Genomic DNA, 227,177 nt, shown 5'->3' with positions numbered 1-227,177 from the left:
GGCGGGCGCCGCCAGCAGCAGCGCCGCGACCACGGCGGCGCGGGCGGTGGACGGGGACGTGCGCTCGGGGTCGAGGCCTGGCACCGACGGAACGTGCCACGGCCGCAGCCCAGCGTCGGCACCATGAACCGGGGGTACGTTTCCTGCCCAGTCCCACCCGCCCGGGTGTGATCGTCCGGCTAGGCCTTGGTCGCCCCGTCCAGCCACACCTCGAGCCCCTGCGCGTTCAGCTCGAGGTCGTTGTCGAACCAGGCCAGCGCCTCGGCCTGACCGACGGGCGCGCCGTGGTCGGCCAGCCCGGAGAGCAGGAGCCCGGTGAGCCCGACCTTCACGGCGGCGTGGCGCCCAGGCCCGGCCGGCGCGGCCCGGGCGATGCGGACGAAGGCGTCGATGCCCCGGTGCAGCGTGGCGGCGTGGGCCGCCAGGCCACCCGTGACGCAGCCGTAGTGGGTCAGGTAGAGCCGCTCCGGGGCGAGCCCCATGAGCCGGTCGAGGGTGGCGTGCAGCGCCTCGGGGTCGAACTGCACCGGGGTGGTGGTGGGGAAGAAGAAGGGCCCGCGCGCCGTGTCCAGCTGGCGGTAGGAGAGGCCGAAGGTGTCGCCGGTGAAGAGGCCGCGCGTCACCTCGTCGTGGACCACGAAGTGGTGCCTGGCGTGGCCGGGGGCGTCGAGGAAGCAGAGCGGGCGCGCCCCCAGGTCGAGCGTGAAGCCGTCGGGCGCCTCGACCACCCGGGCCGCCGGGATGGCCACCGGGTCGCCGTACAGCTGCTGGGTGGCCTCGGCGCCGTAGACGCCCACCGTGCCGGCCCAGAGCTTGGCCGGGTCGACGAGGTGGCGCGCCCCGCGCGGGTGGGCCACCAGGGTGGCCTGCGGCAGGGCGGCCATGAGCGCGCCTGCGCCGCCGGCGTGGTCGAGGTGGACGTGGGTGACGATGACGTGGCTCACCGAGGCGCGCGGCAGGCCGGCGGCGTCGAGGGCAGCCAGCACGCGGGGCACGGTGCCGGCGTTGCCGGTCTCGACCACCGCCACCGAGTCGCGGCCGCGCAGCAGGTAGCAGGCGGCCAGGTGTGACTTCACGTAGCCGGTGTCCACGAGGTGGACGCCGGGGGCGACCTGGGTGGCGGGCTCGAAGGGCATGGCGGCTCCGGGGGCGGGCACGGGGGGAGCCGTGGAAGGTAACGCACCGCGGGCGGGCGGGCGAGCCCCGTCACCCGCCCAGCCGGAGCCCCAGCAGCCACTCCCGGTTGCCGGCCGGGCCCTGGATCGGGCTCTCGGCGTGGCCCAGCACCTCGAAGCCGAGCTGCCGGGCCGCCTCGGCCACCGCCTCCAGCGCGGCCAGCCGCTTCGAGTCCTCGCGCACCACCCCGCCCTTGCCCACCTCGCCCTTGCCCACCTCGAACTGGGGCTTCACCAGCAGCAGGGCGTGGCCGCCGGGCTTCAGGATGGCCTTCACCGCCGGCAGCACCAGCCGGAGCGAGATGAAGGAGAGGTCGCCGGTCACCAGGTCGACCCGCTCGCCCAGCGCCTCGGCGGTGAGGGCGCGGGCGTTCTCGCGCTCGCGGACCACCACCCGCGGGTCGCCGCGCAGCTTGGGGTGGAGCTGCCCGTAGCCCACGTCCACCGCGTAGACCCGGGCGGCGCCGCGCTGCAGCAGGAGGTCGGTGAAGCCCCCGGTGGAGGCGCCCAGGTCGGCGCAGGTGAGGCCGGCCGGGGTGACCGGGAAGACCTCCAGCGCCTTCTCCAGCTTGAGGGCGCCGCGCGAGGCGTACCGCTGCGGGGCGGCGTCCTCCTTGAGCCGCACCGGCAGCGCCGGGTCGACCAGCTGCCCGGGCTTGTCGATGCGCGTCTCCCCCACCACCACGGCGCCGGCCATGACCAGCGCCTGGGCCCGGGTGCGCGACTCCGCCAGGCCCAGCTCCACCAGGAGCAGGTCGATGCGCTGGCGCGGCGCGGCCATGGCGGGGCGGCGGAGGGGCCGGCCGGGGCGGGGCGGGGTGGATCCCGCCGGCGGCCCGGCTCAGGCCACGCCGCGCGCCTGCTTCTGCCCGGCCAGCTCGCGGCAGGCGGCGGCCACGTGGGCCTGGTCGATGCCGGCGTCGAGGCGCTGGCGCGGCTGCTCCGCGTGGGTGATGAAGCGGTCGGGGATGCCGAGGCGCCGCACCATCAGCCCGCCGGCCAGCAGCCCGTGGGCCTCGAAGGCCTCCAGGCAGGCCGAGCCGAAGCCGCCCTGCAGGGCGTTCTCCTCCAGCGTGACCACCCGCCGGATTCGCCCGGCCTCGCCGCAGATGAGGGCCTCGTCGAGCGGCTTGACGAAGCGCGGGTCCACGACCCGCACGTCGATGCCCTCCCTCCCCACCTCCTCGGCGGCGGCCAGCGCCACCTTGAGGGTGGTGCCGCAGGCCACCAGCAGCACGTCCGGGCTGGCGCCGCCGGCCCGCACCACCCGCCCCACGCCGATGGGCAAGGCCTGTGGCTCTCCCTCCTGCGCCACCCCCTCGCCGGCGCCGCGCGGGAAGCGGAAGGCGGCCGGGCCGTCGTGCTGGAGCGCGGTGCGCAGCATGTTGCGCAGCTCGCCCTCGTCGGAGGGGGCCATGACCACGAAGCGCGGGATGGCGCGCAGGTAGGAGAGGTCCATCACCCCCTGGTGGGTCTTGCCGTCGGCGCCCACCAGGCCGCCGCGGTCGAGCGCGAAGGTGACCGGCAGGTTCTGCAGGGCCACGTCGTGGATCAGCTGGTCGTAGGCCCGCTGCAGGAAGGTGGAGTAGATGGCCACCACCGGGCGCATCCCCTCGCAGGCCAGGCCGGCCGCGAAGGTGACGGCGTGCTGCTCGGCGATGCCCACGTCGAAGGTCCGCTCCGGGAACTCCTTCTTGCACCGGATCAGGCCGGTCCCCTCCAGCATGGCGGCGGTGATGGCCACCACCCTGGGGTCGCGGCGCATCTCGGCGCAGAGCGCCTCGGCGAAGAGGTCGGTGTAGGCCTTGGCGGCCGGCTTCTTGTTCGACTTGCCGGTGGCCACGTCGAAGAAGGAGAGGCCGTGGCCGCGGGTGGCCGGGTCCGACTCGGCCGGGTGGTAGCCCTTGCCCTTGGTGGTGATGACGTGGAAGACCACCGGGTCGCCGAAGGCGGCCAGCTTCTGGAAGGTCTCCACCAGCCCGACCACGTCGTGGCCGTCGGCCGGGCCGACGTAGTGGAAGCCCAGCCCCTCGAAGAGCACCCCCGGGGTGACCAGCGCCTTGGCCGCGGTGATGCCGTGGCGGATGGCGTCGATGGCCTCGTGCCCCTTGGGCAGCTTCTCCAGGAACTCCTTCACGCCCTTGCGCCAGCGGTTGTAGGTGCGGCTGGTGAACTTCTTGGAGAGCCACTCGCTCATGGCGCCGACGTTGGGCGAGATGGACATCTCGTTGTCGTTCAGCACCACGATCAGGTCGCGCTTCAGGTAGCCGGCCTGGTTGAGCCCCTCGAAGGCCACGCCGCCGGTCATCGAGCCGTCGCCGATGATGGCCACCACCTTGCCGGGCAGGCCCTGCTGCTTCTTGGCCTCCAGCATGCCGAGCGCGGCGGAGATGGAGGTGGAGGCGTGCCCCACCCCGAAGGCGTCGTGCGGCGACTCCTCCCGCTCCGGGAAGCCGGCCAGCCCACCCTCGGTGCGGATGGTGTCGAAGCGGTCGCGCCGGCCGGTCAGCAGCTTGTGGCCGTAGGCCTGGTGCCCCACGTCCCAGACCAGCTTGTCCTCCGGGGTGGAGAAGACGTAGTGCAGCGCCACGTTGAGCTCCACCGCGCCCAGCGACGAGCCCAGGTGGCCCCCGGTGCGGGCGCAGGTGGTGATGATCTGGTCGCGCAGCTCCTGGCAGAGGCGCGGCAGGTCCGCCAGCGGGAGCCGCTTCAGGTCGTCGGGCGAGTCGATCCGGTCGAGCAGGCGTGGCATGTCGGTCTCCTTCTCCCTCACTTCTTCCTGGTGAGGACGTAGCGCGCCAGGGCCCCGAGCGCCTCGGCCTTCGGGCCGAGGGGGGCCAGGGCGGCCAGCGCCTCGTCGAGCAGCCCCTCGGCGCGGCGGCGCGCCTCGGCCTGCCCCACGAGCGACGGCAGCGTGGACTTGCCGGCCCGGGCGTCCTTGCCGGCGCGCTTGCCCAGGGTGGCGGTGTCGGCGGTGAGGTCCAGCAGGTCGTCGGCGATCTGGAAGGCCAGGCCGAGCCGCTGGCCGGTGGGGTAGACGGCCGCCGCGTCGGCGCCGGCGCAGAGCGCGCCGCCCGCCACGCTGGCGGCCAGCAGCGCGCCGGTCTTGCAGCGCATCAGCTCCAGCACCTCGGCCTCGCCGAGCCGTCGGTGCTCCCCGTCCATGTCGCGCTGCTGCCCCTCCACCATGAGGGCGGCGTTGTCGGCCAGCAGCCGGCCCAGGGCCAGCGCCTTCGGGTCGGGGGACGCCAGCAGGTGCCGGAAGGCCAGCGACTGCAGGCCGTCGCCCACCAGCACGGCGGTGGCCTCGTCGAAGGCCTTGTGCACGGTGGGGCGGCCGCGCCGCAGGTCGTCGTCGTCCATGGCGGGCAGGTCGTCGTGCACCAGGGAGTAGGTGTGGACGCACTCCATGGCCAGGGCGAAGCGCATGGCCAGCGAGCCGTCCGAGGCCTCGCCGCCGTGGGCCTCGGCCGAGGCCAGCACCAGCGCCGGCCGCAGCCGCTTTCCGCCGGCCAGCAGGGCGTACTTCATGGCGTCCACCAGCCGGTCCGGCCCGTGGCCCCGCCGCTCCTCGGCCAGGGCCGACAGGCCGGCCTCGACGCGCGCGGAGACGTCCTTCAGGTAGGGCTCGATGGCGAACGGCACGGTGCCGGCTATCTAGCACGGGAGGGGGGGCGCGCTCACCTGGGACGGGGGACCGCGGGGGGCGCCGCGCCGGACGTCCCGCCCCGGCCAGGACCGGCCGCCGCCGCCAGGGCCACCGCCCCGCCAGGGCGGCGCCCTCCGGTCACGACGCCTCCACCCGCCGCACGTAGATCACCTTCTCCACGCTCACGTGCACCACGCCGCCCCGGTCCACCAGCTCCACCGTGTAGGTCCGGTCGGTCGAGCGCTCGTGCTCCAGCGCGCCGTGGACGGCCGCCTCCTCGCCGGGCGGCAGCCGGAAGGTGGCGAAGAGGCGGGTGCGCCCCGGCTTCTTGAAGCGGATGGTGGCCGCCCGGTCCCAGACCAGGAAGCCCGGACCGAGCCGCTTCATGAGCATGATCATGAAGAAGGGATCGACCGCCGCGTACATCGAGCCGCCGAAGATGGTCCCGACGTAGTTGCGGGTGCGGAGCGACATCGGCAGCGTGACGCGCACCTCCGACCAGTCGGCGGCGATGAAGGTCACCCGGGCGCCCGTGCCCCAGTAGCAGGGCCAGAGGTTGAAGGCCTGCCGTTCGGCCCAGGTGCGGAGCGACTCGCGCATCGGGCGGATGGGAGCGCGAGGGGGGGGCTGCCGCGCCGCCCCCTACGCCGGCGCCCCGACCTCGCCGGCGCGGGCACCCAGCAGCGCGCGGATGCGCGCCACCAGGCCGTCCATGTCGATGGGCTTGGAGAAGTAGGCCGCCGCGCCGGCCGCCAGGCCGGTCTTCTCGTCCTCGGCGCTCTTGCGGGCCGAGATGAAGATGACCGGGATGTCGGCGAAGGTCGGGTTCTTCTTGATGGCCCGGCACAGCTCGAAGCCGTCGATCCAGCTCATCATGACGTCGAGCAGGATCACGTCCGGCCGGTCCACGTGCATGGCCGAGATGAGCCGCAGCCCGTTGGCGGCCTGCCCCACCAGGAACCCCTCCAGCTCGAGCGCCAGCGTGAGCATCTCCCGCGTGTCGCGGTCGTCGTCCACGATGATGATGCGCGGGGTGGCGGTGTGCTCGTCGGCCATGGGGGTCAGCCGCGCTCCGGCTCGAACGGCGCAGCCTCCTCGCCGCCGTCCGCGCCCCGCACCAGCTGCTCCACCCGGGCCTCGGCCTCGTCGAGCCGCCTGGCCGCGTCGCGGGCCAGCTGGATGCCCTCGGCGAACTTCTCCACCGAGCCCTCCAGCGGCAGGTCGCCCGCCTCCAGCGCGGCCACCACCTGCTCCAGGCGCGACACCAGGGCGTCGTAGCTCGCCGCCGGGGCCGCCGCGGCCTGGGCCGCCTTCTCGCTCGCTCGCGCCACCATGACCTCCGTTCGTTTAGCCCCGCCGGCCCGGGGAAGCAACCGCGTCCCGGACGGGCCCGCCCGGGCTCGGCGCGTGCCCCCGGCCCGGCACCGGATCGTCACCGGCGTCGCGGGCCGTCACCCGGGCGTCCAGCCAGCCCTCGCCGAGCGCCACCCGCAGCTCGTCGCCCGGGGCCACCTCGCCGCTGCGCGCCACCAGCCGCCCCCGGTGCAGCGCCAGGGCGAAGCCGCGCGACAGGAGCTTGGCCACGTTGGCAGGCTCCAGCCGGGCCGCCAGCCGCTCCACCCGCAGCTGCTCGCGCCGGAAGGTGGCGGCGCGCCAGCCCTCCAGGCCGCGGCGGGCCAGCTCCACCCGCGCCCGCAGGGCCCGCAGCCTGGCCCTGGGCTCGCCCCTGGCCAGGCGCACCCGCAGCGCCTCCAGCCTGGCCCGACCGGCCACGGCGGGGCGCAGCGCGGCCGCCTCGGCCCGCCGCACCAGGTCCTCCAGCCGGTGGCGCTGCGCCGACACGGCGTGGGCCGGGTCGGCCAGCTCGGCCGAGAGGGCCCGCAGGGTGGCTCGCCGCCCCTCCACCGCCGCCCCCATCGCCCGGCGCAGCCGCCCCCGCAGCGCCGCCAGCCCGGCCACCAGGTCATCGCGCACCGGGGCCAGCAGCTGGGCCGCGTGGGTGGGCGTGGCGGCGCGCACGTCGGCCACCAGGTCGGCCACCGAGACGTCGGTCTCGTGGCCCACCGCCGAGACCACCGGCACCGGCGAGGCGGCGATGGCGCGGGCCAGCCGCTCGTCGTTGAAGGCCCACAGGTCCTCCACCGAGCCGCCGCCGCGGGTCACCACGATCACGTCGACCCCCTGCCGCGCCAGCGCCTGGATGGCGGCGATCACGGTGGCGGCGGCCCCCTCGCCCTGCACGCGGCAGGGGGCCAGCAGGACCGGCAGCCCGGGGAAGCGGCCGTGCAGCACCCTGAGGAAGTCGCGCAGCGCGGCGGTGGTGGGGCTGGTGGCCAGGCCGATGCGCCGCGCCAGGAAGGGGAGCGGTCGCTTGCGGGCCGGGTCGAGGAGGCCGTCGGCGGCCAGGCGGGCCTTCACCTGCTCGAGCTGCAGGGCCAGCGCGCCGGCGCCGCGCGGCTCGAGGGCGTCCACGATGAGCTGGTACTTGCCGTGCGGCGGGTAGAGCTCGACGCGGCCGCGCGCCACCACCTCCAGCCCCTCGGCGGGCGCGAACCGGAGGCGGCGCGCCTGGCCGGCCCACATGGCGCAGGGGAGCGTGGCCCCCTCGTCCTTGAGCGAGAAGTAGAGGTGGCCGCTGGCCTGGGCGCGGTAGTTGGAGATCTCGCCGGCCACCCAGACGTCGCGGAAGCGCGGCTCGAGGCAGCCCTTGAGCGCCTGCGTGAGGGCCAGCACGGTGAGCGGGCCAGCGGGCTCGGTGGGCTCGGTGGGCTCGGCGGCGAGGGAGGTCGCGGTCGCGGTCGCGGTCGGGGTCGGGGTCGGGGTCGGGGTCGCGGTCGGGGTCGCACCCTCCCCTCCCTCCTTCCGCTCCTTCACCGCCCGGCGCGCCGCGAACAGGTCGTAGGTCTCCCCCAGCGGCAGCTGGGCGGGCGCCTTCTTCTTCTTCGGGCTCACCGCCGTTCCCCTGCCCTCGCCCGGGGGCGGCGGGGAGGCGCCGCCCGGCCGGCTGGCTGGCGCAGCGCCACCAGCACCTCGAGCAGCTCGTCCACCTGCGCCTGCCCGGCCAGGCGCCACGGCGCCAGCGAGGGCCCTGGCCCCACGTGCACGCCCATGAGGAGCGGCGGTCCGAGCTTGAAGGCGTCCTCGTCGGTGACGTCGTCGCCCAGGTAGAGCGCCGCCGCCAGGCCGAGCCGGGCCAGCAGCGAGCGCAGCGCGTCCCCCTTGTTGGGGAAGTCGTGCGGCAGCACGTTCAGCACCTTCTTGCCGGGCACCAGCCGGGTCCCGCTGAGCCGGTTGGCGGCCGCGTAGACCGCCGCCTCCGAGCCCCGCCAGGCCCGCGACAGGCCGTAGTGGATGGCCAGCGTGGAGCGCTTGTCCTCGAAGTGCAGCCCGGGCACCCCGCTGAGCTCGGCCTCCAGCTGCCGCCGCCAGCCGCGCACCGCCGCCAGCACCTGGGCCGGCACCGGCAGGGGCCTGAGGAGCTCGAAGCCGTGGTTCCCCACCACGTGCGGCACCACCCCCTCCGACATCCGGCGGGTGTCCTTCCAGGCCCGGCCGGAGACCACCGCCACCGGGTAGAGCCGGGCCAGCCGCACCAGCAGGGCGCGGGTGCGCCGCCGCATGCGCGCGCCGCCGGGCCGCTTCACCAGCGGCGCCAGCACCCCGTCGTAGTCGAACGCCAGCAGCACCGGCGCCTGGCCCGCCACGCCGGCGAAGCGGCGCAGGGTGGCCCGGTGGCGTGGGAGGAGGAGGTCCTGCATGGCGATGGAGGCGGGCAGCATACACCGGCCCCGCCCTCCTCCGCCGGCCCCGAAGGTGCGTTCCGCCGCCGCCGGCGTAGAATCCCCGGGTGCCACGCATCCTGCTGGTCGAGCCCCACGACGCCACCCGCGCGGCGATCGGCGAGCACCTCGCCGCCATGGGGCTCGACGTGGTGCTGGGCGGGGCGCCCCAGGAGCTGGCGGATCAGCACGCCGCCACCCGCCCGGACGCGGTGGTGCTGGCCGCCGACCTGCCCGACGCCGAGGGGGTCACCCGCCGCCTGCGCCAGATCGACCCGCTGGCCTTGCTGGTGGTGGCCGACCGGCAGCACCTCGGCCAGGCGCGCGGCATCCAGGCCCTGCTGCCCCTGCGGGCCAACGCCTACGTGGCCGACCCCACCAGCGCCGAGCTCGGCGAGAAGCTCACCCTGCTGCTCTCGCAGCAGGCGGCGGCCCGGGCCCGGCTGCGCGGCGTGCCCCTGCTCCTCTCCCGCGCCGCGGTGGCCCAGGGCGAGGTGAAGGCCGGCGTGGTGGCCCGCCTGGTCCACCAGGTGTGGCGCTCGCTCTCCGACGGGGCCCTGGTGCTGGCCGGCGACGGGCCGGAGCGCCGCCTCTACTTCCAGCGCGGCGTGCCGGTGGCGGCCGAGTCGGACGACCCGGACGAGGCGCTGGCCGGCTGGCTGGGCCCGGGGCTGGCCCTCGAGGCGGTGGCGCACCAGCGCGCCCGGGCGGCCCTGGCCTCCGGCCTCAGCCCGGGCGCAGCCCTCGTCTCGGCGGGGGCGCTGGTTCCGGGCGAGTCCCTGCGCGCCGGGCTGGCGGCCCACCTGCGCGGGCGGCTGCTGGCCAGCATGGGGACCTCGCGGGGGAGCTGGCGCTTCCACGCCGGCGACGACTTCGCCGCCCAGCTCCAGCTGGTGGAGGTGGCGCCGCTGCCGGCCCTGCTGGAGGGGGCCCGGGGCCACCTGCCGGTGAAGCACTTCGCCGACGCCTTGAAGGCCGTGCTGGCCGCCTACCCGGTCCGCACCGCCGAGTACGACCGGCTGGTGCCGGAGGTGGGGCTGGCGGCGGGCGACGCCGCGGTGGCCGCCTCGCTCGACGGCCGCACCTCCACCCGCGCCGTGCTGGAGGCCCACAAGGCCGACCTGAAGGAGGCCCTCTCGCTGCTCTGGTTCCTCTCGATGACCGGCGCGGTGGCCTTCCACGGCACGCCGGGGAACGGCGCGGCGCGCCCCGCGGGGGCCGAGGGGCCGGCCCTGCCGCCGCTGCCGGCCGACCGGGCCGAGGCCATCCGCCAGGCCGCGCTGCGCATCCTGCCCGGCACCTACTTCCACGCCCTCGGCGTGGACATCGCCGCCGACTCGACCGAGGTGGAGCGGGCCTGGCGCGAGGTGATGGCGCGCTTCGATCCGGCCTCCTTCGCCGAGTACGAGGTGGGCGACCTGGCCGACCTGCTGCGCTCGGTGCAGGACAAGGTGACCGCGGCCCACCGCGTGCTGGTCAACGACGAGAAGCGGCGCCACTACCTCTCCTTCCTGCTGCTCAAGTCGGAGCTGTCGGGCGCGCGCAGCCCGGGCATCGTGCTGGAGGCCGAGGTGGCCATGAAGCGCGGCGAGCGGGCGCTCCGGGCTCGCCGCAACGCCGAGGCGGTGTCGGCCCTGGGCGAGGCGGTGGAGCGCAACCCGCGCGAGCCGGAGTACCTGGCCCTGCTGGCCTTCGCCCAGCTGCACGACCCGGTGCTGCCGCCGCGGCTGCGCGCCCAGGAGGCCAAGGCCCACGCCGAGGCGGCGCTGCAGCTCGACCAGGGGCACCTCCGGGCGCGGGTGGTGCTGGCGCTGGCCGAGGCGCTGGCCGGCGACCACCCGGCGGCCCGGGCCGCCATCGACCAGGCGCTGCGGCTCCACCCGCACAGCGAGCTGGCGCGGCGGGTCCACCTGCGGCTCCTGCGGCCGGCGCGCGCCTGACCGCCTGACCGCCGGGCCGCCACCTGGCGGCCCCCGGGCTACGGCGCCAGCCCCTGGCCGGCCAGGCCGCGCCGGGCCACGTCGGCCAGCGCGGTGATGAAGTCGGGCCGCGTACCCAGCGCGGGCACCCGCAGGAAGGCCAGGGCGCCGGCGGCGGTGGCGGCCTGCCTGGCCAGGATGTCCATGTCGTAGAGCGTCTCCAGGTGCTCGGAGACGAAGGCGATGGGCACCGCCACCACCACCCGGCCGCGGGCGTTGGCGGCCAGGTAGTCCACGGTGTCGGGTCCGAGCCACCTGGTGGGGCCGACGCGGCTCTGGTAGGTGATCTGCCAGGTGGGCACGCCGGCCCGGCGGGCCGTCTCGCGCGCCGAGTGCTCCACGTACACCGGGTAGGGATCGCCGGCGCGCACCTGGCTCAGCGGCAGGCCGTGGGCGCTGAAGATCACCAGCACCTGGTCGCGCAGCGCCGGATCCACGGTGGCCAGGGTCTCGGTGAGGGCCGCGGCCGAGGCGTTCAGGTAGCCCTCGTGGTCGTGGAAGGTGCAGACCTCGGCCAGCGGCCGGTCCCTGGGCCAGAGCCGCCGCAGCTCGAGGAGCGAGCTCTTGGTGGTGGCGTTGGCCCACTGCGGGTAGAGCGGCAGCGCCAGGGCCCGCTCGGCGCCGGCGGCCAGGGCCTGGCGCACCCCGCTGGCGGTGTCGGGCTGGCCGCAGCGCATGGCCAGGTGGCAGGAGTAGTCCGGGCCGAGCTCGATCGCCAGGGCGCGGGCCTGGGCCTCGGTGCCCTCCACCAGCGGCGACTTGCCGCCGATGAGGGCGTACTTCTCGGCCGACGAGGGGGCCCGCAGCTTGGCGATGAGGCGGGCCACCAGCGGCCGGAAGGGGCCGAAGGGGGCCGAGATCAGGAGCGGATCCGAGAAGAGCTCGAAGAGGTAGCGCTCCACCTCGGCGAGGCTCCTGGGCCCCCCCAGGTTCATCAGGAAGACGGCGGTCTTCGGCATGGGTGTCCCTCCGGGAGGGGCGCAGCATAGCCCCGGCCCGACGGGGCCGCGCTGGATTTCGCCTGGCCCGGCCGGCCCCGACCTACACCGTCCGTGAGAACTTCTTGGCGCCGTCCGGCTTCTTCAGGTAGGCGTCGAAGAGCATGGCCACGTTGCGGACCAGCAGCTGGCCCAGCGGCGTGACCTGCAGCACCTGCCCGTCGAAGGTGACCAGCCCATCGGCGGTGAGCTCGTCGAGGCCGCCCCGCAGGTTGGCCTCGATGTCGGCGCGGGCCGCCGGCCCGAAGCGGGCCTCCACCTCGCCGAGGTCGAGCCGGAGGAGGCACATGACCCGGTTGATGACGAAGCGCCGCAGCACGTCGTCGTCGCTCATGGCGGCGCCGCGGTCCACCGGGATGCGGCCAGCCTCCACCGCCTCGGCCCAGTCCTTCAGCTTGTGCGAGTTCTGCGCGTAGGCCCCGCCGATGTCCGAGATGGAGCTCATGCCGAAGGCCACCGTGTCGGCGGCCGGGCGGATGGTGTACCCCTGGAAGTTGCGGAACATGGTGCCGGCCGCCTGGGCCCGCGCCAGCTCGTCGGTCTCCAGGGCGAAGTGGTCCAGGCCGATGAGCCGGTAGCCGTTCTTGGCGAAGGTGTCGACGGCCTGCAGGAAGAGCGCGACCCGCTCCTCCGGCTTGGGCAGCGCCTCCTGCGGCAGCAGCCTCTGGTGCGGCTTCGACCAGGGGACGTAGGCGAAGCCGAAGACCGCCAGCCGGTCCGGGTGGATGCCGATGATGCGCCGGAGGGTGTCGGCCCAGGTGGCGGGGGTCTGGTAGGGCAGGCCGTAGATCAGGTCCAGGTTGACGCCGTGGAACCCGGCGGCGCGGGCCGCCTTGACGAGCTCGTCGGTCTCCTTCTCGCCCTGGATGCGGGCCACCGTCTCCTGCACCTTGGGGTCGAAGTCCTGCACGCCCATGGAGATGCGGTTGAAGCCCAGCCCGCCGAGGACGTCGATCTGGCTCCTGGTGGTGATGGCCGGATCGATCTCGACGGCCAGCTCGGCGTCCTTCTGGAACTGGAAGTGGCGCGCGATGATGCCGTGGCAGCGGGTCAGCTGCTTCTCGTCCAGGAAGGTGGGCGTGCCGCCGCCCCAGTGGAGCTGGCTGACCTGGCGGCGGGTGGGCAGGTGGGCGGCCACCAGCGCCACCTCCTTCTCCAGCACGTCGAGGTAGTGGTCGGCGCGGCTGCGGTCGTGGGTGGCGATGACGTTGCAGCCGCAGAAGCGGCACATCTCCCGGCAGAACGGCAGGTGCACGTAGATGGAGAGCGGGCCGCCGGCCTGCTCGGCGCGCGCCAGGTGGTCCACGTACTGGGGGGTCCGGAAGGCCTCGGTCCACTCCGGCGCGGTCGGGTAGCTGGTGTAGCGGGGCCCGGGGCGGTCGTACTTCTGGATGAGCTCCCAGGGCGGGATCTGCAGCATGGTGCGCCTCACTTCCAGGTGAAGGCCTGCACGGCCTCCACCACGGCCTTCACGTTGGCCTCGGGCGTCCCCACCTGGATGCCGTGGCCCAGGTTGAAGATGTAGCCGGGCGCCGGCCCGGCCGCCTGGCAGATGCCCAGGGCCTTCTGCACCCCGGCCTCCCTGGGGCCCAGCAGCACGGTCGAGTCGAGGTTGCCCTGGATGGCCACGCCCGGGGCGCGCCGGCGGGCGTCGTCGATGGGGATGCGCCAGTCCACCGACACCACGTCGAAGCCCAGCTGGGCGATGCGCTCCAGGTGCGCCGAGGTGCCGGTGGCGAAGAAGATGGACGGCACCCCGGTCTTCTTGACCGCCTCGGCGAGGCGCACCAGGTAGGGGAAGGAGAACCGCTCCAGGTCCTCCCGGTCGAGCTCGCCGAGCCAGCTCTCGAAGATCTGGGCGGCGTGGCAGCCCTCGGCGATCTGGGCCTGGATCTGCACGATGGCCGCCTGGGTCAGCTTCTCGAAGAGGGCGTGGGCCGCGGCCGGGTCGGCGTAGAGCAGGGTCTTGAGGCGGGTGAAGCCCTGGCTGCCACCCTCCACCGCGTAGCTGGCCACCGTGAAGGGGCCGCCCACGAAGCCGATGAGCGGCACCCGCCCGCGCAGGCCGGCGTTGATGGCCCGGACGCCGTCGAGCACGTAGCCCAGGTCGCGGCGCGGCTCCGGCACCGTCAGCAGGTCGATGTCGGCGCGGGTGCGGACCGGGTTGGCGATCTTGGGGCCGCCGTCGCCCTTGCCCTTCTCGCCCTTCTCGAAGGTGAGCTGCAGGCCCATGGCCGGCAGGTGCACCAGGATGTCCGAGAAGAGGATGGCGGCGTCGAAGCCGAACTCGTCGATGGGGGCGCAGGTGACCCTGGCGATGAGCTCCGGCGAGCGGCACAGCTCGAGGAAGCCCACCTCGCCGCGGACGGCGCGGTAGCTGGCCTGGTAGCGGCCGGCCTGGCGCATCATCCAGACGGGCAGGCGGTCCACGGGGCGGCGGAGGCAGGCGTCGAGGAAGCGGGTGTTTTCGAGGCGCATGGGGAGGCGCATCTTAGTCGATGATCGGCCGAAGGAAACCCCCGGCGACGCCCCGGTCCGGCCGGGGGTGGGTGAACGTCCGCTTGCCGCGGGTGACGCCCGCCGCCCCCGCGCGCTAGGGTGCGCCGCCATGCCGCTCGACCCCGCCCGCCGCAACGCCGCGCTCACCGTCTTCCTGGCCGTGGCCTACGCCCTCGGCTGGTTCGTGCAGGTGCAGGTGGCGCAGGCGGCCGGGGCGGGCCAGGCCGCGCCGGAGCTCCTGCCGCTGCTGGCGGCCTCGGCCCCGGCCCTGGCGGTGCCGCTGGCGGTGGCCACCTGGCTGGCGCGCAGCGCCGTGGAGCACCAGGGCTTCGGCGACGCGGGCCTCAGGCTCCCGGCGACGCGCTGGCTGGCGGCCGGCTGGCTCACGGCGCCGCTGCTGGTGGCCCTCACCATGGCCGCCTCGCTGCCGCTCAACGCCCCCGACCTGGGCCTGGCCCAGCTGCGCGCCACGCTGGCCGCCGGGGGCGCCGCCACCACCCCCTCCCCGGCCGCCGCGCTCGGCGTGCAGGGCCTGGCCATGCTGGCGCTCTACCCCGTCTTCGCCTTCGGCCAGGAGCTGGGCTGGCGTGGCTACCTGCTGCCCCGGCTGGTGCAGGCCCTGGGGCCGCGGCGCGGCGTCCTGCTGCACGGCCTGGCCTGGGGCGCCTGGTACGCGCCGCTCATCGCCTTCGGCGGCTTCGGCTACCCGGGCCACCCGGCCCTGGGCATCCTGCTCTTCACCCTCTTCGGCGGGCTCATGGGGGTGGTGCTGGCCTGGCTCACCTTCGCCTCCGGCAGCATCCTGCCCGCCACCCTGGCGCACGGCGGGCTGATGGCCGCCGGCGGCCTGGCGCCGGCCCTGCTGGAGGGCGTGGACCCGGCGGTCTCGGGCCAGCCCTGGAGCCCGGTGGGGCTGGGGGTGCTGGCGCTGCTGGTGGCCGGGCTCTGGGCCAGCGGGGCGCTCGGGCGGGCGCTGGCCCGCGGGCCGGCCTCGCTTCAGGGCGCGCCGGCGGCCAGCGCGCCCTCGACCTGAGCGGCGGTCGTCCCCGCCACCCGCACCGTCTTCCTCCGCCCGGTCTCGCCGCGGGTGATGGTCACGTCGGCCCTGCGGACGCCGAGGGCCCCGGCCAGGAACGCCACCAGCGCGGCGTTGGCCTCGCCGTCCACCGGCGGCGCCGCCAGCTGCACCTTGAGCCGGCCGTCGTGAACGCCGACCACCCGGGTGCGCGAGGCGCGCGGCTGCACCAGCACCTCCAGGGCCACCCCGGCGGCCTCCTGGCGCAGCCAGGCCGGCACGTCAGGCCAGCCCGAGGACCACGATGCCGGCCCTGTCGGCCAGGCGCACCAGCTCCTCGCGGTCCATCACCAGCGTGCCCCCGGCCTCCACCACCAGCACCCGGCAGCCGGCCTCCTTCATGGTGGCGATGGTGCGCGGGCCGATGGCCGGCAGGTCGAGGCGGCGGTCCTGCTGCGGCTTGACGGCCTTGGCCACCACCGTGCCCTTGCCGCCCAGCTCGCCGCCGCGCCGGATGCAGGCGTCGGTGCCCTCCAGCGCCTCCACCGCCACGGCGCAGCGCTCCTTCACCACCACGGTCTGCCCCAGGTCGAGCCGGCCGATGGCGCGCGCCAGCTCCAGGCCGTAGGCGGCGTCGGCCTGCTCGGCCTCGGTGGGCTGCTGGCGCCCCATGACGCCCAGGGGCGCCAGCGCGTCGGAGAGGAAGGGCGTGGGGTCGACCACCGGCAGCCCGTGCTCCTCCAGGATGGCGGCCCCGGCCCGCAGCAGGCTGTCGTCGGTGCGGACGGCGGCCCGGGCCATCATCTGCAGCCCCACGGCGTCGGGCAGCACGTCGATGAAGAAGCGCTTCTTGGTGACCCCGCCCAGCATCACCGAGCTGGTGGCGCCGCCGGCCTTGAGGGCCTCGATGACCCGCCCGAACTGGCCCAGCTTCACCCAGGTGAAGGCGTCCACGGCCCGCTCCAGCGCCGGGTCGGTGGAGTTGACGAAGCCGGTGGCCACCACCCGGTGGCCGGCCCGGCGCGCGCCCGCCGCGAAGAGCAGCGGGAAGCCGCCCGCCCCGGCGATGAGCCCGATGGTGGCCATGCCTAGCGGGTGACGCCGCGCTTGGAGGCCTTCACGAAGGCGATGAAGTGGGCCACCTCGGGGTGGGCTCCCAGCTCGCCCTCCAGCCGGGCCAGCGCCTCCTCGGCCTGCAGGTTGGAGCGGAAGAAGGTCTTGAAGGCCGCCTTCACCCGGGCCACCTGCGCCTCGGTCATGCCGGCGCGCTGCATCCCGACGGTGTTGAGGCCCACCACCTCGGCGCGGCTGCCGTTGACGATGGTGTAGGGCGCCACGTCCATGACCACGCCGCACATGCCGCCCACGAAGGCCAGCCGCCCCACCTTGACGAACTGGTGGGCCCCGGCCAGGCCGCCGAAGTGGATGTCCTCCTCCAGCACCACGTGGCCGGCCAGGCCGACGCAGTTGGCGATGATGGCCCGGTCGCCGATGACGCAGTCGTGGGCCACGTGGGCGGTGGCCATGAAGAGGCAGCGGTTGCCGATGCGGGTCTCGCCGCGGTCCTGCACCGTGCCGGCGTGCACCGTGGCGCACTCGCGGAAGACGTTGTCGTCGCCGATGACGGTGCGGGTCGGCTCGCCGGCGTACTTCAGGTCCTGCGGGATCTCCCCGATGGTGGCGTGGGAGAAGACCTGGTTGCGGGCCCCCAGGGTGGTGTGGCCGGTGACCACCCCGTGCGGGCGCACCTGGCAGCCGGGCCCCATGACCACGTGGGGGCCGACGTAGGCGAACGGGCCGATCTCGCAGGAGGGGTCGACCTGCGCGCCGGGCTCGACGACGGCGGTGGGGTGGATGGCCATCGGCTGGCTCCTCTCTCTGCCGCTAGACGGGCGCGGCGCCCTTGTCCTTGTCGGCCAGCATGGCCATGAAGTCGGCCTCGGCCACCACCTGGCCGTCCACCAGCGCGGTGCCGGTCTGCTTCCAGACCATGCCCTTCTGCCTGGTGCACACCACCTTGAGCTCCAGCCGATCGCCCGGCACCACCGGCCGGCGGAAGCGGGCGCCGTCGATGCCCATCAGGTAGGTGACGGTGTTGCCGAGCTTCTCGGGGGGCAGCGACAGGCAGGCCAGCAGCGCCGCCGCCTGGGCCAGCGCCTCCAGGATGAGCACGCCCGGCATGACCGGGTGCCCGGGGAAGTGGCCGGCGAAGAACGGCTCGTTCATGGTCACGCCCTTCAGGGCGGTCAGCGAGGTGTCCTTCTCGAAGGCCACCACCCGGTCCACCAGCAGGAAGGGCGGTCGGTGCGGCAGCAGGCGCTGGATGCCCTCGATGTCGAGGACGTGCTTCGGATCGGTGCTCATGGGGTCTGCTCCTTCTGGAGGGCGGCGACCTGCTTCTGGAGCGCCTTGAGCTCCCGGCGCATCTCGGTGAGGCGATCGAAGACCGCCGAGTTGCGGGCCCAGGCCACGTCGCTCCTGGCGGGCGAGCCGGCCACCCGCTCGCCCGGGCCGACGTCGCCCGCCACCCCGGCCTGGGCCGCGATGTTGGCGCGGTCGCCGATGCTGAGGTGGCCGATCAGGCCGGCCTGGCCCCAGCACACCACCCCCATGCCGAGCTTGGTGGAGCCGGAGATGCCCACCTGCGAGGCCAGGATGGAGAGCGGCCCCACCACCACGTTGTGGGCCACCTGCACCAGGTTGTCGATCTTGGCGCCGCGGCAGATCCGGGTGACGCCCAGGGTGGCGCGGTCGACGCAGGCGTTGGCCCCGATCTCGACGTCGTCCTCGATGACCACGATGCCCGCCTGCGGCACCTTGAAGTGGCGCGGGCCGCGCCCCTCGCCCTCCAGGTCGAGCGCGTAGCCGAAGCCGTCCGAGCCGATGACGCAGCCGGGCTGCAGCGCCACCCGGTCGCCCAGCACGCAGCGCTCGCGCACCACCACGTTCTGGTAGAGCAGGCAGTCGGCGCCCACCCGCGCGCCGGCGCCCAGCTGGACGCCGGGGTGCAGCACGCTGCGGGGGCCCACCACCGCGCCGGGGCCGATGGAGACCAGCGGCCCGACCTGGGCGGTGGGGTCCACCGCGGCGGTGGGGTCGACGGCGGCCTGCGGCGAGATCCCGGCCAGCGGCGGCGCCGGCGGGTGGAAGAGGCTGGAGAGGCGGGCGAAGGCCAGGTAGGCCGACGGGGCGCGCAGCACGGTGCGGCCTGGCGGCACCACCTCGGCCGCCTCCACCACCACCGCGCCGGCCCGCGAGGCCTCGAAGGCGGCCCGGTACTTCTTGTTGGCGAAGAAGGAGAGCTGCCCGGGGCCGGCCTCCTCCAGCGGCGCCACGCCGGCCAGGGCCAGCCCGGCGTCCCCCTCCACCTGCCCGCCGACCAGGGCCGCGAGCTCGCCCAGCGTCCGGGTGGTCATGGCGGCCCTACTTCTTGGGGGCGTCGGCCTTGGGGGCGTCGGCCTTCTTGGCGGCGCCGTCGGCCTTCTTGGCGGCGCCGGCCGGGTACTTGGCGTTGTACTTGCGGATCAGCTCGTTGGTCAGGTCGAGCGAGGTGGGCGCCCAGATCAGGCCGGCCGAGTCGCGGTCGAAGACCATGGTGAAGCCCTCGGCCTCGGCGATCTCGCGGACGATGGCCGTCATCTTGTCGGCCAGCGGGCGCATGGCCTCGCGCTCCTTGCCGGAGAGGTCCTGCTGGAGCTTCACGTAGAACTCCTGCGTCTCCATCATCTTGCGCTCGATCTCGGCGCCCTTGGCGGCCTTGGCCTCGGGGGTCAGCAGGGCGGCCTGCTTCTGGAACTCCTCCTGCAGCCGCTTGACCTCCTCCGACTTGCCGTTGAGCTGCTTCTGCTTCTCGTCGAAGTCGCGCTTGAGGGCGGCGCCGGCGGCCTTGCCCTCCTCCACCTCCTTGATGGCGCGCTGGAAGTCGACGTAGCCGAGCTTCTGCTCGGCGCGGGCGGCGGGGGCCAGGGCGAGGGCCAGGGTCAGGACGGCGAGGCGGGTGACGGTGCGCATGTGCTCTCCTGCGGGCGGCTAGAAGAAGTTGCCGATGGTGAACTGGAAGTCGAGCGGCTGGTCGATGTAGGCGCCGGTGTTCTTGTCCTTGCGCCGGTCGATGGGGATGCCCCACTCGAACCGCAGCGGGCCGATGGGGCTGAACCAGCGGAAGCCGAAGCCCACCGACCGGTAGAGCGAGAAGCGCACCGCCGGGTCGCTCCACGCGCCGGCCGGGAAGGAGTTGCCGGCGTCGGCGAAGACCACGCCCTTGATGCCGGCGCCGCCGGACAGGGGGAACTCCAGCTCCAGGTTGAGGATGGCCTGCTTGTTCCCGCCCACCGCCACCTCGCAGGTCCCGGAGGCCGGGTCGGCCGGGTTGCAGGGCGCCAGGGTGGTGGGGGAGATGGAGAGGAAGCGGTAGCCGCGCACCGAGTTGATGCCGCCCAGGTAGAAGAGCTCGGAGATGGGCAGCTTCTCGGTGGAGTCCCAGCTGCGGATCAGCCCCAGGGTCAGCTTGGCGCGCGCCACCAGGCCCCAGATGACCGGGCGGTAGAGCCGGACGTCCACGTTGTAGCGGGTGAAGAGGTTGACCTGGTCGCCGAAGAGGCCGCTGGGGGCCAGCGCCGGCGGGGCCAGCTCCGCCGAGGCCGAGGCGAAGAAGCCGGAGGTGGGGAAGATGCGGTTGTCGCGCCGGTCCCACTGCCAGGCCAGGGTCAGCGAGCTGGTGGTGCCGGAGCGGATGGAGTCGGCCAGGCCGGTGGCCAGCGCCGTGCCGGCCACCGCCACGTACTCGTTCTTGTAGGTGCCGAAGACCCGCATGTCCTCGAGGTGGCGGGCGAAGGGCCAGTAGCGCGCCAGGCCGTTCAGCTCGTAGCCCCAGGTGACGTTGCCGCCCACCGCCCGGCGCGTGAAGGTCGTGTAGAAGCTCTCGGTGGCGTAGACGTCGAAGGCGAAGGTCCACTTGGTGTCGAGGAAGTAGGGCTCGACGAACTGCAGCTGCCCGAGCTGGCGCAGCGAGGACCACTGGATCTGCAGCGACAGGGTCTGGCCCCAGCCCAGGAAGTTCTGCTGGGAGATCTGCCCGGTCAGGATGAAGTTCTCGTAGGAGGAGTAGCCGGCCCCCAGCTGGAAGGAGCCGGTGGCCTTCTCCTTGATCTCCACCGTGGCCACGATCAGGTCCTCGGCGCTGCCCCTGGCGGTGGTGATCTCCACCGTCTCGAAGAAGCCCAGGGCGGTGACGCGCGCCTTGGAGATCTTGAGGGCCGTGCCGCCGAAGGTCTCGCCCTCGTAGATGCGCAGCTCGCGGCGCACCACCTTGTCGCGGGTCTTGTCGTTGCCGATGACGTCGATGCGCTCGAAGCGGCACTTCAGGCCGGGCGCCACCTCGAAGGTGATGTCGACGATGCGGCGCGCCGGGTCCAGGGCGGTGAGCGGGGTGACGTTGGCGTAGGCGTAGCCCAGGTCCTTGAAGACGTCGCCCACCGCGAAGAGGTCGGCGCCGATGCGGCTGCGGGCGAAGAGCTCGCCGGAGCGCGACTGCAGCAGCAGCCGCAGCTTGCCCTCCTGGCCCATCAGGTCGCCGGCGAACTCCAGCTTGCCCACCGTGAACTGCTCGCCCTCCTCCACCGGGATGCTGACGAAGAGGCCGCGCTTGTCGGGCGAGAGGGCCACCGCCGGCTTGCCGATCTTGGCGTTGATGTAGCCCAGGTCCAGGTAGACGCCGGAGAGGACCGCCAGGTCGCGCTGGAACATGTCCTCGCGGTAGGTGCCGCCGGAGGAGAGCAGCGCCATCAGGCTGCCCTCCTGGGTCAGCATCGAGGCCTTGAGGGTGGCGCTGGTCACCTTGCGGTTGCCCACGAAGCGGATCTCCCGCACCTCCACCTTGGCCTTCTCGTCCACCAGGTAGCGCACCGCCACCTGGTCGTCGGGCAGCGGCTCCACCCGGGAGGTCACCTCGGCCAGGAAGTACCCCTTCTCGACGTACTTCTCCTGGATCTTCTTCACGTCCTTGCGGATGGCCACCGGGTCCAGCATCGAGAAGGGCTTCACCTCGACGGTGTCCTTGAGGTCCTCGCTGGAGAGGGCCTCGTTGCCGACGATGGTGGCCTCCTTGACGGTGCGCCGCTCCACCACCCGGTAGACCAGCACCGGGCGCTCGGGCGGACCGGCCAGCTCCACCACCACGTCCTCGAAGAAGCCGAGCTTCATGAGGGCGCGCAGGTCGTTGTCGAGGCGGGCCATCTCCACCGGGCTGCCCTTGCGGGTCACCAGGGCGCGCACCGCGTCGCCCTCGACGCGGCGGTTCCCCTCCACCACCACCTCGGCGACGCGCGGCGCGTCCTCGGCCAGGGCCACCGGCGCCAGCAGGGCGAGGGCCAGGGCGGCGGCCAGCGGCCGGACGCGGCGGGGTCGGGGCTCCACGGAACGGCGGAATCTAGTGCAAAGGTCGCGGAGGCTCAAAGGGTTTCTCACTCCAGGCGCCCCGCCGCCAGGCGCAGGCGGCGCGGCAGCGCGTCGGCCAGCCGCTCGTTGTGGGTGACCACCACGGCGGTGACCCCGAGGCGGGCGTTCAGGTCGTAGAGCAGGGCGTGGATGCCCTCGGCGGTGCGCGGGTCGAGGTTGCCGGTGGGCTCGTCGGCCAGCAGCAGGCGGGGCGAGAGGCAGAGGGCCCGGGCCAGCGCCACCCGCTGCTGCTCCCCGCCGGAGAGCTCGCCGGGCCGGTGGCCCTGCCGGTCGGCCAGGCCCACCAGCGCCAGCACCTCGGCCGCCCGCGTCGCCGCCTCGGCGCGCGGCACCCGGCGGATGAGCGCCGGCATCATGGCGTTCTCCAGCGCGGTGAACTCGGGCAGCAGGTGGTGGCTCTGGAAGACGAAGCCCACCGTGCCGTTGCGGAAGGTGGCCAGGTCCTCCTCGCCGCGGGCGAAGACGTCCACCCCGTCGAAGAGCACCCGGCCGGCGCTGGGCGCGTCGAGGGTGCCGAGCACGTGCAGGAAGGTGCTCTTGCCGGCCCCGGAGGGCCCGGTCAGCGCCACCAGCTCGCCGGCCTCGATGGTGAGGTCGATGCCGCGCAGCACCTCCAGGCGGCGGCCGCCCATCAGGTAGGTCTTGCCGAGCCCCTGCACGCTGACGAAGGGGGCGCCCATCACTCGCTCCGCAGGCCGTCGACCGGCCTGAGCCGGGCGGCCTTGGTGGCCGGGTAGATGGTGGCCAGGAACGCCAGCGCCACGCTCATGAGCGCCACCAGGCCGAACTGCCCGGGGTCCATGAGCACCGGCAGGTTGGAGATGTAGTAGACCTCCGGGTCGAGCGGGATGCCCACCCGGTCCACCAGCAGGCAGGTGCCGAGCCCCAGCACCAGGCCGAAGAAGGTGCCCACCGCGCCGATGGTCAGCCCCTCGGCCACGAAGATCTTCATGATGCCCGGCACCCCGGCGCCCATCGACTTGAGCACCGCGATCTCGCGGGTCTTCTCCAGCACCAGCATGATCAGGGTGGCCACGATGATGAAGCTGGCCACCAGCACGATGAAGCCCAGGATCACCGCCATCACCAGCTTCTCCATCTGCAGGGCGGAGAAGAGGTTGCGGTTGAGCTCGCCCCAGTCCTTGGTGCGGTAGGGGTAGCCGCCCAGCGCGGCCTGGACCCGCGCCAGCACGCCGCGCGCCGCGTCGACGTCCTTCACCTTGAGCTCCAGGCCGGTGACGGCGTCGCCGGTGGCGAAGAAGCGCTGCGCCTCGGCCAGCTCCAGGTAGGCGAACTTGGCGTCGTACTCGTACATGCCGCTGTAGAAGAGGGCGGCCACCCGGAAGAGGCGGCTCTTGGGCTGCGGGCCGGCCGGCCCGAGGTCGCCGAAGGGCGAGACCACGCTGACCTGGTCGCCCACGAAGACCCGCAGGCTGCGGGCCAGCTCGCGCCCGATGACGATGGCCGGCAGCGGGCCGGCCGGGGGCGGCGCCGCGGCGTCGCGCACCGGCGAGATGGGCACCCGGGTGGGCTCGGAGAGCCAGGCCAGCTCGCCCTCCTCCACCGCGGCCGGCAGGTCGGTGACGGTGCCGATGGTGGCCGGGTCGATGCCCTTGACCACCGCGCCGGTCAGGTTCTGGCCGGCCGCGATCATCACCTCGTTGTAGAGGAAGGGGGTGGCCCCCACCACGCCCGGGACGCCGCGCACCTTCTCGCGCGCCTCGCGCCAGTCGGTGAAGTCGTTCTGGCCGTACTTCATCACCATGCCGTGGGCGTTGTGGCCCAGGATCTTGTGCTTCAGGTCGGCCTCGAAGCCGCTCATGACCGACAGCACCACGGTGAGCGCCCACACCCCGATGGCCACCCCGCCGATGGAGATGAGGGTCATGAGCAGCGTGGCCGGCAGGCGGGCCCGGGCGTGCAGCAGCCCGCGCCGCTCGGCGCGCCGCTCGGCGGCGTCGGCCACCAGGGAGCGGACCAGCAGGATCAGCAGGCCGGGCAGCACCCCGGTGACGCACAGCAGGAAGAGCCCGAGCAGGGTGCGCGGGGACAGGCGCAGGTGGCTGCGCGCCACGTAGAGCTCGAAGGAGAGCGAGGCGTCGAGGCGGCCCGAGCCGGCCAGCAGGTAGGCCAGGGTGGCGCCGATGAAGACCGCCACCGCCGCCAGCACCCCCGCCGAGAGCAGCCCCAGCACCACCACCAGGGTGCCCTGCGCCTCCAGCCCCTCCAGGCCCGCCGGGCCGCCGCGCGACAGCGGCAGCACCGCCACCCGCAGCGCCACCGTGGCGGTCCAGAGCAGGCCGGCCGCCGTCACCTCGTAGAAGGCCAGGCGCCGCCCCACCAGCGCCGCCGCGGCGCCGAAGGCCGCGCCGACCAGCCCCGCGCCCCCCGCGGCCAGGCCGGTGGCCAGCCCGGCCGGCAGGCCACCCCGGGCGGCCAGCGCCGCGTGCAGCACCGGGGCGCCGGCGCCCGCCACCACCACCCCCACCAGCACCAGCAGGAAGGCGCGGGTGGAGAAGACCGGGGCGACCGGGTGGTCGGCGTGGAGGTCGTCGGCGCCCGGGCGCCCCTGCGGTCCGGCCCCTCCGCTCACTCGCGGGTCTTGAGCAGCGGGAAGAGGATGACGTCGCGGATGGACGCCGAGTCGGTCAGCAGCATGGTGAGGCGGTCGATGCCGATGCCCTCGCCGGCGGTGGGCGGCATGCCGTGCTCCAGGGCCCGCACGAAGTCCTCGTCGAAGGGCATGGCCTCGTCGTCGCCGGCCGCCTTGGCCCGGGCCTGGGCCTCGAAGCGGGCCCGCTGGTCGGCCGGGTCGTTGAGCTCGGAGAAGGCGTTGGCCAGCTCCATGCCGGCCACGAAGAGCTCGAAGCGGTCCACCAGGCGGGGGTCGGCGTCGCGCCGGCGCGACAGCGGCGAGGTCTCCAGCGGGAAGTCCACCACGAAGGCCGGGCGGTCCTTCGGCAGCTGGCGCTCGCAGAAGACCTCGAAGGCCACCGCGATGATCTCGCCGGGGGTCCGCTTGGCCGCCTGCTCCAGCTTCCAGGCGTCCGCCGAGTCGTTCTCGCGGGCGGCGGCGCGGCCCAGCGCCTCGGCCAGGCCGCGGCCGGCCAGGGCGTCCTCCGGCGAGAGCCCCAGGGCGCGCGCCCCCTCCGCCAGCATGGAGACGCGCGGGAACGGCGGGGTGAGGTCGATGGCCTGCCCCTGGAAGGTGATGGTCGGCGCCCCGGCCACCTGCACCGCCAGCTCGTGGAAGAGCTGCTCGGTGAGGGCCATCAGGTCCTCGTGGGTGGCGAAGGCCTGGTAGAACTCGATGGAGGTGAACTCCGGGTTGTGGCGCCGGTCGATCCCCTCGTTGCGCCAGATGCGGCCGATCTCGTAGACGCGGTCCAGCCCGCCCACCACCAGCCGCTTGAGGTGCAGCTCGGTGGCGATGCGCAGCTTGAGGTCGAGGTCGAGCGCGTTGTGGTGGGTCTGGAAGGGCCGGGCCGCCGCGCCGCCGGCCTCCTCCGGCTTGTGCAGGGTGGGGGTCTCCACCTCCAGGTAGCCGCGCCCGTCCAGGAAGCGCCGGATGGTGGAGACGATGCGGGCGCGCTTGACGAAGGTCTCGCGCACGCCGGGCGTGACCACCAGGTCCACGTAGCGCTGCCGGTAGCGCTGCTCCACGTCGGTGAGGCCGTGCCACTTCTCCGGCAGCGGGCGGGTGGCCTTGGTGAGGATGGTGAAGGTGGCCGCCTCCACGGTGAGCTCGCCGGTCTTGGTGCGGGTGGCGGGCCCCTCGGCCGCCACGATGTCGCCCACGTCCAGGAGCTTGAAGACCTCGAAGCCGCGCTCCCCGACCTTGTCCTTCTTCACCCATACCTGGATGGTGCCGGTGCGGTCCTGGACCTTGAGGAAGGCCGCCTTGCCGAAGCTGCGGACCGCCAGCACCCGGCCGGCCACCGACCAGGCGCCGGGGTCCCTGGCGATCTCGTCGGCCGGCTGCTCGCCGTAGCGGGCGTGCAGGTCGGCGGCCAGGTGGGCCGGGGACACCCCGTTGCCGAAGGGGTTCACCCCCAGCGCCCGGAGGGCCTCGGCCTTCTCCCGGCGGGTGGCGATGATCTCGCGCTCGGTCGCGCCGAGGTCGTCTGCGGTGGGGGTCTTTTGGTCCATCTCTTGAATTCCACGGGGGAAAGGGCTGGCGGAGGGTATGCGGGTGGCCCCTCCCCCGTCAACGCGAGAACGCCCGGGTCGGCGCGTCGCTTCCCCGCCGGGCCGGGAGGCTGGCAAACTCCCTGCCGCAGCAGCCGCGCGCGGCGGGCCGGGGGGGCTCGCGGACGGGCGGCGCCGTGGCCCCGGGGGGGCTCGCAGGGGGGATGACCATGGGTCTGACCTGGTCCGATGGCTTCGCCACCGGGGTGGCGGAGATCGACGCGCAGCACAAGGAGCTGATCATCCAGGTGGACCGGCTGCTCGGGGCCCTCGCCTCCGACCCCTCGGCCGTCGGGCGGCTCCTCGACTTCCTCGGCGACTACGCCGTCAGCCACTTCGACACCGAGGAGCGGATGATGGAGGCGGCCGCCTACCCGGGGGCCGAGCGCCACCGCGAGGCCCACGCCGGCTTCGTGCGCGCCTTCGGCCGGCTGCGCTTCGACTACGACCTCGACGGGCTGACCGAGGGGATGAGCGAGCTCATCGGCGGCTGGATGATCCAGTGGCTGACCAGCCACATCCTCGACCTGGACAAGCAGCTGGCGCGCTGGCTGCTGGAGCGGGGCGCCGCCGACGTCGTCCTGCAGGCGCGGGGCGGCACCTGGGTGGTGCCGAGCGGGGCGCTGCTGCGGGTGCTGTCGGTGACCCCCGGGCGCGGCCTGCACCGCGCCGGCGTGGCGGCCGGGGATCTGGTGGTGGCGCTGGGGGGCAAGCGGGTGGCCGAGCTGGGGCTGCAGAAGGCCATCGCGGCGCTGGCCTCGCCTGGCCCCTCCGGCCTGACGCTGACCCTGCACCCGGGCGGCGACCGCGGGCGCATCGAGACCCGCTTCCTGGCCAAGCAGGTCGCCGCGGCGGCGGGCAGGGGGTAGTCAGCGGCGGCGCCGCGAGGCAGGCGGCCTGCGGGCGGAGGCCCCCTTGGCGACCCTGGGCTTCTTGGCGGCCCTGGGCTTCTTGGCAGCCCTGGGCTTCTTGGCAGCCCTGGCCGCCTTGGCCGCGGCGGCGCGACCGGCCGCCTCGAGCGCCAGCCGGGCCCACGGCAGCATCGCCTCCGGGTCCTCGAGCGCCGCGTCGGGCGGCGTGAGGTAGGCCATGGTCGCGACCGCCTGGCCGGGCATCGTGTAGGTGAACGGCTGCCCGCCCGCGGCCTCGAAGGCAGGCCGGGTGAGGTCGTCCACCTTGAGGTAGAGCCGCCCCTCGTCCTGGTCGCCCACCGCGAAGAAGCGGCCGGCGGCGTAGAAGCCGAGCCCGCCGAACATGCGCCGCGCCGTGACGCCCGGACCGAGCGGGGCGAAGAGGTCGAGGGCGTGGGCAGCGAAGCGGTCGGCGCTGGTCTGGGCCATGCCCGAGGCTAGCGCACGCCCGCGGCGGCGGCCGCGCCCCGGTGGGGCCCCGGGGCGGGCGGCCGCGGCCTACCGCGGCTGGTAGACGCGGTAGTCGAGCTCCGGGAAGAGGTTGTCCTTCCCCTCCACGTGGGCCAGCCAGGTCTCGTCGACCTGGCCGGCGCGCAGCTGGTCGTGCAGCCGGGTGAAGCGCAGCACGTGCTCCTTGGTGCGCCGGATGGCGTACTCCACCATGGTGCCGGTCTTCATGATGAAGGCCCAGTCGGAGGACTGCGCCAGCAGCAGCTCGCGGGCCGCCTGGTTGAGGGCGCGCTGCTCCAGCGGGCCCGGCTGCCGGTAGTCGCGGGCCAGGGCGATCATCCGCTCGGCCGCCTTGTGCAGGTGCCGGTAGATCCAGTCGTTGGAGCCGTCGAGCCACACCCCGGCGTAGCCGCCGGCGCCCCAGGAGCAGAGCGGCGGGGTGGCCAGCTGCTGCTCCGGGTTCTCCCGCAGGTAGTCGCCCGGGGTGGCCAGCTTGAAGACCTTCTGGTCGAAGGCCACCTTGCGGATGAGGTAGTCGATGAACTGCGGCCCCTCGTACCACCAGTGGCCGTAGAGCTCGGCGTCGTAGGGCGAGACCACGATGGGCCGGACCCCGCCCATGGAGGCGGCCAGGTGCTCCACCTGCCGCTCGCGGTTGTACATGAAGTTGCCGGCGTGGGCCGCGGCCCGCTCGGCCGCCCGCTGCGGCGAGTAGGGCTCCTTGTGGGCGGTCTTGCCGGTGATGCGGAAGTACTTGATGCCCACGTTCTTGCGGGCGCCGGTCGGCTGCACGTAGTCCTTGACGTGCTCGAAGTCGAGGTCCCAGCCGACGTCCCGGTAGAACTCTCGGTAGTCCGGGTCGCCCGGGTAGCCCGACTCCGCGCTCCAGACCTGCATCGACGACTCGGGGTCGCGCGCGAAGGCGGCCGGCCCGGAGGGCGTGTAGATGGGGGCGTAGACCCCGTAGCGCGGCCGGGGCGTGGCGTCGGTGACCCCGTGGGTGTCCACGAAGAAGTAGCGGATGTTCTGCTCGGCCAGCACGGCCTCGACGCCGGGGAAGTAGCCGCACTCGGGCAGCCAGATGCCCACCGGGTCCTTGCCGAAGTGGCGCCGGTGGTGGGTGGCGGCCACGGCGATCTGGGCCCGCACCGCCTCCGGGTACTGCTGCATGAGCGGCAGGAAGCCGTGGGTGGCGCCGCAGGTGAGCAGCTCCAGCCGCCCGGCCTCCTCCAGCCGCCGGAAGGCCGCCACCAGGTCGCGGTGGTAGCGGTCGTGGAAGAGCGTGCGCAGCTCGCCGAACTCGTGCTGGTAGTGGCGGGCCAGCCCGTTGAAGGTCGGGTCGTTGCGGGTGCGGTGGGCCTCCTTGGCGGCCAGCTCGCAGAGCTTGTCGAGGCGCCGGGCGTACCGGCTCATCAGCAGCTCGTCGCGCAGCATGGCCACCAGCGGCGGTGACATGGTCAGCGAGATGCGGAACGGGATCCCCTCGTCGGCCGCCCGGTCGAAGACCCGCAGCAGCGGCAGGTAGGTCTCGCTGATGGCCTCGTAGAGCCAGTCCTCCTCGAGGAAGTCCTCGTGCTCCGGGTGCCGGACGAACGGCAGGTGGGCGTGCAGGTGCAGGGCGACGTAGCCCCTCGGCTCGGTGGCCATCTAGCGCCCCCCGCCGTCGAACGGGCCGAACGGCGACGACGGCGAGCTGGGCCGGGCCCCCTGCCCGCCTCCTCCCGGCGGCGACGTGGGCCGCCCGCCCACCCCGCCCGCGCCGCGGCCCGCCCCGCCCACCTGGAAGCGGCCCCAGTCCGACAGCCGGGCCAGCAGCGCCCGCAGCGACTCGGGGAACGGCCCGCCGGGCGCGCCGGCGCCCACGAGCGTGGGCAGCGGCAGGTCCCACGGGATGGCGACGAAGCGGTCGTCCACCACCGGCGACGGTCCCACCGCCGGCAGCGCGGTCGGGTTCGAGCCCTGGGTCAGCAGGCGCTCCTGCCCGCGCCGGTCCACCAGGTGGATCTCGGCCCGGTAGGTCCGCCCCGGCTCGAGGTCGTGGACGTAGTAGCCGCGGGCCTCGAGGGCGAATTCGATGACCCGCACCCGCTCCCAGCCGGCGCCCAGGACGAAGAGCCAGACCTGGGCGCGCGGGTGGTCCAGCCCGTCGAAGCCGCCTGCCAGCGTGGCGTGGGCGTGGTCCCAGTAGAGGAAGAGCGTCTGCGGATCGCGGGGCAGCGCCACCAGCGTGTCGTCGCCGTAGGTCCAGGGCAGGTCGCCGAGCCCCTCGTCGTCGGGCGCCTCGGGGACGGCCTCCTCCTCGAAGGCCCCCTCCAGCATCGGGCGCGGCGCGTCGCGGACCGCGTCCTCGCCGGCGACCCGGGCCACGAAGAAGCCCTCGGAGGCGGTGCCGGCCGGCGGAGCGGCAGCCCGCTCCGCGGACGGGGCCTTCCTGGTCCGTGGCGCGGCCTTGGTCGGGGCGGCCTTCGTCGGGGCGGCCTTCGTCGGGGCGGCCTTCGTCGGGGCGGCCTTCGTCGGGGCGGCCTTCGTCGGAGCGGCCTTCGTCGGAGCGGCCTTCGTCGGAGCGGCCTTCGTCGGGGCGACCTTCGTCGGGGCGGCCTTGGTCGGCGCGACCTTCGTCGGGGCGGCCTTCGTCGGTTCGGCCTTGATCGGAGCGGCCTTGGTCGGTGCGGCCTTCTTCGGAGCGGCCTTCGTGGGGGCGGCCTTGGTCGGGGCGGCCTTCGTCGGCGCGGCCTTCTTCGGAGCGGCCTGCTTCGGGGCAGCCTTCCTCGGCGCGGCCTTCGTCGGCGCTGGCGTCTTCGGTGCGGCCTTCTTCTTGCCGGTCGCCTTCTGCGCAGCCTTCTTCGCCGCAGCGGTCTTCAGCCCGGCCACGGAGGCCTTGCGCGCGACCGACGCCTTCTTGATCTTCTTGTCTGGCATGGTGGTTCGCTGGGTAGAAGCAGCCTTCTGCGGCAGGCGTCAAGCGGATTCGGCCGAGGTGCCCTTCTCTGCTACGCTCTCATTTTTTCAGCTCCGGAGCGAACGTGGATGGACCGGGCGCCCCCGGCGATGGGGGCGACATCACCTGCCCCCTGTGCGGGGGAGCGCATGGCGCAGGTTCCTCCTGCCCCAGGCTCGCTCGGACCGTGGTGATGGAGCGCCCCGCGGCGCCCCAGATCGTCGACCCGCCGGCGGACCAGCCGCTGGTCCCCGGCGACGACCCGTTCGCCAGCCCCCGCACCCTCCTCCTCGGCTCGGACGGCGCGCCGCCGGCCGCGGCGGCCGGGCCGGCCCCCGACCTCCTGGTGGGCTCGCAGGTCGGCTCGTTCAAGGTGGTCCGGCTGCTCGGCCGGGGCGGCATGGGCACCGTCTACCTGGCCGAGCACCCGGTCATCGGCAGCAAGGTGGCGGTCAAGTTCCTCCACGAGTCCCTCGCCGAGAACCCGCAGGTGGTCTCCCGCTTCTACGACGAGGCGCGGGCGGTCAACCTCATCGGCCACGAGAACATCGTGGCCATCTACGACCTCAGCCTGCTCCCGCCCAACCGGTACTACTTCGTCATGGAGTACCTGGACGGCGTCACCTTGACGGCGCGCGCCCGCCAGGGCCGCCTGGAGCCGCGCGCCGCGCTCGACGTCCTGCAGCAGCTCTGCGACGCCCTGCAGTGCGCCCACGAGCGGGGCGTGGTCCACCGCGACCTGAAGCCGGACAACGTCTTCCTGGTGGCGCGCGCCGGCAAGAAGGACTTCGTCAAGCTGGTGGACTTCGGCATCGCCAAGCTGCGCAACGCGGCCGGCGGCGCCGCCGCCGCCGATACGCAGTCCGGCCTCATCGTCGGCACGCCCGAGTACATGGCCCCGGAGCAGTGCGACGACGGCACCATCGACGCCCGCACCGACGTCTACGCGCTCGGGGTGATCGCCTACGAGCTCTTCACCGGCCGCCTGCCCTTCCAGGGGCGCACCGTCACCCAGCTCCTGCTGGCCCACCTGCAGCAGCGGCCGCCGGCGCCCTCCGAGGTGGCGGCCGGCGTGGATCCGGAGCTGGAGCGGCTGGTGCTGAGCATGCTGGAGAAGGCCCCGGCGGCCCGCCCCGCCGACATGGCCTCGGTCGGCGCGGCGCTGCGCGCCATCCAGGACCGGCTGGAGGCGACCGCGCTCGAGCCGGCCTCCGTCCGCCCGGTTCCCGGCCCCGCCGCGGCCGCCGTGGTGTCCCCCCCCGCCCCGCCCATCCCGGCGGCCAGTCCTCCCCTCGTCCCGGCCCCACCTCCGCCCGTCGCCGCGCCCGCGGTCCGGGCGGATCCTCCGTCCCCCGGCCCGGCCGCCGCCGCCGCGCCCGCCCCACCCGGACCCGCCCACCCGGCGGCGCCCGCCGCTGCGCCACCGCCGGCGCCGGCGCTGCCCGAGGTGCAGGTGGAGCTGCTCGGCGGCGCCGCCCCGCGGCTGCTGTCGGCCGCCGAGGTGACGCGCGCCGGCCTCTTCGTCAGGGCCGAGGGCGACCTCCCGCCGCTGCTCGGGCGGGTCCAGCTCACCGTGGCCCACCCGGCGCTGCGGGCCAAGGTGGCCCTGGTCGGCGAGGTGGTGCGCCACGTCACTCCGGCCGACGCGGCGCAGTGGAAGATGGCGCCGGGCTTCGCCGTGCAGCTGGTCGACCTGACGCCGGAGCAGCGGGCCGCGCTGACCGACCTGGCCGACGCCACCCGGGCCGGCCCGCGGCCGCAGGCGCCGGCCCCCACCCTTCCCGCCGAGCGGCTGCGCCAGCTGGAGGCGCGGCCGGTGGCCTCCCACTACGGCCTGCTGGGCCTGGCCGACGACGCCGAGTTCTCCGAGGTGCGGCGCGCCGCCCGCGAGCTGCGCGCCGCGCTCGAGGCCATCCGCGCCCGGCCCGAGGGGCCCGACCAGCACGCCCGGGCCACCGCGCTGCTGGCCCGGCTCGACCTGGCCCAGCAGAACCTCTCCACGCCGGCCGAGCGGCTCCGCTACGACGCCCCGCGCGGCAACTTCCGCGGCGTGGCCCGCTGCGTGGCCGCCGGCCTGCCGCACGCGGTCATCGAGGCGCGCCGGCGCGCCTACCTGGCCGACCACCCCGGCAAGGAGCGGGAGGCCCAGGCCCACCTGGCCCGGGCGCAGGTGGCCCGCAAGCTGAAGAACGACCCGGCGGCGCTGGCCTCCTACGAGGCGGCCCTGGCGGCCGACCCGCTCGACCTGGAGGCGCTCCAGGCCTACGTGACGCTGCGGCGGCTGGGGTGACCCTCCTGGGCCCGCCCACCTGGGGCGGGCGGCCAGTCCGGTCCGAGGGTCCTCACGGGGCACCCTTCCCACCGGAGGCCACATGTCCCGCCCCTCGCTGCACGCCACCCGCCCGATCCTCGCCGCCTTCGCCTTGCTCCTCGGCGCCTGCGGCGGTGGCTCGGACGCGCCCGTCGACCAGCCCACCAGCGGCGCCACCTGTCCGTCCGGCGGGTCCACGCTGCGCTACACGGGCGGCGGCGACGGCGGCGCCGAGCCGGCCAGCTTCGGCGCCACCTTCTTCTCCACCCACTGCACCACCTGCCACGCCTCCGCCCTGACCGGCGCGGCCCGGCAGGGCGCCCCGCAACACGCCAACTTCGACCTGATCGCCGTCATCCGCGAGCACGCGGCCCTCATCGATCAGCTCGCCGCCAAGGGGCCGGCCGGGACCAACTCCGCCATGCCGCCGGCGCCGATCCCGGGCCCCACCGAGGCGGAGCGGGCGCTGCTGGGGACCTGGCTGGCCTGCGGCGCGCTCTAGCCGTCCCCCCGCCGCGCTCCTTCACCGGAGGGCGAATGGCAGGCACCTCCGGGCGCGACCGGGGCTAGAATCACGCCATGCGCCCGCTCGCCGCCGCCCTCGCCGCGCTCCTGCTCGCCGCCGCCCCTGGCCGGCCCGGCGCCATCGAGCCCGCGGCCGTCGGAGGCGCGCCGCCGCCTGGCGCCGCCCTCCCGGCGACCCCGGCGCCCGGGGAGGGCGCGGCCGGTGCCGATCCGGACCCGGGCTCGGCCGGCGCGGGTGACCCGGCCGAGGACGAGTCCGCCGCGGGCGCAGCGCCCACCGCCATCCCGGCCCGCGCCTACCTGGTGGAGCGCGTCCGCTTCACCGGGCTCGGGCGGGTCGAGGAGTGGGCGGCGCGCCGCCACCTGGTGGTGCAGGAGGGCCAGACCCTGGACGAGCAGCGGGTGCTGGTCTCCAGGCTGCGGCTCCTGCAGCTCGGCTGGTTCACGGCGGTGGAGACGCGCCTGGAGCGTGGCAGCGCCCGGGGCCAGGTGGTGCTGGTCTTCGAGGTGGTGGAGCGCAACACCCTGCTGGTCTCCGAGCTGGCGCTGGGCTCCACCGCGCCCCAGCCGCTCTACGGCGCGCTCGGCCTGACGCAGCAGAACTTCCTGGGAGAGGGGCTGTCCCTGGGCGGCGCCTTCGCCTACGGCGGCGCCCCCTCCGGCCGCCCCTCCGACCCGGCCCGCTTCGCCCTGCGCGGCGCCTTCTACGCACCGGACGTCGGCCTGCTGGGCCACCGCTTCGTGGCCGGGGTGAACGCCCTGTGGCTGCGCGGCGAGGAGCTGGCCTGTCCCGACGCCGCCTGCGACGCCTACCACGGGCGCATCGGGCAGGCGCCGCGGCTGCGCTACCAGCGCGCCGGCGGCGAGGTGCTGGCCGGCCTGCGCCCCGGCCCCTTCGAGCGCATCACCGCCGGGTGGCGCTACGAGCAGCTCTCCGCCACCGAGCTGCCCGGCGTGGCCGGTCCGGCGGGCCCGCCGCCCTTCCTCCTGCCGGGCCGCTCCGACCTCTCGGCGCTGACCCTGGCCTGGGAGTACGACGACCGCGACGACCTCTTCCTGCCCAGGGAGGGGCTCTTCTCGCTGGCGCAGCTCACCTTCTCCTCGAGGCTGTTCGGCTCGGACTACGAGTACAGCCGCTACGCCCTCCAGCTGGAGTCCGGCTTCAACCTGCTGGGGCGGCCGCTCCGGCTGCAGGCCTTCCTGGGCGCCACCCAGGGTGAGGCGCCCTTCTTCGAGCGGTTCTTCCCGGCCGACCTCTCCTACTTCGCGGTGGGCCCGGCGCTGGGCCGGGCCCTGGAGCTCAACTTCTCCAGCGACTCCCGCTACGACGCCTTCGCCGCCATGGGCGGGCTGGAGTACGCCGTGCCGCTCTGGAGCCGCGGCCGCTTCTTCCGGCGCGGCTACCTGGCGCTGGGCGCGCGGGCCGTCTGGTCCTCGGCCACCTTGGGCGGCCAGCGCACCCCCTTCTCGCGCTGGCCGGTCTCGCTGGACGCGGCGCTGCGGCTCGACACCCCCATCGGCACCTTCAACGCCTCGCTCGGCGCGGCCATCGACAACCTCCTGTGAGCGCCCGCCTCGCCGCCGCCGCGCTCTGCGCGGCCCTCCTCGCCGGGCCGGGCGCGGCCCGGGCAGGGCCCACGCCGCTGGAGGCCTCGGTGGCCGTGTCGCAGGGCCGGCTCTCCGTCACGCTCGACCTCTCGCCGGCCTTCGGGCCCGAGCAGGAGCGGCGGCTCGGCAACGGCCTCACCAACGTGGTGGCGGTGGTGGTGGCGGTGGTGCCGGAGCAGGGCGGCGAGCCGGTCAGCGTCACCGGCCGGGTGGTGGAGGTGCTGTTCGACGTCTGGGACGAGGCCTACGCGGTGGTGGTGCGCGACGCCCGCCTGCCGCGCCCGGTCCGGCGCAGCGCGCCCGACTTCGCGGCGCTGCGCCGCCTCCTCTCGGAGGCGCGCGAGCTCGACCTCGGGCCGGTGGCGCTGCTGCCACCGGGCCGGTTCCGCATCGAGGTGAGCGTGGAGGTGAACCCGGTGTCGCGCGAGCTGATGCAGCGCACCCGGGAGCTGCTGGCCAAGCCGACCACCGGGCGCCCCGGGGCGGGCTCCCGCTCGGTGCTCGGCTCCATGGCGGGCTACTTCCTGCGCGACCCCACCCCCGGCGCCGACGCGCTGCTGCTCCGCTCGCGCACCTTCGGGCGCGACGAGGTGGCCGCCCCGTGACCGGCGCGGTCGAGCCAGGTGCCCCGCCGCCGCGCCTCTCGCCGTTCGCGGCGAAGCTCATGGCGGCGCTGGTGCTGGCGGCGGTGCTGCCGCTGGTGCCGGCGCTGCTGGCCGCCGCCTGGCTGGCCGACAACAACGCCGGCGTCTGGCTGGCGCCGCGGGTGGCGGAGCGGCTGGCGGCCGTGCCCGGCACCTACCAGGAGCTCTTCCGGGCCCGCAAGCAGCTCTACGGCGAGCAGGCCCGCGGCCTGGCCCGGGCCCTGCCGGTCGAGACCGCGGCGCTGCGCCCGGCCCTGGAGCGGGCGCTGGCCAGGCTGCCGCTCCTGCGCCACGCCCAGGTGCTCGGGCCGGACGGCGCCGTGCTGGCGGAGGCCGATGGGCCGGGCGAGCCCGACGAGGCCGCCGGCTGGCGCGCCGCCCCGGTGGAGGTGTCGCTGCCGGACGGCCGGACGCTGCGCGCCACCTTCGCGGTGGAGGCCTCGCTCTTCGCCGAGCTCGACGAGACCCGCGAGCTGGCCGAGACGGCCCGCGACATGGAGAAGACCCGCGCCGAGGTGCGGCGCAGCATCGTGCTGGTCTTCGGCGCCACCGTGGCGACGGCGGCCCTGCTGGCGGCGGCGCTCGGCTACCTGATGGCGCGGCGCACCGTGCGGCGGCTGGCGCGGCTGGCCGAGGCGCACCGCCGGGTGGCAGCGGGCGACCTGTCGGTGCGGGTGGCCCCGGAGCGCGGCGGCGACGAGGTGGCGGCGCTGGCGCGCGGCTTCAACGTCATGGTCGGCGAGGTGCGCCAGGCCCGGGACCGGATCGTCTACCTGGAGAAGATCTCCGGCTGGCAGGAGGTGGCGCGCCGGCTGGCCCACGAGATCAAGAACCCGCTCACCCCCATCCAGCTGGCCTTCCAGCAGCTGGAGGCGCGCTGGCGCCAGCAGCCGGGCGGCGACCCGGCCTTCGGCCGGCTGCTCGGCGACGCCGGCGAGATCGTGCGCCAGGAGGTGGCCACGCTGCAGCGGCTGGTGGAGGAGTTCTCGGCCTTCGCCCGCCTGCCCGACGTGCGGCCCGAGCCCGCCGACCTGGGCGCCTTCGTGGCCGCCTTCCTGGAGACCAGCCCGCAGCTGGCCGAGGCCGCCGACGTGGAGCTGGTGCGGACGGGCGGCCTGGTGCCGGTGGCGCTCGACCCCACCATGATGCGGCGGGTGCTGGCCAACCTCACCGAGAACGCGGTGCAGGCGGCCGCGCCGGCCCGGGCCCGGCTCCACCTGGGCGTGGCCCGCGGCCGCGACCGGGCCGTCCTGACCGTGGCCGACGAGGGGCCGGGCATCGAGCAGGGGCTGCGGGCGCGCGTCTTCGACCCCTACGTCACCACCAAGGCCAGCGGCACCGGCCTGGGGCTGGCGGTGGTGAAGAAGATCGTGCTGCAGCACGGCGGCGAGATCGAGGTGGGCGAGCGGCCAGGCGGCGGCGCCGCCTTCACCCTGGCCCTCCCGCTGGCGGAGCCCCCGGAGGCCGGAGGCTAGGAGGCCGCGGGAGCCGTGGCCCCCGCCGGCCCCGCGGCCGCCCCGCCACTCGCCCCGGCCCGCCCGCGGCGCTACCATGCCGCCCATGCCCACCTCCCTCCCCGACACCACCGCCCTCGTCACCGGCGCCACCTCCGGCATCGGCGAGGCCTGCGCCGAGCGGCTGGTGCGCGACGGCGCCCGCGTCGTCGCCATCGGCCGCCGCGCCGACCGCCTGGCCGCCCTGGCCGAGCGGCTCGGCCCCCGCCTCCACCCCCTGGCGCTCGACGTCACCGACCGCCCGGCCGTGCAGGCCGCCCTGGGGGCGCTGCCCGAACCCTTCCTGGCGCCCGACGTGCTCATCAACTCGGCCGGCATGGCCCTGGGGCTCGAGCCGGTGCACCGCACCTCGCTGGAGGACTGGGATCGGATGATCGAGACCAACTGCCGCGCCCTGGTCTCCATGTGCCGCCTGGTGCTGCCGGGCATGGTGGCGCGGTCGCGCGGCCACGTCGTCAACATCGGCTCGGTGGCGGGCAACTGGCCGTACCCCGGCGGCAACGTCTACGGCGCCACCAAGGCCTTCGTGCGGCAGTTCTCGCTGGCCATCCGCTCCGACCTGCTGGGCACGCCGGTGCGGGTCACCAACGTGGAGCCCGGCATGGTGGAGACCGAGTTCTCGGTGGTCCGTTTCCAGGGCGATGAGGGGCGCGCCGCCGGCGTCTACGCCGGGATGAAGCCGCTGGCCGCCGCCGACATCGCCGACGTGGTGGCCTGGTGCCTGTCGCGCCCGCCCCATGTCAACGTCAACAGCATCGAGGTGATGCCGGTGCAGCAGGCCTTCGGCCCGTTCGCGGTCCACCGCGAGAAGTAGGGGGGCCCCGCCCGGGCCTGTCGGCGGGCCCCGGCGGCCCTTAGCTTCCCTGCTCCTTCCCGGGAGGCCCCATGCACACGTCCGCCGCCGCGCCGCTCACGCTCCTCGCCGCCACCCTCGCCCTGGCCGCCCCCGCCGCCAGCGCCGCCAGCCCGAAGGGCGCGACCGAGGTGACCTGGTACGGGCACGCCGCCTTCGTGGTGAAGACCCCCGGCGGCACCGTCCTGGCCATCGACCCCTTCTTCGCCAACGGCAAGTCGCCGGCCAAGGACCTGGCCCAGACCATCGAGAAGGTGGACTACGTGCTGGTCACCCACGGCCACTTCGACCACGTGGGCGAGGCGGTGGCGCTGGGCAAGCGGACCGGCGCCAAGCTCATCACCAACTTCGATCTGGGCCAGGCGCTCAAGGGCGCCGGCTACCCGGAGGCCCAGGCTGGCTTCGACACCCTGGGCAACGTCGGCGGCGCCATCCAGGCCGGCGACGCCACCGTCATCATGGTGCCGGCCATCCACTCCTCCGGCTTCGCCGACGAGAAGGGCGAGCACGGGGGCGGCAGCCCCATGGGCTTCGTCATCCAGGTGCGGGGCGGCCCGGTCCTGTACCACACGGGCGACACCGACGTGACCATGGACATGAAGCAGATCCCGGAGCGCTACGGCCGGGTGGACGTGCTGCTGGCCTGCATCGGCGGCCACTTCACCATGGACCCGAAGGGCGCCGCCCTGGCCGCCTCCTACGTCAAGGCCCGGACCGTGGTCCCCATGCACTACCAGACCTTCCCCGTCATCCCCGGCTCGCCGGCCGAGCTGCAGGCGGCGCTCAAGGGGCGGTCGGCCATGCGGGTGCTGGAGCCGGGCGTGGCCGCCACGTTCTAGGCAGGGCCGGCCAGGCCGCTCGGCCCGGGCGCGGTGTATCATCCGCGCCCATGGCCACCGGCACCATCCTCCTGGTCGACGACGAGCCCAACATCCGCCGCGCCCTGCGCCTGGTGCTCGAGCCGGAGGGCTTCACCCTGCTCGACGCCGAGAGCGGGGAGGCGGCCCTCAAGGTGCTGGAGGCCGAGCCGGTGGATCTCGGGCTCTTCGACATCCGGCTGGGAGGGCTGAGCGGCCTCGACCTGCTCTCCCGGGCGCGCGAGCTGTGGCGCGACCTGCCGGTGATCGTCATCTCGGGCCACGCCGAGGCGCCGGACATCGTCACCGCCATGCGGCGCGGCGCCGTCGACTTCCTGCAGAAGCCGCTCGACCGCGAGCGGGTGCTGGTCTCGGTGCGCAACGCCCTGGAGCGCAAGAGCCTGGGCGAGCGGGTGCAGGCGCTGGCGGCCCGCGGCCCGCGCTTCCAGGACGAGATGGTGGGCGACAGCCCGGCCATGGCCAGCCTGCGGGAGGCCATCGCCAAGGTGGCCCCCACCAACGGGCGGGTGCTGGTGCTGGGCGAGTCGGGCACCGGCAAGGAGCTCATCGCCCAGGAGATCCACCGCCGCTCCAAGCGGGCCGGCGGCCCCTTCGTCAAGGTGAACTGCGCCGCCATCCCGGCCGAGCTCATCGAGTCGGAGCTCTTCGGGCACGAGAAGGGCTCCTTCACCGGCGCCGGGTCGCGGCGCCGCGGCCAGTTCGAGGTGGCCGACGGCGGCACCCTCTTCCTCGACGAGATCGGCGACATGAGCCCCCCGGCCCAGGCCAAGGTGCTGCGGGCGCTGCAGACCGGCGAGGTGGTGCGCGTCGGCAGCGAGAAGGCCTTCACCGTGGACGTGCGGGTGGTGGCCGCCACCCACCAGGACCTGGCCACCATGGTGCGGGAGGGGACCTTCCGCGAGGACCTCTACTTCCGCCTCAACGTGGTGCCGCTGCGGTGCCCGGCGCTGCGCGAGCGGCTCGACGACGTGCCCGGGCTGGCCGAGCGCTTCGTCACCCTGGCCTGCCGCGAGAACGGCCTGGCGCCCAAGCGGGTGGCCCCCGAGGTCTACCAGCGGCTCAAGGCCTACCGCTGGCCCGGCAACGTGCGCGAGCTGCGCAACGTCTGCGAGCGGATGGCCATCATGAGCGGGGACCAGATCACCGCCGCCGACGTGCCGGCCGACGTGGGCCCGCGCGCCGCCGGCGGTCCGCTGGCCGGGCCCGACCGCCTGCCGGACGACGCCGGCCTGACGCTCAACGACCGGCTCGACCGGCGCGAGCGCGAGTACATCCAGCTGGCGCTGGAGAGCCACGACTGGAACATCACCCAGGCGGCCCAGTCGCTGGGGCTGGACCGGACCCACCTGCACAAGAAGCTGAAGCAGCACGGGCTGTCGCGGGCCCACCGCGGCGCGTCCCCGGAGGGCGCCGAGGCCGAGGCCGAGGGGTGAGCGGGGCGCGGCGCGGTACACTGTGCCGCCCATGATCGCCAGCCACGGCATCCCCGGCCTGCCCCCGGCCGAGCCGCACTCCCCCGCCAGCGCCGAGCGGCTGGCCCGCCTGGCCCGCCGCTGCGGCGGGCGGGTCGACGAGGTGCTCGAGCTGGCCCGCCTGGCCCCCGACCCCGACCTGGCGCTGGCCGGCGTGGAGCGCTACCTGGACGCGACCGGGGCGCTGCCCCCGGAGCGCGACCTGCTCGAGGCGCTCACCCTGCTGTGCGGCGCCTCCACCATGCTGCCGGCCCTGCTGGCCCGCTGGCCCACCCTGCTCCGGCGCGCCGCCCGCTCGCCCTGGCTGCTCCAGCCGCGCACCGAGGCCGCCCTGCGGCGGGTGCTGGCGCGCGCGGCGCGGCGGCTGGCGGTGGACGACGTGGCCGGCTTCCACCGGCTGCTGCGGCTGCTCAGGGCCCGCGAGGTGGTGCGCATCTCGCTGCGCGACCTGCGGCGCGCCCGGGTCAAGGAGATCACCGCCGAGCTCTCGTCGCTGGCCTGCGCCTGCATCGACGCCGCCATCCGCTTCCACGACCGGCGCCTGCGGGGCCGCCACGGGGCGCCGGCCGGGCTGGCCGAGGCCGAGCCCGGGGCCGGGTTCTGCGCCCTGGCCATGGGCAAGCTGGGGGCCCGCGAGCTCAACTTCAGCTCGGACGTGGACCTGATCTACGTCTACGGCGTGGACGGCCAGACCGAGGGGGCGCGGGGCACCACCCACTTCGCCTACTACGCCAAGCTCGCCGAGCAGGTCACCGAGGCCATCGCCGGCCAGACCGAGGACGGCTTCGTCTTCCGGGTGGATCTCAACCTGCGCCCCGACGGCCGCAGCGGCCCCATCATCAACAGCCAGCGGGCGGCCGAGTACTACTACCAGACGTTCGGGCGCAGCTGGGAGCGCAACGCCCTGGTCAAGGCGCGCGCCGCCGCCGGCGACGTGGCGGTGGGCGAGGGGCTGCTCCTGGCGCTGGAGCCGTTCGTGTGGCGGCGCAGCCTGGACCTGGAGGTGGTGTCGGAGATCCAGGCCATGAAGGCCCGCATCGACGCCCGCGCCGGCGCCGAGGGGCGCGACGACCTCAAGCTCGGCCGCGGCGGCATCCGCGAGGCCGAGTTCTTCGTCTCGGCGCTGCAGCTGCTGCACGGCGGGCGGCCCGAGGCCAGGGCGCTGCGCGAGCGGGCCGTCCTGCCGGCCCTGGACCGGCTGCTCTTCGCCGGCATCGTGCCCTCCAAGGACCGCGACGAGCTGGCCGACGGCTACCTCTTCCTGCGGCGCGCCGAGCACCGCGTCCAGATGGTGGCGGGGGCGCAGACCCACCGGCTCCCGCCGCCCGAGGAGCGTCCGGCCCTGGCCCGCGCCATGGGCTACGCCACCCCGGAGGCCTTCGAGGCGGCGCTGGCCGGCCACCGCGACCGGGTGGCCCGGCTCTTCGCCGGCCTGCTGGGGGCCTCGGCCGAGGCGGCCCCGCTCGACCCGGAGCTGTCGCTGCTGGCCGACGCCCAGGTGGAGCCGGCGCGGCGCCTCGACATCGCGCAGCGGCGCGGGCTGCAGGACGCCGAGCGGGCGGTGGCGGCCCTCGACTCCCTGGCGCGGCGGCGCACCCCCTTCTCCCCCATGGGCGATCCGGCGGTGGCGGTGGCGCTGCTGGCCGACGCGCTCGGCACCCCGGACCCCGACCAGGCGCTCACCCACCTGGCGGGCTTCGCCGCCGCCCTGCGCAACCCCGAGCCGTACTTCAAGCTGCTGGCCGAGCGCCGCCGCGCCGCCCGCCTGCTGCTCTCGCTCTTCGGCACCTCCGACTTCCTCTCGCAGCGCTTCCTGCGCCACCCGGAGCTGGTGGACGCGCTGTTCCGGGCCGACCAGGTGCCGCCCGAGAAGCCCGCCGGCGAGATGGCCGCCGAGCTCGACGAGCGGCTGGCGGCCGCCGGCGGCGAGGGCCTGGACGACCGCCTGGAGCGGCGCCTCGGCGAGCTGCGCCGCTACAAGGACGAGGAGGTGCTGCGCATCGCGGTGCACGACATCGCCGGCACGGTGGACCTGCCGCAGGTCTCCTCCCAGCTCACCGCCCTGGCCGAGGCCTGCCTGGTGCGCTGCCTGGCGCTGGCCGAGGAGGAGGCGGCCGCCAAGGGCTACGCCCCGGCCGGGCGGCTCTGCGTGGTGGGCATGGGCAAGCTGGGCGGCCGCGAGCTCGGCTACCACTCCGACCTCGACCTCGTCTTCCTCTACCCCGGCGGCGTGGAGGCCGGCTTCGAGCGCTACGCCCGGCTGGCCCAGCGGTTCATGGCCTACCTGCAGATGCCGCTGCGCGAGGGGCGCCTCTACCAGATCGACACCCGGCTGCGCCCCTCCGGCAACCAGGGGGCGCTGGTCATCGGCGCCGAGGCCTTCACCCGCTACCACGTGGGGCAGGCGCTGCCCGGCGGCGCCGGCGGCGCGGACGGCGGGCCGGTGCGCTCGCAGCTGTGGGAGCGGCAGGCCCTGCTGCGGGCCCGCTTCGTGGCGGGCGACGCCGCGCTGTGGGACCAGGTGCACAGCCAGGTCATCGAGCCGGTGGTCTTCGGCAGGCCCGAGGACCCGGCGGCGCTGGCGGCCGAGGTCCGGCGCATGCGCGAGCGGATGGAGAGCCAGCTGGGGCAGGAGGCGGCGCGCGGCAAGAACCCCAAGACCGGGCGCGGCGGCCTGGTGGACGTGGAGTTCGCCGCCCAGTTCCTGCAGCTGCTGCACGGCCACGCCCACCCGGCCATCCGCACCACCTCCACCCCGGAGGCGCTGCGCCGGCTGCGCGCCGCCGGCCTGCTGCGCGAGGCCGACTTCGACGCCTTCTCCACGGGCTACGAGTTCCTGCGCCGGGTCGAGCTCAGGCTGCGCATCGTGCACGACTACGGGGTGGACCACCTGCCGGACCGCGGCGCCCCGCTGGCCCAGCTGGCGCGCCGGCTCGGCTACTTCGGCGACGATCCCGGGGCGCGCTTCCAGGGCGAGTACGCCCGGGTCACCGCGGCGGTGCGCCAGAGCTTCGACCGCGTGGTGAGCTGAGCGCCCTCGGAGGGGCGCCCGGACACCCTCGAAGGTCCCGGAAACCAACGGGATCCCACCCCAGCCCACCTGGCCAGGGACGCCGGCGAATAACCCTCACCCGGCCGGGAAGATCCCGAGCGCCTGCGAGGTTCTCCGATGGCGCCGGGGAACTCGACGGGGCAAATAGGTTGACCTTTCGAGTCCGATTCGGCTAGATTCCCGACCCCTCGCGTCAGTTCCTTAAAAGTACTTAGATATCGAAGGCTTACGCAGGTCGCCGGCTGCAGGTGGGGATGCCAGGCGGACCGCCGAGCCAAGTGAGGCCCTTATGCGGACCCGTTACGTCGACATCGACGATCGTCACGAAGACCTGGCCGTGCGCATGCGCGCCGTGCCGGAGCAGGCCGAGGACTTCATGCGGAAGTGGGAGCTCTCGTGGCTGTATCACGAGAACGCCCTGGAGGGTGTCGTCTACACCAGCCAGGAGCTGGCCCTCGGCCTGGAGAACCAGCCGGTGGCCGACGCGACCTTCGTGGGGGCGCTCCGCGAGATCCGCAACCACAAGTCCGCCATCGACCTGGTGCGCGCCGAGGCCAAGGCCAAGAAGCTCAAGCTCAACCTCTCGATGGTGAAGAAGCTCTACGAGACCCTGGGCGCGGGCATCGAGGGGCGCAGCGTCGCCGAGTACCGCAAGGACATGCCGCTGCACCGCAGCTACTTCCACGAGATCGCCCAGCCGCCCAAGATCCAGCCGGCGCTGCAGAAGCTCTTCGACCTGTGCGACTCGGTGGACTTCAAGAACGCCCACCCCATGCAGCAGGCCGTCAAGCTGCACCACGGCTTCATGGTGATCTTCCCGTTCACCGAGAACTCCGGCCGGGTGGCGCGCCTGCTGGTCAACCTGATCCTGTTCCAGGCGGGGTACCTGCCGGTCATCATCCACGCCACCGACCGGCAGCGGTACTACGACTCCTTCCGCCAGCCCGAGGGCACCCTGCGCGAGCTGACCATGGACGCCATCGAGAACGGCCTGGCGCACGCCGAGAAGTTCTTCTCGGGCGCCACGGCGGAGAAGGCCGGGGCCAAGAAGCTGGTCCGGTAGGCAGGCCCCGCCGGGCCGTCGCGCAGCGCCCCCAAGGCCCCCGAGCGAGGGGGCCGGCGGGGCGCTCGCCGTTCAAGCTGCCGTCTTCACGACGGAAAAGCCCGTTCGGCTCGACGCCCCCCGCGACCGTGGCGGGCCAGGGCCCGCTCATTGTATAGGTCCGCCCCCATGCTCCTCGGAGCTCACGAAGGCATCGCAGGCGGTGTCTCCACGGCGTTCGCACGCGCCGAGGAGGACGGGGCCGAGTGCCTGCAGATCTTCACGCGCAACGCCCGCGGCTGGGCGGCCAAGCCCTTCGAGCCCGAGGAGGTGGCCCGCTTCCACGCCGAGGCCAGGCGCACCGGCAAGCCGGTGGCGGCCCACTCGAGCTACCTCATCAACGCCGGCGCCCCGGATCCGGAGATCCGCCGGAAGTCCTGGGCGGCCCTGGCCGACGAGCTGGGGCGCTGCGAGGCGCTGGGCATCCCGGCGCTGGTGTTCCACCCCGGCTCCAACCCGGACCAGGCCCAGGGGCTGGCGCTGTGCGCCGAGGGCATGGCCCAGGCCCTGGCGGCGGTGCCGGGCCGGGTGCGCCTGCTCACCGAGACCACCGCCGGGCAGGGCTCGTCGCTCGGCCACACCTTCGAGCAGCTGGCCGCCATCCGCGACGGCATCCCCGCGGCGCTGCGCCGCCGCGCCGCGGTCTGCGTGGACACCTGCCACCTGTTCGCCGCCGGCTACGACCTGACCACCGACCAGGGCTACCAGGCCACCTTCGCGGCCTTCGACCGGACCCTCGGGCTCGGGCTCATCGAGGCCTTCCACCTCAACGACTCCAAGAAGCCGCTCGGCTGCCGGGTCGACCGCCACGAGCACATCGGGGAGGGCGCCATGGGGCTCTCGCCCTTCCGCCGCCTGGTGAACGACCCCCGCTTCGCCACCACCCCCGCGTTCCTCGAGACCGAGCTGCGCTACCGGGAGAACCTCTCGGTGCTGCGCTCCCTGCTCGCATGAAGGCCTCCGTGCCCCACCCAGCCACCTCCCCCTCCGACGAGCAGCCCCGCGGCCGCGGTCGCCCGGTGCGCACGCACCACCTGCCGCTCAGGGCCCGCACCCCGGCCGCGCAGAAGGAGAAGCTCGACAAGCTGGTGGCCTTCGCCCGCGGCCACCGGCGCGCCCTGGTCCTGACCCACGACAACCCGGACCCCGACTCCATGGCGGCCGGCGTGGCCCTGGCCTGGCTGCTGGGCGAGCTGGCCGGGGTGGAGGCCAAGGTGGCCTACGGCGGCATCATCGGGCGCGCCGAGAACAAGGCCCTCATCAAGATCCTCAAGCTGCCGGTGGTGCCCATCTCGCGGGTGGTCTTCGACGACTACGACCTGATCTGCATGGTGGACACCCAGCCCGAGCAGGGGAACCACTCGCTGCCGCGGCGCCACTTCCCGGACGTGGTCATCGACCACCACCCCATGCGCCCCGAGTCGAACCTGGCGGCCATCGCCGACGTGGGCGGGCCCATCGGCGCCACCTCCACGGTGGTGGTGGAGTACGTGCGGGCCAGCAAGCTGGTGATCCCCGAGGCCATCGCCACCGCGCTCTTCTACGGCATCAAGGCCGACACCCGCGACCTGGGCCGGCAGACCACGCCGCAGGACGTGGAGGCCTACCTGTGGCTCTTCCCGCGCGTCGACAAGGACGCCATGGGGGCCATCGAGCACCCGCCCCTGCCGCTCGACTACTTCGCCCTGTCGCACACCGCGGTGGAGCACGCCCAGCTCTACGACACCGCGGTGGTGCTGCCGCTGGGCCGGCTCTACGCGCCCGACATGGTGGCCGAGGTGGCGGAGCGCTTCCTCTACCTGGAGGGGATGCGCTGGTCGCTGGCCTGGGGCGAGTACCAGGGCGACCTCTACTACTCCATCCGCACCACCGATCGGCGCACCAACGCCGGCCGGCTCATCCGCGAGGTCATCGAGGGGCGCGGCGGCTCGGCGGGCGGCCACGGCACCATGGCCGGAGCCCGGCTGCCGCAGAAGGGGCGCACCGCCGCGGAGCGCCGCGCCTTCGCCGCCGAGGTGGTGGACGCCTTCCTGGACGCCTTCGGGGTGAAGGGGCGCGCGCCGCGCCGCATCGTGGGCGGCCCGGCGCCCCGCCGGCGGGCCCGCAAGGCCTGACCGCGCGCCGGCGCCCGCCTCAGCCGGTGGCGCCGAACAGCCCGCGCACCACCGCCGCGATGGCCAGCGGCGTGCCGACGGCCGGGTCGTAGCGGGTCGCGAGCTCCGCGGCGAAGTCCGCCGCGCTCCCCCAGCGGTCCTCCGGCCGCGCCGCCAGGCACCGCAGCGTGAGGGCGTCGAGGTCGAACGGCACCTCCTGGCGCAGCTCCGAGGGCGCCCGCAGCTGGCCGCGCAGGATGCGCTGCCCCACCTCGTCCACCGTGGCGCCCGGGAAGGCGCGCTGGTTGGTGAGCAGCTCGAAGAGCACCGCGCCCAGGGCGAAGAGGTCGGTGCGCGGCGTGACGGCCTGGCCGCGCAGCTGCTCCGGCGCCAGGTAGTGGATCTTGCCGAGCGCCCCGGCGCGACCCTTGGCGGCGCCGGGCGTCAGCGCCACCCCGAAGTCGCCCAGCTTCACCTCGCCCAGGCGGGAGATGAAGACGTTGGACGGCGAGACGTCGCAGTGGACGATGCCGAGCGGCGCGCCGGCCCGGTCCAGCCCGGCGTGGGCGTGGTCCAGCGCCTGGGCCAGCACGTGGGCCAGGTAGGCGCCGAAGTCGAGCGGCAGCAGGATGCCGCGGCGGGCGCACTGGGCCAGCACCTCGCGCAGGTTGCGGCCGTCCACGTAGTCCATCACCAGGTAGGGCGCGCCGTCGGCCACGCCGGCGTCCAGCACCTCCACCACCGCCGGGTGGTGCAGCCGCCGGGTCACCGCCGCCTCGCGCCGGAACAGCTCGACGTACTCGGGATCGGCCGCCAGCGCCGGCAGCAGCCGCTTGAGGGCCACCACCTGGCCGGCCCGCGGCCCCTCCAGCGCCGTGGCGCGCCACACCTCGGCCATCCCGCCGGCGCCCGCCAGCGAGAGGAGCTGGTAGCCGGCCAGCCGCCCGGGCGCCCCGCTCACAGGCGGGCCTTCACCAGCGCCCGGTAGGCCGGGGTGCCGCGCAGCGAGGAGAGGTCGGCGTCCTCGTCGATGCCCTCGGCGGTGGCGTAGCCGTTGACCGCCGCGATCTGCAGGTAGCGCAGCGCCAGCTCGGTCTGGCCCTGCAGGGCGTAGACGCAGGCCATGTTGTAGTAGGCGTCGCCGAAGTCCGGGTCGACCGCCAGCGAGCGCTTGTACCAGGCCAGCGCCACCGGCAGGTCGTCGCGCATGCGGTAGGTGACGCCCACCCCGTTGAAGGCCTCCGGCAGCGTGGGGTCCACGTCGATGGCCTCCAGGAAGCGGCGCCGGGCGCGCTCGAAGTTGCCCTCCTGCAGCCAGGCCGCGCCGTCCCGCAGCAGGGCGCGGGCCTGCTCGCGCCTGGCCTGGCTGGGCGGCGCGCTGGCCGCCGCGGCGACGGGGGGAGGACCACCCGGCAGCGGCGGCGGCGGCCGGGCGCGGGGCGCGGCCTTCGGGCCGGCGGCCCGGGTCACCCGGCCGAAGGTGAGCCCGCCGCTCCGACCCAGCGGGGCGCTGCACCCGGTGGCCACGTGGGCCGCGCCGGCCAGGCCGCCCGGCGCCACCAGCAGCACGGTGCGGGCCCAGGCCTCGGGCTGGCAGCCCGGCCCGGTGAGGCAGAGGCGCACCTGGCCCGCCAGCGAGTCGTCGAGCAGGGTGCCCTTCAGGACCTCCTCGCCCGCGGCGAAGCGGCACGGGCCGGCCGGCGCGACCAGCCGGCCGGTGAAGGAGGTGCCATCGCCCCGCACCTCCACGCGCCCCAGCGGTGAGTCGTAGCTGCCGCTCACCACGGGTGCGGCTGGCGCCCGGACGCGCGGCGGGGCCGCGTGCGCCGCCGGGGCGAGGGCGCAGGCGGCGAGGGCGGCGAGGAGGGCGAGCGGGTGAGCCATCCGGTCGATTCTACCCTCCCGGAGCTTGCTGCCTCGCTTGACAGCGACCGGCTGGAGGCCTAGGATCTGAAGCATAGAAACACCGCCTGATTTCGCGGGTTTGCGCTCTTTCTGCACCCACCATCCGCCTGCCCCCTGCCGGGTTCGTGATTGGCTCCGAGTCGTTTGGGCCGACTTGAAAAAAGAGGAGTTCCCGGCCGCCTCCATGTGCACGCTCCCAGCTGCGAGGGAGAAGCCTACGGAAGACGGTCACCTACGGGAACCCCACCTGTGAAAACAGGTCCAAGCAACCGGAACACACGGCCCACGCGGGGGGCTTTTTTTCGTTCGCATCCGGTATGGTGCGCCCCCGATGACGGTCGAGACCAAGGCGCAGAAGCGCGAGCTCCGCTCGGAGCTGATCGCGGCGCGGGCCCGGCTCTCGCAGGAGGAGCGGCTGGTCCGATCCCAGCTGGTGGCGGCCCGGCTCGAGGCGCTGCCGCTGCTGGCGCCGGCCCGGCTGGTCGCCCTCTACGCCCCGCTCGGCACCGAGGTGGACTCCTTCGTGGTGGCCCGCCTCCTGGGGACGCGCGGGGTGCGGGTCACCTACCCGCGCACCGTGCCCGGGGAGCGCCGCCTGGTCTTCTGCGCCTGCGAGCCCTTCGAGCTGGCGCGCGGGCCCCTGGGCGCCGCCGAGCCGCCGGCCAGCGCCCGCGTGGTGGACCTGGCCGACCTGGACGCCTTCCTCGTCCCCGGCGTCGGCTTCTCCGAGGACGGCCTCAGGCTGGGCCGCGGCGGCGGCTACTACGACGTGACGCTGAAGCTGGCCCCGCGCGCCGTGCGCGTGGGCGTGGCCTTCGACCTGCAGGTGCGGCCCAGCCTGCCGCGCGACCCACACGACGCGCCGCTCGACGCGGTGGTGACCGAGTCGCGCACCCTCCTCTTTCCCCGCGGTGATCCAGCGTGAAGGTCCTCTTCCTGGGCGACGTCTTCGCCAAGCCCGGCCGCCAGGCGGTGCAGCGCCTGGTGCCGCGCCTCATCACCACCCACGGGCTCGACCTGGTGGTGGCCAACGCCGAGAACGCGGTCAACGGCTCGGGCGTCACGCCCGACGCCGCCGACGAGCTGCTGGCCTGCGAGGTGAACCTGCTCACCAGCGGCAACCACATCTGGTCGAAGCGCGAGATCGTGCCCTACCTGGAGCGGCCGGGCAGCCGCCTGCTGCGGCCCGCCAACTACCCCAAGGGCGCGCCCGGGCGCGGCCACGGCGTGGCCAGCACCCCGGACGGCCGCAGGCTGGGCGTCATCAACCTGGAGGGCCGGGTCTTCATGAAGGACCTGGACGACCCGTTCCAGGTGGTGCTGGTGGAGCTGGAGGCGCTGCGGCGCGAGGGCTGCACCTGCATCCTGGTGGACATGCACTGCGACGCCACCAGCGAGAAGGCCGCCATGGGCTGGTTCCTCGACGGCAAGGTCTCGGCGGTGGTCGGCACCCACACCCACGTGCAGACCGCCGACGAGCGGCTGCTGCCCGGCGGCACCGCCTTCATCACCGACGTGGGCATGTGCGGGCCGATGGACTCCATCATCGGCATGCGCAAGGAGATCGTGCTGGAGCGCTTCACCACCCAGCGGCCGGCCGCCTTCGAGCCGGCCAAGCGCGACGTCTGGCTGCAGGGGGTGGTGCTGGACCTCGACGAGGCCACCGGCAAGGCCCGCAGCATCGTGCGGGTGCAGGAGCGGATCCCGGACTAGCCCTCCAGCACCAGCAGGGCGTAGTTGCGCTTCCCCTTCTGCAGCACCACGTAGCGGCCGGCCAGCAGGTCATCGGCAGAGAGCGCCCGGTCGGCCGCCTCGAGCGCGGCGCCGTTCAGGGAGAAGCCCTTGCCCTGCAGGCCGCGGCGGGCGTCGCCCCGCGACGAGGCCAGCCCCACCTTGACCAGCGCGTCGGCCACGCCGAGCCCGGCCAGCTCGGCCGCCGGCAGCGTCACCGCCGGGATCTCGCCGGCCAGCACCTGCAGCAGGTCGCCCCCCACGGCCCGCCAGTCGGCCCCGCCGAAGAGCAGGCGGCTGGCCTCCACCACGCCGCGGCAGGTGGCCTCGCCGTGGATGCGGGTGGTCATCTCCTCGGCCAGGCGGCGCTGCGCCACCCGCTTGCCCGGGTCGCGGGCCTGCTCGGCCATGAGGGCCTCGATCTCCTCCACCGGGAAGAAGGTGAAGAAGCGCAGCCAGCGCGCCACGTCGGCGTCCTCGCTGTTGAGCCAGAACTGGAAGAACTTGTAGGGGGAGGTCTTCTTCGGGTCGAGGTAGATGGCGCCCTGCTCGCTCTTGCCGAACTTGGCGCCCGAGGCGGTGGTGAGGAGCGGCAGGGTGAGGCCGTGGGCCGGGGCCCCCTCCTTGCGCGAGATGAGCTCGGTGCCGGCGGTGATGTTGCCCCACTGGTCGGAGCCGCCCATCTGCAGCTCGCAGCGCTCCGTCTTCCAGAGGTGCCAGAAGTCGTAGGCCTGGATCAGCATGTAGGTGAACTCGGTGTAGGAGATGCCGGTCTCCATCCGGTTCTTCACCGAGTCCTTGGCCAGCATGTAGTTCACGGTGAAGTGCTTGCCGGCGTCGCGCAGGAACTCCATCAGCCCGAGCGGGCGCAGCCAGTCGGCGTTGTTGCAGACCGTGGCGGCGCCCGGGCCGTCGAAGCGCAGGAAGCGGGTGAGCTGGGCCTTCTGGCAGGCCACGTTGTGGTCGATCTGCGCCAGCGACAGCACCGGCCGCTCGGTGCGCTTGCCGGAGGGGTCGCCCACCATGCCGGTGCCGCCGCCCACCAGGACGATGGGCCTGCCGCCGCAGCGCTGCAGCCAGGCCAGCGCCATCACCGGCACCAGGTTGCCCACGTGCAGCGAGTCGGCGGTGGGGTCGAAGCCCACGTAGCCGGTGATGGACCCCTGCTGGAGGCGCTCGGCCAGCCCGGGGGTGACGTCCTGCAGGAAGTCGCGCTTCGTCAGCTCTTCGAGGAGGGTCGGCATGCGGCCGGCTACTCTACTTGAAGCCGGTGCCGACGACGTAGCACTCGTAGCTGTGCTCGCGGGTGGCCTTGGGCCGGACCACGTGCACCTTCTCGAAGTGCGCCGCCACCTCCTTCTTGAAGGCCGGGAAGTCGCCGCCCATGAAGACCTTGGTGACGAAGCCGCCGCGCTTCTTCAGGGTGACCAGGGCCACGCCCAGGGCCATGCGGCACAGCTCCAGCGAGCGGGCCTCGTCGGTGAACTTCACCCCGATGGTCTTGGGGGCCATGTCGCTGGTGACCAGGTCGAAGCGGCCGGGGTGCAGCGCCTGGATCTGCTGGAGCGCGTCGGGCGCCAGCAGGTCCACCACCGCGGTCTTGACCCAGGGCTTGCCGATGCGCCGGATCTCCACCAGGTCCACCCCCACCGCCACGCCCTTCTCGCCCACCACGTCGGCCAGGATCTGCAGGAAGCCGCCCGGCGCCGCGCCCAGGTCGAGCACCGCCCCGCTCTTGGGCAGCAGGTCGTGCTTCTTGAGGATCTCGTCGATCTTGAAGGCCGAGCGGGCCCGCAGCCCGGCCTTCTTGGCCTGGCGGTAGTAGAAGTCCTTCGGGTCGTAGGGCTTGGCCATGGGTCTCCGCCGCGGGACGCGGCCGTGCCGGATCGCCTGGGCCGCGGGGCCCATTTGCCGCCGGGGTGGGGCGCGCCTATCCTGCGCGGGCGCCTCCCCAGTCTAGCCGACATGTCGATCCGCCTCATCACCATCCTCGGCCTCGCGGGCCTCGGGCTCGGCCTGGGCCTGGTGGTCCACGGGTCCGTCCGCGTCCGCGCGCTCGACGCCGAGTCCGCCCAGCTGGCCGAGACCAGCCGGGCCGCCGGCGCCTCCTACGTGGAGACGCTGCGGGGAGAGCACGCCACCCGCCAGATGCAGGCGCTGGACCGGCGCCGCGAGGTGGCCGTGGCCCGCGCGGCGGCGCGCCGCAACCGACTGCTGGGCCTCCTGCTGGGCGTGGCCGGGGGGCTCGGCCTGGCCACCGCGACCGCCTTCCGGCGCATGGCCGGCGAGCTCCAGGAGGCCGGACACGGCCCCCCGGGCCAGCCGGGCGCGGCCACCCGCCGCGAGGACTGAGACCGTCGGCCAGCGTCCGGTTACCTGGACCGGATGTGTCCGATACTCCAGGCGAAAGCGGGGCCGCCGCGCGGCTTGACTCGGGCCAGGCCCCATCGCATATACCGCTCGCTTCCCTACCAAGGACTCCACCCCGGGGCGGCAGGAGACAAAACGCCATGGCCACCAAGATCACCGAGGAGTGCATCAACTGCGGCGCCTGCGAGCCCGAGTGCCCGAACGGCGCCATCACCCAGGGTGACGACATCTACATCATCGACCCCAAGCTCTGCACCGAGTGCGTCGGCTTCCACGACGAGGAGGCCTGCGCCACGGTGTGCCCGGTCGACTGCTGCGTCCAGGACCCGGACAACGTCGAGACCGAGGAGGCCCTCTACGGCCGCCTCGCCACCGTGCACGCCGGCAAGGCCTTCCCGGCCCTGGCCGAGCTGCCGGCCAACCTGTCCCGCTTCCGCAAGTAGCCGAAGCCCGCCACCCCGGCGTCCGAGGAGCCCCGCGTGCCCACCGGCGCGCGGGGCTTCTTCACGCCCGGAGGGCGGTAGAGTGCCGGGCCGGAGGTCCACATGTCCGAGGTGCTCACCGGCGGCCAGCTCGTGGCGCGGATGCTCAAGCGGGAGGGGGTCGGCACGGTCTTCACGCTCTCCGGCCTGCACGTGGCGCCCATCTACGCCGGCTGCGTCGAGGAGGGGATCCGGCTGGTGGACACCCGCCACGAGCAGGCGGCCGCCCACGCCGCCGACGCCTGGGCCAGGCTGACCCGCGGGGTCGGGGTGGCGGTGGTGACCGCCGGCCCCGGGGTGACCGACGCCGTCACCGGGGTGGCCAACGCCATGTCGGCGGCGGTGCCGCTGGTGCTGCTGGGCGGCGCCGCGCCCACCTTCAACCAGGGGCGCGGGGCGCTGCAGGAGATGGCGCAGGTGCCGCTCTTCACGCCCATCACCAAGTGGGCCGACCGGGTGCCCTCGGCCGAGCTGGTGCCGTCCTTCCTGGCCAGGGCCTTCCGGGTGGCGCGGGCCGGGCGGCCCGGGCCGGTGTTCCTCGAGCTGCCCTGGGACGTGCTCTCCAACGGCGCCGACTCGGCGCTGCTCGACGCCCAGCTCGGCTACCGCACCGCGGCGCGCAGCCCGGGCGACCCGGCGCAGGTGGCGGCCGCGCTGGCGCTGCTCGGCCGGGCCGAGCGGCCGGTGGTGCTGGCCGGCTCGTCGGTCTGGTGGGACGGCGCCTGGGAGACCCTGCGGGCGCTGGCCGACGTCACCGGGGCGCCGGTCTACCTGAACGGCATGGCGCGCGGCTGCCTGCCGGCCGACCACCCGTCGTTCCTGCAGCTCTCGCGCAAGGAGGCGCTGGGCCAGGCCGACGTGGTGCTGGTGGTCGGCACCCCGCTCGACTTCCGGGTGGGCTACGGCGCCGAGCCCACCTTCGCGGCCGGCGCGCAGGTGGTGCAGGTGGACGTGGACGGCGGGGAGATCGGGCGCAACCGGCCCATCGCGGTGGGCATCGTGGGCGACTCGGCCTCGGTGCTGGGGCAGCTGCTGGCCGGCGCCGGGGCCTGGGGCCCGCCCGCCTGGCTGGCCACGCTCAGGGCCGCCGAGCGGCGGCGGCGCGAGGCGCAGCGGGTCTACGAGGAGAGCGACCAGGCTCCCCTGCACCACTTCCGGCTGGCGGCCGCGCTGGACCAGGTGGCGCGGCGGGCCGGCGACGTGACCTTCGTGGGCGACGGCGGCAACGTGGTGGCGGTGGCGGCCAAGGTGCTCACCGTGGGCGGCCCCGGCCGCTGGCTCGATCCCGGCCCGCTCGGCTGCCTGGGGGTGGGGGCGCCGTTCGCCATCGCCGCCAAGCTGCTCGCGCCCGAGCGGCACGTCTGCGTGGTGCAGGGCGACGGGTCCTTCGGCCTGAACGGCATGGACTACGAGACCGCGGTGCGCTTCGGGCTGCCTCTGGTGGTGGTGGTGGGGAACGACGCCGCCTGGGGGCAGATCCGCGTGCCGCAGCGGGCCATGTACGGCGACGACAAGGCGGTGGCCACCGCGCTGGCGCCCACCCGCTACGACCTGGTGGTGCGGGCGCTGGGCGGCGACGGCGAGCACGTCGACCACCCGGACGACCTGGTGCCGGCGCTGGAGCGCGCCTTCGCCAGCGGCACCGTCTACTGCGTGGACGTGGCGCTGGACCCCGAGGCGGCCGCCTCGAGCGGCGCGGCGGGCTACGCGGTGTAGGATCGGTGCCTCACCGAGCCGCACGACCTTTCCGGGTGCCGCGGGCGCCCCTTCACCGGAGGTACCAGATGCGCTTCGCCGTGAACGCCGTCCTCGCAGTCCTCTTCGCCGCCTCGCTGGCCGGGTGCGGCATCTCCAAGGAGCAGTTCGCCGCCAAGGAGGCGGAGGCCAGCAAGTACCGCAAGGCCTTCGACGGCGAGACCGATCGGGCGCTGTCGCTCACCAGGAAGGTGGACGAGCTCAACGCGCTCAACGTGGACCTGGAGTCCAGGCTGGAGCTGGCGCGGGCCGAGATCACCCGGCTCGGCGGCGACAAGGCCATGCTGGAGCAGACCGCGGCCACCGCCGAGGCGCGGGCCGCCGCGGCGCAGGCCAAGGCGGCGGCGGCGGAGGCGCGGGCCACCACCCTGGAGGCCAAGAGCGCCCAGTACGCCCAGCTGGCCGGGTCGCTGCAGAGCCAGATCCAGGCCGGGCAGGTGGAGATCTCCGAGCTGCGCGGCAAGATGACCGTGAAGCTGAAGGACAAGATCCTCTTCGCCTCCGGCTCGGCCAGGCTCGGCAAGGACGGGCGGGTGGCGCTGGACGCCGTGGCCGAGGCCTTCAAGTCGCTCGAGGGCAAGAACGTGCTGGTGGCCGGGTTCACCGACGACGTGCCGGTGTCCAAGGCCGGCGCCTTCGCCGACAACTGGGACCTCTCGACGGCCCGCGCCGCCTCGGTGGTGCGCTACCTCCAGGCCAAGGGCGTGCCCCCCGAGATGCTGGGCGCCGGCGGCTTCTCGCAGTACCGCCCGGTGGCGGCCAACGACTCGGCCGCCAACCGCAGCCTGAACCGCCGCATCGAGATCGCGCTCACCGCCGCCGACTACGTGCCGCCGGTGGTGGACGCGCCCAGGTAGCGCGGCCGTCCGCCCGCCTGGCCTCGCGCGCGGCGCGGCCCCGGGTGGCCGTTTCGCGGGGCGCTCGGGAACCGGTTGACCCAGGGAATCCGCGGTGCTACCACCTCGCTTCCCTGCAGCAACCCGGGGCGTAGCGCAGCCTGGTAGCGCACTTGCTTGGGGTGCAAGTGGTCGCTGGTTCAAATCCAGTCGCCCCGACAGTTCGAAGGCCCCGAGGTTCTTCGCGAAAGCGAAAGCCTCGGGGCCTTCACTTTTCGCCGATTCGCCGCCTTGCATTGCCGGTGCATTAACTCGCGCCGGCTCGCCGAAGGTGAGCGCCCGGTCCACGTCCGCCCGGAAGTCCTCCAAGTCGCTGTGGTCGTACACGGCGGCCGTGATCTCGGGCGAGGAGTGGCCGAGGTTGCGCTGCACGGCGCCCAGGTCCACGCCGGCCTTCCGGAGCAGCGTCGCGTGGGTGTGGCGCAGATCGTAGAACCGGAGCTTCCGAGGGATGGGCGACACCCAGAGTCGCATGTTGCACTTGGGGCAGCGCGCCTCGTCGGCCGCCGGCCGAAGCTCCTCGAACCCGCAGCCCTTCCGCCGGCAAGTGTGCCGGTAGCCCTCGACCACGCCGGCCCGCCCAAGTGCCCGGCGCAGGTGGTCCACCAGGTGGAATCGGACGTCGGGGGCATAGGGCTTGCCGTCGGCCTGGACGAAGACCCACTCGGACGGCGAGGCCTGCATGGCCGCCTCGAGGAGCGGCCGCAGCTCGCTCACGATGGTCACGTCGCGGGCGTCGCCGTCCTTGGGGAGCGGCGCCAGCCAGGAGTGGCGCACGGCGAGCGTCCAGGTCCTGGTGTCCACGTCTTCCTTGCGAAGCCCGAAGGCCTCGCCGGGCCGCAGGCCGGCGTAGACGCACGTCGCGGCGAGCCAGCGCCAGGGCGTGTCGCGCGTCGGTGAGGGGAAGCTCGCCAGCGTTGGCAGGACTTCGCCGCGCCTGAGCACGCATCGCGCCGACTGGCTGGGCTTGGGAATCCTTCGCCGCTTCACCCAGCGGACCGGGTTCTCGGTGGTCCAGGTGCGGTGCTTTGGGTCGCGCGCCCGCTCGAACATGTTGAAGGCGGCGCTCCGCAGGTGGTTGAGGCTCTGGGGCGAGAGGTCCTGCTCCTTCCGCGTGAGCAACTGGTCGAGCCGGTCGGCGAAGAGGCCGGCGGTCCCGGGTTTGAGCTCCTGGTCGCGCAGCTCGCCGAGGTGCTTCTCAAGGAAGGGGAGGAACTTGTCGTTCGAGTAGCCGCGGCGCTGCGAGCCGTAGCGGTCCCACCACCAGTCCATCAGCTCGCCGAACGTCATCGCCTCGCCCGGATCGGCCTCCAGGCCTTCCCGCTGACGCCAGGCCTGACGCTCCTTGTCCTGGGCGAAGGCCATCGCCTCGGCCTTGGCGCGTGCCGCCGTGACCTTCTGGACGAGACGGCCGTCGGCGCCGCGCCACATCGCGTACCACTTCGACCCTCGCTTCGTGACCGACGGCATGCTCAGCCTCGCAACCCCTCCCCGATGGAAGTCTAGCGACCCGACCGACGCGCGCCGCCCGACCCGACCCAGGCGCGAAGTTCACCGGGTATAAACCTGAGGCCCCAGCCTGCGAGCCGCTTGACCGGGAGCGAGCCGTCCTCGGCCCGATGGTAGACCCAGCTCACGCTTCGCTTCAGGAAACGCGCGACCGCGTGGACGTCCCAGAGCTCGTCGTCTGGAGGGAGGGCGGTGGGGCCTGCCGCATCGCTCCGCTGCACGGCCGACGTCCTGTCCATCCTGGGCCTGGCGCGTCCTGGAGCTTGCCTGGCGGGCGCGCCGGGGGCCTTCGCAACGCTCGGGCGCGCCTGGCCGCTACCTGGCTCGGCGGCCGTCGCTGCCTCCGCTCGGGGCGCGCTATCGGCGCCGCCCTGCCCGGCCCACTCAAACGTCACCTGGTCACCCCGCGTCTCGGCCATGACTCGCTCCTTCGGCTGCTCCATCGTGCTCACCGATTCCCCCACGGGGGCGCGGGAGGTCTCGGGCCCGGCGTGGCAAGGGCCTTCGCCGGCGCCTCCTCCGGGGCGAACCCCGCGTCCTGGACCAGCTTCACGAAGGTCCGAAGCGCCCGAATGGCGGCGCTCGGGACGACCGGAAGCGGCAGCTGCGGACCGCCGCGCTGGTTGTGGTCGTTGATGACCTGGTGGTGGGCGTTGAGCGAATCGGCCAGCGCGTTGTAGCCGGCACGAACCTGGTCGAGCAGGGCCTCTTCGACCTTCACGACCCGCTCGCGGCGTGGCCTGGCCGGCTCGGCCACGCCCTCGCGGACGTAGCGCGCGAGCACCTGCGGCGCCTCCGCGAAAGTCAAGATGATCACGCGGAACTGGCTCGGCGGCAGCGTGCCGAGCCGTTCGGTGATCGCCCGCTGCACCTTGCGCCGTCGCTCGTCCGAGTGGACCAGGAAGGTGAGCCTCGGCTCCAGGTCGTCCGGGAAGGCCGAGCGGTACCAGGTCCCGAAGCCGTCGTCGGCTGGCATGGTGAAGTAGACCCGGTAGCGGTCCAGCTTGGAGATGACCGCGCCCGTCTTGTCCGGATGGGCCGTGGCGATCGACTGGCTGCCGGTCTCGGCCTCGATGAAGAGCCGCCGGCGGCGGGCCGGGATGGTCATGATGGCGTCCGGCTTCAGGACTGAATGAAGCCACACGCCCGTGCGGTGCAGCAGACGGAAGCCGAGCGAGTCGTCGTCCTCGCTGAGCCATCTGAAGGGCAGGTCGAAGAGCGGCGCCGAGTGGCTGGACCGCAGCGAGGCAACGAGGCCCGCCAGGACGTCGTTGAGGACCAGCGTGTGCTCCAGGAAGCGGGCGCCGATGTCGGCGGCGGCCGGCGGTCGCAGCCAGGGCACCTGGTTCGACGCGATGGACCGGCCGTACGGCGCGAGCGCCCAGACCGGCACCTCCAGCCCGTCGCGGCGCCGGTAGGCGAGCCGGCGCAGGCAGGGCCCCTCCCCCGGCTTTCCGCCCGGCTCGCAGAGCTTGGCGAGCCGGCGGTACGTCTGTTTCTTGCTCGCGCCGTCGAAGTGGAGCCGGTGCAGCTGGTCGGCCGAGGCGTAGCGGGCGACGCCGACGTAGGCGAGGAGCCGGCTGTCCCGAAGCGTCCGGACGTAGCCTGCAGGGCTCGGCATGCGACCGACTCGCGCCGCTACCGGCGGCGCGGCTCCCTCGGGCTGGGCGCGTCGAAGCCCGGCTCCTTGTCACGGAGCTCCAGGCTGCGCTGGAAGAGCAGGTGCAGCAGGTACTCGTACCGGCCGAGGCCGAGCGCCTTCCGGTCGGCCTCCAGGAGCGCCGTCGCCGCGGCCGGCAGGCCGAACCAGGTACGCACGCCGTCGAGGTGACGGATGACGTGCCCGGTCAGGTCCGAGCCCCGCGCGGCCGCCTCGTCCTTCAGAAAGATGACGAGCTCCCGCGGCATGCGGAAGGTCTGCATGAGCTTCTCGGTGGTCGAGAACGGGTCGGTGGCGGGGGCCTTGGACTTGGTAGGCATAGGGCTTCCCTATGTCTTACGTTCGCTGTGCGGCGTTTCAAGGTTGCCTGCCGGTCCCGATGGGTACCCTGCCCAACCGCTCCGCCGCCGTCGCCCCCGCCCTGACCGACCACCCCCTCGGCAACCTCGCCAGCCCTGACGCGCCGCTCCAAGCGCTCCCGGCCAACGACTCTGGCCCGCCCGTCCCGGCCTCGCTGCCCAGACCGTCCGCCGACCGAGACCGCCGACCTCTAGCCAGCCTTCTCCGACCGCATGCCCGCTCCGTACTTTGCAGCCTCTCGCCCCGCCACCCGACTCCCCTGCATCTCTCTTTGACATCTATGACTATGACTTCCAGTGAACAAGATCTTGTCTGTCCCTGACCAGCCCCGCCCCGCCGCCTTCTGCCTCCTTGAACATTCCTTGGTGACAGAAACCCGATCCCACAATCCATGCTGGTTGGGAGTGTGGGATCGGGCTTCTGTCACCCGCTTCACGCCGACCTGACGACCTTGAGGGCGGCGGGGCGGGGCCGGTGCGATCGCAGGGTTACGAGTTGGACCCCTGATGCCATCGCCGCTCCGACGCATGAGCCAAGTCTGGCGCCCCCGCTCATCGGGGCCCGCCATCGTGCTTCGGGAGACCAATTCAAGCGGCGCTAGCTGCTGGTTCAAGTTCGGCCAGGACTCGGGGTATGATGCGTCCATGTCCACTCCTCGCGCCGCTTTGCTTGCGCTCCTCGCGCTGCTCGCCCTCTCTGGCTGCGACCCCGGCACAACGCCCCCGAGTGGGCTCAGCTACCCGGCCAACCCAGCCCTCTACGTCGTCGGGACGGCCATCGCCCCCAACGTCCCCTCGGTGAGCGGGGGCGCGGTGACCTCCTGGTCAGTGGCACCGCCGCTCCCTGGCGGCCTCACCCTTGACCCTTCGACCGGCGTCATCACGGGGACGCCGACGCGGAGCGGTGCGATCTACCTCCACAGCGTGACCGCCGCCAATGCCGGGGGAAACACGAGCGCCACCTTGACCCTCACGGTGCTGGCCCGGCCGGCATTCACCCCCACCGGGAGCCTGGCGGGGGCGCGTGGCTATCACACGGCGACGCTGCTGCCCGGCGGGGAGGTGCTCGTGGCGGGCGGGTGGAGCGCCGACCTGATCTACCTGGGGAGCGCGGAGCGGTACCAGCCGGCCGACCTCGTCAGCGGGGCGTTTACCGCCACCGGGTCCCTGGCTACGGTCCGATACACGCACACGGCTACGCTGCTGGCGGGAGGGAAGGTTCTTTTCGCGGGCGGGAGAAACGCGCCGCCCTACCTCACGAGCGCGGAGCTCTACGACCCGGCCAGCGGTGCATTCGCGCCGACGGGGGATCTGATCATCGGCCGGGGCAGCCACACGGCGACGCTCCTGCCCGATGGCCAGGTGCTGCTCGTGGACGGGGGCGGGGACGGGCTGTACGCGGCGAGCGCCGAGCGGTACGATCCAGCCACAGGGAGATTCACGGCGACGGTCGGCAAGCCCGCCGTTCCGCGGGCCGGCCACACGGCGACGCTCCTGCCCAGCGGCCAGGTGCTCATCGCCGGTGGTGTCTCCTTGCCGGAAGCGGAGCTCTACGATCCGGTCGCCGACACCTTCACCCAGACCGGGAGCCTGGCGACCCCCCGGGGCGGCCACACCGCCACGCTTCTCCCGGGCGGCCAGGTGCTCATCGCCGGCGGCCACGAGGAGTGCTTCCCCGGCCCCTGCAGCGCTCTTCGCAGCGCCGAGCTCTACGACCCGGGCGCGGGGACCTTCGCGGCGACCGGCGACCTCCGGGCGGCCCGGAGCATGCATACGGCAACCCTGCTGCCCAACGGCAAAGTGCTCTTCGTCGGCGGGGCCGGGGAGGCGAGCGACCTCAGGGAGGTCTACGACCAGGCGGCCGGCTCCTTCACCGCCACCGGAAGCGCGGCCGCCCCGCGGAGCGGCCACTCGGCGACGCTCCTGCCGGACGGCGACGTCCTCATCGCGGGCGGGTACGACCCTGCCATGGGGACGCTCGTCGCAGCCGAGCTCTATCTCCCCTGAGCCGGTGCGGGCCGCTTCCACCAGCGTCCGAGGCCTGGCCGAGAGCAATCTTCGAGGAAGCGCTTACCCGCAGCCGAGCTGGTCGAGCCGGTCCAGGTCCGTGCGTGAAGTCCGGCCCGTCGGGATTCCGAGCCGGATTGGGCTCCTGAATATGGCGCGCGGTCCTTGCGATCGGGGGCCCGCGATCGCCCGTGATCGCCTCCACGATGGGGATCAGCCTACCGGCGGGCCCGCGGGGGATTCAGTATCGGAGTGCCCCTTATGGGAATACGCCCTTGCGTCTCCCAATAGGAGTATTACACTAATTTAGTGAATTTTGCCTGGGATCCGCGCAAGGCCGCCTCCAACGCGAAGAAGCACGGGGTGACCTTCGAGGAGGCCGCGACTGTCTTCGCGGACCCGTTGGCGCTGGCCATCCAGGACGAGGTCCACGAGGAGCGCACCCTGCTGCTCGGGCTGTCCGAGCGGGTGCGGGTGCTCCTGGTGGTCCACGTCGAGTTGGACGACGACACCATCCGGCTCATCAGCGCACGCCGCGCCACGTCCCATGAGAGAAGACGCTATGAAGAAGGTCGGTAACCCCAGGGAGCCGTCGAAGGCGTCCCTCCGCGAGATCCCAGAGGTCGACTTCGCCTCGGCCAAGGTCCGGCGCAACCCCTACGCCGCCCGCGTGGCCGCGGAGGGCATCGTCCACGTCCGCCGGGGCCGGCCGAAGAAGGGCACCGAGACCGGCCCGACCGAGCCAAGGTCAATCAGGTTCCCTGCCCCGGTCTGGGAACTGCTCGAGAAGCGGGCCAAGGCCCAGGGGCTCACCCTGCACTCGGCGCTGCGCGCGGCCATCATCGACTGGGTCCGGCACGCTTCGTAGGCGTGTTCTGGAGGCGCAGCCGCCCAGGTAGGCAGCCAGGTCCGTCTCCGCGATCCGGATGGCGTGCGTCGAGATCCGAGCGAAGGCGAGCCTTCCTGACTCGCAGAGGGCATAGACCGTGGCCGTGGACACCTTGAGCCGCTCCGCAGTCTCCTTCACCGTCAACAGCGGACCCCCGGCCACGTCGCCCCCACCCTGCATTACCGGTGCATTAAACGATCGGCGAAACTCGCCTGAACCCGGCGAAGGCCTGGAAGATGCTTCCTCCGGAACCAGCCCTGATTGCGAATCCTTGCGAGCCCCTGCATCGCTTGACTGATCGTCCTGGCGGACTTGGGGTGCAAGTGGTCGCACGTTCAAATCGTGTCGCCCCGACACTTCAAAGGCCCGTCACCACAGAGAAATCTTGGTGACGGGCCTTTGTCTTTGTGGCGGCAAGGTGCGTTTCAAGGTGCGTTTTGGGCCGGGGGTGAGCCCGCTCCCCGGAGGGCCCTTCGGCCGGGCAAGCGCTGGACCTCCCCGTCCGCGGCGTGCCGCTCTCCACAGCCGCAGTCCGCCCCGTGCATGTGCGCCTCGCGCTGGACCGGGCCGGCGTCCTCGCGCAGGGCGGAGGCCGGCGCTCCGGGACGTTCGGTCGGACCACTCACGCCGGCACCAGCGCCAGGAGGTGAACGGTCCCGTCCGCATCGGCGACCACCACCTGCCCCGCCGCCGGGGAGCAGGCCAGCCGCTCCGGTGCGGCTCCCGGCGCCGTCCAGCTGCCGACACGGGCGCCCCACGCCTTGACCGTCCCGTCCTTCGCCGCCGTCAGCAGCACCGGTGCGTCGGGCTCGTGCCGGGTCCAGCACAGGTCCTCCACCTGGTCGGCGTGGCCCTCGAGGACGATGGGCCGACGCCCGCCCGGGCCCTTCCCGGTGAAGTCCCAGAGCGTCACGTCGGCGCCGGCGTCGTTGGCCAGGAGCAGGGCCCCGGGCGCGAACGCCAGGCGCCTGATCTTGACCGGGAAGCCGGTCATCTCCTTCTCCTCGCCGAACGGGAGCGGCCAGACGTGGAGCGAGGCGTCCTGGCCGGCGCTCACCAGCCACCGCTGGTCGGGGCTCAAGGCGAGCGCGAGGACCGAGCCCTTCCACTGGAGGTGGCGGGGCGGCGCCGCGCTCGCGGGCCGGAGCGCGCGCACGCCGCCGTAGCAGCCCGCGTAGAGGGTGCCGTCCGGGGCCCAGCAGAGGTCGGTCACGGTGCTCTCGAACTCGTCGCAGGCCAGCACCTCCCGGCGGTCCCCGTCGTGGACGCGCACCCGGCGCCCACAGGCGGAGGCCAGGAGACGGCCGTCGACCGAGAAGGCGACCCGCTCGGCCCAGCCGCGCTCGGCCCGGCCGAGCGCCTGGGTCGCCCCGGAGGGCACCTCCGACACGCGGACCGCCCCATCCTGCCCGCAGGTGGCCAGGCGCCGGCCATCGGGTGAGAAGGCCGCGTCGAGGGCCCCGCCGGCATGGCCGTCGAGGCGGCGACGCACCTCCCCGGTCGGCGCGTCCAGGAGCAGCACCGGCCCGGCCAACGTCGCCGCGGCCACCAGGGCGCCGTCGGGCGAGAACCGGAGGGCCCCCAGCCGGTCCGGCGCCGGGGTGGACCAGCGGGCCTCGAGGCGGACGGGCGAGGGCTCGGGCTCCCGCCGCCTCACGCGCGGCTCCGGGCCAGGCAGGCGCGCAGCCCGGCCTCGAGGTCGGCGCGGTCGAGGTTGCGGCCGATGAAGACCATCTTGCTGGCGCGCGGTCCGTCGCCCCAGGGCCGCCCCTCCTCTGAGTCGAGCAGCATGTGGACCCCCTGGAAGACGAACTGGCGCGCCTGGCCCGCCAGCGCCACGATCCCCTTGGAGCGGAACAGGTCGTTCCCGCGCTCGCCCAGCAGCTTCCGCAGCCAACCCTCGAACTTCTTCCGGTCGAGCTCCCCCGCGATCTCCAGGCCGACGGAGCCGATGGTGGCGTCATGCTCGTGGGGGTTCTCGCCGAGCAGCCCCGGCTCGACCGAGAGGGCCCGCTGGAGATCGAAGGCCCGCAGGCCGAGCAGCTCCGGCACCCCCACGTCGCAGCGGACGGTCCGCCGGATGGCCGCGAAGCGGTTGAGCGCCCGGATCCGCCCCTCCAGCGCCGCCAGCTCGGGCTCGCCGACCAGATCGGCCTTGTTGAGGAGCAGCACGTCGGCGAAGGCGATCTGCTCCCGGCACTCCTCGGCGTCGTCCAGGTGGAGGGCCACGTGGTGGGCGTCCACCACCGTCACCAGGGCGTTCAGCTCGGTCTGGGCCTTCACCTCGTCGTCCACGAAGAAGGTCTGCAGCACCGGCGCCGGGTCCGCGAGGCCGGTGGTCTCGACCAGGATGTGGTCGAACCGGTCGCGGCGGCGCAGGAGCGTGCCGAGGATGCGGATGAGGTCGCCCCGCACCGTGCAGCAGATGCAGCCGTTGTTCATCTCGAAGATCTCCTCCTCGGCCCCGACCACCAGGTCGTTGTCGATGCCCACCTCGCCGAACTCGTTCTCGATCACGGCGATGCGGCGGCCGTGCTGCTCGGTGAGGATGCGGTTGAGGAGCGTGGTCTTCCCGGACCCCAGGTAGCCGGTGAGGATGGTGACGGGGACTCGAACTGGTTGGGTCATGTGGACACCTCGTGCGTGGCGGTGAGACCGGCGGCGGCGAGCCGTCCGGGTGAGAGCGCCTCGGCCGGCGGGCCGTCGAAGGCGACATGGCCGTCGCGGAGCAGCAGCACGCGGCGGCAGGCGGCTGGCAGGTGGGCCGGCTCGTGCGTCACCCAGAGGACGGCCATCCCCCGGGCCGCGGCGGCCCGCCCGATCAGCCAGGTCACGCCCGCCGCGCTCCGTGGGTCGAGCGCCGCGGTGGGCTCGTCGCACAGCAGCAGGTGCGGCTCGGCCGCCAGCGCGCCAGCCAGGGCCAACCGACGCTTCTCCCCCCCGGAGAGGCCGGGGATGGGCGTCTCGGCCGCGTGGCGCAGGCCCACCTCGCCGAGCAGCGCCTCGGCCGCGGCGGCGGCCGCCGGCCCCTCGAGGCCGCGCTGCGCCAGCCCCCAGAGCAGGTCTTCGCGCGGCGTGGAGCCGAGGATGGCGTCATCGGGATCCTGCGGCACCAGCGCCACCGCGCCCCCGCGTCGGCCGGCGGTCGCCTCGTGGCCGAACCGCTCCACCGCACCCTCCGTGGGGGCGTCGAGGCCCGCCGCCAGCCGGAGCAGGGTCGTCTTGCCCGAGCCGCTGGGCCCGAGCACCGCCACCACCTCGCCGGCGGCCACCGCGAGGTGGAGGATCCGGAGGAGCAGGCGGCCGTCCGGGGCGCGGCGGCTCGCGCCCAGGAGCCGGAGCGCCGGGGCGGCCGCCGGCCCGCGCTCCAGCCCACCAGGCGGTGGCGCGCCTCGCCAGGTCGTCGCCTCGGCACGGCCGAACGATCTCGCATAGGCCCCGTCGAGACCGGCCGCGAGGACCCGCCCGGCCGTGGCCACGCTCACGCCGGCGCCGCGCACCCCGGCCAGCTCCCGCCGCGCCAGCAGCTCGGCCGCCAGGGCCATCCCCGACCGCGCCGGGTGGTCGACCCAGGCGAGGGCTGAGGCTCGGACTCCGGAGGCCCGCAGCGCCCGGGCGAGGCGGAGCCACCCCACCGCGCCGCTCCACCAGCCGCAGCAGGCCGCTCCGGCCAGGCAGCGCAGCATCAGCGTCCCCGCCTGGCCGGGCTGCAGGCCGAAGCCGGCCGCCACGGCGCCGCCCACCAGCGCCTGAGCCGACCCCACGCCGGCGATCCAGGCGCCGCGCCGAGAGGGGCGATCGAGCGCGAGCAGGGCCAGCGAGAGGCCCGCGAGGGCCCCCGCGGCCGGCGGCGCCGCGCTTGTCGCCGCCGCCATCAGGATGGCCACGAGGCAAGCGGTCCGGGCGAGCGAGCCGACCTCGTCGCGGGTCATGGCGCAGGCCTGCCGAGCCGGTCCCACCCGCGCCCCAGGCTGAACCCGGCCACCAGCCCGCCGGCCGAGAAGAAGAAGAGCGGCAGGTCGCCCTGCGCGACCGGGAGCACCGGCCCCGTGCCAGGCCGGCCCGCCTCCTCGGCCGCCGCGCCCATCACGAGGTCGTCCACCCCCCGGTAGTCCTCTGCGGCCGCCACGCCCCCGCCGAGGAGTGCCAGCACCACCGCGGTGGCGGCGGCCGCCCGGCCCCAGGTGGGCAGGGCCTCCGGCCGGCGCCGGAGGAGGGCCCGCCAGATGGCGGCGCCCAGCAGGGCCTCCACGACCAGGAGCGGGGCCTGGATGGGCGCGAAGCCAAGTCCGATGCGGGTGAACCAGTGGAGGAAGCCCTGCGAGCCCGGCAAGGCCAGGGCCAGGATGGCGGCGTCGGCGGCGTAGACCGCGGCGCTCCCCGCCGCGCAGGCGAGGCCGACCACGGCGCCCCTCGGGAGCCGGGCAGCGGTGGCGGCCCGCGCCACCGAGACGGCGATCCAGGGCGCGACGACCCCCATGGTCAGGAGGTTGGCGCCGATGGGCGTGAGCCCCCCGTGGCCGAGCAGCAGCGCCTGCGCCAGGAGGGCCGCGGCCGCCGGCAGCACGGCCAGCCGCGGCCCGAGGATCAGCGCCACCAGCGGCGTGGCGCACAGGTGCGACGACGCCCCCACCACCGGCACGGGGAGCGGGAAGGCCGACGCGGCGAAGGTGAAGGCGAAGGACATGCCCAGCAGGGCGAGGCGCGGCGAAGGGCCGGCGGCGCGGAGCCGGCGAGCCTCCCGGACCCCCAGGGCGAGGAACGGCGCCGCGGCGGCGCCCCAGGCGGCCGCGTGGCCGAGCGGGAGGATGCCTTCGGAGATGTGCATCGGGGCCATGTAGCAGTGGTGCAATTCGATTGCAACAGCATCCCGGAGGCAACAGCAAGGCCGTGCGTTCTCGGCCCAGGCCGTCTACAGTGCCGGGCATGCGGAGGAAGCCATCCGAAGAGGCCGCGCTGCGGACCCGCCTGCGCGCCGCGGGGCTCCGGGCCACCGGCCCCCGGGTCGAGGTGCTGGGCGCGCTGGACCAGGCCAGCGGTCCCGTCTCGCACGGGGAGCTGGCGGAGCAGCTGAGCCGGCGCGGGCTCGACCGGGTGACGGTGTACCGCAACCTCCAGGACCTGGCGGAGGCCGGCCTGGTCGAGCGGACCCTGGTGGGGGACACGACCTGGCGCTTCGAGCTGAAGGGGGCGGGCCAGCACGGCGCCCAGCGGCACCCCCACTTCACCTGCACGTCGTGCGGCGAGGTCATCTGCCTCCCCGACGGCGCCCTCAAGGTGGCCGGCCAGGCGGGGCTCCCCCGGGCGCTTGGGCGCGGTGAGGCCGAGGTGAGCATCCGGGGCGTCTGCGACGGCTGCGAGCCCTGAAGCCACCTGGGTCCGCGCCCGACCCGGCGCGGCCGATCCATCTTGCAACTGCATTGCACCTGCGCTACACCCGGCCCGTGCCCATCCACGCCCCCAGCTGGCCCTCGATCGAGCGGCGCCGCCCTGGCGTGCTGCGGGCGGGCGCTTCCGGAGTTCGCCGTGCGACCGGGCCCTGCCCGCGTTAGGCTGGCCCGATCCAATGCGCATCCGCCGGCCACAGGCGCTGTCCACCGCTCGGCTCTCCAGGGTCCTGCTGGTCCTGGCCCTGCTGACGGCCCAGTTCGGCGCCGCCGCCCACTTCGCCGTGGCGCGCCACGCGGTCTGCGCGGACCACGGCGAGGTCATCCACCCTGGAGAGGGAGCCGAGCCGGGCCACGCCTCGGCCACGGCGCCGAGAGCGGAAGGCCCCGCCCTGGCGGAGGCCTCCGACCACGGCGGCCACGGCCATGGCCTCGATCACTGCGGCCTGGCCTCCCATCGCCGGGCGGCCGTCGTCGAGGTCGGGCCGTCGCTGCCGCAGCGGCCCGAGCACGCGCAGCGCCGCGATGAGGCCGTGCCGGAGCGCGCCATCGCGTCCTCCGGCCTCTACCGGCGCGCGCCCAAGCAGTCCCCACCGGCCTAGCACGCCGACCAGCCCGAGCTCCGGACGGCCACCCCTGGCCGACGGGAGCCCGTGGCCATGCCCCTCTCCGCCAACTCCCGCTGACCCGGTGCGCCTCGGCGCGCCGGGGGAAGGACGCCTTGGTTCACGCCATCGCGGTCGCGGCCTCCATGGCCGTGGCCCTCGCCGCCACACCGCCCCCCGCCGGGCCGGAGCCGGTCGTCAGGCCGCCGGTCCTGGATCGAGCCGTCGAGGCCCGCTATCCGCCGGGGGCGCTCGCCGCCGGCCGGGAGGGCGAGGTCGCCCTCGAACTCACCGTCGGGCTCGACGGCCTCGCCTCGGACGTGACGGTGGTGCGGTCCGCCGGGCCGGAGTTCGACGCGGCCGCCATCGAGGCGGTCACCCAGTGGCGGTTCACCCCGGCGCGGCAGGGCGACGAGCCGGTGGTCGTCCGAATCACCGTTCCCTTCGCCTTCCGCCGCCCGGCCGAGCCACCGCCGGCCCCGGCCACTCCGCCCGCCGAGGGGCCCGCCGCCCCGCCTCCGGCCCCGCTCGCCACCTCCCCGTCCGCCCCCGGCGCGACCGCCGCCGAATCGCCGGCCCCAGAAGAGGAGCAGGTCCTCGACGCGACCGTGCGCGGCCGGGCGCGCCCGCCCAGCCGCGGCTCGGCCGACTACCAAGTGCAGGTCGGGCAGCTCGCGCTGGTGCCCCGCAAGAACGCCGCCGAGCTGCTCAAGCTGGCGCCCGGCATCCTCCTCACCAACGAGGGCGGCGAGGGGCACGCCCAGCAGATCTTCCTGCGCGGCTTCGACGCCCGCCAGGGCCAGGACGTCGAGATCACGGTGGCCGGGGTCCCCGTCAACGAGGTCGGCAACCTCCACGGCAACGGCTACGCCGACGTCCACTTCGTCATCCCGGAGGTGGTCGCGTCGCTGCGGGTGCTCGAGGGCCCCTTCGACCCGCACCAGGGCAACTTCGCCGTGGCCGGCAGCGCCGAGTACGAGCTCGGCCTCGACCAGCGCGGCCTCACCTTCTCCCTGGGCGCCGGCACCTCCGGGACCCGCCGGGTGCTGGCCACCTGGGGGCCGCAGGACGCCCCGCGCGCCACCTTCGGAGCGGTCGAGCTCTACGACACCGCCGGCTTCGGCCGTGCCCGCGCGGCCCAGCGCGGCTCGGTGATCGCCCAGCACGAGTCGCGCCTCGGCGGCGACACGCTGCGGCTCACCTTCCAGGGCTACACGGCGCGGTTCCAGTCGGCCGGGTTGCTGCGGGAGGACGACTTCCGCAGCGGGCGGGTCGGCTTCTTCGACGCCTACGACCTCGGCCAGGGCGGCGACGCCTCCCGGTTCTCGGCCAGCGCGGAGATCGACGGCCGCGCGGGCGGCCTCGCCTACCGCCACCAGGCCTTCTACGTCCGCGGCAGCTCGCGCCTCCGCGAGAACTTCACCGGCTTCCTCCTCGACGTGCAGGAGCCCCAGCAGACGCTCCACCCGCAGCGCGGCGACCTCATCGACCGGCACACCGAGGCGTCCACCGTCGGCCTGAGGAGCGAGGGCCGGACCCGCTTCGGGCTGCTGGGGCGGCAGCACGAGGCCGCCGCGGGCGCCCTGGTGCGCCTCGACTGGACCGATGGGCAGCAGTACCGCGTCCAGGCCTCGAACGGCGCCCCCTATGCCCTGGAGATCGATCTCGGGAGCCGCCTGGCCGACGTGGGCGCCTTCGCCGACCTGTCCCTCTCCGTGGCGCCCTGGCTCACGCTGCGCGGGGGCCTCCGGGCCGACCTCTTCACCTTCGACGTGCTCGACCGGTGCGCGGTCCAGAGCGTCGACCGCCCGAACCCGGGCGATCCGCCCCTCGATCGCAGCTGCCTCTCGCAGCAGAACCTCGGGCGCTACCGCGAGCCGGTCCAGCGCAACTCCACCTCCAGCCTCGCCGTGATGCCGCGGGTGACGGCGGTGTTCACGCCCCTGCCCGGGCTCGGCCTCTCCGCCGCCTACGGCCAGGGGGTCCGGTCCATCGACCCGCAGTACGTCGGCCAGGACCTGAAGACGCCCTTCGCGAGCGCCCGCTCCGCGGAGGTCGGCGCCACCTGGACGACCTCCGGCGCCGCCCTGGCCACCGTGGTCCGCGGCGCAGGCTTCCAGACCAGGGTGGACAAGGACCTGATCTTCAGCGAGAGCGCCGGCCGGAACGTCCTCGGCGGCGGGAGCACCCGCACCGGCGCCCTGCTGGCCGGCCGGGCCACCGGCCGGACCTTCGACCTCAACGCCCACGCCACGCTGGTCCGCGCCACCTTCGACGACACGGGGGCCCTCATCCCCTACGTGCCCGACCTGGTGAGCCGCCTGGACGGCTCGGTCTTCTCCGACCTCCCCTGGCCCCTCGCCGGCGCGCCGGTGCGGGGCACGCTGGCGACCGGCGTCACCTACGTGGGGAGGCGCCCCATCCCGTTCGGCCAGCGCGCCGCCGCGGTGCTCACGGTGGACGCCTCGGCCAGCCTGGGGTGGCGCGCCGTCCGCCTGGCCCTGGAGGTCACCAACCTGCTCGACGCCCGGTACCGGGTCGGCGAGTTCAACTTCGCCTCGGACTGGAACACGCAGCCCCAGCCGACCCTGGTCCCGGTGCGCCACTTCAGCGCCGGGCCGCCACGCCAGTTCCTCTTCACCCTCGAGCTCCGCCCTGGAGGTGCGCCGTGAGCGCCGCCCGCCGACTCCCGCTGCTCGCCGCGCTCGCGCTGGCCGCCTGCGGCTCCACCGAGGGCGACCTCATCACCTTCACCGCCTCCGGCGCCGGGCCGGCCGATGCCGTGGCCGGGCAGCCCCTGACCTTCACCAACCAGCAGGGCTGGACCGTCACGCTCGACCGGGCGCGCCTCCGCGTCGGCGCGCTCTACCTGAACAAGGCCCCGCCCACCGTCGGCCAGCAGACCTCGAACTGCGTCAGCCCCGGGCTCTACACCGCCCAGGTCACGACCGGTCGGATCGTCGACGCGCTCGATCCGGCACCCCAGCCCTTCCCGGTCCCCGGCGAGGGGACGAGCGAGCCGGCGCAGTCCGGCGAGGTCTGGCTGACGGGTGGCCCGGTCGACGCGACGGACGACCGGACCACCATCGCCGACTTCGCGGGGACCGCGGTCCGCGGCGCCGAGGCGGTGACCTTCGAGGGCCAGGTCACCATCGGCCAGAACCGGGCCGTCCCGCCCGACCCGGTGCGCCCCGGCGCCAGCCCGCTCTGCAAGCAGCGGATCGTCACGCCCATCCCCGCCTCGCTGCGCCTCGCACCGGGGACCGGGCTGCTGGTCCGCGTCGACCCCCGCGTCTGGTTCACCGGCGTCGACTTCGGCCAGCTGCCGGTCGATCCGCTCGCCCCCGCGCTGCGCCGCTTCCCGGACCGGACCGACGGCCAGCCGTCCATCAACCTCTACAACGGCCTGCGCTCCCGCCTCGGGACGTACGCCTTCGAGCCGGTGGCGCCGTAGGGCCACCTTTACCCAGGGAGAAGAACCATGCGTGCCTCATCGAAGCTGCTCCTCGTCCCGGCGCTCGTCGCCGGGCTCTCGCTCTCCGGCTGCGGCAATGACAGCAAGAAGACCGCGCGGCCGGTCGCCCTCGGGCCGGCCACCCCGGCGCTCCGCGGCGGCGTCCTCAAGGCCTTCCAGCCGCCGCTCGCCGACCAGGGCGGTGGCGCCTTCGTCATCACGGCGTCCGGTGAGGCGCTCGCCTCGTCGGGCTACGACTTCCCCCCGGCCATCGCCGGCGAGCCCTTCGTCATCGACGGGTGGACCGTCCGCTTCGGCCACGTCCTGGTGGCCTTCGACGACATTCGGCTCAATGCCGACCCCGAGCGCGGCCTGCCCTCCGGCGACTTCTCGCAGCTGGGGCCGGTGGTGGCGGAGGCCAAGGGCCCCTGGGCCGCCGACCTCGCCAACCCCGGCGGCATCGACGGCAAGGGCGGCCCCGACGAGCGGGCCTTCCCCATTGCCGCCTTCACCGCCCAGACCTCCAACGGCAACAACGCCTTCGACCCGGCCTCGCGCTACGCCTTCAGCTTCAAGTCGGTCAAGGCCACGGCCGGCGCATACAACGTCAACCTGACCGCCGCCGAGCTGCCCCTCTACGAGGAGATGGTCGCCAACGGCTGGACCATCCTCGTCACCGGCACCGCCACCTTCACCGCCAACCCGGCCGACTGCCAGAGCAACGGCACCTTCGACTTCTCCACCTTGCCGACCACCGTCGAGTTCAAGGTCGGCTACGACGCCACCGCCGCCTACGGCAACTGCATCAACGCCGATCCCGACGTGCCGGCCGACACCCGCGGCATCCAGGTGAAGCCCGGGCAGTCGGTCATCGCCCAGGCCACCTTCCACACCGACCACCCGTTCTGGAACACCACCGATCACGAGGCCGCCGTCATGTTCTTCGACCAGCTCGCGGCCCTGGCCACCCCGGGCGTCGGTGGCGCGCCCGCCTCGCTCCTGGTCACGGACAAGCCGGGCTCGGACCTGGTCGGCCACGACATCGCCCCGCTCACCACCAGGGCGGGCGGTCACGCTCGGCTGGCGCACCTGCGACCCGGCCGCCTTCCCGCTGCCGTCCTCGACCGAGCGCACCTTCGCGAACCTGGACTTCCCGATCGAGACCAGCTACCAGCAGTACTTCCGGCGCGCGCTCGCCACCTTCGGCCACCTCAACGCCGACGGCCTCTGCGTCGTGACCCAGTAGCACCTGCAGCCTGTCGGGAGCGCCCTGCCCCGCCGCGCGGGGCGGGGCGCTCCGAGGGAGTGGAACCATGGACGTCGTCGAGGCCGTCAAGCAGCTCCTCCTGGTCTCCGGGGCAGGCTGGGTCCTCTGGCTGCTCGGGGCGCTCTCCGTCGCGACGGTGGCGGTGGCGGTGGAGCGGTGGCTCTCCTACCGGGGCCAGGCCACCGACGTCCCCGTCCTGGCCCGCCGCCTCGACGCCCTGCTGGCCCGGGGGGCGCGGGAGGCCGCGGCTGAGGAGCTGGCCGGCTCGCCGGCCCTGGCGGCCAGGGTGGCGTCCGCCGGCCTCCGCCTCGCGCACCTCGGGCCGGTGGCCGCCGAGCGCGCCATGGACAGCGCCGTGTCCCTGGAGCGCCAGGCGCTGGAGCGGCGGCTCGCCTTCCTCGGCACCGTCGGGAACAACGCCCCCTTCATCGGCCTCTTCGGCACCGTGGTGGGCGTGGTCCACGCCTTCGAGGAGCTGGGGCGGGGCGGGAGCGGCCACGCCAGCACGGGCGCCGCCGCGGCGGCCGGCGCCTCGCAGGCCGTCATGACGGCGCTCGCCGAAGCGCTCGTCGCCACCGCGGTCGGCATCGCCGTGGCGCTCCCCGCCATAGCGCTCTACAACGCGCTCCAGCGCCGCGTCGCCACGCTCCTGCAGGAGACCGACGCCATCTCCAACCTCACGCTGGCCTACCTGTCGGCGGAGGCCTCGCCGCACCCCGGCGGCGCCCCGCACCCGGCCGCGACCGTCTCGCCGCTGCGCCCTCCCGAGGTGCGGTGATGGCCGGCCATGGCCCGCCCGACTCGTCCGGGATCGTGACCGGCATCAACGTCACACCGCTCGTCGACATCACGCTGGTGCTGCTCATCATCTTCATCGTCACCGCCAAGATCGTGGTCGCCCCGGCGGTGCCGCTCGACCTCCCCAGGGCCTCCACCAGCGAGGAGCTGCAGGTGGTCCTCTCCGTCGTCGTCCCGGCCTCCGGCCCGGTCCTGGTCGACGGCGTGGCCATGCCGGACCGGGCGGCGCTCCGGGCCCGTGCCAGCGTGGCGCTGGCGCGTGACGCCGACGTGCGGGCGGTCATCAACGCCGACGGGGCCACGCCCCACCGGCGCGTCGTCGAGGCGCTCGACCTCCTGCGCGAGGTCGGCATCGCCCGGGTGGCCTTCGGCGCGCTGCCACTCGAGGAGCCGGCGCGGTGAGCGTGCCGGCGGCGCGGGATGGAGGACCGGGCATCGCCGAGTCGGTGCTCGGCGTGGTGCGGCCCGCCGGCCGTCCACGCCGCAGCGCCCTCGCGCTCGGCGTGGCCCTGGCCATCCACCTCGCGGTCCTGGCTGCCGCGCTCGGCAGCCGCCCGTCCGCCGCCGCCTGGGCCGATGCGCTGGCCGCCCGGCTCCACCGGGAGCTCGGCCGCGAGACGGTCGTGGACCCGGCACCCGCCCCGCCCATCGAGCCGCCCCGGCCCCCACCCGAGCCCCCGGCGCAGCCACGGGCGGTGGCCACCGCACGGCCACCAGGGCCGCCCGCGCCCGCCCAGGCCGGTCGGGTGATCACGCGGCTGCCCGGCCCTTCCGCGCCGCTCGATCTGACGGGCGAGGCCTTCGTGACCGGCGCGGCGACCACCTACGCCGGTGGGGTCACGGCGGCCGCCGGCACCAGCACCGCCCCGGTCTACGCGGACGCGGTGGACCGGCAGGCGCCTCCGGCCACGACCCCGAGCCTGGCTCGACCCGTGTCGCTGGCCGAGGGTGACTGGAGCTGCCCGTGGCCCCAGACCGCCGAGACGGCGGAGCTCGACGAGGCCATTGCCGTGGTCAGGGTCCGGGTCCGCCCGGACGGCTCCGCGGCCGGCGCCACGCTGTTGCGCGATCCCGGCACCGGCTTCGGCCCAGCTGCGGTGGACTGCGCGCTCCGCGCCCGCTACACGCCCGCGGCGGGTCCGGACGGCCGCCCCGTCGAGTCGGAGTCGCCCCCCATCCGCGTGAGGTTCACCCGGTGACGCTCCGCCCCTTCCTGCTCGCCTTGCTGCTGGGGATGGCCGCCTGCGCCGGACGGCCGGCCACCCAGGCCGACTGTGCCGCGCTACTCGACCGGCTGGTGGAGCTGGAGCTGGCCGAGCGGGGGCTGCATGATGCCGTGCTCGCCGAGCGCTGGAAGGCCGACGCGCGGCGCCGGTTCGCAGCCGAGTTGGCGGCGTGCCCCGGCCTGTCGCTCCCGGCCGACGCGCTCTCGTGCGCCGCGACGGTCGAGCGCAGCGGGCAGCTGATCCAGCGCTGCCTGCGGTGAGGTCGCGGCCGAGAGGCGCCGGCGCCGAGCCTGCTCCCCTCGGCACCAGCGATCGCGTGCTCGATCCGGACCGCCTCCTTCCCGGTCGTCTGCCCGGTGTGCCTCATGGATGGGGATCGCGCCATCGCGTCGACCCCTGGCCGGGGGAGCGTCGGCCATCCAGGAAGGCCGCCAGATCCGCCTCCGCGATCCGGATGGCGTGTGTCGAGACCCGGGTGAAGACGAGCCTCTTCGCCTCGCAGAGCGCGTAGACGGTGGCGGTGGACACCGTGAGACGCTCCGCCGCCTCCTTGACCGTCAGCAGCGGACCCACGACCTCATCGCCGCCGGCTTGCATTGCCGGTGCATGAAACGATCGGCGAAACTCGGCTGAACCCGGCGAAGGCATGGAAGGTGCCTCCTCCGGAACACGTCCTGATTGCGAATCCTTGCGAGCCCCTGCATCGCTTGACTGACCGTCCTGGCGGACTTGGGGTGCAAGTGGTCGCTGGTTCAAATCCAGTCGCCCCGACAGTTCGAAGGCCCCGAGATCGGAAACGGTCTCGGGGCCTTCGCCTTCGAGGGCCCACCGGAGGACCACATGCACAACCCCGTCGAGCTCGAGCTGCTGGTCCGCCACATCGGCAAGGCCAAGGGCATCGAGCTGGTCCGCCTGTCGAGGGTCCCCTCCGCGCCGGGCATCGCCCAGGCCGCCATCGACGCCCTGGCCGCGGCCACCGCGGCGTTCGACGGCCTGTACGGCGAGCCGTCGGAGGCCCGGCGTGCCCTCGAGGATCTGCGAGAGCGGTTTCCGAACTAGCGGCCCTCGCCCGTCCGCGACGTCGCGCCGCGTTTCGAAGTCCCCCCTGGTCTGGAAGGCGGGGAAGGCGTGCCGGAAGGGGGAAGGCGTGCCGGACATCGATCGCCAGGAAGGCGTGCCGGACATCGATCGCCAGGGAAGGCGGAAGGCGGAAGGCGTGCCGGACATCGATCGCCAGGGGTTTCAGCGCCCTGAGTCCGCGAGCCTACCCGTCGACCCCTCAGAGAACCGCATCGAGCGCGACGGAGAGCCCCGCTTCTCCCTCAGGACTGAGCCCAGGCTGCCATTGAGACCCGTCACCCACGGTCTACCGGCACTGTTTGCCGAGTTGGGCCGTGCGGTAACGCACCAAGGCCGCCGCGTCGAGGCGGGTCTGGGTCTGTCGACCTGCCAACCGCTTCAGTCCGGCGGGGAGAGGCCGCACGCCTCGAGGCGCACGGTCACCCAGTCGCGGTCCCCGATGAAGGGGCCGTAGACGAGGTCGGGGCGCCGCGAGCGCAGCTCCTCGACGAGCGGCCTGGCGAAGAGGTGCAGGTACGCGGTGCGCCGCACCGGCCGGGTGCGGCCGAGCGCCAGGTACTCCGGCGCATCGGTGATGAGGTCGTCGGGCTCGCCGTAGGCGTAGTGGCGGAAGCTCGACCAGCGCCACCTGCTCGGGGCCCGGACCAGGCCGGCGCGGACGGGGTTGAGGTCGCCGTAGCGCATAACCACGAGCTGGTGGCGGCCGTCCTGGATGCGGGGAGACCTGAGCCGCTCCATGACGACCTGTCCGCGGCCCTGGGTCCGTCGATTGTACCAAACCGCAAAGCCCCAGTTGACCAGCTTCCAGAAGTCGCTGAAGGCCTGCTGCCCCTTGGTGGCCCGGCACATGAGGTGTGGATGGGTGCCCATCAGGCAGTAGGAGTGGATCTCGATTCCGAACTTCTGCTTGTACTTCCGCAGCAGTGCCAGGAAGTGGAGCCGGGCTTCGTCGGAGTCGAGGACCAGGCCATGACCGTGGCTACGCCAGGTGCAGTGGTTGGTCGAGCCTTCCTCGACGAGGTGGCTGCGGGCGAGCCGGGCCATGCTCCGGCTGGCAACAGCAAGCTCCGCGCCAGCGGGTCCCACCGGGCCAAGGGTGTCCGGCACCAGGGCAGCCAGGGCAGGGGCGGGCCAAGGGTGTCCGGCACCAGGGCACAGGGGCCCAGGGGCGGGCCAAGGGTGTCCGGCACCAGGGGCCCCCAGGGGCCCCAGGGGCCCGCGGCGTTCGACGGCCTGTACGGCGATCCGTCGGAGGCCCGGCGCGCCCTCGAGGATCTGCGCGAGCGGTTTCCGAACTAGCGGCCCTCGCCCGTCGGCGACGTCGCGCCGCGTTTCGAAGTCCGCCCTGGTCTCGCTTGACTGGGCGTCCTGGCACCGCACGAGTGGGCTTGGTAGGGTTCCGGGCAGGCCCTCAGCCCCTTCGTCGAACCTCCCGCCATCGAGGAACCACATGTCCAGGTCTCGCCGTGATCCACTGTCCGCCCTGCTCGGGCTGCTCCTGCTGAGCGGCTGCGCCCTGCCGGCCTACGCCATCACCAGGGAGCCGTACGTCCAGCCGACCGCCATCGAGGCGCCGGAGCTGACCTTCTTCCCCGCGGCCAACGCCCAGACCGAGGTGCGGTCCTACCAGGACACCAAGAACTGCCTGTGGATCGTCCCGCTCGGCGGGCCGCTCCAGCTCAAGGAGCCCCGCACCATCAAGATCGAGCCCGGCCAGGAGTTCTCCTTCCGGACCGACTTCTTCTACTTCACGAACCGCCGCTGCCAGCTGATGACCACCTTCCTCCCGGAGATCTTCACCAGGTATCGGGCCCGAGCCGTCACCGACGGAGATCGCTGCGGGGTCCAGCTCTCGCGGGTCGTCGACGGGGTCGAGGTGCCCGAGCCCACCGTCACGCACCGGCCGGTCCGCGCCCGCGGCAGCTGCGCCGAGTACGTCGACTTCAACGGGATGCCCGCCGCGGCCCCGGCGCCGGCCGGGCCGTCGCGCGAGTAACCGGGGACCGGGGACCGGGGACCGGGGACCGGGCGCCGGATCTCGGTCCTGCCCTCGCCGAGCGTCGCGGCGTGGCCTCCTGGCCCCCCGCCATGCGTCGCGGCGTGGCCTCCTCCTCGGAGCCGGCCATCGCCAGCCCGCTCCCCGGGCGCCGGTGGATGCAGCCGCCCGGGACGACGACGTTTGCGACAACCTGCCACATCGGACCCGCGCGCTCAGGTCACTCCAGTCGACTAGATTCCGGCGGGCAGTCGATCAATCGAGCGCCCCCCACTCCCCAGGCGCCGGCTCGATCCCTATCCTCCTTCGACCACGCCTCGCGGCCCGCTCGACGGAGCGCCCCTCGAGGTCACCACCTCGCACCCCAGGCAGCGCGCCACCAACCCATGACAAGACCACTCCCGACCTGCGCCGCTGCGCTGCTGCTCCTGGTGCCGTCGCTCGCCCGGGGCGGCGACGAGCCGGAGCTGGTCGTGACCATGGACGAGCTGGTGGTCCAGGCCCAGAAGGTCCAGTCCAGGGACGCGAAGCTCGGGGCGTCGAGGCCCGGGAAGGCCGACATGGTGGCCCGGCAGGCCACCACCGCGGACGCCACCGAGCTGCTCCGCGGCGTCCCCGGCGTCAGCCTGAGCGGCGCCGGCGGCATCTCGAGCCTGCCGGCCATCCACGGGTTGGCCGACGACCGGCTGCGCATCCAGGTGGACGGCACCGACCTCATGCCCGCCTGTCCCAACCACATGAACTCGCCGCTCTCCTACGCCGATCCGACCCGCATCGAGAGCGTGACCGTCTTCTCCGGGATCACCCCGGTCAGCGTGGGGGGAGACAGCATCGGGGGCTCGATCCAGGTCAAGTCGACGCCGCCGGAGTTCGCGCTCCGCGACGGGCCGCTCCTCCTCGGCGGAAGGATCGGCTCCTACTACCGCTCCAACGGCGACGCCCTGGGCTACACCCTGGGGGCGACCGTGGCCGGCGAGTGGCTGAACCTGACGTTCGGGCAGTCCGACTCGCGCTCCGAGAACCTGAAGGCCGGAGGGGCCTTCAAGCCCGCCGCGGCCGGCACCGAGGGTGGCGCCCTCATCCCGGGCGACGTGATCGCGTCCTCGGCGTACCGGGGCACCGTCAAGCGGTCGCTCGGGCTGGCGCTGAAGCGGTCGGGGCACCTCCTCCAGCTCGAGGCGAGCCAGCAGCAGGTGGGCTTCGAGGGGTTCCCCAACCAGCGCATGGACATGACCGCCAACGACAACCGCCTGGTCACCGGGCGCTACTCGGGGGCCTTCGCCTGGGGCGACCTCGAGGCGCGCCTCAGCTACCAGGACACCCGGCACGAGATGGACATGGGCCCGGACCGGTACTCCTACGGCAACGGCATGCCGATGGACACCGAGGCCAAGACCTCCGGGGCGCTCGTGAAGGCGAACGTGACCCTGTCCGACGTCCACCTGCTCCGAGTGGGGGTCGAGTACCAGCGCCACGTGCTGTACGATTTCTGGCCCCCGGTCGGCGGCACGATGGGGCCGAACACCTTCTGGAACGTCGACTACGGCCTCCGGGAGCGGGGCGACCTCTTCGCCGAGTGGGAGGCGCGCTGGTCGCGCGCCTGGCTCAGCCAGGTCGGCGTCCGCAGCGACACGGTCAGGACCGACGCCGGCCCGGTCCAGGGCTACGACGACGCCCTCCCCGCCTGGGGCGACGACGCGGCCGCGTTCAACGCCTCGCCGCGGCGGCGCACCGACTTCAACTGGGACCTGGCGGCGCTGGCGCGGTACACCCCCGCGCCCACCCAGACCTACGAGGGAGGGTACGCGCGCAAGTCGCGCTCGCCGAACCTCTACCAGCGCTACCCCTGGTCCACCAACGCGATGGCCGCGCTGATGAACAACATGCTGGGGGACGGGAACGGCTACGTCGGGCTCATCGAGCTGGCCCCGGAGGTGGCCCACACCTTCAGCCTGACCGGCTACTGGCACGACGAGGTCAAGGCGAGGTGGGAGCTGAAGGCCACCGGCTACTACACCCACGTCGACGGCTACGTCGACGCCCGGCGCTGCGACTTCGGGCAGTGCAGCGCCGAGAACGAGGTCACCAGCAGCGGCTTCGTCCTGCTCCAGTACGCCAACCAGACGGCCCGGCTCTACGGGCTGGACCTGTCGGCCCGGCTGCTGCTGGGCGAGTCGGACGCCTGGGGCAGGTTCAGCGCCGACGCCGCGCTGGACTACGTCCGGGGCGACAACCTCACCACCAACGACGGCCTCTTCAACATCATGCCGCTGCACACCCGGCTCTCGCTCGTCCACCAGCGCGGGGCCTGGCGCACCAGCGCCGAGCTGGTGGCCGTGGCGGCCAAGCGCCACGTCTCCCAGGTCCGGAACGAGATCCCGACCGCCGCCTACGGCCTGGTCAACCTGCGCAGCAGCTACGAGTGGCGGATCCTCCGGCTCGACGTCGGCGTCGAGAACCTGTTCGACCACCTCTATGCCAGCCCGATGGGGGGCGCCTACGTCGGCCAGGGCCCCTCGATGAGCACCACCAGCATCCCGTGGGGGGTCGCCATCCCCGGCGCGGGGCGGTCGCTCAACGTGGCCCTCAACGTCCGCCTCTGACCAGCCGGAGCCCACGCATGCGCACTGCCACCACGCTCCCTCGCCACCTGGCCCTGGCCGCCCTCGCGCTCGGAGCGCTCGGGGGGTGCGTCGAGGGTCCCAGGATCGAGGCGCGCCCGCAGGTGATCACCTTCGCCCCGGCGCCCACGCCCGCCGTCAACCAGTCCTCCGCCGTCGTGTCGGCCACGGCGAGCTCGGGCCTGCCGGTCCTCTACGCCAGCCGGACGCCCTCCACCTGCTCGGTCGACGCCGGCGGCGTCGTGGCCGCCGCGGCGGCGGGCACCTGCACCATCGCCGCGACCCAGGCCGGCGACTCCCGCTACGCGGCGGCGCCCCAGGTCACGCAGGACGTCACCTTCACCTTCCGGGGCGTGATCGAGTTCGCGCCTGCCCCATCCATGAGCCTGTACGACCTGGCCACCGTCTCGGCGGTCGAGAGCACCGGGCTCCCGGTCGGCTTCGCCAGCGCCACGCCGTCGACCTGCGCCGTGGAGGACGCCACGGGGGTGGTGAGCGCCCTGGCGGCCGGTGACTGCACCATCGTCGCCAGCGCCGGAGATGGGCAGGCCTCCCTGACGATCGCGGTCACCGCGCCTCCAGGCGCTGCTGCTCCCGGGGCGCCGACCCGCCTCTCCGCCACGGCGGGGGAGGCGCCGGGCACCGTGACGGTCACGGTGGGCGCGGTGGTGGCGGGCGGAAGCCCGATCACCGGCTACACGGTCACCTCCTCCCCACCTGGCGTGACCGGCTCCGGCCCTTCCTCCCCGGTCACCGCCGCCTGCCCCGGCACCTGCGCCGGGTTCGCCATCACCGTGGCCGCGACCAACGACCTCGGGACGAGCCTGCCGTCCGTGCCGGTCGACGTGGTCAGCCGCTACCGGGTGCTGACCACCTTCCGCGAACCGGACACGCAGCCCAACGACTCCATCTTCGAGGGCACGTTCACCTTCAACGCCACCGCGGGCGTCGCCTCGGGCCTCCAGGGCCGCCTGAGCGAGTCGATGACCGGCGGTGCGACGCCCTACCCGGACGACTCCATGACCTGGCTGACCCTCGGGCACCAGCGCTCCTCGCTGCCCGCGGTGCTGGACGGGGCGCCGGGCCTGCTGGTCACCACCTTCCTGCTCGAGACCACCGACACGCTGGCCCAGGAGCCGAAGTTCGGCGGCACCGACGGCTGGGAGCCCGGCACCGGGATGGGGCTCCACTTCGGCTTTCCGGGCGCCAACCCCGGCAACGCCTACGTGCGGATCTGGGTGAACGCCGCGGAGCCCACCGCGGCGCCGACGCAGGGACAGCTCGACAAGCTCGCCTACGCCGACTGCGCCCCCGGCGGCATGATGGGGGCCTCCTGCATGACCGGGACGACCGAGGCCGGCTACGGGAGCATCGGGACCATGGGCGGGCGGCCGGTGTCGCAGGTGACGACGCGGCGGTGAGGCCCGCGGCCCACCGCCGCCGAGAGACCGCAGGAAAGACGACCTCGCCGGCGACCAGCCCCGTGGAAGGGGCCGATCGCCGGCGAGGTGACGAGGGCGGCGGGCTCGAAGCGAGGCGCCGCGCCTCGCCGTGCGGCGTCCGCGAGGGCGCTACGGCCCGGTGATGACCTGGGAGGACGGGTAGCCGCCCATGGTGCCGACGCGCCCGTACACGCTCGCGGTGGTCCCGGTCATGCACTGCCAGCCCGCCATCATGCCCATGGGCGTGCAGTCAGCGTAGGCGGTGCGGCTGAGCTGGGTCGCCGTGAGGGTGCCCAGCGGGGCGTCCGGATCGACGAGCACCATGGCGTAGGCGTTCTGCACGGACGTCGCGTACGGCACCGCCGGGGAGCCGAAGTAGGCCTCCCCACCCGGCCACCAGGTGGCCAGCGCCGGGTCCAGGCCCACGGGCGGCCAGGCCGGGTTGGTCGCGAGCGGGCTGAAGGTGTCCACGGTGGCGTTCTTGAAGGTGGTCACCAGCTGGCCGTTCCCGCCGAGGCCGTCGGGCAGGACGGACAGCTGGTTGCCCAGCTGGACCGTGGTCATCGGCACCATGGTCATGGACTGGGTCAGGGTGCCCTGCAGCCCGCTGACGACCCTGGTGGTGGAGTCGAGCGTGAAGGTGCCGGTGAAGATGGAGTTCTTGGGCTGCGTCATGGGCTCGAACCAGGTCGCGACCACGCCGAAGCTGGTGACGACGTTGGCGGGGGTGGACGCCGGGCCGGCGCCGCTGGCGTTGTAGGCGGTGACCGCGAAGGTCTGGCCCGCGCAGGACCCGCCGCACGGCACGGTGATCGGCGAGCTGGTGCCGGTGGCCATGAAGCCGCCCGGGCTCGAGGCCACCGCGTAGTTGGTGATGGCGCTGCCGCCCGCCGGGACGACCGGGGCCGTGAAGCTCACGCTCACCGAGGTGTTGCCGGCCAGGGACGCCGCCACCGCGGTCGGCGCGTCAGGGGGCGCGATCGGCGTGGCCGACCACTTGGCGGGGATGTGGAACACGACGCTGGTCGAGCCGCCGCGCGGCGAGCCGTCCGCCAGGCCCGGCAGGCTGGCGCAGTTGCCGAGGGTGCAGAGGTCGGTGACCACCACCGTGACGTTGCAGCTGCTGGTGTCCGGGACCGTCAGCATCCGGGCGCCGTCACCCATGTCGACCCCGCCCATAACCATGCGCGCCAGGGTGCCGCCGCAGTCGTTGGACCAGGCGTAGGCCAGGGCGTCGCCGTCGGGGTCGGTGACCGTCATGAGGCGCATGTGGGCCACGGTGTTGGTCGTGAGGACGGGCGGGTTGCCGGTGACGTTGGGCTGGTCGAAGTGCACCCTGGTCCTGACGTTGGCCGGGTCGATGACCGGCCAGGTGTTGGCGTAGACGGTCACGTCCGCGTTGCCCGCGCTCCCCGACTGGACGGCGACGATCAGGTAGGCGATGGACCAGAGGTCCCCCTCCTTCACGTCGACGCGGAGCACGCAGTTGGCCGGGACGACCGCGGGCGCGGTCCAGGTCGTGGACGGGCTGCTCGACGTGGCGCCGGGGGTGGCGGGGGGAGCGGGGGGCATGGTGGGGACGGGGGGGCCGGTGAAGGTGCCGTTCTGGGCCGGGGCCTGGATCGGATAGCAGGTGGAGCTCCAGCCGTAGGCGAGCGTGCCGGGCGGGATGCGGGCGGAGTGCGCCATCACGGCCAGGTCCACGGTCCCGCCAGGCGCCACCATCGTGGCGGTGGAGGTCAGGCTGTCGATGATGGGCGGGAAGGCGTCGGTGGTCCCGCCACCGCCGACCTCCTGGGCCAGGATGTACACCTGCGCCGTCGCGTTGGCGACGATGTCGACGGTGGCCTGGCCGCGGTAGATGACGGCGTTGGTGGCGTCGAGCGCCTCGGCCAGGAACACGCGCCCGGTGCCGGCTGGGATGTTGACGACGGCGCCGGTGTACAGGCCCGCCGCCCCGCCGAGCGTCTGCACGATGGGGGTGCTGAGCGCCGGCGAGCCGCCGCTGACGGTGAGCCGGACGCTCATGACGTCGGCCACCACGGCGAACCTGACGCTCACCTGCGCGCTGCCGGTCTCGGTGCCGGTGACCTTGCCGCTCGAGCAACCCCCGATCGACGCCGCCAGTGCCGCCGCGGCCACGATCGCGAGCCCCTTCCTGATGCTTGCCGACATGTTTGCCCCTCCTTCTGGTCTTTTCGACTGGTTGACTGCGCGAGGCGCGAGCGGTCGCGCAGGCTTCTCGCGATCGCACGCACCTGAAGAGCTCCCCTGGACTGATTGCCGTCACTTTGCTGACGGAGGCCTCGGCTGGCAACGTGACCATTGGACGCAAGCCGGGCCGGATTGCGGCAGCGCGACGCACCCCGGCGGGCGTGCGGCCATCGACCGCAACGTTTCCGGACGCCACCGGCGCGTTGACGGCCCGGCCGCGGGCCAATACGCTGCCGCGCCACCGTGACCATCTCAGCCACGCCACGGCGTCCCCTCGGAGAGACCACATGAAGAGCTGGTTCGCAGCGTCTGTGCTCACGGCCATGGCCTCCCTCGTGGCCTGCGGCGGCAGCGGAGACTCCGGCGCCGTCCCCGGCGCGCCGACCGCGGTGGCGGCGGCGCTCGGCGCCACCAGCGGTGCGGTCGTGGTGACCTTCTCGCCCCCGGTGGACGCGGGCAGCGGCCCCATCACCGGCTACACGGTGACCTCGACGCCGGCCGGGGTCACGGCCAGCGGGGTCGCGGCGCCGATCACGGTGTCCTGTGGAGGGCCGTGCGCGGGCCGCGCCTTCTCCGTCTCCGCCACCAGCGCCGCCGGCACCGGCGCGGCGTCGGCCCCGGCGCACGTCGTCACCGCGTTCGACGTGGTGGAGACGTTCCTCGAGCCGATGACCCAGCCGAACGACTCCATCTTCACCGGCACCTTCACGCTCGACTCCACCACCAGGACCGTCTCGAACCTGCAGGGGTCGCTGACGCAGTCGATGACCATGCCCGGCCAGCCCATGACGACCGTGGGCCTCACCCACCAGCTCTCCGCGGTGTCCGACGGCCTCGGGGGCAACGGCCTGCTGGTGACGACCTTCCTCCTGGGCAGCGTGGACACGTTCTACCCGGGCGGCTTCGACCCCCACGACGCGAACGCCGTCTACTTCGGGTTCCCGGACCCGTGGAGCGCCGCCACGGCGAACGCCTACGCCAGGATCCTCGTCGACACGGACGACCCGACGGCCACCCTCTCGCAGGCCCAGCGCGACCTCCTGGCGTACGCCGACTGCACCGCCGGCGGCATGATGGGCTCCGTCTGCATGACGGGGACCACCGTGGCGGGCTACGGGCACGTGGGGTCGATGGCCGGCTACCCGGTCTCGCAGGTCGTGACCAGGCAGTAGCCGTCGCGGCGCCTCAGCGCGCGAACGGATTCGAGAAGCGCGGGTCGGTCAGGAACTGCTGGTCCGTCAGCGCCTCGAGGAAGGCGACGAGGTCGGCCTTCTCGCCGGCCGTCAGCGAGAAGGGCTGGACGAGCTCGCTCTGGAGCGGGCTGGGCGCGCCGGTCTCCATCCTGACCCGGCCGCCCGCCGCGAAGAGCTCCACCACCTCGCCGAGCGTGGCGACGCTGCCGTCGTGCATGAAGGGGGCGGTCACGGCCACGTTGCGCAGCGGCGGCGTGCGGAACTTCCCCATGTCCTCCGGGCGGGAGGTGAGCCCGTGGAGGCCGGTGCCGCCCGGCGGGTAGGCGCCGAGGCCGTCCACGTCGTAGAGGCCCAGGTTGTGGAAGGGGAAGGGGTTGCCCACCTCCCCCGGCGCCGCGGCGGCGTCGGAGAAGAGGAAGCCGGCGTGGCACTTCGCGCAGCCGACCCGCTCCGAGGAGAAGAGCCCCATGCCCCGCTGCGCCGAGACCGTGAGCGCCGCCTGGTCTCCGCGCTGGAAGCGGTCGTAGGGCGAGTCGCCGGAGATGAGCGTCCGCTCGAAGGCCGCGAGGGCCTTGACGATGGTCACGTAGCTCACGGCCGGCACGTCGGCCGGGAAGGCCTCCCGGAAGAGGCGTGGGTAGTGGGGGTCGCCCTCGAGCCGCGCGATCACCACCGCGTCCAGCCCGGAGATGCCGAGCTCCACCGGGTCCTGGCCGAGGATCGGGCCGAGCGCCTGGTGCTCCAGGCTGGGGATGACCGAGTTGGCCCAGGTGAAGGTGCGGAACCAGGCCAGGTTGGCGAGCTGCTGCGGGCCGCGGGGGTGCAGCTCGCCGGTGGAGCCGAGCCCGCGCGCCCGGCCGTCGGTGAAGGCCCGCGCCTGCTCGTGGCAGGAGGCGCAGGACTGGGTCTGGTTGCCCGAGAGGCGCGCGTCGTAGAAGAGCCGCCTCCCGAGCTCGACCTTCACGTCGCTCATCGGGTTGTCGGCCGGCACAGGCGGGACCGGGAAGCCGGCCGGGAGGTCCCATGCGTACGCCGCCGCGAGGTCCTGGCTGGAGCCTCCGCCGCAGGCTGCGGCGAGGACCGCGGCGAGGGCGAGGCCGAGGCGGGTGCGCATGGGGCCTCCTGGCTCCGGGGCCGGGGCTACTTGGCGACGGCGCGGAAGACGGACTGCTGCGGATCGGCCGGGAGGCCGTTGACGGTGAGTCCGAGGTGCGGGAAGGTCGGCCAGCACTCGGGATCGGTCTCTCCCGACATGCAGCCCGGGGCGCCGCCGCCGTCGGCGGAGTCCAGGTTCATGCCGGCCAGGAGCGCGGCGAGGTCGAACGCCACGGCCTGGGTCGCCGGATCGAAGGCGGCCAGGTCGACCGCCGGGGTGTTGAGCTTGGTGCAGACGGCGGTGCTGTAGTCACCCGGGGTGGTGAGCCCGCACCCGGACGAGCCGAGGTGGAAGTTGAAGGTGAACGGGGCCGCGGGCGGCGCCGCGCGCTGGATGTTCACCTCGATCTTGGTGAACTTGAAGCCGGTGGTCCAGCTCCAGGCCATCGCGCTGTTGTTGAGCGGCGGGAGCATGGAGGGCGACTGGTAGTCGAAGTGGTTGCTGGCAGCCGGGACCCCGAGGTCGAACCTCAGGCCGACGTAGGTGCCGACGGGCGCGGTGCCGGTGACGGCGGTGTTGGTCTCCGCCGAGCCGACCAGGCAGGCCCCGGTGGCGTTCTCGAAGTCGAGGAGCGCCACGCCGAAGTTCTGCCAGACGGTGGTGTCGAGGGTGACGCTGGCCTCGGCGCCGGCGGCGGTCACCAGCCGGAGGTTGGAGACGTAGAACCGGAAGTCCCGCGGCTTCAGCGGGATGGTCCCGGTGCCGACGGCGTAGCCGGCGAGGTTGGTGCAGTCGAAGGCCTGATCCCCCACCACCGCCTTGAAGTCGATGGTGACGGCCGGCTGGCACGCCTGGCTCAGCGCCGGGGTGCCCGTGCAGCCGTCGGGCGTCGCCGAGGTGACGGTGCGGGTCTGAGTCCCGGTGGGCTGGCAGGTGCCCCAGGCGGTGTAGGCGTAGGTGCAGGCAGCGGGCGGCGGATCTTCCGAGCTGCCGCCACAGGCGGCGGCGAGGGCGGCGATGGAAGCCAGGGAGAGCATGCGGAGGCGGTTCATGGTGAAATCCCTTTCATGTCAGGGGGTTGCACCTGTGGTCACCGACGAGATGCCGGCCCCGTCCGCCCCCCAAGGATCGGACGCTCGACACGGCACTCTTGTCACAGATCAATCCTGCGGCAATCTGTCAACTTGTCGCACACCACGACCGACCCGACCGGTCAGGAGCCAGGGGGAACGCACCCCCATGCGGGGACCGGTCCCGGGGAAACCTGCGGAGGGCCACCTGTCGAGTCTCGCCGGCGCTGGCGTCGTGGTCTTCGCACTCGACCTCGAGCGCCTCACCAGGTTCCACGAGGAGGTCCTCTCGCTGCGGCCCGTCGAGCGGGGGCCGCACCACGCGGTGCTCGAGGCGCCAGGGCACCAGGTGGTCCTCCACGCCATCCCCCCCGAGATCGCCTCGGGCCTCGAGGTCACCCGCCCGCCGCAGCGCCGGGAGGAGGCCGCCATCAAGCCGTTCTTCCCGGTGGCCAGCCTCGCGGCGGCCCGAGCCGTCGCGGCCAGCCTGGGCGGCGTCGTGGACCCGTCGGATCGCGAGTGGGCGGGTGGGGGCTTCAGGGCCTGCGACGGCCACGACCCGGAGGGCAACGTGATCCAGCTCCGCGAGGTGGCGAGCTGAAGCTGGCCGCCCTGGCCCGCCGGCTTGACACCCCTGGTGGAAGCGAAGGACCTTGTCCCCCGGAGACATGAGCCACCAGGGCACCGCCCCGTCCACCATGGCAGCTCGAGGCCTCCACCGCCGCCTGGGCCTGGCCATCCTGCTGGCCACCGCGTGGCCAGCGGTGGCCGCCGAGGCGCCACAAGCCCTCTCGCAGTGCATCCGGGAGCGCTGGACCTACCGCGAGGGGCTGCCGCACAACGTCGTCCACCGGCTCCTGGCGGCCCGGAGCGGATACCTCTGGATCGGGACGCAGGAGGGGCTGGTCCGCTTCGACGGCGTCAGGTTCAAGGTCTTCACCCACCTCGACACGCCTGGGCTGGCCGGCAACGAGATCACCGCCCTGCTCGAGGACCGGGACGGTCTGATCTGGATCGGGACCTCGCGTGGCCTGAGCCTGCTCCGGGACGGCGCCTTCGAGACCCTGGGGCTGGGCGCCGACGCGGCCGTGACGGCGCTGTCGCCGGACGATGAGGGCGGCCTCTGGGTGGCCACCGAGGGAGACGGCGTGCGACGGGTCCGGCCCGGGGCCACGCCGCGGGTGGAGCGACTCGAGGGGCTCGAGGACCAGCGGGTGCTCACCCTGGCGCGGCTCGGGCGAGAGCTCTGGATCGGCGGCTACGGCGGCCTGGCGCGGCTCGTCGACGGTCGCCTGGAGGTCATGGGCACGGCCGGGTTGCCTTCGGAGGTGGTGACTTCCCTCCGGGTGACGCGGGACGGCGTGCTCTGGGTGGGCACGAGCCGGGGGCTGGCCCGCCGCACGCCGGGCTCGGGGCGCCTCGAGACGGTCCCGTTCGCCGGGTCCTCCCTGGTCCTGGCGCTGCTGGAGGACCACCTGGGCGCGCTCTGGGTCGGGACGGAGGGGCGACCCCTGGTCCGGGTGTGGGGCGATCGCGCCGAGGCGGTGGTGGGGACGGTGAGCCCGCTGGATGTCCACACGCTGGCCGAGGACGGCGAGGGTGACCTCTGGGCCGGCACCGAGTCCGGTGGCCTGTACCGGCTCCGGTGGGGCCAGGTCGTCACCATGGCCCGCGAGGAGGGGCTCTCCGCCGACGTGGTCTGGTCGGTCCTCCAGCGCCGGGACGAGTCGATCTGGATCACCAGCGACGGTGGGCTGGACCGGCTGCGCGGAGGCCAGGTCCAGACGCCCCACGCCGCCGAGCTCCGGGGCGCGCGCCTGGGTGGCCTGCTGGAGGACCGCGCCGGCGACCTGTGGGTGGGCACCGGCGACGGGGTGACCCGCTTCGGGCCGCGCGGCGCGCGGCGCTACGGGAAGGAGAGCGGCCTCGCCGACCACCTCGCCCGGACCATCCACGAGGACGCCCGCGGGACCGTCTGGCTGGGCACCTCCCACGGCGTCTTCCGCCTGGTGGACGACCGCTTCCGCCGGCTCGACGCCGACCCGGCGCTGCTCGGCGACAAGGTCAACGCCCTCGCCGAGGAGTCCCCGGGACGGCTGTGGGTGGGGACGACCACCGCGCTGGCGCGCGTGGAGGGCAACCGGCTGGTCCCCGCCACGATCGGCGGGCAGCCGTTCCGCGGCGACGTGACCGCGCTGCGCGCGGAGCCAGGCGGCGGCCTCTGGATCGGGACGGTGGGCGACGGCCTGGCGCGCCTGACGGGGGATCGGCTGGAGCGGTGGACCCAGCGCGAGGGGCTGTTCGAGGACACGGTCCTCGCCATCCTGGACGACGGAGCCGGCCACCTCTGGCTCTCCGGGACCCGCGGCATCAGCCGCGTCAAGCGGTCGGACCTGGACGAGGTCGCGGCGGGGCGCCGCGGCGCGGTGGCGCCGACGGCCTTCGGGACGGCGGACGGCATGCGCGAGCGGGAGTGCAACGGGGGCGTCGAGCCGTCGGCCTGGCGGGCCAGGGACGGGCGCCTCTGGTTTGCCACCATCCGCGGGGTGGCGGTGATCGATCCCGCCCGCCTCGGTCCCAGCCAGGCGCCGCCGCCGGCGCGGGTCGAGGAGGTGACCGTGGACGGCCACCCCTGGCCCGTGGGTGGCGTGCTCCGGCTGCCGGCGGGGACCCGGCGCGTCGACGTCCGCTACACGGGCCTGGCGCTGGCCGCCGCCGAGCGGATCCGCTTCCACCACCGGCTGCTCGGCCTCGACGACGCCTTCCTGGACGCCGCCGGCGAGCGGGTGGCCCACTTCACGACCCTGGACCCGGGCCGCTACCTCTTCGAGGTGGCGGCCGCCAGCGCCGCCGGGGCCTGGGGTCCGCCCGCCACCCTGGCCTTCGAGATCGAGCCACACCCGTGGCAGACGCCGTGGTTCGCGCTGACGGTGGCCCTGGCGACGCTGGGGCTCGCGGTGGGCGTGCACCTCGCCCGCACCAGGTCGCTGCACCGCCGCGAGGCGGCCCTGGCGGCGCGGGTGGACGAGGAGATGCGCAAGGTGAAGCTCCTCACCGGGCTGCTCCCCACCTGCGCCTGGTGCAAGAAGATCCGGGACGAGGGCGGCGCCTGGCAGCAGTTCGAGGACTACGTCAGCACCCGCACCGACGCCCAGTTCACCCACGGCATGTGCCCCGAGTGCTTCGAGCGCGTCGGGCGCCAGGGTGACGACTCTTAGGGGCGTCGCGGAGCGGCAGTCGTCGAGCTGGCGGCCGCCTCGACGGCCCTCGCCTCGTTCGAGAACGTTTGCGAACGAGCCAGTGGCGACGTCGCGATCGCCTGGACCCTGGCTGGTCGGCCGGATCGGGCCGCTGTCCCGAGGTCGCAGGCCGTCCCGTGCACCCGGCCACGGGAGCACGCCTCTTGCTTCCCGCGGTGGGGGCCGGAGCCGGCCCAGCACCAGGCGGACAGGAGCCACCATGGGAACCTTCACGACCAAGAGCGGGGCGAGCCTCTCCTTCAAGGACTGGGGCGCGGGGCGGCCGGTGGTGTTCAGCCACGGCTGGCCGCTCTGCTCGGACAGCTGGGAGGCGGCCATGCTGCACCTGGCCTCCAGGGGCTTCCGCTGCGTGGCCCACGACCGCCGCGGACACGGCCGCTCGAGCCAGCCCTGGAGCGGCAACGACATGGACACCTACGCGGACGACCTCGGGGAGCTCATCGAGGCGCTCGACCTGAAGGACGCCACGCTGGTGGGCTTCTCCGCGGGCGGAGGCGAGGTGGCCCGCTACATCGGCCGGCACGGCACGGCGCGGGTGGCCAAGGCTGCGCTGATCTCCGCGGTCCCGCCCCTGATGCTGAGGACCCCGACCAACCCGGCGGGAGTGCCGCTGGAGGCCTTCGACGCCATCCGCCGCGGCGCGCTGGCGGATCGGTCACAGCTCTATCGCGACCTCGCCAGCGGCCCCTTCTTCGGGGCCAACCGTCCCGGCGCCATGGTCTCCCAGGGGGTGATGGACGCCTTCTGGCTCCAGGGCATGCTGGCCGGCCACAGGAACGCCTACGACTGCATCGAGGCCTTCTCCGAGACCGACTTCACCGCGGACCTCGAGCGCTTCGACGTGCCGACGCTGGTGGTCCACGGCGACGACGACCAGATCGTGCCCATCGCCGCGGCGGGCCTCCGCTCGGCGCAGCTCGTCAAGGGGGCCACCTTGAAGGTGTACCAGGGCGCCCCTCATGGCCTGGCGGACACGCACAAGGACCGGCTCAACGCCGACCTGCTGGCCTTCGTCGGCGCCTGAGCGCGCCACCTCATCCCGCTGGCGGCCGGCTCCCCCCGCAGGCGCAGGTCCTCGGTCAGGCCAGGGTCCGGCCGCCTGGCCCACGAGCGTGCTCGACGGGACTCGCCTGGGGCTGTGCGGTCGATGCCTGACCGCCTGCGAGCCCGGCTCCGCCCGAACGTCCACGGCCCGGCCCGAACGTCCGCGGCCTCCTCGTGGACGCAGGCCTCCGGCGCCGTCCTGGCCCGGGTGCAGCGCCGGCGGGCCGATGCGCCCTCGCACGGCGGATGCAGTGTCTTGACGGGCGGCGAACCCAAGCGCCCAGGAACACCCCACCCCACCCCACCGTCAGGAGCACTCCATGAAGAGCCACACGTTGAACCTGCTCACCCTCGCCGCCGGCCTCGCCTTCAGCCCCCTGGCCGGTGCCGAGACCATGACCAAGGACCAGTACCAGGCCGCCGAGAAGACCATCGAGGCCAACACCAAGGCGGGCCTGTCCGGCTGCAACGCGCTCGCCAAGAACGCCAAGGACATCTGCGTGGCCGAGGCGAAGGGCAAGGGGAAGGTCGCCGAGGCCGAGCTCGAGGCCGAGTACAAGCCGACCGCCAAGACCCACAACGCCGTGCGCGTGGCCAAGGCCGAGGCCGCCTACAAGGTGTCGATGGAGCGCTGTGACGACCGGGCCGGCAACGACAAGGACGTCTGCGTCAAGGAGGCCAAGGCGGCCAAGGTGCACGCCGAGTCGGACGCCGAGGCGCGGCTCACCACCACCAAGGCCAAGATGGCCGCCGACGAGAAGTCGGCCGATGCCAACGCCAAGGCCTCCGCCATCAGGACCGAGGCCCGCCAGGACGCCGCCGGCGAGAAGAACGACGCAGACTACGCCGTGGCCAAGGAGAAGTGCGACAGCCTGTCGGGCGACACCAAGGACCGCTGCGTCAACGACGCCAAGGTCCGCTTCGGCCAGCGCTGAGCCCTCACCCACCGCAGGCATGGAGGAGACCACATGAAGACCAGCACCCACGACGAGGCGAAGGGCAAGCTCGAGAAGGTCAAGGGCACCATCAAGGAGGCGACCGGCTCCCTGCTCGGCAAGCCGAGGCTGGAGGCCGAGGGGAAGGCCCAGAAGCGCGCCGGCCAGGCTCAGGAGAAGGTGGGCCAGGTCGAGAAGGTGCTCGGGAAGTAGCCAGGTCCAGCGCGGCCGGCCCAGGACAGCGGGCCGGCCGGGCCTCACCGGACCACACCAGGAGGCTCGATGAGCCCTTCGGCCCTCGGCCCCGAGATCCTCTCCGTCGGACGCGCCCTCCCGGCCCACCACGTCGACCAGGAGGCCCTCACGGCGGCCCTCACCGCGCAGTGGAGTGGGCAGCACTTCAACCCCGACCGGCTCGCCCAGATCCACCGCTCCACGCTGGTGGGCGGACGCCACCTGGCCCTGCCGCTGGCCGAGTACGCCGCCCTGGGCTGCTTCGGGCGGCGCAACGAGGCGTGGCTGCGGGTGGGCCTCGAGGTGGGGGAGGCGGCCATCCGCGACGGGCTGGCCCGCGCCGGCCTCGAGCCGCAGGACGTCGGCCACCTGCTCTTCGTCACCACCACCGGCATCGCCACCCCCTCGCTCGACGCCCGGCTCATCAACCGGCTGGGCCTCCGCCCCTCGGTGAAGCGGACCCCCATCTTCGGCCTGGGCTGCCTGGCGGGCGCCGCCGGGGTGGCCCGCGCCGCCGACGCCCTGCGCGCCTTCCCGGAGGAGGTGGCGGTGTTGCTGTCGGTGGAGCTCTGCTCGCTCACGCTCCAGCCCGACGACCTCTCCATCCCCAACGTGGTGGCCACCGGCCTCTTCGGCGACGGCGCGGCGGCCGTGGTGCTCGGCGGCGGCGCCCGGCCCCCACGCGCAGGTGCGCCGCGGATCCTGGCGACCCGCTCCGTCTTCTACCCGGACACAGAGTGGGTCATGGGGTGGGACGTCGTCGACACCGGCTTCAAGATCGTGCTCTCGGCCAAGGTGCCCGAGGTGGTGGAGGGCCGGGTCGGCGCCGACGTGGACGCCTTCCTCGGGTCGCAGGGGCTGCGCCGCGCCGACGTCCGGCACTGGATCGCGCACACCGGCGGCCCCAGGGTGCTGGAGGCGCTCCAGTCCGGGCTCCAGCTGCCCGAGGCCGCCCTGGCGCGGAGCTGGGCCTCCTTGCGGGAGGTGGGGAACCTCTCCTCGGCCTCGGTCCTCTTCGTGCTGCGCGACCACCTCGACGCCGCCGAGGCGCGCCCCGGGGACGTCGGGGTGCTGGCCGCCATGGGCCCCGGCTTCGCCTGCGAGCTGGTGCTGCTGCGCTGGTGAGCCCATGCCCGACCCCACCGGCCTCCCGGAGGACCAGACATGAGGCTGACCGGCCTGCCCGCTCCCGCGCCGCGCTCCACCACGCTGGCCCACGCGCTGGGGGCCGCCGCCCGCCACCCGAGCGGCGTCACCTTCGTGGACCTGCAGGAGCGCGAGTCGAGCCTCCGGTGGGCCGAGGTGGAGGAGCGCGCCGCCCGGGCCGGCGCCGTCATGGCGGCGCGCGGCGTGAGACCCGGCGATCGGGTGGCCATCGTGCTCCGGACCGAGGCCGCCTTCCTGGACGCCTTCTTCGGCGCCTGGCGCTGCGGCGCCGTGCCGGTCCCGCTCTACCCGCCGGTGCGCCTGGGCCGGCTCGAGGAGTGGGTGGCCGCCACGGCGCGGATGCTCGAGGTCTCCGGGGCCTGCCTGGTGGTCTCGGGAGGCGGCACCCGGGCGCTGCTGGGCCAGGTGCTGGCCCGGGTCGCGCCGCCGCTCGGGCTGCTCGACGCCGGGGAGCTCGGATCGGGCCAGGGGGCGCTGCGCCACCTGCCGGCGCCGGGGGACCTCGGCCTGGTGCAGTTCTCCTCGGGCTCCACCGTCGACCCGAAGCCGGTGGCGCTCACCCACGCGGCCCTGCAGGCCCAGGCCGACGCGCTGGTGGCGGTGGTGCGACCGACCGGGGCGGAGGTGCTCTGCTCCTGGCTGCCGCTCTATCACGACATGGGGCTGATCGGCGGGCTGCTCGGGGCCATGAGCTACCCCGGGGCGCTGGTGCTGATCGCGCCCGAGCACTTCCTGGCGCGGCCGGCGCTCTGGCTGCGCGCCATGGCCCGGCACCGCGCCACCATCTCGGTGGCCCCCAGCTTCGCCTACGCCTACTGCGCCGACCGCGTCAGCGACGCCGACCTGGCCGGCCACTCGCTGGCCGGCTGGCGGCTGGCGCTCGACGGCGCCGAGCCGATCTCGGGCGAGGCGCTGCGCCGCTTCGCGGCCCGCTTCGCCCCCCACGGCCTGGATCCGGCCGCGCTGGTCCCGGTCTACGGCCTCTCCGAGGCGGCGCTGGCGGTCTGCTTCGCCGCGCCGGGCCAGGCCCTGGTGGGCGCCCAGGTCGATCCCGTGCGCCTGGCGGCCGACGGCGTGGTGGCCCCAGGCCGGCGGGAGGTCATGAGCGTCGGCACGCCCATCCCGGGCGTGGAGATCGAGGTGCGGCGCGCGGACGGGGGGCTGTCCGGCGAGGGCCGGCTCGGCAGCATCTGGGTCCGCGGCCCCTCGCTCCTCCGCGAGTACCTGGGCGACCCGGCCGCCACCGCGATGGTCCTGGTGGACGGCTGGCTCGACACCGGCGACCTCGGCTTCGTGGTGGAGGGCGCCCTGTACATCCACGGTCGGCTCAAGGACCTGGTCATCGTGCGCGGCGCCAACCGCGCGCCCGAGGAGCTGGAGGCGGCGGTGTCCGGCCTCCCCGGGCTGCGGCCCGGCTGCACCGTGGCGCTGGGCTTCACCCCGCCCGAGGGCGGCGAGGCCCTGCTGGTGCTGGCCGAGCGGCTGCGCGGCTCGGCCTGGGCGGACGGCCCGGTCTGTGACGCCATCCGGCGGGCCCTGAGCGAGCGGACCGGCCTGACGCCGCACACGGTCAGGCTGCTGGCGCCGGGCACCTTGCCGCGGACCTCGTCCGGCAAGCTCCGGCGGCAGGAGGCGCTCCGCCGCTTCCAGGCCGGGACGCTGGCGCCGCCGCGGCGGATCGGGGCGCTGCGCCTGGCGCTCGAGGTGGCGCGCGCCACCCTGGCGCCGCTCATGGGACAGCGCCGGGGGAGCCAGCCGTGAAGACGGGCCTGCCACCCGGAGTCGACCGGTGGAAGGCCCGTCCCGACGCCTGAGGCGACGCCGCCACGGCGCCGGCTGCACGATGGTGATGCCGTCCAGGCTGACCGCGGCGATCCGGGCCGGCGGCCTTGGCGCCGTTGGCCAGGACGGCCTGGCGCCCGGCGGTGGTGGTCGCCGTGGAGGCCGCCTGGAAGATGAAGACCGCGTCGGCGTCGCCCCGGGCGTCGAGCGTGACGTCGCCGGAGGTGACGGAGAGGTCCGAGGTGGACCTGTGCGGGCCAGGGGCCAGGGCCTGCCCGCCCAGGGTGCCGGACCTGGAGACCGGATAGCGCGTCCGGCCGGCGGCGTCGTCGCAGGCGGTGGTGAGGTCGAGGATGGCCTGGGCCGCGGTCGGATCGGTGGCGCGCGCGACCCCCAACCGGCCGCGCACCTCCTGGGACCGGCGCGGCCGGGTCCGCCCGACCAGCCCGCCGGGGCTCAGCTCTTCGCGACGGCCACGTCCTTTAGCATCTTCTGCCAGTCGTAGAGCTGCTTGCCGGCCTCCTTCTTGGTGATCCCGTAGACCTCCTGGATCTGGCCAGCCAGGTGCTCGCGTCGCCCGGCGATCACGTCCAGCTGGTCGTCGGTCAGCTTGCCCCACTGCTCCTTCACGCTGCCCTTGAACTGCTTCCAGTTGCCCTCGATGCGGTTCCAGTCCATCCGTGCGCCTCGCCTTCCTGCTGCGTCCACGTCCACTGCGAGGGTCCACGCTACGCTCAATCGAGGCCCGCGCGCGGAACCCCCCGGACGAGCCGCGGCTCAGGGCGCGCCGCCGGTCACGACCTCCCACCGGTTGTCGAGCCGCTTGGTGAGGTCGAGCGGATCGCCCACCGTCACCGCGCCGCGCGCCACCTGGTAGGCCCACACCTGGAACGAGACCAGCGCCGCGCCGCCGTAGATGGTCGAGAAGGCCCCGTCCACCGAGTCGAGCCCACACGCCACCTTGATGCGGCCGATGCGCCGGGCGGCGAAGCGGGCGTCGAAGGTGTGCCAGCGTCCCCCCAGGAAGACCTCGGCGTAGGCGTGGAAGTCCATGTGATCGAGCGGGTCCGGCGCGCCGATGTCCGGCAGGTGCCCGCTCACGTAGCGCGCCGGCAGGTTGAAGGTGCGGCACAGCGCCACCAGGGTGTGGGCGAAGTCCCGGCAGACGCCGTAGCGGCGCTGCAGCACGTCGCCGGCCGACAGGTCGGGCCGGCCCGAGCCGTAGCGGTACTCCACGTTGCGGTGGAGCCAGTCGCAGATGGCGAGCACGCGCGGCAGCCCCTGCTCGAACTGCCCGAACTGCTGCCAGGCGAAGTCGGTCAGCCGGTCCGAGTCGCAGTACCGGCTCGGCAGCGTGTAGCGCAGCAGGGCCGGCGGGACCAGCTGCGGCGAGACGGGGCTGGCGTCGACGAGATCGTGCCGGTCCGGCAGCGAGGAGACGGCCACCAGCGCGTCGTGCCGGATCTCGTGGCGCCCCGGCGTCAGCGCCACGCGGTGGAGGATGTTGCCGTGCCCGTCGGCGAACTCCTCGGAGGGCAGGTCGGTCCCGAAGCCGAGCAGCTCCTGCTGCAGCGCCTGGCGTGGATCGGTGCGCGGCCGCAGGTTGAGCAGCAGGGCGCAGGTGGTCGTCGCCTGGTACACCAGGCTGCAGCCGACCCTGACGAGCAGGTCGAGCCGCGGGGCGGCGGGGGAGGTGGTCATCGGCGCGGATCGCTGGCGTGCGGTCTCATCCGGGGACCATAGCCCCCGCGGAGGTCCGGCGCGCGGGCGAGCGCCGGGCCCAGCCCACCGCCTATACGTCGAGGGTGCCCGAACAGGCGCCTTGTCCACCACAGCGAGATGACCCCATGGAGTCGAGCGATCACGGCAGCGCCCCCGGGCCGCAGCGCGTGGCCTGGGTCGACCTCTCGAAGGGGATCTGCATCGTCCTGGTGGTGATGCTGCACGCCAACCTGGACGTCCAGCAGGCGCGCGGGACGCCCGGCTGGCTGGACCACCTGGTGGCCTTCGCGCGCCCCTTCCGGATGCCCGACTTCTTCCTCATCGCCGGGCTCTTCCTCGCCAACACCATCGGGCGGCCCTGGCGCACCTTCCTCGACCGGAAGGTGCTGCACTTCGCCTACCTCTACGCGCTCTGGGCCACCCTGGGCTACGTGGCGTTCATCGGGCGCGGCGCCCTGAAGGACGGCCAGACCTGGCAGCAGGGGCCGCCGCCTACCCGATGCTCGTGCTCGAGCCTCTCGGCTCCCTCTGGTTCATCCACAGCCTCGCCCTGTACTTCCTGATCGCGAAGCTGACCCGCCGCGTCCCGTGGTGGCTGATGCTGCCGGCCGCCGCCGCGCTCCAGAGCCTGCCCATCGAGACCGGCTGGTTCTTCACCGACGAGTTCGCCAGGCGCTTCGTCTACTTCTACTCGGGCTACTGCCTGGCGCCCCAGGTGTTCCAGGCGGCCGCCTGGGCGGCGACCCACCGGGCCGGCCTGCTCGCCTACCTGCTCGCCTGGGGCCTGACGAACCAGCTGCTGGTCTCGGGCCACCTGGCCGCGCTGCCCGGGGTCTCGCTCGGCCTCGGGTTCGCCGGCGCGCTGGCCATCGTGTTCACGGGCGTCCTCCTGAGCCAGCTGCCGGGCACGGAGCCGCTCCGCTACCTGGGCGCGAACTCCATGGTCGTCTACCTCGGCTACTTCGTGAGCCTGCGGCTGGCCGCCAAGCTGACGGGGACGCTGGTCGCCGACGCCGGCGCGGCGGCGCTGCTGCTGACCCTGGCCAGCATCCTGGGAGCCCTGGCCATCCGCTGGGTCTCGATGCGGGCGGGCCTGGCCTTCCTCTACCGCCGCCCGCCGTGGGCCCACCTGGCGCCCGGCGCCGGGGGCCAGGCGTCCGGGTGAGGTCCCGGTGGCAGGCACAGGCTGGAGCGCGCTGACGGACCCGGCGCGGCCACCGACCGCTGCCTGGCCGCGCCACCGCCTCGACGCCCGGCCGCCCGGGAGTCGTCCCGCCTCCCTTCGGCCCGCACCACGGCCTCGCCGGACACCGGCAGGTCGGTCTCCCCGCCCAGCCCGGGGATCTGGCCCGTCGCGAGGTGCACCGCCCCCTCCAAGCCGAGGCGGAGCTCGAGCACCAGCCGCCGGTCGGCCACGCGCCCGCGCCCCGTCCGCACGGTCGCCACCACGGCGCCGCGGGTGCCCGGCTCGTCGAGCGCGATGGTGCACCGCTCACCGGCGGTGAAGCCGAGCGTGCCGTCGGCCGCCACCAGCGCGGTGAGCGCGCAGGCCTGGCCGCGGCTGGCGAGACGAGCCCTCACCTCGCGCCCCCCTGAGCCGGGCGCCAGAAGGACGTCGGCGCGCAGTTCCAGTTCGCGGACCAGCGGCACGCCCGCGAGCGTGGCCACCGCCCGCACGCGGTAGGTGCCCTGCACGGTCGCGGGCGACTGCGGCGGCAGCGCCGCGGCGGTGGCCGGCGCGGCGAGCACGGCGAAGCCCCAGGCGGCGTGGAGGGCGAGGTGGCGCACCCCCTGGACCTAGCGGTGCGCGCCCAGCCGAGCCGCGGCCATCCAGGGCCGGGCGCCGCCGCTCCCCAGCGCCTGACCATCCGGCCGCGCGGCCCGCCCACGGCGCCCGCGCCCTTGCCCGCCGGATTGAACCCGCCGCCGCGGGGGAATACGCTCGGCGTCGACGGGGGTGGCCATCGTGATCGAGCTCTCGACCCTGGGCTTCGGCCCGTTCTTCCAGGAGCAGCTCCAGGCCGGGGCGGGGCGCGGCGCAGCCCTTGGCCGCATCGCCGCCGAGCACCGCGGCGCCTGCCAGGTCTGGTCGCCGGACGGCGCGGGGCCGGCGCGCCTGGCCGGTCGGCTCCGCCTGGAGCTGGAGGAGGCCGCCCTGCCCGGCGTCGGCGACTGGGTGGTCCTCGACGAGGCGCCACGAGCCGACCGCACCGCCGTCATCGAGCGCGTGCTGGCGCGGCGCACCGTCTTCACCCGTGGCGCCGCCGGCCGCCAGGTGCGGGCCCAGGTGGTGGCCGCCAACGTGGACCTGGTGTTCGCCGTGTGTGGCCTCGACGCGGACTTCAGCGTCCGGCGCATCGAGCGCTACCTGGCGCGCATCTGGGCCAGCGGCGCCCGGCCCGCCGTGATCCTGAGCAAGGCCGATCTCTGCCAGGACGCCGCCGCCCGCGCCGCCGAGGTCGCGCGCCACTGCCCTGCGGTCCCGGTCCTCCTGACCAGCGTGGTGCAGGCCACCGGCCTGGCGGCGGTGCAGGCCATCATCCTCCCCGGCCTGACGGTGGCGCTGGTGGGCTCCTCCGGGGCCGGTAAGTCCACCCTGGCCAACGCCCTGCTCGGCGAGGCCCGGCTGCCCACCGGCGAGGTGCGGGCGCGCGACGGGCGCGGCCGTCACGTCACCACCCACCGCCAGCTGGTGCAGCTGCCGGGCGGCGGCCTGCTCCTCGACACGCCCGGCATGCGCGAGCTCCAGCTGGTGGACGAGCAGGGGCTCGACGCCGTCTTCGAGGACGTGGCGGCGCTCGCTGCGGGCTGCCGCTTCCCCGACTGCCGCCACGGGACCGAGCCCGGCTGCGCGGTCAGGGCGGCGGTCGAGGCGGGCGAGCTGGCGCCCGACCGCCTGGAGCACCTCCGGAAGCTCGAGCGGGAGGCCCAGGCCTTCCAGCGTCGTCACGACGTGCGGCTGCGGCGGCAGGCGGCGCGCGACTGGGGCCAGCGCTCCGACGAGGTGGCGCACCTGCGGCGCCTGAAGGGCGGAAAGGTCTAGCCGACCGGCGGCTCCGGAAGAGCCGCTGGGGCGGAGCAGCGCGGGCGCGGAGTCGAGGCGCGGCCCGTGGGGCGGGGCCTACGCCGCCCTCGAGGACGCCGCCAGGGCCGCGGCCTTCAGGTCGAGCAGCCGCGCCTCGAGCAGGTGGCGGGCGGCCTGGTCACGGTAGCCGTCGCGCGCCAGGCGCTCGGCCAGCCGGCGGTGCTCGGAGGCCTGATCGCGGTGGCTGGTCGGCTGGTGCAGGTCCCGCTCGGCGAAGGTGTTCAGCATGGCGCCTCCTTGCCAGGTACTTCGGGCCGTCCCCGTGGCCCGCTAAGTACCGCGCGGTGGTGGCGGCGCCCCCGACCCTGAGTCGCCACCACACACCCCCGGGAGAAGTCCCGAGCAGTGGCCGACAGTTGCCCCGGTGTCGGGCCAGGTGCGGTGGTCAGGGTTCACCGCGCCACCTCAGGCGTCGTAGCGGATGTCGCCGGCGCCGGCCGCGTCGTAGCCCGGGATGGCCCCCACCTCGGCCCGGAACGCCCTTCCCTGGGCCACCTCGCAGAGCCGCACCACCCGGGCGTCGCCCAGGTCGCGCGCCTTGACGATCAGGCCGTAGGCCTCGGTGGCCAGCGGCAGGAAGGCCAGGCCGGCCCGCTCGCCCCAGGCCCGCGACGCCAGCCCCGCGTCGGCCTGGCCCGACGCCACCGCCAGCACCACCTCCAGGTGCGAGCCGAGGGCCACGGCCTTCCGGTGGACCTTGGCCGGGTCGAGCCGCTCGGCGCGCAGCGCCTCGTCGAGGCAGGCGCGCACCCCGGCGCTCGGCGGGCGCGAGGCCAGCCGCCGCCTGGGCAGGTCCCTCAGCCGCAGCAGCGGCGCCGCCTTCGGGGAGACCAGGCCGATCTCGCGCTGCACCAGGTGCACCCGCGCCACCCGCTCCTCGCCCACGTGGCTGGGGAAGCCGCCGGCGTGCGCCCCGGCCGCCAGGACGGCCCGCCGGCGCAGGAGCTCGGCGGCCGCTCCCATGTCGGCCTGCACGAACCCCAGCAGCGGCGGCCCCAGGGCGCTGGCCAGGCGCAGCAGCACCTGGAGCGCCACGTCGCCGTTGCCCGCCACCAGCGCCGGCGCCCCGTCGGCCACCGGCGAGGTCGCCGCCGGGCCCGCCGCGTCGGCTGGCGGGACCGGTTTGCCGCCCGACCAGGCCAGCACGTCGTCGCGCGAGAAGCGCCACTCCGACCCCACCCGGCGCCCCGGCAGCCCCTTCTTGAGGAGCCGGTAGACGTGCTTCGGGTGGACCCGGAGGACCTCGGCCACCTCGTCGGTCGTGAGCAGGAGGTCGGACATGTGGGGCGAGTATACCCGCTGCCACTCCGGGTCGAAGGTTGCTTGACGCTGCGCAGCGCGGGTGGTTTGGTTCCTATTGTAGCTTAAACGTCCTTGAACGGAGCGATCCGGATGCGCCGTAGCCTGCTGCCCCTCGCCCTCCTCCTGGCCCTCCTGGCCCTCCCCGCCCGGGCGGACGGGCCGGGGAAGACGCTCGCCGTGGCCGCCGCCGCCAACCTGAAGAACGCCGCCGAGGAGCTGGCGCGCGCGTTCGAGGCGGGGCGGTCCGGCGTCGCGGTGACCCTGACGCTGGGCGCCTCGGGCGCCCTCTTCGCCCAGCTCCAGCACGGCGCCCCCTTCGACCTGTTCCTCTCGGCCGACCGCGAGTACCCGGCCAGGCTGGTGGCGGCCGGCCTGGCCACCGCCGCGGACGAGCGCACCTACGCCTTCGGCACGCTGGTGGCCTGGGTCCCGCCCGGCTCGACGCTGGACCTCGAGGGCCGCGGCCTCGCCGCGCTGGTCGACCCGGGCGTGAAGCGCATCGCCATCGCCAACCCGGCCGTGGCGCCCTTCGGGCGCGCCACGGTGCAGGCGCTCGAGGCGGCCGGCGTGTACCAGGCGGTGCAGGGGAAGCTGGTGCTCGGCACCAGCGCGGCGCAGGCGGCCCAGTTCGCCACCACCGGCGCCGCCGACGTGGCCTTCCTCCCCGCCTCGCTGGTCCTCGGCGAGGCGCTGGCGGCCGGCCGGGCCGTCCCCGTTCCCGCGGCGCTCTACCCCAGGATCGAGCAGTCCGGCGTGGTCCTCTCCGCCTCCAGGGAGCCGGCGCTGGCCCGGGCCTTCCTGGCGTTCGTCACCGGCGAGAAGGGGCGCGCCATCCTGGCCCGCTCCGGGTACGGGCTCCCCTAGCCCATGGATCTGGCCGCCCTCCTCCTCTCCGCCCAGCTGGCCGGCCTCACCACCCTGGTCCTGGTGGTGCTCGGCCTGCCCATCGCCTGGTGGCTGGTCACCAGCCGGTGGCGCGCCCGGTTCCTGGTGGAGGCGGTGGTGGCGCTGCCGCTGGTCCTGCCGCCCACGGTGCTCGGCTTCTACCTCCTCACCGCGCTCGGCCCGCGCGCGCCGGCCGGGCGGCTCTTCGAGCTGGCGGCCGGCCACCCCTTCCCGTTCTCCTTCGCCGGGCTGCTGGTGGCCTCGGTGCTCTACAGCCTCCCCTTCGCGGTGCAGCCCTTCGCCGGGGCGCTGGCCGGCGTGGACCGCCGGCTCATCGAGGCCTCGCACACGCTGGGCGTCTCGCCGCTGGCCACCTTCTTCCGGGTGACGCTCCCGCTGGCCTGGCCGGGCGTGCTGGCCGGCGCGGTGCTGACCTTCGCCCACACCCTGGGCGAGTTCGGCGTGGTCCTCATGGTGGGCGGCAACATCCCGGGCCGGACCCGCACCCTCTCGGTGGCCATCTTCGACCACGTGGAGGCGCTGGAGTACGGCGCGGCCCATCGCACCGCCGGGCTCCTGCTGGCCGTCTCCTTCGCCGTGCTGGCGCTGGTCTACGCCCTGCAGCGCCGCCCCTCCTTCCGCTGGAACGACCGGTGAGCCCGCCCGCCCTGGCCTTCGAGGTGGTGCGGCGCTTCCGCCGCGGCCCGGTCATCGCCGCCCGGGCGGCCTGGCCGCTCCAGGGCGCGCCGGTCACGGTCCTGTTTGGCCCCTCCGGCTCGGGCAAGACCACCGTCCTCAGGGCCCTGGCCGGCCTGGATCGCCCCGACGCCGGCGCCATCACCTTCGGCGAGGAGACCTGGTTCGACGCGGCGCGCGGCCTCCACCTGCCGCCCCAGGCCCGCGGCGTCGGGCTGCTGTTCCAGGAGTACGCCCTCTTCCCGCACCTCTCGGTGGCCGCCAACCTGACCTACGGCCTCCACCGGCTGGACCGGGCCGGACGGGCGGCGCGCCTGGCCGAGCTGGCCGAGCGCTTCGGCCTGGCCGGCCTGCTCTCGCGGCGGCCCGCCGAGCTCTCCGGCGGCCAGCGGCAGCGGGTCGCCCTGGCGCGGGCCCTGGCGCCGCGCCCCCGCCTCCTCCTGCTCGACGAGCCCCTCTCGGCCCTCGACGCCCCCACCCGCGAGGCGCTGCGCGGCGAGCTGCGCCACCTGCTCGAGCAGGCCGGCGTGCCGGCCATCGTGGTCACCCACGACCGGGTCGAGGCGCTGGCGCTGGGCGACCGGCTGGTGGTGCTGGTGGACGGCGCGGTCCGGCAGGTCGGGCCGGTCCACCAGGTCTTCTCGGATCCCGTGGACGTGGACGTGGCCCGGGTGGTGGGCACCGAGAACGTCTTCCCGGCCCGGCTGGTGCGGCGGGAGGACGGCCTGGTGGTGGTGCGCACCGCGGGCCCGCAGGGGATCGAGCTGGTGGCGCTGGACCCGGGCGGCGTGGAGGACGAGGCCTACGCCTGCGTCCGGGCCGAGGAGGTGGTGCTCGAGCCGGCCGGGGGACACGCCTCCTCGGCGCAGAACCGGCTGGGCGGCGTCGTGGCCGCGCGCCGTGAGGAGGGGCCGCTGGTCCGCCTCACGGTGGACTGCGGGGTGAAGCTGGTGGCGCTGGTCACCCGCTCCAGCGCCGATCGGCTCGGGCTGGTGGCCGGTGCCCGGGTGTCCGCCGCCGTGAAGGCGCCCAGCGTCCGCCTGGTCCCCCGGAAGGCGTGAGGCGCGGCCGGGCCTTCGTGCCCAGGATGCGCAGGTGCGGCGAGCGGCGGAAGAGGGCTGCGCCGGCCGCCTCCGTGGAGCGCGAAGCGACGTCCCCGTCCCCCCGGCGCGGCGCGGCGTCGGGGGATCCCGACAGCCTGGGACGCAACCCCCTGGAATCAGGTGGCGCCGGGTTGGCAAGGCAGGTGCAGTTGGGAGGAGTCAGGTGGCAGCGCGATGCGGCCCCACACCTCAACCTGAACTGGAGAACGCCATGACGACCACGAACTCGAAGCCCCAGAACAAGACCTTCGCCCTCGTCGGCGCCGGCATCGGCCTGGCGGCCTTCCTGGCCCTGGCCCTCCTGCCCTCCATCCTCTACGGCGGCTACGCCGGCCTGCTCCCTCGCCGGCGGCATCGTCGGCACCCCGGTCCAGGCCACCTTCCTGGTCCGCGCCCTCATCGTCTTCGGCATGGTCCTCGGCGTCACCGGCATCGCCTCCCTCTTCGCCGTCATGGGCGCCGTCGCCGGCGCCGCCGTCGGCGCGCTGACCAAGGCGGTCACCCCGGCCGAGAAGGCCGTGGCCGCCTCCAAGGTCTAGGCCGCACCGCCGCACCGCGGCCGCCCTTCCGCGGCTGCCACCTGGAACGCCCCGGCGACCGCCCTGGTCACCGGGGCGTTCGTGTCTTCCGGGGCCTGACCCTCGGCCCGCGGGTGGACCGCGGGCACAGGCGCCCCTCACCCCTGCCCTCTCCCCGGAGGGGAGAGGGAGCAGACATGGTGTGCCTCTCCCCGGAGGGGAGAGGGGGCAGACATGGTGTGCCGCTCCCCGGAGGGGAGAGGGGGCTGACGTGATTGGGCTCGTCCTGGCAGAGGTGTGAGCAGGGATGGAGGCCATGGTCTGCTCACCCTCTCCCCCAGCCTGCTGGGGGAGAGGGCCGGGGTGAGGGGGAGCCTGCGGGGCCGCTCCCCGGAGGGGAGAGGGAGCTGACGAGGTGGGCGGACTGCACGTCGATCCGGCTGGTCACACAACCAGTGCGTCGGCTAGGGTGAGGTCGTCACCGAGGAGGCGCCCATGCCCCGCATCAAGCCGAACCCCCTGGCCACGCTGGTCGTGGTCCTCTCCTGCGCCTGCGGCGGCGGCGGCGCGGCGCCCCCGTCCCCCGACCTCACCACCCAGGGCGCCTGCGACACCGTGGCGCTGCGCGGCAGCTGCGTCGCCTACTCCGACATGACGGCGGCCGACCTGGCGACGCAGCGCACCGTCTGCGAGCAGTACCAGGGCACCTTCGGCACCACCTGCCCGGGCGCCGGGCTGTTCGGCACCTGCACCATCTCGTACGAGCGCGGCCGCGCCGACCTGCGCCTCTACTTCGCGGTCAGCGAGACCATCTGCACCAACGGCGCCTGGTCGGCGCCGACCCCGCCCGTGGAGGCTGCGACGCCGGCGTCGGTGAGCTGCTCGGATCCCTGGGCGGGGACCTGCGCGGACACCACCGGCCCGATGACGCCGACGGTGAAGCGCTCGGTGGAGCGGTACTGCACCGGCAACGACCGGACGCTCCTGGCCGGACCATGCCCGGTGACGGGCCGCGTCGGCACGTGCACCACCCGGCCCGGCGCCCTCACCTGGGACACCCGGCACCACGACGCCGCCGCGGCCGCCACGCAGGCGATCCTGTGCGGTCTGACCGGCGGCACCTGGACCGACGGGTAGGCGCCCCACGCCCAGGCCTCACCGGCCCGACCAGGAGCGCGGCCGCTCCGCCGGGCGCTCCACGAACTCCACCGCGTCGAGCCCCACCTGCAGCAGGAGCGCGGTCAGCGCCTGCTCGGCCGCCAGGCGCGCCCGCCCCTGCAGCCCGCGGTCGGCCAGCACCTGGCGGTGGAAGGCCTCCCGGGCCAGCTCGAGCAGCCGCGCCGTGTCGGCCGAGTCCAGGTTGGAGCCGATCACCTCGGTCTCGCCGGGCAGCAGCTCCACCACCACCTCGAGCGGGGGCAGCACGATGGACGCGGTCCGCTCCCGCACCGTGACGTCGCCAGGCTGCAGCTTCGCCACGTCCAGGCCGAGCCGGGCGGTGGCGAAGACGATGGCCTTGCCCTGCGGCCGGGCCACGGTGTGGCGCAGCCAGCCGGCCAGGGCGCCCCACACCGAGCCGGCCTCGACCGGCTCCGGGGCGAAGGTGATCTTCCGGTAGAGCGAGACCTGCAGGACCTCCAGCCGGGCCACCTGCCGCACCTTCTCCACCACCGCCGGCACGTCGGGCGGCGCCACCCGCCCCGGGGTGAGGAGCCGCCAGCACAGCGCCGCGCCGGCGCCGATGGCCAAGCCGAGCAGGACGAGCTTCACCAGGGATCGCACGGTGCCATCCTACCGCGCGCCGGGGCCGAGGGCGGGCCGGGTGACGCCCGCGGCCGCCCCGGGTAGGCTCCGCCGGCCAGGCGGCTTTCCCCCGGGCGGCGCGATGAACCACGGCCACACCTACCAGGAGCAGATCGGCCGCGAGGGCGCCGGGCGCGCCGTGCTGGCGCACCTGGCCGCCAGCTTCGGGCACGCCGGTCCGGAGGAGTGGCGGGCGCGCATCGCCGCGGGGCAGGTGCGGCTGGACGGCGCGGCCACCACCGCCGAGACCACGCTGCGCGCCGGCCAGTGGCTGGCCTGGGACCGGCCACCCTGGATCGAGCCGCCGGCGCCCTGCGACGCCGCGGTGCTCCACGAGGACGCGCTGCTCCTGGCGGTGGCCAAGCCGCGCGGGCTGCCCACCATGCCGGGCGGCGGCCTCTACCTCGAGCACACCCTGCTGACGGTGGTGCGCCGCCGCGCCCCCGAGGCCAGCCCCATGCACCGGCTGGGGCGGGACACCTCCGGCGTGGTGCTCTTCGCGCGGACCGCGGCGGCCGCCCGGATCGTGCAGGCGGCCTTCCGGGGGCGCCAGGTGGAGAAGACCTACCTCGCCCTCTGCTCCGGCCACCCGGCCACCGGGGACTTCACCGTGGAGGCGCCCATCGGCGAGGTGGCGCACCCGCTCCTCGGCACGGTGCACGCCGCAGCGCCCGACGGCCGGCCCTCCAGGAGCCACGTGCGGGTGCTGGAGCGGCGCGGCGGCGGGGGCGCTCCGCCCGAGGCGCTGGTGGAGGTGCAGATCGAGACCGGCCGGCCGCACCAGATCCGGATCCACCTGGCCTTCGCCGGGCACCCGCTGGTGGGTGACCCGCTCTACGGCCCCGGCGGCGTGCCGCGGCCCGGCAGCCAGGCCCTGCCCGGCGATCCCGGCTACCTGCTCCACGCCGCCCGACTGGCCCTCGACCACCCGGAGGGCGGCCGGCGGCTGGTGGTCGAGTGCGCCCCGCCCCCGGCGCTGCGCCGGGGCCGTCCGTCCTGAAGGCGCCGCTCCTCCACACTGGACGACCTGGCCGCCCGGGCGCGGCGGCCGCGGGCCCAAGCGGCCGGACTTGCTGCCCTCCCGGCCCTGGCCCGGCCGGTGCTCTGTGCACCGGCCATGACCCACTCGGCCCCCCGCCCCTCCCGGTCGCCGCTGCACCCCTCCACCCGCGCCCTCCCCCGCTCCACGTTCTTCTCCGTGGTCGGCGGCAGCCTGGGCCTGGCGGCCTTCCTGGCCGTCGCCCTGCTCCCCTCGGTGGTCTACGGCAGCATGCTGGGCGGGAGCGTGGCCACCGGGCTCTTCGGCCTGCCCGAGGCACACGGCGTCGCCATCAGCGTGTTCATCGCCCTCGGCATCGTCTCCGCGGTGTCGGCGGTGGCCGTCGTCTTCTGCGGGCTCGGCGCGGCGGCCGGCGCCTCGGTGAGCGCCCTGGCGGAAGCCACCCTGCTGCGCCTCGAGGCCGGCGCGCTGGCCGGCTCGCTGGCCCAGCGCACCGAGGAGCGCGGCCCGGCGGAGGACGGGCTGGTGGCGGGGCAGGAGTGATCCCGGGCCGGGCGACGAGGCCGTTCAGGGGGCTGTCCGGCCCGAGGCGGGCGGGCGAGGCGCACCCACCGCCCGGCCCGCCCGGGCCGGCCTTCGTCGCGCCGCGGCCCACCACCAGGCCGTAGCTCTTGAGCCTGCGGTACAGCGTCACCGCGCCGATGCCGAGCTGCAGGGCGGTGTGGGTCTGGTTCCCCCCGTTCAGCGCCAGCGCCGCCAGGATGTAGTCCTTCTCGACGGCCTCCAGCGGCCGCACCTCGCCGCTGGTGGGCAGGGTCAGGGGCACCGCCTGGCGGATCTCCTCCGCCAGGTCCACCAGCTCCACCCGGCTCCCCTCGGCCAGCGCCACGGCGCGCTCCATGGCGTTCTCCAGCTCGCGCACGTTGCCGGGCCACTGGTAGCGCAGCAGCTGGTCGGCCGCGGCCGGGGCCAGCCCGGAGATGGGGCGCTTCATGCGCAGCGACGCCTCGGCCAGCAGCAGGCGGGCCAGCGGCAGGACGTCGTCGCGCCGCTCGCGCAGCGCCGGCACCCGCAGCTCCACCACCTTGAGCCGGTAGTAGAGGTCCTGGCGGAAGGCCCCGCTGGCGACGGCCTGCGCCAGGTCGCGGTTGGTGGCGGTGACGATGCGCACGTCCACCGGGCGGCTCCTGTTCTCGCCGACCCGCCGGACCTCGCGCTCCTGCAGCGCCCGCAGCAGCTTCACCTGCATGGCCGGCGAGACCTCGCCGACCTCGTCGAGCAGCAGCGTGCCGCGGTTGGCCGCCTCGAACAGGCCGGGCCGGTCCTGGGTGGCGCCGGTGAAGGCGCCCCGGGCGTGGCCGAAGAGCTCGCTCTCCAGCAGCGACTCGGTGATGGCGCCGCAGTTGACGGCGATGAACGGCCCGGCGGCCCGGGACGACTCCTGGTGGACCAGCCGCGCCACCCGCTCCTTGCCCGAGCCGCTCTCGCCGGTGATGAGCACGGTGGCGTCCACCCTGGCCACCCGGCGCGCCAGGTCCACCAGCAGCCGCATGCCGGGGCTCCGGGCCACCAGCCCCAGGGGCTCCTCCACCTCCGGCGCCTCCCGCACCAGCACCTGGCGGCGCTCCCGGAGCTTCCGCTCGGCCGCCTTCAAGGTCTCGGTGACCCGGTGCAGCGAGACGTCGAGGCACTCCTGCAGCCGGAGCGGGGCGTAGAAGCGCAGCTCCTCGGCGCGCTCCTCGCCCCACTGCTCCCGGGTCCGCCCGTAGAGGTGGCAGGCCGCGTCGCCCTTGCCCAGGCAGCGATCCTCCAGCACGTAGATCTCGGCGCCGGCGCAGCGGCTGCGGTAGCCGCTGGTGAGCCCGGCGATGGTCCAGCAGGCCGCCTCGTCGGCGCGGCCGAAGTGCAGCAGGTGCTGCTCCGCCTCGTAGGAGGCGCCCAGCACCAGCCCCTCCGCGGCCAGGGTGCCGCCGCTCCCCGCCTCGACGCGGAAGAGCCCCTCCAGCGCGTGGATGCGGGTGCCGGCGGCGGACCAGTCCGCCTCGGTGTCCCAGGTGAACTCGGACTTCATGGCCTCCGCCATGCGCCAGCCGTGGGCGAAGCCGAACTGGGTGAGCACGGTGCGGGCCGCCGTCAGCCCGAAGTTCTCGACCAGGTACTTGCGCAGGAGCCCCATGGCGACGGCGTCGAGCAGGAGCGCGCGCTGTCCGGCGAAGCGGATGGCGCCCCCGCCCGGATCGAGCTCGAGCAGCTCGTCGTGATCCAGCTCGTCGGCTCGCATCGGTGACCCTGGCTCCTTCGAAACGGAATGGGCGCTCCTTCAACCTGGCTGGGCCCTGGTGCGTCCCGGCGCGCAAGCGGCTGCCATCCCAGGGCTTACCCGGCTGGCCCGCCGGATGCTCTCCCAGTCGTCCATGGCGCGTCGATTCCAGCCTGCCGCGCCCGTTCCTCCACGCAGCACGCCCCAAGGGAGCACCTTGAACCTCGTCTCGAAGCTGTCCATCGCCGCAGCGGCCCTCCTGCTGTTCACCCTCACCGCCTGCGGGGGCTCCGACGACGACGCCCCCGTCGTCCCGCCGGGCGCGCCCACCGTCCTCTCCAGCACCCCCGCCAACGGCGCCACCGGCGTGGCCCGCGACGCCCAGGTCAGCGCCACCTTCAGCGAGGCGATGGACCCCGCCACCATCTCGGTGACCTCCTTCACCGTCACCACCGGGACCCCGGCCGTCGCGGTCGACGGCACGGTGACCTACGCCAGCTCCACGGCGGTGTTCCTCCCCGCCGCGCCGCTGGCGCTCGGCGGCGTCTTCACGGCCACCGTCACCACCGCGGCCAAGAACCCGGCCGGCGCGGCCCTGGCCGCCCAGCGCAGCTGGACCTTCGGCACCGGTGACGCCGCCCTGCCTGGCCTGGCGGTGAACCTCGGCGCGGCCGGCGGCTTCGCCATCCTGGCCAAGAGCGGCATCTCCTCGGTGCCCACCTCCGCCGTCACCGGCAACCTCGGGGTCAGCCCCGCCGCCGCCACCGCCATCACCGGCTTCTCGCTCACCGCCGACGCCACCAACGTGTTCGCGACGTCGCCCCAGGTGATCGGCCAGGTCTTCGCGGCCAACTACGCCGCGCCGACGCCCGCCACCCTGACCGCCGCCATCGGCGACATGGAGCTGGCCTTCGCCGACGCCGCCGGCCGCGCCCCGGGCGTCACCGAGCTGGGCGCCGGCAACGTCGGCGGCCTGACCCTGGCCCCCGGCGTCTACAAGTGGGGCACCGGCCTCCTCATCCCCACCGACGTCACCCTGAACGGCTCCGCCACCGACGTCTGGGTCTTCCAGATCGCCCAGGACCTCACGGTGAGCGGCGGCGCCAAGGTCCTGCTGACCGGCGGCGCCCTGGCCCGCAACGTCTTCTGGCAGGTGGCCGGCCTGGTGGACTTTGGCGTGGGCGCCCACGGCGAGGGCGTCGTGCTGACCCAGACCGCGGTCACGCTGCGCACCGGCGCCTCCTTCAACGGCCGCCTGCTGGCCCAGACGGCGGTCACCCTCGACGCCGCCACGGTGGTCGCGCCCGCCCCGTAGCCGCCGCACCCCGCGCCGGCCGGCCCGCCCCGACGACGGGGGCGGCGGCAGGCGGGCGCACCGAGGCCCCGCGGCTCATCCGAGCCCCGGGGCCTCTCTGCGTGTGCGGGCGATGCGGGCGGTGCGGCCGCGCGAGGCAGGCCCGGCGACCCGCCGCCGGCTACAGCTCGAAGTGCTGCTCGGCGGCAGGCGCGGCCCCGGCCTCGGGACCGACCGCCAGGCCGATGCGGACCTTCAGCTGGTAGCGGCTGTGCTGGTTGAACCGGTCCAGGGCCGCGAAGAGATCCAGCGCCGCCTTGGCCGCCTGGAGCGAGTGGTCCGCCACCGGCCCAGGCTGCCCCACCGCCGCCAGGTAGGCGTCGCCCAGGGTCGTGTCCCGCGGCGGGGGCGCCTCCCCCGCCAGCCCCTCGGCGCGGGCGGCCAGGTCGCCGAGGACGCCCACCAGCACCGCGGCGCTGGCCCCCTCGGCGAAGCGGGTGAACTCCACGATGTCGGCGAACAGCACCGTCACCTCCGCGTAGCTGGCGGTGACCAGGCCGGCGGCGGCCACCGAGGCGGCGTCGGCGGCCGAGGGGGGGCGCTGCAGCCGGGCCGCGATCGACTCCGGCAGCACGTTGCGGAGCAGCCGCTCCGACACCCGCTGCTCCGCCACCACCCGCTCGTAGAGGGTCCTGGTCTCCAGGTGGAACAGCCGGATCTCGAGCAGGTTGTGGACCCTGAGCAGCACCTCGGCCAGGTCGAACGGCTTGCTGACGAAGTCCCGGGCGCCGGCCTTGAGCGCGCGCAGCTTGTGGGCCGGCTGGGCCGTGATCACCAGCACCGGCAGGTAGCCGCCGGCCTCGATCTCCTTCAGGTTCTCCATCACCTGGAAGCCGTCCATGCCGGGCATCTGCAGGTCGAGCAGGATCAGGTCGTAGCGGTTGACCAGGTGCAGCTCGCACACCTTGGCGGGGTCGGTGGTGGAGCTGACGGCGTCGTACCCCGCGCCGCGCAGCATCTGCTCCAGCAGCAGGACGTTGACCGGCTGGTCGTCCACGATCAGGATCTTGCCGTGCAGGATGTCGGCGGGGTTGATCACGGCAGCCGGGCCCCCGCGGCGCCCGCGCCGGGCCCCGCCGTCGCGCCCACGAGCGCCGCGTCCATGGCCTCCAGGAACTCGGCCAGCTTGATGGGCTTGGTGAGGTAGCGCAGGAACCCCGCGTCCAGCCCCTTCTTGATGTCGGCCGGCATGGCGTTGGCGGAGATGGCCAGCACCGGGATGTGGGCCGTCACCGGGTCGTCCTGCAGGATCCGCAGCACCTGCAGCCCGCTCAGGCCGGGCAGGTTGATGTCCATCAGGATCACGTCGGGCCGGGCGGCGCGGGCCGCCTCGATGCCGCGGGTGCCGTCCAGCGCGCTCACCAGGCGCATGTCCGGGCGGCGCGCCATGAGCTGCTCCACCAGCGCCAGGTTGGCGGTGTTGTCCTCCACGTAGAGCAGCGTGCGGGGCGGCGCGGCGCCGCCGGCCAGGGCCCGGTGCGCCGGCGCCTCCGCCGGCCCGGCCTGCTCGGACGGCAGCTGCGGCCCGTCCGCCGAGGCCAGCTCGAACCAGAAGGTGCTGCCCGCCCCGCGGACGCTCTCGACGCCGATGGCGCCGCCCATCAGCTCCACCAGCAGCTTGCTCACCACCAGGCCGATGCCGGTGCCCTCCTCGGCGCTGCCCTCCTGCCCGAGCCGGTTGAAGGGCTGGAAGAGCTGCGCCAGCTTCTCGGGGTCCAGGCCCTCGCCGGTGTCGCGCACGTTGATGCGGGTGCGCCCCCCGGCGCTGCCCTGCAGGTCCAGCACCACCGCGCCCCCCGGCTGGTTGTACTTGATGGCGTTGGAGAGGAGGTTGATGAGCACCTGCTTGAGCCGGGTCCGATCGGCCAGGACGAAGCGCGGGCCGTCGGGCTCGGGGAAGTCCAGCACCAGGCCGCGCTTCTGGGCCTGCTGCTCCAGCAGGGCCTGGCACTCCAGCAGCACCTCGGCCAGCGCCACCGGCTCCACCGACAGCGAGAGCCGGCCGGACTCGATGACCGCCAGGTCGAGGATCTCGTTGATGAGCTCCAGCAGGTACCAGCCGGCGTGCAGGATCTGGTCGATGCTGCCCTGCTGGGCGGGGGTGGCCGGGGGGGTGTCGGAGCCCAGCAGCTGGGCGAAGCCCAGGATGGCGTTGAGCGGAGAGCGCAGCTCGTGGCTCATGCGCGAGAGGAACTCGGACTTGGCCAGGTTGGCCTTCTCGGCCACCACCCGGGCGTTCTCCAGCTCGGCGTTCTTGTCCTGCAGCACCACGTCCAGCCGCTTGCGCTCGGTGACGTCGCGGGCCGCCACGAAGACCCCCTGCAGCGTCCGGTCGCGGTCGTAGAAGGTGGTGGCGTTGGTGGAGACCGCCGTCTCCCGCCCGTCCCGGGCGCTGGCGGTGAGCTCGTAGTCGGTGACCGACTTCTCGCTGAGCACCAGCTTGATGCCGGCCCGGGCCCGCTCCGGGTCGGTGAAGTGGCGCGCGAAGGGGGCGCCGATCAGCTCGTCGCGGGTGCAGCCGGTGAGCGCCTCCATCTGCTTGTTGACGTCGGTGACGATGCCGGCCGGGTCGGTGGTGATGAGCGCGTCGAGGTTGGCCTCGAAGAGCGAGCGCGTGTAGAACTGGTGGTCGCGCAGGCGCTGGGCCAGCTTCTCCTGCTCGGCCTCGATCTGCTTGCGGGCGGTGTTGTCGGTGCCGATCAGCAGGTAGCCGATGATGCCGCCGGCGGCGTCGCGCAGCGCCGTGACCGACACGATGGCCGGGAAGCGGCTGCCGTCCTGGCGGATGTAGGTCAGCTCGTAGATGTCCTCGATGCCGCGCGAGGCCTTGAACACCAGGGCCTCGAAGCCCGGGGTGATGGGCGTGGAGAGCTCCACGCTGAGCGCCTTGGCGCGGGCGATGACCTCCTGTGGATCCGAGATGTCGGCCGGGGTGATCTTGTTCATCACGTCGGCGGCGGCGTAGCCGAGCATGCGCTCGGCGCCCACGTTGAAGATCTGGATGACCCCCTTGGCGTCGGTGGCGATGCTGGAGAAGTTGGCGCTGTTGAAGATGGCGCTCTGCAGGGCCCCGGCCTTGAGCAGCGCCTCCTCCGCCTGCTTGCGGGCGGTGTTGTCGGTGCCGATGAGCAGGTAGCCGATGACGGCGTCCTGGGCGTCCCGCAGGGCGGTCACCGAGACCACCGCCGGGAAGCGGCTGCCGTCCTTGCGGATGTAGGTCAGCTCGTAGATGTCCTCGATGCCGCGCGAGGCCTTGAAGACCAGGGCCTCGAAGCCCGGCGTGATGGTGGTGCCCAGCTCCAGGCTGAGGGCGCCGGCCCGGGCGATCAGCTCCTGCGGGTCCGAGATGTCGGCCGGCGTGATGCGGTTGAGGACGTCGGCCACCGTGTAGCCGAGCATGCGCTCGGCGCCGACGTTGAAGATCTGGATGACGCCCTTCTCGTCGGTGGCGATGCTGGAGAAGTTGGCGCTGTTGAGGATGGCGTCCTGCAGGGCCCCGGTCTTGAGCAGGGCCTCCTGGCGCCGCACCTCGCTGAGCCCCTCGGCCGTGCCGGCGGGGGGGACGGAGGCCGGTTCGGCGCGCCCGGGAGTCGAGGGAGGAACCATGCTCCGCGTGTAAGCCGCCGCCCGAGGCCCCGCCCGGGTCATCCGGGTGGGCCCGTCGACGGGGTGGCCGGCCTGGGCCCCCGGCCACAGGCCAGGGGGGCCGCGGCTGGCCCTCCTGTGCGCGGCGGCGCACCGGCGCGCCCTGGGGCCGCCCGCCGCGGCGGCGTATCGTGGGCGCGTGGACCTCCCCGCCCTGCTCGCCGCACCGGCCTTCCTGTGGACCCTGGAGGCCCTCTGGGTGGCCGGCGTCACGCTCTGGCTGCTGTCCGACCGCCGCTCGCCGGCGGCCACCCTGGCCTGGATCATGGTGCTGGCCTGGCTGCCCGGCGTGGGCGTGCCGGTCTACCTGCTCCTCGGGCCGCGCCGGCTGCGGCGCCGCCACGGCCGGCGGGCCCTGGCGCGCCGCCTGGCCGAGCCCCTGCGGGCCGGGCTCGAGGCGGCCGAGGCCCGGGTGGCGCCGGAGCGGCGCGGGCTCATCGCGCTGGCCCGCTCGCTCGACGCGCTGCCGCCGCAGACGGCCCGGTCCCTGGCGCTCTTCACCGACGGCGACGCCACCTTCGACGCCATGGTGGCGGACATCGGGGCGGCGCGCGACCACGTCCACCTGGAGCTCTACATCTTCGAGCCGGACGCCAGCGGCGCCCGGGTGCGAGACGCCCTGATCGAGCGGGCCCGGGCCGGCGTGGCGGTGCGCCTGCTGGTGGACGCCGCCGGCTCGGCCGGCCTGACCGATCGGTTCCTGGCCCCGCTGCGCGCCGCCGGCGGCGAGGTGGCCCGCTTCAACCCGGCCTTCGGGCGGTTCGGCGCGGCCCGCCTCTTCAACTTCCGCTCCCACCGCAAGGTGCTGGTGGTGGACGGGCAGGTGGGCTTCACCGGCGGCGTCAACGTGAGCGACGACCACAGCCGCCGCGCCCGCGGGCGGGCCGCCTGGCGCGACACCCAGCTGCGCCTGGAGGGGAACGCCGTCCACGGCCTGCAGGTCACCTTCCTGGAGGACTGGACCTTCTGCACGGGGCGCGGCGTGCCGGGCGGCGAGGCCGGGCGGGCCCGCTGGTTCCCGGTCGGCCCCCAGGGGCCCGAGACCGTGCAGATCCTGGCCTCGGGGCCGGACCAGGCCGTGCCGGCGCTCGCCCCCTTCCTGCACGCGGCGCTCGGGGCGGCCCAGCGGCGCGCCTGGCTGACCTCGCCCTACTTCGTGCCCGACGAGCCGCTCCAGGCGGCGCTGGCCGCGGCCGCCCGCCGCGGCGTCGACGTGCGCCTGCTCCTGCCCCGGCGCACCGACTCGCGCCTGGTGGACGCCGCGGCCCTCACCTACCTCGACGCGCTGGCCGACGCCGGCGTCCGCGTGGCCCACCACGGCCCCCCCATGATCCACGCCAAGACCGCGGTCTTCGACGACGACCTGGCGCTGGTGGGCACCGCCAACCTCGACGCCCGCAGCCTCAAGCTCAACTTCGAGGTGACCGCGGTGGTCTACGGCGGACCGCTCCCGGGCCGCCTGGCGGCGCTCTTCGAGGCCGACCTGGCGCACGCCACGCCTCGCCGCGACCGGGAGCGGGCCTCGCCGTGGCACCGGCGCCTGCTGGGCTCGGCGGCCAGGCTGCTGGCGTCGCAGCTGTGAGGGCCGCGGCGGGCCCGCCCTCACCCCCGCTGGCCGTCCGGCGGCGCCGCGCCCTGCAGCGCCCCCCGCACGGCCCGGCCCAGCTCGCCGGGCGTGTAGGGCTTCTGCAGGAAGGCCCCGGCGGCGGCGCTGGGCGCCTGGTCCGAGTAGCCGGAGGTGTAGAGCACGCGCAGCCCGGGGCGCGCCTCCAGCAGCCGCCGCGCCAGCTGGTGGCCGTCGAGGCGCGGCAGCACCAGGTCGGTGACCAGGAGGTCGAGGCGGCCGGCGGCGGCGGCCACCAGCAGGGCCTCCTCGCCGTCGCGGGCCACCAGCACCCGGTAGCCGAGCAGGCCGAGCGCCCGCGCCGCCACGGCGCGCACCGCCTCCTCGTCCTCGACCACCAGCAGCACCTCCGCCCCGCCGGCGGCGGGGGGCGGCCGCGCCGGCTCCTGGCCCACCGGCCCGGTGTGGCGCGGCAGCAGGAAGGTGACGGTGGCGCCGCGGCCTGGCTGGGAGTCGAGCCAGATGGCCCCGCCCGCCTGGGTGACGATGCCGTGGCAGGTGGCCAGGCCGAGGCCGGTGCCGCGGTCCGGCCCCTTGGTGGTGAAGAAGGGCTCGAAGGCCTGCGCCACCGTCGCCTCGTCCATGCCGGCGCCGGTGTCGTGCACCCGGAAGGCCAGGTAGTCCCCCGGCGGGACCAGGCGCGGCGCGGCCTCCGCCTGGCCCAGGGCCTGCGCCGCCAGCCCGACCCGCAGGGTGCCGCCGCCCGGCATGGCGTCGCGGGCGTTGACCGCCAGGTTGACCAGCACCTGCTCGAGCTGGCCGGGGTCGATGCGCACCGGCCAGGCGCCGTCCGGCAGGTCCAGCTCCAGCTGCACCTGCTCGCCCAGCAGGCGGCGCAGCAGCTTGCCGAGCTCGCGCACCAGCGCCGCGGGCTCGATCACCCGGGGTGACAGCACCTGCCGCCGGGCGAAGGAGAGGAGCTGGCGCGTCAGCCCCGAGGCGCGCTCCGCCGCCTCGCGGATGGGGGTCACCAGCTCCAGGGCCTGCGGCAGGTCCCGCAGCTCCTCCTCGGCGAGCTCGGCGTAGCTGCGGATGACGGTGAGCAGGTTGTTGAAGTCGTGGGCGATGCCGCCGGCCAGCCGCCCCACCGCGTCCAGCTTCTGCGCGTGCTGCAGGCTGGCCTCGAGCCGGCGCCGCTCGGTGACGTCCGCCAGCACGCCAGAGATGCGGGCGGCCCGGCCGTCCGGCCCGAGCGCCACCCGGCCGCGGTGCTGCAGCCAGCGCTCCCCCCCGTCCGGCGTCCTCACCCGGTACTCCAGCTCGAGGGTGTCCTTGAGCCCCTCGGCGGCGGCCGTGGCGCACTCGGCCAGGGCGGGCCGGTCCTCCGGCACCAGCGCCGCCGCCAGGGCCTCCAGCGAGCCGTCGAAGCCACCCGGCGGCAGCCCCAGCAGGCCGGCGGCCCCATCCGACCAGGCGCTCCGCCCCGCCTCGGGCTCCCAGTCGAAGGTGGCCATGCGGGCCGCGGCCAGGGCGTAGCGCAGCGTGGCCTCGCGGTCGCGCAGCCGGTCCTCGCTGCGCAGCGCCGCCAGCTCGGCGGCCGCGCGGTTGGCGAAGATGGTGAGGATGGTGCGCGGCTCGGTGGCCTCCTCGAGCGGCTGGTCGTGCAGCACCACCAGGATCCCCAGCCGCTTGCCCCCCGGCCCGAGCAGCGGGCAGCCCATGTAGGCCTGGATGCCCTTGCGGGCCAGCGCCTCGTCGCGGGGGAACAGGTCCGCCACGCCGGACGGGTAGTAGGCCAGCTCGCCGGCCGAGAGCGCCCGCTCGCACGGGGTGCCGTCGAGCAGGTAGGTGAAGGGCGCGCCCAGCACGCCGTCCCAGGCCACCGCCAGCACCCGCGAGCGGGTCGGGTCCTCGTCGCTCAGCTCGCCCACCAGGGCGTGCTTCACGCCGAGCGACCGGGTCAGGTTGACGACCAGCGCCTCCAGGAAGCCCTGGCCGGTGCCGGTGGTGGCCTCCACCAGCGAGCGCAGCGCCTCCAGCGAGCGGGAGGCCTCGGGCGGCGCGCGCGGTGAGACCGGACCGGTGGGAGGCTGGGACACCAAGGGGGCACTCTGCCAGCGCCCCGGCCGCGGTCGCAACACCCGGTCGGACGGGGGCCGTCCGGGCGCACCCCGGGCGCGGCCGGCCCTCAGCCCGGCGAGCCGAGCACCACCACCGAGTGGGCCTGCAGCACCCGGCTCGCCCCCTCCACCGGGAGGGCCTCGGCCCAGGAGCAGGCGTCGTGCGGCGATGGGAGGGCCGTGTCCACCAGCCCGTGCCAGCCGGCCCGGCTGGGCGGCAGCTCGAACCGCAGCGGCTCGGACCAGGCGTTGATGGCGCACCAGTAGCGGCCGGCCTGGGCGTGCCCGGTGAAGGTGACCGCCAGGCTGTGCGAGTCGCGGCTCCAGTCGGGCTGGTCGAGGCGGACCCCGTGCCACTCGATGCGGGCGCGGCGCAGCAGCTGCGCCAGGGTCCGCCCGTCGGCCTGCTGGGCCGGGACGCCGAGGTGGCGCAGCTCGAGCAGGCGGCGCACGAAGCGGCGCAGGTCGGCGTGGCGGTCCACCAGGTCCCAGTCGAGCCAGGAGAGCTCGCCGTCCTGGCAGTAGGCGTTGTTGTTGCCGCGCTGGGTGCGGCGCGCCTCGTCGCCCATGGCCAGCATGGGCACGCCGGAGGAGAGCAGCGTGATGGCCAGCAGGTTGCGCACCTGCCGGGCCCGCAGGGCCTCGACGGCCGGATCGTCGGTGGGCCCCTCGACGCCGCAGTTCCAGGCCCGGTTGTCGTCGGTGCCGTCGCGGTTCTCCTCGCCGTTGGCCAGGTTGTGCTTCTGCTGGTAGGTCACCAGGTCGTTGAGCGTGAAGCCGTCGTGGCAGGTGACGAAGTTCACGCTCTGCTCGGCCCGGCGCGCCGCGCCGGCGTACAGGTCGGGGCTGCCGAAGATGCGGTTGGCGAGCCGGCCCACCTCCCCGGGCTCGCCGCGCAGGAAGGCGCGGACGTCGTCGCGGAAGCGGCCGTTCCACTCGCCCCAGGAGTCGCCCACCCACTGCCCCACCTGGTACAGGCCGGCCGCGTCCCAGGCCTCGGCGATGAGCTTGGTGCCGCACAGCAGCGGGTCGCTCTCGATCTCCCAGACGATGGGCGGGTTGTGCAGCGGGTGGCCGTTCTCGTCGCGCGAGAGCACCGAGGCCAGGTCGAAGCGGAAGCCGTCCACGTGCATCTCGGACACCCAGTACCGCAGGCTGTCGAGGATGAGCCGGCGCACCACCGGGTGGTGGGCCTTGAGGGTGTTGCCGCAGCCGGTGTGGTTCTGGTAGCCGGCCCAGGTGCGGTCCAGCAGGTAGTAGGCCCGGTTGTCGAGGCCGCGCAGGCCGAGGGTCGGCCCCAGCTCGTCGCCCTCGGCGGTGTGGTTGTAGACCACGTCCAGGATCACCTCCAGGCCGGCCCGGTGCAGCGCCTTCACCAGGTCGCGGAACTCGTCGAGCACGCCCAGGGGATCGGCCGCCGCGGCGTAGGCGGCGTGCGGGGCGAAGAAGGAGACCGGCGAGTAGCCCCAGTAGTTGAGGTGGCCGGGCGGCGCGTCCTGCTGGTCGAACTGGAAGACCGGCAGCAGCTCCACCGCGGTGACGCCCAGCTCGCGCAGGTAGGGGATCTTCTCGATCAGCCCGGCGTAGGTGCCGCGCCGCCCCGCCGGCACGCCGGACGAGGGGTGGCGCGTGAAGCCGCGCACGTGCAGCTCGTAGATCACGGTGCGGGCGTAGGGGTGGCGCAGGGGCTGGTCCCCCTCCCAGTCGTAGGCCGACAGGTCGGCCACCACCGCCTTCATGGCCTGGCCGGCGTTGTCGCCGGGCCGCCGGGCCGCCGCGCGGTCGTAGCCCGCCGGGACGTCGATGGCCCGCGCGTAGGGGTCGAGGAGCAGCTTCTGCCCGTCGAAGCGCAGCCCCTGCGACGGATCGAGCGGCCCGTGGGCGCGCCAGCCGTAGCGCTGGCCGGAGCGCAGGCCGGGGACGAAGACGTGCCAGTAGTGGTAGGTGCGATTCACCCACCGCCGCAGCACGACGGTGTCGCTGGGGTGGGCGTCCTCGGCCCGGTCGAAGAGGTGCAGCTCCAGGGCGTCGGCGTCGCGCGACCAGATGCAGAAGTTGACCCCCCCGGCCTCGGGCGTGGCGCCCACCGGGAAGGGCCTGCCCGGCAAGGTGTCTGTCCGGACCATGGTTCACCTCCCCCACGCGCGGCGACGTCCAGTCTACACCGCGGCGCCGCGCCCCCGGAGCCCCACCCGGGCGGCGCCCGGCCCCGGCCGTGGTAGCTTCCCAGGCCCCGTCGCGCCTGCCGCCCGGCAGGTCCCGGACGGGAGACCTCCAGCGAAAGGGACACCGTGGCCAACGTTCACCTCATCGGCGGCGAGAAGGGCGGGGTCGGCAAGTCGGTCGTGGCCCGGCTGCTGGCGCAGTACTTCATCGACCGCGAGCTGCCCTTCCTGGGCTTCGACGCCGATCGGTCGCACGCCGCGCTGCTGCGCTTCTACGCCGGCTACGCCTCCCCGGTGGTGGTGGACCGCTACGAGAGCCTCGACGCCATCGTGGAGGCCGCTCTGGCCGAGCCGGACCGCCGCGTCCTGGTGGACCTGGCCGCCCAGACCCACGACCCGCTGACCCGCTGGATGGACGAGTCCGGGCTGCTGGAGCTGGCGCCGGAGTCCGGCCTGTCGCTGCGCTACTGGCACGTCATGGACTCGGGGCGCGACTCGGTGGACCTGCTGGCGCGGCTGCTCGACCGCCACGGCGCGCGGCTCTCCTACGTGCTGGTGCTCAACCAGCTGCGCGGCGACGACTTCGGGATCCTGGAGCGCTCCGGGGTGAAGGACCGGGCCCTGGCGCTGGGCGCCCAGGTGGTGCCGCTGCGCCGCCTGCACGACGCGGCCATGCGCAAGATCGACGCCAGCAGCGCCAGCTTCTGGGCGGCGGCCCGCTCGGCGGCGCCGGAGGCCGGCGGGCTCGGCCTGATGGACCGGCAGCGGGTCAAGGTCTGGCTGCGCCAGGCCTACCAGGACCTGGACGCGGTCGGGGCCTGAGCGGCCGGCGCCCGGGCGCCCGCGGAGCGATCGCCCGGCAGGTGTCGGGCGGCGCCCGGCCAGTGGGCGGCGCGCCTACATGGCCACCAGGGTCGCTCGCCGGACGCAGCTCGTCGGGCTTGACGGCCGGGCGCGCCCTGCCAGACTCCCCCCGATGAGCCGTGCCCAGGCAGCACCCGAGACGCGGCGCGCCGGCGGGCCTCCCCGCCGGGTCCGGACCGGCGCGCTGGCGCTGGCCGCGCTGCTCTCCGCGGCGCTCCCGGTCCCCGCCCCGGCGGCGCCCGGCGCGGCCGTCCCGGCCGTCCCCGCGGCCATCCCGTCGCACGACCTGCGCGCCGCCGACCACTGGGGCGAGGAGCAGGGCGTCCCCGGGACGGTCACCGCCCTCCAGCGCTCCACCACCGGCTACCTGTGGGTGGGCACGCGGCGCGGCCTGGTCCGCTTCGACGGCCTGCGCTTCAGCCAGGTGCCGGTGGCCGACGGGGCCGCCGAGCTCAACGTGCGGGCGCTGCTCGAGGACCCCGACGGCACCCTCTTCCTCGCCAGCGACCGCGGCCTGGGCCGGCTCTCCGGCGGCCGCTTCACCCGGCTCGCCGCAGGCGACCAGCCGGTGTTCGAGCTCCTGCGCGACCGCGGCGGCGCCCTGTGGGCCGCCACCGAGCGCGGCCTCGCCCTGGTGCTGGGCGACGACCTCACGCTGGTGGAGGGGCACGACCGCGCGGTGTTCGCGCTGGCCGAGGACGCCTCCGGCCGGCTCCTGGCGGGGGTGGAGGACGGGCTGCTGGTCCTGCGCGAGGGCCGGCTCACCCGGCTGGGCCCGGAGGAGGGCGGCACCACCCAGCGGGTCCAGGCGCTGCACACCGACCGGCGCGGGCGCACCTGGGTGGGCACCTCCGAGGGGCTGCTGCGCACCGATCCGGCCTGGCTGGCGACGCGCCGGCCCCTGGGCGCCGGGCTGGCCGCCACCAACGTCACCGCGCTGGCGGAGGACGGCGACGGCCGGCTCTGGGTCGCCACCCTGGGCGGCGGCGTGCAGCAGCTCTCGGACGACGGGGCCACGGCCTCGCCGCGCCAGCCGGGCGTGACGTCGCGGCCGGTCACGGCGCTGCTGGCCGATGAGGACGGCGCCCTCTGGGCCGGGGCCGCCTCCGGGCTGGATCGGCTCCGCCCGCGCCTCCTGCTGCCGGTCGGCCGGCGCGACGGCCTCTCCGCCGAGGTGGTCTGGTCGGTCTCCGCCGACCCCGTCGACGGGGCGGTCTGGGTCGGCCTCGACGGCGCCGGCCTGGACCGGCTGGCCGACGGCCGCATCACCCCCTACGGCGCGCGCTGGGGCCTGGGCGCCGCCACCGTGGCCGCCACGCTGCGGACCCGCGACGGCGCCACCTGGCTGTCGCTGCGCTCCGCCGGCGTGGTCCGGATCCAGGGCGGCCGCGCCGCGCCGGTGCGGGCGGCCGACGGCGCGCCCTACGTCCGGGTCCGGGGCCTCCTGCAGTCGAAGGACGGCAGCGTCTGGCTGGGCACCGAGACCGGCCTGGAGCGCCACCGCGACGGGCGCGCCACCCGGGTGGAGGTGCCGGGCGGCTGGCCCTTCCGCGTGCTGGCCGAGGACCCGCAGGGCCACCTGTGGGCCGGCGGCCTCGGGCTGGTGCGCCTGCTGGGCCCGGCCTACCAGGCCGAGACGCCGCCGGAGCTGCAGGCGGTCCGGGACGTGATGAGCCTCCTGCCCGACGGCGGGGACCTGTGGGTGGCCAGCTACTCGGCCGGGCTGCAGCTCTGGCACGCCGGCCGGCTCACCTCCTTCGGGACGCTCGACCCGCGCTTCGCCGGGCGCGGCGTGGCGGTCCTGGCCGACGACCACGACGGCCTGTGGGTGGCGCTGGAGGGCTCGCTGGTGCTGGCGCGCAAGGCCGAGCTGCTGGCCCTGGCCGAGGGGCGGGCCGGCCCGCTGCACGTCCTGTCCTTCGACGAGCGCGACGGCCTGCCGTCCACCGAGTTCACCTCCGCCGGCCAGTCCTCGGCCGCGCGCACCCCCGACGGCCGGCTCTGGTTCGGCACGGTGGCCGGCCTGGTGGTGGCCGATCCACACCGCATGCAGCTCGGGCCGCCGGCCCCCCCGCGGGTGGAGCGGGCCTTCCTGGCCGGGGCCGAGGTGCCGCTCGACCTCGGCGTGGTGCGCCTGGAGCACGGCGACGCCACCCTGGAGCTCCACTTCACCTCCCCCACGCTGGCGGCGCCGCACCGCCTGCAGTTCCGGCACCGGCTGGCCGGGCACGAGGCGGCCTGGCAGCCCTCCGGGCCGCTGCGCGCCGCGCTCTACCGCGGCCTGGGCGAGGGCGACTACCGCTTCGAGGTGGAGGCCTCGCGCGACGGGGCCGACTGGGTGGCGGCGGCGACGCCGCTGCTGGTGCAGGTGCGACCGGCGCCGCTGGAGCGCACCTGGGTGCGCCTGGCGCTGGGGCTGCTGGCGGCCGTCCTGCTGGTGGGGGCGGTGACCGGCGTGGTGCGCCTGCGGGGCAACCGCCTGCGCACCCGCGCCGAGGAGCTGGGCCGGCTGGTGGAGGAGCGGACCCGGCAGCTGGCCGCGGCCCGCGACCAGCTGGAGGCGCGGGTGGAGGAGCGCACCGGGCAGCTGCAGCGCGAGCTGGCCGAGCGCGAGCGGCTGGAGCGGCAGCTGGCCGACGCCCAGAAGCTCGACAGCATCGGCCGGCTGGCCGGCGGGGTGGCCCACGATCTCAACAACCTGCTGACGGTGGTGCTGGGCTGCTCCTCCACCGCGCAGCTGCCCGGGGCCACCGCCGCCGAGGTGCAGGAGGACCTGGGCGAGATCCAGAAGGCCGGCGAGCGGGCGGCCGCCCTGACCCGCCAGCTGCTGGCCTTCGCCCGGCGCCAGATCCTGGCCAGCAAGCGGCTCGACCTGAACGAGGTGGTGGTGGGCGTGGGCACCTTGCTGCGGCGGGTCATCGGGGCGCACATCGAGCTCGAGACCGCCCCGTCGCCGGCCCCCTGCCCCGTGCTGGCCGACCCCGGCCAGCTGGAGCAGGTGCTGGTCAACCTGGCGGTCAACGCGCGCGACGCCATGCCCAGCGGCGGCACGCTCCGGCTGGAGACGGCCCCGGTGAAGCTGGAGCAGGACCTGGGCGGGGTCCGGCCCGGGGTGGCCGCCGGCGACTGGGTGCGCCTCACCGTGAGCGACACCGGCACCGGCCTGAGCGCCGAGGCCGCCGCCCACCTCTTCGAGCCCTTCTTCACCACCAAGGCCAAGGGCAAGGGCACCGGGCTGGGCCTGGCCACCTGCTACGGCATCGTCAGGCAGATGGGTGGCCACATCTGGCTGCGCAGCCAGCCCGGGCGCGGCACCACCGTGGAGATCCACCTGCCGCGCGCCGAGGGGGCGCTCACCCGGCCCGGCCAGCCGGGGGCCGGCCCCCAGGCCCCGCCGCCCGGGGGCGGGGAGCGGGTGCTCCTGGTGGAGGACGAGCCGCAGGTGCGGGCGCTGGCGGCCCGCGCCCTCGCCGAGCGCGGCTACCAGGTGCTCACGGCCGGCGACGGCGAGGAGGCCCTGCGGGTGCTGGAGGCCGCCGGCGGCGCGGTGGACCTGCTCCTCACCGACGTGATCATGCCGCGCATGGGCGGCGTGGAGCTGGCGGCGCGGCTGGCCGACCGGACCCCCGGCCAGGCCATCCTCTTCATGTCCGGCTACGTGGACCGGGCGGCGCTGGCGCAGGGCGACCTGCCGGAGGGGGCGCCCATCCTGCTCAAGCCCTTCACGCCGGCGGCCCTGGCGGGCCGGGTGCGCCAGGTGCTGGACCGGACCGCGCCGCCCCCGGCCGGGTGAGGCCGGCGCCTCGCGCCACTTCGGGTGGCGCCGCGAGCCGGCCGCCCACAAGCTCCCGGCGTGGACACCGCCCTCCTCCTCGCCCTCTTCCTCGCCGGAGCCCCCATGACCGTGCACGACTTCCAGGTGAAGGCCAACGACGGCTCGACGGTGCCCCTGTCGCGCTACCGCGGCAAGGCGCTGCTGATCGTCAACACCGCCTCCGAGTGCGGCTACACCCCGCAGTACGCCGGGCTGGAGACGCTCTACCAGGCCTACCGGGCGCGCGGCCTGGAGGTGCTGGCCTTCCCGTCCAACGACTTCGGCCGGCAGGAGCCGGGCTCCGACGCGGACATCAAGGCCTTCTGCCAGCTGCGCTTCAAGACCACCTTCCCGCTCTTCGCCAAGGTGGCGGTGAAGGGGGCCGGCGCCGACCCGCTCTTCCAGCACCTCACCGCGGCCGGCGAGCCGCGCGGCGAGGTGAGCTGGAACTTCAACAAGTTCCTGGTGGACCCGGCCGGCCGGGTGGTGGCCCACCTGGCCTCCGACGTCGAGCCCGGCTCGGCCGAGCTCAAGCGCCGCCTCGAGGCCATCCTGCCCGGGAAGTAGGGCCGCCCGGGCAGGTGGCGGGGCCCTGGCCCGGGGCGTAGGCTGCGCGCCACATGCCCGCCGAGACCCACCTGCAGGACATCACCCACACCATCCAGCTGGCGGTGGCCCCGGTCTTCCTGCTCACCGCCCTCGGCACCACCCTGGGCGTGCTGGTCAGCCGGCTCGGCCGCATCGTGGACCGGGCCCGCCGCATCGAGCAGCGGCTGCTCGGCGAGCCCGTCGAGCGCCACCCGGCCAGCCTGGCCGAGCTGGAGCTGGTGTCGCACCGGGCCAGGCTCATCCACTGGGGGCTGACCGCCGGCACCTCGGCGGCGCTGCTGGTCTGCCTCCTCATCGCGGTGGCCTTCCTGGGCTACCTCTTCGACGCCGACTTCGGCGTGGCGGTGGCCATCCTCTTCATCCTGGCCATGCTGGCCTTCGTGGTGGCCCTGATCCTCTTCCTGCGCGAGGTCTTCCTGGCGGTGGCCTCCCTGCGGTTCGGCCTGCCGCTCGAGCCCCGCGGCGAGCCGGAGCGGCCGCCGCCTAGCGGCTGACGCCGCCGTCCAGCGCCGCCCGGACGCGGCGCGCCAGCTCCGCCCCGGTGAACGGCTTGGCCAGGAAGTGGGTCCCCACCTCGATGGGCCCGTGGTGGATGACGGCGTCGTCGGCGTACCCCGACATGTAGAGCACCCGGAGCCCGGGGCGCAGCGCCGCCAGCTGGTTGGCCAGGGTCCAGCCGTTCATCCCCGGCATGATCACGTCGGTCAGCAAGAGGTCGATCCTGCCCGGGTGGGCCGCCGCGCCGCGCAGCGCCGCCGCGCCGTCGCCGGCCACCAGCACCCGGTAGCCGGCGCCGCTCAGGGTGCGGCGCGCCACCTCGAGGAGCGCCGCCTCGTCCTCGACCACCAGGACGGTCTCGGTGCCGGTGATCCGCGGCGAGGCGGCCGGCCCCGGAGGGGCCGCCGGCGCGGCACCGGACAGGTCGCGCGGCAGGTAGACCTTGAAGGTGGTCCCCAGGCCCGGCTCGCTGTAGACCCAGATGTTGCCGCCGCTCTGCTTGACGATGCCGTAGGCGGTGGACAGGCCGAGCCCGGTGCCCCGGCCCTTCTCCTTGGTGGTGAAGAACGGCTCGTAGAGCCTGGCCTTGGTCTGCGGGTCCATGCCGCAGCCGGTGTCGGTGACCATCAGCATGACGTAGGGGCCCGGCTTCACCGCCACGTGGCGCTCGGCGTACTCCTGGTCGATCTCCACGTTGGAGGTCTCGATGGTGAGCCGGCCGCCGTCCGGCATGGCGTCGCGGGCGTTGACCACCAGGTTCATCAGCACCTGCTCCACCTGGCCGGGGTCGGCCAGCACCAGGCCGAGGTCCGGCGCCAGCTGCTGGACGAGCTCGACGTCCTCGCCGAGCAGCCGCCCCATCATGGCGCCGAGCTCCGAGGCGATCTGGTTCAGGCTGAGCGGCACCGGCTGGAGCACCTGCCTGCGGCTGAAGGCCAGGAGCTGGCGGGTCAGGGTGGCGGCCCGCTCGGCCGCCTTCTTCACCTCCAGCAGGTCCTGGCTGGCCGGGTCGGCGGGCCCGAGCCGCTCCAGGGCGAAGGCCAGGTAGCTCAGGATGACCGAGAGCAGGTTGTTGAAGTCGTGCGCCACGCCCCCGGCCAGCCGGCCGATGGCCTCCATCTTCTGCGCCAGCCGCAGCTGATCCTCCAGCCGACCGCGCTGCCGGTCGGCCTCCTTGCGCGCCGAGATGTCGCGGATGTTGCACTGGATGACGTCCTGGTCGGCCACCCGGTAGACGTTGCTGACGAACTCGACGTCGAGCCGGCGGCCGTCCTTGGCCTGCAGGGGGAGGTCGTCATAGCGGACGTACGCCTTGGCCTGCAGGTCGGCGAAGGCGGCGCGCGAGGCGGCGTGGTCCTTGAACGGGCCGATCTCCCAGAGGTGCCGGTCCAGGAAGTCCTCGTGGGAGTAGCCGGTCAGCTCCACCATGAAGGGGTTGACGTCCACGATCTTCCCGGTGGCCGCGTCCAGGATCAGGATGCCGTCCTTGGCGGCCTCGAAGAGGCGGCGGTAGCGCGTCTCCGACGCCTTCAGCTGGAGCACCGTCACCTGCAGGGCGAGGGCGTCGTTCTCCAGCCGGAGGCGATCGGTGGCGGGGTCGGCTGGGCTCATCGGGCTCCCCGCCGGCGGCGGACATGGGACTGCCCGCCATGTGGTGCACGGGGCGTGCCCCGCCGCCCGCGGAGCCGAGGCCTCCAGGGCGTGGCGCGCCGGAACCCCGCGGCGTCCGGCAGGGTCCGGCGGCGTTCGCGAACGTTCACCCGGTCGCGCCGCACCTCGGCCGGTCCGGCGACGGGAGGGGGGCCTCCGCGTCGGCTCAGCCGCCTGGGCGGCCGGTGAGCCAGCGCGCCAGCCGCCGCGCCAGCGGGACGCGCCGCAGGCCCCTGGCCAGGCCGCGCGCCCGCGCCCGGTGGACGGCCGCCGAGTCCCCCAGGTCGACCTCCAGCAGGGTCACGCCGGGGCGCGCCAGGGCCCGCCGGAAGACGGCCTCGGCGTCGCCCGCCACCACCTCGTGGTCCACCCCCACGGCCGCGGCGAAGGCGGCGAAGTCCGGGTTCTGCAGGTCCACCGCGTGGGCGTGGCCGGAGGAGGCCAGCTGCTGGAGCCGGATCCGGTTGTAGAACCCGTCCACCAGCACCACCACCACCAGCGGCAGGGCCAGGCGGACCGCGGTGAGCAGCTCCATGGCGGTCATGGCGAAGCCGCCGTCGCCGATCACCGCTACCACGCGGCGGGCGGGCGCGGCCAGCGCGGCCCCGATGGCGGCCGGCAGGCCGAACCCCATCGACTGGAAGTCGCTCGGCACGACGAGGCCGCGGGGCGACCGGATCTCGAGCCAGCGGCGCGCCAGCTCCTGGTGCTGGCCGGAGTCGGTCACCACGATGGCGTCGCGCGGCAGGGCGCGCCGCAGGGCGCCGAAGAGCGCCTGCGCCGTGGGCGGGGCCAGCCCGGGGAAGGCCACCTCCGGGAGGCGGCCGGTGGCGCCCCCGGCCAGCCGTGCCCGCCAGGCCGCCACCTCGGCGGCCGCCCAGCCGGCGTCCGGACCCGGCGCGGCCGGCCCGAGGCAGCCGGCCAGGGCGGGCAGGAAGGCCTCCACCGTGCCCAGCACCTCGACGGCCGCGGGGTACCCGGCCGCCAGCACCTCGGCGCTGGCGTCGACCCGCACCATCCGGGCCGCCGGCAGCGCCAGCCGGAAGTCCCCGGTGCTGGCCGCGCCCAGCTTGCAGCCCAGCACCAGCAGGCAGTCCGCCGCCTCCACGAGCTGGTTGAGGCCGTCGAGCCCGCCGCGCGCCAGCTCGAAGGCCAGCGAGAGCGGGTGGTCCTCCGGCAGCGCCCCACGCGCCGAGGTGGTGGTGACCACCGGCGCCCGCAGCCGCTCGGCCAGGGCGGCCAGCGCCGGGGCAGCCGCCAGGGCGCCCTGCCCGGCCAGGATGAGCGGGCGCCGCGCCGCCGCCACCAGGTCGGCCGCCCGCCGGCAGGCCCCGGCGAACCCGGCCTCCGGCGCGCCCGGGGCCCGGCCCGGCGGCGAGAGGTCGGGCGCGGCCAGGCCCGCCATGGCCTCCGGGGTCCACTGCAGCACCACCGGCCCCGGCTCGCCGGCGTACGCCAGCGCCACGGCGCGGCGCGTCTCCCGCGCCACCTCCCCGGCATGGCGCAGGTGGACGACGGCCTTGGCGATGGGTCCGGCGATGGCCGCCTGGTCGAGCCACTGGAACTGGTAGGCGCGGCTCCCTCCCGGCGGCGCGCCCACCACCAGCAGCGCCGCGGCGGAGTCGAGGCGCGCCTCGGCGAGCCCCGTCAGCGCGTGGGTGAAGCCCGGCCCGGGGATGGCGTAGATCGGGGCCAGCCGGCCGGAGGCGCGGTAGTAGCCGTTGGCCATGAAGCTGGCCGCCAGCTCGTGCGTGGTGGTGGCGAAGCGGAGCCGGCTGCGGCGAAGCGCCTCATGCACCGGCAGGTCCTGCGTCCCTGGGAGCCCGAAGGCATGGGTCACGCCCGCCGCCTCGAGCGCGTCGCACAGCAGCTGGGCGCCGGTCTTCACGGGGGTTCCCTCCAGGGCTGGTCGAGGGTGGGCGCGCCGGTGGCCGGCTCGCCGCCGCCGCCGGGCGGCGCAGCGGACGATTGCAGATCGACCCGCAGGCCGATACCCGACCCGGCGCGACGACCCGTTTGACCTGCCGACGCCGGACGCTCGGGTGGGCGCGCACGGCTATGGATCTGCCGGTGAACCCGCGACCTCCCGTCCTCCTGACGTCGGCCGACTACTGCGGCTCGCTGGCGGCGGCCAGGCTGCTGGGTGGCCTGGGCCACCCGGTGACCATGGCCCACCCCGGCCGCCTGGCGCCGGCCTCCTGGTCGCGCCACGTGGCCCACCGCGTCCGCTGCCCGCCGCTCTCCCCGCCCGCGCCCTTCGTCCGCTGGCTGGTCGAGTTCGGCCGGCAGCACCCCGGGCACCTCTACTACCCAACCAGCGACGACCTGGCCTGGGTGACCGCGGCGCACGCCGCCGAGCTGGCCCCCCACTTCCTGCTGCTGGCGCCGCCCCTGGCCGCGCTGGAGCGGCTCCTCGACAAGGCCGGGCTGCACGCCCTGTGCGCCGAGGCGGGCATCGCCACGCCGCTCGCCTGGTTCCCGCGGGATCGGGCCGAGCTGGAGCGGCTTGCACCCGGGATCACCTTCCCGGCCATCGTCAAGCAGCGCACCCAGGTGCTCTCGGCCTCGCACGCCAAGGGGCTGGTGGCCGCCGACCTCGGTGAGCTGCGCCGGGGCTTCGAGGCCTTCGGCCGGGAGAACCCGCACGACGCGGCGGTGGCCAGCGCCCGGCCCGAGGCCTGCCTGCCCATGGTGCAGGCCTACCGCCCGGAGGTGGGCGACGGCACGCTGCTGGTGGCGGGGTTCGCCGATCGGGACGGGCGGGTCCTGGCGGCCCGGGCCGGGCTCAAGCTGCTGCAGCGCCCGCGGCGGCTCGGCATCGCGCTCTGCCTGGAGGAGACGCCCCTGGACCCGGCGCTGCTGGCGTCGCTGGGGCGCCTGTGCCGCGCCGCCGGGTACTTCGGCGTCTTCCACGTCGAGCTGATCCAGGCGGAGGGGCGCCTCCTCCTCATCGACTTCAACCCGCGCTACTACCACCACATGGCCTTCGAGATCGCGCGGGGCATGCCCCTGCCGCTCTTCGTGGTCCAGGCGGCGCTGGGCGACCGGGCGGCCCTCGACCGCCTGGCGGACGACGCCGAGCGCGACGCGGCGCCGCGCGGCCGGGCCTTCACCCACTGGCTCGACCTGCGCGTCATGATCCACGGCCAGCGCCTCACCGGCGCCATGTCCGGCCCGGACGCGGCGCGCTGGCGGCGCTGGGCCCGCCTCCACCGCGCCACGCTGACCGACGCGGTCTGGGACCGCACCGACCGGTGGCCCAGCCTCTTCGACGTGGGGGCCCGGCTCGGCGACTGGCTGCGCCACCCCCGCTCCTTCGTGCGGCGGACGCTGCTCAACCGGTGAGCGGCGCCGGCGCGCGCTCGCCCGTTCAGAGGCGGATGCCGGCCCGCAGCGAGGCGCCGTACTGGACGCCGCCCAGCTCGTAGGTCGAGACCGCGCCGTTGCTCAGGGTCACCTGCACGTCCTGGCTGGTGACGTCCCAGCGGGCGAAGGCCCAGACGCCGAGCAGCAGCATGTCGTTGGGCCCGAAGTGGATGGCGAGGCCCGGGCGCAGGCCCACCGAGACCAGCCAGGCCTGGGTGTGGCTGCGCGACACCACCGCCGCGTCGGCCAGCACGTCGCCGTACTTGTGGGTGGCCAGCTCGCCCAGCAGCTCCAGGCGCAGCGGCCCTGTGCCGAACCCCAGGCCGGCCAGCAGGCCCAGGAGCGTGGTGGCGCCGTCCTGGCCGGGCCGGCCCACCTCGCCGATGGCCCCCAGCTCGCCCAGCCCCTTCCAGTAGATGAGGGTGGCGCCCAGGTGGCGGGAGCCGTCGTCGAGCAGGGCCGCGCCGCTCACCCCGCCCAGCCCGCTCTTCAGGCTGACGGCGTCGTACTGATCCCCGCCGAGGTGCAGCGAGAGGTCGACCCCGCTCTCCTCCATGGCCAGGGCGGGCGCCGCCAGCAGCGCCAGGGTGAGCATCAGGCAGGCCTTCGGGGTGGTGGACATGTGGCGCGCTCCGCTCCGCCGAGGTGGTGGGCTCGCCCCGGCCGGCTCGGCGGGTGGTCACGGGGGGCGCGTCTCGAGGCGCAGCCAGAGCACCGGCCGTGCCCGCCGCCGGGGTCGACCGCGGGCGGGCAAGCGCCCGCGGTCGCTGGCGCCTGCGCCGCCGCCGGGGCGGCCCGGGGCGTCCGAGAACGTTCGCGAACGTCGCCCGGCCGGGTCGCACCCCCGGGCTCGTTCACCCGCGGTGACTGCGACGAAACGCCCGCCTGCCTGCGAAAGCGCGCCAACATGGGTGGTGACCCGGCAGGCCGCGGCGGCGCCCCGGCGCGCCGCGCACATCACCGGTGCCCGCAGCCTGGCCGCGTCGATCGTCGGCGTGGTGGGCCTCACGATCTGGGTGCCCGAGCGGGCGCGAGAACCCAGCATCTCACTGCAAGGTAGGGTTCCAATGCTGAAGCTCCTGAGGACGATGGCTGCCGTCGCGCTGGTCGGTCCCGCGTCGTTCGCGCTGGCGGAGGACCCGGCGGCGACCGGGGCCAGGAAGGCGGGCGACGCCGCCGCCGAGGCCGGCACGCAGGCCGTCAAGGCCGGCGCCGTGGCCGAGAAGGCGGCCGACACGGCCGAGAAGGCCGGCAACGTCGCCGAGAAGGCCGGCTACGCGGCCGAGAAGGCCGGCCAGAAGGCCGAGCAGGCGGGCCAGAAGGCGCAGCAGGCCAGGGACGCCGTCGACGAGAAGTTCGCCAAGGCCGACGCGCCGGGCGTGAAGGCGGCCCGCAAGGCCATCGGTGAGCTGGAGCGGGCCGACTCGAGCCTGACGCGCTTCTTCAACGGCGCGACCGGCTACGTGGTCTTCCCCACCGTGGGCAAGGGCGCGGTCGGCGTCGGCGGCGCCCACGGCACTGGCGTGCTGTTCGAGAAGGGCCTGGCCATCGGCAAGGCCACCCTCACCCAGGTGACGCTCGGCCTGCAGCTCGGCGGGCAGACCTACAGCGAGGTCATCTTCTTCGAGACCGAGAAGTCCCTGTCGGACTTCAAGAAGGGCGAGTTCACCATGGCCGCCCAGGTGAGCGCGGTGGCGGTCACCGCCGGCGCGTCGGCCAACGCCAGGTACGAGGGCGGCGTCAGCGTCTTCACGCTGGCCAAGAAGGGCCTGATGGCCGAGGCCAGCGTGGGCGGCCAGAAGTTCACCTTCCACCCGTACCAGGTGGCCACCACCGCCAGCGCCAGGTAGGCTCCGGCGCCCGACGTCCGCACCGGGCCCGGCGCCTCTCGGCGTCCGGGCCCTTCTTCCGTTTCCCGGTCCGACGAGGAGGCCGCCCATGACCGCCATCAGCCATCCCTTCCGCGGCCTGCGCGCCCTGCTGGTGGCCGCGGCGCTGGTGATCGTCGTGCAGGGCGTCCACCAGGCCGAGGAGGTCCTGGTCTCCTTCCTGCTGGCCATCTTCCTGGCCATGCTCGGCACGCCGCCGGTGCTCTGGCTGGAGCGCAAGCGCGTCCCCACCTTCGTGGCGGTGCTGCTGGTGGTGTCCGGCATGGTCGCGACCCTGGTGGTGTCCGGGGCCATCGTGGGCGCCTCCGTCACCAGCTTCTACGACGAGCTGCCCGCCTACCAGGCCCGCTCGAAGGAGCAGGTGGCGGCGCTGCAGTCGTTCCTGTCCGCCCGGGGCATCCGCGGCATCGACAAGGTCCTGCTCGGCTACGTCAACCCCGGGGCCATCATGGGCCTGACCGCCGGGCTGCTCACCGGGCTGGGCTCGGCGGTCTCCAACGTGGTCCTGATCCTGCTGACCACCGCCTTCATCCTGTTCGAGGCCTCCAGCTTCCCGGTCAAGCTGCGCGCCGTGCTCGGCGATCCGCGGCAGGTGTTCCCGGAGTTCACCGCCTTCGTGGGGGAGATCCTGCGCTACATGCTCATCAAGACCCTGGTGAGCCTGGCCACCGGGGTGCTGGTCGGCGGCTGGCTGGCCATCCTGGGCGTGGACTTCGCCGTCCTGTGGGGCTTCCTGGCCTTCCTGCTCAACTACGTGCCGAACGTCGGCTCCACCATCGCCGCCATCCCGGCGGTCTTCCTGGCGCTGCTCCAGCTGGGGCTCGGCCCGGCCCTGCTGGCGGCCGCCGGCTACATGGTCGTCAACTTCGTCCTCGACAACGTCATCGAGGCCCGGCTGATGGGCCGCCGGCTCAACCTCTCCACCCTGGTGGTGTTCCTCTCGCTGATGGTCTGGGGCGCCCTGCTCGGGCCGGTGGGCATGGTCATCTGCATCCCGCTCACCATGACCGTCCGGTTCGCCTGCGAGCAGAACGAGGGCACCCGCTGGATCGCCCTGCTGCTCGGGCCCGAGGTGCCGGTCCGGGCCGCGCCGGCCGCTGCGGGGCCAGGGCCCACCTGAGGCGACCTCCCCCGGAGGGGCGGACGGCCGAGAACGTCCGTGGCCGCGCTCGCGCCGGGTGGCCAGGCGTCCGCCCCGCCGGATCCCGGGCACCTGGCGCGGTGCGCCACGGGCACGCGCGGTGCACTCCAATGACGCGGTGGGCCACCCGCCGTCACGCCACACCCACGAGGAGTCGACATGAACTGGGATCGGGTCGAAGGCAACTGGAAGCAGCTGCGCGGCAAGGTGAAGGTGCAGTGGGGCAAGATCACCGACGATCAGCTCGACGTCATCGCCGGCAAGCGCGAGCAGCTGGTGGGCCGGGTCCAGGAGCAGTACGGCCTGGACAAGGACGCGGCGGAGAAGCAGGTGGACAAGTTCGTCTCCTCCTTCACCGACGACGACCTGAAGCACTGAGGCGGCGGCCTGCGCGGCTGGCCGGCGACGCGGCGGGCCCCCGGGCGTCGATCCCGGGGGCGCGCGGCGCCGGTCAGGCCCCTGGCGAGAACCCGGCCGCGGGCTTGATCGCTGCGGCGGCGCCGGCCGCCCGCGGCTCCAGGCTGAACCCCAGCAGGATGAGCTCGATGGCCCCGGCGCCCCCGGAGATGCGCCGGGCGTCGAGGCGCATGGTGTGGGGCGCGCCGTCGGCGAAGGCGGCCTTCACCTCGAAGCCCTCGAAGGACTCCTGGTGCGGCAGGACCCGCTCCAGCAGCTCCCGGAGCGCCGGGAGATCCCAGCGCCGCTCGGCCAGCTCGTAGACGTGCCGGCCGGCCACGGCCGGCGGCGTGGTGCCGAAGGCCCGGTGGAAGGACGGGCTGGCGGTGACCACCCGCAGGCCGGCGTCGAGGACCAGCAGCGGCTCGCGCACCGAGGCCATCACCCGCTCGGCCAGCTCCCGCTCGACCCGGGCGGCGGCCTCGGCCGCCACCCGGCCGCTGATGTCGGTGAAGGTCAGCACCACCCCGCGGATGACGCCATCCACCGTCCGGTAGGGGACCAGCCGCGCCAGGTACCAGGCGCCGGCGGTGGTGCGCACCTCCCGCTCCACCGGCACCAGGGTGTCGAGCACCAGCTGGGCCTCGGCCAGCAGGTCGTGGTCCACCAGGTTGGACTTGAGGTCCACCAGGGGGCGGCCCACGTCGCCGGCCGCCAGGCGGTAGAGGCGGCAGGCCTCCCGCGAGAACCGCTTGACCCGCAGCCGCTCGTCCAGGAAGACCGTGGCGACGCTGATGGCCTCGAACAGGTTCTTCAGGTCGTCCTGCATCCCGGTCAGCTGCTCCACCTTGGCCTGGAGCTCGGCGTTGACGGTGGTGAGCTCCTCGTTGACCGACTGCAGCTCCTCCTTGGCGGTCTCCAGCTCCTCGTTGCTGGCCTGGACCTCCTCGTTGGTGGACTGCAGCTCCTCGTTGGAGGCCTGCAGCTCCTCCTGGGAGGTCTGCTGCTCCTCGATGGTGGCCTGCAGGCTCTCCCGGGTGGCGGCCAGGGCGCGGGCCAGCTCCTGGGAGCGGTCCTGGCCGGCGGCGCGCCGGCCGCCCTTGGCGCCGGCGGCCTTGGTGGGCGCCGCCGCCCGGGCCTCCTGGAAGGTCACCAGCAGCAGCGGCGGGGCGCCCGCCGGGGTGGCCACCGGCCGCACCGTCAGGTCCACGGTCTGGGTGGCCCCGTGCCACCGGACCGGGATGCCGGGCCGGCGCACCGCCTTGCCGGTGTTCCCGGCGCGGCGCAGGGCGGCGCGCACCTCCAGCTGCAGCCCCTCCCGCGCCATCTCGGCCACGCTCAGGGTGGGCTGGCCAGGCGCCGGCCGCAGGTAGGGGCCGGTGTCGCCGTGCACGAAGAGGATGGTGCCCTCCCGGTCGGTCAGCACCGAGGCGGGCGCGTAGCTGGCCAGCAGCAGGCGCCGGGTCATCTCGGCGAAGTCGCCGGGCTGGGTCTTGCGCATGGTCTCGCTCCCGGGGTGGCGCACCCACGCCAGCCCGCTGGTCAGGACGGCGCCGGCGGAGGCCATGCCGCGCCTGGCCCGGAAGAGCCGCCACTTCCGGTCGAGGGGGGTGAACAGGTCGGCCCGGTCGCCCAGGCCCTCGGCCGGCGAGAGGAACAGCACCCCGCCCGGCCGGAGGGCGTAGTGGAACAGGTCCAGGAGGCGGGACTGCAGCGCCGACTCCAGGTAGATGAAGACGTTGCGGCAGCTCAGCAGGTCCAGCCGGGTGAAGGGCGGGTCCTTGAGGAGGTCGTGGACCGCGAACACCACCTGCTCGCGGATCTCCTTCTTGACCCGGTACCCGGCGCCCTCCGCCACGAAGAAGCGGCGCAGCCGCTCGGGCGAGACGTCGGCCTGGATGCTGCCCGGGTAGACGCCGGCCCGCGCCGCGGCGATGGCGTCCCCGTCGAGGTCGGTGGCGTAGACCTGCACCTTCAGCTCGCGCTGCGTCCGGTCCAGCACCTCACGCAGCAGGATGGCGATGGAGTAGGCCTCCTCGCCGGAGGCGCAGCCGGCCACCCACACCCGCACCACCTCGCCGGCGGCCTTGCCCATGACCAGCTTCTCCAGGGCCTGGTCCTGCAGCGCCTGGAAGGCCTGGGGGTCGCGGAAGAAGCCGGTGACGTTGATGAGGAGGTCCTGGAAGAGGGTCTTCACCTCGGCGGGGTGCTCCCGCAGGTGGCGGGCGTAGACCTCGAGGTCGCCGATGGCGTTGGCGGCCATGCGCCGCTCGACGCGCCGGGCCACCGAGCTGCGCTTGTACCTGGAGAAGTCGCGGCCGGTGGCGGTGCGCAGGGTGGCCAGGACGCGGTCCAGGGCGCCCGCCGCGGCCGGCGGCGGGCTGGACGGCGCGGCCCGCGGCAGGCCGGACGGGCGGGTGGGCCCGCCGGGCCCGCGCAGCTCGAGGGCGCCGGCCAGGGCAGCGGGGAGCCGGTCGGCCGGGGCCACCAGGCTGGCGGGCACCGCGGCCAGGGCCGCCAGCGGCATGCCGTCGAAGCGGGCCGAGGGCGGCGCCTGCACCAGGCAGAGGCCGCCGGCCTGGTGGATCGCGAGGAGGCCGTGCGCCCCATCGGAGCCGGTGCCGGAGAGGATCACCCCCACCGCCTCGCCGCCCTGGTCCCTGGCCAGCGAGCCGAGGAAGCCGTCCACCGCCATGCGCTGCCCGCGCGGCGCGCTCGGCAGGGTCAGGGCCAGGACGCCTCCGGCGATCGCCAGCTCGCGGTTGGGCGGGATGACGTGCACCACGTCGGCCTGCGCCGTCATCCCGTCGGTGGCCTCGACGACCGGGAGCCGGGAGATCCGCTGCAGGAGCGGCACCAGGGCGCTGACGTGCTCGGGATCCAGGTGCTGCACCACCACGTAGGCCAGGCCGAGGCCGGGCGGCGTGTTGGCGAAGAACTGCTCCAGGGCGTTGAGGCCGCCGGCCGAGGCGCCCAGGCCGACGATGATGGGGCCAGGGGCCTGGCCGGACTGCGGGGCCACCGACGCCACGGCCGGCGCCACGGCCGCCGGTCGGACCGCCGGTCTGACCGCCGGCCGGATGGCCGGACGGACCGAGACCGCTGGCGCTGGCCGACGTGCGGCCTTCCCCGGGCTCCGGGCGGCTGCCTTCCTGGGCGTCCTGGGGCGAGCCTTCCTGCCTGGCATGGTGCCTCGTCACGACCGGTGCGCTGCTCGCAGCACGGCCTGGGAGCAGCCGGGGTGGAGCCCGTATCCCGCGAGTCTAGACGATCGGGCACGATTCGCGATCACCCCGCTCGCCCGTCGAGCCTCTCCTGGCCACGACCGGCGTGTTTCCGGTCCGTGCGGCCGCCGGTGGCGCGGCGCACCGGCCCTCGCCCCGGTAGGGATCTGGGGCGGCGCCGCGGCCCTCCCGGCCATCCTGTGCCCGCACGAGGCTCCATGCGCCCCATCCACTTCGACTGCTCCACCGGCCGCGGCGTCACCTTGCCGCTGTGCGGCGCCTGGGGCTCCCTCTCCTCTGGCTGGACGGATGATCCCGCCGGCGTGACCTGCGACGCCTGCCTGGCGGCCCTCGCCAGGGCCAGCGCCGGCCCGAGGCCCGCGCCGCCGCTCCGCCCGGCCTGACGGCTGCGCCCCTGCGCCGCGGCCGTTCACGCCCGGGGCGCCTCCCCGGCGGCAGCCAGTGATACCCGGGCCCGGGAGGCCCGCCGGCGATATGGTAGGGGCGGTCTCCACCTGTCGCGTCCGCCGGAGGCGATCGGTTCGGACCTGGCCTCCTTCGGCGCTCCCCCGCACCGAGGCCTCGGTCGCAGCGTCTCGCCGGAGCGTCGAGGCACCCCATGACGACGGACGACGGTGTGAACGAGCTGGCCGAGGGTACGACGGCCGAAGGTCGGTCGGTCGACGGGACGCTCGTCGAGGTGGGGACGCCGGTCGAGGGGACGCTCGTCGAGGCGGGCACGCTGGTCGAGGGGACGCTGGTCGAGGCGGCTTGGCCCGCGGCGCCGCAGGACGAGGCTCGCCCCGCGAGGGAGCTGGCCCCCGTCGGCTGGGCCAGGACCGCGGCCGGCTGGGCCAAGAACGTCGACGGCTCCGACGCCGCCAGCACCTTCTCCCTGCCCCGCCTCGAGGTGCTCGCCGGGGCGCACGGGTGGCTGAGCCGCTGCCTGCTGCCGGACGGCACCCGCCACGAGCACCTGGGCAGCGCCAGCGACTCCGTGCACGTGGCCCGCAGCGCCGCCGAGGCCACCTGGCGCAAGGTCCGCTGAGGCCGGCCGCACCACCGCACCCACCAGACCGACCAGTCCGGCACGCCCCGGGTCCCGCCCGGACGTGCGCCACGTCGCCGCGGGCCGGGCCGGCGCCCACCCGGCGCACCCCAGCGGTGCTAGCGTCCCCCCGGCGGCTCGCGAGACCTTCTGGAGGGGGCCATGGGCGCACCGAACACCCCGGACCCGAGGCCGGTCATGCCACGGCCGGCGCTGGTGCCGTGGCACCAGCGGCTCTCGACCCAGCTGGTCGGCCTGACCACCGTGGTGCTGCTGGTGGCCCTGGTGGCCTACGCGGCGGTGGAGCGCGGCGTGCGCGACGTCATGCTGGCCCAGGGCGTGGCCGGCGCCGTCCTCTTCAGCGAGACCATCGGCAGCGCCACCAGCCGGGCCATGCTGGAGGACCAGCGCCAGGACGCCTACGGCATCATGGAGGCCATCGGCCGCCAGCCCGGCATCGACCGGGTGCGCATGATCAACAAGGCCGGGCTGGTGACCTACTCCACCGTCCGCGCCGAGGTGGGCCAGGTGCTGGACCGCCAGGCGGGCACCTGCCGCACCTGCCACGCCCACGCCACCCCGCCCTCGCACCCGTCGCTGGCGGCGCGCAGCCAGGTGGTGGTGGAGCGCGGCCACCGGGCCGTGGAGCTCATCAGCCCCATCTACAACGACGCCCGCTGCGCCAGCGGCGCCTGCCACCACCACCCGCGCGGCGCCCAGGTGCTGGGGCTCATCGACGTGACCGTGTCGCTGGAGGACGCCGACCGCCGCCTGGCCACCTTCCGCACCCGCGGCCTGGGGGTGGCGGCGCTGGGGATGCTCTTCACCGGCGGCCTGCTGCTGGTCTACGCGCGCCGCCGGGTCATCCTGCCGGTGGCGGCCCTGGTGGAGGGCACCCGGCGGGTGGCCCGCGACGAGCTCGACCTCGAGATCCCGGTGCTCACCGGCGGCGAGCTGGGCGGCCTGGCCTCCTCGTTCAACGAGATGACGCGCAGCCTGCGCCGCTCGGAGGAGGACCTGCGGCGACTCAACCAGGGGCTGGAGCGGACGGTGGCGGAGCGCACCGCCGAGCTGACGCGGGCCCACGCCGCGCTGGTGCAGTCGGAGAAGCTCTCCTCGCTGGGCCAGCTCTCCGCCTCCATCGCCCACGAGATCAACAACCCGCTGGCCGGCATCCTCACCTACGCCAAGCTGGTGGCGCGCGAGGCCGAGACCGACGTGCCGGACGAGGCGCGCCGGCGCTCGATGGTGAAGCGGCTGTCCATGGTGCAGCGCGAGGCCGAGCGCTGCAGCGCCATCGTCCGGAACCTGCTCGACTTCGCGAGGGCGCGCCCCCTCCAGCTCAAGGACGTGGAGCTGGACAAGGTGGTCAGGGAGTCGCTGCAGCTCATCGGCCACCAGCTGGCGCTGCAGGGCCACACGGTGGAGACCCGGCTGGCCCGGCTGCCGCCGGTGCACGCCGACTTCGGCGAGCTGCGGCAGGCCTTCGTCAACCTGGCGCTCAACGCCATGGAGGCCATGGGCAAGGGCGGGCACCTGACCGTGCTGACCCGCGCCCTGGAGGACGGCCGCTCGGTGGAGATCGCCATCACCGACGACGGCCCGGGCATCCCGCCGGAGATCCGCTCCAAGATCTTCGACCCGTTCTTCACCACCAAGGAGATGGGCACCGGCCTGGGGCTCTCGGTGGTCTACGGCATCGTCCAGCGGCACGGCGGCACCGTGACGGTGGAGAGCGAGCCGGGGCGCGGCACCACCTTCACGCTGCGGCTGCCCGTCTCGCCGGCGGCGGCGCCTCCGCCCCCCGCGGGCGAGACGCCGCCCGCCGCCCCGCCCCCGGCCGGTGGGGCCTAGAGGGGAGCGGCGGGCGCCCGGGGCGGCCGGGGTCACTGGGCGTGGCACATGCCGCAGTCCTCGAAGCCGAAGGCGGCCTTGCCGTGGCAGGCGCCGCAGGCGCGCCCCTGCTCCATGGCGGCGTGCGTGATCTGGGGGCGCACCTCGCCCGCCGCGGCCCGCCGCAGGATGCTGAACCGGGTGGGGTGGCAGGCCAGGCAGGCCGGGTGGTCGGCGTCCACGTGGCTCTCGTGGCGGAAGGCCACCGCCCCGGGGCTGTCGGCGCCGCGCGGCAGGCTGAGCTCGCCGGGCAGGTTGGGCAGGTCGGCCAGCGCCGCCCCCGATCCCAGGAGCGCGACCAGCAGGAGCAGCCGCGGCAGCCGGGCGGTCACGGCTCGCTCCGCTCGGTGAGGAGGAAGTGGCGCGCCAGGTCGGCCCAGCGCTCACCGGCCAGCGCCCTGGCGATGCCCGGGACGGGCGTGCCGCCGTCCTGCAGGACGTGCCCCAGCGCCGGGCTCATGCGCAGGCTGAGGGCCTCGGCGGTCCGCTCCAGCCACTGGCCGGCGCGCTCGCCCGAGAAGAGCTGGCGGCGGTTCTCCTCCAGGTGGGGCGCCCGCACCTTGAAGAGCCAGCCCGCGCCGTAGGGGTCGCGCAGCGCCTCCGGCCGGTCCCGCGCCGCGGTGTTGACCGCCACCACCGTGCCGTCCACCGGCGAGAGCATGGGGACGGTCAGCACCTGATCGCCCACCGCGAAGGCCGGCCGGCCCTGCAGCACCTCGTCGCCGGCGCGCGGCAGCACCAGCCGCTCCGGGTCCACCAGCTTCTGGGCGAAGTCGTCCAGCCCCACCGTCACCAGGCCGTCGCCCTCCAGGCGGGCCCAGGCGTGGCCCGGGTGCAGCTCCACGCCGGCCGGGGCGTGGAACCAGCCGGCCGCCACCGCGGCCGGGGCCGCCAGGGCCGGGGCCAGCCCGAGCCCCAGGCCCGCGCCCACCGCGGCGCCGGCCCGCGCCTCCAGCGGGCGGCCGGCCTGCACATAGCGCCACATGGGGACGAAGAGCAGCAGGTAGCAGACCGCCAGCAGGTACTCCATGACCTTGGCGTCGTAGATGCCGAGGAACTCGTGGGTCGTCATGGCGTCTCCGTCACTCGTCGTGTGAGAAGGCCGGGTCCTCGAAGAGGATCGGCATGCGGTTGCAGATCCAGCGGAAGGCCAGGACGCCCACCGTGACCAGGGTCAGCGACACGGCCAGCTCCATCCAGCTCGGCACGTAGCGGACCGGGTGCTGCCAGTTGAAGGCGAAGATGGAGACGTTGAGCCGGTTGAGGACGATGCCCACCAGGGTGAGGGTGGCGGCCACCCGGATGTGCCCCACCTTCCCGTGGCGCGCGCCCCAGGCGAAGAGCAGCGACGGCACCAGCACCAGCCCCACCGTCTCCACCAGGAAGAGCGCGCCGTAGCCGGTCAGCAGGTAGCCCCAGGCGTGCCCGTCGATGACCCCCTGCAGCTTCAGGAAGAAGTAGGCGAAGGCCACGATGGCGCCGGCCTTGCCCAGGCCGACCGTGATGGCGGCCACGTCCACGTGCGGCTGCCCCTCCATGCGGCGGGCGAAGACCTTGTGGGAGAGGGCGCTCTCCACGATCACCATGGAGATGCCGGCCAGGATGGCGCTGATGAAGAAGAAGATGAAGATGAAGGGCGTGTACCAGAGCGGGTGGAGCTTGGTGGGCGCCAGCAGGAAGAGCGAGCCCAGCGCCGACTGGTGCATGGTGGAGAACATCACCGACAGCACCGTCAGGCCCAGCAGCGCCTTCTTCAGCACCGCGTGCAGCCGCCGCCAGCCCAGCCACTCGAAGAACGGGACCGTGAACTCCAGCAGCAGCACGGTCGTGTAGCACATGACGCACCAGGCGATCTCGAAGAGGGCCGAGGCCGCGCCGGCGTTGACCAGCGCCATGACGATGTTCCAGGGGCGGCCCAGGTCGGCCAGCAGCCCCACCACCGCCATGATGTAGCCGATGAAGGCGGTCAGGATGGCCGGCCGCTCGATGGCGTGGAACTGCTTGAGGCCGAGCAGCTGGACCGAGGCGCCGATGGTGAAGCCACCGGCGGCCAGCACCACGCCGGTCATCATGTCGAAGCCGATCCACAGGCCCCAGGGGTAGGCCTGCGAGAGGTTGGTGCTGGCGCCCAGGCCGGCGGCGAAGCGGTAGATCAGGCTGGGCACGCCCACCGCCAGGATGGCGGCGGCCACCAGGTTGAACGGGGTGATCAGCGAGCGGAGGTACTCCGGCAGGCTCATGCCCAGCAGGATCTTCTCCCGGAAGAAGGACGGCTGCCCGAGGGCGCCGGCGTGCGCGCTAGCCATGGTGATCCTCCTGGTCGTGGCCCTGCTCGCCGGCCGCGACCTCGTCGCGGCGCTTGGAGAAGGCGTACAGCCCCATCAGCAGCGGTGGCCAGAGCGTCATCACCAGCGGCGGCGCGCCCAGCGCCCCGGCCACCAGCGACGGGTAGGGCTTCTCGGGGACGCCGGCCGGCAGCGCCAGCGCCTCGAAGGGGACGTCGGAGATGTACATGAAGCTGGTGCCGCCGGCCTCGCGCTCGCCGTAGACGCGGTGCACGAAGCGCTCGGGCTCCGAGTAGATGCGCCGCTTGGCCTCCTCCAGCAGCACGTGCCGCTTGCCGAAGGTGAGCGCGCCCGACGGGCAGGCGTCGACGCAGGCCGGCGGCAGCCCCTCGGCCTGGCGCTCGGCGCAGAAGGTGCACTTGCGCACCCGCGGCGCCAGGGCCTCGTACTCGTACTTGGGCACGTCGAACGGGCAGGCCACCATGCAGTAGCGGCAGCCCATGCACTTGGAGGCGTCGTAGGTGACCGGGCCGGTGGGCTGCTTGTCGAGCGCCCGCACCGGGCAGGCCGAGGCGCAGGCCGGGGCCAGGCAGTGCAGGCACTGCTTCTTGCCGAAGCGATCGCCGCCGCCCGGGGCGTCGGCCCGGTTGACCACCGTGAAGGCGGTCTGGCTCATGTCGCGGCGGGTCTTCATCACCTCGTCGCCCTCCGGCGGCGCCGGCAGCTGGTTGGTCTCGGCGCAGGCCGCCTCGCAGGCGCGGCAGCCGACGCAGCGGGTGGTGTCCACCAGCACGCCGGGCAGCGTGTCCTCCTCGGTGGCCTGGGGGACCTTGGCCTGGGCCCGCGTGGCGGCCAGCAGGCCGGTCCCGGCGGTGACGCCGGCCATCCGGAGGAATCCTCTGCGTCCGAGCCTCATGTGTGCCTCCCCTGATCCTGCGGGTGTCGCTGGTCGGTGCCGGCCGGGCTGGCCGGCGGCTCCAGCCCGTCCTCCTCGAGGGCCGCGCCGTAGGTGCGCGCCATCGCCTCCCGGAAGAGGGGGCAGGTCTTGAACGCCTCGCCCTCGCAGCGGCTGGCGGTGGTGACGTGGTCGATGGGGACCAGCTTCTTCACGGGACAGGCCCGGCAGAACACCATCGCGACCTCTTTCAGGTACGGGCAGGTCATGTGCCGTCCTCCCATGCGGTGAGCCATGCGAGGACGGGGCCACCCCGCCGAGGCCCGTCCACGAGGCGCAACCGCCCGGAACCAGTGGAGGTCCGGCTGGGCGGTGGCGCGGCGCGACGCCGCGCCGTTGAGAATTCGCGTTGAGGTTCTCACCACCGCTCTACAGCGCGGCGTCCTGCCGCGCGGCGAAGCTCACCAGTGGTGAAGTGGTGTGGAGGGGGGCGCCGGTGCGCCGGCGCCCGGCCGCTTCAGGAGTGCTGGTGGTGCCCGGGGTCGGTGTCGTCCTCTTCGCCGTCCCGCTTGAGGCCGTACTTCCGCATCCGGCTGTAGAGGGTGACGCGGTCGATGTCGAGGACCCGGGCCGCCTGGCTGACGTTGCCGCCGGTGGAGGACAGCACCGCGGCGATGTGGCGCCGCTCCACGGCGTCCAGCGAGGGCAGCGCGCCCCCGGCGGGCGCGGCCGGCCCCGGCTCGGCCCGGGCGGGCAGGCCCAGGTCCGAGAGCTGCAGCACCGGGGTGCGCGCCACCACCGCGGCCCGCTCCAGGGCGTTGCGCAGCTCGCGCACGTTGCCGGGCCAGGCGTAGGAGAGCAGCCCCTCCATGGCCTCGGCCGAGAGCCCCTCGATGGGCTTCATCATCTCCACCGAGAGGCGCTCCAGGAAGCGCTCGGCCAGCAGCGGGATGTCCTCCTTGCGCTGGCGCAGCGGCGGCAGCGACAGCACGACGACGTCCAGCCGGTAGAAGAGGTCCTCGCGGAAGGCGCCCGACGCCACCGCCTTCTTCAGGTCGCGGTTGGTGGCGGCCACGATGCGCACGTCCACCTCGATGAGGTCGTTGCCGCCGATGCGGTGGAACTTGCGCTCCTCCAGCACCCGCAGCAGGTCGAGCTGCAGCTTGGGGCCGATGTCGCCGATCTCGTCGAGGAACAGCGTGCCGCCGTGGGCCGCCTCGAACTTCCCCTTGTGGCGGGCGTTGGCGCCGGTGAAGGCGCCGCGCTCGTGGCCGAAGAGCTCCGACTCCAGCAGGCTCTCGGTGAGGGAGGCGCAGGAGACCGCCACGAAGGCCTTGGCGGCGCGAGGGCTCTCGGCGTGGATGGCGCGGGCCAGCACCTCCTTGCCGGTGCCCGACTCGCCCAGGATCAGGACGGTGGAGCTGGTGCGCGCCGCCGAGCGCGCCATCTCGAAGACCGCCTGCATGCCCGGGCTCCTGGAGACCAGGTCGCGGAAGCCCTGGTCCTTCTTGAGCGCCTGCCGCAGCACGGCGTTCTCGCGGATGAGCGCCTGCTGGGCCGTGATCTTCTGCATCATGAGCGACAGCTCCTCCGGGTCGAAGGGCTTCATGAGGTAGTCGTAGGCGCCCAGCTTCATGGCGGAGACGGCGGTGTCCACGGTGGCGTAGGCGGTCATGATGACCACCGCCAGGTCGGGCTGGATGCGCTTGGCCTGCTCCAGCAGCTGCAGCCCGTCCATGCCCGGCATCTTCAGGTCGGCCACCAGCACGGCGCGCGGCTCGGCCTGCAGCCGGGCCAGGGCGCTCGGGCCGTCGGCGGCGACCTCCACCAGGTACCCGTCCTTCTCCAGCCAGCCCCCCAGCGACTCGCGGACGATCTCCTCGTCGTCCACCACCAGGATCTTGATGCGCTCACCGGACATGGGGCCTCCTGGCCGGCGGCTCCTCGAGGCGCCGCCGGCACGTCGTGCACAGCTGGTGTGATTTCTGGTCGACGCCGGCCACGCCGGGCGACCGGCCCATGACGCAGCCGAGGGTGTCGCAGTGGCGCAGGCCGAAGGCGTGGCCCACCTCGTGGACCGCCTCCTTGGCCAGCCGCTCCACCAGCAGGCGCGGCCCGGCCAGCGCCACGCCCTCCGCCAGCCGGGCCGTGGAGCAGACCGCCGCCCGCCCGCCCAGCTGCGCCTCGCCGAAGACGTAGGTGAGGATGGGGATGAAGAGGTCCTGGTCGGTCACCGCCAGCACCTTTCCGGCCGGTGGCCCGGCCTGCAGCAGCCAGGTGAGGATGACGGAGGTGGCGTGCTGCCCGCGGCGCGGGTCGAGGGCCCCGGCCGGGCGCTCCGGCCCGTCCCACGGCAGCGCCGGCCGCTGGAAGGCGGCCGCCAGGTGGAGCCGGACGTGCTCCAGCAGGCCGGCCTGCGCCGGGCCCTCGCCGATCCACCAGAGGAAGATGGGCTCCATGTCTCCCCGTCACCCACCGGCCGGACCACCCTCCCGGCGCGACACCGGGAGCCGCAGGATCACCCGGGTGCCCTGCCCTGGCTGGCTCACCAGCCGGACCGACCCGCCGTGGTGGGTCAGGATGCCGTGCACCACCGAGAGCCCCAGCCCCGAGGCCTTCTCCTTGGTGCTGAAGAAGGGGTCGAAGACCCGCCCCTGCTGCTCGGCCGGGATGCCCGGGCCGGTGTCGGCGACCGCGATCTCCACGGCGGCGCCGTCCTCGGCCAGCGCGGTCTCCACCGTCAGCGTCCCCTCGAACGGCATGGCCTCGGCGGCGTTCATGAGCAGGTTGACGCAGGCCTGGCGGAGCTGGGCGAAGTCGCCCCGGGTGCGGGGCAGCTCGGCCAGCCGCTTCACCACCCGGGTGCCCTGGATGGTGAACTGGCTGGCCACCAGGTGCAGCGCGTCCTCCACCACGGCGTTGACCGACAGGTCGTCCTCCAGCAGCGGCCGCTCGTGGGCGAAGTCGAGCAGGTTGCGCACGATGTCGCTGCAGCGCTCGCTCTCGCGCTGCACCAGCGCCAGGTTGCGGAGCAGGGTGCGCCGGGTGGCCTCGTCGGGGACACCGGCCTCCAGGGTCCGGCTGATGAGCCGGGCGAAGGTCATGATCCCCGAGATGGGGTTGTTGATCTCATGGGCGATGGAGGCGGCCAGCTTGCCCACCGAGGCCAGCCGCTCGGTGCGCACCAGCTCGTCGCGCGCCGCCACCAGCGCCCCGGTGCGCTCCTCCACCTGGCGCTCCAGCCCCTCGAGCAGCGCCTGCACCTCGCCGCGGGCCTGCCTGAGCGAGCGGGTCATCTCGTTGAAGGTGGCGCCCAGCAGGCCGAGCTCGCCGGCGAAGGTCTCCGGCACCTCGGCGTCCAGATCCTCGCGGGCCACCCGGTGCGCCGCGGCCACCAGCGCCCCCACCGGCTGCACCACGTGGCGCCGGGCGAAGACCCAGAAGGCCAGGCCCAGCAGCGCCGCCACCAGCGCCGACCCCACCAGCGAGCGCCAGCGGAAGGCGGAGGTGGTGGCGTCGAGCGAGGCCAGCGAGATGCCGACGTCGAGCACGCCCAGCACCGTCTGGCTGGCCGGGTGGGCGTGGCAGTCGGCGGTGGCGCAGGAGGCGTCGTTCTGGATGGCCGTCACCGTGGCCAGCACCCGGCCGGAGCGCCCCTCGAAGACCCGGCTGCGCGCGGCCAGGTCGGCCTGGCGCGGCGGGGTGCGGCCGGTGTGGCAGCCGGCGCAGGCCGGGGCGGTCCGGTCCATGACGGTGCCGATCTCGGCCGGCTCGGTGGAGAAGGTGACGCGCCCCTCGGCGTCCATGAGCCGCAGCGCCTCCATGCCCGGCTGGCGCGCCACGTCCCGCATGATCTGGTAGGCGTCGGCGCGGCGGTCGTGCAGCATGGCGCGGTGCAGCGCGCCCAGGGTGGTGCGGCTCACCAGCTCGAGCTCGGCGGCCACCTGCTCGCGCAGCTGCGCCTCCACCCGGGTCTCCGCCGCGAAGAGCGCCGCCACCGCCACCAGCACCGCCACCGCCAGGAAGGCCAGCAGGCGGGTCGAGAGCCGCTCCAGCCACGGCACCTGGTAGCCCACGCTGGCGTAGAGGCCAGGCGCCCTGGCGCCGCTCGTCGTGGTGGTGGTCTGCTTCGCGCCGTTCGCCATGGTCCCCTCCCGGAACGTGGCTCTTGGCAGCGGTGCCCGGTGTTGCGGGATTCAGCGGGGCAGTCGCGTCATGCCTCCTCAGGATAGGCGCGTTCCAGGGGCCGTCCACGGCGGCGAGTTGGCGCACCACGCCGGAGGCGACGCGGGGACCCGGTGCGCCAGCGCGCAGGTGGCGGGCGCAGCGCGCCGCGCGGCCCAGCGGCTCGAGCGAGGTACCGAGGCTCGGGACCGAGCGGCCAACCGGGAGAGGTCGCCAGGCGCCCCGGCCGGGGCAAGGGCTGCGACCAGGCGCGCGCCTCCTCGCACGCTGCGTCCGTGGAGCTTCTCCACACCGACCCGCCCGGCCACCCGGGCGCGCCGGCGAGGTGTTGAGCGGTGTTGAGGAACTCCTCGACACCCCGGCGGGACGAGGCGCCGGCGATGGGAGCCGGCGCGGGGCGACCGCCAGCACTCACGCCCACTTGCGCCCCAATGGGCGCCGCGGCCGCGGGTTGGTGCGGCTCTTGCGAAGGAGAGGTTTCGACGATTCACGGGGCCAGACCCCACAGCGGAGGGCGCCATGACGGCCATCATCCAGATCCTCGAAGCAGTCGGAACCTTCATCGTCGGCGTGGCGGCCCGTGGCGCGCTGGTCCTCGGCGTCATCCTGGTCCTCTCCCTCCCGGTCATGCTGATGGCGCTCACCATGCGCGCCGCCGAGGAGCTGAAGCGCCGCCAGCTCGGGCTGCGCGACGTGGCCGGCTTCGTGTTCCGGCCCGACCTCTGGTACGCGCCGACCCACACCTGGCTGGCCCGCCGGCAGGGCGGGACGCTGGCGGTGGGCCTCGACGACCTGGCCCTCCGGCTCATGCCGAGCGTGACCGGCCTCGAGGTGCCGCGGCCCGGCACCCGCATCGAGCGCGGCGAGCCGCTGGCCACCCTGTACGCCGGCAGCCGCAGCCTGGTCATCCCGTCGCCGGTGAGCGGCACGGTGGCGGGCGTGAACCGCGCCGCCCTGCGCGATCCGATGCTGGTGAAGCGCGAAGGCTACGGGCGCGGCTGGGTGGTGGCCATGGCCCCGTCCAACGAGGCCTACGCCGACCTGCCCCGCGGCGAGCGCGCCGAGCGGTTCATGCGCGCCGAGTCGGCCCGCTGGACCCGCTTCATGGAGGACGAGCTGGGCTTCGCCGCGGCCGACGGCGGTCACCTGGTGGCCCCGGCCCCCAGCCTGGTCGGCGAGATGGGCTGGAAGCGGCTCACCGCGGCCTTCGTCGGCGCCTGATCCCCCCGCCCTCCGCCTCCGACGTGCCACGGCCCCGAGCGCATGAGCGCCCGGGGCCGCGGTGTCTTCGGTGGGCCGCCGGCCCTGGTGGGCCGGCCGGGCCGCTACCCGGCGGAGGCGCGGACGCGCTCGGCGCCGGCCGCCGGGCGGCGGTTGGTGGCGATGACGTGCAGGAAGGCCTCCACGTCGATGAAGTCCTTGGCCCCCTCCGGCTCGAGCCGGGTCAGCATCTGGGTGGCCAGGCTGCGCAGGGCCGAGTAGCTGGCCCAGTTCGGGGTGGACTGGTAACGGATGTCGCTGCCGAGCCGGTCGGCGGCCAGGCAGGTGGCGCGCGGCCGCATCAGCACCTGGCGCTCCGGCATGGCGATGAATGGGAAGAGGGTGGCCACCAGCCACTGCTGGGCCGGCTCCACCGGCAGGCTCTGGGCCGCGATGAACAGGGTCTCGAAGCGCGCCTTGCTGGGCGACGGCACCGAGAGCAGCTCCACCAGGGCCACCAGGAAGGGACGGGCGCGCTCCTCGTCGGCCAGCGCCGCCTCGAGCGCCCCGACGTCCGCCGGGGGGTGGAGGGGCGCCACCAGCTTCTCGACGTCGAGGAGCCGCTTCACCAGGGTGGGGATGAGGTCCTCGGAGATCAGCCGGGCCGCCTCGACGGCGCCGAGCTTCTTCTCCCAGGCGTCGTGCGCGGCGCGCCAGCGGGTCGGCCGCGCCTCCTTGGCCCGGCCAGCGGCGGGCGCGGCCATGCCGGCGAACCCCTTGGGGTGGATGGAGAGGAACTGCTCCACCGCCTGGTCGTGGGTCATCCAGGTGGCCACCAGCGCGTACCGGCCGGTGGTGGCGTCGAGCGAGAAGCCCGAGAGCCCCTCCAGCCAGCCGTTGGGCTCCAGCCCCTCGGTGCGCAGCATGGCCCGCGCCGCGGGCAGCCGGAGCTTGGCGGCGAACCGCTTGTCGCTGTCGGGGAAGAAGACGTGGACGGCGTTCTCCTCGACGGCGACGACCCGGCCGATGCCGAGGGAGACGTGCTTCACCAGGGTACCGTTCTGCAGTTCGCTCATGGGACGCGCTTTCGTGACGAAGCGACCGTCCCCGGTGGGGCGAACGGACGTGGTGTGCTCATGCGGTGCGGGACTTGCTTGTTCTTACGCCCTGCGGCACGAGAAGGATAGAGACCCGACCGGTTGACTACGTTGGGACTGCAGTCCTCTGCGTCCGGGTCGTCCAGCAAAAACGGGCACTTCAGCAAAGAAGAAGCCCGACCTCGAGAGGCCGGGCTCCAACTGCATCGAACGATGCGGTGCGGCTAGATGGGGCGAACGTTCGCGGCCTGGAGCCCCTTCGGGCCCTTGTTGACCTCGAACTCGACCTTCTGGCCCTCGGCGAGGGTGCGGAACCCGTCGGCCTTGATGGCGGTGTGGTGGCAGAAGACGTCATCGCCGCCGCCGTCCTGCGTGATGAAGCCGAAGCCCTTCGCATCGTTGAACCACTTCACGGTACCGGTAGCCATTACAGTATGTCTCGTTTCTTCTCGTGTTCGCGGGCGGTGAACCCACCGCTCGGTCCCGGCCCGGAGGTGGGATGGGGAAGCGTGGTGTTACTCCCTTGCGCACGGGATGTCGAGGGGGAAGGCCCAAATGACCGGCCGAATTCCACCCTGCCCGGCCCCACCTCGTGCCTGGAGCGGGCCCCGGCGCCGCGGCTGGCCCGTCCGGCGGGCCGGCGGGGAGCGGACCGTCCGGGGACTCGACCGGGGCACGTAACCCATCTCTAAGGCAGGTTTTTTTGGCCCTCGGCCCGTCCGAGGGAGGAGCTGCCGCCGGCCCTCACGGCCGGTCGGCGGCCCACGAGCCTTCCGGCTACACTCCCCGGCGTGTCCAAGGCCTTCACCAGCGAGGAGTCGCCCGACGAGCCGCCGCTGGTGCGCGCCCTCCCGCGGCTGGCCCCGGGCGAGGTGCGCTACGTCACGCCCGAGGGGCAGGCGGCGCTGCGCGGCGAGCTCGAGGCGGCCCGCTCGAGCGCCACGCCGGAGGGAGCGGCCCGCGCCGCGCGGCTGGAGGCCACGCTCGCCACGCTCACGGTGCTCGGGCCCGATGCCGCGCCGGAGGGCGTGGCGGCCTTCGGGCGCTGGATCACCACCGAGGACGAGGCTGGCGTGCGGACCACCTGGCGGCTGGTCGGCCCCGACGAGGCCGACGCCCGCCGCGGCGCCCTGAGCGTGCACGCGCCCACCGGGCGGGCCCTGCTCGGCCACGCCGCCGGCGACGAGGTGGAGGTGCGGCTGCCGGGCGGCGTGAAGACCCTGCTGGTGGTGGCGGTGGCGCCGCGGGCGCCCGGCACGTGAGCCAGCCGGCGGGGCGCCGCGCCGGGCCGGCCGCCCGGGCGGCGCTGGCGCTCGGGCTCCTCCTGGCGCTGCCGGCGGGGCCGGCGCACGCGCAGGAGCCGCTGGCGGCCGGGCAGTCCGCGCCGCCCGCCACCAACCGCTGGCGCGCCGCCACCGAGCTCGGCCTGGTGCTGCTCGGCGGCGGCCTCTCCTACGCCGTGAACCCCTCCCCGACCGGCGGCGACAGCACCAAGCTCGACGGCATCCGCCTCGACGCCAACCCCTACCGCACCAACTTCGTGGGCCACCCGCTCTCCGGCGCCCTCTCCTACCAGCTGGCCCGCTCCAACGGCCTGGCCGCCTGGGAGGCGTCGCTCTGGTCGGTGGCCGGCTCCACGGTGTGGGAGGTCATCGAGGTGCGCGAGCCGATGTCGGCGAACGACCTCGTCACCACCCCCACCGCGGGCGTGGCCATCGGCGCGCCGCTCGGCGAGCTCTCCGACTGGCTGGCGGCGCAGGGCGGCGGCCGCTGGTCCCAGGCGGCCGCCTGGCTCACGGGCGCGCCGCAGCGGCTGCACGACCGGCTCGACCGCCGGACCGCTGGCGGCGCCGGGCCCGGCGGCGCGCTGGCCGCGGGGCTGTCGGGAGGGCTGGCGCTGGCCCGGGCCAACCGCACCTGGCGGCCCGAGCTCCGGCTGGTCGGCGGCTGGGAGCTGGTGCGCGCCGAGGGCTGGGGCAAGGCCGGCGAGGGCACCCAGGCGCTGCTCGACGCCTCGGTCTCGGGGTTCGAGGTGCGCGGCGCGCTCCGCTGGCCGGGCGGGGCCGCCGACCTGGCCATCACCAGCCACGTGCACCTGGCCGCGCTGCACGGGCGCGCCCTCGCCGACGGGCCGGCCGGGCCCGAGGGGCTGGAGTGGCTCCTCGGGACGGGGCCCGCGTTCCTGTACCGGGCCCACTCCTGGGGCTTGGGCGGCCCGCTCGATCGGCTCTCGGTGGTGGAGCTCCCCCGGCTGGCGGCCACCCTGCGGGGCTCCCGCGGCCTGGCCCACCTCGCGCTGGCCGCCTCCGCGGCGCCCACCTTCGGCGGGGTGCGCTCGCTGGCCCTGGCGCTCGAGCCCGGCGCCGCGCCGCCGGACGACCTGCCCACCGTCCACCGCGCCTACGGCTACCACTTCGCCGCCGGCGCGGCCGGCCAGGCCTCGCTGTCGGGCCGCTGGGGCCCGCTCTCCGCGTCGCTCGACGGGCGGGCCGACCTGCTCTGGGGCGTGCTGCGGCCCGACGCCCGCCTGGCGGCGAGGCCGTCGGTGGCCCTCTTCGACCGCTGGCTGGAGTGGCGCGGCGCGCTCACCGCCCGGCCGCGGCCGGGCCTGGAACTGGGCGCCGGCTACGAGCAGCGCTGGCGGCTCGGCCGCGCCGACGCGGTGACCCGCTCCGCCGGGGAGCGGGCCTTCACGCTCTCGGCGGCCTGGCTGCGCTAGGCGCCCGCAGCGCGGGCCCCTCCCGCCGCCGGACGGACGCCGACGTGCGCGCGCCGCCGACGGCCCTGGGGGCCGCGGCGGCGCGGTGGAGCGCTGGCGCGGGCCGATCAGCCGATCGACACGCCGACGCGCCCCTCGACCTGCCAGCCCTTCTCGGAGGTGGTGAGGCCGGGCGACACCGTCACCTGGTAGTTCCGCTGCATGGCGCCGGCCTCCACGAAGGCCCCCACGCCGAAGAGGCCGAAGCCCAGGCCCAGCGCGCCGCCGTAGGTCAGGTCGCTGTTGTCCTTCAGGTTGGTCAGGCCGACGATGCCGCGCAGGTAGAGCGGGAAGAGCGGCGGCGAGACCACCACCATGCCGCGCAGGTCCACGTTGAAGCCGTCGGCGCCGCTGTCGCTCACCGAGGCCTGCACGTCGCCCAGGTTGGCGAAGGCGCCGATCTCGAGCTTGAGCATGTCGGTGAAGCCGTAGCCCACCGCCACGCCCAGGTTGGTGGGGATGCGCTCCACGTCGCCGAGGCCGGCGCGGAGGCCGCTGCCCAGCGAGACCTCGGCGAGGAGGCCGCCGGCGTGGGCGGCGCCCGGCAGGGCGAGCAGGGCGAGGGAGAGCAGACCGAGCTTGAGCGTGCGCATGTGGCCTCCGGCGTGGGTGGGTCCGGCCCGAGTGGCCGGCGCGTCGGGTGAGCATACGCGAACTGCGGCGGGGCCGGCGCCCGGGCCGGGGCGCGAGGTGCGGCCATGTGGGCCCCGGTGGGCGCGCCGCCGGCCTACCCGGACGCCTGCGCCACCCTCGCCGCCAGCCACGCCACCACCTCCTGCAGCACCACCGCCCGCTCCGGCTCGTTGTGCAGCTCGTGGAAGGCGCCGGGCCAGGTGCGGAGGGTGACCAGCCCGCCGGCCCGCGCCGCGAAGCGGCGGCTGGCGTCGAGCGAGGTGATCCGGTCGGCCTCGCCGTGCATGAGCAGGAGCGGCACCCCCAGCGCGCCGGCGTGCTCCAGGGCCCACTGGCCGGCCTGCAGGACGCCGGTGAGCAGGCGCGGCGTGATGCGGCCCCGCACGTACGGGTCCGCCTGGTAGGCGCGCACCACCATCGGGTCGCGCGAGATGCCGGACGCGTCGAGGCCGGTGGGCAGCGCCAGCCCGGGCACCACCTTGGCAGCCAGACCGGCCAGCGCCAGCTGCCAGGCCGGCGGCGTCACCGCCAGCTCCAGCCACGGGCTGGTGGCCACCGCGCCGGCCAGGGTGGGCCGGCGGCGCAACAGGAAGGTGAGCACCTGGTTGCCGCCCATGCTGTGGCCGTAGAGGAAGCGCGGCAGCCCCGGGTGGCGGGTGGTGGCGGCCGCCAGGAAGGTGCCGAGGTCGTCGAGCAGCGCCTCGTAGGCCGGCACATCCACCCGCGGCCCGCCCGAGGCGCCGTGGCCCCGCACGTCGTAGGCGCTCACGGCGAACCCGGCGGCGGCCAGCGCCTGGCCCACGTGGGCGTAGCGCCCGGTGTGCTCGTCGAAGCCGTGCACCAGCACCACCAGCCCGCGCGTCGCGCCGCCGGGCGCCCAGTCGCGCCCCAGCATCTCCAGGCCGTCCTGGGTCTTCCAGCTCCACTCGCTCGTCGTCACGCTCGCCCCGGTGGTCACCCGACCTCTCTAGCCCATTCCCGGCCGACCCGCCGCCGGCGGGCGCGCCGGCGCCCCATCCTCCCCGGCGAAGTGGACCGCCCCACCTGACCCGCCCCTCCCCGGTGAGGGGGAGGCTCCGCGCCCGGCTGGCCCTTGGCCCCCGGCCCCCGGCCCCCGACCCGGCCCACCCGGCCCGCCGCTGCGCTACCATCGCGCCCCTGGCCGGCCGGCACGGCAGGGGCCGGCCACCTGTTGCGGGGGTTCACCATGCGGCATCTCGCGGTCGCGGCTCTCCTCTCCACCCTGGCCGCCTGCGGCGGCGGCGCCTCGACCCCGCCGGCCGCCATGCCGGTGGTCCTGGGCGTCTCCCCGGCCTCGCCCGCCAACCAGAACGCGCCGGTGGTGTCCGGCACCGGACCGGCCGGCGCCACCCTCGAGCTCTTCGCCGACGCCGCCTGCGCCGGGGTGGCGCTGGGCAGCGGCACGGTGGCCGCCGACGGCGCCTTCGCCGTGGTCGCCGCGGTGGCCGACGACACCAGCCTGGTCCTGCGGGCCAGGGCCACCGGCCCCGGCGGCGCCTCGCCCTGCTCCACCACCTCGGTGGCCTACCAGGAGGACTCCACCGCTCCCGGCGCGCCGACCCTGCTCGGCCCCCCCGGCCCCGGCAACGCCGACCAGGTGTCCCTCTCCGGCGCCGCCGAGCCCGGCGCCACGGTGCAGGTCTTCCAGGCCGCCGACTGCGCCGGCGCTGCGGTCGCCTCCGGCGTGGCGGTGGGCGGCGCCTGGGCTGCCGGGGTGGCCGCGCCGCCCGACGCGCTCACCACCTGGTCGGCCCGCGCTCTGGACCAGGCCGGCAACCCCGGCCCCTGCTCCGCCCCGCACGCCTTCCTGGAGGACTCGACGGCCCCGGCCGCACCCGAGGTGGCCGCGCTGCTCCCCGCCTCCCCCGCCGACGACAACGCCCCGCTCCTGGCCGGCACCGCCGAGCCCGGCGCCACGGTGCGCGTCCACACCGGCGGCGGCTGCGACGCGGCGGGCGGCGCGGCGCTGGCCGCCACCGTGGCCGCCGACCAGGGCGGCGCCTGGTCCACGCCGGTGGCCGTGCCCGACGACGCGCTCACCACCTTCGGGCTCGAGGCCGTGGACGCCGCCGGCAACCGCTCGGCCTGCGACGTGAGCCGCTCCTACCTGGAGGACTCCACCGCGCCCGCTGCGCCGTCGCTCACCGCCTCGCCCGCCTCGCCGGCCAACCAGAACGCCCCGGTCCTCTCGGGCCAGGCCGAGCCGCTGGCCCTGGTGGCGCTCTTCGCCCAGGCCGGCTGCGCCGGCGCCCCCCTGGCCACGGCGCCCGCCGGGCCCGACGGGGCCTGGTCGATCCAGGCCGCGGTGGCGGACGACGCCACCACCACCTTCTCGGCCCGCGCCAGCGACGCCGCCGGCCACCCGGGCGCCTGCTCGGCCGCCGCCACCTACGTGGAGGACTCCACCCCGCCGCCCGCCGCCACCCTGGGCGGCCCCAGCGGGCCTTCCAGCGCCAACCTGCTCGCCCTGGCCGGCCTGGCCGAGCCGTTCGCCACGGTCCACCTGCACCTCGGCGCCGCCTGCCCCGGCGCCCCGGCCGCCACGGCGACCGCCGACGCCGGCGGCGCCTGGACCGCCGCGCTGCCGGTCCCGGACGACGCCCTCACCCTCACCTCGGCGCGGGCGGTGGACGCCGCGGGCAACGCCGGCCCCTGCTCCGCCGAGCACCGCTACCTGGAGGACTCCACCGCCCCGGCGCGGCCCTCGGTGGCCGCGGTGGCGCCGTCGCCGGCCAACGACAACGCCCCGGTGCTCTCCGGCGCGGCCGAGCCCGGCGCCACCGTGCGGGTCTACACCGGCGGCGGCTGCAGCCCGCTGGCCGGCGCGGCGCTGGTGGCCACCGCGGCGGCCGACCCGGCCAGCGGCGCCTGGACCACGCCGGCGCCGGTGCCCGACGACGCGCTCACCACCTTCGGCGTCGAGGCCCTGGACGCCGCCGGCAACACCTCGCCGTGCGACACCTCGCGCTCCTACCTGGAGGACAGCACCCCGCCGGCCGCGCCCTCGCTGACGCTGGCCCCACCCTCCCCCGCCAACGACAACGCGCCGGCCCTGTCCGGCGCCGCCGAGGCCGGCGCGGCGGTGGCGCTCTTCGCCCAGGCCGGCTGCGCCGGCGCGCCGCTCGCCACCGTGACGGCCACCGGTGGCGCCTGGAGCGTCCAGGCCGCGGTGGCCGACGACTCCACCACCACCTTCTCGGCCCGCGCCAGCGACGCCGCCGGCAACGCCGGCGCCTGCTCCGCCGGCGCCACCTACCAGGAGGACTCGACCGCCCCGGCCGCCCCCACCCTGGCCGGCCCCGCCGGGCCCGCCAACCAGAACGTCCTCCCGCTCACCGGGGTGACCGAGCCGTTCGCCACCGTCCGGGTGCACCCCGCCGCCGCCTGCGCCGGCGCCCCGGCCGGCGCCGTCACCGCCGACGCCGCCGGCGCCTGGGCCTTCGACCTCACCGTCCTCGACGACCAGGCCACCACCACCTCGGTGTCCGCGCTGGACCGCGCCGGCAACGCCGGCCCCTGCTCCGCCGACCACACCTACCTGGAGGACTCCACGCCGCCGGCGCAGCCCTCGGTGCTGGAGCCGCTGCCCGCCTCGCCCGCCAACGGCACCGTCCCCCTGCTGGCGGGCGCCGCCGAGGCCGGCGCCACCGTCCGCCTCTACCGCGGCGGCTCCTGCAGCCCGGCCGCCGGGGCGGTGCTGGCCGCCACCACCCAGGCCCACCCCGCCACCGGCGCCTGGTCCACCACCGTGACCGTGCCCGCCAACACACGCACCACCTTCGGCGTGGAGGCCCTCGACGCCGCCGGCAACGCCTCGCCGTGCGACACCTCCCGCTCCTACCTGGAGGACAGCGCCGCGCCCGCCGCGCCCTCGCTGGCGGTGGCCCCGCCGTCCCCGGCCAACGACAACGCCCCGCTGGTGGCGGGCCTGGCCGAGCCGGGGTCGCAGGTGGCGGTCTTCCTCCAGGCGGCCTGCGCCGGGGGCCCGGTCGCCACCATGACGGCCACCGCCGGCACCGGGCTCTGGTCCATCCAGGTGGCGGTGCCCGACGACACCACCACCAGCTTCTCGGCCCGCGCCAGCGACGCCGCCGGCAACCTCGGCCCCTGCTCGGCCAGCGCCGCCTACGTGGAGGACTCCACGCCTCCGCCGGCGCCCACCCTGGCCGGCCCCACCGGCCCGGCCAACCAGAACCTCATCACGCTCTCCGGCCTCTCCGAGCCCGGCGCCACCGTCCGGCTGCACCTGGGCGCCGGCTGCGCCATCGACCCCACCTTCACGCTGCCGGCCGACGCCGCCGGCGCCTGGAGCCTGGAGCTCGGCGTGGACGACGACGTCACCCGCACCTTCTCGGCCAGCGCCGGGGACGCGGCCGGCAACGTGGGCGCCTGCTCGCCCCCGCTGGTCTACGTGGAGGACTCCAGCGTGGCCCGGCCGGTCATCGCCGGCAGCACCCCCCCGTCGCCGAGCGCCAGCCGCACGCCCATCTTCGGCGGCACCGCCGAGGCCGGGGCCACGGTGCGCCTGCACCTCGACGCCGCCTGCGCCGGCCCGGTGGCGGCGAGCGGCGCCGCCGGCCCGGCCGGCACCTTCTCGCTGACGGCCACCGTGCCGGCCGACGCCGCCACCAGCGTCACGGTGCGGGCCACCGATCTGGCCGGCAACCTCTCCGCCTGCTCGGCGCCCTTCACCTACGTGCACGCCGGCGTGCCGCCGGCGCTGGCGCTGGCCCTGCCGGCCGGCCCGGTGGGCGGCCTGGTGACGGTGTCGGCCACCGCCACCGCCGGGGACAGCCCGGTGGCGCGGGTCGAGTTCGAGGTGGGCGGCGCCCTCACCACCCGGCTCGCCCCCGGCCCCTACGACCTGGCGCTCGACACCCGCGCCCGCGCCGACGGGCCGCTCCTGGTGACGGCCACCGCGGTGGACCTGGCCGGCAACCGGGCCAGCCAGGGCGGGCTGCTCACGGTGGACAACACCCCACCCGCCTTCCAGGCCGCCGCCTCCTCGCCGCTGGACGGCGACCTGCTCTCGCTGGCCGAGGCGTCCGCCGCCCTCGCGCCCGCCCGCTTCGCCTTCGTCGACCGCGACCTCGACGAGGCCTCGGTGGGCGTGGCCATCACCTACCAGGGCCGGCCGCTCCTGGAGGGGCTCGACTTCACGGTGTCGCGCGCCGCGGCGGGCCAGGTGGAGGTGGCGCTGGACGTCCTGTCCCTGCGGGCCGCGCAGGACGACGTGGGGCTGCGCTCGCTGGTCTTCACGCTCGGCGGCGCCGCCGACACCACCGACACCGATCTCGCCATCCCGGGCGTGCAGCCCAACCGGGCGGCGGAGGTCGTGGTGGCGGTCGGCTTCGACGCCCTGCCGCCGGGCGCCACCGTGCTGCGCGCCGCCTCGGTGTGCGACGGCGGGGCCTGCCCCCGCACCAGCCGCGCCGTGGCCCTCTTCGACGAGCAGCTGGACCCGGCCAGCCTGGCCGGCTTCACCTTCGCCCGCACGCTGCCGGCGCCCGGGCCGGTGGCGCCGGACCCGGACGGCGGCCTCGGGCTGTCCTTCGACGGCCGGGTGGCCTGGTACGTGCCCGACCAGCTCCTCGAGCCCGGCGCCAGCTACGCCTGGGACGTGGCCGGCCTGACCGACCTGGCCGGCAACGCCGCCTTCCCCATGCCCACCCTGCTCACCGTGGCAGCCCCGCCGGCCCCGCCCGCCCTGCTGCGCGTCGAGGTGGTGGACGCCCTCGACCCGCTCCTGGTCACCGTGCTGCCGGCGGCGCCGGGGGCGCCGGGCTTCACGCTGCCGGCCGGGCTGGCCGGAACGCTCGACCAGGTGCGGCTGGTGTTCGACCAGCCGCTCACCGGCGTGGGCGGCGAGCTGCGCGAGGGCTTCGAGGTGGGCGGCTGCCGCTCCGGCGCGGCCCTGGCCTCGGTGGCGCCCGGGGTGGACAACGCCGTGTCCTTCGACCCGGCGGCGAGCGCCGCCGGCGCGGGCTGCCCGGTGGGGCCCTGGGGCGCCCGGCGCGGCTACCTGCTGCGGACCTTCGTGAGCGGCGCCGGCGGCGGCGCCTCGCTGGAGCGCGGCCTGGTGGTGGCGGGCGGCGACGAGCTCGAGCCGCCCGCGCTGGTGGCCCTGGGCGGCGGCCGGCTCGCGGGGACCGCGCGGCGCCTCCGCCCGGAGGAGCCGCTGCTCCTGGCCTTCAGCGAGCCCATCGACCCGGGCGGCCTGGCCGGCGCCAGCTTCACCCTGTCGGGAGGCCTCACCGCCGCGGCGCTGACGCCAACCTGGGACCCGCGCCGGCCGGAGCTGGTCCGCCTCCGCGCCGACCGGGCGCTGGCCGCCGGCGACTACGCGGTCGAGGTGGCCGGGCTCACCGACGTGGCGCGGCCGGCCGCCGGCCCGGCAGGAAACCCGCTGCCGCCCACCTCCGCGACCTTCACGGTGGCGGCGCTCCGGCCCGGCCAGGCGCCCTTCCTCATCTCGGCCACCACCGGCGGGATCGCGCCAGTGGCCCCGTGGGCGCCCATCACCCTCAGCTTCACCGACGCGGTGGTGCGCGCCGGCCTCTCCGACACCGGGCCGGTGCGGGGCCTCCGCGCCGAGCAGCAGGTGCTGGGCAGCTGGATCCCGCTCAAGGGGCTGGTGGTGCAGGGCGAAGGCCCGCTCGAGTCGGCCCACCTGGTGCTGACGCCCGAGCCGCTGCGGCCCTTCGATCAGCCCGGCGTCTACCGGGTGGTCCTGGCGGGCGGCGCGGCCGGCCTTCGCTCGGCCGACGGCGTGCCGCTCAGCGCCCCGCTCACCCTGCCGTTCCTGGTGGGCACCGCCGGCACGGGCCCGGCTTTCCGGGCCGCCCAGGTCGGCTTCACCCAGGTGCCGGCGCCCTTCCCGGCCAGCCTGCAGGTCTCGGCCGACCTCGCCGACGCCGACGGCGCGCCCGCCGACCAGTGGCGCCTCACGGTGGAGCGCCTCGACGGGCCGGGGGCCACCGCCTCGACGCCCTTCGGCCCCAGCCCGTTCGCGCGGCTGGAGCTGGGGCCCGCCGAGACCGGCCCGGCGCTCCCCCCCGGCCTGTTCGGCACCTTCCTGGTGGCCGGCGCCTCGAACGCCCTGCGGCTGGTGGCGGAGGACCTGGCGGGGCACTCCAGCGTGCTGTACACGGAGGTCTGGGCCTTCGACCCGGCGGTGCAGGCCGCTGTGGCGCCCACCTTCGGCGCCCTCGGCGCCGGCCGCTACGCCTTCCAGGCCTCCCTGCCCCGGCTCGACTGGCTCCTCGCCGAGGAGGGCGGGCAGCTCGACGTGTCCTTCGTGGTGATGGAGCTCGACGCCGCCATGACCCCGCTGCGGGTGGCCTACTCGGGCCTGGCTTCCACCTCGGTGGACCCGGCCACCGGGGACCTGCTGGCGAGCCACGCCATGGCGCCGGACCAGGCGCTGGCCCCCCCGGCCGCGGGCGTGACGCAGCAGCTCCTCACCTGGGTGGACGTGCACCAGCCCCGCCACCTCGGCGGCGAGGGGGTCTCGCTGATCAGCGTCCCGGTGCCGCTGGCCGCCGGGCCCTGAGGCGGGCCGCGCGGGCGGCCGGAGGCGGGCGGCCGGCGAGGCCAGGCGCCTCGCCCCGGCGCCCTCGGCGCGGCGCGCCGGGAGCCGGCGTGGTCGGAGGGCGCGTCGCAGCGCGGCTACTTGGTCACGGCCGGCGCGGCCGGCGGCGGGGTGGGCGTGCCGGTGATCTTCTCGGCCGCCTTGTCCACGCCCTTCACCACCGCGGCGTCGCCCTGCTGCTGCACCTTGGCCTGGACCGCCGCAGGCGCCTTGCCGGCGACCTTGGACACGCCCTTCTTGCCCAGGTTCTTGGCCTTGCCCTTGACCTGCTCCACCGTGCCGCCGCCCGCGGCGGCGCCCTTGGCGGCGGCGGCCTGCTTGGTGGCCACCGCCTTGGTGACCACGGCGTCGGTCTTCATGGCGGCCGACCCGGCGGCCGCGCTCGCCTTGGCCGAGGCCGCGTCCGTGGCGGCGGCGGCCTGCGTGGAGGCCGCGTCGGCCTTGGCGGCGGCGCCGGCGCCGGCCGCGTCGGCCTTGGCCTTCAGGTCGGCCGCCGAGGGCAGCTGGGCCAGCGCGGCGGGGGTGACGGCGAGTGCGAGGAGGGCGACGAGCGCGCGGACGTTCATGGGAGGCTCCTTGAAGGTGGCCGCGGTCTACCTGGAACCCGGCGTCTGGGTCCACGACCCCGGCGGGGCCTGCGGCGCCCGGGCCGTTCGCCGTCGACCGCCGCGCCGCTTCGTGCTCTCCTCGCGGCCGTGCACCCCACCTCCCGCGGCGCCGTCGCAGCGAAGCTCCTCCTGGCCGTGGCCGCCCTGGCCGGCCTGGCCGCCCTCTACACCTGGGGCACGCTGTCCTGGAGCTTCTCCGAGGGGGAGCGGGCCGGCTACGTCCAGAAGCTGTCGCGCCGCGGCTGGGTCTGCAAGACCTGGGAGGGCGAGCTCGCCATGGTGACCATGCCGGGGGCCATCCCCGAGAAGTTCTACTTCTCGGTCCCCTCCGACGCGGTGGCGGCCCAGATCAACCAGAGCCTGGGCAAGAAGGTGGCCCTGAGCTACCGGCAGCACATGGGCGTGCCCTCCAGCTGCTTCGGCGACACCAGCTACTTCGTGGCGGGCGTGGCGGTCGTCGAGTGAGAGCGGCGGGCGCCGCCCTCCTCACCAGCGCTTCAGCCGGCCCCAGGCCACGAAGGCCGCCGACGACACGGAGGCCAGCACCAGCACCACGTAGAAGGCCCAGCCCCGCTCCGAGAACGGGATGGGCACGTTCATGGAGAACGCGCTGACCACGAAGGTGGGCACCATGATGGCCACCGTGATCATGGTGAGCGTCTTCATGGTGAGGTTGAGGTTGTTGCTCACGATGGAGACCCGCGCGTCCATCATGCTGGCGAGGATGTTGGAGGCGATCTCCGCCTGGCGGAAGCACTGCTGGTTCTCGATGGCGATGTCCTCGAGGAACTCCACCTGCTCGGGCGAGAGCCCCAGGCGGCCGGCGGCGTTGCGCAGCTTGTCGATGGCCACCGTGTTCGAGCTGATGCCGCTCACGTAGTAGACCAGGCTCTTCTCCAGCTTGAAGAGGTTGAGCAGGTGGCGGTTGTCGAACGACAGGTTGATGCGCTGCTCCAGCGAGTCGGACATCATCGAGATGACCCGCAGGTGCTCCAGGAAGTGGAAGATGGTGCGGTAGAGGATGCGCAGGAAGGCGTCGGCCGCCGCGCCGGTGCCGCGGTAGGGCACGCGGGTGGCCTCCAGCACCGGCCCCTCCTCGGCCATCACGATGACCAGCTTGTCCTTGAAGAGGAACAGGCCGTTGGAGAGCACCTTGAAGAGGAAGTCGTCGTCCTTCGAGTAGCTCTTGGGCCGCTTCAGGATCACCGCGATGTGCTCGGGCTCCTGCTCGACGCGCGACAGCTCGTCCGGGTCGAGGGCCGAGTTGAGGGTGTGCTCGTCGATGGTGAAGCCCTCGACCATGAGCTTGCGCTCGGCCTCGTCGGGAGCGGCGAAGATCCAGACCACGCCCTCCTCGGCGTCGACCAGCTTGCCATCCACCAGGTTGCAGCGTCGCAGCATCGGGGGTCACCGGCCAGCGCCGCGGCGGCGGCGCACAGGGCGGCGGGAGGCTCGCCCGGTCGGGCCGGACAGTCAAGACACGAGAAGGCGAAAGCGCCGGCGGCCCAACCCGTTCGCCCCGAGCGTCGGGCCGAGGGCCCGGAGTCGAGGGGCGCCCCGCGACGACCCCGGGGCGTGCCTCGACTCCGCGCCTCGCCCGGCTAGTTGGGCGCCGTGGTGGGCCGGACCTCGGGCCTGGCGGCCTCGGCCTTGGTGGCGGCCTGCGCCTTCTCGACGGCGGCGACGGCCGGCTTGGCCTGCTGCTTGTCGGTGGTCTTCACCTTGTCGCCGCTGCACGCCAGCGCGGGGACCGCGAGGGCGAGCATGGCCAGCGCGAGGGTGATCCTGGTCACGAGCTTCATGGGTGTCTCCTTCCGGGCGGCGAAGGCGCCGCCAGGCGGCTCTCTTGCCGGCCGGGCCGGCCCCCCGCAACCTGGACCGCCGACCCCGCTCGGGCCTGGCGTGGAAAGGCCAGCGGCGCGGCAGGTATCGGGCGCTGACCCTCCGGCGGGATCACATCGTTCGCCCCGAGCGTCGCCTCGACCCGGCGAGGCGAGGTCGAGGGGCGGCCCCTGGCCGGAGGGCCTAGAGGGCCTAGAGGGCGAAGACCACCCGGGCGTCGGCGCGCAGCGCCGCGTAGATGGCCAGGCGGTGCGCCTCCGAGGTGACGGTCACCACCACCGTCACCGCCAGGTACCTGCCGCCGCCGCTGCTGCGGCAGGTGCTTGGCTCGGTGACCGCCGCGCCGACGGCCCGCTCCACCAGGGCCCGGGCGTGGTCGGCGAAGTCGTCGGCGGCCAGGCCGATGATCTTGACGGGGTACGAGACCGGGTACTCGAAGGGGCTCGGCGGCTGGCCGTCCCCGCGCGTGGGCTCCATGGGCGGGAACATAGCCGGGACCGGGGCGGGCGACCTCCCCGGGCGACCCCGCCGGACGAGACCTCGCCCACCTCGCCGCACCTTCGCCGCCGGTGGGCCCCTCCCACGCCCCGGCGGCTTGCCCCTGCTTCCCCTCGCGTGACAGGCTCGTCCCCCCGTGGCACCCCCGACCGCACCCGAGCCAGGCTCGCTCTCGGCGCTGCTGGCCGACCTGGCCCACGTGCCCGAGGCCAGGCCGGACGAGGCCTGGGTGCCGGCCCTGCGGCCCGGCGACCAGGTCGGCGGCTACCAGCTCCGCTCCGAGCTGGGCCGCGGCTCGTTCGGCGTGGTCTTCGAGGCGCGCGACGTCGCGCAGCAGCGGCCGGTGGCCTTCAAGGTGGTGCGCCCCGGCAAGATGGCGGTGGGCGAGGCGCAGCTGCAGCACGAGGCCGACACCATCGGCCGGCTCTGCCACCCGAACCTGGTGGCCCTGCACGAGGTGGGGCGCTGCCACGCCGGCCCGTACCTGGTGCTGGAGCTGCTGCGCGGCGCCACCCTGAAGGCGCGGCTGGCCGAAGGACCCATCCCGCCGGCCGACGCCCTGCGGGTGGCCCTCGACGTGGCCCGTGGCCTGGCCCACGCCCACGGCCGCGGGGTGGTGCACCGCGACCTCAAGCCCTCCAACGTCTTCCTCTGCGACGACGGCACGCTGCGGGTGCTCGACTTCGGCCTGGCCCACGCCTTCGGCCGGCGGCGCATCGACGGCGGCACCCCGGACTTCATGGCGCCGGAGCAGTGGCGCGGCGCACCCGAGGACGAGCGCACCGACGTCTTCGCCCTGGGCGTCCTGCTCTACCGGATGCTGGCCGGCGAGCTGCCCTTCCCCGACGACGGCGGCCGCTCGGCCACCAGCGCGCGCCCGGCCCCGCGGCTCGAGGTGCCCGACCTGCCGGGCCTCGGCCCGCTGGTGGCGGCCGCGCTGGAGAAGGACCCGGTGGACCGCCCGCGCGACGCCGGCGCGGTGGTCGAGGCCCTGGAGGCGCTGCGCGGGGCCGACGGCTCCACCGCCTCCTCGTCCGCCACCGGCACCTCCGGCGGGTCGGTGCGCATCCGGCGCCGGGCGCGGCGCCGCGTCACCCTGGCGGCGGCGCTGGGCGCGGGCGCGCTCCTGGCGCTGCTGCTGGTGGGGGCGACCCTGGCGGTGCGGCAGCGGCGCGAGGCGGTCCTGGCCGGGGCGGCGCCGGCCGCGGCCGACGGCCCCGCCGCCGCCGGCGAGGCCGCCCCGCCGCCCTCGGTGGCGGTCCTCCCCTTCGAGGACCTCAGCCCGGCCCACGACCAGGAGCACTTCGGCGAGGGCCTGGCCGAGGAGATCATGAACGCCCTGGCCCAGACCGAGGGGCTCAAGGTGGCCGGGCGGCTCTCCTCCTTCCGGTTCAGGGGGCGGGGCAGCGACCTGTCGGCCATCCAGCGCCAGCTGGGCGTGGGCGCGGTGCTGCAGGGCAGCGTGCGCATCGACGGCAACCACGTGCGGGTCGCGGCCCAGCTCGTCAAGACCTCCGACGGCTACCAGCTGTGGAACCAGACCTTCGACCGCGAGCTCACCGGGGTCTTCGCGGTGCAGGACCAGATCGCGGCGGCGGTGGTGGAGGCGCTCAAGGTGAAGCTGCTGGGCGGCCGCGCCCGCGCCACCCGGGAGCTGCGCACCGCCAGCCCAGCGGCCTACAGCCAGTTCCTGCTGGGGCGCTCCTACCAGCGCAAGGACACCACCCCCAACCTGGCGCTGGCGGAGCAGGCCTACCAGCGCGCCGTGGACCTCGACCCCTCCTACGCGCCCGCCTGGGCCGGGCTGGCCATCGCCACCTTCTGGGTGCGCGGCAACTCGGGCCCGACCCGGGAGGCCATGACCCGCGGCCAGGCCAGGGCCCTGGCGGCGGCGGAGCGGGCCATCGCGCTGGCCCCCGACCTGGCCGACGGCTACGCCGCGCGCGCCTTCCTGCGCTTCTCGATGCACCGCGACTGGGCGGGCGCCCAGGCCGACATGGACCGGGCGCTGGCCCTCAACCCCAGCGACGCCGACGTCCAGTGGAGCTACGGGCTGCACGTGCTGGGGCCGCTCGGCCGGGTCGGCCCGGCCCTGGCGGCGGCGCGCCGGGCCAGCGAGCTCGACCCGCTCTCGCCCTCGCCCTGGAACGCCCTGGCCTGGCTCTACCTCTCCTCCGGCCAGCTGGCCCTGGCGCGCCACACGGCGCTCCGCTCGCTGGAGCTCCTGCCGGTGCAGGAGACCGCCGTCATCGACCTGGCCTACGTGGACCTGCTGGAGGGCAAGCCGGCGGCGGCGCTCACGTCCATCGCGCGGAGCCTGGACCCCATCTTCCGCCTGCAGTTCGCGTCCATGGCGCGGCACGACCTGGGCCAGCCCCGCGAGGCGGCGGCGGCGCTGGCGGCGCTGGTGAAGGACCACGGGCACGAGGCCCCCTTCCAGATCGCCGCCGCCCACGCCTGGCGCGGCGAGGTGGACCTGGCCTTCACCTGGCTGGACCGGGCGGTGGCGGTCAACGACGGCGGGATCGGCGACCTGAAGCTCGACCCGCTGCTGCGCTCCCTGCGCGCCGACCCGCGCTACCGGGCGCTGCTGGAGCGGCTCAAGCTGCCGGTGGACTGAGCCGGACTGGCGTCAGGCGCCCGCCCCGTCGCCGCCCGGCCGGGACCGCGACGCGCCGGCCCGGCTCAGCGCGACTCGAGCGAGCGGATGACGGCCTCGAGCAGCTGCCGGGTCTCCTCCACCCGGGCCGGGGGCAGCTTCGAGATGACGTCCGTCACCGGGTGGTGGCCCGGGCCGTCGCCCACCTGGTCGAGGGTGCGCCCCTTGGGCGTGAGGTGGAGCCGGAGCTTGCGCGAGTCGCTGGGGTCGACCTCGCGCCCCAGGTAGCCGGCCTCCTCCAGCCGCTGCACCACCCGGGTGACGGTGGCCGGGGTGACGTGCAGCACCCTGGCCAGCTCCCCGGGCGAGCAGCCCGGGCGCAGCGCCAGCACCTTGAGGAGGAACCGCTGCTGCGCCGTGACCCCCAGCTCCTTGAGCATGCGACGGGAGCGCTTGTTCAAGGCGTGCTCCAGCCGCCACAGCACGCGGACGAAGTGGAGCGACTCCGGAAGGTGCTGGTCGTGCTTCATGGTCTCCCTGCGGCCGCCCCCGCGCGAGGCGGCGCCCCCCCGGCCGCCAATCCTACGCCACCCTCGTGCCCTGCCCGCCAGCCCTCCCCCGCCCTGACGGGGTGCGGCAGCGCGCGCGGCCAGCCGGCCGGGCCGCCGCCCCGCCGTGCTACAAGGCGCCCCGTGGAGGATCCAACCCCCCTCGTCATCGCCGGGCTGGCGCTGGTCGGCCTGGTGGCCGGCACCATCGACGCCATCGCCGGCGGCGGCGGCCTGCTCACCGTGCCGGCCCTGCTGGCGGCCGGCCTCCCGCCCCACCTGGCGCTCGGCACCAACAAGGGCCAGTCGGTCTTCGGCTCCTTCGCCGCCATGGTGAAGTTCGCGCGCGCCGGCCTGATCGACCCGGCCCGGGCCCGGGTCGGCTTCCTGGCCGGCCTGGTGGGCTCGCTCTGCGGCGCCGCCCTGGTGCTGAGGGTGCCCCCGGCCACCCTGCGCCCGGTGGTGCTGGCGCTGCTGGCCGCGGCCGCGCTCTTCATCGGCCTGCGCCGCGCCGCGCCCCCGGCGGCCGGCCAGCCGCCGCGCCGGCGCCACCGCGGCTCGCTGACGGCCGGCCTGGTGGCGCTGGTCATCGGCGCCTACGACGGCTTCTTCGGGCCGGGCACCGGCACCTTCCTCATCGTGGCCTCGGTGGCCCTGCTGGGCGACGGCCTGGCCGAGGCGTCGGCCGGGGCCAAGGTGGTCAACTTCGCCTCCAACCTGGCGGCGCTGGCCCTCTTCGCCGCCCGCGGCGTGGTGCTCTGGAAGGTGGCCCTGCCCATGGCGCTGGGGCAGCTGTGCGGGGGCTGGCTGGGCGCCCACCTGGCGGTGCGGCGCGGCGACGGGCTGGTGCGGCGGGTGGTGGTGGTGGTCTCGCTGGCGCTGGCGGTGAAGCTGGCCTTCGACCTCGGCGGCTGACCCCCGCCCGCCCCTTGTCTGCTATCCTCCCGGCTCCCTTCGCCGAGGAGCGCACAGGCCGATGGCTCGCACCGTCACCGCCGAGGAAGCCGTCTCCGTCGTCAAGTCCGGCGACCGCGTCTTCATCCACAGCATCGCCGCCGCCCCGCAGCGGCTCATCGCCGCCCTGACCGCCCGCGCCGCCGAGCTGCGGGTGGTGGAGGTGGTCTCCATCCACACCGAGGGGCCGGCGCCCTACGCCGCCCCGGAGCTGGCCAAGAGCTTCCGGGTCAACGCCCTCTTCGCCGGCCCCAACGTGCGCGAGGCCGTGCACGAGGGGCGGGCCGACTACATGCCGGTGTTCCTCTCCGAGGTGCCCCAGCTCTTCCGGGCCGGCGTGCTGCCGCTCGACGTGGCGCTCATCCAGGTCTCGCCGCCCGACAAGCACGGCTGCTGCTCGCTGGGCGTCTCGGTGGACGTGACCCGCGCCGCCGTGCAGGTGGCCCGCACGGTCATCGCCCAGGTCAACCCCAACATGCCGCGCACCCACGGCGACGGCATCATCCACGAGGAGGACGTCGACTTCTTCGTGCTCTCCGACGACCCGCTCCCGGAGCTGGCCGCCCGGCCCATCACCGAGCAGGTGCGCGCCATCGGCCGGCACTGCGCCGAGCTGGTGGACGACGGGGCCTGCGTGCAGGTGGGCATCGGCGGCATCCCCCAGGCCACCCTGCTGGCGCTGCGCGACCACCAGCGGCTCGGCATCCACACCGAGATGCTCTCCGACGGCGTGGTCGACCTGGTGGAGCGCGGCGTCATCACCGGCGAGCTGAAGCGCATCCACCCGGGCAAGATGGTGGCCTCCTTCGCCCTGGGCACGCGGCGCCTCTACGACTTCCTGGACGACAACCCGTCGGTGGCCATGCTCGACGTGGCCTACACCAACGACACGGCCGTCATCCGGCGCAACCCCAAGGTCACCGCCATCAACGGCGCCATCGAGGTGGACCTGACCGGCCAGGTGGTCTCCGACTCGATCGGCGACCAGATCCACTCCGGCGTGGGCGGCCAGATGGACTTCATCCGCGGCGCGGCGCTCTCCGAGGGCGGCAAGCCCATCATCGCGCTCAAGTCCACCACCTCGGGCGGCGAGTCGCGCATCGTCAGCTACCTGAAGCCGGGCGCCGGCGTGGTCACCACCCGGGCCCACGTCCACTTCGTGGTGACCGAGCACGGCATCGCCGACCTGTGGGGCAAGAACCTCAGGCAGCGGGCGGCCGCGCTGATCGCCATCGCCCACCCGGCCCACCGCGACGCGCTGGCGGCCGAGGCCAAGCGGCGCTTCGGGAGCTGGTAGCCGCGGGGGCGCGGTCCGTCGCCCCGGCCCGGCGCCCCTCCCACGGGGGCGGCCCCGCTCACCACCTCGCGGTGAGGTCCTCCGCCAGCGCCGGCAGCCCGTCCAGCGTGAGCGGCGCACCGTCCGGCCCAGGGATCCGGCCGCTCAGCGTGCCGGCCAGCTGGGTCACCTGCAGCGACGCCAGCAGGAGGTCGCGCCCCTCGCGGTGGCTGGCGGCCGGCGAGAAGGTGAGCTCCACCGCGCCGTCCAGGCTGACCACCCGCCAGGGGGCGCTGGCCGCCCGCGGGTCGGCCTCCACCACCACCGGCGGCAGCCGCACCGGCCCGGCGCCGCCGAGCAGCACCCCCTCGCCGCCGTCGTCGGGCTCCGGACCGTCCAGCCCGTCCGCCAGGTGCAGCGCCACGGCGCGGCCCCCGGGCAGGCGCCCCAGCGCGGTCACCTTGCGCCAGGCCGACTCGCGCGGGAAGACGCCGGCCCCGAAGTCCAGCACCGCCAGGCCACCCGAGAGGTCGATCGGCTGCCGGCGCACCGTCAGGCGCCCGTCCAGCGGCAGCGGCCCGGTCAGCTGGGCGGCCCGCAGGCCGGCCTCCGGCAGCGGCGCCACCAGGCAGAACGGGTCGGGGGCGCCGCGCGTCTCGAGCCGCGCCTCCAGGGTGAGCGCCTCGCCCAGGTCCACCGCCAGCTGGAAGCGATCCGAGCGGCGCTCCAGCGAGAGCGACATGCCGGGGGCCACGAAGGAGACCCGCGCCCCGGCCCCGGGCCGCTCGCCCACCTGGGCGGTCACGCCCGCCAGGCCGGCGGCCGCGTGGTCGAAGAGCACCTCGCCGCTGGCGCGGTCCACCACCCAGGCGGCGCCGCCCGCCAGCGGTCCGGCCTCGAGCACGCCCACCACCACCAGGTGGCGCTCGGTGGCCAGGAGCACCCGCTGCCAGCGCTTGACGCGGGCGGCGTGGCGCAGCGAGGCCAGCAGCCCCTGCGGCGCCAGCGGCGCCAGGTCCACCCGGCCGAGCGAGCCGGCGTAGGCGCCGTAGCGCGGGCCGGTGGGGCCGAGCGCGCTGGCGGGGGCGCGCGGGAGCGGTCGCTGGACGGAGGGCACGGCGGCAGTCTACGCGTGGGCCGGGCGGGCGGCGACGTGCGGGTGGTCGGCCGGGCCCGCCGGGGCGGGGCCGCTCAGGCCGGCTGGCGCTGCCCGGCCGGCACCGCCACCTGGACCGGGGCGCGCACCGGGGCCGGGGCCTCGGAGAGCTGCACCACGCGGTGGCAGGACGGGTCGGAGAGGACGCGCTTCACCAGCGCCTGGTTGAGGCCGTGGCCGCTCTTCACCGCGGTGAGCGCCCCCAGCACCGGCAGGCCCAGCAGGGCCAGGTCGCCGATGGCGTCGAGCACCTTGTGGCGGGCGAACTCGTCCGGGTAGCGCAGCCCCTCCGGGTTCATGATGGAGAACTCCTCCAGCACGATGGCGTTCTCCAGGCTGCCGCCCAGCGCCAGCCCCATCGACTGCATGAGCTCGACGTCCTTGCGGAAGCAGAAGGTGCGGGCCCGCGCCACCTCGCGCTCGAAGGTCCGGTCGGTCACCGAGACCGAGAAGCCCTGGTCGGTGATGAGCGGGTGCTTGAAGTCGGCGGTGAAGGAGACCGAGAAGCCATCGGCCGGCTCCAGCCTGGCCAGCTTGTCGCCGTCGCGCACCTCGACCGGGGCGGTGATCATCAGGTACCGGCGGCCGGCCTTGTGCTCCTTGACGCCGGCCTCGCGGATGAGCGCGACGAACGGGGCGGCCGAGCCGTCCAGGATGGGGATCTCGGGGCCGTCCACCTCGACGCGGCAGGCGTCGATGCCCATGCCGACCAGCGCCGACATGACGTGCTCGATGGTGGAGACGCGGGCCTTCCCCACGGCGATGGAGGTGGAGAGCTTGGTGTCGACCACCAGGTCGTGGCGGGCCGGGATCTCGACCCCCAGGTCCATGCGCACGAAGGTGATGCCGGCGTCGGCCGGGGCCGGGGCCAGCGTGAGCGTCACCGGCGCGCCCGAGTGCAGGCCGATGCCGGTGCAGCTCACCCGCTTCGCCACCGTCCGCTGGTTCCAGTAGGCCATCGTCGACTCGTCTCTCGAAGGTGTCTCCCCCACCCGACTGGCCCGGATTCGGGCGTTGTTTCACCGGGATGGGGACGCCGGCGCCCTGCGTTAGAGCAATCGACGTGCCAGCCGCCTGACCGGACCGGCCGGGGACGCCCTCCAGGCTGCCCGGGATAACCGACCGTGATCACTGACGCATCACGTCGAGGCCTGCCGCGCCGTCGGCGACCGTCGGCGCGCACCGTCGGAACCCCGAACAACCGCCCGCCGGGATCGCGACAGCGCTGTCAGGGCTGGCCCGGGCTCACCGTCCTATCGGGTGGTACAACCCCGGGGTGTTTCCCCTGCGCGACGACACCCCATGCGAGCGCCCGCCGCTCGTGACCTGGGCGCTCCTGGCCGTCAACCTGGCCGCCTACGGGTGGCAGCTCTCCGCCGGGGAGCGCTCCGTCCTGCTGGGCGGCGCCATCCCCTACGAGCTGCTCACCTTCCAGGACCTCTGGCCGCGCGCCCTGGTGCCGCCGCCCCTCACCATCTTCACCAGCATGTTCCTGCACGGCGGCCTCATGCACCTGGGCGGCAACCTGCTCTTCCTCTGGATCTTCGGGAACAACGTGGAGGACGCCCTGGGGCGGCCGCGCTTCCTGGCCTTCTACCTGGCCAGCGGGGTGGCGGCGGCGGTGGCCCAGACCCTGGCCACCTCGGTGGAGGCCGCGGGCCTGACCGGCGCGGACGCCACCGCGGTGCTCTCGGTGCCCATGGTGGGCGCCAGCGGGGCCATCGCCGGCGTGCTGGCGGCCTACCTGCTGCTCTTCCCGCGGGCCCGGGTGCAGACGCTCTTCGTGATCGTGGTGCTGGTGCGGACGGTCTACCTGCCGGCCTGGCTCTTCATCGGGGCCTGGTTCCTCTTCCAGGTGGGTGCGGTGGTGTTCGGCGGGATGGCCGGCGTGGCGGTGTTCGCCCACCTGGGCGGCTTCCTGGCCGGGCTGGGGCTGATCGCGCTCATGGGCCGGCGTCCGGGCTGGCGCCGGTCGGCGCCGCGCTGGGCCTGAGCGCCGGGGCCGGCGCCCCTCCCGTCGCCCTGGGCCTAGAGGAGCTCGCCCTGCCCGCCGCGCGGGCGGGTGCGGCCCAGGTGGGCGTAGGCGGCCGGCAGCGCGGTGCGGCCGCGCGGGGTGCGGGCCAGGTAGCCCTCCCGCACCAGGAAGGGCTCGTAGACGTCCTCGATGGTGCCGCCCTCCTCGCCCACCGCCGCGGCCACCGCGTCGATGCCCACCGGGCCGCCGCCGAAGGTGTCCAGGATGGAGGCCAGGATGCGCCGGTCCATGGCGTCGAGCCCCTTCTCGTCCACGCCCAGCCGGGTCAGGGTGCGGTCCACGATGTCGCGGGTGAGCGTGCCGTCGCCTTCCACCTGGGCGAAGTCGCGGGCCCGCTGCAGCAGGCGGATGGCGATGCGCGGCGTGCCGCGGGCGCGGGTGGCCAGGTTGCGCAGCCCGGTCGGCTCGGTGGGCAGGGCCAGCTTGGCCGCCGCGCGCCGGGCGATCTCCTCCAGCTCGTGGGCGGCGTAGTAGTCCAGCCGCTCCTGGATGGGGAAGCGGTCGCGCAGCGGGGCCGCCAGCAGGCCGGTGCGGGTGGTGGCGCCGATGAGCGTGAAGCGCTCCAGCTTCATCTCCATGGTCTGGGCGCCGATGCCGGCCCCCAGCACCACGTCGAAGCGGAAGTCCTCCATGGCCGGGTAGAGCGCCTCCTCGACGGCCGGCGCCAGCCGGTGGATCTCGTCGATGAAGAGGATGTCGCGCGGGGCCAGGGCCGTCAGCAGGCCGGCCAGGTCCCCCTTCTTCACCAGCGCCGGCCCGGAGGTGACGTGCAGCGCCACCCCCAGCTCGCGCGCCAGGATGTGGGCCATGGAGGTCTTGCCCAGGCCGGGCGGGCCGGAGAGCAGCACGTGGTCGAGCGCCTCGCCGCGCTGCCGGGCGGCGGCGGCGTAGACCTTGACGTTGTCGACGATCTTCTCCTGCCCGACGTACTCGCCGAAGGTGGCCGGCCGGAGCGACTGCTCCAGCTTCTCCTCGCCCTCCAGGGCCTTGGGGGTGACCGGTCGCACGCTCATGCCGTCAGCCCCGCATGGCCTTCAGGGCCTCGCGCAGCAGCTCGTCGAGCCCCTTGCCGTGGGCCCGGTCGCGCATCGCCTCGGCCACCTGCTCGGCCTGCGCCGGCTTGTAGCCGAGGCCGACCAGCGCGGTGGAGAGCTGCTCCACCAGGCCGCCCCTGGTCCCGGCCGGCGCGGCGGGCCCGGCGGCGCGCGCCAGCGCCACCAGCTTCTCCTTGAGCTCCACCACCAGCCGCTCGGCGGTCTTCTTGCCGACCCCCTTCACCTTGGTGAGGCGCGCCACGTCGCCCTGCGCCACCGCCTGGGCCAGGTCGCGCGGCTCGATGCCGGAGAGGATGTTCTGGGCGGCGCGCGGGCCCACGCCCTTCACGTCCACCAGGGCGCGGAAGACGTCCTCCTCCTCCTCGGTGGCGAAGCCGGAGAGCTCCAGGGCGTCCTGCCGGACCTGGGTGATGATGCGCAGCGTGGCCGGCTCGCCGCGGGCCGGCAGGGCCAGCAGGGTGGCGGCCGAGACGTGCACCAGGTAGCCCACCCCGTTGACGTCGAGGACCGCGGTGTCCTCGCCCTTCTCCACCACCAGGCCGGTCAGGCGGGCGATCACGGGCTCCTCCGGTGGTCGCGGCGCGAGGGGCGCAGGCGCGACAGGGCGCGGGCGGCGGCGGCGCGCGGGGTGGTGAGGTGGGGGGCGGCGAGGCGGGCGCCGGCGGGGGCGCGGGCCAGCGCCGCGGCGGTGCGGGCCTCGGCCAGCGGCCGGCGCGCCAGGTGGCAGACCGCCAGCGCCACCGCGTCGGCCTCGTCGGAGCAGGCGGCCAGCACGCCGAGCAGGGCGCGGGCGGTGCGCATCATCTGCTCCTTGCCGGCCCGTCCGCTGCCGGTGAAGGCCAGCTTGACGGCCGAGGGGGCGTACTCGTGCACCGGCAGGCCGGCCCGCCCGGCCGCCGCCAGCGCCACCCCCCGGGCCTGCCCCAGCACCAGCGCCGAGCGGGCCGAGGCGCCGGAGAAGACCTGCTCCACCGCCACCTCGTCGGGGCGGGCGCGGGCGATGACCACGTCGAGGCCCGCCAGGATGAGCCCCAGCCGCTCGGCCATGGGGCGCTCGCCCGGCGCCAGCACGCCGGACTCCACCACGTGGAGCCGCCCGCCCTCGCGGGCCACCACGCCGTAGCCGCAGCGGCGCGAGCCGGGGTCGATGCCGAGGACGATCACGCGCGGCACGATAGCAGACCCTGAACGGGGATCCAGTGCGGTCCGCGCCCGCCGGCCGGCGACGCCTCCGGGCGCCCAGGCCGCGGGGACCGGCCGCCTGGCCGGCGCGGCCGGGCCCGGGGGCTACAGCTGGATCTGCGCGCCCAGCTCGACCACCCGGTTGGGCGGCAGGCCGAAGAAGGCGCTGGCGGTGGCGGCGTTGCGCGACATGATGATGAAGAGCTTCTTGCGCCAGGTGGCCAGCGACGAGCCGCCGGTGGCCAGCAAGGTCTCGCGCCCCAGGTAGAAGGTGGTGTCCATCAGGTTCACCAGCAGCCGCGCCGAGGGCGGCGGCAGGGTGGCCAGCGAGTCCAGCAGCGCCGGGATGTTGGGCTGCTCCATGAAGCCGTAGTGGGCCACCACCTGGAAGAAGCCGCTGCCCAGGTCGCGCGCCACCACCCGCTCCTCGGCGGGCACCTGCGGGATCTCCTCGGTCAGCACCGAGACGAAGAGCACCCGCTCGTGCAGCACCTTGTTGTGCTTGAGGTGGTGCAGCAGCACCGGCGGCGCGGTGCCCAGGTTGGAGGTCATGAAGACCGCCGTGCCGGGCACCCGCATCGGCTTGCGCCGGGCCACGTCGTCGAGGAACAGCTCGAGGGGCAGGCCCGAGTCCTTGAGCATCTTGGCCAGCACCGAGCGGCCGCGCTTCCAGGTGGACATGAGGGTGAAGACGAAGATGGCCGCGGCGATGGGGAACCAGCCGCCCTCCTCGATCTTCACCACGTTGGCCAGGAAGAAGGAGAGGTCGGCCGCCAGGAAGACCACCGTGAGCGGCCAGGCCCGCCAGCGCGGCCAGCGCCACAGGTCGCGCATGACGCGGTGGAAGAGCAGCGTGGTGATGGACATGGTGCCGGTCACGGCGATGCCGTAGGCGGCGGCCAGGTTGGAGGAGCTCTTGAACCCCAGCACCAGCGCGATGCAGCCCACCCCGATGGCCCAGTTCACCTCGGGCACGTAGATCTGGCCGATCTCGGTGTGCGAGGTGTGCTTGACGGTGACGCGCGGCGAGTAGCCGAGCTGCACCGCCTGGTGGGTCAGCGAGAAGGCCCCGGAGATGAGGGCCTGCGAGGCCACGATGGCGGCGGCGGTGGCGATGCCCACCAGCGGGTAGAGCGCCCAGGAGGGCGAGAGCAGGTAGAAGGGGTTGGAGCGGGCCTCGGGGTCGTGCAGCAGCAGCGCGCCCTGCCCCATGTAGTTGAGCAGGAGGGCCGGCATGGCCACCCCCAGCCAGGCCAGGCGGATGGGCCGCCGCCCGAAGTGGCCCATGTCGGCGTAGAGCGCCTCGCCGCCGGTGATCACCAGCACCACCGCGCCCAGCACCAGGAAGCCGTGCAGGCCGTTCTGCTGGAAGAAGCGCACCCCGTGCAGCGGGTTGACGGCGGCCAGCACCGCCGGATCCCGCAGGATGCCGTGGACCCCCAGGGCGGCGATGCAGGCGAACCAGACCAGCATGACCGGCCCGAAGATGGCGCCCACCATGGAGGTGCCGCGCCGCTGGATGAGGAACAGCCCGGCCAGGATGGCCACCGTGACCGGCACCACGAACTTCTGCAGCGCCGGCGCGGCCACCGCCACGCCCTCCACCGCGCCCAGCACCGAGATGGCCGGGGTGATGACGCCGTCGCCGTAGAGCAGGGCGGCGCCGAAGATGCCCAGCATGAGCAGCACCTTCCGGCTCAGCTTGCCGCTGTCCTTGCGCGACACCAGGGCCTGCAGCGCCAGGATGCCGCCCTCGCCGCGGTTGTCGGCCCGCATCACGAAGGAGAGGTACTTGAAGGTGACCACGAAGGTCATGGCCCAGGCCACCAGCGAGAGCACGCCGAGCACGTTGGCCGGGGTGGGCTCCACGCCGTGCGGCCCGTTGAAGCACTCCTTGAGCGCGTAGAGCGGGCTGGTGCCGATGTCGCCGTAGACCACCCCCAGGGCGCCGAGCGAGAGGGCCGCCAGCGCCCGGCCGGTGGGCGGGTGGCGGTGGCCGGGGCCGTGTGGCTCGGGGTGGGGCGCCTGGCCGACGGCCGGCAGGGCGCTGCGGGTCTGGATGGGCCCGGTGACCTCGTGTCCCGGCTCGGCGGGCTGGCCGGCCGGGGTGCCGCCAGGCGGCGGCTCGGCGGGCGCGCCCGCGGCGGCTCCGGCTGGACCGGGCCCCGGCGAGGCGGCGGCGGCGGGGGGCTGCGAGGAGGCGGCCGGCGCTGGGCCGGCCGCGCGTTCTGGTGAGTCCGAGGAGGCCATGGGCTTTCGAAGGGGGCGAATCCAAGCACGAAGCCCTCTCCCCGTCGAGCCCCGAGGGTCCAACCCCCCGATGCAGCGGTGGGAATTCGCGATTAGACTGCGCCGCCCGTGACCCCCGAGCGCCCCCACACCCCCATCCGAGACGAGCTGCGTGCCCTCGGCCGCCTGGCCCTGCCGCTGGCCGCGGCGCAGGCCGGCCAGGCGCTCATGGGGGTGGTGGACACCGCGGTGGTGGGCCGCGCCGGCGCGGTGGCCATCGCCGGGGTGGGGCTCGGCAACGCGCTCTTCTTCTCCCTGGCCGTGCTCGGCATGGGCGTGATGATGGGGCTCGATCCCCTCATCGCCCAGGCCTTCGGCTCCGACGACCCGGGCCGCGCCCGCAAGCTCGCCTGGCAGGGCGGCTTCCTCGCCCTGCACGTGTCGGCCTGGCTGGCCGTGCCCATGGCCATCCTGCCCTGGCTGCTCGAGCCGCTCGGGGTGGGGCCGGAGGTGGCCCGCGAGGCCACCCGGTACATCCTCTGGCGCATCCCGGGGCTCCCCTTCCTCCTCCTCTACGTGGCCGGGCGCGCCTACCTGCAGGCCGCCGGGCTGGTGCGCCCCATGGTGGTGGCCACGGTGGTGGCCAACCTGGTCAACGTGCCGCTCGACGTCCTGCTGGTCTTCGGCGGCCAGGGGCTGCCGGCCTGGAGCGGGCCGCTGCGGCTGGTGCCGGCGCTGGGCGGCGCCGGCGCCGCCGTCGCCAGCAGCCTGTGCCTGGCGCTGCAGGGCGCCATCCTGCTGGCCGCCATCCTGCGGGTGCCGGCCCTGCCGCTGGCGGCGGAGGCGCGACGGCAGGACCGCGCCGAGCTGGCGCGCGCCGCCCGGGTCGGCTTCCCCACCGGCCTGCACATGGTGGCCGAGGTGGCCTTCTTCTCGCTGGCCGGCTTCCTGGCGGCGCGCCTCGGCGCCGTGGCCATGGCCGCCCACCAGCTGGCCCTGGCGGTCTCGGCCCTCACCTTCACGGTGGCGCTGGGCGTCGGCGCCGCCGGCTCGGTGCGGGTGGGGCTGTTCGTGGGGGCCCGCGACCGGGTGGGCACCAGGCGCGCCGGCCTGACCGCCTTCGGCGCCTCGGCCACCTTCATGGCGCTCAGCGGCCTGGTCTTCCTGGCCTTCCCCGGCGCCATCGCCCGGCTCATGACCGACGACCCGGCGGTGGCGGAGGCCGCCACCCCCCTCTTCCGCATCGCGGCGCTCTTCCAGATCGCCGACGGCGTGCAAGCCTGCGGCGCCGGGGTGCTGCGCGGCGCCGGCGAGACCCGCTTCACCTTCCTGGCCAACATGCTGGGGCACTGGCTGCTCGGCCTGCCGGCGGTGCTGCTCCTCGGCTTCGGACTGGGGCTCGGGGTGGTCGGCTTCTGGTGGGGCTTCGTGGTGGGCCTCTTCGCGGTGGCGGCCGCGCTGCTGGGCCGCTTCCTGAGCCTCTCCTCCCGGGAGATCACGCCGCTGGCGGGCGCCGGCCGGGGCTGAGGCCTATACGCAGGGGATGCCCTCCGCACTCCCCGGGTCCCTGCCCCACCCCGAGCCGCTGGCGCGGGCGCTGGCCGCTGCGCTGGCCTCCCGCGGCCCCGGCTACCGGCCGCGCACCCACCACCTCGACGAGGACGGCCGGCCGCGCTTCACCAACCGGCTGGCGCTGGAGCGCAGCCCCTACCTGCTGCAGCACGCCCACAACCCGGTGGACTGGTGGCCCTGGGGCGAGGCCGCCTTCGCCGAGGCGCGCCGCCTCGGCCGCCCGGTCTTCCTGTCGGTGGGCTACTCCACCTGCCACTGGTGCCACGTCATGGAGGGCGAGTCCTTCGAGGACGAGACCATCGCCCGCGTCCTCAACGGGCGCTACGTGGCCATCAAGGTGGACCGCGAGGAGCGGCCCGACGTGGACCAGCTCTACATGACCGCGGTGCAGCTCCTCACCGGCGGCGGCGGCTGGCCCATGAGCGTGTGGCTCACGCCGGACAAGGAGCCCTTCTTCGGCGGCACCTACTTCCCGCCGCGCGACGGCGGGCGCCACGGGATGCGCGGCTTCCTGCCGGTGCTGGAGGAGGTGGCGGCGGTGTACGGCGCCGAGCCGGAGCGGGTCGGCCAGGTCACCGCCTCGCTCACCGCGGCGGTGCGCACGGCGCTGGCCGCCACCGGCGCCCCGGCCGACGCCCCGCCCGGCCGGGGCCCCATCGCCGCGGCGGTGGAGCAGGTGGCGCGCCTCTACGATCCGGTCCACGGCGGCCTGCAGCGGGCGCCCAAGTTCCCCTCCTCGCTGCCGGTGCGGCTCCTGCTGCGCCACCACCGGCGCAGCGGCGACCCGCGCGCGCTCGACATGGCGGTCACCACCCTGGCCCGCATGGCGGGCGGCGGCCTGCACGACCAGCTGGCGGGCGGGTTCCACCGGTACGCCACCGACCAGCGCTGGCTGGTGCCGCACTTCGAGAAGATGCTCTACGACAACGCCCTGCTGGCGCTGGCCTACGCCGAGGCCTGGCAGGTGACCGGGCGGCCCGACCTGGCCCGGGTGGCGCGGACCACGCTCGACTACGCGGTGCGGGAGCTGCAGTCGCCGCAGGGCGGCTTCTACTCGGCCACCGACGCCGACTCGGAGGGCGAGGAGGGGCGCTTCTTCGTCTGGCAGGAGGCCGAGGTGCGCGCCGCCCTGGGCGACCAGGCCGGGCGCTTCTGCCGCTTCTACGACGTCACCCCCGGGGGCAACTGGGAGGGGGCCAACGTGCTGAACGTGCCGCGCCCCGACGAGGCCGAGTGGGCCGCGCTGGCGCCGGCCCGCGCCACGCTGCTGGCCCGCCGGGCGGCGCGCCCGCCGCCGCTGCGCGACGAGAAGGTGCTGGCCGCCTGGAACGGGCTGATGATCTCGGCGCTGGCCTTCGGCGGCCGGGTGCTCTGCGAGCCCCGCTGGGTGGAGGCCGCCGCCCGCGCCGCCGCCTTCGTGCTGGCGGACCTGACGGTGGACGGCCGCCTGCAGCGGACCTGGTTCGAGGGGCGGGCCGGCTCGCCCGCCTTCCTCGACGACCACGCCTTCCTGGCCGCCGGCCTGCTCGACCTCTACGAGGCCACCTTCGAGCCGCGCTGGCTGGCGGCGGCGCTGGACCTGGCGGGCCAGGTGGAGCGACGCTTCGGCGATCCCGCCGGCGGCGGCTGGTTCACCACGGCCGACGACCACGAGCGGCTGCTGGCGCGCGAGAAGCCCACCCACGACGGCGCCGAGCCCTCCGGGGCCTCGGTGGCGCTGGCCGTCATGCTGCGCCTGGCGGCCTTCACCGGCGACGAGCGCTGGCAGGAGGCCGCGGTGCGCGCGCTCAGGCAGCTGGCGCCGGCGCTCGAGGCCTCGCCCCTGTCCCTCACCGAGGCGCTGGTGGCGCTCGACCTGGCCACCGACGAGGTGCGCCAGGTGGTGCTGGTCTGGCCGGAGGGCGCGCCGCCGCCCGAGCCGCTCCTCTCGGTGCTGCGCCGCACCTTCCTGCCCTCGCGCGCGCTCATGGGCGCCCCGGAGGGCGCCGGGCTGGAGGCGCTGGCGCGGCTCACGCCGGTGGCCGGCGGCAAGCGGGCCGAGGGGGATCGCGCCGTGGCCTACGTCTGCGAGCGCGGCGCGTGCCTCCGGCCCTCCACCGACCCCGCGGCGCTGGCCGCCCAGCTGGGTCTGGCCGCGCCCGACCCGGCGGGCTGAACCCACCGCGATCACGGCGGTTTCGGTCACGGGCCGCCGTGGGCCGCGGGGGCCCGGGTCGCGTACGCCCCGTCCGCCGTGTCGGGGTTCCTTCCTACAGCCCAAACGTCAACAGACCCGATACCGATGGTCCGCGTCCCACCGTACCTTCTGTCCTGCGGCGCACCAGGCGCCCATCGGAGGAATCCCATGACGTCGAAGTCGAAGAAGAATGGCGGACCCCGCCAGCCGGTCCTGATGGCCTTGGGCGAGCGGATCCGCGAGATGCGCCACCGCCAGGGCTACACCCAGGCCACCCTGGCCGAGGCGCTCGACCTCTCGGTCGCCTACGTCAGCCTGATCGAGCGCGGCGGCCGCAACCCGCCGTACACCACCGTGGTGGCCATCGCCCGCGCCCTCGACGTCCCGACGGCGCGCATCGTCGTCGACGGGTAACCCCTCACCCGTCGCCGCACCAGGAGCGCCCCGCGCCACCAGCTCCCAGGTGGCGCGGGGCGGCTCCCCTGCGGCCCGAGCAGCACCAGGGCGCGCGGTCCCCCCGCAGCAGCCCGGCGTCCCGTGACCACGGGGCGCGGTCGTCCAGCGCCGCCGAGTGGCGGGCGCCGCGTCCCGTGTCCCGGTGACGCGAGGTCGTTGAAACCCCAACCATGTACCCGAAACGCGTTGCTGGCACCCCTGCGCGCCGGTGCGCACCTCCGAGGTGGGGAGGCGTTTGACCTCCGTCATCCGTCGCATCGGTCCGGCACGCCCGGATCACGGGGAGCAGGATGCAGAGCCAGCACACCTCGGTGGACAGCGCCCGCCTCCTCCACCGCACCGTCCTGCTGGCCACCCTGGCGCTGGTCGCCATCGCCGCGGCCAGCCCCGCCTGGGCGGCCGCCACGGCCACCCCGGTGGTCGGGGAGATCCGGCGGATCACGCTGGACGACCCGCTGATCCACTGGTCCGGCGGCACCATGGTGGTGGGCGGCCAGGTGGTCGTCGTCCCGCGCAACCCGCTCGTCGCCGGAGCCCCGTCAGCGCAGCGCGTGACGACCGGCACGGCCGTGCCGCCGGACGCCTCGCGCCAGATCTCGATCGAGTCGAGCGGAGGCGCCACCCGCCTCGGAGTCCCCGTCACGGTCCGGTAGTCGACAGTCGTCTCACCCACTGGCCCGGCCTTCGTCGGGCGGAGAGGAAGTCGTCATGGAGGTCGTCCGCAGGTGGTCGAAGGTCTCGATGTTCGGGCTGGCAGGGGCTCTGCTCCTGTCGGCGTGTGACGGGCCCACCGGTAGCACCGGCCTGCTGGGGCCGTCGGGGCCCTCTGGTCCGACCGGTCCCGCCGGCAGCCTGGGGCCGACCGGCCCGGCCGGACCGCAGGGTGAGGCCGGCCTCGCCGGCGCCGCGGGCGAGACCGGGGCCACCGGCGCGACCGGGGCCACGGGCGCCACCGGTCCGCAGGGAATCCAGGGGCTGCAGGGGATCCAGGGGCCGATTGGCCTGACCGGCCCCGCGGGCACCACCGGCGCCGCCGGCCCCGCCGGCCTGGTGTTCAAGGGCGCGTGGGACTCCGCCGCGCCCTACGCGCCGAACGACGCCGTGTCCTTCCAGGGCAGCAGCTGGGTGGCGAGGACCACCAACTTCAACGCCACGCCGTCCGTGGGCGCCGACTGGTCGCTGCTGGCCCAGGCGGGCGACACCGGCGCGGCCGGGGCGACGGGCGCCACCGGCGCGCAGGGCGACGTGGGCCCTGCCGGTCCGCAGGGCACGCAGGGCCTCCAGGGTGACATCGGGCCGCAAGGCCCTATCGGCCTCACGGGCCTCACGGGCCTCACCGGTGCCCAGGGCCCGCAGGGCCTCCAGGGTGACATCGGCCCGCAGGGCCCCATCGGCCTGACCGGCGCCACCGGCGCCCAGGGCCCGCAGGGCCTCCAGGGCGACATCGGCCCGCAGGGCCCCATCGGCCTGACCGGCGCCACCGGCGCCCAGGGCCCGCAGGGCCTCCAGGGCGACGTCGGCCCGCAGGGCCCCATCGGCCTGACCGGCGCCACCGGCCTCACCGGCGCCCAGGGCCCGCAGGGCCTCCAGGGCGACGTCGGCCCGCAGGGCCCCATCGGCCTGACCGGCGCCACCGGCCTCACCGGCGCCCAGGGCCCGCAAGGCCTCCAGGGCGACGTCGGCCCGCAGGGCCCCATCGGCCTGACCGGCGCCACCGGCCTCACCGGCGCCCAGGGCCCGCAGGGCCTCCAGGGTGACGTCGGCCCGCAGGGCCCCATCGGCCTGACCGGCGCCACCGGCGCGACCGGCGTGGCGGGACCGCAGGGGCCGATCGGCCCTCCCGGCATCGTCTCGGCCACCGAGTTCACCGGCGGCATCGGCCTCATCCCCAACGACCCTGGCTGCAACGGGCTCACGGGCATGGTCTTCATCACCGGCACCGTCTCGGTGGCGGTGACCGCCTCCCAGATGGTGACCGTGACCGGGACCGCCGGCCTCGCCACCGACCTGGCGCCGGCCTCCAACCTCTCGCTCAACGTCTGCTACGACAGCGTCACCACCGGCTTCGTGGCCGACGGCAACTTCTTCGGCTCCGCCGGCTTCGCCCCCCTGGCGCTGCCGGCGCTGACCGGGCTGCCCTTCACCCTGAGCCGCGCCTTCACCGCCCTGCCGGACGACACCTACACCATCGGCCTCTGCGGCTGCATCGCCGGTCCGGACATCTGGATCGCCGACTGGAGCCAGCTGATGGTGCAGGTGGTGCAGCAGTAGGAGCCGCCATGCCCACCGCACCTCCAGCCACCGCCGCGTCGCGCCCCTGGCCAGCCCTGGCCGCGGTGGCGCTGCTGGCCGCCCTGGCCGCCTTCGTGGCGGGTCGGTGGACCGCCGAGGGAGACGGGCACGCTCCGGCGGGCCTCCCCTCCCTCGCCGCGCCGGCCCAGGGCGGCCCGGCCGCGCCGGGGGTCGACCGGCCCAGGCCGGCGGTCGAGTCCCACCAGGTGGCCGCCGCGGCGGCGCCGGCGCCCGCCGCGGCGCCGGCGCGCGCCACGCCGGAGCTGGTGGCGCGCGCCACGGCCGAGACCGCCGCCTTCCTGGAGGCCTCGCGGCAGGAGCTGCACGCCCGCTGCTGGCCCTCCGGCGGCCTGGCCAGCGGGCAGCCGAGCACCCTGGTCACCTTCAACGTCACCTTCGACGCCAGGGGGCGGGAGATCGCCCGCGGCCTCGGCGAGGATCGGCGCGCCCGCGCGCCTGAGCTCCTGCGGTGCCTGCAGCAGAAGGTGCCGCTGGGCTCGCTCCACATCTCCCCACCCGGCGCCAACGTCGGGGTCCGGGTGGCGATGCGACTGCCGTGAGCCGGCGCGGGCCGGGGGTGCGCTCCACCCCCTGGCCCGCCCTGGCTGTGGCTCCCCTTCACGCCCGACGTCGCCGGCCGGCACCACCACGCCCCGGCGCCTCCCGAATGCGCCGTGATCTCGCGGGCCAGCGCGGTGGCACGCACCGTGAATCACCAGCTCCTGCCGGCCGCACCCTGGCCGGGAGGAGAACACATGCACGCCACCCTGAGCTCGCTCCGCACGCTCGCCGCAGCCCTGGCGATCTCCGCCGCGCTCCCCGCCGCCGCACAGGCCGAGGCGCCCGACGCGCCGCCACCGCCCGACCAGCTCCCGTGGGCCGCTCCCGCGCGGCCCGAGCCGCCGCCGGCGCGCCAGGCACAGCCGGTCTACCGGCCCGACTACACGGTGCCCGGGCAGCGCCCGCCTCCGCCGCGCGGCCCGGCCTATCCGCAGGCCTATCCGCAGGCCTATCCGCAGGCCTATCCGCAGTCCTACCAGGACGACGACGACGGCCCGCCCCCGGCGCCGCGCTCCGCCGCACGCCGGGCCTGGCAGCCGCACGTCGAGCTGGCCTTCCGCGGCGGCATCTCCACGCCCGCCGGCATGGCGGCCGAGGGCGTGCCCATGCGCGACACCTTCGGCGAGCAGCTGACCATGGGCGTCGAGCTCGGCATCCGCACCACGCCGCACCTCTCGGTGGGCGTCTTCGCCGAGGGCGGCGTCGGCGCGGCCGGCCCGGCCTACCAGAGCACCTCCTGCAGCGGCTCGGGCTGGAGCTGCGACGGCGGCGCGGCCAGCGGCCGCATCGGCGTGGGGCTGCGCTACCACCTGGCGCCCTACGCGCCCGTCGATCCCTGGGTGGGCTACGCCGTGGCGCTCTCGGGCGCGGTGGCCAGCGGCGACGACGCCTTCGGCAGCTACAGCCGGACCTTGACCGGGGTGGAGTTCGCCAAGCTCTCGGCCGGCGTGGACCTGCGCCTGTCGCGCCGCTCCGCGGTGGGGCTCTACGCCGAGTGGACCAGCGGCCTCTACACCGAGGTGACCGACCGCTCCGACGGCGCCGTGACCGGCTCGGGCGACCTGCGCAACCCGACCACCCACACCTGGTTCACCGTCGGCCCGCGCCTGCGCTTCTAGCCCCGGCCCAGCCGCCGCCGCGCCACGGCCGGCGCGCCCCCCGCGGGCGTGCCGGCCGTCCTCGTCCCGGCCAGCGTGAAGGCCGCCACCATGGCCGAGAGCTGGTCGGACTGGGCCGCCAGCTGGGCCGCCGAGGAGGAGGACTGCTCGGCGCTGGCGGCGTTCTGCTGCGTCACCTGGTCCATCTCGCCCACCGCCGCCCGCACCTCGGCGGCGCCGCGGGCCTGCGAGTCGGCCTCGACCCCGATCTCGCTCACGATGGTGGTGACCTTGGTGACCCCGCGCACGATCTCGCCGAGCCGGTCCGCCACCACCCTGGCCACCAGCTCGCCCTCGCCGGCCTGGCGCACCGACTCGCGGATCAGGACCTCGGTCTTGGTGGCCGCCTCCTTGCTGCGCAGGGCCAGCGAGCGGACCTCCTCGGCCACCACCGCGAAGCCGCGCCCGGCCTCGCCGGCGCGGGCCGCCTCCACCGCCGCGTTGAGCGCCAGCAGGTTGGTCTGGAAGGCGATGTCGTTGATGTCCCGGATGATCTGCGAGGTCCCCTCGGCCGAGGCGCGGATGGAGGCCATGGCGCCGGTCATCTGGGTGACCGCCGCGCCGCCCTGCTCGGCGGCCAGCTGGGCCGCCCGCGTCAGGGCGTCGGCCTGCCGGGCGTGCTCCGAGGTGCGGCGCGACAGCTCCGCCACCGCCGCCACCCGCTCCCCGGTGCCACCCAGCGCGGCCGCCTGGGTCGAGGCGCCGGCCGCCACCGCCTGGCTGGAGGAGGCGATCTGCGCCGAGGCCGAGGAGATCTGCTCCACCGCGCCCACCACCTGCCCGAGCGCGCCGTCGAGCGCGTCGCCGGTGTCGTTGACCGCCCGCGCCAGCCGGTCGAACTCGCCGTCGTAGCGGCCGGCCATGCGCGGCGTGAGATCGCGCCCGGCGAAGCGGGTCAGGACGCCGGCCGCCTCGAACACCGGCGCCGCCATGGCGTCGAGCATGCCGTTCACGCCAGCCAGCACCTCGGCGTAGGCCCCCTGGCAGCGCGCCGGATCCACCCGCACCTCCAGCCGGCCGAGCTGCCCGGCGGCCATGGCCACGCCCACCTGCTGCACCAGCTCGCCGATGGCGCCGGCGCAGCGCCCCAGGTTCTGGCGGAGGGCGTCGAACTCCCCCTCCCAGGGTCGGTCCAGTCCGTCCGGGGTCTCGCCCCGCGCCAGCTGGTCCACCACCGCCTCGGCGCGCCGCAGCGGCCGCACGATGGCGTCGAGCATGGCGTTGACGCCCTGGATGACCTCGCCGGTGCGCCCGTCGTAGCGGGAGGCGTCGGCGCGCACGTCGAGCCGGCCCTCGGTGGCGGCGCGGATGAGCAGCACCAGGTCGCCGTTGCGGCGCTCCACCACGTCGGCCAGCCGGTTGACGTTGCGCTTCAGCTCGCCGAAGCGCCCCTGGAAGTCCTGCTCGATGCGCGGCGGCACCTCGCCGCTGGCCAGGGCGGCCACCCGCTCGGCCGCCACCTCCACCGGCTTGACGACGGCGTCGAGCAGCTGGTTGATCCCGCCGATCATCTTGCCGTTGTACCCGGGGTAGCGGCCCGGATCGGCGCGCACCTCCAGCCGCCCGGCCGAGGCGGCCGCCAGCAGGGCCTTCAGGTCCTCGTTGCGCATGAGGACCACGTCGATGAGGGCGTTGAGCCCGACGCGCTGCCGATCGAAGTCGCCGGGGAAGGGCCTGGGCATCTTCTCGGGCAGGTCGCCGCGGGAGAAGCGCTCCAGCGCCACCGAGGTCTCCTGGAAGGGGCCGCCGAAGGCGTCCAGGGTCTCGTTGAAGGCCACCACGATGGGCCGGAACTCCGGGTCGATGTGGGCCACGTCGGCGCGCTCGGAGAGCCGGCCGGCGCGCACCGCGTTGCGCAGGCGCGCCGCCTCCCCCACCACGTCGTGGATGGCGCGGCCCACCAGGCGGGCCACCACCGTGCCGGAGCCGGCGATGACCGCGCCGGCCAGCAGGCCGGCCGCCAGGGCGAGCCCGGGGCCGGCGCCGAAGCGCGGCCCGAACCAGGCCACGAGGCCCACGCCGGCGGCGCCGAGCCCGGCGAAGACCGACGCGCCAAACACCTTCGTGCCGACCGTGATGTCGAGGGCCATGGTGGTCCTTTGGGAGGAAGACGGGTGCCGCCTCGGCCGTGGGAGAGCACCGGCCGTGCCGCGAGGTTCCGGGCCCCGAAGGCGCCCCGATCCTGCGCTCTTGGGCGCAGGTGACGGGTCCGGGACAGGGGCCGGCGTCGGGGTCCCGGAGAACCCCGGGTCGGGCCGGCGGCAGCCGCCGCGCACCAGCCAGGGCGCAAAGCTGGCGCAGGTCCGCCTCGTCGACTGCTCCAGTCCGCTTGCCCGCTGCAGGCCAGCCCATGTTCACCGTCCGTTCATTGGGTCCGGCCGGGCTCGCGCGCGGGGCTTGGCTGGCCGGCCGGGCGGAGCCACCCCGGCGGCGGCTGACCGCTCAAACGGATGGACATCCGCTTCCCCCCGGGCTACGTGAGCGCGGCATGCCACCGGTCGCCCCCACCCTCCGCCAGTTCGCCTCCGACAACTACGCCGGCCTCGCGCCGGAGGCCCAGGCCGCCATGCTGGAGGCCAACCTCGGCCACGCCCCCGGCTACGGCGACGACCGCTGGACCGAGGAGGCCGCCGACCTGCTGCGCGCCCTCTTCGAGGCCGACTGCGACGTCTACTTCGCCTTCAACGGCACGGCCGCCAACTCGCTGGCCCTGGCCAGCCTGACGCAGAGCTACCACTCGGTGCTCTGCCACGAGACGGCCCACGTCGAGACCGACGAGTGCGGCGCGCCCGAGTTCTTCTCCAACGGCACCAAGGTGCTCACCATGCCCGGCCCGGGCGGCAAGGTGACGCCGGCCGGCGTCCGCCACCTGGTGGAGAGGCGCTCCGACATCCACTACCCGAAGCCCAGGGTGGTGTCGGTCACCCAGGCCACCGAGCAGGGGACCGTCTACACGCTCGAGGAGCTGCGCGCGGTGGGCGACGCCGCCCGGGCGCTGGGCCTGCGGGTCCACATGGACGGCGCCCGCTTCGCCAACGCGGTGGCGGCGCTGGGCTGCTCGCCGGCCGAGTCCACCTGGAAGGCCGGGGTGGACGTGCTCTGCTTCGGCGGCACCAAGAACGGCATGGCGGTGGGCGAGGCGGTGGTCTTCTTCGACCGGGCCCTCTCGGAGGAGTTCGCCTACCGCTGCAAGCAGGCGGGCCAGCTGGCCTCCAAGATGCGCTTCCTGTCGGCGCCCTGGGTGGGGATGCTGCGGGACGGCGCCTGGCTGCGCCGCGCCGCCCACGCCAACGCCATGGCGGCGCTGCTGCACCAGCGGCTGCGGCCGCTCCCGGGGCTGGTCGTGCTGCGGCCGCCGGAGGCCAACAGCCTGTTCGTGCAGCTGCCGCCGGGCGTGGGCGACGCGCTGCGGGCGCGCGGCTGGCGCTTCTACGACTTCATCGCCGGCGCCGGCTCGCGCCTCATGTGCGCCTGGGACACCACCCCGGCGGACGTGGCGGCGCTGGCGACCGACCTGGAGGCGCTGCTGGAGGGGGCCACGTGAGCACCTGGTACCTGACGGTTCTTGGCCAGCAGCAGGGGCCGCTGGAGGCCGCCGCCGTGGTGGCGCGGATCCGCGCCGGGGAGATCCCGGCCGACGCCTGGGTCTTCGGGCCGGGGATGGCCTCGTGGGAGCCCATCCGCTCGCGCGCCGAGTTCGCGCAGGCCTTCGCGCCGGGCGGCGCGCCGGCCCTGCGGGCGCCGCCGCCCCCGCCCCAGCCCGGCGGGCGGGCCCACGACATCGACTACGAGCTCTTCGGCGAGGAGCTGCAGTACGTCGAGATCACGCTCGATCCGCAGGAGGCGTGCGTCGCCGAGGCGGGGTCGTTCTTCTACATGGACCAGGGGATCGAGCTCCAGACCATCTTCGGCGACGGCTCGGGCCAGGGCGGCGGCCTGCTCGACAAGCTCTTCTCGGCGGGCCGGCGGGTGCTCACCGGCGAGTCGCTCTTCATGACCCTCTTCGCCAACACCGGCGGCGCGGGCCGCCGCAGGGTGGCCTTCGCCGCGCCCTACCCCGGCAAGATCGTGCCCATGCACCTCGGCAAGCTGGGCGGGACCATGATCTGCCAGAAGGACGCCTTCCTCTGCGCGGCCAAGGGGATCTCGGTGGGCATCGCGTTCCAGCGCAAGCTGGGGGCCGGCTTCTTCGGCGGCGAGGGGTTCATCCTCCAGAAGCTGGAGGGCGACGGCTACGCCTTCGTCCACGCCTGCGGCGCGGTGCTGGAGCGCGAGCTCGGGCCGGGCGAGACGCTGCGGGTCGACACCGGCTGCCTGGTGGCCTTCGAGCCGCGGGTGACCTACGACATCCAGCTGGTCAAGGGGGTCAAGACCGCCCTCTTCGGCGGCGAGGGGCTCTTCTTCGCCACGCTGACCGGCCCCGGCCGGGTGTGGCTCCAGTCGCTCCCGTTCAGCCGCTTCGCCAGCCGCGTCTTCTCCGCCGCCGGCGGTGCCGGGCGGGGGAAGGAGGAGGGCTCGGTGCTCGGCGGCCTGGGCCGGATGCTCTCGGGCGACTGACCCGCCGCTACTTGTCGGTCTGCAGGATGACCGGCAGCCCGCTCTTCCCGCTGCCCACGATGACGATCTTGGCGTTGGGGCTCATGGCCAGCGCCTGGGTGGCCTCGATGCCCTTCCACTGCAGGTACTCAGCGGTCAGCCCCTGCCGCACGATGGACTGGTAGGTGGCGATGCCCTCGGCCTCCACCTTCTTGCGCGTCGCCTCCTGGCGCTCCTTGTCGAGGGTGAACTTCATCTTCTGGCTGCGCTGCTCCTCGGCCAGCTTGTCGGCGATGGCGGTCTTGATGGTGTCCGGGAGCGCCACGTCGCGCACCAGCACCGCCTCCACGATGACGTGCTTGCCCTCCAGCGCCTTGAGGACCTCGTCGTAGATCTGCCGCTCGATCTCCTCGCGCTTGGTCGAGTAGATCTCCTCCGGCTGGTAGCGGCCGAAGACCTTGCGCGCCTCGGAGCGGACCACCGGCCCGATCACCTTCTGGTCGTAGTCCGGCCCGATCTTGGTCTGCAGCTCGAAGAGCTCGTCGAGCTTGGGGCGGTAGCGGATGGAGGCGTCCACCTGCATGGTCAGGCCGTTGGAGGAGATGACCACCAGCTGCTCCTTCATCTCGTGGACGCGCGTGTCGTACGGGATGACCGAGTTCCAGAGCGGCATGAGGTGCAGCCCCTCGCCCAGCACCTCGGTGGAGGTGCCGCCTCCCAGCGACTTGAAGACGATGCCGCGGTGGCCCGAGTCCACCACCGGGCAGCGGCAGCCGGGCAGGAAGGGCATGGCGACGAGCGAGAGGAGCAGGAGCGTGCGACGCATGGTGTATCCTCCGAGGCGGACCATCCACCCTAACGTGGGCGGCTTCGTTGACACCCCCGAAATCGGGGCAGTACCCTCGACGGGCTTTCCACGTCACCTCCTCGGAGGACTCATGCGTCGCCTGCTGGCGCCCCTGGCCGCCGTGCTCGCCCTCGCCGCCACCCCCGCCGGGGCCGGTGAGCCGCTCGATCTCGACCTGACCCGGCTGGGTGCTCCCAGGGCCTCGATCTGGCTGGCCATCCCGGCCTCGCTGGGGCCGCCCTCGGCCGGAGACGCGGCGCTGCTGGCCAGCGAGTCGCGCAGCCGCTTCGCCCGGCTGGCCACCGATCTGGCCCTGGCCTGGACCTCGTCGCTGCTGCAGCCCGCCTCCACCACCGGCCACTCCGGCTTCCAGGTGGACCTGGAGGCCTCCTACACCGGCGTGAGCCACGGCGTGGTGGGCGCCACCGGGTACACGCCCAGCGGCGCCGGCGCGCCGGCCTTCCCGCGCGACCCCTGGCAGACCCGGTCCATGAAGCCGAACGAGCTGCTGGTCACCTCGGCGCACGTGCGCAAGGCGCTCCCCTTCAGCATCGAGCTGGGCGGGCGCCTCTCCTACCTGTCGCAGTCGAGCTACTTCGCCGCCCAGGTGGAGGCCAAGTGGGCGCTGCTGGAGGGGTACCGGCTCTTCCCCGACGTGGCGCTGCGCGGCGCCTACACGCTGGCGCTCGGCCAGCGCGACCTGGACCTGGCCACCATGGAGTACGGCCTGCTGGTGTCGAAGCGCTTCGGCACCAGCGCGGTGATGGCCCTGACGCCCTACGCCGCGGCCCGCCTCACGCAGCTGCGCGCCGGCTCGGAGGAGATGAACTTCGCCCCCGACCAGCCCGCCCCGGCCACGCCGGCCGAGGTGGCCGCGTCCTCGGGCGCCTTCCCGTCGCTGCGCGCCTGGCTCTACCGCACCACCGCCGGCCTCCGGCTCACCAGCTCGGCGGTGTCGCTGGCGGCCGAGGTGACCTGGTTCGGCGGCGCCACGCTGGGTGAGGCGGGCGCCGGCGAGGACGGGTACGAGCCGGTCAAGGTGCCGGCCTCGCTGGCCGGCGCGGTCAAGTTCGGGTTCGAGTTCTAGGCCCCGGCGCCGCCCGCCCGCCCGAGCGCCCGCCGCGCCGCGCCCGGCGCGTTGGTGATGAGCGCCGCCACCCCGGCCCGGGCCAGCCGCGCCTGCTCGTCCGGCTGGTCCACCGTCCAGACGGCCACGGCGCGCCCCGACCGCACCCAGCGCCCCAGCCGCGCCGGCGTGCAGAGCCGGCGATCGGGGTGCAGGGCCGAGGGGCGCAGCCGGGCCACGCCCACCGGCACCCGCCAGCGCCAGTGCCAGGCGTCCTCGAAGAGCAGGCCGGTGGCCAGCCGCGGCGCCGCGGCGCGCAGGGCCGCCACCAGGGAGAAGTCGAAGGAGGAGACCAGCACCCGGGCCTCGGCCCGGGCCGCCGCCACCGCCGCCGCCACCCCGGCCGCCAGCCCGGGGTCGCCGCCGCCGCGGCGCGCCTTCAGCTCCACGTTGATGACCGCGTCGGGCAGCGCCTCCAGCACCTCGGCCAGCAGCGGGATCCGCTCGCCGCGGAAGCCCGCCCCCTTCCAGGCGCCGGCGTCGAGGGCGCGCAGCGCGGCCAGCGGGGCCTCGGGCACCAGCAGGGCCTGGCCGCAGGTGCGCAGGGTGGACTCGTCGTGGATGACCACGATCTCGCCGCTGCCGCAGCGCCACACGTCCAGCTCCACCCCGTCGGCCCCCTGCGCCGCCGCCAGCCGGAAGGCGGCCAGGGTGTTCTCCGGCGCCTCGGCCGAGGCGCCGCGGTGGCCCAGCACGAGCGGGCGGCCGGCGGCGCGTGGGGCGGGGACGAAGGGGAGGTCCATGACGGGTTGGCGGGCGGCGCGCCGGGCGTCTATGCTACCGCGCCTCCGGGCCAGGTGGCCCCGCGGAAAGGTGCGAACGCAGCCATGGGCATGGGTGAGCTGATCATCGTCCTCGTCGTCGTGCTCCTGATCTTCGGGGCCGGCAAGATCCCGCAACTGGGCGACGGGCTGGGCAAGGCCATCCGCAACTTCAAGAAGTCGGTGACCGAGGACCCGGCCATCGACGTGACGCCCCCCAAGCCGGCGCCGCCCGCACCCCCGACCGCCGGCGACGAGCCCCCCGCCGGGCGCTGAGCGGCCGCGGAGAAGCCCCGTCGCCGGGGACTCCCTCACGGCCTCCGGGTCCGAGGCGGCTCACCCGCCCCGCCGCCGGGCCGCCAGCCTCGCGGCGGTGGCCCGCAGCAGCCCGTGGACCGCCCCGTCGCGGGCCAGGTCGGCCAGGTCGGCCGCAGGCAGGAAGGGCAGCAGCTTGAGCGCCACGCCCGGCTCGGCGAACGGGTTGCGCACCACCGCGGCCACCACCGCCAGGCGCGTCCGCCAGCGGCGCGACTCGGCCAGCAGGCGCAGGGTCTCGGGCCGCATGGGCCGGCGCGAGGCGATGCGCACCGCGAAGGGCTCGGTGAGCTGCGGGTTGCGCAGGAGCTCGCGCACCACCGACGGCTCCCCCTCGGCCGCCAGCCGGGCCAGCAGGTCGGGATCGCGGTGGGTGCGGGCCAGCGTCTTCTTGTGGCCCAGCGTGAGGTGCGACAGGCGGGCGTCGGCCTTGTCGCGCGGGGCCACCCAGGGGCGGGCGGCGGGTGGGGAGACCAGCAGGCTGGTCACCTCCAGCAGGTCGTCGGCGGCCGCCACCGCGTAGACCTCGGCCAGGTGCTCGTAGAGCAGCGCCGCGTCGGGCCCCACCAGCGCCTGGGCCACCGCGGCGTGGGCCGCCCGGGCCTCGGGCTCCGGCAGGCCGGCCAGCGCGCCCACCAGCCGGGCCGCCTCGGCCGCCGGCAGCGCCGCCAGGGCCCTGGCCGCCGCGCCGGCCCGCGCCGGCCCCTCCTCGTACCCGGCCAGCGTCCGGGCGAACCCGCGGGCCGCCTCGTGGCCAGCCGCCGCGCCGCGCGGCCTGGCCGGCGGGGTCACCGGGCGTCCTCCGCCCGGACCTCGAGCCTGAGCGAGGCGCCGGCCGCGGCGGCCGCCGGGCCGTCCATCACCAGCAGGAAGGGGACGCGGTCGCCGGGCCGCACCAGCGAAGGCGCCCGGGCGCGGGCCAGCGCCGCCAGGCCGGCCACCGCCGCCTCGTCGGCGGCCTGGTGCAGCTCCTCCGCGGTGGGCACCGCGCCCGCCAGCCCCTCGGCGCCGCCCACCACCTGCCCGTCCTTCACCACCGAGACCAGCACCCGCACCGCGCCCACCGGGCCGGCGGCGCGCGACAGCACCTCGCCGCGCACGAAGAGCAGCGGGGCGCCGCGGTGGCGCTCGTAGAGGCCGCTGGTCACCCGCTCGGCGGCGAAGGGCCCGGCGCGGTCGCGGTGGGTCAGGGCCGCCAGCACCGCCGAGGGGTGGAAGGCCTCCGAGAGCGGCACGCCGCCGCGCCAGACCACCAGCAGCGCCAGGGCCACCAGCAGCAGCACGGCCAGCGAGAGCGCGCTGACCGCGGCCGCGCGCAGGCGCCCCGGGCGGCGCGGCGGCCGCTCGCCCTCGGCGGGCGGGTCCTCCGCGGCCGGCGCCAGGGCGTCGGGCTGGCCCGCCGCGCGGCCGGCCGGCGCCGCGGCCGGACGGGGCTCGCCGCGGGGCGGAGGCCCGGACACCACCAGCGGGTCGGCGTCCACGGCGGCGGCGGCGAAGGGGTCCTCCCGCAGCGGCGCCTCCAGGCGCGGCGCCGGCGTGGCGGCCGGCAGCGGGTCGAAGCCGCCGAAGGGCTCGCCGGGCAGGTCGTTGGTCAGCGGAGGGATGTCGCCGGGGCTGCCGCCGCCGAAGCCGAGCTCGCCCTCGTCGGGCCCGCCGAAGGGGTCGCCCATGGGGGCGGACGAGCGGGGGCGCGGCGCGGGCGCGCTGCGCTCCTCCAGCGTCAGGTCCCCCGCGTCCCCGAGGGGCGACGGCAAGGGGGCGGCGAAGGGGTCCTCCTCGGGCTCGAGCGGCGCCGGGGGCGCCCGCAGCAGGTCCTCAGGCACCGGCGCCTGCACCGCCGCGAACGGGTCGAGGGCGGTCTGGAACGGGTCCTCGGACGGCGGCGGGGCCTGGCCGCCCACCCCGGCCCGGTGCGAGGGCGGGCCGAAGGGGTCGTCCCGGGGCGGCAGGGCCGGGCCCGGGGACGGGGGGTTGAAGAGGTACTCGGAGGTCGGCGGCGGCCCGAAGGGATCCGGCGGTGGCGCCGGGCGGGCCAGCTCCCGGGCGCGCGGGGTGCGCACCTCCAGGTCGATCTCGAAGGCGGCGCGGGCGTCCACCGGCACCCCCACCTCGCTGGAGGGCGCCGCCGGGGCCGCGGCCGGGAGCGACGCGGCCGTGGAGGCGCGGCGCGGCAAGGGCGGTGGCCCCGCCAGGGGGACCGGCGGCGGGGTGGGCTCGACCACCTCCTCGCGGTGGACCATGAAGACGGTCTGGCACCTGGAGCAGCGGAGCTTGGCGCCCTGGGGCCCGACCTTGGCGTCGGCGACCTTGAACTTGGCTGAGCAGCCGGTGCAGACGACGATCATGAGGGGGCCCGTCCGAGACCGAGGAGATTACACCGCGTTCCCCTTGACACCAAGCGCCATCGCCAGAACAATCCCCGCGATTGCAGGCACTTGCGCACTACCCGGTGACCCGATGAACGACGTGCCCTCGCCGCCCGACGAGTTCGCCTCCCCCGGACGCGAGCCCAAGGTGATCAAGCGCTACACCAACCGGAAGCTCTACGACACGGTGGAGTCGCGCTACGTCACGCTCGACGAGATCGCCGAGATGATCAAGGCGGGCGCCGAGGTGAAGGTGGTCGACAACCGCACCAAGGACGACCTCACCGCGGTCACCCTGGCGCAGATCATCTTCGAGGAGGAGAAGAAGACCTCCAAGATGAGCCTGAAGACCCTGCTCGGCCTCATCCGCCACGGCAGCGAGGTGGCGCAGCAGCTGGTGGACGGCGCCGGCGGCGACCTGCGCGGCAAGGTGGACGCGGTCCGGCAGGCGGCCGAGAGCCGCGTGCAGGGGCTGCTGGCGCGCGGCCAGCAGACCGGCGAGCGGGCCCGCGAGCTGGTGAGCGCCTCGCAGGAGGCGCTGGCCAGCCTGCAGAAGCGCATCGACGAGCGGGTGCGCGCCGCCGCCGAGGGCGTGCAGCACCTGCCCGAGGTGAACCGGCAGCTGGAGGACATCTCGCAGCGCATCGCCGCGCTGGAGTCGAAGCTCGACGAGCTGACGAGGAAGTAGGCCGCCCGGGCCGGGCGCCCGCGGGCGGGCGGCCCCGCGGCGCGGCCCTGCCGGCGGCGGGAGGGTCAGCGGCGCGGCGGCGGCGCCCCCAGCGCCCGCACCAGCACCTCGTCGGCGATCTCGGCCAGGGCCACCGCGCCGGGGCTGCGCGGGGCGTGCTCGAAGACGGTGCGGCCGAAGCTCTGCGCCTCGTCCACCTTGACCGACCAGCCCAGGACGGCGTGGGAGAGCTGGTCCGGGAAGCGCTGGCGCAGGGTGGCCAGGATCTCGTCGGCCAGCTGGGTCTTGCGGTAGAGGGCCGGCACCACCAGCGCCAGCTCGGGCGCGCGGCCGTGGGCGGCGCGCAGGTCGTCGAGCGACTCCATGATCTCGGCGCAGCCGTCCAGCGCCAGGTAGGTGAGCGCCACCGGCACCACGATGGCGTCGGCCGCGTAGAGCACGTTCTCCGTGATCAGCGAGCGCGAGGGCGGCGAGTCGATGAGCACCGCGTCGTAGCGCCCGGCCGGGATCCCGGCCAGGCGGGAGGCCAGCCGGGTGGCGCGGTCGGGCGCCGCGGCCAGCGCCACCGGCAGGCCGGCCAGCGCCTTGTTGGCCGGCAGCAGGTCCAGGCCCGGCACCGGGGTGGGGCGCACCACCTCCTCGAACGAGGCCTGGCCGAGCAGCCACTCGTGCACCGTGGGCGAGAGGCCGCGCACGTCCACCCCCAGCGACTTGCCGGCGTGGCCCTGGGTGTCGAGGTCGGCCAGCAGGACGCGCAGCGAGCGCCCGGTGGCCAGCCAGGCCCCGGTGTTGACCGCCAGGGTGGTCTTGCAGGTGCCGCCCTTCTCGTTGATGAAGGCGATCCGGCGCATCCGGCTCAGGCTCAGCGTCCGTCGGCCGGGGGCGGGTCGCGGCGCGGCGCGGCCGGTGGGGCGGCGTCGAGGCGGGCCGAGAGGTCGTCGAGCAGCGCCTCGAGCTCGTCGATCTTCTGCTTGAGGGCCTGCACCTCGCCGGCGCTGGGGAGGTTGGCGGCCTTGAGGGCGGTCTGCACCCCGGCCTCGAAGGTGGCGCGGGCGGTGGAGGCGGCGGTCAGCAGCCCCTGCAGCCCGGTGGCCACCGCCTGGCTGGAGAGGAGCTTGCCGACCGCCCGCTCCGCCTGCTGCTCGCCGGCGGCCAGGGCCTTCTTCACGAGCGGGTTCTTGAGCACGTCGTCGAAGAGCATGGTGGACGGGTCCCTTTCGGAATAGCGTACCACGCGTGCCCAGCGCCCTCCTCGACCGCCGACTGGTCGTCGTCACCGGCAAGGGCGGCGTGGGCAAGTCGTCGGTGGCCGCCGCGCTGGCGGTGCTGGCGGCCCGGGCCGGCAAGCGGGTGCTGGTCTGCGAGGTGAACGCGCAGGAGCGGGTGGCGCCGCTCCTGGGCGCGCCGCCGGCCGGGCCCACCGTCCGGGCGGCCCGGCCCGGGCTGCACACCGTGGACGTCACCCCGGCCGAGGCCATGCGCGAGTACGGCCTGATGATCCTCAGGTTCCGCGCGGTCTACGAGGCGGTCTTCGAGAACCGCCTGGTGCGCCACTTCCTGCGGGTGGTGCCCTCGCTGGGCGAGCTGGTCATGCTCGGCAAGATCCTGCACGAGGCCCGCGCCGAGGTGCGCGGCAGGCCGCGCTGGGACCTGGTGGTGCTGGACGCGCCCTCCACCGGCCACTGCGTGCAGCTGCTGCGGGTGCCGGGCGCCATGCTGGGCACCGTGCCGCCCGGGCCGCTCCGCAGCGACGCGCTGTGGATGCGCGACTGGCTGGTCGACCCGGCCCGCACCGCGCTGGCCCTGGTGACGCTGCCGGAGGAGATGCCGGTGACCGAGGCCATCGAGCTCGACGCGGCGCTGCGGGCGCAGGTGGGGCTGGCGCCGGCGGCGCTGGTGGTGAACGCCATGCCGCCGGCGCGGTTCTCGGCCGCCGAGGCGGCGCGGCTCCCCGGGCTGGCGGACGGGCCCCCGCCGCTCGGGCCGGCGGCCCGGGCCGGGCGGCTGCAGGCGGTGCGGGCCGAGGCCTCGGCCCGCGAGGCGGCCCGCGCCCGGGCGGCGCTCGACCTGCCCACCACCCTCCTGCCCCTGCTGGCCTCGCCGACCTTCGGCGCGCCGGAGGTGGAGCGGCTGGCCGACGTGCTGGGCGCGCCCGGGCCGGGTGAGCCGGCCTGGCTCGCCCCGGCCGCCCCCGGGAGGGCGCCGTGAGCGAGCTCGGCGACGCCGTGGCGGGCCGGCGGGTGCTGGTGTGCGTCGGCTCCGGCGGGGTGGGCAAGACCACGGTGGCCGCGGCGCTGGGGCTGGCGGCGGCGCTGCGCGGGCAGCGGGTGCTGGTCTGCACCATCGACCCGGCGCGGCGGCTGGCCAGCGCCATGGGGCTGGCCGCGCTCGGCAACGTCGAGGCGCGCGTGCCGGACCAGGCCTTCCAGGAGGCCGGGCTCTCGCCGAAGGGCGAGCTCTTCGCCATGATGCTCGACGTGAAGCGCACCTGGGACGACCTGGTGACCCGCTTCGCCCCCGACCCGGCCCGGCGCGACCGCATCCTGCAGAACCGGCTCTACCAGCAGATGTCCGCCGCGCTGGCCGGCTCGCAGGAGTACATGGCCATGGAGAAGCTGCACGAGCTGGCCACCGACCGGGACTACGATCTCATCGTCCTCGACACGCCGCCCACCGCCCACGCCCTCGACTTCCTCGACGCCCCGGAGCGGGTCCTCGACTTCCTGGGCAACGACGCGGCGCGGGCGCTGCTGGCCCCGGCCGCCGGGGCCGGGCGGGTGGGGCTCCGGCTGGCCCAGCTCGGCACCAGCTACGTGGCCAGGACCCTGTCGCGCTTCACCGGCGCCCAGCTGCTGGGCGACCTGGGGGAGTTCCTGGCCGGCTTCCACGGCATGTACGACGGGTTCAAGGCGCGGGCCGCCGAGGTGCGTGCGCTGCTGGCGCGCCCCACCACCGGCTTCGTGCTGGTGGCCAGCCCGAGCCCGCTCTCCATCGACGAGGCGCTGGCCTTCCACCAGCGGCTGCGCGCCGAGGGGATGCCGGTGGCCGGCCTGGTGGCCAACCGCGTGACCGCCAGCCTGTGGGACGGGGCCGGGCCGCTGCCCGACGCCGCGGCCCTGGCGGCGGCGCTGGAGGCGGCCGCGGGCGCGCCGGCGTCGCCCGGCGACGGCGCGGGGGCCGGGCAGCCCACCGGCGCCGCCGGCCCGCTGGCCGACCGGCTGGCGGCCACCCTGGCCGAGCACCAGGCGCTGGCCGAGGCCGACGCCCGGGCCCTGGCCCGGCTCTTCGAGGCGGCGCCGCTGCCGCGGGCGGTGGTGCCGCGCCTGGAGCTCGACGTGCACGACCTGGCCGGCCTCGCCAGGCTGGCCGAACGGCTCTAGACGGGGCGAACGGGGTGATCGCGAATCGCCCACGGTCGTATAGGATGGCTGGCCCCGTGCGCCTCCGCCTCGCCCTCCTCGCCGCGCTGCTCCCCGCCTGCGCCGCCGTCCGGCCCCCGGCCGTGGCCGCGGCCCCGTGCGCCGCGGCCGGCCTGCCCTGCCCGGCCCCGCCCGCTCCCGCCGCGCCGCCCACCGGCCCCGTCGACCTGGCCTACGAGCCGGAGCAGGTGCTGGTCACCCCCCTCGACCTCGAGCTGAGCGGCAAGAACGACGAGGAGCTCTTCGCCGTGGGGCAGGCCGCCTTCTCCGCCGGCGACCACCGCCGCGCCGCCGCGGCCTTCGGGCGGCTGGCCGACCTCTTCCCGGCCTCGCGCCACGAGGCCGCCGCGCTCTACGACGCGGGGCTGGCGCACCAGCGGCTGGAGGAGTGGCGACCGGCGCTGGAGCGGTTCGAGCGGCTGGTGAGGCGCTACGACGGGCCGGACGCCGACGAGGCGGCCTTCAAGGCGGCCGAGTGCCGCTACCACCTGGGCGAGCTCGAGGCGGCCCACGGGCTGCTCGACGCCCTGGCCCGCCGGACCGACCTGCCGGCCGGTGAGCACCTGCGCGCCCTCACCCAGCGCGGCATCGTGGAGCTGGAGCTGGGCCGCTCGGAGGAGGCCGAGCAGAGCCTGCGGCTGGCGGTCTCGGCCTGGAAGCAGGCCAGCGAGCACGAGCGGCTCGACGACTACGACGCCTCGCAGGCCCAGTTCTACCTGGGCGAGGTCTACCGCGGGCACTTCCTGGCGGTGCGCCTCGACCCCTCCGCCGGGAGCGAGGCCACGCTGGCCCGGGACCTGGAGGACAAGGCCTCGCTCCTGCTGTCGGCGCAGGGCCACTACCTGCGCGCCATCCGCATGGGCCACCCGGACTGGGCGGTGGCCGCCGGCTACCGCATCGGCGAGCTCTACGACGCCCTGCACGCCGCGCTGGTGGAGGCGCCGCTGCCGCCCGGGCTGGACGCCGAGGAGACCGAGGCCTACCGCGCCGAGCTCAGGCGCAAGGTGCGGGTGCTGGTCACCAAGGCCATCGCCATCTACGAGCAGACGCTCGCGGTGGCCGGCCGGACCCGCCTGGAGAGCAACCGCTTCGTGGCCGAGACCCAGGCCTCGCTCGACCGGATGAAGCGCGCCCTGCAGGAGGTGCCGCCCGACCTGGCGCCGCCGCCCGAGCCGGCCCTGCCGGCCGACGCCGTGCCGGAGAAGGGGTAGGCGGCGGCGCCCCGGCCGGCGGCCACCGCCCCGGGCCGCCCTACCCGCTCGCCGGGTACATGGCGTCGAGGGCCGCCCGGTGGCGCTGCTCGATGGCCTTGCGCCTCAGCTTCTGCGACGGCGTCACCTCGCCCTCCGCCTCGGTGAACTCGCGCGGCAGGAGGGTGAAGCGCTTCACGGTGGCGAAGCGCGGCAGGGTGCCGTTGAGCTCGTCGACCGCCCGCTGCACCAGCGCCTTGACCGACAGGTGCTCGGCGGCGCGGGCCGGGCTGAGCTCGCCCAGCCCCTGGGCCACCCCCCAGCGGCGCAGCCCCTCCGGCTCCAGCGTCACCAGCGCCGTCACGTAGTTGCGCCGGTCGCCGTGGATCAGCACCTGCGAGAGGTACGGGCAGGCCGCCTTGAGCCGCGCCTCCAGCTCGGAGGGGGCGATGAACTTGCCGCCCGAGGTCTTGATCAGGTCCTTCTTGCGGTCGGTGATGGCCAGGCGCCCCTGCGCGTCGAGCACCCCCACGTCGCCGGTGTGGAGCCACCCCTCGGCGTCCAGCGCCTCGGCGGTGGCCTCCGGCAGGCCGCGGTAGCCGCGCATGATCCAGGGGCCGCGCATCAGCACCTCGCCGTCCTCGGCCAGGCGCACCTCGATGCCGGGGAAGGTGGGGCCCACCGTGCCGAGCGTGCGGTTCCAGGGGAGGTTGCAGTGGGTGGCGGCCGACGACTCGGTCAGGCCGTAGCCCTCCAGGATGACCACGCCCATGGCGTCGAAGAACTCGGCCACGTCGCGCGACAGCGGCGCCGACCCGGAGATGAAGAAGCGCAGCCGCCCGCCGAAGACGGCCCGCACCTTCTGGAACACCAGCCGGTCGGCCAGCGCGCGCTGGAGCGCCAGCAGCGCGCCGGGCTGCCGGCCCTCCCGCTCCAGCGCCGCCGCCTCCCGCCCCACGCCCAGGGCCCACTCGAAGACCAGCCGCCTGAGGCCCCCGCCCTCGGTGGCGCCGGTCACCACCTTGGCGTGCACCTTCTCGAAGATGCGGGGCACGGCGCACACGAAGGTGGGCCCGAGGGCGGCCAGGTTCTCCACGATCTTCTCGACGCGCCCGTCCACCGCGGTGGGGAACCCGATGCGCAGCTGGGCCGTGCCGATCATCTTGCCGAAGGAGTGGGCCAGCGGCAGCCAGAAGAACTGCAGCACGTCCGGGTGGTCCAGGATGCCGGAGCGCTGCACCGCGGCCGACTGCGAGACCCAGCAGGCGTGGGTCAGCTCCACGCCCTTGGGCCGCCCGGTGGTGCCGGAGGTGTAGATGAGGGTGGCCAGCGCGTCGCCCCGCACCTCGCCGCAGATCTCCTCGAAGGCCCCCGGGTGGCTGGCGGCGTGGGCCCGCCCGGTGGCCTCGAGCTGGTCGAGCCCCAGGACGAAGCCGTCGGCGCTGCCGCCGCCCTCGAAGGTCACCACGTGGCGCAGCCGGGGCAGCTCCTCGCGGCGGGCGGCCAGCTTGGCGACCTGCTGCGGGTCCTCGGCGAAGCAGACCACCGCGCCGGAGTCGGCCAGGATGAAGGCGCACTCGTCGGCGGTGGAGGACGGGTAGATGGTGGAGGTGGCGCCGCCGGCGCAGAGGATGCCGAAGTCGGCCAGCACCCACTCGATGCGGGTGCCGGCCAGGATGGCGCAGACGTCCTCCATGCCCACCCCGAGGGCGCGCAGCCCGGAGGCGATGGCCCGCACCCGGGCCTCGGTGTCGGCCCAGGTCAGGCTGCGCCAGCCGCCGCCGGCCACCGGGTGGCGGAAGGCCTCGGCGTGGGGCGTGGCGCCGACGCGTTCCAGGAAGAGCTCGGGGACGGAGCGGGGGGCGTGCTCGGACATGGTGGGGGATGGTAACGGCTCCCCGACGGGCGTGGGGAGCGGCGTTTGAGCGGCGAGCGGCCGCCCCGGCAGGGCCCCGACGCAGCGTCGGCCCGGCGGCGCCCCGCTGCGCCCGGGCCGGGGCGTCGGCGGCTCCGTCCGTCATGGCGGACCCTCCTGCGACCACCATGACCCCGTTTCCAGGCCGAATCCGTCTTGACGGAGAAGCGTCCAGTAACTAGGATGCCCCTCCAATCAAACGGAACCAGCAAAGGACCACCACCGCCATGGCCCTCCCGCCCAACCGCACCCCCCGCTTCGAGACCCTGCAGGTCCACGCCGGCCAGGAGCCGGACCCGACCACCAAGTCCCGGGCGGTGCCCATCTACCAGACCACCTCCTACACCTTCGACTCGGCGGAGCACGGCGCCAACCTCTTCGCGCTCAAGGCGTTCGGCAACATCTACACGCGCCTGATGAACCCGACCACCGACGTCTTCGAGAAGCGGGTGGCCGCGCTCGAGGGCGGCGTGGCGGCGCTGGCCACCGCCTCGGGCCACGCGGCCCAGTTCCTGGCCATCACCAACATCGCCCAGGCCGGCGACAACATCGTCTCCTCCAGCCGGCTCTACGGCGGCACCTACAACCAGTTCAAGGTCACCCTGCCCCGGCTCGGCATCGGCGTGAAGCTGGTCGACTCGGTGGAGGCGGCCGACCTGGCCAGGGCCATCGACGCCAAGACCAAGGCCCTCTACGTCGAGACCATCGGCAACCCCGGCTTCGACATCGCCGACCTGCCCGGCCTGGCCAGGGCGGCCCACGACGCCGGCATCCCGCTCATCGTGGACAACACCTTCGCCGCCGCCGGCTACCTGTGCCGCCCCATCGAGCACGGCGCCGACGTGGTGGTGGAGTCGGCCACCAAGTGGATCGGCGGCCACGGCACCTCCATCGGCGGCGTCATCGTCGACTCGGGGAAGTTCGACTGGGCCAGGAGCGGCAAGTTCCCCTTCTTCACCGAGCCCTCGCCCGGCTACCACGGCCTGGTCTTCAACTCGGTCTTCGGCGTGGGCGGCCCCTTCGGCAACATCCAGTTCATCATCCGCGCCCGGGTCGAGGGGCTGCGCGACCAGGGCCCGGCCCTCTCGCCCTTCAACTCGCACCAGTTCCTGCTGGGGCTCGAGACCCTCTCGCTCCGGGTGCAGCGCCACGCCGACAACACCCTGGCGCTGGCCCGCTGGCTGGAGCAGCACCCGCAGGTGGCCTGGGTGCTGTACCCGGGCCTGCCGAGCCACAAGCACCACGAGCGGGCGAAGCAGCTGCTGCGCAACGGCTTCGGCGGGGTGCTCTCCTTCGGCATCAAGGGCGGCGGCGACGCCGGCCGGAAGTTCATCGACAACGTCAAGCTGGCCAGCCACCTGGCCAACGTGGGCGACGCCAAGACGCTGGTCATCCAGCCCTCCACCACCACCCACTCGCAGCTCTCCGAGGCCGAGCAGAAGACCGCCGGCGTGACCCCGGATCTCATCCGGGTGTCGGTGGGCCTCGAGCACATCGAGGACATCAAGGAGGACTTCGCCGAGGCCTTCGCGGCGGCGAGGTAGCGCGAAGGGCGGCGCAGGCCCCACCAGGGCCGGCGCGCGCCCGTCGCGTCCGTTATAGCGGACACCGTCACGCCCGGGCAGGCCGGGCACCCACCGCGGGCCACCCACCCGCCTCCGCAGCGCGAGGTCGCACATGGCACGGATCTTCGAGGACAACAGCCGCAGCATCGGCCGCACGCCGCTGGTCCGGCTCAACCGGATCACCCAGGGGCTGGGCGCCACCGTCCTGGCCAAGATCGAGGGGCGCAACCCGGCCTACTCGGTGAAGTGCCGCATCGGCGCCGCCATGATCTGGGCCGCCGAGCGCGACGGCCTGCTCACCCCCGGCTCCCGGCAGCGCACCATCGTGGAGCCCACCAGCGGCAACACCGGCATCGCGCTGGCCTTCGTGGCGGCGGCGCGCGGCTACCCCATCACCCTCACCATGCCGGAGACCATGTCGCTGGAGCGCCGGCGGGTGCTCAAGTCCTTCGGCGCCGAGCTGATCCTCACCGAGGGGGCCAAGGGCATGCCGGGGGCCATCGCCAAGGCCGAGGAGATCGCCGCCAGCGACCCGGGCCGCTACTGGCTGCCCCAGCAGTTCAAGAACCCCGCCAACCCGCAGGTGCACTTCGACACCACCGGCCCCGAGATCTGGGACGACACCGACGGGCAGGTCGACGTCTTCGTGTCCGGGGTGGGGACCGGCGGCACCATCACCGGGGTGACCCGCTACCTGAAGCAGGCCCGGGGCAAGGCCATCCGCTCCATCGCGGTGGAGCCCATCCACTCGCCGGTGCTCACCGCCCTCAAGGCCGGCCAGCCGCCCAAGCCGGGGCCGCACAAGATCCAGGGCATCGGGGCCGGCTTCAAGCCGGACGTGCTCGACCTCTCGCTGGTGGACGAGGTGGTGACCGTCTCCAACGACGAGGCGGTGGAGTTCGCGCGCCGCCTGACCCGCGAGGAGGGCATCTCCTGCGGCATCTCCTGCGGGGCCGCCGCCGCCGCCGCCGTGCAGGTGGCCGGCCGGCCGGAGTCGAAGGGCAAGACCATCGTGACCATCCTGCCGGACGCCGGCGAGCGCTACCTCTCCAGCATCCTCTTCGAGGGGATCACGGCGTGACCGCCGCCACCCTGGGGCGCGCGCTGGCCGCCCGCCGCGCCGACCCCTACCGCGACCTGGCCGTCATCGACGCGCGGGCGCCGCGCTTCAACCAGGCCACCGTGGGGGTGGTGGCCCTGGCGGGCGTGCTGACCGGCTGGTGGGGCCTGTACGCCCTGCTGGCCCTGCAGCTCACGCTGGGGCTGGCCTTCGGGCGCCGCTGGTGCCTGCCTTGCGCCTTCTACTTCGAGGTGGTGCAGCCGCGCTTCGGCGAGGGCCGGCTGGAGGACAGCCGCCCGGTGCGCTTCGCCAACCAGGTGGGCGCCACCTTCCTCTGGGCCGCCAGCGCCGCCGGGGCGCTCGGCCTGGCGCGGACCTCGCTGGCGCTGGGCGCCGTGGTGGCGGGGCTGGCCCTGCTGGCCGCCGCCACCGGCCTGTGCGTCGGCTGCCTCATGTACCAGGCGGCCGCCCGCCTGCGCGGCATCCGCTCCCTGCAGGTGGGGCGGGTCGACCTGGCCGAGCTGGGGGCCTCCCCTGGCCAGGCCGCGGTGATCCAGTTCACCCACCCGCTCTGCGGCGACTGCGTCGAGCTGACCGGCCGCCTGGCCAGCGCCGCCACCCCGCCGGTGCTGGTGGACGTGTCGCGCCGGCCCGACCTGGCGCGCAAGTACGGCGTGGCGGTGGTGCCGCTGGCGTTCCGGGTGGCGGCCGACGGCACGGTGCTGGGGCGTGTCAGCGGGTGAGGGCGGCGCCAGGCCTGCGCCGGCCGCGCCTCACGGAGGCGGCGTCCGCGGCGCGGTGCGGCTAGGATCCGGCCATGCACGCCACCGGCACCGACGGGCTGCCCGAGCTGACCCCCGCGGAGTACCAGCGCTACGCCCGCCACCTCATCCTCCCCGAGGTCGGGCTGGAGGGGCAGCGCCGGCTCAAGGGCGCGCGGGTCCTGCTGGTGGGCGCGGGCGGCCTGGGCTCCCCGGTGGCCCTCTACCTGGCGGCCGCCGGCGTGGGCCACCTGGGGCTGGTGGACTTCGACACCGTGGACGCCTCCAACCTGCAGCGCCAGGTGCTGCACGGCACCGGGGACGTGGGGCGCCTCAAGCTCGACTCGGCGCGCGACCGGCTGGCCGACCTCAACCCGGGCGTCCACGTGGAGGGCCACCCCACCCGGCTCGACCGGGGCAACGCCCTGGAGCTGGTGCGGGCGCACGACCTGGTGGTCGACGGCACCGACACCTTCGCCACCCGCTACCTGACCAACGACGCCTGCGTGCTGGCGGGCAAGCCCAACGTCTACGGCTCGGTCTTCCGCTTCGAGGGGCAGGCCTCGGTCTTCGCCACGGCCGAGGGCCCCTGCTACCGGTGCCTCTACCCGGAGCCGCCGCCGCCCGGGCTGGTGCCCTCCTGCGCCGAGGGCGGCGTGCTCGGCGTGCTGCCCGGCCTGGTGGGGCTGATCCAGGCCACCGAGGCCCTCAAGCTGCTGCTGGGCGCGGGCGAGCCGCTCATCGGGCGGCTGCTGCTGGTGGACGCCCTGGCCATGTCGTTCCGGCAGGTCAAGGTGCGGCGCGACCCGCGCTGCCCGGCCTGCGGCACCCGGGAGATCACCGAGCTGCAGGACTACGAGCAGCTCTGCGGCGGCCCGGCGCGGCCGCCGCCGGCCGAGGAGGCCGACCTGGAGATCGGCCCGGCCGAGCTGGCCCGGCGGCTCGCCGCGGGTGACCCGCTCGATCTGGTGGACGTGCGCGAGCCGACCGAGTGGGCCCTCTGCCGCCTGCCCGGGGCCCGCCTGGCGCCCCTCTCCTGCTTCCCCGACGCGGTGGCCTCCTTCCGCCACGACCGCGAGGTGGTGCTCTACTGCCACCATGGGGTCCGCAGCCTGACCGCCCTGCGGCGGTTGCAGGAGGCGGGCCTGACGCGCCTGCGCAGCCTGGCCGGGGGCATCGACCGCTGGTCGGTCGAGGTCGATCCGGCCGTCCCCCGATACTGAGGCGACGGCGTCCGAGGCTCCGGCGCCCGGACGGGCGCCGCCGGACGCGGTCAGGTCGCGGCCGGCGCCTTGTCCACCTGGCGAAGGGCCGGTGTGGCGCGGCCGGATCCTGCCCGCCGCCAGGGAGGGCTCGCCGTGACGCCCCAGGGCTGGCTCCACTCCTTCGGGGACCTGCCCCGGCGGCACGCGCCAGCGCCCGTCCGCCTGGGCAGCCCGTGCGCGACCCCTCCGGCCGGTGGCGGCGCGGCGCAAGGCCCCGACTGGCCGTCCGCTGCCAGCCCGGGTAGCCTGCCCCCATGACGCTCGAGTCCCGCGTCCAGGCCCTGCTCCAGGCCGGCGACCAGAACGGGGCCGCCGGCGCCGTCATCGAGGCGCTCGGCCCCGCCATCCTGCGCTACCTGCGGTCGATGCTGCGCGCGGAGGACGACGCCGGCGACGCCTTCTCCCAGTGGGCCGAGAACGCCTGGCACGGGCTGCCCGACTTCCGCTTCGGGGCCTCCCTCAAGACGTGGAGCTACCGGCTGGCCTGGAACGCGGCGCAGAACCTCCGCAGCGAGGCCTGGCGGCGCCACGGGCAGCGGCTCACCACCGGCCAGGCCTCCGTGCTGGCCGCGTCGCTCCGGACCAGGTCGGCGGTGGTGGTGGAGCAGCAGCGGCAGGCGCTCGACGCGCTCCGCGCGGCGCTCGGCGAGGAGGAGCGCTGCCTGCTGGTGCTCCGCCTGGACCAGGGGCTCTCCTGGGACGAGGTCGCTGCGGTCCTGGCCGAGGGAGGCGCGCCGGTCTCGGCCGCGACGCTCATGAAGCGGTTCGAGCGGATCAAGACCAAGCTCGGGAAGCTGGCGCGCGACCGCGGCCTGCTCGACGAGGAACGGCCCGGGCCCGCCAGGCCGGCCAGGCCTGGCGACCCGGGCGACGACCGCAGCGCGTGAGCATCGGCGCGCCGGCCGGTCAGGTTTCCGGGGGTGTCCTGTCAGCAGGTCGAAGGGTGCGGTTCGAGAGGTCCGCGCCCGCGACACCCACCCCGGAGCCCGCCATGACGCCGACCGCCCCCCAGTTCCCCTCCCGCCGCTCCCGCCTCGCCATCGCCCGCGACCTCGTGGTGGTCGGCCTGTGCGCCCTCGTGGTGGCCGGCTTCCTCTTCGACGTGGCCGGCGGCGCGCCGACGGCGCGCCCGGCCGCCTCCTCCACCCGGTTCTCGTCCTAGGGCCGAGCCGGAGCGCCTGGCCGGGGCCGGCCCGATCGGCTGGTGCCTTCCGAGCGCCCCTGCCCGGGAGCCTCGAGGACCGCCGGCCCCGCCGGCTCCGACGAGCGGCCCTCCGCCCCCGCCCCGCGGTAGGCTATTGGCGCATGGTCCCCTCCCTCGGCCCCGGCGCCCTGCGCGCCCTCCTCCTCGCGGCGGTGGCCGCCCTGACGGCCGTCGTCAGCGGCCTGCTCTTCCTGCGCGACGTGACGCGCCTCGATCCCCACTTCGCGGCGCTGGCCTGGCGCACCGCCACGGTGGCGGCCCTCTCCATCGCCGTGGCCACCGGTGCCCTGGCGCTGCTGCTCTCCATGCTGGCCGACCGCACCCGCCGCGCCGAGGAGGCGCTGGCCGAGGCGCGCCGGGAGCGCGAGGCCCGCCGCGCCGAGCTCGCCACCATCCAGGCCATCGTCGACTCGATGGCCGACGGGGTGATCTTCATCGACGCCAAGGAGACCATCGCCCTCGTCAACAAGGCCGGGCGCGTCCTCAAGAACCTCTCGCAGGGGGCCGGCGCCGACGTGCGCGACTGCCACCCCAAGGCGAGCCACCAGGTGCTCGAGCGGGTCATGGGCTACCTGCGCAGCGGCGACGACGCCGGCCCGGCCCACTCCATCATCAAGGAGAAGGAGGGGCGCTTCGAGACCACCTACGCGCCGGTCAGCTCGCCGGAGGGCGCCTACCTGGGCACGGTCATGGTGATCCGCGACATCGCCGAGCGGCGCCACCTGGAGACCCGCCTGCTCGACGCCGAGCGGCTGGCCGGCCTGGGGCAGATGTCGGCCCAGATCGCCCACGAGCTGCGCAACCCGCTCAACGCCATCGACGGCGCCGCCCAGTACCTGGCGCGCCGGCTGGCCGGCGACGCCGAGGTGGCCGAGTACGCCGGGCTGATCGGCGAGGAGGTGCAGCGGGTCAACCGCTTCGTCTCGGCGCTGCTGCACGTGGCGCGGCCGGCCGAGCCGGTGCTGGCCCCGGTGGCGGTCAACCGGGTGGCGAAGGAGGCGGCCCAGAAGGTGGCGCTGGCGCGCGGCCTGCCCGCCGACCTGGTGCGGCTGGAGCTGGCCCGTGACCTGCCGCCGCTCGACCTGGACGCCCCCATGGTCTCCGAGGCCCTGGTCAACCTGCTGCAGAACGCCCTCGACGCCGGCGGCGAGCCGCCCACCCTGGTGACCCGCACCGAGGGGAGCGGCGGCGAGGGCGCGGTGGTGCTGGAGGTGCTGGACCGGGGCTGCGGCATCGAGGCCGACCGGCTCGACGAGGTGCGCCGGCCCTTCGTCACCTCCAAGCCCCACGGCACCGGCCTGGGGCTGGTGATCGTGCAGCGCGCCGCCGAGCTGCACCGGGCCCGCTTCGGCCTGGCGCAGCGCGAGGGCGGCGGCACCGTGGCGGCGCTGCGCTTCCCGGTCCGCCGGGTGGCCTCGGCCGTGGCCGGGGAGGCCTGAGTGGGCAAGGAAGGGCTGATCCTCTTCGTCGACGACGACCCCAACACCCGCAAGGTGGCGCGCGCCAACCTGCCGCTGGACGGCTTCGAGGTGCTGGTGGCCTCCTCCGGCGCCGAGGCGCTGGCCCGGCTGGCGGAGGCCGACCCGCTGGCCATGGTGACCGACCTGCAGATGCCCGACCTGGACGGCATCGCCCTCATGGAGCAGGTCCACCAGGCGCGGCCCTCGCTGCCGGTGGTGCTGGTGACGGCCCACGCCACCGTGGAGACCGCGGTGGCCGCCATGCGCAAGGGGGCGCTGCACTACCTGACCAAGCCGGTGCGCTGGGACGAGCTGGCGCTGGTGCTGCGCCACGCCGTGTCCCACGAGCGGGCCCGCCGCGACGTGGCCCGCCTGACCGGCGAGCTGGAGCGGGCCACCGGCTTCGAGGAGCTGGTGGGCGACTCGCCCGCCATGCGCGACGTCTTCAAGCTGGTGGACCAGGTGGCCGGGGCCGACGCCACCGTGCTGCTGCGCGGCGAGACCGGCACCGGCAAGGAGCTGGTGGCCCGCGCCGTCCACCGGCGCTCGCCGCGGCGCGACCGGCCCTTCGTGGGGGTCAACTGCACGGCGGTGCCCCGCGAGCTGATGGAGTCGGAGTTCTTCGGCCACGAGAAGGGCTCCTTCACCGGCGCGGTGGCGCGGCGGGCCGGCCGCTTCGAGCAGGCCGACGGCGGCACCCTGTTCCTCGACGAGGTGGGCGACCTGGACCTCGCCATCCAGGCCAAGCTGCTGCGGGTGCTGCAGGAGCGCGAGATCACCCGGGTGGGCGGGCAGCGGGCCGAGAAGGTGGACGTGCGCATCGTGGCCGCCACCAACCGCGACCTGGAGGCGCTGGTGAAGGACGGGCGCTTCCGCGACGACCTCTACTACCGGCTCAACGTCATCCCGCTGCGGCTCCCGCCGCTGCGCGAGCGGCCCGGCGACCTGGCGGCGCTGCTGGACCACTTCCGCGGGTCCTTCGCCGAGCGCTTCGGCCGGGCCGTGCCGCCGCCGCCGCCCGAGGTGCTGGCGGCGGCCCAGGCCTACGCCTGGCCGGGCAACGTGCGCGAGCTGCGCAACCTGTGCGAGCGGGCGGCGCTGATGGGCTGGGAGGCGGTGGCGCCGCTGCTGGTGCCGGCCGCGCCCGACGGCCCGCAGGTGGCCGCCGCCGCCGAGTTCGGCCTGCCGCTGCTCGACGCCCGGGCGCGCCTGGTCGAGCGCTTCGAGCGCGAGTACCTGACCCGGCTCCTCAAGGAGCACAAGGGCAAGGTGGGCGAGGTGGCCCGCGCCGCCGGGATCGCCGAGCGGAACCTGTACGAGAAGATGAAGGCGTACGGGCTGGCGCGCGACGACTACCGGTGAGCGGTGGGGGCCGGGCCGCGCTCGGCGGGGGGTCGGCGTGGCTCGGCGTGGCTCGGCGTGGTCCCGGTCGGCGTGGTCCCGCTCGGAGTGGTCCCGTTCGGCGTGGTCCCGCTCGGCGCGGTCCCGCTCGGGCTGGCACTGTTCGGCCCAGCCACGCTCGCCTTGGCCCCACTTCGCCTGGCTCTGCTCGGGCCGGCTGCGCGTGAGGTGCTCCCTCGGTCATGGTCCGCGGCCCCGCCCTCGTTCGGCCGCGGCCGCGGGCCCGAGCGCGAGCCGGGCGGCGTACCGGTTGTGGCGTGCGCAGACCACCCGGAGGTTGGCCGCGGTGGCCTGGCCGCCCAGGGCGAGCGGCACGAGGTGGTCGAGCTCGAGCCGGTGGGTGGCGCCGCAGGTGCCGCCGCGGTCCAGTGGGAACTGGCAGCGCTGGCCGTCGCGCTGCCAGACCTCGCGCCGGACGGCGGCGGGGATGAAGCGGGGGTGGGGTGCGGGGGCGGCGGCGGGTTGCTCGGCCGCCGGGGCCTGCGGGGAGGTCGTGGTGGAGGTCTTGGCGTGACCTTCCGTTGTGTGGTGAACGGGGTCCATGGGGTGAGCGGTGGCATTGGCGGCACCGGCAGCCGTGGCGTCACTGTCGCTCGGGGCGGAGGCTGAACCCACTGGAACGGCTGCCTTACCGGGGGTGGTCGGGTCCCCGCCGGTGCTGGCTAACTGCACGCTGGTGGTGGACGGCTGCACGCTGGCGCTGGCTACCTGCACGCTGGTGGTGGACGGCTGCACGAGGCTGCTGGACGGGTGAACTTCGGTGGTGGCCACCTGCGCGCCAGTGCTCGCCACCTGCGCGCCGGCGCGAGCGCCGGCGGGTTTGCCGGCGGATGAAGCCCTCCTCCTGGCCTGCTTCTCCAGCAAGAGGTCCAGCGCGGCCTCCAGCACCTGCTCGGTGGAGGCGCCGGGGATCGCGTGGGCGAGGCCGTCCCTTGCGGCGGCGACCTTCTCGAGGAGGCGGCGGGAGACGGTGAGGTGGAGGCGGCGCAGGTCGGCGGTGAGCGGCTCGACCTCATCCGGCGGCGGCCTCGCCGAGGCCCGAGGTGGTTCGGACGTCCGAACCAGATCGACCCGGGCGGGGTCACCGCAGCAGTCCATGCTGCCGGAAGGCAGGAGATGCGGCAGCGTCACGGCCAGTGCGAGTTCGGACGTCCGAACCAATTCGCCCCGGGCGGGTGCATTGGCCTGAGCTTCCCTCCAGGCGGGGGAGGGCTGCGGCGCAGCGGCGGCCAGCAGGAGGTCGGACGTCCGAACCAGATCGCCCCGGGCGGGGGCAGCCGCGGCGGCGGTCCCGGTAGAGTTCGCCTGCCCCGCGATGGTCGTCACCACCTCCCGGCGCGGCGGGTCCTGCCGGGGCGAGATGGCCGCTGCCACCTCCTTGGCCTCCCGGGCGGAGAGGCCGAAGAAGCTGGGCAGCAGCTCGGCCTGGTTCTCCGGGGTCAGCAGCCGGGCCAGCTCGCCCACGGTCGAGAGACAGAGCCGGCCGTCCCGGAGCGGCGCCTCGACGGCCGGGAAGCGCGGGAGGAGTCGGGCCGCCGTGAAGCGGAGGAAGGCGGCGCCCTTGGAGAGGTGAAGCTCGCGGGTGAGGAAGGCGAACAGGCTCGCGTGGCCGAGCACCTCCCAGCCGCGCCGCTGGTCGAAGCCGGCCAGGGCCAGGAGGAAGTCGGCGGCGGCGGCGCGCTCGCGGGAGAGGAGGCCGGCCAGGGCGTCGCGCAGGGCGCGGGCGTCGGCGAGGGAAGCGGGCGGCAGCGGCTGCGGCGCGCGGGCCGTCAGCCAGGCGGCGGAGGCCTCGCTGGCGACCGGGACCGAGGGCGCGGCGAGCACCCCCGGCGCGCGGGCGTCGGAGGGGAGAACGAGGCGGAGGAATTGGGAAGCCATGCACTCAGAGTCGCATGGGGGTCTGACATTCGAGGTGCGTGAAACTTAGGTGGGACAGGGGTTTCGTGCGTGTCAGCCAAGTGAGCGAGCGCCCCCTGAGTTGAGGCCTAGATCGTCGGGGAGCCCCTCACCCCGGCCCTCTCCCCGGAGGGGAGAGGGAGCGCACAACCTCGGGGTCGCGGTCGGGGTCGCGGTCGGGGTCGCGGTCGGGGTCGCGGTCGCGGTCGCGGTCGGGGTCGGGTCGCGGTCGGGGTCGAGGTCGCGGTCCGGGTCGCGGTCGGGGTCGGGGTCGGGGTCGGGGTCGGGGTCGGGGTCGCGGTCGGGGTCGCGGTCGGGGTCGAGGTCGGGGTCGAGGTCGGCTTGGTCTGCTCTCCCTCTCCCCCACACCGTGGGGGAGAGGGCCGGGGTGAGGGGGCCGCCCGGGGTCGAGGTCCACCACCCATGAAGGCGCCGCCCCTCACCGAACGGCCGTGGGCCGGAGCGCGCAGGCCCTCCGCAGCGCCGCGACCGGATCACCCGCCCGCCGAGGCGCGCCCCGGACACCCCGCGCGCGCCCGAGACCGTCCAAGCCTGCGGGCCGCGCGCAGCGCGATCCCGCAGGCGCGTTTCGAGGGCGCGCCACCCGCGTCACCCCGGCGCGCGCCGAGGCCACGGGTCACCGCGGGCGGCGCGAGGACCAGGCCGAAGCGAGCCGGACCACGGCCGCGCCGTTCAGGGCGGCGCCGTCCGAGGGGTCGGCCAGGAGCAAGTAGGCCGGGGTCCGACGGTCCGGGCGACGGGGCGCCCTTCGACTTGGCCTCGCTGGCGCGAGGTTACGCTCGGGGCGAACGGGAGAGCGTGCGGCTCCACGCCGACTGGGTACTGGCGGCGGTCGGCCTCAGGGGCAAGGCCCTGCGAACTTGACACACGTGTTCGTCATTCCGTCTACCGTCGCGCCAGCCTGGAAGAGGTAGTCGACCGGGGTCGTCGGAACGTCGGAACCCCAGACCGTGAAGCCTACGTTTACGACGCCCGCCTTCACGGCCAGTCCGACGCCTGTTGTGTAGCAGGCGATGGTGTTGGAGTTCGCGTCGCAGACGGATCCCGAGAGGTCGAGCGTCCCGCTCGAGAAGACCAACACCTGGTCGCCGACGTTCGAAAGCACCTTGTTGCGGCCGAAGGTGACCGCGCTGGGAAGAGTCCCGTTGAAGACGAGCCCTCCACCCTTTCGGGCTGGATACGGGACGATTGTGTAGGTGGGCCCGTTTCCCTGGTTTCGCTGGATCAGGTTTCCGCTCAGGTCCAAGGACGTCGCTGAAGCTGGGCTGTCGATGAACACGCCGGCTCGATCCGCCTCCTCGATCGTCGAGTCCCTCACCGCCAGCGAGCAGTTCCCCGTGTGACGCAAACCGTTGGCGAACCGGACCGGCGTTGCCCCGGTGCCCAGACCGGAGATCCGCACGGTATCCACCGTCGCCTGCGCCGTGTCGCCGGCCAGCGGGCAGCCGGTTGCAACCCCCACCCCCGTGGCCGTCGTGTTCCGCACCTGGAACCCCGAGAGCGTCGCGCCAGGGCCCAGGGTGATGAAGGTGCCGGTCCCCACGCCCGCCGCGGGCTGGAGCACGTAGCTCGCCGTGCCGAGCGGGAGCTCCGAGGTGGTGAGCGTGACCCCGGCCGGAACGACCAGGGCCTCCTCGGTGAACTCCACCGGCGCGCTGGCGAAGCCGGTGGCCTTCACCGTGTCGCCCGCCACCGCCGGGCCCCCCAGCGCCGGGCCCCTCAGCGCCGCCGCCACCGTGGTGAAGCGGCAATGCGGCGCCTCGGCGCCGTTCACCTCGAGCCCGGCCTTCCGGGGAGCGCCGGAGTCCACGTAGTAGGTGGCCGGCGACGTCGCCACCGGCGGGCAGGTGCAGGCCGCCGGGGCGCCGGGCGTGCAGAGCAGCTGGCTGGCCCCGCAGGCCTCCTCCAGGCTCCAGGCCAGGCAGCGCGCGTCGGCGGGCTGGGGGGCGCACCGCAGCAGGTCGTCGCCGCTGCAGGAGAACGCGCCCGCCGTGGCGCACCCGTCACCCGGGCCGGGGCCGGCGTTCGGGCAGCAGGCGCCCGCGGGCTGGGTCCCGGTGCAGCTCTCCCCCGCCCCGCAGGCGGTCGCCGGCCCCTCGGACCAGCAGCCGTTGGCGGCGCTGAAGACGCAGCTCACCTCCTGGCCGGCGCTGCAGAACGAGCCGGCGGCGCCGCCGCAGGCGTCCTCCGCGCAGGCGCAGGCCGGCGTGCCGCTGGCGCTGCCGGTGGCGCTGCAGACCAGGGTGCCGAGGGTGCAGTCCTCGGGATCCCGCCAGACGTGGCAGTCGGAGCCCGACACCTTCGGCCGGCACGAGAGCAGCGTGCTGCCGTCCTTGCAGGCGGTGGCCGCAGCCAGCGGATCGCACCCCTGGCCCTCGTTCGGCCCCGGCAGCGGGCAGGCACAGGCCGCCGCCGGGTAGGCGCCGCCACAGGTCGCCCCGGCCGCGCAGGCCACCTCGCCGGTGGGGTGCCGGCAGCCGTTGGTGAAGGCGCAGACGCCCTTCTTCGCCGGATCGGCGGGGCAGTAGGCGCCCTCCCCCGTGCCGCCGTAGGCGCCCTCACCCGGGCAGAGGTCGCTCGCCGGGCAGCCGCAGCGCGCGGCCAGCAGGCCGTCGGGCTGGCACTCCGTGAAGGTGGGGCAGTCGTCGTGCCGCTCCTCGTACCGGCAGGAGGACCCGGCCTCGGTCGCGCAGGTCACCAGCTGGCCGGTGCCCGAGCAGAAGGACTCCACCCCCGGGGTGCAGCCGCCGGAGACGCAGTCGCAGGTCACCGCATCCGGGTTGCACGCCTGGTGCTCGGAGCAGGTGGCGACGTCCACCAGCGCGGCGCAGATCCCGTCCCCGGCGACCTGGCAGGACTTGAGGTCCTTCCCGTCGCAGCTGGCGCCGTGGCAGATGGTCCCCTGGCAGGCCATGGCCGCCAGGCTGCAGGTGCGGTCGTGGCCGCAGCGCTGGCCGGCCGGGCAGTGGGTGTCGTCGCCGCAGGCGGCCCCCTCGGTGCCCACGGTGCAGCCCACCAGCAGGCCAGTGGCGGACGCCGCCGCGAACAGGAGTGCCCGGAAGGTGCGCATCAGAACTTCCCCTCGACGAAGAAGAGCGTCACGCCGGCCGCGGCCGCCGCGCCGGAGAGGCCGTAGAGGAGGTTGGCGGTCTTGGCCTTGCTCCTGGCGTCGCGGGCCAGGGCGTCGGCGTCGGCGTGGATGGTGCCGTCGCGCAGCTGGTCCTCGGCCTTGCGGGCCTCCAGGCCGAACCAGGCGCCCGCGGCCAGGGCGGCCACCGCGGTGCCGGCGGCCACCCAGGTGTAGAGGCGGGGCCTCGGCGGCCCCGGTGGAGGTGGGGGCGGCCTGGGCAAGCCATCGGCGGGGGGGCGGGGCTGGAGGTCCGGGGTCGCGGCCGTGGGGGCGCCCCCCCTCACCCCGGAGGGGAGAGGGAGTACGGAGGTCGGGGTCGAGGTCGAGGTCGAGGTCGGGGTCGAGGTCGAGGTCGAGGTCGAGGTCGGGGTCGAGGTCGAGGTCGAGGTCGGGGTCGAGGTCGGGGTCGAGGTCGAGGTCGAGGTCGGGGTCGAGGTCGAGGTCGAGGTCGAGGTCGGGCTTCCCTTCCCCTCCACCTTCGGCACCTGCGACACCATCCCTGGGGGAGGGGCCGCGGGAACCACCGCGGGCGGGGCCGCCGCCTGGGACCTCGAGCGCAGCACCACGTCCAGCAGCCGCGAGGTCGCCGCGTTCAGCTCGGCGTCCTGCTCCTCGGGCTGGAAGCCGTCCAGCGCCAGCGCCACCCGGTAGACGCCGGGCGGCAGCGTGGTGTGGAAGGGCGTGCGGCCGCGCACCTTGCCGTCCAGGCGCACCACCGCGCCGGGGGGATCGGTGTAGACCAGCAGCGCCTGCACGCCGGCCGCCGCCAGCCGCTGCTCCAGCTTGCCGATGGCGGCGCGCACCGCGGCCCGGTCGCGCGCGTCCGGCACCTCGCGCAGGTAGTCCTGGTAGCTGCGCAGGGCGGCCGGCCACTCGCCCAGCTTCTCCCGGCACTGCGCCACGTTGAAGTGGAGGGCCCCGTGCGGCTTGAGCCGGTAGGCGGCCTCGAACCTGCCGATGGCCTCGCGGTACTTGCCCGCCCGGAAGCGCTGGGCGCCCTGCTCGAACTGGGCGCGGGCCTCGGTCACGTCGTCGGCCGCGGGGGCCGGCGCTGCGGCGAGGAGCACGAGGGCGGCGAGAGCGATCATCATCCTGGTCATCGGAAGGGGTCCGGCTTGAGCGGGTCGGGTTGGGTGGCGTAGGGGTCCTGCAGCGCCCCGGCTGGCTTCCGGGCGGCGTCGGGCCGGCCCGGCTTCTGCGCGGCCGCGGGCGGCGCCGCGGCGGGCGGCGAATGCACCGGTGGCGGCTCCGCCGGCAGCGGGGCCGCCGCGGGAGCGGCCACCACCGGCGGCGCCTCGACCGGCGGCGGCGCCGCGGGCGGAGGGAGCGGCGTGGCGGCCTCGACGGCCCGGGGCGCGGCGACGGCCTGCGGCGCCTCCGGCGCGGCGCGGCGCCCGGCCAGCACGGTGAGGCCGACGACCAGCCCGACCAGCAGCGCCAGAACCCCCACCGCCAGCGCCACGCGGCCGAGCGGGCGGCCGGTGCCCAGGCGCACCGCCTCCTGGGTGGCGGGGCCGGTGGCCAGAGGCACCGCGCCGTCCGGCAGGGGAGGCAGCGCCGGCAGCGGGATGGTGTCGCCGCGGCCGGTGACCGCGCCGGTGCCGGTCCGGCCGGTGGTGGGGCCGGAGGCCGAGGCCAGGTTCACCACCAGCCGCACCCGCATCACCTCGGCGGCCAGCGCCTGCATGGAGGGGAAGCGGTCGGCCGGGCGCTTGGCCAGGGCGCGCAGCACCAGCCGATCGAGCTCGGGCGGCAGGCCGGCCCGCCGCGAGCCGAGCCGGGGCGGCACCTGGCTCTGGTGGGCCACCAGGGTGGCGATGGCGGTCGAGCCGACCAGCGGCAGGGTGCCGGTCAGCAGCTCGAAGGCCAGCACGCCCACCGCGTAGACGTCGGTGAGCGGGTCCACCTGGCCGCCGGTGGCCTGCTCCGGCGCCATGTACTCCGGCGTGCCGATGATCTCGCCGTCGCGGGTCATCCGATCGGCGCCCGGCACGTGGGAGATGCCGAAGTCGATGAGCTTGACCCGCTCGGTGCCGTCCGGCAGCAGCTCCACCAGGATGTTGGCCGGCTTCACGTCGCGGTGGACCACGCCGCGGGCGTGGGCCGCCTCCAGGGCGCGGCAGAGCTGCTCCAGGAGCGCCAGGGCCCGCGGCACCGGCAGCGGACCCTCCTGGCGCATCAGCTGCCCCAGGGTTCGCCCCTCCAGCATCTCCATCACGTAGTAGAGGTCGCCGCCCTCGTCCTGGCCGTAGTCCACCACCTCGACCACGTTCTCGTGGGCGATGCGGCTGGCCGCCTGCGCCTCCTGGCGGAAGCGCTCCACCAGCTCGGGGTCGATGGCGCGGTCGGCGTGCAGCACCTTGACGGCGCAGCGCCGGCCCAGCGTGGCGTGCTCGCAGAGGTAGACCGAGCCCATGCCCCCTGAGCCGAGCGCCTGCAGGACCCGGTAGCGACCGCCAATGAGGCGCCCCTCCGCCCCGGCGGCTGCGCCGCCCGAGTGGTTCCCCTCCCGCCTGGCGGATTCTGACGAACCCGGTTCGACCATGCCCGAATGAATCGATGTTACCATGGTGGCTCGGTTCCACTGAGGGGATGGCCGTGTTCGATCTGCTCGTCCTCAACGGCTCGAGGGCCGGGGCGTGCTTCTCGCTCCCCGGCGTGCCGACGGTCCTAGGCCGGTCTCCGGAGGCTCATCTGCGCCTCGACGACCCCTGGATCTCGAACATGCACGCGCTCTTCGAGCCGCGCGGGCAGGAGCTCTGGGTGGTGGACCTGGGCAGCCGCAACGGCACCTTCCTGGGCACGGAGCGGATCGAGGAGTCCCAGGTCACGGTGGGCGCGGTGCTCTCCTTCGGCCGGACCGAGGTCCGCCTCGAGCCCCGGGGCACGGCCTCCCAGCGCACCGCGGACCCCGACAAGGCGCCCATCCGCACCGAGGAGATCCGGGCCACCGTGCGCACCGGGCGCAGCACCACCGATCTGCCAGCGGCCCACCTGCCGGCCGGCGAGGCCGACCCCTTCCTCTTCGCGCTGCGCCCGCTGGCCCTGCTCCGCCTGTCGCTCTCGGTGGTGCCGGGCCGCCCTCCCCCGGACGCGACCTCGCTGCGCTCGGCCTGCGACGTGGCGGCGCGGGTGGTGCGTCGCCACGGCGGGCGCACCACCCGGCTGGGAAGCGCCGCGCTGGTGGCCGTCTTCGGCTTCGGCGGGCCGGCCTCCGACGACGCGGCCCGGGCCCTGCGGGCCGCCGAGGAGGTCCGGGACGACCTGCTGACGCTGGCCCCCGACCTGGCGCCGCGGCTGGCGGTGGACGCGGGGCCCTCGGTGGCCGGCATGGTCTCGGGGCCGGAGGGCGCCGAGCTGGTGGCGCTGGGCGAGGCGCCGGACCGGGTGGAGCGGCTGGTGGGCGCGACCGGGCCCGGGGACCTCCTGGTCGGGCCGGGCGTCTCGGCCGGCGCGGATCCCCGGCTGGAGCCGGTCCCCGAGGCCGAGGCCGCCGGCCTGGCGCAGGTCCGCCGACTCCGCGTCGGCTGATCCCCGCGCCCGGCCACCGCCGGCCGGAGCTGGTCGGTGTCGCTGCGCCGCTGATCGGACCCGCGCATCCGAAGGCTGTTGGTCCTCATCCGATCCGCGCCGTCGCCGCCGGCCCCGGGCCGGGCTCCTGCCTGTGTCCGCGGGGGGTTGGCCCCGGCGCGACCGGCCCCGCGGCTGGCGCGCGGCTTGCGTTAGCACCCGGCAACCCTCGAGGCCTCCATGACGAAGAGCCGTGGCTTCTCCCTCCTCCCGATCCCGCTGACGCTGGCCGCCGTGGCGGCCGGCCTGGCCATCGGGATGGGGGCCTTCGCCTTCACCTACGCCAAGGGCGCCTCCTACATGGGGAACGACCCGGCCACCTGCGCCAACTGCCACGTCATGGCGGGGCACTACTCGGGCTGGCAGGCCGCGCCGCACCACCAGGTGGCCACCTGCAACGACTGCCACACGCCGGCCGGGTTCCCCGCCAAGTACGTGGTCAAGGCCATCAACGGCTGGCACCACTCCTTCGCCTTCACCATGGGCGGCTACCCGGACGTCATCAAGGCCCGCCCCGAGAGCAGCGCCATCGTCGAGGCCAACTGCCGCCGCTGCCACGCCGACCTCATCGACGAGCTGGTCCACGGCGGCGACCTCTCCTGCATCCGCTGCCACGCCTCCGTCGGCCACCTGCGCTGACCGCCGTCTCCACCCCGCACCGCCACCAAGGAGCACTTCATGTCCGCTGAGAACCAGCCCCAGAAGAAGCGCGGGCTCCTCATCGCCCTCGTCGCGGGCGTCTTCGCCCTCGTGGCCGTCGGCGCCGCCGCCCTGCTCGTCAACATCACCGAGCGCAAGCAGGAGGCCAAGAACTCCTTCGTGCGGCTGGTCGAGGTGACCGAGAACGACACCGACCCGGCCAAGTGGGGCACCAACTGGCCGCGCGAGTACGACGGCTACAAGCGGACCTCCGAGCCGACCGGCACCAAGTACGGCGGCGGCGGGCACGCCTCCAACGAGAGCCAGCCCCCGCCGCAGAAGGCGGTGCGCGATCCCTGGCTGACCCGCATCTTCGCCGGCTACCTGTTCGCGGTGGACTTCCGCGACCGCCGCGGCCACAGCTACGCGCTCTTCGACCAGGAGGTGACCAAGCGCAACCTCCCGGCCGAGAACAAGCAGTCGGGCAACTGCCTGCACTGCCACGCCTCGATCATGCCGCTCTACACCAAGCTCGGGAAGGAGGCCCAGCCGCAGGGCACCCTGGTGGAGCAGCAGCAGGCCGGCCTGGTGAAGGTGGGCGAGATGGACTACTGGGTGGCCCACAAGGCGCTCGGCGAGCTGACCGGCGGCAAGGCGCACCCGGTCTCCTGCGTCGACTGCCACGACCCGCAGTCGATGGAGATCCGGGTGACCCGGCCCGGCCTGATCGCCGGCCTGCAGAAGCTGGCCGCCGGCACCGGCGCGGTGCCCCACCTGCCCAGCATCGAGCGCTGGCGCAAGGGCGACCGCAGCCGCCCCTACGACGCCAACCTGGACGGCACCCGCCAGGAGAAGCGGTCCTTCGTGTGCGGCCAGTGCCACGTGGAGTACTTCTGCGGCAAGGGCATGACCCTGCTCTTCCCGTGGGCCGAGGGGCTCAAGATCGAGGAGATGGAGCACCTCTACGACGGCATGCAGGTCAAGGGCTCCCGCTTCAAGGACTGGACCCACGCCGAGACCGGCTTCGAGCTCCTCAAGGCCCAGCACCCCGAGTTCGAGATGTGGAGCCAGGGCATCCACGCCAGGAGCGGCGTGGCCTGCGCCGACTGCCACATGCCCTACAAGCGCGAGGGCGCCCAGAAGCTCTCCGAGCACTGGGTCAAGAGCCCGCTGCTCTCGGCCAACCGCTCCTGCGCCGGCTGCCACCCGTACTCCGACGAGGAGATCAAGGCGCGGGTGGAGGGGATCCAGGACCGCCACTTCGCCCTGATGACCCGGGCCGGCAACGCCGCCGTGGCCGCCATCGACGCCATCGTGGCGGTGCGGAAGCCGTACGACGACAAGGCCCGCGAGGGCGCCGCCGCCAAGGCCCTGGAGGCGCTGTCGGCCAAGGAGGACTACACCAAGGCCGACCAGGACGCCCAGGCCAAGAAGCTGGGCGCCGCCACCAAGGCCAACCTGCTGGCGGCCTGGCGCGAGGTCGTGAACGGCGACCCGGCCCTCAAGGAGCTGGAGAACCTGCAGCGCGCCGCCCAGTGGCGCCTCGACATCGTGGCGGCCGAGAACTCCATGGGCTTCCACGCCCCGCAGGAGATGGCCCGCATCCTGGCGGAGTCCATCGACCTGTCCCGCCAGGCCCAGCTGAAGGCCGCCGCGCTGTCCGGGCCGGTGGTCGCCATGGCCCCGGCGGCGGCACCCAAGAAGCCGGCCCAGTAGGGCCGTCCCACCAGACGCCCGCCCGGCACCCCGCCGGGCGGGCGTATCTTTTCAGGCTCATCCGCCCACCCCCCCCGAGGAGACACCCCGACATGCTCCACCTCACCGTCACCCTCGCCCTCGCCCTGGCCCTGCCGGGCGCCGCGGGCGGTCCGGCCAAGCGCCCCGCGGCCCCCAGGGGCGCCAAGGCCGGCGAGGCCTGCGTCAGCTGCCACCAGAAGTCCTCTCCCCAGGTGGTGGCCGACTGGAAGGCCTCGCGTCACGCGCCCACGGGCGTGGGCTGCGTCGACTGCCACGGCGACCTGCACCGGTCGGCCGCCGATCCCAAGCTGGCCACCATGCCCACCCCCGAGACCTGCGCCGCCTGCCACGAGGCCCAGGTGGCCCAGTTCAAGAAGGGCAAGCACGCCTTCGCCTGGGCGGCCGTCAAGGCCATGCCGACCTTCCACTACCAGGCGCTGGCCGTCCGCGAGGGGGAGAAGGGCTGCGGCGGCTGCCACAAGCTGGGGCTCAAGAGCCCCGACGAGGCCGCGGAGCTGCGCGAGGTGGCCGGCGGCTACGGGGTGGGCTCCTGCGACGCCTGCCACACCCGCCACCTCTTCTCCAAGGCGGAGGCCCGCCAGCCCGAGGCCTGCAAGACCTGCCACATGGGCTTCGACCACCCGCAGTGGGAGATGTACGACTCCTCCAAGCACGGCGTGCGCCACGAGCTGAAGCGGGCCAAGGTGCTGCCCGACACGGCGGGGGCGCCGACCTGCCAGACCTGCCACATGCAGGAGGGCAACCACGAGGTCCGCACCGCCTGGGGCTTCCTGGCCGTGCGGCTGCCCATGCCGGAGGGCGACCCCCAGTGGACCGCCGACCGCGCCACCATCCTGCAGGGGCTGGGCGTGCTCGACCCGAAGGGCCAGCCCACCGGCCGCCTCGCCGTGGTGCAGGCCGCCCAGGTGGCCCGCCTCGACCAGGCCTCCTTCGACGTCGAGCGGAACAAGATGCTGAAGACCTGCCAGGAGTGCCACTCCAAGAGCTTCGTGGACATGCAGTTCAAGCAGGCCGACGGCCTGATCCGCGACATCGACCACCAGATGGCCGAGGCCATCCGGGTGGTGGCCGGGCTCTACCAGGACGGCACGCTGGCGAAGCCCACCGCCTACGCCTTCCCGTTCCCCGACCTGCTCACCTTCCACGACGCCCCGACGCCGGTGGAGCAGCGGCTCTTCGTGATGTTCCTGGAGCACCGCATGCGGGCCTTCCAGGGCGCCTTCCACGCCAACCCGGACTACGTGACCTGGTACGGCTGGGCCGAGCTCCAGCAGGACCTCACGGAGATCAAGGCGATGGCCGAGGACCTGCGGCGCAACAAGAAGGTGGACGCCCTGCTCGAGGGCAAGGCCACCCCGGCGACCGTCAAGAAGTAGCCGGCGCGCCGCGGCGCGTCGCGGCAGCACCCAGGGCGGGCGTCCTCCAGGTGGGGGCGCCCGCCCTTCCCGTCGCCGCAGGGTCCGCCCCGCCCGGGATGGCACGGGGCGCTTCCCATCGGCGCCCGCCCCACCCACACTTGGGGGAGCCCACCCCCGAGAGGACGTCCATGCCGACCTGCCCCCCTTTGGCCCGCGCGCTGTCCCTGGCCAGCGCCCTCGCGCTGGCCGCCCTGGCGGCGCCGCCGGCCGGCGCGCAGGAGGTGGAGCGGAACGCCTGCGCCGCCTGCCACGAGCGGCTGCAGCCGGGCATCGTCTCGGACTGGCGCCTCTCCCGCCACTCGCGGGCGCTGGTGGGCTGCGAGGCCTGCCACGGCGCGGCCCACACCAGCGCGGACGACGTGGCCGAGGCCCAGCTGCCCACCGTGGACACCTGCCAGCGCTGCCACGAGCTGCAGGCTGCCCAGTTCCGCCGCGGCAAGCACGCCCGCGCCTGGACCGCGGTGAAGGCCCTGCCGACCTTCCACCACCTCGGCCAGTCCGGCCCGGGCGACCTCTCGGGCTGCGCCAGCTGCCACCGCATCGGGCTCAAGACCGCAGCCGAGGCGGCCGAGCTCCGCGCGGCCGGCGCCCACGGGCAGGCCAGCTGCGACGCCTGCCACACCCGCCACCTCTTCTCGCCGCTGGAGGCGCGCCAGCCCGAGGCGTGCAAGACCTGCCACGGCACCCTCCAGTACGACGCCTGGGCCGGCTCCAAGCACGGCGTCCGCCACCTGGGCAAGGCGGCCGGGCGGCTGCCCGCCGACGCCGCCGCCCCCACCTGCCAGACCTGCCACATGCAGGACGGCGACCACGCCAACCGCACCCCCTGGGGCAACCTGGCGCTGCGGCTGCCGCTCCCGGAGGACGCCGGCTGGGCCGCCGACCAGCGGGCCCTCTTCGTGGCGCTGGGCGTCCTCGACCCGGCGGGTGGCGCGGGGCCCCGCGCCGAGGCGGTGGAGGCCGCCGGCCTGGTCCACCTCGACCGCATCGACTTCCAGAACGAGCGCTACCGGCTGTCGCAGGCCTGCCGCCAGTGCCACGGCGCGGCCTTCATCCGCGAGGCCCTCGACCAGCGGGACGGGCTGATCCGGCGGGCCGACGCGCTCTGCGCCACGGCGGTGCGCGCCGTGGCGGACCTCTACCGCGACGGCCTGCTGGCGCCGGACGGGCCGGCGCCGCACCCCGACCTGGTGCGGGCGCCGGCAGGGCACCCGGTGGAGCGCCAGCTGGCCGAGATGTTCTTCGACCACCGGGCCAAGCTGCTGGCCACCGCCTTCCACATGTCGGGCGATGCGGCCGGCTGGATGGCGGCGCTGGAGCGCGACCTGGCCGCGGTGCAGCGGCAGGCGCGCCAGCTCAGGGCGCCGGCGCCGCCGGCGCGGAAGGTGGTGCCGAAGAAGCCAGCGCCGACGCCGGCGCCGGCGAAGAGGTGACGGCCGGCGCCCCGCCGGCCGCGGCCTGCGGCGGGGCCAGGTCGAGCGCCGGGGCCTCCGCCGCGACCGCGTCGCCCGGCTCGATCAGCCCGAGCCGCCCCACCAGCCCGGTGGCGGCGGTGATGGCCACGGCGCGGAAGAAGAGCCCCAGCACCGGCGTGGCCAGCAGCGCCCCCGCCACCAGCCCGAACCCGGCGGCCTCGAAGGGGTGGCGCTCGGTGAAGCGCACCTCGTCGCTCCAGGGCGCGGTGAGGCGCGACAGCAGCCGCCCGAACCAGCCGAGCGGCCGGAGGAACCACTTCACCTCGCCGAGCCGCACCAGCCCGCGCGCGTACCAGGGCGCCACCGAGGCGCCGCGCGGACCCGGCACCACCTCGGTGGGCAGCTCGAAGGCGTCCACCACCACCCAGTAGAAGGCCCAGGCGCCGGCCAGCGCGGCCGCGTCGTAGCGCCCGAACGGGAGCAGGCGCGCCACCCCGAGGAGCGGGGCCAGCCCGGCCGAGACCACCAGCGCCTGGCGCAGCGCCTTCCAGCTCTCGCGCCAGGTGAGCCGGGCCCACGACACGCCGGGGAACGGGTCCTCGCCCGGGGGCAGCCCCAGCGCGCGGCGGGCCTGGGCCGCCACGCGCAGCCACATCCGCTGCAGCACGGTGGGCGGCATGGAGGAGAGCGCCACGAAGGAGACCATGAAGAGGTGCAGGGTGCTGGCGCTGCGGCGCGCCCCCTCGCCGACCGCGGCCGCGGCGGCCGCGCCGACCTCCTCGCCGGCGGCCGCGGCCGACAGCGCGCCGTCGTCGCCCCCGGCGGTGGCGATGGCCGCCAGGGCCAGGCAGCCCAGGAAGGTGAGCCCGGTGGGCAGCAGGGCGGCGCGCCGCAGCCCCCGGTCGGTGGCCACCAGGCGGGCGGCGTGGAAGGTGAGGCCGGCGGCCCAGAGCGCCCGGTCCAGCCGGCCCGGGCGCGGGCAGGCCTGCGGGGTGGCGGCGTAGAAGCGGATCGCCCGCACCCAGCCGCCCAGGCCGGCGGCGAGGGGGCCGACCAGGGTGGTCTCGAGGACGGCCGGGGTCACCGCAGCGCCCCCACCACGCTCTGGCCCACCGGCGCCGGCACGCCCAGCCACTCCGCCACCGTCGCGCCCAGGTCGGCGAACGAGCCGCGCACCCCGAGGGAGCCGCCGCCGCGCCCGGGGGCGTGCACCAGGAGCGGCACGTACTCGCGCGAGTGGTCGGTGGACGGGGTGGTCGGGTCGCAGCCGTGGTCGGCCGAGATCAGGCACAGGTCGTCCGGCCCCAGCCGGCCGAGCAGCCCTGGCAGGGCGGCGTCGAGGGCCTCCAGGGCGCGGGCGTAGCCCACCGGATCGTTGCGGTGACCGTAGAGCGTGTCGAAGTCCACCAGGTTCACGAAGATCAGCCCGCGGTCCACCCGGTCGAGCAGCGCC

Annotated in this window: 195 protein-coding genes, 1 tRNA gene, 1 other RNA gene and 6 pseudogenes (2 of these 203 only partly in view); 105 read left to right on the top strand and 98 right to left on the bottom strand. The window is 75.0% G+C overall.

Annotated elements, in window-relative coordinates:
* The 10 genes from IPO09_06385 to otsB form a co-directional block, all read right to left on the bottom strand.
* A protein-coding gene (locus IPO09_06385; protein MBK9516976.1) for a hypothetical protein crosses the window boundary here: on the bottom strand, positions 1-84 show its 5' portion. The gene continues 1,911 nt to the left of window position 1, outside the view; the window shows 84 of its 1,995 coding nt (coding positions 1-84); the start codon lies at positions 82-84; its stop codon lies beyond the left edge, outside the window.
* A 95-nt stretch (positions 85-179) separates the two neighbouring features.
* Positions 180-1,136 (bottom strand): MBL fold metallo-hydrolase, encoded by a 957-nt coding sequence (locus IPO09_06380; protein MBK9516975.1) that lies wholly within the window; start codon positions 1,134-1,136, stop codon positions 180-182.
* A 70-nt stretch (positions 1,137-1,206) separates the two neighbouring features.
* Positions 1,207-1,956, bottom strand: coding sequence for a TlyA family RNA methyltransferase (locus IPO09_06375; protein ID MBK9516974.1), 750 nt, complete (start codon positions 1,954-1,956; stop codon positions 1,207-1,209).
* A 60-nt stretch (positions 1,957-2,016) separates the two neighbouring features.
* Positions 2,017-3,927 (bottom strand): 1-deoxy-D-xylulose-5-phosphate synthase, encoded by a 1,911-nt coding sequence (locus IPO09_06370; protein MBK9516973.1) that lies wholly within the window; start codon positions 3,925-3,927, stop codon positions 2,017-2,019.
* A 17-nt stretch (positions 3,928-3,944) separates the two neighbouring features.
* The gene (locus tag IPO09_06365) at positions 3,945-4,832 is read right to left on the bottom strand and encodes a polyprenyl synthetase family protein (GenBank protein MBK9516972.1); all 888 of its coding nucleotides are present in this window, start codon (positions 4,830-4,832) and stop codon (positions 3,945-3,947) included.
* Positions 4,833-4,962: 130 nt separating this feature from the next.
* Positions 4,963-5,424 carry a DUF4442 domain-containing protein gene (locus IPO09_06360; protein ID MBK9516971.1) on the bottom strand — a complete coding sequence of 154 codons (462 nt, stop codon included), beginning with the start codon at positions 5,422-5,424 and terminating at the stop codon, positions 4,963-4,965.
* 42 nt (positions 5,425-5,466) lie between these two features.
* The gene (locus tag IPO09_06355) at positions 5,467-5,880 is read right to left on the bottom strand and encodes a response regulator transcription factor (GenBank protein MBK9516970.1); all 414 of its coding nucleotides are present in this window, start codon (positions 5,878-5,880) and stop codon (positions 5,467-5,469) included.
* A 5-nt stretch (positions 5,881-5,885) separates the two neighbouring features.
* Positions 5,886-6,155 (bottom strand): exodeoxyribonuclease VII small subunit, encoded by a 270-nt coding sequence (xseB, locus tag IPO09_06350; GenBank protein ID MBK9516969.1) that lies wholly within the window; start codon positions 6,153-6,155, stop codon positions 5,886-5,888.
* Between the two features lie 16 nt (positions 6,156-6,171).
* Positions 6,172-7,743 carry an exodeoxyribonuclease VII large subunit gene (xseA, locus tag IPO09_06345; protein ID MBK9516968.1) on the bottom strand — a complete coding sequence of 524 codons (1,572 nt, stop codon included), beginning with the start codon at positions 7,741-7,743 and terminating at the stop codon, positions 6,172-6,174.
* Positions 7,744-7,772: 29 nt separating this feature from the next.
* Positions 7,773-8,582, bottom strand: a complete 810-nt coding sequence (otsB, locus tag IPO09_06340) for a trehalose-phosphatase (protein ID MBK9516967.1) — start codon at positions 8,580-8,582, stop codon at positions 7,773-7,775.
* An 89-nt stretch (positions 8,583-8,671) separates the two neighbouring features.
* Here otsB and IPO09_06335 point away from each other — a divergent pair, with 89 nt between their 5' ends.
* Complete coding sequence (locus IPO09_06335; protein MBK9516966.1) at positions 8,672-10,543, top strand: molecular chaperone DnaJ; 1,872 nt, start codon at positions 8,672-8,674, stop codon at positions 10,541-10,543.
* 38 nt (positions 10,544-10,581) lie between these two features.
* Here the strand turns inward: IPO09_06335 and hemH are convergent, their stop codons facing one another.
* The 3 genes from hemH to hemE form a co-directional block, all read right to left on the bottom strand.
* Complete coding sequence (gene hemH / locus IPO09_06330) at positions 10,582-11,541, bottom strand: ferrochelatase (protein MBK9516965.1); 960 nt, start codon at positions 11,539-11,541, stop codon at positions 10,582-10,584.
* Positions 11,542-11,623: 82 nt separating this feature from the next.
* Positions 11,624-13,000, bottom strand: a complete 1,377-nt coding sequence (gene hemN / locus IPO09_06325) for an oxygen-independent coproporphyrinogen III oxidase (protein MBK9516964.1) — start codon at positions 12,998-13,000, stop codon at positions 11,624-11,626.
* A gap of 8 nt (positions 13,001-13,008) precedes the next feature.
* The gene (gene hemE / locus IPO09_06320) at positions 13,009-14,058 is read right to left on the bottom strand and encodes a uroporphyrinogen decarboxylase (GenBank protein ID MBK9516963.1); all 1,050 of its coding nucleotides are present in this window, start codon (positions 14,056-14,058) and stop codon (positions 13,009-13,011) included.
* A 130-nt stretch (positions 14,059-14,188) separates the two neighbouring features.
* Here hemE and IPO09_06315 point away from each other — a divergent pair, with 130 nt between their 5' ends.
* Positions 14,189-15,112 (top strand): CPBP family intramembrane metalloprotease, encoded by a 924-nt coding sequence (locus IPO09_06315; protein ID MBK9516962.1) that lies wholly within the window; start codon positions 14,189-14,191, stop codon positions 15,110-15,112.
* Here IPO09_06315 and IPO09_06310 read toward each other — a convergent pair.
* The 10 genes from IPO09_06310 to lysS are packed head-to-tail and all read right to left on the bottom strand — an operon-like array spanning position 15,076 to position 25,699.
* Positions 15,076-15,363 (bottom strand): YggU family protein, encoded by a 288-nt coding sequence (locus tag IPO09_06310; protein ID MBK9516961.1) that lies wholly within the window; start codon positions 15,361-15,363, stop codon positions 15,076-15,078. The two genes, IPO09_06315 and IPO09_06310, sit on opposite strands and share 37 nt — an antisense overlap.
* 13 nt (positions 15,364-15,376) lie before the next feature.
* Positions 15,377-16,180: a UDP-2,3-diacylglucosamine diphosphatase LpxI gene (gene lpxI, locus IPO09_06305; protein MBK9516960.1), complete on the bottom strand. Its 804-nt coding sequence runs from the start codon at positions 16,178-16,180 to the stop codon at positions 15,377-15,379.
* A 2-nt stretch (positions 16,181-16,182) separates the two neighbouring features.
* Positions 16,183-16,956, bottom strand: coding sequence for an acyl-ACP--UDP-N-acetylglucosamine O-acyltransferase (gene lpxA, locus IPO09_06300; protein MBK9516959.1), 774 nt, complete (start codon positions 16,954-16,956; stop codon positions 16,183-16,185).
* A 22-nt stretch (positions 16,957-16,978) separates the two neighbouring features.
* Positions 16,979-17,458, bottom strand: a complete 480-nt coding sequence (fabZ, locus tag IPO09_06295; protein ID MBK9516958.1) for a 3-hydroxyacyl-ACP dehydratase FabZ — start codon at positions 17,456-17,458, stop codon at positions 16,979-16,981.
* The gene (gene lpxD, locus IPO09_06290) at positions 17,455-18,510 is read right to left on the bottom strand and encodes a UDP-3-O-(3-hydroxymyristoyl)glucosamine N-acyltransferase (GenBank protein MBK9516957.1); all 1,056 of its coding nucleotides are present in this window, start codon (positions 18,508-18,510) and stop codon (positions 17,455-17,457) included. Before lpxD ends, fabZ begins: the two co-directional genes overlap by 4 nt.
* Before the next feature lie 7 nt (positions 18,511-18,517).
* Positions 18,518-19,105, bottom strand: a complete 588-nt coding sequence (locus tag IPO09_06285; GenBank protein MBK9516956.1) for an OmpH family outer membrane protein — start codon at positions 19,103-19,105, stop codon at positions 18,518-18,520.
* Between the two features lie 18 nt (positions 19,106-19,123).
* Complete coding sequence (gene bamA, locus IPO09_06280) at positions 19,124-21,508, bottom strand: outer membrane protein assembly factor BamA (GenBank protein ID MBK9516955.1); 2,385 nt, start codon at positions 21,506-21,508, stop codon at positions 19,124-19,126.
* Between the two features lie 47 nt (positions 21,509-21,555).
* Positions 21,556-22,230, bottom strand: a complete 675-nt coding sequence (locus IPO09_06275) for an ABC transporter ATP-binding protein (GenBank protein ID MBK9516954.1) — start codon at positions 22,228-22,230, stop codon at positions 21,556-21,558.
* On the bottom strand, positions 22,230-24,143 hold the full coding sequence (locus tag IPO09_06270; protein ID MBK9516953.1) for an ABC transporter permease: 1,914 nt from the start codon (positions 24,141-24,143) through the stop codon (positions 22,230-22,232). Before IPO09_06270 ends, IPO09_06275 begins: the two co-directional genes overlap by 1 nt.
* Positions 24,140-25,699, bottom strand: coding sequence for a lysine--tRNA ligase (gene lysS / locus IPO09_06265; protein ID MBK9516952.1), 1,560 nt, complete (start codon positions 25,697-25,699; stop codon positions 24,140-24,142). The genes IPO09_06270 and lysS overlap by 4 nt, the downstream gene beginning before the upstream one ends.
* Before the next feature lie 203 nt (positions 25,700-25,902).
* Here lysS and IPO09_06260 point away from each other — a divergent pair, with 203 nt between their 5' ends.
* Positions 25,903-26,607, top strand: coding sequence for a bacteriohemerythrin (locus IPO09_06260; GenBank protein MBK9516951.1), 705 nt, complete (start codon positions 25,903-25,905; stop codon positions 26,605-26,607).
* On the opposite strand, the gene IPO09_06255 is transcribed toward IPO09_06260, so the two are convergent.
* The 3 genes from IPO09_06255 to IPO09_06245 all read right to left on the bottom strand — a co-directional run bounded on the left by IPO09_06255 (position 26,608) and on the right by IPO09_06245 (position 30,018).
* Positions 26,608-27,078: a TfoX/Sxy family protein gene (locus IPO09_06255; GenBank protein MBK9516950.1), complete on the bottom strand. Its 471-nt coding sequence runs from the start codon at positions 27,076-27,078 to the stop codon at positions 26,608-26,610.
* A gap of 69 nt (positions 27,079-27,147) precedes the next feature.
* On the bottom strand, positions 27,148-28,746 hold the full coding sequence (locus IPO09_06250) for a DUF1957 domain-containing protein (GenBank protein ID MBK9516949.1): 1,599 nt from the start codon (positions 28,744-28,746) through the stop codon (positions 27,148-27,150).
* Positions 28,747-30,018: a DUF4912 domain-containing protein gene (locus tag IPO09_06245; protein MBK9516948.1), complete on the bottom strand. Its 1,272-nt coding sequence runs from the start codon at positions 30,016-30,018 to the stop codon at positions 28,747-28,749.
* A gap of 212 nt (positions 30,019-30,230) precedes the next feature.
* Between IPO09_06245 and IPO09_06240 the strand changes: the two genes are divergently transcribed.
* From IPO09_06240 to IPO09_06185, 12 genes are all read left to right on the top strand, one after another.
* Positions 30,231-32,327, top strand: a complete 2,097-nt coding sequence (locus IPO09_06240) for a serine/threonine protein kinase (protein ID MBK9516947.1) — start codon at positions 30,231-30,233, stop codon at positions 32,325-32,327.
* Between the two features lie 82 nt (positions 32,328-32,409).
* Positions 32,410-32,850 (top strand): c-type cytochrome, encoded by a 441-nt coding sequence (locus IPO09_06235; protein ID MBK9516946.1) that lies wholly within the window; start codon positions 32,410-32,412, stop codon positions 32,848-32,850.
* Positions 32,851-32,927: 77 nt separating this feature from the next.
* Positions 32,928-34,439 (top strand): BamA/TamA family outer membrane protein, encoded by a 1,512-nt coding sequence (locus IPO09_06230; GenBank protein ID MBK9516945.1) that lies wholly within the window; start codon positions 32,928-32,930, stop codon positions 34,437-34,439.
* Complete coding sequence (locus IPO09_06225; protein MBK9516944.1) at positions 34,436-35,086, top strand: hypothetical protein; 651 nt, start codon at positions 34,436-34,438, stop codon at positions 35,084-35,086. Before IPO09_06230 ends, IPO09_06225 begins: the two co-directional genes overlap by 4 nt.
* Before the next feature lie 59 nt (positions 35,087-35,145).
* Positions 35,146-36,600, top strand: a complete 1,455-nt coding sequence (locus tag IPO09_06220) for a HAMP domain-containing protein (protein ID MBK9516943.1) — start codon at positions 35,146-35,148, stop codon at positions 36,598-36,600.
* Positions 36,601-36,685: 85 nt separating this feature from the next.
* On the top strand, positions 36,686-37,453 hold the full coding sequence (locus IPO09_06215; GenBank protein MBK9516942.1) for an SDR family NAD(P)-dependent oxidoreductase: 768 nt from the start codon (positions 36,686-36,688) through the stop codon (positions 37,451-37,453).
* Positions 37,454-37,524: 71 nt separating this feature from the next.
* Positions 37,525-38,331 (top strand): metal-dependent hydrolase, encoded by an 807-nt coding sequence (locus tag IPO09_06210; GenBank protein ID MBK9516941.1) that lies wholly within the window; start codon positions 37,525-37,527, stop codon positions 38,329-38,331.
* 50 nt (positions 38,332-38,381) lie between these two features.
* Positions 38,382-39,803: a sigma-54-dependent Fis family transcriptional regulator gene (locus tag IPO09_06205; GenBank protein MBK9516940.1), complete on the top strand. Its 1,422-nt coding sequence runs from the start codon at positions 38,382-38,384 to the stop codon at positions 39,801-39,803.
* Positions 39,804-39,834: 31 nt separating this feature from the next.
* Positions 39,835-42,873: a bifunctional [glutamate--ammonia ligase]-adenylyl-L-tyrosine phosphorylase/[glutamate--ammonia-ligase] adenylyltransferase gene (gene glnE, locus IPO09_06200; protein ID MBK9516939.1), complete on the top strand. Its 3,039-nt coding sequence runs from the start codon at positions 39,835-39,837 to the stop codon at positions 42,871-42,873.
* Positions 42,874-43,183: 310 nt separating this feature from the next.
* On the top strand, positions 43,184-43,957 hold the full coding sequence (locus IPO09_06195) for a Fic family protein (GenBank protein ID MBK9516938.1): 774 nt from the start codon (positions 43,184-43,186) through the stop codon (positions 43,955-43,957).
* Positions 43,958-44,125: 168 nt separating this feature from the next.
* Positions 44,126-44,950 (top strand): deoxyribonuclease IV, encoded by an 825-nt coding sequence (locus tag IPO09_06190; protein MBK9516937.1) that lies wholly within the window; start codon positions 44,126-44,128, stop codon positions 44,948-44,950.
* A complete protein-coding gene (locus IPO09_06185; protein MBK9516936.1) occupies positions 44,947-46,110 on the top strand; it encodes a DHH family phosphoesterase in 1,164 nt (387 codons plus the stop codon). The genes IPO09_06190 and IPO09_06185 overlap by 4 nt, the downstream gene beginning before the upstream one ends.
* 19 nt (positions 46,111-46,129) lie before the next feature.
* Here IPO09_06185 and IPO09_06180 read toward each other — a convergent pair whose 3' ends face one another.
* Both IPO09_06180 and IPO09_06175 read right to left on the bottom strand, forming a co-directional pair.
* Positions 46,130-46,987 carry a serine/threonine protein kinase gene (locus IPO09_06180; GenBank protein ID MBK9516935.1) on the bottom strand — a complete coding sequence of 286 codons (858 nt, stop codon included), beginning with the start codon at positions 46,985-46,987 and terminating at the stop codon, positions 46,130-46,132.
* 59 nt (positions 46,988-47,046) lie between these two features.
* Positions 47,047-47,973: a tetratricopeptide repeat protein gene (locus tag IPO09_06175; GenBank protein MBK9516934.1), complete on the bottom strand. Its 927-nt coding sequence runs from the start codon at positions 47,971-47,973 to the stop codon at positions 47,047-47,049.
* Between the two features lie 129 nt (positions 47,974-48,102).
* On the opposite strand from IPO09_06175, the gene ssrS reads away from it, so the two are divergent.
* The 3 genes from ssrS (at position 48,103) to IPO09_06160 (ending at position 49,707) form a co-directional block, all read left to right on the top strand.
* Positions 48,103-48,292: non-coding RNA, 6S RNA (gene ssrS, locus IPO09_06170), on the top strand.
* A gap of 33 nt (positions 48,293-48,325) precedes the next feature.
* Entirely contained in the window at positions 48,326-48,919 is a 594-nt protein-coding gene (locus IPO09_06165) for a 5-formyltetrahydrofolate cyclo-ligase (GenBank protein ID MBK9516933.1), read from the top strand.
* Positions 48,916-49,707, top strand: coding sequence for a TIGR00282 family metallophosphoesterase (locus IPO09_06160; GenBank protein MBK9516932.1), 792 nt, complete (start codon positions 48,916-48,918; stop codon positions 49,705-49,707). Before IPO09_06165 ends, IPO09_06160 begins: the two co-directional genes overlap by 4 nt.
* Here IPO09_06160 and IPO09_06155 read toward each other — a convergent pair.
* Positions 49,704-50,969 carry a tyrosine--tRNA ligase gene (locus tag IPO09_06155; protein MBK9516931.1) on the bottom strand — a complete coding sequence of 422 codons (1,266 nt, stop codon included), beginning with the start codon at positions 50,967-50,969 and terminating at the stop codon, positions 49,704-49,706. The two genes, IPO09_06160 and IPO09_06155, sit on opposite strands and share 4 nt — an antisense overlap.
* Positions 50,970-50,982: 13 nt before the next feature.
* Entirely contained in the window at positions 50,983-51,579 is a 597-nt protein-coding gene (locus IPO09_06150; GenBank protein MBK9516930.1) for an RlmE family RNA methyltransferase, read from the bottom strand.
* Between the two features lie 111 nt (positions 51,580-51,690).
* Between IPO09_06150 and IPO09_06145 the strand changes: the two genes are divergently transcribed.
* From IPO09_06145 to IPO09_06125, 5 genes are all read left to right on the top strand, one after another.
* Positions 51,691-52,077: a hypothetical protein gene (locus IPO09_06145; protein ID MBK9516929.1), complete on the top strand. Its 387-nt coding sequence runs from the start codon at positions 51,691-51,693 to the stop codon at positions 52,075-52,077.
* Between the two features lie 158 nt (positions 52,078-52,235).
* On the top strand, positions 52,236-52,538 hold the full coding sequence (locus IPO09_06140; protein ID MBK9516928.1) for a YfhL family 4Fe-4S dicluster ferredoxin: 303 nt from the start codon (positions 52,236-52,238) through the stop codon (positions 52,536-52,538).
* 102 nt (positions 52,539-52,640) lie between these two features.
* A complete protein-coding gene (locus tag IPO09_06135) occupies positions 52,641-54,293 on the top strand; it encodes a hypothetical protein (GenBank protein MBK9516927.1) in 1,653 nt (550 codons plus the stop codon).
* Positions 54,294-54,361: 68 nt separating this feature from the next.
* Positions 54,362-55,189: an OmpA family protein gene (locus IPO09_06130; GenBank protein MBK9516926.1), complete on the top strand. Its 828-nt coding sequence runs from the start codon at positions 54,362-54,364 to the stop codon at positions 55,187-55,189.
* A 124-nt stretch (positions 55,190-55,313) separates the two neighbouring features.
* Positions 55,314-55,387, top strand: a tRNA-Pro gene (locus tag IPO09_06125).
* Positions 55,388-55,537: 150 nt separating this feature from the next.
* Here the strand turns inward: IPO09_06125 and IPO09_06120 are convergent.
* The 4 genes and pseudogenes from IPO09_06120 to IPO09_06105 all read right to left on the bottom strand — a co-directional run bounded on the left by IPO09_06120 (position 55,538) and on the right by IPO09_06105 (position 58,717).
* Positions 55,538-55,702: pseudogene (locus IPO09_06120) on the bottom strand (tyrosine-type recombinase/integrase).
* A 69-nt stretch (positions 55,703-55,771) separates the two neighbouring features.
* A pseudogene (locus IPO09_06115) lies at positions 55,772-56,593 on the bottom strand (tyrosine-type recombinase/integrase).
* Positions 56,594-57,185: 592 nt separating this feature from the next.
* Positions 57,186-58,358, bottom strand: a complete 1,173-nt coding sequence (locus IPO09_06110; protein ID MBK9516925.1) for a replication-relaxation family protein — start codon at positions 58,356-58,358, stop codon at positions 57,186-57,188.
* A 17-nt stretch (positions 58,359-58,375) separates the two neighbouring features.
* Entirely contained in the window at positions 58,376-58,717 is a 342-nt protein-coding gene (locus IPO09_06105; protein MBK9516924.1) for a hypothetical protein, read from the bottom strand.
* A gap of 684 nt (positions 58,718-59,401) precedes the next feature.
* Here IPO09_06105 and IPO09_06100 point away from each other — a divergent pair.
* The 3 genes from IPO09_06100 (at position 59,402) to IPO09_06090 (ending at position 61,631) form a co-directional block, all read left to right on the top strand.
* Complete coding sequence (locus IPO09_06100; protein ID MBK9516923.1) at positions 59,402-60,763, top strand: putative Ig domain-containing protein; 1,362 nt, start codon at positions 59,402-59,404, stop codon at positions 60,761-60,763.
* 309 nt (positions 60,764-61,072) lie between these two features.
* Complete coding sequence (locus tag IPO09_06095) at positions 61,073-61,342, top strand: BrnT family toxin (GenBank protein ID MBK9516922.1); 270 nt, start codon at positions 61,073-61,075, stop codon at positions 61,340-61,342.
* The gene (locus IPO09_06090) at positions 61,326-61,631 is read left to right on the top strand and encodes a hypothetical protein (GenBank protein MBK9516921.1); all 306 of its coding nucleotides are present in this window, start codon (positions 61,326-61,328) and stop codon (positions 61,629-61,631) included. Before IPO09_06095 ends, IPO09_06090 begins: the two co-directional genes overlap by 17 nt.
* Here the strand turns inward: IPO09_06090 and IPO09_06085 are convergent.
* The 5 genes from IPO09_06085 to IPO09_06065 form a co-directional block, all read right to left on the bottom strand.
* Positions 61,512-61,796, bottom strand: coding sequence for a helix-turn-helix domain-containing protein (locus IPO09_06085; GenBank protein MBK9516920.1), 285 nt, complete (start codon positions 61,794-61,796; stop codon positions 61,512-61,514). The genes IPO09_06090 and IPO09_06085 overlap by 120 nt on opposite strands.
* A 478-nt stretch (positions 61,797-62,274) precedes the next feature.
* Positions 62,275-63,309: a WD40 repeat domain-containing protein gene (locus tag IPO09_06080; GenBank protein MBK9516919.1), complete on the bottom strand. Its 1,035-nt coding sequence runs from the start codon at positions 63,307-63,309 to the stop codon at positions 62,275-62,277.
* Positions 63,306-64,280: a GTP-binding protein gene (locus tag IPO09_06075; protein MBK9516918.1), complete on the bottom strand. Its 975-nt coding sequence runs from the start codon at positions 64,278-64,280 to the stop codon at positions 63,306-63,308. The genes IPO09_06080 and IPO09_06075 overlap by 4 nt, the downstream gene beginning before the upstream one ends.
* Positions 64,277-65,584 carry an energy-coupling factor ABC transporter ATP-binding protein gene (locus IPO09_06070; GenBank protein ID MBK9516917.1) on the bottom strand — a complete coding sequence of 436 codons (1,308 nt, stop codon included), beginning with the start codon at positions 65,582-65,584 and terminating at the stop codon, positions 64,277-64,279. The genes IPO09_06075 and IPO09_06070 overlap by 4 nt, the downstream gene beginning before the upstream one ends.
* Positions 65,581-66,480, bottom strand: a complete 900-nt coding sequence (locus IPO09_06065; protein ID MBK9516916.1) for an energy-coupling factor ABC transporter permease — start codon at positions 66,478-66,480, stop codon at positions 65,581-65,583. The genes IPO09_06070 and IPO09_06065 overlap by 4 nt, the downstream gene beginning before the upstream one ends.
* A gap of 98 nt (positions 66,481-66,578) precedes the next feature.
* Here IPO09_06065 and IPO09_06060 point away from each other — a divergent pair, with 98 nt between their 5' ends.
* The 4 genes from IPO09_06060 (at position 66,579) to IPO09_06045 (ending at position 71,098) form a co-directional block, all read left to right on the top strand.
* Positions 66,579-67,019, top strand: coding sequence for a transcriptional repressor (locus IPO09_06060; GenBank protein MBK9516915.1), 441 nt, complete (start codon positions 66,579-66,581; stop codon positions 67,017-67,019).
* Positions 67,020-67,218: 199 nt separating this feature from the next.
* A complete protein-coding gene (locus IPO09_06055) occupies positions 67,219-67,641 on the top strand; it encodes a hypothetical protein (GenBank protein MBK9516914.1) in 423 nt (140 codons plus the stop codon).
* A gap of 149 nt (positions 67,642-67,790) precedes the next feature.
* The gene (locus IPO09_06050; GenBank protein MBK9516913.1) at positions 67,791-70,316 is read left to right on the top strand and encodes a TonB-dependent receptor; all 2,526 of its coding nucleotides are present in this window, start codon (positions 67,791-67,793) and stop codon (positions 70,314-70,316) included.
* Complete coding sequence (locus tag IPO09_06045) at positions 70,313-71,098, top strand: hypothetical protein (protein MBK9516912.1); 786 nt, start codon at positions 70,313-70,315, stop codon at positions 71,096-71,098. Before IPO09_06050 ends, IPO09_06045 begins: the two co-directional genes overlap by 4 nt.
* 36 nt (positions 71,099-71,134) lie before the next feature.
* On the opposite strand, the gene IPO09_06040 is transcribed toward IPO09_06045, so the two are convergent.
* Positions 71,135-72,232 (bottom strand): hypothetical protein, encoded by a 1,098-nt coding sequence (locus IPO09_06040; protein ID MBK9516911.1) that lies wholly within the window; start codon positions 72,230-72,232, stop codon positions 71,135-71,137.
* Between the two features lie 179 nt (positions 72,233-72,411).
* On the opposite strand from IPO09_06040, the gene IPO09_06035 reads away from it, so the two are divergent.
* The 4 genes from IPO09_06035 to IPO09_06020 are packed head-to-tail and all read left to right on the top strand — an operon-like array spanning position 72,412 to position 74,649.
* On the top strand, positions 72,412-73,143 hold the full coding sequence (locus tag IPO09_06035) for a MotA/TolQ/ExbB proton channel family protein (GenBank protein ID MBK9516910.1): 732 nt from the start codon (positions 72,412-72,414) through the stop codon (positions 73,141-73,143).
* Entirely contained in the window at positions 73,143-73,565 is a 423-nt protein-coding gene (locus IPO09_06030; GenBank protein MBK9516909.1) for a biopolymer transporter ExbD, read from the top strand. Before IPO09_06035 ends, IPO09_06030 begins: the two co-directional genes overlap by 1 nt.
* Complete coding sequence (locus IPO09_06025; protein ID MBK9516908.1) at positions 73,562-74,362, top strand: ferric siderophore ABC transporter substrate-binding protein; 801 nt, start codon at positions 73,562-73,564, stop codon at positions 74,360-74,362. The genes IPO09_06030 and IPO09_06025 overlap by 4 nt, the downstream gene beginning before the upstream one ends.
* The gene (locus IPO09_06020) at positions 74,359-74,649 is read left to right on the top strand and encodes a hypothetical protein (GenBank protein MBK9516907.1); all 291 of its coding nucleotides are present in this window, start codon (positions 74,359-74,361) and stop codon (positions 74,647-74,649) included. The genes IPO09_06025 and IPO09_06020 overlap by 4 nt, the downstream gene beginning before the upstream one ends.
* Before the next feature lie 103 nt (positions 74,650-74,752).
* Here IPO09_06020 and IPO09_06015 read toward each other — a convergent pair whose 3' ends face one another.
* Complete coding sequence (locus tag IPO09_06015; protein ID MBK9516906.1) at positions 74,753-75,037, bottom strand: helix-turn-helix domain-containing protein; 285 nt, start codon at positions 75,035-75,037, stop codon at positions 74,753-74,755.
* Positions 75,038-75,229: 192 nt separating this feature from the next.
* Here IPO09_06015 and IPO09_06010 point away from each other — a divergent pair, with 192 nt between their 5' ends.
* Positions 75,230-75,448 carry a hypothetical protein gene (locus IPO09_06010; GenBank protein MBK9516905.1) on the top strand — a complete coding sequence of 73 codons (219 nt, stop codon included), beginning with the start codon at positions 75,230-75,232 and terminating at the stop codon, positions 75,446-75,448.
* A gap of 399 nt (positions 75,449-75,847) precedes the next feature.
* On the opposite strand, the gene IPO09_06005 is transcribed toward IPO09_06010, so the two are convergent.
* Positions 75,848-76,513: a transposase gene (locus IPO09_06005; protein MBK9516904.1), complete on the bottom strand. Its 666-nt coding sequence runs from the start codon at positions 76,511-76,513 to the stop codon at positions 75,848-75,850.
* A 406-nt stretch (positions 76,514-76,919) separates the two neighbouring features.
* On the opposite strand from IPO09_06005, the gene IPO09_06000 reads away from it, so the two are divergent.
* The 3 genes from IPO09_06000 (at position 76,920) to IPO09_05990 (ending at position 81,507) form a co-directional block, all read left to right on the top strand.
* Positions 76,920-77,465 (top strand): hypothetical protein, encoded by a 546-nt coding sequence (locus IPO09_06000; protein MBK9516903.1) that lies wholly within the window; start codon positions 76,920-76,922, stop codon positions 77,463-77,465.
* A 386-nt stretch (positions 77,466-77,851) separates the two neighbouring features.
* Positions 77,852-80,068, top strand: a complete 2,217-nt coding sequence (locus tag IPO09_05995; GenBank protein ID MBK9516902.1) for a TonB-dependent receptor plug domain-containing protein — start codon at positions 77,852-77,854, stop codon at positions 80,066-80,068.
* A 17-nt stretch (positions 80,069-80,085) separates the two neighbouring features.
* The gene (locus tag IPO09_05990; protein ID MBK9516901.1) at positions 80,086-81,507 is read left to right on the top strand and encodes a hypothetical protein; all 1,422 of its coding nucleotides are present in this window, start codon (positions 80,086-80,088) and stop codon (positions 81,505-81,507) included.
* 150 nt (positions 81,508-81,657) lie between these two features.
* Here the strand turns inward: IPO09_05990 and IPO09_05985 are convergent, their stop codons facing one another.
* The gene (locus IPO09_05985) at positions 81,658-83,703 is read right to left on the bottom strand and encodes a fibronectin type III domain-containing protein (protein ID MBK9516900.1); all 2,046 of its coding nucleotides are present in this window, start codon (positions 83,701-83,703) and stop codon (positions 81,658-81,660) included.
* Between the two features lie 362 nt (positions 83,704-84,065).
* Between IPO09_05985 and IPO09_05980 the strand changes: the two genes are divergently transcribed.
* On the top strand, positions 84,066-84,914 hold the full coding sequence (locus IPO09_05980) for a hypothetical protein (GenBank protein ID MBK9516899.1): 849 nt from the start codon (positions 84,066-84,068) through the stop codon (positions 84,912-84,914).
* A gap of 13 nt (positions 84,915-84,927) precedes the next feature.
* On the opposite strand, the gene IPO09_05975 is transcribed toward IPO09_05980, so the two are convergent.
* Both IPO09_05975 and IPO09_05970 read right to left on the bottom strand, forming a co-directional pair.
* Positions 84,928-86,049: a di-heme enzyme gene (locus IPO09_05975; GenBank protein ID MBK9516898.1), complete on the bottom strand. Its 1,122-nt coding sequence runs from the start codon at positions 86,047-86,049 to the stop codon at positions 84,928-84,930.
* A gap of 26 nt (positions 86,050-86,075) precedes the next feature.
* Positions 86,076-87,083 (bottom strand): metallo-mystery pair system four-Cys motif protein, encoded by a 1,008-nt coding sequence (locus IPO09_05970; GenBank protein MBK9516897.1) that lies wholly within the window; start codon positions 87,081-87,083, stop codon positions 86,076-86,078.
* 253 nt (positions 87,084-87,336) lie between these two features.
* On the opposite strand from IPO09_05970, the gene IPO09_05965 reads away from it, so the two are divergent.
* The 7 genes from IPO09_05965 to IPO09_05935 all read left to right on the top strand — a co-directional run bounded on the left by IPO09_05965 (position 87,337) and on the right by IPO09_05935 (position 95,502).
* Positions 87,337-87,702 carry a glyoxalase/bleomycin resistance/dioxygenase family protein gene (locus tag IPO09_05965; protein ID MBK9516896.1) on the top strand — a complete coding sequence of 122 codons (366 nt, stop codon included), beginning with the start codon at positions 87,337-87,339 and terminating at the stop codon, positions 87,700-87,702.
* A gap of 52 nt (positions 87,703-87,754) precedes the next feature.
* Positions 87,755-90,319 (top strand): hypothetical protein, encoded by a 2,565-nt coding sequence (locus tag IPO09_05960; protein MBK9516895.1) that lies wholly within the window; start codon positions 87,755-87,757, stop codon positions 90,317-90,319.
* 241 nt (positions 90,320-90,560) lie between these two features.
* The gene (locus IPO09_05955; protein MBK9516894.1) at positions 90,561-91,385 is read left to right on the top strand and encodes an alpha/beta hydrolase; all 825 of its coding nucleotides are present in this window, start codon (positions 90,561-90,563) and stop codon (positions 91,383-91,385) included.
* 340 nt (positions 91,386-91,725) lie between these two features.
* Positions 91,726-92,340, top strand: a complete 615-nt coding sequence (locus IPO09_05950; GenBank protein ID MBK9516893.1) for a hypothetical protein — start codon at positions 91,726-91,728, stop codon at positions 92,338-92,340.
* Positions 92,341-92,373: 33 nt separating this feature from the next.
* On the top strand, positions 92,374-92,553 hold the full coding sequence (locus IPO09_05945; GenBank protein ID MBK9516892.1) for a CsbD family protein: 180 nt from the start codon (positions 92,374-92,376) through the stop codon (positions 92,551-92,553).
* 69 nt (positions 92,554-92,622) lie between these two features.
* Entirely contained in the window at positions 92,623-93,699 is a 1,077-nt protein-coding gene (locus tag IPO09_05940; protein MBK9516891.1) for a type III polyketide synthase, read from the top strand.
* Between the two features lie 39 nt (positions 93,700-93,738).
* Complete coding sequence (locus IPO09_05935) at positions 93,739-95,502, top strand: AMP-binding protein (protein MBK9516890.1); 1,764 nt, start codon at positions 93,739-93,741, stop codon at positions 95,500-95,502.
* A gap of 66 nt (positions 95,503-95,568) precedes the next feature.
* Here the strand turns inward: IPO09_05935 and IPO09_05930 are convergent.
* From IPO09_05930 to IPO09_05920, 3 genes and pseudogenes are all read right to left on the bottom strand, one after another.
* Positions 95,569-96,022, bottom strand: a pseudogene (locus IPO09_05930) (DUF3494 domain-containing protein).
* Positions 95,980-96,201, bottom strand: coding sequence for a CsbD family protein (locus tag IPO09_05925; protein ID MBK9516889.1), 222 nt, complete (start codon positions 96,199-96,201; stop codon positions 95,980-95,982). Before IPO09_05925 ends, IPO09_05930 begins: the two are co-directional and overlap by 43 nt.
* Before the next feature lie 99 nt (positions 96,202-96,300).
* Positions 96,301-97,224 (bottom strand): transglutaminase family protein, encoded by a 924-nt coding sequence (locus IPO09_05920; GenBank protein ID MBK9516888.1) that lies wholly within the window; start codon positions 97,222-97,224, stop codon positions 96,301-96,303.
* A 146-nt stretch (positions 97,225-97,370) separates the two neighbouring features.
* Between IPO09_05920 and IPO09_05915 the strand changes: the two genes are divergently transcribed.
* The gene (locus IPO09_05915) at positions 97,371-97,808 is read left to right on the top strand and encodes an acyltransferase family protein (protein ID MBK9516887.1); all 438 of its coding nucleotides are present in this window, start codon (positions 97,371-97,373) and stop codon (positions 97,806-97,808) included.
* A complete protein-coding gene (locus IPO09_05910; protein ID MBK9516886.1) occupies positions 97,751-98,410 on the top strand; it encodes a hypothetical protein in 660 nt (219 codons plus the stop codon). Before IPO09_05915 ends, IPO09_05910 begins: the two co-directional genes overlap by 58 nt.
* On the opposite strand, the gene IPO09_05905 is transcribed toward IPO09_05910, so the two are convergent.
* Positions 98,350-99,033 (bottom strand): hypothetical protein, encoded by a 684-nt coding sequence (locus tag IPO09_05905; GenBank protein ID MBK9516885.1) that lies wholly within the window; start codon positions 99,031-99,033, stop codon positions 98,350-98,352. The genes IPO09_05910 and IPO09_05905 overlap by 61 nt on opposite strands.
* Before the next feature lie 169 nt (positions 99,034-99,202).
* Here IPO09_05905 and rsgA point away from each other — a divergent pair, with 169 nt between their 5' ends.
* Positions 99,203-100,288, top strand: coding sequence for a ribosome small subunit-dependent GTPase A (rsgA, locus tag IPO09_05900; GenBank protein MBK9516884.1), 1,086 nt, complete (start codon positions 99,203-99,205; stop codon positions 100,286-100,288).
* Between the two features lie 78 nt (positions 100,289-100,366).
* On the opposite strand, the gene IPO09_05895 is transcribed toward rsgA, so the two are convergent.
* Together IPO09_05895 and IPO09_05890 are read right to left on the bottom strand one after the other, a co-directional pair.
* Positions 100,367-100,558 carry a hypothetical protein gene (locus IPO09_05895; GenBank protein MBK9516883.1) on the bottom strand — a complete coding sequence of 64 codons (192 nt, stop codon included), beginning with the start codon at positions 100,556-100,558 and terminating at the stop codon, positions 100,367-100,369.
* Positions 100,559-100,735: 177 nt separating this feature from the next.
* Positions 100,736-101,611 carry a helix-turn-helix transcriptional regulator gene (locus IPO09_05890; protein ID MBK9516882.1) on the bottom strand — a complete coding sequence of 292 codons (876 nt, stop codon included), beginning with the start codon at positions 101,609-101,611 and terminating at the stop codon, positions 100,736-100,738.
* A gap of 111 nt (positions 101,612-101,722) precedes the next feature.
* Here IPO09_05890 and modA point away from each other — a divergent pair, with 111 nt between their 5' ends.
* The 5 genes and pseudogenes from modA to IPO09_05865 all read left to right on the top strand — a co-directional run bounded on the left by modA (position 101,723) and on the right by IPO09_05865 (position 105,971).
* The gene (modA, locus tag IPO09_05885; GenBank protein ID MBK9516881.1) at positions 101,723-102,496 is read left to right on the top strand and encodes a molybdate ABC transporter substrate-binding protein; all 774 of its coding nucleotides are present in this window, start codon (positions 101,723-101,725) and stop codon (positions 102,494-102,496) included.
* Positions 102,497-102,499: 3 nt separating this feature from the next.
* A complete protein-coding gene (gene modB / locus IPO09_05880) occupies positions 102,500-103,174 on the top strand; it encodes a molybdate ABC transporter permease subunit (GenBank protein ID MBK9516880.1) in 675 nt (224 codons plus the stop codon).
* Positions 103,171-104,274, top strand: coding sequence for an ABC transporter ATP-binding protein (locus IPO09_05875; protein MBK9516879.1), 1,104 nt, complete (start codon positions 103,171-103,173; stop codon positions 104,272-104,274). Before modB ends, IPO09_05875 begins: the two co-directional genes overlap by 4 nt.
* A 253-nt stretch (positions 104,275-104,527) precedes the next feature.
* Positions 104,528-104,855, top strand: a pseudogene (locus IPO09_05870) (hypothetical protein).
* Positions 104,856-105,329: 474 nt separating this feature from the next.
* Entirely contained in the window at positions 105,330-105,971 is a 642-nt protein-coding gene (locus IPO09_05865) for a hypothetical protein (protein MBK9516878.1), read from the top strand.
* Positions 105,972-105,989: 18 nt separating this feature from the next.
* Here the strand turns inward: IPO09_05865 and IPO09_05860 are convergent, their stop codons facing one another.
* Complete coding sequence (locus tag IPO09_05860; protein ID MBK9516877.1) at positions 105,990-106,616, bottom strand: DUF4230 domain-containing protein; 627 nt, start codon at positions 106,614-106,616, stop codon at positions 105,990-105,992.
* 103 nt (positions 106,617-106,719) lie between these two features.
* Here IPO09_05860 and IPO09_05855 point away from each other — a divergent pair, with 103 nt between their 5' ends.
* On the top strand, positions 106,720-107,637 hold the full coding sequence (locus IPO09_05855; GenBank protein MBK9516876.1) for an RluA family pseudouridine synthase: 918 nt from the start codon (positions 106,720-106,722) through the stop codon (positions 107,635-107,637).
* Positions 107,638-107,977: 340 nt separating this feature from the next.
* On the opposite strand, the gene IPO09_05850 is transcribed toward IPO09_05855, so the two are convergent.
* A complete protein-coding gene (locus IPO09_05850) occupies positions 107,978-109,918 on the bottom strand; it encodes a sigma-54-dependent Fis family transcriptional regulator (GenBank protein MBK9516875.1) in 1,941 nt (646 codons plus the stop codon).
* Positions 109,919-110,306: 388 nt separating this feature from the next.
* On the opposite strand from IPO09_05850, the gene IPO09_05845 reads away from it, so the two are divergent.
* On the top strand, positions 110,307-111,212 hold the full coding sequence (locus IPO09_05845; GenBank protein ID MBK9516874.1) for a DUF3494 domain-containing protein: 906 nt from the start codon (positions 110,307-110,309) through the stop codon (positions 111,210-111,212).
* A gap of 160 nt (positions 111,213-111,372) precedes the next feature.
* Here IPO09_05845 and IPO09_05840 read toward each other — a convergent pair whose 3' ends face one another.
* Together IPO09_05840 and IPO09_05835 are read right to left on the bottom strand one after the other, a co-directional pair.
* A complete protein-coding gene (locus IPO09_05840) occupies positions 111,373-112,290 on the bottom strand; it encodes a response regulator (GenBank protein MBK9516873.1) in 918 nt (305 codons plus the stop codon).
* Positions 112,287-114,857, bottom strand: coding sequence for a PAS domain S-box protein (locus IPO09_05835; protein ID MBK9516872.1), 2,571 nt, complete (start codon positions 114,855-114,857; stop codon positions 112,287-112,289). The genes IPO09_05840 and IPO09_05835 overlap by 4 nt, the downstream gene beginning before the upstream one ends.
* A 178-nt stretch (positions 114,858-115,035) precedes the next feature.
* Between IPO09_05835 and cls the strand changes: the two genes are divergently transcribed.
* The gene (cls, locus tag IPO09_05830; GenBank protein ID MBK9516871.1) at positions 115,036-116,478 is read left to right on the top strand and encodes a cardiolipin synthase; all 1,443 of its coding nucleotides are present in this window, start codon (positions 115,036-115,038) and stop codon (positions 116,476-116,478) included.
* Between the two features lie 20 nt (positions 116,479-116,498).
* On the opposite strand, the gene IPO09_05825 is transcribed toward cls, so the two are convergent.
* Together IPO09_05825 and glgX are read right to left on the bottom strand one after the other, a co-directional pair.
* Positions 116,499-118,559 carry a response regulator gene (locus IPO09_05825; GenBank protein MBK9516870.1) on the bottom strand — a complete coding sequence of 687 codons (2,061 nt, stop codon included), beginning with the start codon at positions 118,557-118,559 and terminating at the stop codon, positions 116,499-116,501.
* A gap of 89 nt (positions 118,560-118,648) precedes the next feature.
* The gene (gene glgX / locus IPO09_05820; protein MBK9516869.1) at positions 118,649-120,706 is read right to left on the bottom strand and encodes a glycogen debranching protein GlgX; all 2,058 of its coding nucleotides are present in this window, start codon (positions 120,704-120,706) and stop codon (positions 118,649-118,651) included.
* A gap of 165 nt (positions 120,707-120,871) precedes the next feature.
* On the opposite strand from glgX, the gene IPO09_05815 reads away from it, so the two are divergent.
* The 4 genes from IPO09_05815 to IPO09_05800 all read left to right on the top strand — a co-directional run bounded on the left by IPO09_05815 (position 120,872) and on the right by IPO09_05800 (position 126,526).
* A complete protein-coding gene (locus IPO09_05815) occupies positions 120,872-121,567 on the top strand; it encodes a mobilization protein (protein MBK9516868.1) in 696 nt (231 codons plus the stop codon).
* 154 nt (positions 121,568-121,721) lie between these two features.
* Positions 121,722-125,402, top strand: coding sequence for a response regulator (locus tag IPO09_05810; GenBank protein ID MBK9516867.1), 3,681 nt, complete (start codon positions 121,722-121,724; stop codon positions 125,400-125,402).
* Positions 125,403-125,507: 105 nt separating this feature from the next.
* Positions 125,508-125,990, top strand: coding sequence for a glutathione peroxidase (locus IPO09_05805; GenBank protein ID MBK9516866.1), 483 nt, complete (start codon positions 125,508-125,510; stop codon positions 125,988-125,990).
* A gap of 53 nt (positions 125,991-126,043) precedes the next feature.
* Entirely contained in the window at positions 126,044-126,526 is a 483-nt protein-coding gene (locus IPO09_05800; GenBank protein MBK9516865.1) for a DUF2721 domain-containing protein, read from the top strand.
* Here IPO09_05800 and IPO09_05795 read toward each other — a convergent pair.
* Positions 126,516-128,141: a PAS domain S-box protein gene (locus IPO09_05795; protein MBK9516864.1), complete on the bottom strand. Its 1,626-nt coding sequence runs from the start codon at positions 128,139-128,141 to the stop codon at positions 126,516-126,518. The genes IPO09_05800 and IPO09_05795 overlap by 11 nt on opposite strands.
* A gap of 205 nt (positions 128,142-128,346) precedes the next feature.
* On the bottom strand, positions 128,347-130,068 hold the full coding sequence (locus IPO09_05790; GenBank protein ID MBK9516863.1) for a thiamine pyrophosphate-binding protein: 1,722 nt from the start codon (positions 130,066-130,068) through the stop codon (positions 128,347-128,349).
* A 182-nt stretch (positions 130,069-130,250) separates the two neighbouring features.
* On the opposite strand from IPO09_05790, the gene IPO09_05785 reads away from it, so the two are divergent.
* Complete coding sequence (locus IPO09_05785) at positions 130,251-131,525, top strand: carbamoyl-phosphate synthase (protein MBK9516862.1); 1,275 nt, start codon at positions 130,251-130,253, stop codon at positions 131,523-131,525.
* Positions 131,526-131,550: 25 nt separating this feature from the next.
* Here the strand turns inward: IPO09_05785 and IPO09_05780 are convergent, their stop codons facing one another.
* Positions 131,551-132,168, bottom strand: a complete 618-nt coding sequence (locus IPO09_05780) for a hypothetical protein (GenBank protein MBK9516861.1) — start codon at positions 132,166-132,168, stop codon at positions 131,551-131,553.
* Positions 132,169-132,634: 466 nt separating this feature from the next.
* On the opposite strand from IPO09_05780, the gene IPO09_05775 reads away from it, so the two are divergent.
* The 3 genes from IPO09_05775 to IPO09_05765 all read left to right on the top strand — a co-directional run bounded on the left by IPO09_05775 (position 132,635) and on the right by IPO09_05765 (position 134,954).
* Positions 132,635-133,396, top strand: a complete 762-nt coding sequence (locus IPO09_05775; protein MBK9516860.1) for a hypothetical protein — start codon at positions 132,635-132,637, stop codon at positions 133,394-133,396.
* Between the two features lie 88 nt (positions 133,397-133,484).
* A complete protein-coding gene (locus IPO09_05770) occupies positions 133,485-134,555 on the top strand; it encodes an AI-2E family transporter (protein MBK9516859.1) in 1,071 nt (356 codons plus the stop codon).
* A gap of 180 nt (positions 134,556-134,735) precedes the next feature.
* Positions 134,736-134,954 (top strand): CsbD family protein, encoded by a 219-nt coding sequence (locus tag IPO09_05765; GenBank protein ID MBK9516858.1) that lies wholly within the window; start codon positions 134,736-134,738, stop codon positions 134,952-134,954.
* Between the two features lie 73 nt (positions 134,955-135,027).
* On the opposite strand, the gene IPO09_05760 is transcribed toward IPO09_05765, so the two are convergent.
* Entirely contained in the window at positions 135,028-138,159 is a 3,132-nt protein-coding gene (locus tag IPO09_05760; GenBank protein MBK9516857.1) for a PAS domain-containing protein, read from the bottom strand.
* Between the two features lie 255 nt (positions 138,160-138,414).
* Between IPO09_05760 and IPO09_05755 the strand changes: the two genes are divergently transcribed.
* From IPO09_05755 to IPO09_05745, 3 genes are all read left to right on the top strand, one after another.
* Complete coding sequence (locus IPO09_05755) at positions 138,415-138,600, top strand: hypothetical protein (GenBank protein ID MBK9516856.1); 186 nt, start codon at positions 138,415-138,417, stop codon at positions 138,598-138,600.
* Positions 138,601-138,815: 215 nt separating this feature from the next.
* The gene (locus tag IPO09_05750; GenBank protein ID MBK9516855.1) at positions 138,816-139,244 is read left to right on the top strand and encodes a hypothetical protein; all 429 of its coding nucleotides are present in this window, start codon (positions 138,816-138,818) and stop codon (positions 139,242-139,244) included.
* Between the two features lie 216 nt (positions 139,245-139,460).
* Entirely contained in the window at positions 139,461-141,098 is a 1,638-nt protein-coding gene (locus IPO09_05745; protein MBK9516854.1) for a HAMP domain-containing protein, read from the top strand.
* A gap of 32 nt (positions 141,099-141,130) precedes the next feature.
* Here the strand turns inward: IPO09_05745 and IPO09_05740 are convergent, their stop codons facing one another.
* The 8 genes from IPO09_05740 to IPO09_05705 all read right to left on the bottom strand — a co-directional run bounded on the left by IPO09_05740 (position 141,131) and on the right by IPO09_05705 (position 148,462).
* On the bottom strand, positions 141,131-141,469 hold the full coding sequence (locus IPO09_05740; protein MBK9516853.1) for a hypothetical protein: 339 nt from the start codon (positions 141,467-141,469) through the stop codon (positions 141,131-141,133).
* A complete protein-coding gene (locus IPO09_05735; protein ID MBK9516852.1) occupies positions 141,466-142,209 on the bottom strand; it encodes a glycine cleavage system protein H in 744 nt (247 codons plus the stop codon). The genes IPO09_05740 and IPO09_05735 overlap by 4 nt, the downstream gene beginning before the upstream one ends.
* A gap of 10 nt (positions 142,210-142,219) precedes the next feature.
* Complete coding sequence (nrfD, locus tag IPO09_05730; protein MBK9516851.1) at positions 142,220-143,443, bottom strand: polysulfide reductase NrfD; 1,224 nt, start codon at positions 143,441-143,443, stop codon at positions 142,220-142,222.
* Entirely contained in the window at positions 143,436-144,338 is a 903-nt protein-coding gene (locus IPO09_05725) for a 4Fe-4S dicluster domain-containing protein (GenBank protein MBK9516850.1), read from the bottom strand. Before IPO09_05725 ends, nrfD begins: the two co-directional genes overlap by 8 nt.
* Positions 144,335-144,586 carry a hypothetical protein gene (locus tag IPO09_05720; GenBank protein MBK9516849.1) on the bottom strand — a complete coding sequence of 84 codons (252 nt, stop codon included), beginning with the start codon at positions 144,584-144,586 and terminating at the stop codon, positions 144,335-144,337. The genes IPO09_05725 and IPO09_05720 overlap by 4 nt, the downstream gene beginning before the upstream one ends.
* A 248-nt stretch (positions 144,587-144,834) precedes the next feature.
* Positions 144,835-146,238, bottom strand: a complete 1,404-nt coding sequence (locus IPO09_05715; GenBank protein ID MBK9516848.1) for a sigma-54-dependent Fis family transcriptional regulator — start codon at positions 146,236-146,238, stop codon at positions 144,835-144,837.
* Positions 146,228-146,776 carry a peptidase M54 gene (locus tag IPO09_05710; protein ID MBK9516847.1) on the bottom strand — a complete coding sequence of 183 codons (549 nt, stop codon included), beginning with the start codon at positions 146,774-146,776 and terminating at the stop codon, positions 146,228-146,230. The genes IPO09_05715 and IPO09_05710 overlap by 11 nt, the downstream gene beginning before the upstream one ends.
* Positions 146,777-146,785: 9 nt before the next feature.
* Positions 146,786-148,462 carry a HAMP domain-containing protein gene (locus IPO09_05705; GenBank protein MBK9516846.1) on the bottom strand — a complete coding sequence of 559 codons (1,677 nt, stop codon included), beginning with the start codon at positions 148,460-148,462 and terminating at the stop codon, positions 146,786-146,788.
* 559 nt (positions 148,463-149,021) lie between these two features.
* On the opposite strand from IPO09_05705, the gene IPO09_05700 reads away from it, so the two are divergent.
* Positions 149,022-149,723 carry a glycine cleavage system protein H gene (locus tag IPO09_05700; GenBank protein ID MBK9516845.1) on the top strand — a complete coding sequence of 234 codons (702 nt, stop codon included), beginning with the start codon at positions 149,022-149,024 and terminating at the stop codon, positions 149,721-149,723.
* Between the two features lie 104 nt (positions 149,724-149,827).
* Here the strand turns inward: IPO09_05700 and IPO09_05695 are convergent, their stop codons facing one another.
* Both IPO09_05695 and IPO09_05690 read right to left on the bottom strand, forming a co-directional pair.
* On the bottom strand, positions 149,828-150,778 hold the full coding sequence (locus IPO09_05695) for a hypothetical protein (GenBank protein ID MBK9516844.1): 951 nt from the start codon (positions 150,776-150,778) through the stop codon (positions 149,828-149,830).
* Positions 150,779-151,023: 245 nt separating this feature from the next.
* Positions 151,024-151,227 (bottom strand): cold-shock protein, encoded by a 204-nt coding sequence (locus IPO09_05690; GenBank protein ID MBK9516843.1) that lies wholly within the window; start codon positions 151,225-151,227, stop codon positions 151,024-151,026.
* Positions 151,228-151,590: 363 nt separating this feature from the next.
* On the opposite strand from IPO09_05690, the gene IPO09_05685 reads away from it, so the two are divergent.
* Together IPO09_05685 and IPO09_05680 are read left to right on the top strand one after the other, a co-directional pair.
* On the top strand, positions 151,591-152,061 hold the full coding sequence (locus IPO09_05685) for a GreA/GreB family elongation factor (GenBank protein MBK9516842.1): 471 nt from the start codon (positions 151,591-151,593) through the stop codon (positions 152,059-152,061).
* Entirely contained in the window at positions 152,058-153,518 is a 1,461-nt protein-coding gene (locus IPO09_05680) for a DUF3943 domain-containing protein (GenBank protein ID MBK9516841.1), read from the top strand. Before IPO09_05685 ends, IPO09_05680 begins: the two co-directional genes overlap by 4 nt.
* A 107-nt stretch (positions 153,519-153,625) precedes the next feature.
* Here IPO09_05680 and IPO09_05675 read toward each other — a convergent pair whose 3' ends face one another.
* Together IPO09_05675 and IPO09_05670 are read right to left on the bottom strand one after the other, a co-directional pair.
* Positions 153,626-154,150: a hypothetical protein gene (locus tag IPO09_05675; protein MBK9516840.1), complete on the bottom strand. Its 525-nt coding sequence runs from the start codon at positions 154,148-154,150 to the stop codon at positions 153,626-153,628.
* Between the two features lie 134 nt (positions 154,151-154,284).
* The gene (locus IPO09_05670) at positions 154,285-155,130 is read right to left on the bottom strand and encodes an alpha/beta hydrolase (GenBank protein MBK9516839.1); all 846 of its coding nucleotides are present in this window, start codon (positions 155,128-155,130) and stop codon (positions 154,285-154,287) included.
* A gap of 267 nt (positions 155,131-155,397) precedes the next feature.
* Here IPO09_05670 and IPO09_05665 point away from each other — a divergent pair, with 267 nt between their 5' ends.
* Positions 155,398-161,763 (top strand): hypothetical protein, encoded by a 6,366-nt coding sequence (locus IPO09_05665; GenBank protein MBK9516838.1) that lies wholly within the window; start codon positions 155,398-155,400, stop codon positions 161,761-161,763.
* 116 nt (positions 161,764-161,879) lie between these two features.
* On the opposite strand, the gene IPO09_05660 is transcribed toward IPO09_05665, so the two are convergent.
* The gene (locus IPO09_05660) at positions 161,880-162,368 is read right to left on the bottom strand and encodes a hypothetical protein (GenBank protein ID MBK9516837.1); all 489 of its coding nucleotides are present in this window, start codon (positions 162,366-162,368) and stop codon (positions 161,880-161,882) included.
* A gap of 171 nt (positions 162,369-162,539) precedes the next feature.
* Here IPO09_05660 and IPO09_05655 point away from each other — a divergent pair, with 171 nt between their 5' ends.
* Positions 162,540-162,875, top strand: coding sequence for a hypothetical protein (locus IPO09_05655; GenBank protein ID MBK9516836.1), 336 nt, complete (start codon positions 162,540-162,542; stop codon positions 162,873-162,875).
* A gap of 21 nt (positions 162,876-162,896) precedes the next feature.
* On the opposite strand, the gene IPO09_05650 is transcribed toward IPO09_05655, so the two are convergent.
* The 3 genes from IPO09_05650 to IPO09_05640 form a co-directional block, all read right to left on the bottom strand.
* Complete coding sequence (locus tag IPO09_05650) at positions 162,897-163,811, bottom strand: magnesium transporter CorA family protein (protein ID MBK9516835.1); 915 nt, start codon at positions 163,809-163,811, stop codon at positions 162,897-162,899.
* A 200-nt stretch (positions 163,812-164,011) separates the two neighbouring features.
* Entirely contained in the window at positions 164,012-164,212 is a 201-nt protein-coding gene (locus IPO09_05645) for a hypothetical protein (GenBank protein ID MBK9516834.1), read from the bottom strand.
* Between the two features lie 232 nt (positions 164,213-164,444).
* A complete protein-coding gene (locus tag IPO09_05640; GenBank protein MBK9516833.1) occupies positions 164,445-164,729 on the bottom strand; it encodes a DUF493 domain-containing protein in 285 nt (94 codons plus the stop codon).
* Between the two features lie 157 nt (positions 164,730-164,886).
* On the opposite strand from IPO09_05640, the gene IPO09_05635 reads away from it, so the two are divergent.
* Positions 164,887-167,370: a protein kinase gene (locus IPO09_05635; GenBank protein ID MBK9516832.1), complete on the top strand. Its 2,484-nt coding sequence runs from the start codon at positions 164,887-164,889 to the stop codon at positions 167,368-167,370.
* A gap of 65 nt (positions 167,371-167,435) precedes the next feature.
* Here the strand turns inward: IPO09_05635 and IPO09_05630 are convergent, their stop codons facing one another.
* Entirely contained in the window at positions 167,436-167,879 is a 444-nt protein-coding gene (locus IPO09_05630; GenBank protein ID MBK9516831.1) for a MarR family transcriptional regulator, read from the bottom strand.
* 162 nt (positions 167,880-168,041) lie between these two features.
* Here IPO09_05630 and IPO09_05625 point away from each other — a divergent pair, with 162 nt between their 5' ends.
* Both IPO09_05625 and IPO09_05620 read left to right on the top strand, forming a co-directional pair.
* Positions 168,042-168,812 carry a TSUP family transporter gene (locus IPO09_05625; protein MBK9516830.1) on the top strand — a complete coding sequence of 257 codons (771 nt, stop codon included), beginning with the start codon at positions 168,042-168,044 and terminating at the stop codon, positions 168,810-168,812.
* Between the two features lie 61 nt (positions 168,813-168,873).
* Positions 168,874-170,148 (top strand): acetyl-CoA hydrolase/transferase family protein, encoded by a 1,275-nt coding sequence (locus tag IPO09_05620; protein MBK9516829.1) that lies wholly within the window; start codon positions 168,874-168,876, stop codon positions 170,146-170,148.
* 58 nt (positions 170,149-170,206) lie between these two features.
* Here IPO09_05620 and IPO09_05615 read toward each other — a convergent pair whose 3' ends face one another.
* Together IPO09_05615 and IPO09_05610 are read right to left on the bottom strand one after the other, a co-directional pair.
* Positions 170,207-171,244, bottom strand: coding sequence for a DUF2804 family protein (locus IPO09_05615; GenBank protein ID MBK9516828.1), 1,038 nt, complete (start codon positions 171,242-171,244; stop codon positions 170,207-170,209).
* A gap of 74 nt (positions 171,245-171,318) precedes the next feature.
* The gene (locus tag IPO09_05610; GenBank protein ID MBK9516827.1) at positions 171,319-172,242 is read right to left on the bottom strand and encodes a UDP-3-O-acyl-N-acetylglucosamine deacetylase; all 924 of its coding nucleotides are present in this window, start codon (positions 172,240-172,242) and stop codon (positions 171,319-171,321) included.
* Between the two features lie 317 nt (positions 172,243-172,559).
* Between IPO09_05610 and IPO09_05605 the strand changes: the two genes are divergently transcribed.
* Entirely contained in the window at positions 172,560-173,276 is a 717-nt protein-coding gene (locus IPO09_05605) for a rhomboid family intramembrane serine protease (protein MBK9516826.1), read from the top strand.
* A gap of 35 nt (positions 173,277-173,311) precedes the next feature.
* Here IPO09_05605 and ruvB read toward each other — a convergent pair whose 3' ends face one another.
* From ruvB to IPO09_05585, 4 genes are all read right to left on the bottom strand, one after another.
* Complete coding sequence (gene ruvB, locus IPO09_05600) at positions 173,312-174,331, bottom strand: Holliday junction branch migration DNA helicase RuvB (protein ID MBK9516825.1); 1,020 nt, start codon at positions 174,329-174,331, stop codon at positions 173,312-173,314.
* Positions 174,332-174,335: 4 nt separating this feature from the next.
* The gene (ruvA, locus tag IPO09_05595; GenBank protein ID MBK9516824.1) at positions 174,336-174,932 is read right to left on the bottom strand and encodes a Holliday junction branch migration protein RuvA; all 597 of its coding nucleotides are present in this window, start codon (positions 174,930-174,932) and stop codon (positions 174,336-174,338) included.
* Positions 174,929-175,537 (bottom strand): crossover junction endodeoxyribonuclease RuvC, encoded by a 609-nt coding sequence (gene ruvC / locus IPO09_05590; GenBank protein MBK9516823.1) that lies wholly within the window; start codon positions 175,535-175,537, stop codon positions 174,929-174,931. Before ruvC ends, ruvA begins: the two co-directional genes overlap by 4 nt.
* Positions 175,538-175,660: 123 nt before the next feature.
* Complete coding sequence (locus IPO09_05585; GenBank protein ID MBK9516822.1) at positions 175,661-177,805, bottom strand: potassium transporter Kup; 2,145 nt, start codon at positions 177,803-177,805, stop codon at positions 175,661-175,663.
* A gap of 108 nt (positions 177,806-177,913) precedes the next feature.
* Between IPO09_05585 and IPO09_05580 the strand changes: the two genes are divergently transcribed.
* The 7 genes and pseudogenes from IPO09_05580 (at position 177,914) to IPO09_05550 (ending at position 185,959) form a co-directional block, all read left to right on the top strand.
* A complete protein-coding gene (locus tag IPO09_05580; GenBank protein ID MBK9516821.1) occupies positions 177,914-179,311 on the top strand; it encodes an MATE family efflux transporter in 1,398 nt (465 codons plus the stop codon).
* Positions 179,312-179,327: 16 nt separating this feature from the next.
* Positions 179,328-181,511: a thioredoxin domain-containing protein gene (locus tag IPO09_05575; GenBank protein MBK9516820.1), complete on the top strand. Its 2,184-nt coding sequence runs from the start codon at positions 179,328-179,330 to the stop codon at positions 181,509-181,511.
* Between the two features lie 189 nt (positions 181,512-181,700).
* Positions 181,701-181,946, top strand: a complete 246-nt coding sequence (locus tag IPO09_05570; protein MBK9516819.1) for a helix-turn-helix transcriptional regulator — start codon at positions 181,701-181,703, stop codon at positions 181,944-181,946.
* A 332-nt stretch (positions 181,947-182,278) separates the two neighbouring features.
* Positions 182,279-182,641, top strand: a complete 363-nt coding sequence (locus tag IPO09_05565) for a hypothetical protein (GenBank protein MBK9516818.1) — start codon at positions 182,279-182,281, stop codon at positions 182,639-182,641.
* An 88-nt stretch (positions 182,642-182,729) separates the two neighbouring features.
* Positions 182,730-183,833: pseudogene (locus IPO09_05560) on the top strand (collagen-like protein).
* Between the two features lie 434 nt (positions 183,834-184,267).
* Complete coding sequence (locus tag IPO09_05555) at positions 184,268-184,840, top strand: hypothetical protein (GenBank protein ID MBK9516817.1); 573 nt, start codon at positions 184,268-184,270, stop codon at positions 184,838-184,840.
* A gap of 195 nt (positions 184,841-185,035) precedes the next feature.
* A complete protein-coding gene (locus tag IPO09_05550; GenBank protein MBK9516816.1) occupies positions 185,036-185,959 on the top strand; it encodes a hypothetical protein in 924 nt (307 codons plus the stop codon).
* On the opposite strand, the gene IPO09_05545 is transcribed toward IPO09_05550, so the two are convergent.
* Complete coding sequence (locus IPO09_05545) at positions 185,956-188,088, bottom strand: chemotaxis protein (GenBank protein MBK9516815.1); 2,133 nt, start codon at positions 188,086-188,088, stop codon at positions 185,956-185,958. The two genes, IPO09_05550 and IPO09_05545, sit on opposite strands and share 4 nt — an antisense overlap.
* A gap of 398 nt (positions 188,089-188,486) precedes the next feature.
* Between IPO09_05545 and IPO09_05540 the strand changes: the two genes are divergently transcribed.
* Positions 188,487-189,542 carry a low specificity L-threonine aldolase gene (locus IPO09_05540; GenBank protein ID MBK9516814.1) on the top strand — a complete coding sequence of 352 codons (1,056 nt, stop codon included), beginning with the start codon at positions 188,487-188,489 and terminating at the stop codon, positions 189,540-189,542.
* Positions 189,539-190,555 (top strand): TIGR00266 family protein, encoded by a 1,017-nt coding sequence (locus IPO09_05535; GenBank protein ID MBK9516813.1) that lies wholly within the window; start codon positions 189,539-189,541, stop codon positions 190,553-190,555. The genes IPO09_05540 and IPO09_05535 overlap by 4 nt, the downstream gene beginning before the upstream one ends.
* A 7-nt stretch (positions 190,556-190,562) precedes the next feature.
* Here IPO09_05535 and IPO09_05530 read toward each other — a convergent pair whose 3' ends face one another.
* Positions 190,563-191,360, bottom strand: a complete 798-nt coding sequence (locus tag IPO09_05530; GenBank protein MBK9516812.1) for a prohibitin family protein — start codon at positions 191,358-191,360, stop codon at positions 190,563-190,565.
* Positions 191,361-191,472: 112 nt separating this feature from the next.
* Between IPO09_05530 and IPO09_05525 the strand changes: the two genes are divergently transcribed.
* Positions 191,473-192,468 (top strand): hypothetical protein, encoded by a 996-nt coding sequence (locus IPO09_05525; protein ID MBK9516811.1) that lies wholly within the window; start codon positions 191,473-191,475, stop codon positions 192,466-192,468.
* Here the strand turns inward: IPO09_05525 and IPO09_05520 are convergent.
* A complete protein-coding gene (locus IPO09_05520; protein MBK9516810.1) occupies positions 192,465-193,250 on the bottom strand; it encodes a glycerophosphodiester phosphodiesterase in 786 nt (261 codons plus the stop codon). The genes IPO09_05525 and IPO09_05520 overlap by 4 nt on opposite strands.
* 84 nt (positions 193,251-193,334) lie before the next feature.
* Here IPO09_05520 and tatA point away from each other — a divergent pair, with 84 nt between their 5' ends.
* Positions 193,335-193,544, top strand: a complete 210-nt coding sequence (gene tatA / locus IPO09_05515) for a twin-arginine translocase TatA/TatE family subunit (protein MBK9516809.1) — start codon at positions 193,335-193,337, stop codon at positions 193,542-193,544.
* A gap of 60 nt (positions 193,545-193,604) precedes the next feature.
* On the opposite strand, the gene IPO09_05510 is transcribed toward tatA, so the two are convergent.
* Positions 193,605-194,306 (bottom strand): hypothetical protein, encoded by a 702-nt coding sequence (locus IPO09_05510; GenBank protein MBK9516808.1) that lies wholly within the window; start codon positions 194,304-194,306, stop codon positions 193,605-193,607.
* 65 nt (positions 194,307-194,371) lie between these two features.
* The gene (locus IPO09_05505; protein ID MBK9516807.1) at positions 194,372-195,928 is read right to left on the bottom strand and encodes a zinc-ribbon domain-containing protein; all 1,557 of its coding nucleotides are present in this window, start codon (positions 195,926-195,928) and stop codon (positions 194,372-194,374) included.
* A 112-nt stretch (positions 195,929-196,040) separates the two neighbouring features.
* Here IPO09_05505 and IPO09_05500 point away from each other — a divergent pair, with 112 nt between their 5' ends.
* Positions 196,041-196,637: a transcriptional regulator gene (locus IPO09_05500; GenBank protein MBK9516806.1), complete on the top strand. Its 597-nt coding sequence runs from the start codon at positions 196,041-196,043 to the stop codon at positions 196,635-196,637.
* A 65-nt stretch (positions 196,638-196,702) separates the two neighbouring features.
* Here the strand turns inward: IPO09_05500 and IPO09_05495 are convergent, their stop codons facing one another.
* Both IPO09_05495 and IPO09_05490 read right to left on the bottom strand, forming a co-directional pair.
* Entirely contained in the window at positions 196,703-197,488 is a 786-nt protein-coding gene (locus tag IPO09_05495) for a ParA family protein (GenBank protein ID MBK9516805.1), read from the bottom strand.
* A gap of 11 nt (positions 197,489-197,499) precedes the next feature.
* Entirely contained in the window at positions 197,500-197,838 is a 339-nt protein-coding gene (locus IPO09_05490) for a hypothetical protein (GenBank protein MBK9516804.1), read from the bottom strand.
* Positions 197,839-197,873: 35 nt separating this feature from the next.
* Here IPO09_05490 and IPO09_05485 point away from each other — a divergent pair, with 35 nt between their 5' ends.
* The 3 genes from IPO09_05485 to IPO09_05475 are packed head-to-tail and all read left to right on the top strand — an operon-like array spanning position 197,874 to position 201,267.
* Positions 197,874-198,845 carry an AAA family ATPase gene (locus IPO09_05485; GenBank protein ID MBK9516803.1) on the top strand — a complete coding sequence of 324 codons (972 nt, stop codon included), beginning with the start codon at positions 197,874-197,876 and terminating at the stop codon, positions 198,843-198,845.
* A complete protein-coding gene (locus IPO09_05480) occupies positions 198,842-200,017 on the top strand; it encodes an ArsA family ATPase (protein MBK9516802.1) in 1,176 nt (391 codons plus the stop codon). The genes IPO09_05485 and IPO09_05480 overlap by 4 nt, the downstream gene beginning before the upstream one ends.
* Positions 200,018-200,073: 56 nt before the next feature.
* Positions 200,074-201,267, top strand: coding sequence for a tetratricopeptide repeat protein (locus IPO09_05475; GenBank protein MBK9516801.1), 1,194 nt, complete (start codon positions 200,074-200,076; stop codon positions 201,265-201,267).
* A 40-nt stretch (positions 201,268-201,307) separates the two neighbouring features.
* Here IPO09_05475 and IPO09_05470 read toward each other — a convergent pair whose 3' ends face one another.
* Positions 201,308-203,122: a long-chain fatty acid--CoA ligase gene (locus tag IPO09_05470; protein MBK9516800.1), complete on the bottom strand. Its 1,815-nt coding sequence runs from the start codon at positions 203,120-203,122 to the stop codon at positions 201,308-201,310.
* A gap of 266 nt (positions 203,123-203,388) precedes the next feature.
* On the opposite strand from IPO09_05470, the gene IPO09_05465 reads away from it, so the two are divergent.
* From IPO09_05465 to IPO09_05430, 8 genes are all read left to right on the top strand, one after another.
* Complete coding sequence (locus IPO09_05465) at positions 203,389-204,705, top strand: O-acetylhomoserine aminocarboxypropyltransferase/cysteine synthase (GenBank protein ID MBK9516799.1); 1,317 nt, start codon at positions 203,389-203,391, stop codon at positions 204,703-204,705.
* 133 nt (positions 204,706-204,838) lie between these two features.
* Positions 204,839-205,807, top strand: coding sequence for a cysteine synthase A (gene cysK, locus IPO09_05460; GenBank protein MBK9516798.1), 969 nt, complete (start codon positions 204,839-204,841; stop codon positions 205,805-205,807).
* Positions 205,804-206,529, top strand: coding sequence for a DUF4395 family protein (locus IPO09_05455; GenBank protein MBK9516797.1), 726 nt, complete (start codon positions 205,804-205,806; stop codon positions 206,527-206,529). The genes cysK and IPO09_05455 overlap by 4 nt, the downstream gene beginning before the upstream one ends.
* A gap of 74 nt (positions 206,530-206,603) precedes the next feature.
* Positions 206,604-207,770, top strand: a complete 1,167-nt coding sequence (moeB, locus tag IPO09_05450; protein ID MBK9516796.1) for a molybdopterin-synthase adenylyltransferase MoeB — start codon at positions 206,604-206,606, stop codon at positions 207,768-207,770.
* A gap of 296 nt (positions 207,771-208,066) precedes the next feature.
* Positions 208,067-208,699, top strand: a complete 633-nt coding sequence (locus IPO09_05445) for a sigma-70 family RNA polymerase sigma factor (protein MBK9516795.1) — start codon at positions 208,067-208,069, stop codon at positions 208,697-208,699.
* 104 nt (positions 208,700-208,803) lie between these two features.
* On the top strand, positions 208,804-208,974 hold the full coding sequence (locus IPO09_05440) for a hypothetical protein (GenBank protein ID MBK9516794.1): 171 nt from the start codon (positions 208,804-208,806) through the stop codon (positions 208,972-208,974).
* Positions 208,975-209,117: 143 nt separating this feature from the next.
* Complete coding sequence (locus IPO09_05435; GenBank protein MBK9516793.1) at positions 209,118-210,455, top strand: PAS domain-containing protein; 1,338 nt, start codon at positions 209,118-209,120, stop codon at positions 210,453-210,455.
* Positions 210,456-211,838 carry a sigma-54-dependent Fis family transcriptional regulator gene (locus IPO09_05430; GenBank protein ID MBK9516792.1) on the top strand — a complete coding sequence of 461 codons (1,383 nt, stop codon included), beginning with the start codon at positions 210,456-210,458 and terminating at the stop codon, positions 211,836-211,838.
* Positions 211,839-212,057: 219 nt separating this feature from the next.
* On the opposite strand, the gene IPO09_05425 is transcribed toward IPO09_05430, so the two are convergent.
* The 4 genes and pseudogenes from IPO09_05425 to IPO09_05410 all read right to left on the bottom strand — a co-directional run bounded on the left by IPO09_05425 (position 212,058) and on the right by IPO09_05410 (position 219,469).
* The gene (locus IPO09_05425; GenBank protein ID MBK9516791.1) at positions 212,058-213,755 is read right to left on the bottom strand and encodes an HNH endonuclease; all 1,698 of its coding nucleotides are present in this window, start codon (positions 213,753-213,755) and stop codon (positions 212,058-212,060) included.
* Positions 213,756-214,632: 877 nt separating this feature from the next.
* The gene (locus IPO09_05420) at positions 214,633-216,864 is read right to left on the bottom strand and encodes a hypothetical protein (GenBank protein MBK9516790.1); all 2,232 of its coding nucleotides are present in this window, start codon (positions 216,862-216,864) and stop codon (positions 214,633-214,635) included.
* Positions 216,865-217,478: 614 nt separating this feature from the next.
* Positions 217,479-218,024, bottom strand: a pseudogene (locus IPO09_05415) (PEGA domain-containing protein).
* A complete protein-coding gene (locus IPO09_05410; protein ID MBK9516789.1) occupies positions 218,021-219,469 on the bottom strand; it encodes a serine/threonine protein kinase in 1,449 nt (482 codons plus the stop codon). Before IPO09_05410 ends, IPO09_05415 begins: the two are co-directional and overlap by 4 nt.
* A gap of 53 nt (positions 219,470-219,522) precedes the next feature.
* Here IPO09_05410 and IPO09_05405 point away from each other — a divergent pair, with 53 nt between their 5' ends.
* The 5 genes from IPO09_05405 (at position 219,523) to IPO09_05385 (ending at position 225,742) form a co-directional block, all read left to right on the top strand.
* Positions 219,523-220,455, top strand: a complete 933-nt coding sequence (locus IPO09_05405; protein MBK9516788.1) for an FHA domain-containing protein — start codon at positions 219,523-219,525, stop codon at positions 220,453-220,455.
* Between the two features lie 219 nt (positions 220,456-220,674).
* Complete coding sequence (gene nrfH, locus IPO09_05400) at positions 220,675-221,133, top strand: cytochrome c nitrite reductase small subunit (protein ID MBK9516787.1); 459 nt, start codon at positions 220,675-220,677, stop codon at positions 221,131-221,133.
* Positions 221,134-221,172: 39 nt separating this feature from the next.
* Positions 221,173-222,849 (top strand): ammonia-forming cytochrome c nitrite reductase subunit c552, encoded by a 1,677-nt coding sequence (locus IPO09_05395; protein MBK9516786.1) that lies wholly within the window; start codon positions 221,173-221,175, stop codon positions 222,847-222,849.
* Positions 222,850-222,941: 92 nt separating this feature from the next.
* A complete protein-coding gene (locus tag IPO09_05390; protein MBK9516785.1) occupies positions 222,942-224,267 on the top strand; it encodes a cytochrome C in 1,326 nt (441 codons plus the stop codon).
* A gap of 170 nt (positions 224,268-224,437) precedes the next feature.
* Positions 224,438-225,742, top strand: a complete 1,305-nt coding sequence (locus IPO09_05385) for a cytochrome C (protein ID MBK9516784.1) — start codon at positions 224,438-224,440, stop codon at positions 225,740-225,742.
* On the opposite strand, the gene IPO09_05380 is transcribed toward IPO09_05385, so the two are convergent.
* Together IPO09_05380 and IPO09_05375 are read right to left on the bottom strand one after the other, a co-directional pair.
* On the bottom strand, positions 225,666-226,808 hold the full coding sequence (locus IPO09_05380; protein ID MBK9516783.1) for a hypothetical protein: 1,143 nt from the start codon (positions 226,806-226,808) through the stop codon (positions 225,666-225,668). The two genes, IPO09_05385 and IPO09_05380, sit on opposite strands and share 77 nt — an antisense overlap.
* Positions 226,805-227,177 carry the 3' portion of a phosphopentomutase gene (locus IPO09_05375; GenBank protein MBK9516782.1) on the bottom strand. The gene runs 791 nt beyond the window's last position, so the window shows 373 of its 1,164 coding nt (coding positions 792-1,164); its start codon lies beyond the right edge, outside the window — the gene reads right to left on this strand; it ends in the stop codon at positions 226,805-226,807. Before IPO09_05375 ends, IPO09_05380 begins: the two co-directional genes overlap by 4 nt.

Source organism: Anaeromyxobacter sp., from assembly GCA_016718565.1.
Lineage (GTDB): Bacteria > Myxococcota > Myxococcia > Myxococcales > Anaeromyxobacteraceae > JADKCZ01.
The sequence above is the reverse complement of the archived record's forward strand: the minus strand, read 5'-3'. Positions and strand labels throughout refer to the sequence as shown.

Coding starts and splice junctions, on each gene's coding strand:
- IPO09_06140 (MBK9516928.1), top strand. CDS start 52,236: ATGGCCACCAAGATCACCGAGGAGTGCATCAACTGCGGCGCCTGCGAG.
- IPO09_05650 (MBK9516835.1), bottom strand. CDS start 163,811: ATGCTGCGACGCTGCAACCTGGTGGATGGCAAGCTGGTCGACGCCGAG.
- IPO09_06245 (MBK9516948.1), bottom strand. CDS start 30,018: ATGCCAGACAAGAAGATCAAGAAGGCGTCGGTCGCGCGCAAGGCCTCC.
- IPO09_06070 (MBK9516917.1), bottom strand. CDS start 65,584: ATGACCCGCGACGAGGTCGGCTCGCTCGCCCGGACCGCTTGCCTCGTG.
- IPO09_05570 (MBK9516819.1), top strand. CDS start 181,701: ATGACGTCGAAGTCGAAGAAGAATGGCGGACCCCGCCAGCCGGTCCTG.
- IPO09_06230 (MBK9516945.1), top strand. CDS start 32,928: ATGCGCCCGCTCGCCGCCGCCCTCGCCGCGCTCCTGCTCGCCGCCGCC.
- IPO09_05530 (MBK9516812.1), bottom strand. CDS start 191,360: ATGCGTCGCACGCTCCTGCTCCTCTCGCTCGTCGCCATGCCCTTCCTG.
- IPO09_06375 (MBK9516974.1), bottom strand. CDS start 1,956: ATGGCCGCGCCGCGCCAGCGCATCGACCTGCTCCTGGTGGAGCTGGGC.
- IPO09_05660 (MBK9516837.1), bottom strand. CDS start 162,368: ATGAACGTCCGCGCGCTCGTCGCCCTCCTCGCACTCGCCGTCACCCCC.
- IPO09_06180 (MBK9516935.1), bottom strand. CDS start 46,987: ATGGCCGAGGTGTGGCGCGCCACGGCGCTGGAGGGGCCGCGGGCCGGC.
- modA (MBK9516881.1), top strand. CDS start 101,723: ATGCGCCGTAGCCTGCTGCCCCTCGCCCTCCTCCTGGCCCTCCTGGCC.
- IPO09_05435 (MBK9516793.1), top strand. CDS start 209,118: ATGGTCCCCTCCCTCGGCCCCGGCGCCCTGCGCGCCCTCCTCCTCGCG.
- IPO09_05890 (MBK9516882.1), bottom strand. CDS start 101,611: ATGTCCGACCTCCTGCTCACGACCGACGAGGTGGCCGAGGTCCTCCGG.
- IPO09_05845 (MBK9516874.1), top strand. CDS start 110,307: ATGGACCCCGCCACCATCTCGGTGACCTCCTTCACCGTCACCACCGGG.
- IPO09_05550 (MBK9516816.1), top strand. CDS start 185,036: ATGCACGCCACCCTGAGCTCGCTCCGCACGCTCGCCGCAGCCCTGGCG.
- IPO09_05985 (MBK9516900.1), bottom strand. CDS start 83,703: ATGTCGGCAAGCATCAGGAAGGGGCTCGCGATCGTGGCCGCGGCGGCA.
- otsB (MBK9516967.1), bottom strand. CDS start 8,582: ATGCAGGACCTCCTCCTCCCACGCCACCGGGCCACCCTGCGCCGCTTC.
- IPO09_06130 (MBK9516926.1), top strand. CDS start 54,362: ATGCGCTTCGCCGTGAACGCCGTCCTCGCAGTCCTCTTCGCCGCCTCG.
- IPO09_05390 (MBK9516785.1), top strand. CDS start 222,942: ATGCTCCACCTCACCGTCACCCTCGCCCTCGCCCTGGCCCTGCCGGGC.
- cysK (MBK9516798.1), top strand. CDS start 204,839: ATGGCACGGATCTTCGAGGACAACAGCCGCAGCATCGGCCGCACGCCG.
- hemN (MBK9516964.1), bottom strand. CDS start 13,000: ATGCTGCAGATCCCGCCCTGGGAGCTCATCCAGAAGTACGACCGCCCC.
- IPO09_05490 (MBK9516804.1), bottom strand. CDS start 197,838: ATGCTCTTCGACGACGTGCTCAAGAACCCGCTCGTGAAGAAGGCCCTG.
- IPO09_05525 (MBK9516811.1), top strand. CDS start 191,473: ATGCGTCGCCTGCTGGCGCCCCTGGCCGCCGTGCTCGCCCTCGCCGCC.
- IPO09_06250 (MBK9516949.1), bottom strand. CDS start 28,746: ATGGCCACCGAGCCGAGGGGCTACGTCGCCCTGCACCTGCACGCCCAC.
- modB (MBK9516880.1), top strand. CDS start 102,500: ATGGATCTGGCCGCCCTCCTCCTCTCCGCCCAGCTGGCCGGCCTCACC.
- IPO09_06005 (MBK9516904.1), bottom strand. CDS start 76,513: ATGGCCCGGCTCGCCCGCAGCCACCTCGTCGAGGAAGGCTCGACCAAC.
- IPO09_05725 (MBK9516850.1), bottom strand. CDS start 144,338: ATGAGGCTCGGACGCAGAGGATTCCTCCGGATGGCCGGCGTCACCGCC.
- IPO09_05385 (MBK9516784.1), top strand. CDS start 224,438: ATGCCGACCTGCCCCCCTTTGGCCCGCGCGCTGTCCCTGGCCAGCGCC.
- lpxA (MBK9516959.1), bottom strand. CDS start 16,956: ATGGCCATCCACCCCACCGCCGTCGTCGAGCCCGGCGCGCAGGTCGAC.
- IPO09_05675 (MBK9516840.1), bottom strand. CDS start 154,150: ATGCGCACGCTCAAGCTCGGTCTGCTCTCCCTCGCCCTGCTCGCCCTG.
- IPO09_05940 (MBK9516891.1), top strand. CDS start 92,623: ATGAGCCCTTCGGCCCTCGGCCCCGAGATCCTCTCCGTCGGACGCGCC.
- IPO09_06235 (MBK9516946.1), top strand. CDS start 32,410: ATGTCCCGCCCCTCGCTGCACGCCACCCGCCCGATCCTCGCCGCCTTC.
- IPO09_05895 (MBK9516883.1), bottom strand. CDS start 100,558: ATGCTGAACACCTTCGCCGAGCGGGACCTGCACCAGCCGACCAGCCAC.
- IPO09_05465 (MBK9516799.1), top strand. CDS start 203,389: ATGGCCCTCCCGCCCAACCGCACCCCCCGCTTCGAGACCCTGCAGGTC.
- IPO09_05755 (MBK9516856.1), top strand. CDS start 138,415: ATGCGCCCCATCCACTTCGACTGCTCCACCGGCCGCGGCGTCACCTTG.
- IPO09_05750 (MBK9516855.1), top strand. CDS start 138,816: ATGACGACGGACGACGGTGTGAACGAGCTGGCCGAGGGTACGACGGCC.
- hemE (MBK9516963.1), bottom strand. CDS start 14,058: ATGCGCCTCGAAAACACCCGCTTCCTCGACGCCTGCCTCCGCCGCCCC.
- IPO09_05700 (MBK9516845.1), top strand. CDS start 149,022: ATGACGGCCATCATCCAGATCCTCGAAGCAGTCGGAACCTTCATCGTC.
- IPO09_05425 (MBK9516791.1), bottom strand. CDS start 213,755: ATGGCTTCCCAATTCCTCCGCCTCGTTCTCCCCTCCGACGCCCGCGCG.
- IPO09_06360 (MBK9516971.1), bottom strand. CDS start 5,424: ATGCGCGAGTCGCTCCGCACCTGGGCCGAACGGCAGGCCTTCAACCTC.
- IPO09_06355 (MBK9516970.1), bottom strand. CDS start 5,880: ATGGCCGACGAGCACACCGCCACCCCGCGCATCATCATCGTGGACGAC.
- IPO09_05520 (MBK9516810.1), bottom strand. CDS start 193,250: ATGGACCTCCCCTTCGTCCCCGCCCCACGCGCCGCCGGCCGCCCGCTC.
- IPO09_05915 (MBK9516887.1), top strand. CDS start 97,371: ATGGAGTCGAGCGATCACGGCAGCGCCCCCGGGCCGCAGCGCGTGGCC.
- IPO09_05585 (MBK9516822.1), bottom strand. CDS start 177,805: ATGGCCTCCTCGGACTCACCAGAACGCGCGGCCGGCCCAGCGCCGGCC.
- IPO09_05770 (MBK9516859.1), top strand. CDS start 133,485: ATGACCGCCATCAGCCATCCCTTCCGCGGCCTGCGCGCCCTGCTGGTG.
- IPO09_05920 (MBK9516888.1), bottom strand. CDS start 97,224: ATGACCACCTCCCCCGCCGCCCCGCGGCTCGACCTGCTCGTCAGGGTC.
- IPO09_06050 (MBK9516913.1), top strand. CDS start 67,791: ATGGCCGTGGCCCTCGCCGCCACACCGCCCCCCGCCGGGCCGGAGCCG.
- IPO09_05990 (MBK9516901.1), top strand. CDS start 80,086: ATGCGCACTGCCACCACGCTCCCTCGCCACCTGGCCCTGGCCGCCCTC.
- nrfD (MBK9516851.1), bottom strand. CDS start 143,443: ATGGCTAGCGCGCACGCCGGCGCCCTCGGGCAGCCGTCCTTCTTCCGG.
- IPO09_06075 (MBK9516918.1), bottom strand. CDS start 64,280: ATGACCCAACCAGTTCGAGTCCCCGTCACCATCCTCACCGGCTACCTG.
- IPO09_05610 (MBK9516827.1), bottom strand. CDS start 172,242: ATGGCCTACTGGAACCAGCGGACGGTGGCGAAGCGGGTGAGCTGCACC.
- IPO09_05500 (MBK9516806.1), top strand. CDS start 196,041: ATGAACGACGTGCCCTCGCCGCCCGACGAGTTCGCCTCCCCCGGACGC.
- IPO09_05630 (MBK9516831.1), bottom strand. CDS start 167,879: ATGAAGCACGACCAGCACCTTCCGGAGTCGCTCCACTTCGTCCGCGTG.
- IPO09_06275 (MBK9516954.1), bottom strand. CDS start 22,230: ATGGGCGCCCCCTTCGTCAGCGTGCAGGGGCTCGGCAAGACCTACCTG.
- ruvB (MBK9516825.1), bottom strand. CDS start 174,331: ATGAGCGTGCGACCGGTCACCCCCAAGGCCCTGGAGGGCGAGGAGAAG.
- IPO09_05810 (MBK9516867.1), top strand. CDS start 121,722: ATGAGCCGTGCCCAGGCAGCACCCGAGACGCGGCGCGCCGGCGGGCCT.
- IPO09_06155 (MBK9516931.1), bottom strand. CDS start 50,969: ATGCCGACCCTCCTCGAAGAGCTGACGAAGCGCGACTTCCTGCAGGAC.
- IPO09_06110 (MBK9516925.1), bottom strand. CDS start 58,358: ATGCCGAGCCCTGCAGGCTACGTCCGGACGCTTCGGGACAGCCGGCTC.
- IPO09_05865 (MBK9516878.1), top strand. CDS start 105,330: ATGCCCCGCATCAAGCCGAACCCCCTGGCCACGCTGGTCGTGGTCCTC.
- IPO09_06285 (MBK9516956.1), bottom strand. CDS start 19,105: ATGCGCACCGTCACCCGCCTCGCCGTCCTGACCCTGGCCCTCGCCCTG.
- IPO09_05955 (MBK9516894.1), top strand. CDS start 90,561: ATGGGAACCTTCACGACCAAGAGCGGGGCGAGCCTCTCCTTCAAGGAC.
- IPO09_05575 (MBK9516820.1), top strand. CDS start 179,328: ATGCCCTCCGCACTCCCCGGGTCCCTGCCCCACCCCGAGCCGCTGGCG.
- lpxD (MBK9516957.1), bottom strand. CDS start 18,510: ATGACCACCCGGACGCTGGGCGAGCTCGCGGCCCTGGTCGGCGGGCAG.
- IPO09_06260 (MBK9516951.1), top strand. CDS start 25,903: ATGACCATGGGTCTGACCTGGTCCGATGGCTTCGCCACCGGGGTGGCG.
- IPO09_05945 (MBK9516892.1), top strand. CDS start 92,374: ATGAAGACCAGCACCCACGACGAGGCGAAGGGCAAGCTCGAGAAGGTC.
- IPO09_05805 (MBK9516866.1), top strand. CDS start 125,508: ATGACCGTGCACGACTTCCAGGTGAAGGCCAACGACGGCTCGACGGTG.
- IPO09_05950 (MBK9516893.1), top strand. CDS start 91,726: ATGAAGAGCCACACGTTGAACCTGCTCACCCTCGCCGCCGGCCTCGCC.
- IPO09_06010 (MBK9516905.1), top strand. CDS start 75,230: ATGCACAACCCCGTCGAGCTCGAGCTGCTGGTCCGCCACATCGGCAAG.
- IPO09_05760 (MBK9516857.1), bottom strand. CDS start 138,159: ATGCCAGGCAGGAAGGCTCGCCCCAGGACGCCCAGGAAGGCAGCCGCC.
- nrfH (MBK9516787.1), top strand. CDS start 220,675: ATGACGAAGAGCCGTGGCTTCTCCCTCCTCCCGATCCCGCTGACGCTG.
- IPO09_06370 (MBK9516973.1), bottom strand. CDS start 3,927: ATGCCACGCCTGCTCGACCGGATCGACTCGCCCGACGACCTGAAGCGG.
- IPO09_05835 (MBK9516872.1), bottom strand. CDS start 114,857: ATGGTTCCTCCCTCGACTCCCGGGCGCGCCGAACCGGCCTCCGTCCCC.
- IPO09_06100 (MBK9516923.1), top strand. CDS start 59,402: ATGTCCACTCCTCGCGCCGCTTTGCTTGCGCTCCTCGCGCTGCTCGCC.
- moeB (MBK9516796.1), top strand. CDS start 206,604: ATGCACGCCACCGGCACCGACGGGCTGCCCGAGCTGACCCCCGCGGAG.
- IPO09_06215 (MBK9516942.1), top strand. CDS start 36,686: ATGCCCACCTCCCTCCCCGACACCACCGCCCTCGTCACCGGCGCCACC.
- IPO09_06105 (MBK9516924.1), bottom strand. CDS start 58,717: ATGCCTACCAAGTCCAAGGCCCCCGCCACCGACCCGTTCTCGACCACC.
- IPO09_06380 (MBK9516975.1), bottom strand. CDS start 1,136: ATGCCCTTCGAGCCCGCCACCCAGGTCGCCCCCGGCGTCCACCTCGTG.
- IPO09_06000 (MBK9516903.1), top strand. CDS start 76,920: ATGTCCAGGTCTCGCCGTGATCCACTGTCCGCCCTGCTCGGGCTGCTC.
- IPO09_05695 (MBK9516844.1), bottom strand. CDS start 150,778: ATGAGCGAACTGCAGAACGGTACCCTGGTGAAGCACGTCTCCCTCGGC.
- IPO09_06015 (MBK9516906.1), bottom strand. CDS start 75,037: ATGCCTTCGCCGGGTTCAGCCGAGTTTCGCCGATCGTTTCATGCACCG.
- tatA (MBK9516809.1), top strand. CDS start 193,335: ATGGGCATGGGTGAGCTGATCATCGTCCTCGTCGTCGTGCTCCTGATC.
- IPO09_06060 (MBK9516915.1), top strand. CDS start 66,579: ATGCGGAGGAAGCCATCCGAAGAGGCCGCGCTGCGGACCCGCCTGCGC.
- IPO09_05775 (MBK9516860.1), top strand. CDS start 132,635: ATGGCTGCCGTCGCGCTGGTCGGTCCCGCGTCGTTCGCGCTGGCGGAG.
- IPO09_06240 (MBK9516947.1), top strand. CDS start 30,231: ATGGAGCGCCCCGCGGCGCCCCAGATCGTCGACCCGCCGGCGGACCAG.
- IPO09_05925 (MBK9516889.1), bottom strand. CDS start 96,201: ATGGACTGGAACCGCATCGAGGGCAACTGGAAGCAGTTCAAGGGCAGC.
- IPO09_05395 (MBK9516786.1), top strand. CDS start 221,173: ATGTCCGCTGAGAACCAGCCCCAGAAGAAGCGCGGGCTCCTCATCGCC.
- IPO09_06175 (MBK9516934.1), bottom strand. CDS start 47,973: ATGGCTCACCCGCTCGCCCTCCTCGCCGCCCTCGCCGCCTGCGCCCTC.
- IPO09_06030 (MBK9516909.1), top strand. CDS start 73,143: ATGGCCGGCCATGGCCCGCCCGACTCGTCCGGGATCGTGACCGGCATC.
- IPO09_05735 (MBK9516852.1), bottom strand. CDS start 142,209: ATGACGACCCACGAGTTCCTCGGCATCTACGACGCCAAGGTCATGGAG.
- IPO09_05705 (MBK9516846.1), bottom strand. CDS start 148,462: ATGGCGAACGGCGCGAAGCAGACCACCACCACGACGAGCGGCGCCAGG.
- IPO09_06090 (MBK9516921.1), top strand. CDS start 61,326: ATGAAGAAGGTCGGTAACCCCAGGGAGCCGTCGAAGGCGTCCCTCCGC.
- IPO09_06255 (MBK9516950.1), bottom strand. CDS start 27,078: ATGGCCCAGACCAGCGCCGACCGCTTCGCTGCCCACGCCCTCGACCTC.
- IPO09_05795 (MBK9516864.1), bottom strand. CDS start 128,141: ATGAGCCCAGCCGACCCCGCCACCGATCGCCTCCGGCTGGAGAACGAC.
- IPO09_06205 (MBK9516940.1), top strand. CDS start 38,382: ATGGCCACCGGCACCATCCTCCTGGTCGACGACGAGCCCAACATCCGC.
- IPO09_05505 (MBK9516807.1), bottom strand. CDS start 195,928: ATGATCGTCGTCTGCACCGGCTGCTCAGCCAAGTTCAAGGTCGCCGAC.
- IPO09_05545 (MBK9516815.1), bottom strand. CDS start 188,088: ATGGCCCTCGACATCACGGTCGGCACGAAGGTGTTTGGCGCGTCGGTC.
- IPO09_06035 (MBK9516910.1), top strand. CDS start 72,412: ATGGACGTCGTCGAGGCCGTCAAGCAGCTCCTCCTGGTCTCCGGGGCA.
- IPO09_06135 (MBK9516927.1), top strand. CDS start 52,641: ATGTCCGAGGTGCTCACCGGCGGCCAGCTCGTGGCGCGGATGCTCAAG.
- IPO09_05565 (MBK9516818.1), top strand. CDS start 182,279: ATGCAGAGCCAGCACACCTCGGTGGACAGCGCCCGCCTCCTCCACCGC.
- IPO09_05935 (MBK9516890.1), top strand. CDS start 93,739: ATGAGGCTGACCGGCCTGCCCGCTCCCGCGCCGCGCTCCACCACGCTG.
- IPO09_06055 (MBK9516914.1), top strand. CDS start 67,219: ATGCGCATCCGCCGGCCACAGGCGCTGTCCACCGCTCGGCTCTCCAGG.
- IPO09_06185 (MBK9516936.1), top strand. CDS start 44,947: ATGAAGGCCTCCGTGCCCCACCCAGCCACCTCCCCCTCCGACGAGCAG.
- lysS (MBK9516952.1), bottom strand. CDS start 25,699: ATGGACCAAAAGACCCCCACCGCAGACGACCTCGGCGCGACCGAGCGC.
- IPO09_05980 (MBK9516899.1), top strand. CDS start 84,066: ATGGCCTCCCTCGTGGCCTGCGGCGGCAGCGGAGACTCCGGCGCCGTC.
- IPO09_05710 (MBK9516847.1), bottom strand. CDS start 146,776: ATGGAGCCCATCTTCCTCTGGTGGATCGGCGAGGGCCCGGCGCAGGCC.
- IPO09_06315 (MBK9516962.1), top strand. CDS start 14,189: ATGCCGCTCGACCCCGCCCGCCGCAACGCCGCGCTCACCGTCTTCCTG.
- IPO09_05645 (MBK9516834.1), bottom strand. CDS start 164,212: ATGAAGCTCGTGACCAGGATCACCCTCGCGCTGGCCATGCTCGCCCTC.
- IPO09_05715 (MBK9516848.1), bottom strand. CDS start 146,238: ATGTCCGGTGAGCGCATCAAGATCCTGGTGGTGGACGACGAGGAGATC.
- IPO09_05995 (MBK9516902.1), top strand. CDS start 77,852: ATGACAAGACCACTCCCGACCTGCGCCGCTGCGCTGCTGCTCCTGGTG.
- IPO09_06150 (MBK9516930.1), bottom strand. CDS start 51,579: ATGGCCAAGCCCTACGACCCGAAGGACTTCTACTACCGCCAGGCCAAG.
- IPO09_05410 (MBK9516789.1), bottom strand. CDS start 219,469: ATGGTCGAACCGGGTTCGTCAGAATCCGCCAGGCGGGAGGGGAACCAC.
- IPO09_05540 (MBK9516814.1), top strand. CDS start 188,487: ATGCCACCGGTCGCCCCCACCCTCCGCCAGTTCGCCTCCGACAACTAC.
- IPO09_05445 (MBK9516795.1), top strand. CDS start 208,067: ATGACGCTCGAGTCCCGCGTCCAGGCCCTGCTCCAGGCCGGCGACCAG.
- IPO09_06210 (MBK9516941.1), top strand. CDS start 37,525: ATGCACACGTCCGCCGCCGCGCCGCTCACGCTCCTCGCCGCCACCCTC.
- IPO09_05850 (MBK9516875.1), bottom strand. CDS start 109,918: ATGCGAGCCGACGAGCTGGATCACGACGAGCTGCTCGAGCTCGATCCG.
- IPO09_05470 (MBK9516800.1), bottom strand. CDS start 203,122: ATGTCCGAGCACGCCCCCCGCTCCGTCCCCGAGCTCTTCCTGGAACGC.
- IPO09_05495 (MBK9516805.1), bottom strand. CDS start 197,488: ATGCGCCGGATCGCCTTCATCAACGAGAAGGGCGGCACCTGCAAGACC.
- IPO09_05420 (MBK9516790.1), bottom strand. CDS start 216,864: ATGCGCACCTTCCGGGCACTCCTGTTCGCGGCGGCGTCCGCCACTGGC.
- IPO09_05440 (MBK9516794.1), top strand. CDS start 208,804: ATGACGCCGACCGCCCCCCAGTTCCCCTCCCGCCGCTCCCGCCTCGCC.
- IPO09_05970 (MBK9516897.1), bottom strand. CDS start 87,083: ATGAACCGCCTCCGCATGCTCTCCCTGGCTTCCATCGCCGCCCTCGCC.
- glgX (MBK9516869.1), bottom strand. CDS start 120,706: ATGGTCCGGACAGACACCTTGCCGGGCAGGCCCTTCCCGGTGGGCGCC.
- hemH (MBK9516965.1), bottom strand. CDS start 11,541: ATGCCGAAGACCGCCGTCTTCCTGATGAACCTGGGGGGGCCCAGGAGC.
- IPO09_05720 (MBK9516849.1), bottom strand. CDS start 144,586: ATGACCTGCCCGTACCTGAAAGAGGTCGCGATGGTGTTCTGCCGGGCC.
- IPO09_06190 (MBK9516937.1), top strand. CDS start 44,126: ATGCTCCTCGGAGCTCACGAAGGCATCGCAGGCGGTGTCTCCACGGCG.
- IPO09_05800 (MBK9516865.1), top strand. CDS start 126,044: ATGCCCGCCGAGACCCACCTGCAGGACATCACCCACACCATCCAGCTG.
- IPO09_05765 (MBK9516858.1), top strand. CDS start 134,736: ATGAACTGGGATCGGGTCGAAGGCAACTGGAAGCAGCTGCGCGGCAAG.
- IPO09_05780 (MBK9516861.1), bottom strand. CDS start 132,168: ATGTCCACCACCCCGAAGGCCTGCCTGATGCTCACCCTGGCGCTGCTG.
- lpxI (MBK9516960.1), bottom strand. CDS start 16,180: ATGGCCACCATCGGGCTCATCGCCGGGGCGGGCGGCTTCCCGCTGCTC.
- IPO09_05665 (MBK9516838.1), top strand. CDS start 155,398: ATGCGGCATCTCGCGGTCGCGGCTCTCCTCTCCACCCTGGCCGCCTGC.
- IPO09_06065 (MBK9516916.1), bottom strand. CDS start 66,480: ATGCACATCTCCGAAGGCATCCTCCCGCTCGGCCACGCGGCCGCCTGG.
- IPO09_05975 (MBK9516898.1), bottom strand. CDS start 86,049: ATGCGCACCCGCCTCGGCCTCGCCCTCGCCGCGGTCCTCGCCGCAGCC.
- IPO09_05620 (MBK9516829.1), top strand. CDS start 168,874: ATGGCTCGCACCGTCACCGCCGAGGAAGCCGTCTCCGTCGTCAAGTCC.
- IPO09_05690 (MBK9516843.1), bottom strand. CDS start 151,227: ATGGCTACCGGTACCGTGAAGTGGTTCAACGATGCGAAGGGCTTCGGC.
- IPO09_06145 (MBK9516929.1), top strand. CDS start 51,691: ATGTCGATCCGCCTCATCACCATCCTCGGCCTCGCGGGCCTCGGGCTC.
- glnE (MBK9516939.1), top strand. CDS start 39,835: ATGATCGCCAGCCACGGCATCCCCGGCCTGCCCCCGGCCGAGCCGCAC.
- fabZ (MBK9516958.1), bottom strand. CDS start 17,458: ATGAGCACCGATCCGAAGCACGTCCTCGACATCGAGGGCATCCAGCGC.
- IPO09_06220 (MBK9516943.1), top strand. CDS start 35,146: ATGGCGGCGCTGGTGCTGGCGGCGGTGCTGCCGCTGGTGCCGGCGCTG.
- IPO09_05855 (MBK9516876.1), top strand. CDS start 106,720: ATGAACCACGGCCACACCTACCAGGAGCAGATCGGCCGCGAGGGCGCC.
- IPO09_05640 (MBK9516833.1), bottom strand. CDS start 164,729: ATGGAGCCCACGCGCGGGGACGGCCAGCCGCCGAGCCCCTTCGAGTAC.
- IPO09_06165 (MBK9516933.1), top strand. CDS start 48,326: ATGACGGTCGAGACCAAGGCGCAGAAGCGCGAGCTCCGCTCGGAGCTG.
- IPO09_05555 (MBK9516817.1), top strand. CDS start 184,268: ATGCCCACCGCACCTCCAGCCACCGCCGCGTCGCGCCCCTGGCCAGCC.
- IPO09_06195 (MBK9516938.1), top strand. CDS start 43,184: ATGCGGACCCGTTACGTCGACATCGACGATCGTCACGAAGACCTGGCC.